Genomic DNA, 185,135 nt, shown 5'->3' with positions numbered 1-185,135 from the left:
AAGGCGGTGGGTCAAGCAACAGCGATGTTGACTGTGCCGGCGCTTTCGCGAGCAAGCCCGCTACCACAGTGGTTTCGGGTGTTCATAAATACGATGCACACCGCAACTCCCACAGAAAATTTCATCGTTTGTGGTCATCACTACAACTCCGCAAGCCGCCCCTCGATAAACCGCCTCTCCGGCAATTGCTGCGTCAATTCAAGCGCGCGTCGATACGCCGCCCTCGCCTCCTCCACGCGTCCCAACTGCCGGCAGAGTTCTGCCCGCGCCGAGTGGGCCAGGTGATAATCGAGCAACTCGCCCCGGTCCAGAATCGCGTCGATCCGCTGCAAGCCCACTTGCGGTCCATCACGCTTGGCCAGGGCCGCGGCGCGGTTGAGTTCGATCACCGGCGAAGGCACTGCACGCAACAGCACATCATAGAGGCCGACGATCTGCGGCCAGTCGGTCTCCTGCGCCGTGGGGGCTTCGGCATGCACTGCCGCAATCGCGGCTTGCAGGCAATAAGGCCCGAATCGTCGGGTATTGAGCGCGGCTTCCACCAAGGCGCAGCCTTCGGCGATCATGTCGACGTCCCACAAAGAGCGGTCCTGCTCATCCAGCAGGATCAGTTCACCGCTGGGAGAGGTTCGTGCTCGCCGCCGCGACTCGTGCAGCAGCATCAACGCCAACAGCCCCATGACTTCGGCTTCAGGCAACAGCTCCATCAACAGGCGGGCCAGGCGGATGGCTTCGCGGGTCAAATCTTCACGCGTGACCTCGGCCCCCATCGAGGCCGAATAGCCTTCGTTGAATACCAGATAGATCACTCGCAACACGCTGTCCAGCCGCTCGGGCAGTTCCGAGCGGGACGGCACCTGATAGGGGATCTTCGCATCGCGAATTTTTGCCTTGGCCCGCACGATGCGCTGGGCGATAGCCGCCGGGGCGGCGAGAAAAGCCCGGGCAATCTCTTCGGTGGTCAGGTCGCACACTTCCCGCAACGTCAGTGGCACCTGGGCATCAGCCGCCAGGGCCGGGTGGCAACAGGTGAAGATCAGCCGCAGGCGATCGTCTTCCACGTCCTCATCACTCCAGTCGCTCTGCTCCAGTTCTTCGAGCTGGGCAATCAGCATCGGCCGGGACGCCGCGAAGCGAGCGCGCCTGCGCAAACTGTCGATGGCCTTGAAGCGCCCGGCCGACACCAGCCAGGCCCGAGGGTTATCCGGCACACCGTCACGCTGCCAGCGCTCGACCGCGATGAAGAAGGCCTCGTGCAAGGCCTCTTCAGCAAGGTCGAAATCCCCCAGTAGGCGAATCAGCGTCGCCAGGATGCGCCGCGAGTCTTGCCGATAAACCTGCTCGACCCGTGCGCTGACTTCTTCGGCCGACATCAGTCGGGCATGCCCTGGGTCACCAGCGCCTCGAGCCGGTCAAGGCTCTGGCCCCAGCCGTCATGAAAGCCCATGGCTTCGTGGGCCTGGCGGTCTTCTTCGTTCCAGTGCAGGGCGCGGGCGGTGTAACGGGTTTTATCGCCCACCTCCTCAAGCAACACTTCGCCGGTCATGAAGGCTTTGCCGGAGGGGATCCAGCCGGGCACAAACGCATCGGTGAACACCAACCGCTGCGGGGCGATGATCTCCAGAAACACGCCCATGGTCGGATACTCACTGCCGTCCGGGGCACGCATCAGGGTGCGAAACTGACCACCGACCCACAGGTCCATTTCGCACTCCGGCGTCGTCATGCCGTGGGGCCCCCACCATTGGACAAGCAGGGCCGGCTCGGTCCAGGCGCGGAAGATCTTCCGGCGCGGGGCGTCGATCACCCGGCTGATGGACAACTCGAACGAGGCAGGTTTGAGGTTCATGAATGAAATCCTGTTTGTGATTGTTGTTCAGGGATTCAGTTGACGTACCGGTCGGACCTCGACGCAGCCGACCCGGGCCGCCGGAATGTTGCCGGCGACCTGGAGGGCTTCGTTCAGGTCTTTGGCGTCGATCAGGTAGAAGCCCGCCAGTTGCTCCTTGGTTTCGGCAAACGGACCGTCCGTAATCGACAACTTGCCGCCGCGCATGCGCACCGTGGTAGCGGTTTGCACCGACTCCAGGGCCTCGGCGGCAATCATCCGACCGCTGCCCTGGATCGACTCGGCATAGGCCATGCATTCAGCGTCCTGCGGGCTGTCGGGTGAGTTGTGCAGCGCATGCTCGTTGCTATAGACCAGGCATAAATACTTCATGGAAAGCTCCGTGATCGAACTGATCAACTATGGACCGCTGAAAGACACTCGGCGAAAAACCCGACGATCAGGGCTGCAGGTCGAACAGGGCTGTGCCGGCCATCGGATCAAACGGCGCGGACCAATGCTCATGGACGATCTTCCATTGCCCCGCCACACGCTGATAGCAAGCCGTGGTGCGCATCCAGCACGCCTGCTCTTCACCTTTGTCGTTGGTACCGCCGCAATAGGCCAGCCAGTGAGCGAAGGCGATAGCGTCGGCCGAGGTAATCTCGACTTGATGGAAGTCGAACTTGTGCGGTCCGGGGCACATCTCCATGCACGCCTGCCAATGGGCCCGGTAAGCGACTTTGCCCTTGAATTGCAGGGCCTGGATGGCATCGAACGAAACGATGTTGTCGTCATAGAGCGCCATGACTTTTTCAACATTCTTTTCCATGACGGCCTGGCGATAAGTCTCGATCAGGGCCTTGATTTCGGTTTCGGTGGTTTGGCTATTCATGGTAATTCTCCGCAGGTTTTTTGTTGAAGACACCCTTTGTCGTTTAGAGAAACTGCGAATCGACAACCCAAACAAAAATAATTCAAAGAAGAAAATTCGCTAGAATCCCAGGCCCATTCTGTCGGCAAACAACGGATGCTTCTGTGACCGCTCAGCTCGTCCCCTACGAAGACCTCACCGAGCTGCAGCGCACGCAGATCGAAGCCATCGAAATCCACCCCGAACAGATCAAGTTCGCCGGCGATATCCACGGCGCACTGCACACGCTGTTGTCCAGGCCCGGCCCCGGCGTCAAAGGGTTTGCGTTGCTGGCAGGCGAGGTGCCAGTAGCGTTCCTGTTACTCAAGCGCCCGCCAGTGCTGCCAGCCTGGGCCAACGAACACAGCGCCACCCTGCACGCCCTGCAAGTCGATTATCGGGCCCAGGGCAAAGGTTACGGTAAGGCCTGCCTGCAAGCGCTTCCTGCCGTGGCTCGGGCGGCATGGCCGCAAATCAGAGGGCTGGAGCTCTCGGTCGACGCCGATAATGTCTTGGCCATCGGCCTGTACACGCGGTTGGGCTGGGTCGACAGTGGCGAGGCGTACAAGGGCCGCATCGGTTACGAGCGGCGGATGGGGCTGGTGTTTTGACCCAACTGTGCGAACTTGCTCGCGATAGACCCTCACATCAGCATCGTCGCTGACGGTTTTACCGCTATCGCGAGCAGGCTCGCTCCCACAGGTTTCGCATTGCCCAGAGGATGGCAATCAGCTCGGTTTGAGAGGAATCCAGATCTCTAGAGTGCCCTCACCGGTCCTGGGATTGAAGTCTTCGCTGTAGCGTTCGAACTCCGGTGCGTCGGCAGCAGTGTGGCCGGATCGCGGCAGCCACTCTTTCCAGATGTAGTGGAACGTCTGCGGCAGGTCTTTCAACGGTCCTTTGTGTTCGAATACGGCGTAGTGCCCAGGCTGAATTTCGATCCAGCGCAACTGTTCGGGCAGGTCATCGAGCCGGCTGACTTCCACTCCGGCAATGTATTCAAACCCTCCCTCCCCGTCCGGGTTGCAACACACGCCATAGGTGACCTCATCTTTCTGCCCTGGCACTTTACCGAGCCAGGGCAAAAACTTTTCCCAGAGCAGCGGGATATCCTGGGCGGAGTCCTGAGTAAAACGGCCACCAAAACCGGCGATGAGCTGAAAGCGTCCGTGTTCGAAGCGTGGTTCGGCGATGTTATCGGATTCGTGCTTTTCCATGCATCAACACTCCAGAAACGTGAGGTCGGGTTTTGCAGTATAGAAGCCAAATGGAGATTGCCAGGTCCGTTTCGCTTGTCAGAGTCCAGGCACAACGGCCGGCGCGAGCTTGCCGATAAACTCGTTGTAGCCAGAAACAATCACGTACACCGCGAAATAGCAGAAGATGGCTGCCGATGCCCAATAGCAATAGCGCAACAGTTTATCGCCCAACAGCTTGCCACCCTGGGTTGCCGCCAGGCACAGGCCGGCACACCAGAGCAGTCCGGCACAGAGAAACCCACTCAGGAACAGCGCCGAACTGAGGATCGTTCCGCCGCCCGAACGAGCAATCAATGTGCCGCCCACCGCCGCGAACCAGAGAATGGCACTGGGCGAGGACATCGCCAGGAAAATCCCGCGAAAAAACTCCTGCCCGGAAGAATTACCCCGCACCTCACCAGCCTCGGCCAACACCGCAGCGTGATAGATCGCCGAATGAATCATCTTCGCGGCGAAATACAGCAACACCACCGAGCCGCCGATCCACAGCACCCAGCGCACCGTTTCGTATTGCAGCAGCACCGTCATGCCGGCCAAGGCCAGGACCGCGTAGACCAAGTCCCCCACACATGTGCCCAAGCCCAGGGCAAAACCCTGGAAATAGCCACGCTGCATGGCCAAGGTAATCATGGCGATATTGGCCACGCCAATGTCCAGGCACAAAGAAAGGCTCAGCAGGAAACCGCTGGAAAATTCCATCATTCAGTCCATTCGTTTTTTTGAAGAAGGCGAGTCGTGCAGCCTGCAGGCGTGACTCAAAGCTCCACGACCGGATCGACAGTGTCGTCGAAAATAGTTGCGCGCCGCTACTGGACAATTGGCCATCTGCCCCTTTATCTTGCGCCGCAGGCCACCGCAGTGGCCAACGTCGCTCGGACGGTTCCGGGCGCTCACGTATCTCGAGGCAACAATGGCCAACCCAGGTTCGCCGCGCCGCTTTGCGCGCATCGATCGACTCCCCCCGTATGTATTCAATATCACTGCCGAGCTGAAGATGGCTGCGCGTCGGCGCGGCGAAGACATCATTGACTTGAGCATGGGTAACCCCGACGGCGCCACACCTGCACACATCGTGGAAAAGCTGGTCACCGTCGCTCAGCGTGAAGACACCCACGGTTATTCCACCTCCAAAGGCATACCGCGCCTGCGCCGCGCCATTTCGCGCTGGTACAAGGACCGCTACGAGGTGGACATCGACCCGGAAACCGAAGCCATCGTCACCATCGGTTCCAAGGAAGGCCTGGCGCATCTGATGCTGGCGACCCTGGACCAGGGCGACACCGTGCTGGTGCCCAATCCCAGTTATCCGATCCACATCTACGGCGCGGTGATCGCCGGCGCCCAGGTGCGTTCGGTGCCCCTGGTGCCGGGCGTGGATTTTTTCGATGAGCTGGAGCGCGCCATTCGCGGCTCGATTCCCAAGCCGAAAATGATGATCCTGGGCTTTCCGTCCAACCCGACCGCGCAATGCGTGGAGCTGGACTTCTTCGAGCGGGTCATCGCCCTGGCCAAACAGTACGACGTGCTGGTGATCCACGACCTGGCCTACGCCGACATCGTCTACGACGGCTGGAAAGCCCCGTCGATCATGCAGGTGCCCGGTGCGAAAGACATTGCCGTGGAATTCTTCACCCTGTCCAAGAGCTACAACATGGCTGGCTGGCGTATCGGCTTCATGGTGGGCAATGCGGAGCTGGTCAACGCCCTGGCGCGGATCAAGAGCTATCACGACTACGGCACCTTCACACCGCTGCAGGTGGCGGCCATCGCCGCGCTTGAAGGCGATCAGCAGTGCGTGCGTGATATCGCCGAACAGTACCGCCAGCGCCGCAATGTGCTGGTCAAGGGCCTGCATGAACTGGGCTGGATGGTGGAGAACCCCAAGGCGTCGATGTACGTCTGGGCCAAGATCCCCGAGGCTTATGCTCACCTGGGTTCGCTGGAGTTTGCCAAGAAACTGTTGGCCGAAGCCAAGGTCTGCGTCTCGCCGGGGGTGGGGTTCGGGGAATATGGCGATGATCACGTGCGCTTTGCACTGATCGAAAACCAGGACCGGATTCGCCAGGCCGTGCGCGGCATTCGCGGGATGTTCCGGGCGGATGGGTTGGTAAGCAAACCTAACGCCTGACACAAAACCCAGTGTGGGAGCGGGCTTGCTCGCGCTCGACTCTGTAGGAGCTGGCGAAGCCTGCGATCTTTTGATCTTTCGCTTGGGATTCAAGCGTCTAGGGAAAGATCGCAGCCTCGTTGCACTCGACAGCTCCTACAAGGCCCAGCGGGAGCAAGCTCCCTCGCCACAGACAGTCCAGGTGTTCTTAGATCACCAGCGACAGCAACAAGATGAAGATCAGCGCTACCACGGACAGGATGGTTTCCATCGCCGTCCAGGTCTTGAAGGTTTCGGCCACGGTCATGTTGAAGTACTGCTTGACCAGCCAGAAACCGGCATCGTTAACGTGAGACAGGATCAGCGAACCGGCACCGGTCGCCAGGACCAGCAGCTCACGGTTCACACCCGGAATCATCCCGACCACTGGTACCACGATCCCGGCACCCGTGATGGTTGCCACGGTCGCCGAGCCTGTGGCGATGCGAATCACCGCCGCCACCAGCCAGGCCAACAGGATCGGTGAAATCTGCGCACTCACCGCCATGTGACCGATCACATCACCCACACCGCTGGTGACCAGCATCTGCTTGAAGCCGCCGCCTGCACCGATGATCAGAATGATCGCCGCAGTCGGTGCCAGACTCGCGTCCAGCCACTTGAGTATCTGGCTGGAACCGATGCCCTGCTTGTAGCCGAAGGTGTACAGCGATAGCAGCAACGCCAACAGCAGTGCAGAAATCGGATGCCCGATCAGGTCCATGAACGTGCGGAAGAAATTGCCTTCAGGCAGCACCACATCGGCAAAAGTCTTGAGCAGCATCAGGAACACCGGCGACAGCACGGTGATCAGCGTGATGTTGAAGCTCGGCAGATCGGCAGAATCGGTCTCACGGGCCAGTTGATCCACCAGCTCCTGATTCGGATGGCCGGGGATGTGCTTGGCAATGAATGTACCGAAAATCGGCCCGGCAATAATGGCCGTTGGCAACGCCACGATCAGGCCATAGAGAATGGTTTTACCGATGTCGGCACCAAATACGCCAATCGCCAGCAGCGGGCCCGGGTGCGGTGGCACCAGGCCGTGGACCGCGGAAAGACCGGCCAGCAGCGGGATACCAATCTTGATGATCGAGACACCGGTGCGACGCGCCACGATGAACACCAGCGGGATCAGCAGCACGAAACCGATTTCGAAGAACAGCGGAATGCCCACCAGGAAGGCGGCGAACATCATGGCCCACTGAACTTTATCCTTACCGAAGGCACGGATCAGGGTTTGGGCGATCTGATCGGCCCCGCCCGATTCGGCCATCATTTTGCCGAGCATTGTGCCCAACGCCAGAATGATGCCGACAAAGCCCAGCACGCCACCGAAGCCGTCCTGGAACGCCTTGATGATGGTGCCGATCGGCATGCCCGAGGTCAGGCCCAGAAAAGCGGCCGCGATGGTCAGTGCAATAAACGGGTGGAGTTTGAACTTGGTGATGAGGACGATAAGTCCGATCACCGTAACCACTGCATCAAGCAGCAGAAACGTCTCGTGGGACATGCCGAACATGGGAGGTGTCTCCTGATTTGTTGTTGTTATTGAAGCGGTTATTTATAAGCCGTCGGGACAGCGCTATCTTTCTGGCGCAAAATTTTTGCAACTCAACTGGCCAGCTTTAAACCGTGATCCACCCACCAGACGTAAGCCTGATGAGCCAGTTCATCGACGCTGTGGCTGGACGCGTCCAGAGCCAGGGTCAGGGGCTCGCCAACAGGGGATTGAAGGGTGGCAAACTGGCTGTCGATCAGAGTCGACGGCATGAAGTGCCCCGGACGATGGGACACGCGGTCGGCGGCCACTTCAGGGGTCAACTCAAGAAACACGAAGCCCAGGCCCGGCAAGGCGCTGCGCAGACGTTCGCGATAACTGTGCTTGAGGGCCGAACAGGTCAGCACCGGACGCTCGCCCATCGCATCGACACGGCGCAACTCGTCGCACAGGCTATCAAGCCAGCCGGCACGGTCGTCGTCGTTCAAGGGGATACCGGCGCTCATCTTCTGGATGTTGGCCGCAGGGTGGAAAGTGTCGCCTTCAATGGCGGTGGCGCCGCTCAACTGGCACAGGGCCTGGCTGACGCAAGTCTTGCCGCAACCGGCAACGCCCATGATGACCAGGGCGGTGATGGGATTATTCATGTAACACCTCAGCGCGCAGACAGCGCTACCTTTGCAAGTTGTGACACCAGAGCAAAAGCAGAAGTTGCCGACGCCTTCTTGTCATTTTTGTGGTTGCAGCATGTTCGTTCACAACGCTAACGGTCAGGGCTCAGGCAAACCCCGCTCACGCATTTGCAGCCGCGTCGAGACAGCGCTACCTTAGTGCCTTGATTTTTGTTTGGCAAGCCGCCCTGATGACCGTCACTAAAAACGATAAGAATACCCGCACCACCGGCCGCCCCACGCTCAACGAAGTCGCACGCCTGGCCGGTGTCAGTCCTATCACCGCTTCCCGTGCCCTGCGCGGCGTCAGCACCGTTGCCGAAAGCCTGGTGGAAAAAGTCCGCCAGGCGGCCCGCGACCTGAACTACGTGGTCAACCCCGCCGCCCGCGCCCTGGCTTCGGCCCAGAGCCATTCGGTGGTGGTGCTGGTGCCGTCGTTGTCCAACCTGTTGTTCATCGACACCCTGGAAGCCATTCATCGTGTGCTCAGGCCCAAAGGCTTCGAAGTGGTGATCGGCAACTATCACTATTCCCGCGACGAAGAAGAAGACCTGCTGCGCAACTACATGGCCTACCAGCCACGCGGTCTGTTGCTGACCGGATTCGACCGTACCGAAAGCGCCCGGCGCATGATCGAGGCCAGCAACATTCCCTGCGTGTACATGATGGAGCTGGACCCCGGTGCGGGCCTTAACTGCGTCGGCTTTTCTCAGCTCAAGGCCGGTGAGACGGCAGCCGAACACCTGATCGCCCGGGGGCGCAAGCGTCTGGCCTATGTCGGCGCGCAACTGGACCAGCGCACGTTGCTGCGCGGCGAAGGTTTTCGCCGTGCTCTACAGAAAGCCGGCCTGTACGACCCGGATCTGGAACTGCTGACGCCACGGCCATCCTCGGTCGGACTGGGTGGCGAGTTGTTTTTGCAGCTGCTTGCCAGCCATCCGGACGTCGATGCAATCTTCTTCGGCAACGACGACCTGGCCCACGGCGCGCTGTTGGAAGCCCTGCGCTGTGGCATCAAGATCCCCGAACAGGTTGCGGTCCTGGGCTTCAATGACCTGCCCGCCTCGGCCTACATGGTGCCGCGCCTGAGCAGCATCAGTACGCCACGGGAAGCCATCGGCCGTCGCGCCGCCGAACAGATGCTCACGTTGATGGCCGGCAACCGCATCGCCCAACCGGTGGTGGACATGGGGTTTGAGCTCAAGGTTCGCGAAAGCACCTGAGCCTGTTCCACGACGGTGATGCAGTGGGCGGTAAAAAGCCGGGTTAAAGACCCGGCTTTTTACGCGATGTGTGCCGATTCAATGACCGAACAGATTCACCTTCTTGGTCTTTTTGTCAGCGCGTTTTTCATCGGCGGTTTTCGCCGGTTTTTTCTTTGCCGCTTTTTTTGAATCCATGCCTTTGGCCATGATACCTACTCCACTCATACGGGATGTGAAGTCAGGTATACACCTATCGCCGCAGACATGTTCTTTTATAATCACCCTCCCCTTCACCGCCCCTGACGTTGCCATGTCCCAGATCCACTACACGCTGCTCGATGAACCCTTGTGGCCGCTGATGAACAAGTTCTATCGCGCCCACCAATCCTCAATGAAAGCCGTGCGTGAAGCGCAGTTGTGGGTGGCGCGGCGGGATGAAATCATCGCGGCCCTGTGTTTGCGACCGGTGTCGGGGGGACATTGGCTGACGGGGTTGTTTGTCGAGCCGGCGTATCGCATGCAGGGGATCGCGGCGCGCTTGATCGACAAAGCGGTGAAAGGCGTGGAAGGACCGGTCTGGTTGTTCTGTCACCCGGATTTGCGCGGTTTCTATGAGCAGCAGGGGTTCAGCTTCGACCCCGTGCTGCCTTATGCGATGGCCGAGCGCCTGAGTCGCTATGCGCGCAGCAAGCCGATGATTGCGATGGGGATGGAGCCTAAAACACTCTCCTGAAGCGCATCACAATCCAATGTGGGAGCGAGCCTGCTCGCGATAGCGCCGTGTCAGTCAACAGCTTCATAGCTGACTCACCGCTATCGCGAGCAGGCTCGCTCCCACAGAGGGTTTGCGTAGGCTAGTCGTCCGCCGCAGGGTCCAGGTCCGGAAACATGACCTCGGTAAAGCCGAACTTACTGAAATCGGTGATGCGCGAGGGGTACAGCCGCCCGATCAGGTGGTCGCACTCATGCTGGACCACCCGCGCATGAAAGCCCGAGGCCACCCGCACAATCGGCTCACCTTTGGGATCAAAGCCTTCGTAACGAATGTGCTGATAGCGATCAACCGCGCCGCGCAGGCCCGGCACCGACAAGCAGCCCTCGAACCCCTCTTCCATCAGTGGGCCCAATGGCGTAATCAGCGGGTTGATCAGGATCGTCTGGGGCACCGCCTCGGCATCCGGGTAACGCTCGCTGTGCTCGAAGCCAAAGATCACCAGTTGCAGGTCGATACCGATCTGCGGCGCCGCCAGGCCGACGCCACCCACGCTTTCCATGGTCTGGAACATGTCGTCGATCAACTGCCACAACGCGGGGCTGTCGAACATTTCCGGCGGCACCGGCGGGGCAATACGCAGCAGGCGTTCATCGCCCATTTTCAGGATTTCACGAATCATGGTCAGGTTTCGTCAGTGTGGGGGTGAGGAATGGAATGGTCACGGCCCAGGCCCGACACATGCTGCTTTTCGTGTTCGCCCGGGCTCTTTTCGCCACGGTCCTTGCCCTCGGCAGACATGTGCTCGATCACCGCGTTCATCTCAGCACCGAGCAACAGCACCGCCGAAGAAATATAGAAGTACAGCAATAGCACAATGATCGCGCCGATACTGCCGTACATGGCGTTGTAGTTGGCAAAGGTCTTGACGTAAAACGCAAAACCCAGGGACGCGATGATCCACACCACCACCGCCAGCACCGACCCTGGCGTGATAAAGCGAAACTCCTGTTTGACGTCGGGCATCACGTAATAGATCAACGCCACGGCCACCATCAGCAAAAACACGATCACCGGCCAGCGTACGACGGTCCAGAGCGTAACGATGAAATCCTCCAGCCCGACCTGGGCCGCGATCCAGCCCATCACCTGCGGCCCGAGCACCATCAGCGCCGCAGCAGCCAGCAGCATGCCGGCGATGCCAATGGTGTAGAAAATCGACAGCGGAAAGCGCTTCCAGACTGGACGACCCTCCACCACATCATAGGCGGCGTTCATCGCGCTCATCATCAACCGGACACCGGCGGAGGCCGTCCACAACGCAATGACGATACCCACCGACAACAAGCCGCCCTTGGATTGCTGAAGCTGGTCGATCACCGGGTTGACCTGCTCCAGGGCCTGGGGTGGCAACACCAGTTCCGATTGCAGGCGCAGCCAGGAGAAGAAGTCCGGCAAGTGCAGGAAACCGATCAGGGCGATCAGGAACAGAATGAAGGGGAACAGCGAAAACAGCATCTGGTAAGCCAACGCCGAGGCGTAGGTCGACATCTCGTCGTCGACGAACTCGGTCACGGTGCGCATCATCACACGATGCAAGGGCAAGCCTTTCAAGGCCGGGAACATCATGTGCGTCTCCTTTCGCCGCATAAAGGTAGGTCGCTTGGCGACTCATGGGATTGTTATCCAAGACAAAAGTAACCTGTTTGGCGACTTTTGGAACGATTTCCACGCTGCAAGTTCGAGCCGACATGAAAACGGCCATCCGCAGATGGCCGTTCCAAGCGCTTTTCAACAGGCCGGTTATGCCTCGTCGACGCCTTTCTTGACGGCGTCCTTGGCCTTGCCCACAGATTGCTGGGCCTCGCCTTTTTTCTCCTGGACCACGCCCTCGGCGCGCATGCGGTCATTGTCGGTGGCCTTGCCGACGCCCTGCTTGATGTTACCGACCGCTTCGTTGGCAACGCCCTTCACTTTATCGCTCGTGCTACCCATGATGTCTCTCCTGTGAACAGCTGTGGGAAAAGTCATTACATAGGGGTTGACCGAGGCCATTTGCGGGGAGTTTCATTTTTTCAACGGCACATTTCATCGTCGAATGCAGGTTGCGCTTTATGTTTGCCGATCCACCCCCGAGAATGCCCCACGTATTCAGGCTGCGGCCTGAGGCTCCAATCCCGTAGGAACGTTATGAAACTTGATAAAAAGCAGGCCATTGCCCGCAGGAACCAGGAACTGGGCGGCGCCGTACTGGGCGTCAATAACTGCCATTTCAGCGAATTGAACCGTAACCGCAACATTTTCTGGTTCGATATCCCGGTGGCACGCTTGGCCATCGGTCAGTACGAATGGATTCACCTGCTACTGCACACACCGGCCACCGATGAATTGCTGCACCTGAAAGTGCCGACGGTGTTCCTGCGCGAGAAACTCGAAGGCCTGGAAGTGCGCAACCAGGGCAAGCGCAAGGCGGCCCTGAGCCTGGAGCTGAGTGCCGACAAGGATTCGTACCTGCAAGACATGCGGCCGGGTGGCACCAACCTGGATTTTGCGCAGTTTCGGTTGTAACCAATCCGTATAGCTGCCGGGCTTCCTGTGGCGAGGGGATTTATCCCCGCTGGGCTGTGAAGCAGCCCCACGCTTTCATGAGCCACACCAATCTGTCATACAAGACGCAGGGGGTTGCTGCGCAACCCAGCGGGGATAAATCCCCTCGCCACAGGTTTTTGGTGCCTGCCGGGACAATCCCAAACAAAAAGCCCCGCAATCGCGGGGCTTTTTGTTTATAGCGGCCTTACTTCTTCAGACCCAGCCTCTTCAGCTCTTCATCGCGCAACTCGCGCCGCAGGATCTTGCCCACGTTGGTGGTCGGCAACGCATCGCGGAACTCCACCGCCTTGGGCACTTTGTAGCCCGTGACGTTGGCGCGCATGTGTTCCATCACCTGCTCCTTGGTCAGCGTGACACCTGGGCGGGGCACAATGAAAATCTTGATCGCCTCACCGGATTTTTCGTCCGGTACGCCGATAGCTGCGCACTGCAGGACGCCCGGCAGGGTCGCCAGCACGTCCTCCAGCTCGTTGGGGTACACGTTGAAACCGGAGATCAGGATCATGTCTTTCTTGCGATCGACGATGCGCATGTACCCGTCCGGCTGGATCAGCGCGATATCGCCGGTCTTGAGCCAGCCTTCGCTGTCGAGGATCTCATCGGTGGCGTCCTGGCGCTGCCAGTAGCCCTTCATGACCTGTGGACCTTTCACGCACAATTCGCCGATTTCGCCCAATGGCAGTTCGTCACCCGCGTCATTGATAATCTTGCACAGCGTCGACGGAACAGGAATGCCGATGGTGCCCACGTGGATTTTCTGAATCGGGTTGACGGTGGCGACCGGGCTGGTTTCGGTCATGCCATAACCTTCGCAGATAGGGCAGCCGGTAACCGCTTTCCAACGTTCGGCCGCGGCCAGTTGCAGGGCCATGCCACCGGACAAGGTCACCTTCAATGCTGAGAAATCCAGGTTGCGGAAGGCTTCGTTGTTGCACAGGGCCACGAACAACGTATTGAGGCCGACAAAACCGCTGAACTTCCACTTCGACAGTTCCTTGACCATCGCCGGGAGGTCACGTGGGTTGCTGATCAGGATGTTGTGGTTGCCGATCAGCATCATCGCCATGCAATGGAAGGTGAACGCGTAGATGTGGTACAGCGGCAGCGGCGTGATCAGGACTTCGCAACCTTCATTGAGGTTGGACCCCATCAGCGCCTTGCACTGCAACATGTTCGCCACCAGGTTGCGGTGGGTGAGCATCGCCCCCTTGGCCACGCCAGTGGTGCCGCCGGTGTATTGCAACACGGCCACCTCGTCGCTGGTCGGGTTGGCTTCGGTCACTGGCTGGCCGTGGCCCTTGCTCAGCACCTCGTTGAACTTGATGGCCTTGGGCAAGTGATAAGCGGGGACCATCTTCTTGACGTACTTGATCACGCTGTTGATCAGCAAACGCTTGAGGGGCGGCAGCAGATCGGCGACTTCGGTGACGATCACGTGCTTGACGCCCGTCTTGGGCACCACAGCCTCGGCCAGGTGCGCCATGTTCGCCAGGCACACCAGCGCCTTGGCACCGGAGTCATTGAACTGATGTTCCATTTCCCGCGCGGTGTACAGCGGGTTGGTGTTGACCACGATCAGACCGGCGCGAATCGCACCGAACACGGCAACCGGGTACTGGAGAACGTTGGGCAGTTGCACGGCGATTCGATCGCCTGGCTGCAAATCGGTATGCTGTTGCAGATACGCAGCAAAGGCACCGGACAATTCATACAGTTCACCGTAGGAAATTGTCTTGCCCAGGTTGCTGAATGCCGGCTTGTCGGCGAAGCGTTGGCAGGACTGCTTCAACACCGCCTGAATATTCGGATACTCGTCTGGATTGATGTCGGCAGCAATCCCAGCTGGGTACTTATCCTTCCAAAAGTCTTCGATCATGGAAGCCCACTCCTCAGCAACGCGAATTCTCACCGCATTTGATGCGATTATTATTGGTGTGTGTTTATTGGTGAATCTGGCCTAGTTCAACGCCGAGAAGTCACAAAAGCGCGCCGAGAGTAGCAGCTTTGCCAAAGGTCGCCTAGAGCCAAAAGTGGCCCCTACAGTCATAAATCTGACTCAAGAATATGCAGTGGTCATTTTTAGAGTAAAAATTCTACCCCCTTGGATTAATGGGTCTTATCTGTAAAAGATCACAGCCTTCGGCAGCTCCTACAGGAAATCCGATTCCCTGTAGGGGCTGCCGAAGGCTGCGATCTTTTCTTTGATGCTGCCGGAATAATCAGGCGATATCGCGCAATTCCCGCCGCAAGATCTTGCCCACTGGCGTCATCGGCAACGATTCTCGCAGCACGATGTGCTTGGGAATCTTGTAACCGGTGAAGTTCTCCTTGCAGTAAGCCTTGAGCTCTTCAAGGCTGACGCCCGTCTCGCGCGGCACCACGAACAGTTTCACCGCCTCCCCCGAGCGCTCGTCCGGCACGCCGATCACCGCGCAGTTGGCAACTTTCGGATGGGCCATCACCACGTCTTCGATTTCGTTGGGGTACACGTTGAAACCCGAGACGATGATCATGTCTTTCTTGCGATCGACGATGCGCACGAAACCGTCCGGGTCGATCACCGCGATGTCACCGGATTTGAACCAGCCCTCGCCATCCAGCACCTCGGCGGTGGCTTCGGGCTTGTTCCAGTAACCTTTCATGATTTGCGGGCCCTTGATGCACAGTTCGCCGCGCTCGCCCAATGGCTGTTCGGCGCCGTCGTCGCTGACCACTTTCATGAGCGTGCCCGGCACTGGCAGCCCCACCGTGCCCAGCCGGGACTTCGTGCCATAAGGGTTGGTACAGGCCACCGGCGAGGTTTCGGTCAGGCCATAGCCTTCAGTGATACGGCAGCCGGTGAGCTGTTCCCAACGCTCGGCGGTGGCCTTGACCAGCGCAGTGCCACCGGAGTTGGTGAGCTTGAGGCTGGAGAAATCCAGGGTCTTGAAATCCGGATGGTCCATCAACGCCACGAACAGCGTGTTGAGCCCCAGCAACGCCGAAAAACGCCAGTTCTTAAGCTCCTTGATAAAGCCACCGATGTCCCGCGGGTTGGTGATCAGCACGTTGTGGTTGCCGGTGACCATCATGCACATGCAATTCGCCGTGAAGGCATAGATGTGGTACAGCGGCAGCGGCGCAATCATCACCTCCTGGCCTTCGCGCAGCAGCGGTTGGCCGTCATCGCCGAACTGGCCCAGGCAGGCCCGGGCCTGTTGCATGTTCGCTACCAGGTTGCCATGGGTCAGCATCGCCCCCTTGGCAAGGCCGGTGGTGCCGCCGGTGTATTGCAGCACCGCGATGTCCTCAAGGCTGACTTGCAGCGGTTTGATGTCATGGCCCCGCCCCAGGCGCAGCGTGCTCTTGAAGGAAACAGCCTGGGGCAGCGAATAGTCAGGAACCATCTTCTTGACCTTGCTCACCAGCGTATTGACCAGCCAACCTTTGGCGGCTGGCATCAGGTCGCCCATCTTCGCCTCGATGAGGTACTGCAGATCGGTGTCAGGCAGCACCTCCTGGACTTTCTGCCCGAACAGGTTCATGTACACCAGCGCCCGGGCGCCGGAGTCCTTGAATTGGTGACGCATTTCCCGCGGGGTATACAACGGGTTGGTGTTGACCACAATCAACCCGGCGCGCAAGGCACCGAACACGGCAATGGGGTATTGCAGGACATTGGGCATCTGCACCGCGATACGATCGCCAGGCGCCAGGTCGGTATGGGCTTGCAGGTAACCGGCGAAGGCAGCGCTGTAGCGCTCGAGTTCGGCATAGGTCAGGGTCACCCCCATGTTGCTGAACGCCGGACGGTCGGCGAATTTCTTGCAGGAACGCTCGAACACCTCGATCACCGATTTGTAGGCCCCCAAGTCAATGTCCAGGGGCACGCCGGCCGGGCGTTTGTCATTCCAGAAATCAGGCTGCATTGTTTTTATCCTCTTTACCTGAACGTGTCCGGGCCGCTTCTGTGGCTCTTGCACAGGCGGTGCTCTTGGGACACTAGCAGCTATGGCCAATCAGGCAAATATGGCAACCTGCTTCATAGATAGTGTGAATCTACCTGCCACGACGTAACGTAACGTGACCTGATCAGGCGAGACGCAACGGATGCGCTATACAATGCAGCGACGCTGTGTTTGCCCTTGTGTATGCCCGTGAGTAAAGGAATGCCCATGATCCACCAAACGTTCATGCTCACCGCCACCGACCACACCCGCCTGTTCGTCAATCAGTGGCTGCCTGAAACCGCCCCTGAAGCGGTGATCATGCTGGCTCACGGCATGGCCGAACACAGCGGCCGCTACGCGCGTCTGGCCCAGGCGCTGTGCGATGCAGGCTATGGCGTCTATGCGCCGGACCTGCGCGGTCATGGCAAGACCGGCGAAGCGGCGACGCTCGGCCATTTTGCAGACGAGGATGGCTGGGCCAAGGTAGTCGGCGACCTGGCCAGCCTCAATCAACACATTGGCCAGCAACACCCCGAGGTTCCCATTGTGCTGCTGGGTCACAGCATGGGCAGCTACATCGCCCAGGCTTACCTGTTGCATCACAGCGCCAGTCTGCACGGGGCGATTCTCAGCGGCTCGAATTTCCAGCCCGTGGCGCTCTATCGTGCCGCGCGCCTGATCGCCTGTTTCGAGCGCAAGCGCCAGGGTCCCAAGGGCCGCAGCGCCTTGATCGAGTGGCTGTCCTTCGGCAGTTTCAATAAGAAATTCAAACCCACGCGTACCCCCTTCGACTGGCTCAGTCGCGACCCGGCCGAGGTCGACAAGTACCTCCACGACCCGCTGTGCGGCTTTCGTTGCACCAATCAGTTGTGGGTCGACCTGCTCGGCGGGTTGCAGCAGATCAGTAAAGCGTCCAATCTCGCCCAGATCGATCCGGGCCTGCCCCTGCTGGTGATCGGCGGCGAATGTGATCCGGTGAGTGAAGGCAAGCGTCTCAAGGATCTGGCCGACGCCCTGCGCGGCACCGGTAGCCAGCACTTGCAATTGACGATCTACCCGCAAGCCCGGCACGAACTGTTCAATGAAACCAACCGCGATGAAGTGACGGCCGACGTGCTGGCCTGGATTGCTCAGGCCCTGAGTCACAAGCGACCGCCACGCAGCGAATAGGTTTGCAGCGTTTTCCTTTACTCGTCACAGGATTTGATAGATGACCCAGGTTACCAACATCCCCTACGAAGCCCTCGAAGTCGGCCAGACCGCCAGCTACAGCAAGACCGTCGAAGAGCGCGACATCCAGCTGTTCGCCGCCATGTCGGGCGATCACAACCCGGTGCACCTGGATGCCGAATTCGCCGCGGCGAGTATGTTCAAGGAGCGCATCGCCCATGGCATGTTCAGCGGTGCGCTGATCAGTGCGGCGGTGGCCTGCGAGCTGCCTGGGCCGGGCACCATTTATATCGGCCAGCAGATGAGCTTCCAGAAGCCGGTGAAAATCGGCGACACCCTGACCGTGCGCCTGGAAATTCTTGAAAAACTGCCGAAATTCCGCGTACGCATCGCCACTCGCGTGTTCAATCAGCGCGATGAACTGGTGGTGGACGGCGAAGCTGAAATCCTCGCGCCGCGCAAGCAACAGACCGTGACCTTGCCGACGCTGCCGGCGATTACGGTCGGTTGATCCACCCGCATTTACGGTGGATGACTTGTGGCGAGGGGATTTATCCCCGTTGGGCTGCGAGGCAGCCCCCCTGCGCTCGGCGCTGACACCGCAGTGATATAAAGGTGTTGGGGCCGCTTCGCGCCCCAGCGGGGATAAATCCCCTCGCCACAAAGTTATTGCGGGTCTTCACGCACCTGCACGCTCGCCGTCATCCCCGCGCTCAGGTTCACCCCTTCGGGCACCTTGTCCAGCTTGATCCGCACCGGAATCCGCTGGGCCAGGCGTACCCAGTTGAACGTCGGTTCGACCTCGGCCAGCAGTTGCGCATCGGGATTGGTATTACGGTCGGTAATACCGCGGCTGATGCTTTCGACGTGACCTTGCAGGACATGGTCGGCGCTCATTAGCCAGACCTTGACCGGATCACCCACGTGGATCCTGGGCAGTTTGGTTTCTTCGAAATAGGCCTGCACGTAAAACGTTGAATCGTCGATCAGCGCCATGACCGGTTGCCCGGCATTCACGTAGTTGCCCTCGGCCAGACGCAGGTTGGTGATATGGCCGCCCCGTGGGGCCAGCACCTGGCTGCGGGCCAGATTGAGCTCGGCGACCTTGGCCTCGGCCTGGGCCTCGCGCAGTTCGCCCCGGGCGATGCCGGCGTTGATCTGGGCGTTCTCGCGCAACTCGGCGCTGATAGCCTGAGGCCCCAGGGCGGCGCGTCGACTGGCTTCGTGTTCACGCAAACTCAGTTGCTGCTGGCGGGTCTGAACCACCGCCCGGGCTTTCTCCAGCGCGGCCTCAAAACGTTCGCGGTCGATGCTCAGCAACAAATCGCCTGCCTTGACCTGCTGGTTATCCACCGCCTTGAGTTCGCGCACCCAACCCGACACGTCGGGGGCGATCACTACCACGTCGGCGCGAATCCGCGCATCCCGGGTCCAGGGCGTGAGCATGTAGTACTGCCACAGATGAAACCCGGCGAAGATCGCCACGGCCACCACGCTCAGCGTGACGGCAACACGTACGGAGGTACGCATGTTCAACTCCTTATAGCGGTCCGAGGACCACGGTAATAACAGTCAGGACACAGACATACAGGGCGCAGTCGAACAAGGCTTCATGCCAGATCCAGCGCCCGACCGGCACGAGGCTGAGCAACAGGCGTAGCCCACCGGTCACCAGCAAGGCCAGCACCACATAAATCAAAAACGGGCTGAGCAATACCCCGCCTATCGACCACTCACGCAAGCCCATGGCTGTGCTCCCGTTGTTCAGGTTCATGCTGACGGCACCAGGCGCGCCAGCTGTTCTGCAATTGCACCACCGCGCCCTGGGCCAGTTTCAGCGCATCGCCGGGCGGTTGCGTCGACAACACGTTCAGGAACTCGTCGCTCGCCGGGCCCAGTGCTTCGGCCTGATCAACTGCCGGACCGCGCTCAAGCACCTGCTCCAGCGCTTCGAAGTAACGGCGCTGGGCACGGTTGTCGGGCATTTGGGCGACGGCCAGACTCAAGCGCAGATGCAGCAACTCGTCCCCCATGTCCAGGCCCAGCAATCCGTCATCCCAACGGCTACGCGCCGGCACCGGCAGTTCGGGATAATGCCGCGCCAGTTGCAGCAGCCGATCAGCCATGCGCCCGCCGAACCAGCTCTCGGCGCCCCGCAGGTTACGACGCGTCAGGCGCACCAGATCATCAAGCGTGGCAGCCAGCAGACGACGGCTATGCCAGGCTGGATCGCGCAGAATCAGCAGGTTGAATGCCAACACCGCCGCGCCCACACCGATCATCATCGCTTGCGCATTGTTGAAGAACGCCGCCACGTCATATTTCATGGCGTTGAGCGGCGATATCAGCACCACGAAATGCAGACAGAACGAGGTGGCCGTGGCGAAAATCTGCGGCTTGGCCATGCCCAGCGCCCCCAGGAACAGCGGCACGCCCATGGCCATGCACAACATCGCAAAACTGCTCCATTGCGGCAGCAAAATCTCGCCGATCACAAACGCCGTCGGCACCGCCAACAGAATCCCCCGAAGAAAACTCATACCGATCTGCGCGCCGTTTTCACGACTGGCGAACAGACTGCACACCACACAGGTGAGCACCAGCGCGCCTGAGGCGGCGGGCCAGGCAGTGGCCAGCCAAAAACAGGCGACCGCCAGAAACGCCAGGGCGCTGCGCGCACCGAATACCATGGCCAGGGGCAGGTCACGATGGGGCGCCAGGGTACGCGGCGGATCCACCGCCTCCCTGCCCTCTTGCACCGCCCTCAAGGCTGCGCAGGCGGCCAGGGCGGTATCGAGCAACAAGGCGAAGCGGGCCAGGCAATAACTTTGCGCCGAGCTGATCAGTGGATCGTGAGATGCATCCAACACCCGTGGTCGCAGGGCTTGCAGGGTCGCGCTGTCGGCGTCGAGGGCTTGTTGCACCTCGCTCATCCAAGGCTTGAGAGCCTCGGCTTCCTCAGGGTCGAGTTGTTTCCATTGCCGCCGTACCGAGCGGGAGATGCGCAGCAGCATCAACAGTTTCTGGCTCAGAGCGCTGATGGCTCGGGCCCGCTGCCGCCCCAGGCTGCCTTCGAACCAGGCGTGCTCGCGCTGGGCGTCCACGGCGACGATCTTGCCGAGAATTTCCAGCAGCCCCTTCCGGGCCTGGGCATCCCCCGTCAGTGTCGCCCGTGCCGCGTGCATGCCGCTCTGCCAGGCGGCACGGGCCTGATCGGCCAATTGCCGCTCGACCCGCAACGGCCAGAGCAACGCGCTGGCCGCCGTGGCGCAGACAATGCCCAGGCTGATCTCCGTGCAGCGCGCCACCGCCTGATCGAACACCCCCAGCGGATGGGAAATCGCCGGCAAGGCAATGATTGCCACCGTGTACCCGGCCAGCACAAACGAATAGGACCAGGCGCTGCGCAACAGTGTGGAACAGGCCGTGCACACGCCCAACCACAGGGCCAGCGCCAGCAGGAACAACCACGGTGCCTGGCCAAACAGCCCCATGAACACCACGGACATGACGGTGCCCACCAACGTTCCGAGCAGCCGCGCCAAGCCTTTTTGCACCACCATCCCGGACAGCGGTTGCGCCACGATGATCGCGGTCATCAACGCCCATGAAGGCTGCTCCAGCCCCCAGCGCAAGGCCAGCCAAAGCGCCAGTCCGCCACCAAGAACAGTCTTGATGGCGAATTGCACAGCGAGGCGGTCGGGAGCGAACAAGGCCTGGAAAGTAATGGGCACGCGAAAAACTCTTCTGGGAACGCAGTAACGATAGATGCAATAAAAGGGTGATGGAGGGTGCAATTATTAGCTAGCTATCTATTGGAGTCCAGCGCCACAGTTACATGATCGACATAAAAAAACGCCAGACAGGCTGGCGTTTTTTTAGCTCAGGGCGCGTTTAGTTTAAGAATGGGCACGCGCTTCGTTACGCAGGGCTTTTACCTGATCATGGTTACGCTGCACGCCATGGTACTGACGCTCAACCAGGTCGCGAATGCCTACCAGGTTGTGCTTGCTGATTTTCTCCATGGCTTCCTTGTAAGCCTTCAGAGCATGGTCTTCGCCGCGCTCGGCTTCGTTGAGCACCGCTTCTTCATCCTTGCCAGTGAACACAGCTTTCACGTCGACCCAACGGCGGTGCAGGTCACCGGCCACGCTGGTCGAGGTTTCCGGGTCGCCGCCGAGCGCACGTACGGCAGCTTGCAGCTCAGCCGCCGCAGTGGCGCAGTCTGCGGCGCGCTGGACGAACAAGGCCTTGAGTTGTGGATGCTTGATGTCTTCAGCGCAAGTCTTGAAACCTTCCTGACCGTCTTTGCTGGTTTCGATCAGGTCGTTCAGGACGGAGATGGATTCTTTGTTGATGTCGGTCATTTTTCAATTCCTTTGCTTGGTGAATAAAAACCTACAAGGAATATTGCATCGGCCGTGCCAGCCCAAGACCACCAACAAAACACTTAACAATCAATAAGTTAGTTAAAAACGGAAAAACTGTATCCGCGTTATTTGCATGATCTGTCATTTGGCCTGCATGCAGAATGCCTGTATTTTCCAGGTTGACTGAATCAAGACCCAGACCATGAATCCGCAAAAGCTCGAACTGCTGGTCACGCGCCAGATGCCTTTCGGCAAATACAAAGGCCGAATCCTGGCCGACCTTCCCGGGCAATACCTGAACTGGTTCGCTCGCGAGGGTTTTCCTCACGGGGAACTGGGCGCTTTGCTAGCGCTGATGCAGGAGATCGACCACAACGGTCTGTCGGATCTGCTTAACCCACTGCGCGCCAAACATGGCAAACCCAAGCCCCAACATTGATTGAGCCCCGCCATGCCCGAGAACACCCTGCGCGCCCACGATGAAAGCTTCTGGGAGACTTTCGTGGGCCGCTACGATGTCGACCCTCATGCACCGCTCAATCTGGAAAACGGCTACTTCGGCCGCATGTCCCGGACCGTGGTCGAGGAGTACCAACGCAACATCGAGTTCGTCAACCGCGGTAACTCGGTGTACGTGCGCCAGCATTTCGACCGGGACCATGGCGAAGCGATTCGCCAGCAAGTGGCACAGCTGATCCACGCATCCCCCGCTAGCGTAGCGCTGGCCAACAGCGCTGTAGACGCTCTGCAAACGCTGATTCGAAACTACAACGGCCTCAAGCCTGGCGATCAGGTATTGATCTGTGATCTGGAATACGCGTCGGTCAAAAGCGCGATGCGCTGGCTGGCCCGGCAGCGGGGCGTGCAGGTCATTGAACTCGTCCACCCCTACCCCGCCAGTTTCGAAAGCCTGGTGGGCACTTATCGCCAAGCGTTCATTCGCTATCCGCGCCTCAAGCTTATGGCGCTGACTTACGTCAACCACCTCACCGGGCTGGTGATGCCGGTCCAGGCCATTGCCGAGACCGCTCGTGAGTTTGGCGTCGATATCATTCTCGACGGTGCCCACGCCTTGGGCCAGATCGATTTCGACCTGAAAAAGCTCGGTATCGAATTCGCCGGGTTCAACCTGCAGAAGTGGATCGGCGGGCCACTGGCCCTGGGCTTTTTATACATCGCACCGCAACGGCTGGCCGACATCGACCCGGACATGGACGAAGATCATTGTCCTGCCACTGATGTGCGCTCGCGAACGCCCCACAGCACGCCCAATATCCCGGCCTTGCTCACGCTGCCTCTGGTACTAGAGGAGCACCGTGCATTGGGGGGCGCATCGGCCAAGGGCGCGCGGCTCAGTTATCTGCGCGACCTCTGGGTGAACGCCGTGCGTGATGTGCCGGGGATCGAAATCATGACGCCGGACGATCCGCGCCTGTACTGCGGCATCACGTCGATGCGCTTCACCGCGCACCCCGATCAACAGGCGATGGCTGATCGACTGCTCAATGACTATGGGATCTTCACGGTGGTGCGTAACACCAGTGTCGGGCCGTGTATCCGCATTACGCCTGGGTTGATTACGTTGGCGAGTGACATTGAGCGGTTGACTGCGGCGCTGATTAACCTGAGCCGAATGTAGTTGTGGCGAGGGGATTTATCCCCGCAGGGCTGCGCAGCAGCCCAGCAAGGTGGGACTTAACCTATCTGACGCACCGAGATGTCAGGTTTCGGGGCCGCTGCGCGCCCCAACGGGGATAAATCCCCTCGCCACAAATCCAGCGTTCATCCAGCGCGGTACGATAAAAACCAGGCAAAAAAAAACGGCGCGCCGACCAAGCGCACCGTAAAACCGTAGAACACCCAACGAAGGTTCGGTAAGACAATCAGTCCAGCAGCGCCAGCGCCTCAGCGGTGCATTCCTGAATACGGGCCCAGTCGCCGTTCTTGATCCACTCAGGATCAAGCATCCAGCTACCGCCCACGCACATCACGTTTTTCAACGCCATGTAGCTCTTGATATTGGCCGGGCTTACGCCGCCGGTCGGGCAGAATTTCACTTCACCGAACGGGCCGCCCAGGGCCTTGATGGCCGCGACACCGCCGCTGACTTCTGCCGGGAACAGTTTGAAGCGGCGATAACCCAGGCCATAGCCTTCCATGATGCCGGAGGCGTTGCTGATGCCCGGCAGCAACGGGATCGGGCTGTCAACGCTGGCCTCCAGCAAATCACGGGTGATGCCTGGGGTAACGATGAACTGAGAACCGGCGGCCTCGGCGGCGGCCAGCATGTGGCGATCGAGCACCGTGCCGGCGCCCGTCACCAGTTCCGGACGTTGCTCGCGCAGCACCTGGATAGCCTTGAGGCCGTACTGGGAACGCAAGGTCACTTCCAGCGCCGTCAGGCCGCCAGCAGCCAGGGCATCGGCCAGCGGCAGAATGTCCTGCTCACGGGCGATGGTGATCACCGGCAGGATCCGCGCCTTGGCGCAAAGGCTGTCGATCAGGGTAACTTTGTCCGCCATGGAAACGGTCGGGGATGGGTTTTTCATAGCGGCTGATCCTTGGTTCATGGGCACCAGTAAATCTCTAACGTAGGTTGCAAAAACGCGCGAACCGGCATTTCGGCAACATTGTCACCGGCCACCGCAGCGTTCAGGGTGGTCAATTTCGACTGACCGGAAATCGACAGCACTTTGTGCTTGGCCGAGGCCAGCAGGGCGCGGCTCATGGTCAGGCGTTGGTGTGGCACGGTGGGCGCCAGCATCGGCCAGCAGCGGCGAACGCCATTGGCATCCAAGGCTTGAGCCAGGTTCGGGCTGGCGGGAAACAACGAGGCGGTGTGCCCGTCATCGCCCATGCCCAACACCAGTACATCGATGGGCGGCAGCTCGGCCAGCAAACGATCGGCCTGCTCGGCTGCGGCTTCCAGGTCGGCGCTGGCGCTGTAGAGGCTCAGGAACTGGGCCTTGGCCGCCGCACCTTGGAGCAGGTAACGCTTGAGCAGACCGGCGTTGCTGTCAGCGTGCTCAACCGGCACCCAGCGCTCGTCGGCCAGACTCACCACCACGTTCGACCAGTCCAGCGGCTGTTTGGCCAGGCTCTGGAAAAACGCCACGGGGCTACGACCGCCGGAGACCACCAGGGTCGCCGTGCCGCGCGCCTCGATGGCCGTGCGTAATTGCTCAGCCACCTTCAACGCCAAGCCCTCGGCCAACAGCATCGGGCTTTTGAATTCGTGGGCGCTGACGCCCTGCGGCAGTTTCACTTCAGATATCGCCATACCATGACCTCCCATCCCGCGTGATCAGTGCAATGGAGCTCATCGGCCCCCAGGACCCGGCCGCATACGGCTTGGGCGCATCGCCGGATTTCTTCCATCCGGCAATCAACTGGTCACACCACGTCCACGCGGCTTCAATTTCATCTTTACGGACAAACAGGTTCTGATTGCCGTTCATGACTTCCAGCAACAACCGCTCGTAGGCATCGGGAATCCGCGCGCTGCGATAGGTGTCGGAAAAGTTGAGTTGCAACGGACCGCTGCGCAATTGCATGCCCTTGTCCAGGCCTTGCTCCTTGGTCATCACCCGCAAGGAAATCCCTTCGTCCGGTTGCAGGCGGATGATCAGTTTGTTGCTGATCTGCAAGCGCTGCTCGGGGGCGAAGATGTAGTGGGACGGTTCCTTGAAGTGAATGACGATCTGCGACAGCTTCTGCGGCATGCGCTTGCCGGTGCGCAGATAAAACGGAACCCCGGCCCAGCGCCAGTTGCGAATGTCGGCGCGCAGGGCCACGAAGGTTTCGGTATCGCTCTGGGTGTTGGAGTTGGGCTCTTCCAGGTAACCTGGCACCGACTTGCCCTCGCTGTGGCCGGCGATGTACTGGCCGCGCACCACTTGAGTGGTCAGGCCTTCCGGGCTGATGGGCGCCAGGGCCTTGAGCACTTTGACCTTTTCGTCACGGATGCTGTCGGCGGACAGGTCGGCCGGCGGGTCCATGGCAATCAGGCAGAGCAACTGCAACAGGTGATTCTGGATCATGTCGCGCAGTTGGCCGGCCTTGTCAAAATAGCCCCAGCGGCCTTCGATGCCGACCTTCTCGGCGACAGTGATTTCCACATGGGAAATGTAATTCTGGTTCCACTGGGTTTCGAACAGGCTGTTGGCGAACCGCAGCGCGATCAGGTTCTGTACCGTCTCTTTACCCAGGTAGTGGTCGATGCGATAGGTGCGGTTTTCCGGGAAGAACTGCGCCACGGCGTCGTTGACCTTGCGCGACGATTCCAGGTCCGAGCCGATGGGTTTCTCCAGCACGACACGGGTGTTTTCGCACAAACCGACCTTCGCCAGGTTCTCGCAGATCGCTCCATACACCGCCGCTGGGGTGGCAAAATAGGCAATGACTTGCTGGGCTGAACCGGCCTGCTCGGCCAGGGCGACATAGTCGTCGGCCTTGAGGAAATCCACGTGCAGATAAGTCAGTCGCCCCAGGAAGCGTTCAACCACGGTCTCGTTCAGATCCTTGTCGCCCACGTAGCGGCGCAACTCAGCGGCGATGAACGCCAGGTGTTGCTGCTCGCTGCCCGGCTCCCGGGCCAGGGCAATGATCCGCGTGTCCTCATGCAGCAGGTCGGCGCCATCGAGCTGATAAAGGGCAGGAAACAGCTTGCGCAAGGCCAGGTCGCCCAACGCGCCGAACAAGGCGAAGGTGCACGGTTCAACCGTAATCGAATGCATGATGTTTGTTCTTTTATCAAGTTAAGCTACAAATACCTTTTTTCAAGGCATCACTCAAGGAAAAATGTAGTAATAACCACAACATTTTTCGAAAATACCGATTCCGAGTGGTGGTACACCGGAGCCATCAGTAGGATAGGCCACCGCAAAGGGTCGTATCAAAGACCCGTCTTTCTAGGAATCTTGTATGGACCGCGTGCGAAATTTACTGGAACAGATCCAGAGTCGCCTTGAAGACCTGAACAAGGCAGAACGCAAAGTGGCCGAAGTGATCCTGCTCAACCCACAGCAGGCCACCCGCTTCAGCATCGCCGCCCTCGCCCAGGCCGCTTCGGTCAGCGAACCCACCGTCAACCGTTTCTGCCGTTCATTCGGCGTCAGCGGCTACCCGGAACTCAAGCTGCAACTGGCCCAAAGCCTGGCCAGCGGCGCCGCGTATGTCAGTCGCGCGGTGGAGGCCGATGACAATCCGGAAGCCTACACCCGGAAAATCTTTGGCAGTGCCATTGCCTCATTGGACAGCGCCTGCCAGGCCCTTGATCCCAATTTGATCAGCCGTGCCGTGGACCTGCTGATCCAGGCCAGGCAGATCCACTTCTTCGGCCTCGGCGCTTCGGCACCGGTGGCGCTGGATGCCCAGCACAAGTTCTTCCGCTTCAACCTGGCGGTGACCGCCCACGCCGATGTGCTGATGCAGCGGATGATCGCGTCAGTGGCGCACACGGGCGAGCTGTTCGTGATCATTTCCTACACCGGTCGTACCCGCGAGCTGGTGGAAGTCGCGCGCATCGCCCGGGAGAACGGCGCGTCGGTACTGGGGCTGACCGCCGAAGGCTCGCCCCTGGCCAAGGCCAGCACCCTGAGTCTGAACATCCCACTGCCCGAGGACACCGACATCTATATGCCGATGACCTCACGGATCATCCAGCTCACTGTGCTGGACGTGCTCGCCACCGGCATGACCTTGCGCCGTGGTGTGGACTTCCAGCCGCATCTGCGCAAGATCAAGGAAAGCCTCAATGCCAGCCGGTATCCGGTGGGGGATGAGTTCAACTGATGTGGCTTGCCTGACAGGCCGTCATCGCGAGCAGGCTCGCTCCCACAGGGTCTTGTGAACGCCGAAGATCACTGTGGGAGCGAGCCTGCTCGCGATGGGGCCAGCAGCAAACACCACAAACTTGAACTAAGCCCCCACCCACGCCTGCAAACTCAAATGCGCCCGCTCCCCCGGCGCCAGGCACAGGCTATCGGTGCCGCCGCTGGCCGCCTCGACACACACGAATTCGCTGATTTCATCCCAGCTCACCCCCAGCAAAGGCCGGGCACCGGGATGCCACACCACGGTATCGGCGCTGGCGCCGGTGTCGATGCACAGCTCACGCTGCCAGGCGTGGTCCTTAAGCTGCAGTTCACCCTCATGCTGGAACACCCGCTGACAACCGCCCTCGACGCGCAAATCGCCTTCCTGCTGACAGGCTGCGCGATTCAACTGGTCGTAGCCCTGCGCGCCTTCGAGCCCGGACAGCGCTATCTCACCGACGTCACCAATACGCCAGTAGGCGTGCAGAGCCTGGCTCAATTGGCACGGCAGGCTGTCTTGATGCTCGGTGCTCAAGCGTAATTCCATGCGCTCGCCCAAGTCGGCGTGCAGGTCCACCTGCCAGTCGCACAGCTGGAGCTGCCAGTGCAGGTGCACGCCTGTTTCATCGCTGCGGCTGTCGAGCAGTTTCCAGTCGATCAACCGTGCCCAGCCATGGGACGGCCAGGCGTTTTCGCTGGGGTGACGGCCATACCACGGCCAACACACCGGCACCCCACCGCGTATTGCGCCGACTTGTGGCCACTTGGCCGCGCACCACAGCCAGGGTTTCTGACCCCGCGGCTGAAAGTGCAATAGCTGCGCGCCCTGACGACTGAACACCGCCTGGCACAGCGGATGATCGATCACCAGCACATCGCGTTGCCGATAGCGCTCCCACGCAAACACCGGGCGCTCGCGCAAAGATCTGAAAAAGCGTTGTAGCGGATGCTCATGCATGAGCTGCGGTCCTGGAAATCATTGAGTTGCTCATTTGTTTGCAACGCGCTCTTTTTGTGGCGAGGGAGCTTGCTTGCGCTGGGTTCTGTAGGAGCTGGCGAAGCCTGCGATCTTTTGATTTTGATCTTTCGCTCTCGATTCAATTGGCTGTGGAAAGATCGCAGCCTCGCTTCGCTCGACAGCTCCTACAAAACCCAGCGCAAGCAAGCGCCCTCGCCACAGGTCCTGTGTTAGCGAACACACACCCCAAAAAAAAGCGGACAGCCTTGGCCATCCGCAAATATGCGCACATAGAGAGGAGCTTATCGCAACAGCGTTAGAACACCGACTGAATTTTCAGACCGGCGACCAGCGCGTCGTCGACTTCATTCACACCACCTGGATGCGTGATGTATTGCAGGTTAGGGCGTACGGTCAGCCAGTTGGTCACGTGGAAACCATAGTTGATTTCGTAGTTGTATTCGGTGCCACGCAACGGCGAGAACAACGGATCGTCGTAGTCGCTGACACCATTGGCCGCGTTGACCAGCTCGGCGTTTTTCTTCACATCATCGTTGACATGGATGCGGGAAAAACCGATCCCGACGTCATCTTTAGGACGCGCATTGAACGGCCCTTTGTACACGAACATCAGCGACTGGTAGTTGTCGACGACGTTGGTTTCCTTGTCATGGAAGGTGGCATTGGCGGCAATGTTCAGACCGCGCGAGGCGTCGCCATTGTGGCTGGTGAGCTGTTGCTGCACCACGAACCAGTAGCCATCCTTGCTGCTGTGGCTGCGGTAGGCGTTACCGGTTGTCGCGGCATCCTGGCCATTGTCATCTTCGCGGACGTCATCAGCCTTGGCCGTACTTTTGTAGTAACCGATACGGTATTCGCCTGGCAGGCTATTGAGCTTGGGCGACCAGACCAACTCGACCGGAATCAGCGTGCCCTGGGTGCCACTGCCGCTGAGCTTGTAGCGGTTGCCGTTTTCCAGCTGCGAAGGGTTCTGGTTGTAAGCACCGATCTGCGCATAGAGTTCCGGCGTGAGGTTGTACTTGACGCGAATCGCCGCCTGCATGATCGGCCAGTTGTACCAGATGCCGGTTGCCCAGTTACCGGCTTGCGAACCGCAGAACGCCAGGTTCTGGAACTCGCACGGGAAACTGTTGAAATCTTCACCGACCCCGTAATAACCGGCTTTGACATCCAGCTTACTGTCGAAATACTGCTGCTTGATCCACAACTGGGTCAGACGGGTGGTTTGCCCACGGCCCCAGACTTCCTGGGAAGAGCTGAGGGTGCCGGCACGTGGATCACCGATACGGTCGTTGGAGATGTTGCGACCGTCCCGGCGAGTGAATTGAATCTTGGCCGTGGTATCACCCCAACCCGCCAGTTTCTCCAGGTCCAGCGCTACGCCCAAGCCAAACTGCTGGGACCAACGCGCAGTCTTGTCATCGTTGTAACCGCCGTCGAGGTTGGCCCCCATCTCACCGACGAAATCAGCCTTGATATCGATACCTTGCTCGATCAGTCTGGTCCGCTCGCCACCCCAGTCGCCGGTCATCCATTGCGACTCCGGGCTGAACGCTTCGGCAGCGTGGGCGCCCCCGGCCAGGGTCATCGCCGCAGCAAGTGCAGACAACTGGCAGATCCGCCGGGCGTTGGTGTTCTTATTTTTCATCCCTACATTCCTCGTCTTTATTGTTATTAACTGTTTTTATCTAACGCGGTTTACAACGATTGCGGTGAGTGGTCCCCCACTCACCGCATACCCCTTGTGGGAGCGGGCTTGTGTGGGAGCTGAGCTTGCTCGCGATGAAAGCACCTCGGTCTTTCAAATGACCGCGTTATCGTTCATCGCGAGCAAGCTCAGCTCCCACAAGCCCGTTCCCACATTTGTTCTTCATCGTCCTTTGAATTGCGCGACGTTGGCGGCTCGGGTATCGGCCGGTGCCTGGCCGGCCACGCCCAGGCGTTCGCCGGACTTGGCATCGAACAGCAGCACTTTCGAGGGATCGAATTGCAGCGTCAGGGTCTCCCCCACCTGCGGCGCCACGTCCGGCGCCAGGCGGCAGCAAACCTTGGTGTCGTTCAGGTTGACGAACACCAGGGTGTCAGGCCCGGTGGGTTCGGTGACCTGGACTTCGGCGCGAATGGTGGGCAAACCATTGGGCTCATTGCCCGCCAGCATGATCTGTTCCGGGCGCAGGCCGAGGATCACTTCACGGTCTTCCAAGCCGGCGTCCTGCATGCCCATCGGCAGCTCGCAACGGGCCTGGCCACTGTCGAGCAATGCCAACAAGCGGCCGTCCTTGCGTTGCAGGCGCAGGGGGATGAAGTTCATCGGTGGCGAACCGATGAAGCTCGCCACGAACAGGTTGGCCGGGTTGGTGTAGATGTCTTTCGGCGTGCCGAACTGCTGGATGATGCCGTCCTTCATCACCGCCACTTTGTCGCCCAGGGTCATGGCTTCGATCTGGTCGTGAGTCACGTAGACCGTGGTGGTCTTCAGGCGCTGGTGCATCAGTTTCATTTCGGTGCGCATCTCGACCCGCAGCTTGGCGTCGAGGTTGGACAGCGGTTCGTCGAACAGGTAGATCTTCGGCCGCCGCGCCAGCGCCCGGCCCATGGCCACGCGCTGTTGCTGTCCACCGGAAAGCTGGCCGGGCTTGCGGTTGAGCAGGTGCTCGATCTGGAGCAGCTTGGCCACGCGAGTGACTTCCTCATCGATGGCCGACTGATTCATCTTGCGAATCTTCAGACCGAACTCGATGTTCTCACGCACGCTCATGGTCGGGTACAGCGCGTAGGACTGGAACACCATGGCGATGTCGCGATCCTTGGGGCTCATGCCGCTGACGTCCTGGTCACCGATCATGATCGCGCCGCCGGTAATGGTTTCAAGGCCGGCGATGCAGTTCATCAGCGTCGACTTGCCGCAGCCCGAAGGGCCGACGAGGATCAGGAACTCACCGTCCTTGATCGACAACTCGATGTTCTTCAGGGTGTCCGGCAGACCGGCACCATAGGTCTTGTTTACATTGCGAAGTTCGAGCGTTGCCATGATTACCCCTTGACTGCGCCGGCCGTCAGACCGCGCACGAAATACTTGCCTGCGACCACATAGACCAGCAGGGTCGGCAGCCCGGCGATCATCGCCGCCGCCATATCAACGTTGTATTCCTTGGCCCCGGTACTGGTGTTGACCAAGTTGTTCAGCGCCACCGTGATGGGCTGCGAATCGCCGCTGGAGAACACCACGCCAAACAGGAAGTCGTTCCAGATCTGAGTGAACTGCCAGATCAGGCAGACCATGATGATCGGGGTGGACATCGGCAGGATGATCCGCCGGAAGATGGTGAAGAAACCCGCACCATCCAGTCGCGCCGCTTTCACCAGCGCATCGGGAATGCTCACGTAGTAGTTACGGAAGAACAGCGTGGTGAACGCCAGGCCGTAGACCACATGGATGAACACCAGGCCCGTGGTGGTACTGGCCAGGCCCATCTTGCCGAGCGTGAAGGAAGCCGGCAGCAGGACGGTCTGGAATGGCAGGAAGCATCCGAACAACAACAGGCCGAAGAACAACTGCGAACCGCGAAAGCGCCACATCGACAACACGTAGCCGTTCAATGCACCGATCGCGGTGGAGATCAGCACCGCGGGGACGGTGATCTTGATCGAGTTCCAGAAGTACCCGTCAACCGTGGCCCAGGCCTTGACCCAACCGATGCCGGTGACCACGGTCGGCCAGCTCAGCAGGTTGCCGGTGCTGATGTCTTCCGGTGTCTTGAAGCTGGTCAACAGCATGACCACCAACGGCACCAGGTAAAGCAATACGGCAAGGATCAGTACCGCGTAGATCGCGATGCGGCTCAGGCTGATGGCAGGTTTGGCAGCGAGACTAGTCATGGCGCTTGGTCCTCAGCTCGGAGTACAGGTAAGGCACGATGATTGCGAGAATCGCACCGAGCATCAGAATCGCACTGGCCGAGCCCATGCCCATCTGGCCGCGACTGAACGTGAAGGAGTACATGAACATGGCGGGCAGGTCAGAGGAATAACCCGGGCCGCCGGCCGTCATTGCCGCCACCAGGTCAAAGCTCTTGATCGCGATGTGCGCCAGGATCATTACGGCGCTGAAGAACACCGGACGCAGGCTCGGCAGCACCACTTTCCAGTAGATGCGCGGCATGCTCGCGCCATCGATCTGCGCGGCGCGGATGATCGATTGATCAACACCGCGCAGGCCGGCCAGGAACATCGCCATGATGAAGCCCGAGGCCTGCCATACCGCAGCGATCACCAGGCAATACACCACACGGTCCGGGTCGATCAGCCAGTCCAGGCGAAAGCCTTCCCAGCCCCAGTCACGCAACAATTTGTCCAGGCCCATGCCCGGGTTGAGCAACCACTTCCAGGCCGTACCGGTGACGATCATCGAGAGCGCCATCGGGTACAGGTAAATGGTGCGGATGAAACCCTCGCGACGAATGCGCTGGTCAAGAAACACCGCCAGCAGTACACCGATCACCAGGGTGATGCCGATGAACATGCCACCGAAGACTGCCAGGTTCTTGCTCGCCACCCACCAGCGGTCGTTGTCCCACAGCCGTGCGTACTGCGCCAGGCCGGCCCACTTGTAATTGGGCAGAAAGGTCGAGGTGGTGAACGACAGAACAAACGTCCACAAGATGTAACCGTAGAAGCCCACCAGCACGATGAACATGCTCGGCGCCAGCACCAGTTTTGGTAGCCAGCGCTGCAATGCATCGAACGGCGAGGCCTTGCTGAACACAGCAACAGAACTCATGGGAAGATCCAGTACAAAGGGTAATGATTACAAGGGCATCCCTTGTGGGAGCGGGCTTGTGTGGGAGCTGAGCTTGCTCGCGATGAAGGCGTCTCGGTCTTTCGAATGACCGCGTTATCGTTCATCGCGAGCAAGCTTTGCTCCCACAGGCTCGCCCCCACAGGGGCCTGCGGTGCTAACGGTTACTTGGCCGACTGCACTGCTGCGCCAAGTTTCATGGCAGCATCGGCAGGATCGGCTTTCGGGTCGTTGATGTAGTTGGTCACCACGTCAAAGAACGCGCCCTGTACCGCCAGCGTCGTCGCCATGTTGTGCGCCATGCTTGGCAGCAGGCCGCCGGACTGGGCGTCCGCCAGGAAGTCCTTGGCAGCGGTCTGGGCGCAGGAATCGAAACCGTATTTGCCCATGTCGGCCAGCATGTCGTTGCGCACCGGAATCGAACCCTTGTTGATGCTGAAGACTTTCTGGAAGTTCTCACCCAGCACGACCTTGGCGATATCCTGCTGGCCGGCCGCGGTGCCTTCGTCTTTCTGCTTGAACACCGCCAGGGAGTCGATGTTGTAGGTGAAGGCCTTGTCGGTGCCCGGGAACGCTACGCACTCGTAGTCCTTGCCGGCGACTTTCTTGGCGGCGGTCCACTCGCTCTTGGCCCAGTCACCCATGATCTGCATGCCGGCCTTGCCGTTGATGACCTTGGCCGCTTCCAGGTTCCAGTCCTGCCCCTTGCCGTCGACGTCCATGTAGGTCGCGACTCTCTTCAACTCGGTCAGTGCCTTGACCATATCCTTGCCGGTAAGCGCGCCAGGTTTCAGATCGACCAGGGCATCCTTGTAGCCTTTGGCCCCCATGACTGAGAGCACCACGGCTTCGAACACGGTGCTGTCCTGCCAAGGCTGGCCGCCGTGGGCCAGCGCAATGAAGCCTGCTGCCTTGAGCTTGTCGCCGGCGGCGTAGAATTCTTCGAGGGTGGTCGGGTTCTTGGTGATGCCGGCTTTCTTGAAGACTTCGGGGTTGATCCACAGCCAGTTGACGCGGTGGATGTTCACCGGCACGGCGACGTAATCACCTTCGTACTTCACGGTATCGGAGACTTTCTTGTCGAGCAGGCTGTCCCACTTCTCTGCTTTGGCCACGTCTTTCAGGACGTCGGTGTCGAGCAACCCGGTGGACGCCCACTCCTGGATGTCCGGGCCTTTGATCTGGGCCACACCCGGTGGGTTACCGGCCACGGCGCGGCTCTTGAGCACGGTCATGGCCGTGGAACCGCCACCCCCGGCAACAGCGCCATCCTTCCAGGTAAAACCGTCTTTCTCGACCTGGGCCTTGAGCACATCGACTGCGGCTTTTTCGCCACCGGACGTCCACCAGTGAACGACTTCGACGCTGCCTTTGGATTCGGCGGCAAGGGCGCTGACAGGGAATGCTGCGACGGGAAGCAGGGAAGCAAGAGAAATGACAGTAGCGAGGCGAGAAATCGCATTCATCTAGGAAGTACCTTTCTTGTTGTTATGCATGCAAGTCTGATGCTTGCGCTGCATGGATTCTAAACAGGGGAAATCCCTTGGCAGGTAACGAAGGGACGCGTAAATGTCACGACATGGTTACACAGGCGCGGGGCTGGAGAGTTTCGCCAACGCCGTCGCCATGCTGGGGGCGAGGGGCAAACGCGGGATCAGCACCGCCTGCCAGGCGTGATACAAGTCCGGCTTGCCCGGCCAGATGTCGGCGCTGGGGCGGTTCTGCGGATCGAGTTCGTGGTGCCAACTACCGTTGCAACGGTCGATGAAATGTTTGTCACAGAACTCCCAGAACCGCCGGTACCAGACTTCGTATTGCGCCTCGTCGGTGCGTTTGAGCAAGGCGCTGGCGGCGGCCGCTGCTTCGGCATGCACCCAATGCAGGCGATGGCGAACCACCGCGCGATTGTCCCAGTCCAGGGTGTAGACAATGCCTGGCGCGCCATCGACCTCCCAACCGTGACGGCAGTTCTGGTCAAAGAGTTTTTGCGCGTCCTGGGCCAGCCAGCCGGGCGTCAACATACCAATCTGCACCCGCGCGGCTTCTAGGTGCAACAGCAGCCGCGCCCATTCGAAACCGTGGCCGGGCGTGGTGCCGTAAGGGCGAAAACCGTCGGCTGGGTTGTCGTGGTTGTACTCGCGAAGCGGCTGCCAGTGGCGATCGAAATGTTCCACCACCAGGTAGTCATTGGCGGCGGCGTGGCCGTGGATGACCCGCTCAACGATACGCAGCGCGCGGACCAGCCAGCGGGGCTCGTCCGTGGCATCGGCCAGCGCCAGGAAGGCTTCGGTGGCGTGCATGTTGCTGTTGGCGCCGCGATAGGCTTCCTCATCGCTCCAGTCGCGGTTGAAGGACTCGCGCAGGGCGCCCTCCTCTTCGCTCCAGAAGTGCGCATCGATCACCCGCACGGCTTCATCCAGCAGCGCCTGGGCGCCAGGACGTTGGGCCACCACCGCGGAACTGGCCGCCAAGGCGACAAATGCGTGCAGGTAGGCGGCCTTGCCGGTGTCGTTCTCGTGGGGTTGCGCCGTGGCGAACCAGCCGCCGTGCTCGGCGTCCCGCAGAGGGCCGCTGAGGGCCTGGACACCGTGGTCCACCAGTTCGGCGAAACCCGGCAGCCCCTGGATATGAGCCATGGCAAAGCTATGGGTCATGCGCGCGGTGTTCATGGTTTCAGCCCGGGCATCGTCCGGCAGGCGGCCCTGGTCGTCCAGATTGCCGAAGCCGTCCGGCAGCTTCGCGGCTTTGGCGAACGCCAGCAGACGCAAGCCTTCGGCGGCAAGCCATTGCTGGTGGGCAGGTGCGTTCAGCCAACTGCTGAAGGCCGGTTGGAAGGTGTCCATGGGAGTACCTTTTTTTGTTGTTTTGACGCAGGGAGTCTAAACAAGGGATGGCGGGCGGCAGGTAACGAAAGGGGCGAGTTATGTCACCGACTTGTGACATTCACTTGAGAGATGTGCTGAACCAGACGGCGTCATCGCGAGCAGGCTCGCTCCCATATTGGCGCCAGGGAATAAACAATTTTTGTGGTTACCACCGAACCCTGTGGGAGCGAGCCTGCTCGCGAAGAACGATAACGCGGTCTGACTAATCGACACTGCGAGGCAACTGCAACGTCACCCGCAACCCCCCTTCACGCAGGTTTTGCAGGCTCACTTCGCCACCATGGCTATGGGCGATGTTGCGGGCGATACCCAGGCCCAGGCCGTATCCTTGCTGCTGCCCGGCCAGGCGAAAGTGCGGTTCGAAGACTTGCTCCAGGCGTTGCTCCGGCACACCCGGTCCCTCGTCGTCGACGTGCAGGATGAACGCCGTGTCATCGTCATCGATGTGCAGGTGGGCGTTCTGCCCGTACTTCAGCGCGTTGTCGATCAGGTTGCCGATGCAGCGTTTGAGGGCCAGCGGCTTGCCGGGATACGGCGCCAACGCGCGACCATCCTGGGTCACCCGACCGTTGCCGTTGGGCGCCAGATACGGTTCGACCAGGCAGTCGAGTACATGGTTGAGGTCCACCGGCTCGATGTTTTCGTGAATATCGGTGTCCTTGACGCATTGCAACGCGCCTTTGACCAACAACTCCAGTTCGTCCAGATCGCGGCCGAACTTGGCTTGCAGGTTTTCGTCTTCCAGCAGTTCGACCCGCAGCCGCAGGCGGGTGATAGGCGTGCGCAGGTCATGGGAAATCGCGCTGAACAATTGGCTGCGTTCGGTCAGGTAACGGCTGATGCGCTCACGCATGGCGTTGAATGCCCTGCCCACTTCCACCACTTCGCTGCCACCGCCTTCGGCCACCGGTTCCACTTCGGCGCCCAGGGACATGTCGCGTGCCGCCCGGGCCAGGCGTTTGAGGGGCCGGCTCTGCCAATGCACCAGCAAACCGATGAAGAGCAACAACAGGCTGCTGGTCAGCACGATAAAGCCAACCTGCTGCGCCGGCAGGTCCTGTTCTTCAAGGCTGGTGTAGGGTTCGGGCAGCAGCGAAGCGATGTACAGCCATTCGCCCGGCGCCATCTGGATTTGCGTGACCAGCACCGGCGGGTTCACCGGTTCCAGGGTCAAGGCGTAATGGGCCCAAGAGCGCGGCAATTCATCAAGCTTCAGGCCGCCGTTGAAAATCCGCAGGTCTTCGGGGCTGACAAACTTCACCGAGATGTCGGCATCCTTGCCCAGGGATTTGCGCAGTACGTCGTCCACCGCCTTGAGCACCGCCAGCTTGCGCGGCGTAACCGGCAGCACGTCCATGCCCAGGGGTTTGTCATTGAGCGTGACGACAAACCGCGTGCCGCCCATGCTGCGCAATTGATCCAGTACCAATGGCCGGTAAGCCACCGGCAACGAGCGCAGATAGCTGACACTGGCGGTCATCGAGTGGGCCAGGCTACGGGCGCTGGTGACCAGCCCTTCGAGCTGGGTGGCGCGCAGTTGCGAGACCCAGATCAGGCTGGACAGGGTCTGGGCGAACAGCACCACCAGCAGGGTCAGCAGCAGCATTCTTCCAAGCAACGAACGCGGCACCGGCACCCGTCGGGCTATTTTCTTGATCCAATCAATGACCATTGCTGGCAACCACACTGGCCGCCAGTTGATAACCACTGCCGCGCACCGTGCGGATCAACCGTGGTGGCTTGTCGGTGTCACGCAGACGCTGGCGCAAGCGACTGACGGCCATGTCGACGATGCGGTCCAAGGGCATCAACTCGCGACCGCGAGTGGCGTTGCCAATGGTGTCGCGGTCGAGGATTTCCTGGGGATGGTCAAGAAACAGCTTGAGCAAGGCGAAATCGGCGCCGGAAAGAATCACTTCTTCGCCGTCGGCGTGGAACAGCCGATGACTGACCATGTCCAGCCGCCACTCGTCGAAGGCCAGCACTTCGCCGCCGGCGCGTTCCTGGCCGAACTGCGCCCGACGCAACAGCGCCTTGATGCGCGCCTGGAGTTCACGCGGACTGAAAGGTTTGCCCAGATAATCGTCGGCCCCCAGCTCCAGGCCGATGACCCGGTCGGCCTCGTCGGAACTGGCCGTGAGCATGATGATCGGCACGTGGGCCTGGCGCGGGTGCTGGCGAACCCAGCGGCAAAGGCTGAAGCCGTCCTCGTCGGGCAGCATCACGTCGAGGATCACCAGATCGCTGGGGGCTTCGTTCAGTGCCTGGCGAAACCCGGCGCCATCAGGGGTAGTACGCACCTGAAAACCCGCACGGCTGAGGTAAGTGTCCAGCAGTTCGCGAATCTCCTGGTCGTCGTCGACCAACAAAATCGATTTGTTCACTGAACTCACGGGGCCTCGTCCTTGTTGTTTGGGTTGGGGCGGATTATGCCTGAAGGACGGAATCTACAAACACTGCAAACCCTGTGGGAGCGAGCCTGCTCGCGATAGCAGTGTCTCAGTCGCCACGAATGTTGGCTGATACACCGCTATCGCGAGCAGGCTCGCTCCCACAGGGGGCACATTTCAACTCTAAACCGGGTTCGACTGTTCCAACGCCACACCCGCGCCCATCAGCCCGGAATAAGGCGCCGTCACCAGCCAGACCGGGATGCCCTTGAAGTAATCGCTCATGCAGCCCTTGTCGGCGAAGCAGCGGGCGAAACCGCTTTCAAGGAAAAAATCGGCGAAGCGTGGGACCACCCCGCCGACGATGTAGACACCGCCACGCCCACCCACCGTCAGCACGTTGTTACCGGCCACACGCCCCAGCCAGCGGCAGAATTGCTCGAGCACTTCCAGGGCAATGGGGTCTCCGGCCAGGCCGGCGGCGGTGATGGATTCGGGCGTATCGAGCACCGGCGTATGGCCATCCACCGCGCAGATGGCGCGGTACACCCGAGGTAACCCGCTGCCGCTCAGGGCCGTTTCGGCGCTGACATGACCGATCTCATTGTAGATGTGTTGCCACAGCTGGGTTTCCCGCGGGCTGCTCATGGGCAGGTCGACATGGCCACCCTCCCCCGGCAATGCCGCGAAACGACCGCCACCCAAATCCAGCAATGTGCCCACACCCAGCCCGGTGCCAGGACCGATCACCACCGCCGGACGCAACGGCTCCGGCGTACCCTCGCAAACCACCCGGTATTCACCGGGACGCAAGCACGTCATGCCCAGGGCCATGGCCGAAAAGTCATTGACCAGCAGCAGCTTCTCGACCTCAAGGGTCTTGCAAAAGGCCAGATTGCTCAGGCGCCAGTGATTGTTGGTGAAGCGAAACTCATCGCCGCTGACCGGCCCCGCCACGGACAGGCACACCGAGCCGATCGAGCCCGGTTTCAAGCCCACGCCGCTCAGGTAAACCTTGATGGCATCTTCGGGGCAGGCGTAATCCGCGGTCGCCAGCACCTGGATATTTTCCAGGTTGTGGTTCTTCCACAAGGCGAACCGTGCGTTGGTCCCACCGATGTCACCGACCAAAGCCAGTTTCAATTAAGCGTCTCCAGGGCAGAAGTGAAGGCGCTGGCGCCCTGCTCTGCCGAGCTGAAGGCCATGCGCATGAAACCAAACAGCTCGCGACCGGTGCCAATGTTGTTGCTCAACAAGCCCTTGGCCGGTGTGCGTGCGGCGAATTCCTCGGCGTCCACCTTCAACTCCAAAGTGCCTTTGACGCCATCGACGCGGATGATATCGCCCTCCTGCACGCGGGCCAATGCGCCGCCGACGTAGGCTTCGGGGCTGACGTGGATAGCCGCCGGAATTTTCCCCGACGCACCAGACATGCGCCCATCGGTCACCAAGGCCACTTTGAAACCGCGATCCTGCAATACGCCGAGGAACGGCGTCATCTTGTGCAGCTCCGGCATGCCATTGGAGCGCGGGCCCTGGAAGCGCATCACCGCGACAAAATCTTTTTCCAGCAGGCCGGCCTTGAACGCATCGGCCAGGTCCTGTTGATCCTGGAAGACCATGGCCGGGGCTTCGACGACCTGGTTTTCCAGGGCCACTGCCGAGACTTTCATCACGCCGCGCCCCAGGTTGCCTTCCATCACCCGCAAGCCGCCCTCGGCGGAGAATGCCCGGGCCACCGGACGCAGGATGTTTTCATCGAGGCTTTCGATCGGGCCTTCGCGCCATACCAGTTCGCCGTCTTCGAGAAACGGTTCCTGGGTGTAGCGGCTCAGGCCGTGGCCCAGCACGGTGTTAACGTTTTCGTGGAGCAAGCCGGCTTCCAGCAACTCGCGGATCAGGAACGACATGCCGCCCGCCGCCTGGAAATGGTTGATGTCGGCCTTGCCGTTCGGATAGACGTGACTCAGGGTCGGCACCACCTCGGAGAGGTCGGCCATGTCCTGCCAGGTCAGTTGGATACCGGCGGCCATGGCGATGGCCGGCATGTGCAAGGTGTGATTGGTGGAACCGCCGGTGGCGTGCAGCGCGACAACGGAATTGACCAGCGAGCGCTCGTCGACGATTTCGCCGATGGGCATGAAGTTGCCGCTCTGCTTGGTCAGGCGCGTGACCTGGAACGCCGCTTCGCGGGTCAGGGCATCACGCAACGGCGTGTTCGGGTTGACGAACGAGGCCCCCGGCAAGTGCAGGCCCATGACTTCCATCAACAACTGATTGGTGTTGGCGGTGCCGTAGAACGTGCAGGTGCCGGGGCTGTGGTAGGACTTCATCTCCGACTCCAGCAGCTCTTCGCGGGTGGCCTTGCCCTCGGCATAGCGCTGACGCACATCGGCTTTCTGCTTGTTGGAAATGCCCGAAACCATGGGCCCGCCGGGCACGAAAATCGTCGGCAAATGACCGAAACGCAGCGCGCCCATCATCAGGCCTGGCACGATCTTGTCGCAGATGCCGAGCATCAGTGCGCCGTCAAACATGTTGTGGGACAACGCCACCGCCGTCGACAGCGCGATCACTTCACGGCTCGGCAGGCTCAATTCCATCCCCGCCTCGCCTTGGGTCACGCCATCGCACATGGCCGGCGTGCCACCGGCGAACTGGCCAACCGAGCCGATCTCGCGCAAGGCTTTCTTGATCTGTTCCGGGAAGGTTTCGTAGGGCTGATGGGCCGAGAGCATGTCGTTGTAGGAAGACACGATGGCGATGTTGGCGGCGTTCATCATCCGCAGGTGATGCTTGTCTTCGGTGCCGCAACCGGCCACGCCGTGGGCGAAATTGGCGCATTGCAACTTACCGCGCATCGGACCGTCGCTGGCCGCACCGCGGATCAATGCAAGGTAAGCCTGACGCGTGGCGCGGCTGCGGGCGATAAGCCGTTCGGTGACCTCAAGAACGCGGGGATGCATGTGTAGAACTCCAGGCTAACGGGTGTGGCGACCTGATTGTCTATGCTGGTCAAAACCCCGCCACGCATTGGGCGACAGCGGATTTCTTGACCATTCGGACCAGTTGATTCAGGTCACTCGTTGTAGATAAAACAAAATATTGCCACTAAAAAGGCTTGTTTTCTATTTTTATGCGAATAATCTTGTAATTCCAACAACAAATCGACGGCGGCGCAGTTAATGACTCTTCGAATCGCAATCAATGGTTTTGGCCGCATCGGCCGCAACGTCCTCCGTGCACTGTATACCCAAGGTTATCGTCGCGACTTGCAGATCGTCGCCATCAACGATCTGGGCGACAGTGCAATCAATGCTCATCTGCTCAAGTTCGACACGGTTCACGGCACCTTCGATGCCGACGTGCAGCACGATCACGAAAGCCTGACGGTCAATGGCGACCGTATCTCGGTCAGCGCTATCCGCAACCCGGCCGAACTGCCTTGGGCCGCCGAAAAAATCGACGTCGTGTTCGAATGCACCGGTTTGTTCACCGACCGCGCCAAGGCCGCGGCCCACCTCAGCGCCGGCGCCCGCAAGGTGATCATTTCAGCCCCGGCCAAGGGTGCCGACGCCACCGTGGTGTATGGCGTGAACCACGACATCCTGCGCCAGTCCCACCAGATCATCTCCAACGCTTCGTGCACCACCAACTGCCTGGCCCCGGTGGCTCAGGTGCTGCACCGCGAACTGGGCATCGAAAGCGGCCTGATGACCACGATCCATGCCTACACCAATGACCAGAACCTGACCGACGTCTATCACAGCGACCCATACCGCGCCCGTTCGGCCACCCAGAACATGATCCCGAGCAAGACCGGTGCCGCCGAGGCGGTGGGCCTGGTGTTGCCGGAACTGGCGGGCAAGCTGACCGGCATGGCCGTGCGCGTACCGGTGATCAACGTATCGCTGGTGGATTTGACCGTGCAGCTCAAGCGTGAAGCGTCGGCCGAAGAAGTCAACGAACTGCTGCGCCAGGCCAGCCAGCATTCGAAGATCCTCGGTTACAACACCCTGCCGCTGGTCTCCAGCGATTTCAACCACAACCCGCTGTCGTCGATTTTCGACGCCAACCACACCAAGGCCAGCGGCAAGCTGCTCAAGGTACTGGCCTGGTATGACAACGAATGGGGCTTCTCCAACCGCATGCTGGATAACTGCCTGGCGTTGTGTAACGCCGAATAATGTTCGGCACCGTAGGAGCTGCCGCGGGCTGCGATCTTTTGACCTTGATGTTTCGCTTGCGACTCAATTGAGCCGGAAAAGATCGCAGCCTGCGGCAGCTCCTACATGAAATCAGGCCTTGACCCTCGCGACAGATGATAAGCATTATCATCTAGTCAAACCGAATCGGGCCCTACCGTGAGTCAATCGCGCTTCCATCACGTCTTCCTTGCCCAGCGTACGCCACTGCTGCGCACCCTCCAGCGCATGGTCAACAACCCCAGCACCGCCGAAGACCTGCTTCAGGAAACCTACCTGCGCGTCACCCGCGCACTGGCTGAACGCACGGTCGAGCATCTTGAGCCGTTTGTCTTCCAGACCGCCCGCAACCTGGCGCTGGACCACTTGCGTGCGCGGCGTATCCAGTCCCGGACCCTGCTGGACGACGTGCCGCAAGAAGTTATCCACAACGTGGTCGCCCCCCAAAGCAGCGCCGAAGACGCCGCCCATGCCGAGCAAATGCTCGAACGCCTCAATGTCAGGCTGCAAGCCCTTAGCCCGCGACAGCAACAGATTTTTATCCTCAGCCGACTGCATGGTCACAGCTATCAGGACATCGCCAAGCGGCTGAACGTGTCGCTGAGCACCGTGCAGAAGGAACTGAAGCTGATCATGGCAATCTGTGTGGGCGTGGCCGAACGCCTTGGTTGCGACTAAGCCTGTAAGGATTTTCTCTAAGAGGCCGTCGCCGATTGCGCTGGCCTGCGGCCCTGCTAGGCTTGGTCGCTGACGCTAAATAGCCGTGCAAAAGACACTGCGAGGAACCACCGTGACAGACAAACACCGTGCCCCTGAGCACGCTGCGGCGCAGGACACCGCCCATGCCATGGAACAGGCACTGGACTGGCTCATTCTGCTGGACAACCCCAGCGAGGAGCAGACCCGGCAGTTCCAGGCCTGGCTGGCGGCCGATCCGCGCCATGGTCAGGCATTCAAGCGGGCCCAGGCGATCTGGAACGGCCCGCAAGTGATGCAAAGCGCCCGGCAACTCAAAAGCCGCCCTCAAGCCAGCGCAGTATCACGCTTGCGCGCCCATTGGAAACCCTTGGCCACCGCTGCCGTGCTGTTTCTGGGCCTGTTCAACTTCAGCGACCTGCCCCTGCGCCTGCAGGCCGATCACCTGACCGTGGTCGGGGAACGCCAGCGCCTGCAACTGGAGGATGGCTCCCAGGTCCTGCTCAACACCGATTCGGCCTTTTCCAGCACATTCAATGAACAGCGGCACATGGCCCGGTTGTACAAAGGCGAAGCGTTTTTCGAAGTCCCGGACACTCGCCACCTGCCCCTGCAAATCGACGCCGGTCCGGTTATCGCCAGCGTCAGCGACACCTCCTTCGCGGTGCGCTACCTCGATGGCGTGACGCAAGTGCAGGTGCAGCGCGGTGATGTGGATTTGCGGGCCACGCGTTATGACGCCCATATCAGGTTGTCGGCCGGGGAAAGCATCCGCATCGGTCCCAACGGCTTCGACCGCCCTGTACAGATGGATGCCGGCACCGATCTGGCGTGGGTGCAGGGGCGACTGGTGTTCGAGAACCGACCGTTGAGCCAGGTGCTGGCCGAGCTGCGACGCTACTACCCCGGCTGGATCATCAACAACAACGAACAGTTGGCCCAGGTCGCCGTGACCGGCAATTACCGCCTCGACCAGCCGCTGGACGTGGTGCGCTCTTTGGCCCATATCACCTCTGCCCGTCTCCAGGAATTCCCGGCGCTGGTGATCTTGAACTAAATGAGAATTATTTTTACTCGATAGGCTCCGCTGGTTCGTCTCGTTATAGCCAATGCAATTGATTCGCATCTAGCGACATCATCTGCACCTATAACAGATGCGACACGGAGCGCTATCGATGTCCTCTCGTCTTACCCGCCGGTCCCTTGCCCCTGCCTGCACGCTGTCGTTGCTGACCGCCGCCGTCCTGATGGCGGGCACCGCGCCAGCCGCACTGGCCGCCGCCACCGAGCAGCCACCTGCGCGCAACGTCGGTGATTACACCTTTGCCATTGCCCAGCAACCGTTGGTTTCAGCGTTGAATGCGTTCACCGCCGTCACGGGCTGGCAGGTCGGTTTGCCGGCAGAACTGGCCGAAGGCGTTGCCTCGCCCGGCGTCAACGGCTCGCTGCCGGCGGAAAAAGCCCTGGAGCGCCTGTTGGTGGGGACCAACCTGAGCTACCGCAAACTGGGCAACAACAGCATCGTCCTGGAAAAGCGCAGCGCCGGCAGCGTGGTGAACCTGCAACAGGTGACCATCAGCGCCACCCGCCAGGAACAGGACATCGCCAGCGTGCCCAGCACGGTTTCCGTCCACGACCGGCAGGAACTGGACCGCAACAACGTCAACACCCTCAAGGATCTGGTGCGCTATGAACCCGGCGTTTCAGTCGGTGGGGCAGGCCAGCGCGGCGGCATCAGCGGCTACAACATTCGCGGAATCGACGGCAACCGGGTCCTGACGCAGGTCGACGGCGTGGAAATTCCCGACAGTTTCTTCAACGGCCCGTACGCCAAGACCCAGCGCAATTACGTGGACCCGGAAATCGTCAAGCGCGTGGAGATCCTCCGCGGCCCGGCCTCGGTGCTGTACGGCAGCAATGCCATCGGCGGTGCCGTCAGCTATTTCACCCTTGATCCGGACGACATCATCAAACCGGGTAAAGACGTCGGCGCCCGCCTGAAGACCGGCTACAGTTCCGCCGACGAGAGCTGGCTCAAGTCCGCCACCGTCGCCGGGCGCAGCGGGCAGTTCGACGGCCTGTTGCATTACAGCCAGCGCGACGGTCATGAAACTCAATCCTACGGCAATCACAATGGCACCGGCCTGGACCGCACCGCAGCCAACCCGGAAGACGTGCGCACCCACAATGTGCTGGCCAAGCTCGGCTGGAACTACAACGACGACTCACGCCTGGGCCTGGTCTACGAGAAGTACAAGGATGACCGGGACACCGATCTGAAAAGTGCCTATGGCGGCCCCTACTCCGACGGCCAGCCGGCAATTCCTGATTTTGTGCTGCCCGGCGGCATGTATCAGTGGCGCACCGGTAACGACACCATCAGCCGCGAGCGCTTCGGCCTGGAGCACAGCTTCGTCCTCGACAGCCTGCTGGCCGACCACGTGAAGTGGAGCCTGAACCACCAGATTGCCAAGACCGACCAGAGCACCGCCGAGTTCTACTTTCCCATCACCCGCCAGGTGCTCCGCACACGAGAGACCCTCTACGAAGAAAAACAGTGGGTTTTCGACGCCCAACTGGACAAGGCCTTCAGCCTCGCCGACACCGATCACGCGCTGACCTACGGCACTACGATCAAGCAACAGAAAGTCACCGGCTCGCGCAGCGGCAATGGCGTCTGCCTGGCCGTCGGCGTGGGTTGCTCCGCCGTCGGAGCCATCAGCACCCGGGACGTACTGGAAAAGGCCAGTGATTTCCCGGACCCGACCATCAACACTTACAGCCTGTTCGCCCAGGATCAGATCAGTTGGAATCGGTGGACTTTCACGCCGGCCCTGCGTTACGACTACACGCGGCTCAAGCCGCACCTGACCGAGGCATTCCTCAACACCGCGGACCCCACCGGCGGCGGTGAGGTCAGCGACAAGAACAAGACCTGGCATCGCGTCTCGCCCAAATTCGGCCTGACCTACGCCCTGACCGACCAGTACACCTGGTACGGCCAGTACGCCGAAGGCTTCCGCACGCCAACCGCCAAGGCGCTGTATGGTCGCTTCGACAATCCCGACGCCGGCTACAGCGTGGCACCCAACCCCGATCTGGAACCGGAAAAAAGCAAAAGCTATGAGACTGGCCTGCGGGGCCGTTTCGAAGCCGGTTCGTTCGATGTGGCGGTGTTCTACAACAAGTATCGCGACTTCATCAATGAAGATGCGATCACGCCCGGAGCCGACGAGCTGACCTTCCAGAGCAACAACATCAAGCACGCCACCATCAAGGGCGCCGAGGTCAAGGGACGCCTGAACCTGGATCTGTTCGGCGCGCCGCAAGGCCTGTACACCCAAGCCTCGGTGGCCTATGCCTACGGTCGCAACAACGACACCGGCGAGCCGATCAACAGCGTCAACCCGCTGACCGGCGTGTTCGGCCTGGGTTACGAGCAGGACCGGTTCGGCACTTTGCTCAGTTGGACCTTGGTCAAGAAAAAAGACCGCGTCGACGACAGCAACTTCAACTCGCCCGATGGCGTCAGCGGCCAGTTCAAGACCCCGGGCTTCGGCATCCTCGACCTGACCGGGTTCTACAAGGTGACCGACGACGTCACCGTCAGCGGCGGTCTCTACAACCTCACCGACAAGAAGTACTGGCTGTGGGATGACGTGCGTGGCTACGACAGTGTGGGAGAAGCCGCGGTGCTGAGCCCGGCCAACCTCGATCGCCTGACTCAGCCGGGGCGCAACTTCGCAGTCAACCTGATCTGGGATATCTGACCAGGTTGCCAGGCAAAACAAATACCTGTGGCGAGGAGCGTCATGTGGGAGCAAGGCTTGCCCGCGATGAAGGTGATGCGATCTTTCAGAAATGGAGGCGCCCGTTCGCGAGCAAGCTTTGCTCCCACAGCCCCTCGCCACCATGTGCTCATTCGAAGGAATTTTTCATGACTACACAACATCCCGTTTTACGTTCCCAACGCCTGAACCAGATCACCCACGAGCCCCATAGCAAGCTCGACGCCCTGGTCAAAGCCCACGCCCCGTTCAAAACCCCGGCCAGCTTCGCCCGGTTCGTCGTCGCCCAATACCTGTTCCAGTCCGAGCTGGTGACGCTGTACAACGACGCGCAACTGACCGCCCTGATTCCCGATCTGCCGCAGCGCTGCCGCGCGGAAGCGGCCAGAGCGGACCTGGCGGACCTGAACACCGACGTGCCCGCACCCGTGGCCGGCGCGGTCAACAATCCGACCCTGGCCGAGGCCTTGGGCTGGCTGTTTGTCTCTGAAGGCTCCAAGCTCGGCGCGGCGTTTTTGATCAAGCGCGCCGTCGGCCTGGGCCTGAGCGAAACCTTCGGCGCCCGTCACTTGGCAGAGCCTGCGGGCGGGCGCGCCGAAGGCTGGAAAACCTTCATCCGCAGCCTCGACAACCTGGCCTTCACTGAACAGCAGGAAGCCGAAGCGGACAAAGGCGCACTGGATGCCTTCAATCGGTTTACGGTGTTGTTGGAACAGGCTTATGCGGCCGAGTTGGCCTGAAGTGTCCGAACTTTCCATTGTGGGAGCGAGCCTGCTCGCGAAGACGCAAGTTCATTCGCTACAGATGTCGTCTGACACACCGCCATCGCGAGCAGGCTCGCTCCCACAGAGGTTGTGCATGACTGAAAAACGCTGATGAGCCGCCCCACGAAACTCGCCCAACTGCTCTTCGGCCTGCTCGCCTACATAAGCCTGGCGATCGGCCTGGTCGCCATAGTCGTGCCCGGCCTGCCAACGACCGAGTTCATTCTGTTGGCCGCCTGGGCCGCGACCCGCAGTTCGCCGCGCCTGAGCGCCTGGCTGGAAAACCACCGGCTGTTCGGGCCGATGCTGCGCAACTGGCGCAACGGCAAAGTCGTCCCTCGCCGGGCCAAGGTTGCGGCCAGCGTCAGCATGCTGCTTTGCGCCGGGCTGATGCTGGTGATGCTCGACCATGGCTGGCCGGTGTATCTGGCCCTGGCCGGCATGGGCCTGGGCAACCTGTGGATCTGGTCGCGCCCAGAGCATATCCATAGCCATTCCCGTGGCGAGGGAGCGTGCTCCCGCTGGGCCGCGAAGCGGCCCCCTACGGATTTTTGATCTATGCTCGCTCTCTGATTTGGAGGGCCTTCGATGACAGATCTGCTCACGTCCATGCAAGCCGCACTCGGCTTACCCACGACACCAATCCCCTTCACCGCCGAGGGCGCTCTGCCCTCGACGTTCGCCGTCACGGAGCTGGCCTGCGCCAGCATCGCCACGGCCGGTCAGGCGACCGCCGAACTCATCCATCAGCAAACCGGCCGCCGGCCGACCCTGGAGGTCGATCGACGGCTGGCCTCGTTCTGGTTCTCCACCTCCCTGCGCCCCATCGGCTGGAGCGTACCGCCGATGTGGGATCCGGTGGCCGGCGACTACCCCACCGCCGACGGTTGGATTCGTCTGCACACCAATGCGCCTCACCATCGCCTCGCCGCCGAAAAGGTCTTGGGCGCGTGCATCGACCGCGCCGACATGGCGACCAAGGTGGCGCGCTGGAACAAAGCCGAACTGGAACACGCGGTGGTCCAGGCCGGTGGTTGTGCCGCCGAAATGCGCGCGTGGCAGGCGTGGCAGATTCATCCCCAGGGCATGGCGGTGAATGCCGAGCCGCTGGTTCATCTGGACGCCACCGCCGCTCAACAACCCAAGCCCTGGCTCGGTAGCGTGGCTCAGCCATTGGCGGGCCTCAAGGTGCTTGACCTGACCCGCGTGCTGGCAGGCCCCATCGCCAGCCGTTTCCTCGCAGGCCTGGGAGCCGAGGTCCTGCGCATCGACCCACCGAGCTGGAACGAGCCCGGCGTGGTGCCGGAGGTCACCCTCGGCAAACGCTGCGCCCGCCTCGACTTGCATCAGCCCGACGACCGCGCTGCGTTTGAGGCGCTGCTCAAAGACACCGATATCCTGCTCCATGGCTACCGCGCCGACGCCCTGGAACGTTTGGGCTACGGAGCCGAACAACGCCAGCGAATAGCGCCTGGCCTGATCGACGTCAGCCTCAACGCCTACGGCTGGAGCGGCCCCTGGCAGAACCGCCGCGGCTTCGACAGCCTGGTGCAGATGAGCAGCGGCATTGCCGAAGCCGGCATGGGCTGGAAACAGACCGACAAACCGACACCGCTGCCGGTGCAGGCGCTGGACCATGGCACCGGATACCTGATGGCCGCCAGCACGATTGTGTTGCTGTCCCGACGGTTGGCAAGCGGCCAGGGCGGCTCGGCACGTTTGTCACTGGCGCGCACGGCGAAGCTGTTGATCGAACGTGGCGCGGGCGCCGGGATTGCGTTGCGAGCCGAGGACGAGAACGATCAGGGACTGCTCGTCGAACAGACACCCTGGGGCCCGGCCCATCGACTGCAGGTGCCCTTGAAAATCACCGGGACGCCGCTGCAATGGACCTCGCCAGCGGCGGAATTGGGCGCGCATCGGGCCCGGTGGTGACGAGCGTCCGTTGTGGCGAGGGGATTTATGTGGGAGCAAGGCTTGCTCCCACAGCCCCCTCAACGCCTTCAAAAAGATGACCTTCGCCTCAAAGCGCCAAAAACCCGCTGTACAACCCATATGCCGCCACGCCCGCCCCTGACATCACACACGCAAAGACGCCCTTTTCCATCGGCGTAAACAACCGCAACCCCTGCTCACGCTTGGCCTGGGCAAACAAAATCACCCCCGGCGCATACAACAGCGCCGACAACAGCAGGTATTTCACCCCACCGGCATACAGCAGCCACACCGCGTAACACAGGGCGACGCCACCAATACACAGGTCTTTCATGCGCCGTGCCGAGGCCTGGCCGTAGGTTTCTCCCCGTGCGCACAGCAGCACCGCATAGGCCGCCGACCACAGATACGGCACCAGAATCATCGACGAGGCAAGATAGATCAGGCTGGTATAGGTGCCTGCGGAAAACAGGGTGATCAACAAAAACAGCTGGATCATGCCATTGGTCAGCCACAGCGCGTTGACCGGCGCATGGTTGGCGTTTTCCTTGGTCAGAAACGCCGGCATGGTCTTGTCCCGGGCGGTGGCATAGAGGATTTCTGCGCACAGCAGCGCCCAGGACAGCAGCGCACCGAGCAATGACACCACCAGGCCCAGACTGATCAGCACGGCGCCCCAGGGCCCGACAATGTGTTCCAGTACACCGGCCAGGGACGGGTTCTGCAGCTTGGCCAGTTCCGGTTGGGCCATGATCCCCAGAGACAGCACGTTGACCAGCACCAGCAGTGCCAGAACCCCGAGGAACCCGATCACCGTCGCCCGCCCCACGTCCGCGCGCTTTTGCGCCCGCGCCGAGTACACGCTGGCGCCTTCGATGCCGATAAACACGAACACGGTGACCAGCATCATGTGCCGTACCTGGTCCATCACGCTGCCCAGATCCGGATTCATGACGCCCCAGATATCGCGGGTGAAAATCTCGGCCTCGAACGCCACGCCAGCGATGACGACGAACATCAACAGCGGCACGACCTTGGCCACGGTGGTCACCAGGTTGATGAACGCCGCCTCCTTGATCCCCCGCAGCACCAGGAAATGCACCGCCCACAGCAGCAACGAGGCACACGCGATAGCCACCGGGGTATTGCCCTGGCCGAACACCGGAAAAAAATACCCCAAGGTGCTGAACAGCAACACGAAGTAACCCACATTGCCCAGCCAGGCGCTGATCCAGTAGCCCCAGGCCGACGAAAACCCCATGTAGTCACCAAACCCCGCCTTGGCGTAGGCGTAAACGCCCGAGTCCAGCTCCGGTTTTCGATTGGCCAGGGTCTGGAACACGAAGGCCAGGGTCAACATGCCAACAGCGGTGATGCCCCAACCGATCAGCACCGCCCCCACATCGGCGCGGGCGGCCATGTTTTGTGGCAGGGAAAAAATCCCGCCGCCGATCATCGACCCCACCACCAGCGCGATGAGCGCGCCAAGTCGCAGTTTTTCAACCGGTTGCGGCATTTTCTGGCTCACCTTTGAATTAAGTAACTAAAGCGACATAACGTTTTTAAATAACGTCATCTGTTTAAAGTCCATGGGCTTATTACGCGACCCTGGCCCAAGACACAAATAAAAAAGACAGGGCAGCCGATTATTTTTGTCATGAAAGCCGCCTACAAAATAGTTGCGCCGACGCAGAATTCAACTAGCGTGAAGTGTCCTACGGGGCATGAATCCTGCCTATTTCCCCACCTCAGAGGCTTGAAACGAGCCTTTCATAGAACTTCGCAACGACAACGGACGCTATCAACTCCTTTATTAACAATGGAATGTCGTCATGCACTGATCCAGATCAGCTCGAGAAACTTTAAAGCGACTTAGGCTTTGCTAACTCTCTTCTCCTGCATTGGAGTCATACAATGTCTGATACCCCCGCAAAACTTCGATTGGGTGCGCTTGTCGCGCTGGTGGTCGGCTCGATGATTGGCGGGGGAATCTTTTCCTTGCCACAAAACATGGCCGCCAGTGCCGATGTCGGTGCCGTGCTGATCGGTTGGGCGATAACCGCCGTCGGCATGCTGACCCTGGCTTTCGTATTCCAGACCCTGGCCAACCGCAAACCTGATCTGGACGGCGGTGTGTATGCCTACGCCAAGGCCGGGTTCGGCGACTACATGGGCTTCTCGTCGGCCTGGGGCTACTGGATCAGCGCCTGGCTGGGCAACGTCGGTTACTTCGTCCTGTTGTTCAGCACCTTGGGGTATTTCTTCCCGATCTTCGGCGAAGGCAATACCGTCGCGGCGGTGATCGGTGCATCAGTGCTGCTGTGGGCCGTGCATTTCCTGGTCCTGCGGGGCATCAGGGAAGCGGCGTTCATCAACCTGGTGACCACCATCGCCAAGGTGGTGCCGCTGCTGCTGTTCGTGCTGATCGCGGTGTTCGCCTTCAGGCTCGATATCTTCACCGCCGACATCTGGGGCCTGAAGAACCCGGACCTGGGCAGCGTGATGGATCAAGTGCGCAACATGATGCTGGTCACCGTATGGGTGTTCATTGGCATTGAAGGGGCAAGCATCTTTTCCGCCCGTGCCGAGAAACGCACGGATGTCGGCAAGGCCACGGTGATCGGTTTCATCACCGTGCTGCTGTTTCTGGTGCTGGTGAACGTGCTGTCCCTGGGCATCATGACCCAACCGGAACTGGCCAAGTTGCAGAATCCGTCCATGGCTGCGGTGCTCGAGCATGTGGTGGGTCACTGGGGCGCGGTGCTGATCAGCGTCGGTCTGATCATCTCGCTGCTCGGTGCCCTGCTGTCCTGGGTACTGCTGTGCGCCGAGATCATGTTTGCCGCTGCCAAAGACCACACCATGCCGGAGTTCTTGCGCCGCGAAAACGTGAATCACGTACCCGCCAACGCCCTGTGGCTGACCAACGCGATGGTCCAGCTGTTCCTGGTCATCACCCTGTTCTCGGCCAGCACTTACCTGTCACTGATATACCTCGCCACCTCGATGATCCTGGTGCCGTACCTGTGGTCGGCGGCTTATGCGGTGCTGCTGGCGGTGCGCGGCGAGACCTACGAAGGCTTCGCGGCCGAGCGGCGCAAGGACCTGATCATCGGCGCCATCGCCCTGATCTATGCAGTGTGGCTGCTGTATGCCGGCGGGATCAAATACCTGCTGCTGTCCGCCCTGCTCTATGCCCCCGGCGCGATCCTGTTCGCCAAGGCCAAGCGCGAGTTGGGCAAACCGGTTTTCACCTCCGTCGAGAAGCTGATTTTCGCCGCAGTGATCGCAGGCGCCCTGGTGGCCGCCTACGGGCTCTACGACGGCTTCCTGACCTTGTAACTGACTGATTGTTTTATCTGGAGGATCTTTGTAATGACCACGGAAAAAGTGAAGTACGGCGTTCATTCCGAAGCCGGTAAGCTGCGCAAAGTCATGGTGTGTTCCCCTGGCCTGGCCCATCAGCGGCTGACCCCGAACAACTGCGACGAACTGCTGTTCGACGATGTCCTGTGGGTCAACCAGGCCAAGCGCGACCATTTCGATTTCGTCACCAAAATGCGCGAGCGCGGCGTCGATGTGCTGGAAATGCACAACCTGTTGACCGATATCGTTGCCATTCCCGAAGCCCTGGACTGGATCCTGCAACGCAAGATCACCCCCAACTCGGTCGGCATTGGCCTGGTGCATGAAGTCGATTCCTGGCTGCGCAGCCTGGAGCCGCGCAAGATCGCCGAATTCCTGATCGGTGGCGTCTCGGCCGATGATCTGCCGGACAGTTTCGGTGGCAAGACCATCCAGATGTTCCGCGACTTCCTCGGTCACTCCAGCTTCATCCTGCCGCCATTGCCCAACACTCAATTCACCCGCGACACCACCTGCTGGATCTACGGTGGCGTCACTTTGAACCCGATGTATTGGCCGGCGCGACGCCAGGAAACCCTGCTGGCCAGCGCCATTTATAAGTTCCACCCTGAATTCACCCAGGCCGACTTCCAGGTCTGGTACGGCGACCCCGACCAGGATCACGGCAACGCTACGCTGGAAGGCGGCGACGTGATGCCGATTGGCAACGGCGTGGTACTGATCGGCATGGGCGAGCGTTCGTCGCGCCAGGCCATCGGCCAACTGGCGCTGAATCTGTTCAAGCACAAGGCCGTGGAACGCGTGATCGTCGCCGGCTTGCCCAAGTCCCGCGCCGCCATGCACCTGGACACCGTGTTCAGTTTCTGCGACCGCGACCTGGTGACGATCTTCCCGGAAGTGGTGAGCCAGATCGTCGCCTTCTCCCTGCGCCCTGACGAGAGCAAACCCGGCGGCATCGACATTCGTCGCGAAGAAACCAACTTCCTCGACACCGTGGCCAAGGCCCTGAACCTCAAAGCGCTGCGCGTGGTGGAAACCGGCGGCAACAGCTTCGCCGCCGAACGCGAGCAATGGGATGACGGCAACAACGTCGTGGCCCTGGAACCGGGCGTGGTGATCGGTTACGACCGCAATACCTATACCAACACCCTGCTGCGCAAGGCCGGCGTGGAAGTCATCACCATCAGCGCCAGCGAGCTGGGCCGAGGCCGTGGCGGCGGCCATTGCATGACCTGCCCGATCATTCGCGACCCGATCGACTACTGACCTTTGAGCCTGGGTTGGTGTTTATCCAACGCCGCCCAGGGGATAACCCCCACCTGAGGAGATCCATCATGGCTTTCAACATGCACAACCGCAGCCTGCTGAGTTTGATGCACCACACCAACCGCGAGCTGCATTATCTGCTGGACCTGTCACGGGACCTCAAGCGTGCCAAATACACCGGCACCGAGCGGCCACACCTCAAGGGCAAGAACATCGCGCTGATCTTCGAGAAAACCTCGACCCGCACCCGCTGTGCCTTCGAAGTCGCGGCCCATGACCAGGGCGCCCACGTTACCTACATCGATCCCGTCTCTTCGCAGATCGGCCACAAAGAGAGCATGAAAGACACCGCCCGGGTACTGGGACGGATGTTCGACGCCATCGAATATCGCGGCTTCGAACAGGAGATCGTCGAGGAACTGGCCAAGTTCGCCGGCGTGCCGGTGTTCAACGGCCTGACCGCTGAATTCCACCCCACCCAAATGATCGCCGACACCCTGACCATGCGCGAACACAGCGATAAGCCGCTGCATGACATCAGCTACGCCTACCTGGGCGACGCCCGCTACAACATGGGCAACTCGCTGCTGATGATCGGCGCCAAACTGGGCATGGACGTGCGCATCGGCGCTCCCAAAGCCCTCTGGCCGCAACAGGACTTCATCGACCAGTGCCAGGCCTTCGCCGCTGAAAGCGGCGCACGCATCACCATCACCGAAGACCCCAAGGAAGCCGTCAAGGGCGTGGACTTCATCCACACCGACATCTGGGTGTCCATGGGCGAGCCGGTCGAGGCATGGGACGAGCGCATCGAACAACTGCTGCCCTATCAGGTCAACGCGCAAATGATGAAAGCCTCGGGCAACCCCCGGGTGAAATTCATGCATTGTCTTCCCGCTTTCCATAACAGCGAAACCAAGGTCGGCAAAGACATCGCCGCGCGCTATCCGAACCTGGCCAACGGTGTGGAAGTGACCGAAGAAGTGTTCGAATCCCCGGCCAACATCGCCTTCGAGCAAGCGGAAAACCGCATGCACACCATCAAGGCGATCCTGGTGTCGGCGCTGGCGGATATCTGACACCGGCCGCCCCCAGCTGAAGTGTTTTTCACTGTGGGAGCGAGCCTGCTCGCGATAGCGGAGTATCAGCTTGCATTGATGTTGGATGTGCTGCCGTCATCGCGAGCAGGCTCGCTCCCACAAGGGGACCGAGTCGTCCATTATTTCTCTGTCAGAGGACAGCACCATGCGCATCGTCGTAGCCCTTGGCGGGAACGCCCTCCTGCGTCGGGGTGAACCCATGACCGCCGACAACCAACGCAGCAACATCCGCACCGCGACCGAACAGATCGCCAAGATCCACCCTGGCAACGAGCTGGTCATCGCCCACGGCAATGGCCCCCAGGTCGGCCTGCTGTCGCTGCAGGCCGCGGCCTACACCTCGGTCACGCCGTATCCGCTGGATGTGCTCGGCGCCGAGACCGAGGGCATGATCGGCTACATCATCGAACAGGAGCTGGGCAACCTGCTGGACTTCGAAGTGCCGTTCGCAACGCTGTTGACCCAGGTCGAAGTGGACGCCAACGACCCGGGGTTCCAGAACCCCACCAAACCCATTGGCCCGGTCTACACAAAGGCTGAGGCAGAAAAACTCGCGGCCGAAAAAGGTTGGGCGATCGCCCCGGACGGGGACAAGTTCCGCCGCGTGGTCGCCAGCCCGCGGCCCAAGCGCATCTTCGAAATCCGCCCGATCAAGTGGCTGCTGGAAAAGGGCAGCATCGTGATCTGCGCCGGCGGTGGCGGCATCCCGACGATGTACGACGCCGACGGTAAGCTCCAGGGCGTGGAAGCGGTGATCGACAAAGACTTGTGCTCGGCGCTGCTGGCCGAACAGCTGGAAAGCGATCTGCTGGTGATCGCCACGGACGTCAACGCCGCGTTCGTCGACTTCGGCAAGCCGACCCAGAAAGCCATTGCCCAGGCTCACCCCGATGAAATGGACAGGCTGGGCTTTGCCGCCGGCTCGATGGGGCCGAAAGTCCAGGCCGCCTGCGAATTTGCCCGCAACACTGGCAAGGTCGCGGTGATTGGATCACTCTCAGACATTGAGGCCATCGTCCAGGGCACCGCCGGTACGCGCATCAGCACGGCAACACCCGGCATCGCCTATCGATAACAGGAAACTTGCGGGGCGGATCCAGGGTCTGCCCTACACCCACGCCTTCGAAGGAGAGTCGCTTATGGCCATGTTCGAACCCGGTCACCTGCATATGGAGCGCCACGCGCTGAACAAGGATGATTTCAGCTACAACCTGTGTATCGACTATGAGCTGGCGCAGGACCCCAAGGAGGGCCAGGGCATGTCGTTCCGGTTGCACGGCACGGTCGAGGATAAATCCGTGGACGAAACTTTTTTCCTGGCCAAGGACCAGGCCTTCGACTTCGCCCGCCATGCCACGCGCATCGCTCAGACACACGGCATGCCCAAGAGCGCCAGCATTGGCTCGATGCACGAGTACTACGACAAAATGTTCGAAGACGTGCGCAAGCAACTGGACGTTAAGCCAGGCGACCCGATGAAGCCTGAGCATCTGGAATAACCCGCCCTGACGGTTACCCCATCCTCTTGTGGGAGCGGGCTTGCTCGCGAAGGTGGTCTGTCAGTCAACATCAATGTCGCCTGTGATCCCGCCTTCGCGAGCAAGCCCGCTCCCACAGGGTTATCAGTGTTCTGAATATCGGGTTAAACACGCTCACTGCCTGGCTGGCAACCCGCCATGGCTGACCTATGCTGAAAGTAGTACCCAAGGGTATTCGTTCAGAGGTCACCGCCATGAACATCAAAACAAGAAGACGCCTCGCCATTTTTGTCACCTGCACCGTCACGCTGGCGCTCTATGGCACGGCGGCCTATCGGGTCGAACAGGCCAGACAACTGCCCCGTGAACACGCCAGTTGCAACCTGGAGCGCTGCATTCCCCATAGCGCGACCCTGAACGCTTTGCGCTGAGGCGTGTTCAGTCGTCCTGCTGATCGGTCTTGAGCCGGTCACGGAATGCCTTGGGAGAGATGCCAACCCGTCGGCGAAACAACCGGGTGAAATTGGTCGGGTCAGAAAAACCGAGCATTTCGGAAATCTCGTAGATCGTCATGCCGGTGTAGGTCAGCAGCCGCTTGGCTTCCAGTAGCTGGCGCTCATGCATGATCTGCAGAGCCGGCTGCCCCGCCAATTCCCGACAGGTGCCGTTGAGGTGCGACACGGAGATGCCCAGACGATGGGCCAGGTCTTCGACCTTGACATGCTGGCGATAGGTTTCTTCCACCAACTGAATGAACCCGTTGAGGTACTCCCGCGCGCGTTGTGGGCGCTGGGCCTGCGTGCGCCGCTGCATCACCTGACGACTGACCCAGACCATGATCACGCTAACCAAGGCATGCATCAGCATTTCCCGGGCCGGCTGATGCCCACCGTATTCAGCCTGCAGGGCGCTGAACAGGCTATTGAGGTATTCGGCATCTTCCAGGGCCGGGTAGCTTTCAGCCTGGGCCAGCACGTTGACCGAATGACCCAGCTGCGATTGCAGATGCGTGACCAGCGGTGCCGCCAGAGTCACCACGTAACCGTCCACATCCTCGGAAAAACGAAAGCCATGCACCGACAATGGCGGCAGGATCTGCACCGCCGGCTCGTCGAGCCGTGTGCGCTGGCCTTCGATTTCCAACTCCGCCTGGCCCTTGAAGACAAACAACAACTGACAGAGATCGGCATGCCGATGGGGTTTGATTTCCCATTGGTGCTCTCGGCTGCGCTTGGAGATGGTTTCACAGTGCAGCAGGTCCGGAGTCGGCCAATCCTGGCTTTCGCCGTAGAGCTTGAATACCGGGATTGAAGGCAGGTCTGTTTTTTTCATCACGAGGATCGGCCTGGGTTGCGGGCGATAATCGCACCGATTGGTAGAAAGTACAGGTATCGGCTCAGTTTTCCCCTTCAATTGACAGGTCCGCAAGCGAAAAATGCAAGCACCCCAATCAACACCGACCCTGGTCGTGTGCTTCGTGCGAGCCATAACAACAATGAAAACCCTCAAGACCCAAGTTGCCATTATCGGTGCCGGCCCCTCTGGGCTGCTGCTCGGCCAATTGCTGCACAACGCTGGAATTGACACGGTGATCCTCGAACGCCAGACCCCAGACTATGTGCTGAGCCGCATCCGCGCCGGTGTGCTGGAGCAAGGCATGGCCCAATTGCTGCGCCAGGCCGGCGTCGGCCAGCGCATGGACGCCGAGGGGCTGCCCCATGACGGCTTTGAGCTGGCGCTCAACGGTCGGCGGGTGCACATCGATCTAAAGGGCCTGACTGGCGGTAAAAACGTCATGATCTATGGCCAGACCGAAGTCACCCGCGACCTGATGGCCGCCCGGGAGGCCGCCGGCGCCCGCACGCTTTATCAAGTCGGCAATGCCCAGCCCCACGACATGCAGACCGACAGCCCCTTCGTAACCTTCGAGCACCAAGGGCAAACCTGGCGCCTGGACTGCGATTACATTGCCGGTTGCGACGGTTTCCATGGTGCGGCGCGCCAGTCAATCCCGGCGGAAAAACTCAAGGTCTTCGAGCGGGTCTACCCGTTTGGCTGGCTCGGCATCCTGGCCGACACCCCACCGGTTCACGAGGAGTTGGTCTACGCCCGCCACGAACGTGGTTTTGCCCTGTGCAGCATGCGCTCCAAGACTCGCACCCGTTATTACCTGCAAGTGCCTGCCGAGGAGCAAGTGGCCGATTGGCCGGACGAGCGCTTCTGGTCTGAACTGAAAAACCGCCTGCCAGCCGACCTGGCCCAGGCACTGGTGACAGGTCCCTCCATCGAGAAAAGCATCGCGCCGCTGCGCAGCTTCGTGGTCGAGCCGATGCAGTATGGACGGATGTTCCTGGTCGGTGACGCGGCCCACATCGTTCCGCCCACCGGCGCCAAGGGGCTGAACCTGGCCGCCAGCGACGTCAGCACGCTGTTCAACATTCTGCTCAAGGTCTATCGCGACGGCCGTACCGACTTGCTGGAAAAGTATTCGGCCATTTGCCTGCGACGGGTGTGGAAAGCCGAGCGCTTCTCCTGGTGGATGACCTCCATGCTGCACCGCTTCGACGACGACGCCTTCAACCAGCGCATCAGCGAAGCGGAGCTGGAATATTTCGTCGACTCCGAGGCGGGTCGAAAAACCATCGCGGAAAACTACGTCGGACTTCCTTATGAGGCTATCGAATAGCCGGCTATCGACTTAAACTGCGGGCTCAGTCCTCTTCGCCAACCAGGCGTGATGCCCGCAGGTTCTGCCTTGACTCAAGCCCATACCTCCCAAGCCCCACAGCCTGCCATTCGTAGTGTGCTGGTGGCCCTGATGCTGGCGATTTTTCTCGGCGCACTGGACCAGACCATCGTCGCCGTCTCGATGCCGGCCATTTCCGCCCAGTTGGGTGATGTCGGGCTGCTGGCCTGGGTGATTTCCGGCTACATGGTCGCCATGACCGTGGCGGTGCCGATCTACGGCAAGCTCGGTGACCTCTACGGTCGGCGGCCGTTGATGCTGTTCGGCATGGGGCTGTTCACCCTGGCCTCACTGTTCTGTGGGCTGGCGCAAAACATGGAGCAACTGGTGCTGGCGCGCATATTCCAGGGCATCGGCGCCGGCGGGATGATTTCCGTGAGCCAGGCGATCATCGGCGACATCATCCCGCCACGCGAGCGGGGTCGCTACCAAGGGTACTTCAGCAGCATGTACGCGGTGGCCAGCGTGGCCGGGCCGGTGCTCGGTGGCTACATGACCGAATACTTGTCGTGGCGCTGGGTGTTCTGGATCAACCTGCCGCTGGGCCTCACGGCCTGGTGGGTGGCCCGCCGCACCCTGGTGGGGCTACCAGTGCCGCAACGCACGCCGATCATCGATTACCTGGGCACCGTGTTGTTGATCATTGGCCTGACTGCGTTGCTGCTGGGGATCACCGAGGTCGGCCAGGGCCATGCCTGGCACAGCCGTGAAGTGCTGGGATTACTGGGTTGCGCAGGGATAGCCCTGGGGGTGTTCGTCTGGTACGAGCGTCGGGCGCGGGAACCGTTGCTGCCGATGCACCTGTTCGCCAACCGCAGCGCGGTGCTGTGCTGGTGCACGGTGTTTTTCACCAGCTTCCAGGCGATTTCCCTGACGGTCCTGGTGCCGTTGCGCTTCCAGAGCGTGACCGGCGCCGGTGCCGACAGCGCGGCGTTGCACCTGTTGCCGTTGGCGATGGGGCTGCCCATGGGTGCGTATTTTGCCGGACGCCGTACCTCGATCACCGGCCATTACCAACCGATGATCCTCTGCGGCGCCCTGCTCTTCCCGTTCGCCATCCTCGGCATGGCCTTCACCCCGCCCGACGCGTTCTGGCTCAGTAGCCTGTTCATGCTGCTCAGCGGCATCGCTTCCGGCATGCAGTTCCCGACTTCGCTGGTGGGGTCGCAAAATTCGGTGCAACAGCAGGACATCGGGGTCGCCACCAGCACCACCAACCTGTTCCGCTCCCTCGGCGGCGCCGTGGGCGTGGCGCTGATGTCGGCGTTGCTGCTGGCCTTGCTGCAGGATTCAAGCTTTGCGCAGCTTGCCGGATCGTCGCTGCTCGGCGAGGGGCATAGCGGCAATGTCTTGCTGGACGGTCTGAACGCCGCCCCGGGCGAGGCGCAGGAGGTCTTGCGCCAGGCATTGCAGGCAACATTCCGGCATTTGCTGTTGATCAGCGCGGCGGTGTCGTTGCTGGGGCTGGCGGCCGCGGTGGCGATGCCCAATCGCTTGCTGCGTGGGCGGGATGAGAAGGTTCGCTAGGCACAATTTCGCTGCCATGCACAAACCTGTGGCGAGGGGATTTATCCCCGTTGGGCTGTGGAACAGCCCCAAGGCAGTCGACTCAGTCTTTATGAGAATCAGAGGCGTCAGTTTTGGGGGCGCTTCGCGCCCCAACGGGGATAAATCCCCTCGCCACAAAAGCAGGCTCATCACCAGAGCTGAGTCTGGTGCTATCAAGCCGTCGCCGCGACACCCTCCGGCACCACCTGCGCACTCATCCCATCCTTCATCCGCTTGGCATCGCGTACAAAACAGCGCGACGCCAGGAACAGGAACACCATGGTCAGGAACAGCGCCACCGGGATCAGGAACATCGCGTCATGCAAACCAATGGCCTTGAACGCCTCGGTCATTTGCGCGGCGCCGGCCGCGGCCATGGCCGCATGGGCAAAGTAGTCAGACAAACCACCCACCACCACCGGCCCCATGCCTCCACCCAACAGATACAACCCGGCAAAGAACAACGCCATCGCCGTGGCCCGCAGACGCGGTTCGACGACATCCTGGATTGCCGTGTACACGCACGTATAAAAGGTATAGGCAAACAGCCAGCCGACACTGAACACCGCGACGAACACACCAATTTCAATCCGCCCGGCATACAACGCCCACGCGGTGGTGGCCGTGGAGATCACCAGGCTGAACGCGGCGAACAGCAGGCGTCCGTTGGGCACCCGTTGGTGAATCTTGTCGGCAATCCAGCCGCCCAGGGTCAACCCGAACAGCCCGGTCACGCCCACCATGATCCCGGTGGCAACCGCCGCGTCGTGCAGCGGCATCAGGAAGTAGCGCTGCAACATCGGCACCAGGAACGAGTTGCAGGCATAGGTGGCGAAGTTGAAACACAGCCCCGCCAACACCAGCCACAGAAAAGTAGGAATCGCCAGCACCCGACGGATCGGCCTGTCGATTTTTTCCTGGGAGATCTGCACCGTTTCCGCCGCGCCGCGCTTGGGTTCCTTGATGAAAAACATGAACACCGCCAGCACCAGCCCCGGCACCGCCGCGATAAAGAACGGCGCGCGCCAGCTGTCGAAGGCTTTGACCATCGCCCCGATGGTGAAGAACGCCAGGAGCAGACCGATCGGCAGGCCCAGCATGAAAATGCCCATGGCCCGCGCCCGACGGTGGGCCGGAAACAGGTCGCCGATCAGCGAGTTGGCCGCTGGCGCGTAACTGGCTTCACCGATCCCCACGCCCATGCGCACCACCAGAAACGCCCAGAAACTGCCCACCAAGCCATTGACCGCCGTCAGCCCGCTCCAGGTCGCCAGCCCCCAACCCATCAACTTGCTGCGCGAACCGGTATCGGCCAGGCGCCCCAGTGGCAGCCCGGCGATGGCATAGACGATGGTAAAGGCGGTGCCGATGATGCCGATCTGGAAGTCGCTGAGGCTCCACTCCATACGGATCGGTTCGATGATGATCGCCGGAATGGTGCGATCAAAGAAGTTGAACAGGTTGGCCAGGAACAGCAGGAACAGAATGCGCCAGGCATTCGCCGCTTGGGTCGAGTTCTGCATGGGTCCGTCTCTTTATTGTTATGGGGCACGGCGAGGCATCCGAACCCGGAGTCTGCAATCTAGACAGCGGCGCCCAGGCTGTCTCCAATCATTCGCATGGCTGATATACGACCATGGCAAGCGTCGTGTTTCGTGACTACGGTCAATTTCCCGGAAACATTGCCATCATTTTGCCTTTTCTCGATTAAAGATCATCCCGCGATGGCCGATTCAACCTATCAGGAAAAGATTTTCCCGAGCGCTGCTCAGGCTGCCCCCCTGAACGCTTGGGCCGACCTTCGCGTCGTCAAGGACGCGAGCTCCCATCCGCGACGGTCCGATGACAGTGGTCATCGAACCGACCAGTTCAGGCATATGGCGCACAATGACCTCTAAAAAAACAGCCACTGCAGTATCCGATCTTACGCTGAGCCCGGCCGCAAACGGCCCTGAAACCTCGAAACCATCGAGCAGCTCGCGTCCCCTGGCGACTCAGCAGTATCTGTATTTCACCGAAACCAATACCGACCGCATCCTCGACAACCTCGACGGCCTGCGTGACAGCGTGTTCCCGCGCCCGCCGCACCTGGTGGACGACGAAAGCGAACGCGATCAGCAGGAGTTCCCGTCCGTATGCCTGATCGGCCTGGGTCGCTGTGGCTCCAACATCGCCCTGGACGTAGCCGAGCTGGTGTACAACGCCCGCAAGTTCTACCTCAACGAGTTCAACACAGAGGACAAAGGCTATAACGACAAGGGCTACAGCCCGGCGCAGTGGATCCGTAACAATTTGCGCCTGGGCACCAGCAAAGCCAGCAAGCCGGTGTTTCTAGTCGAACCCCTGGTGATGCTCGGCGACCTGGACAAGGACATCGCCGGACGCATCCGTTTTTCGCGCAAAGGCGAAAAAAGCGGCTTTTTGCGTGACTACAGCAAAATGAAAATCATGGACCTGTCAGAAGTCCATGCCGGGGGCGCCGGTAACGCACCGATCCTGGGGCAGTACCTGGCCAAGATCATCCTGAACAAGGATACCCAGCGGTTCTCCAGCCCCGACTGGAAAATGATCCACTCGTACCTGATCGACAGCTGCGGCATCAAGGCCAACCAGTCGCGCCTGTACTTTTCGATCTTCAGTGCCGGCGGCGGGACCGGCTCGGGCATGGCCTCGGAGTTCGGCCTGGCCCAGCAGTACTCGTACATGAACAAGACGTTCGACACCAAGCCAATGGACGAACACGACAGCAAGAGCGGCCATTCCTTCGTCTTCGAGCCGATCTTCACCAGCGGCATTTGCGTACTGCCGAACATTTCCGATCACCGCAGCGAAATGTCCGAGGCGCTGCACATCAACGCCGGACGCCTGCTGTGCAAGTACCTGTCGGAAGAGTGGGATTTCTCGTACAACTTCGCCAACGAAGACAGCAGCGAAGCCAGCGTGATGGGCCGCATCCGCCCCTGGAACGCGATGATGCTGATCTCCAACGACATCATGCGCTACGCCGAAGAGAGCGATGACGGCAACATCCAGAACATCGATGTCAATGCCATGGAGAAGCACGCCAACCAGTACATCTCCCAGCAGATCTTCAACATCCTGACCGCCCAGGCGGTGACCACCGACTACGACCAGAACTACTTCCGTCGCGCCGGCATCGACATTGGCGAAACCATTCGCCTGGACGCCAACGACCTGTTCATGAGCCTGGCCGGCCCGGTGGCGATCGCCTACGCCGAGTCCGTGGTCCCGGAAACCCCAGCGCCCAGCGGCGACAAGTTCAAGGTGTTCGAGAAGGAGCCGCCGCGCCTGAACATCGACGACCTGTTCTTCCGCTCCATCGACCTGCCGCACTTCAACAAAGTCACCCAGGCCATCGAAGGCATCAGCCTGTTGCCGATCGAATCCAAACGCTACCGCGCCTCGCTGGAGCAGTACAAGAACTCCGGCTACGACGCCGCCGCCCTGCATGACCTGCACTTTTTCAAGAACTGCTCGTCGGTGGTGTCGATCGTCTCGCTGCCCAAGGACTACAAGCTGTCCTACATGGACCTGAACCGGCTCAAGACCCACCTCAACAGCCTGTTCCCCAACACCACCCTCAAGCGTTACGCGCTGGTGATCGGTGCCTCGGCCAACCTGTCGCTGACCACCCTGATCGCCAAGAGTCCTTGCCTGTCGGATGACTTCCTGACCCTGATCGTGGCGTTTATCAAACGCTGCTTTGCCCGCACCCCGTACCGCTTCGACGACACCCTGGACAACTCGATCCTGGACTTCATCATCAATGAAGACTTCGACGAAGAGCGCATCGACGATCTGCTCAACGAGTTCGAAAACCCGGCGAAGATCCTCGACACCAACTGGTACGCGATCAAGCCGATGTACGAGAAGAAATACCGCGAGCTGATCAGCGACAAAGACAAGTTTGTCTCGATCAACGACATCCGCCTGTCCCGCGACTGCGTGAAGAAGTCGATCAAGTATTTGCGTGAGATCTACCGTCACCGCATTGGCAAGACCAAGGTTATTTCTTTGAATAACCATACGGGCAAGAGTTATTGAGGCAGGCGCAGGACCGCGTCGCGCCAATCGCGAGCAGGCTCGCTCCCACATTAATCGCATTCTTTCTGAAGAAACGCGGTTCACTGTGGGAGCGAGCCTGCTCGCGATTGGCGGCCTTGACCAAAACACAAAATCAACATTCAGAAACAATTAAGCAGCCCAAAGGCCGCCCAATAAACTGTTCCCGTTACGTATACGTCACCCTCCGCTGTGGCGTTTCACCACGGCAGGATGCCATCACGCTACTCACCTACACACTTTTACCCGGAGAAAATACGAACCAACTTGGTGCGATCATTAAATCGACGCCCTTTCCTGGATCATAATCCACGGTGAAACCACCACCGCCCATAGCTGCGGATCGCGTTCGAAAAAGTCCAGAGCCCGCGTTTCAGACAGCTTGGCCAGTTGGTCGGCAGCCAGCCAGGCGGCGACTTTGGTACCTTCGTCCTGGGCAACGGCCTCGGCCGCGGCGATCAGATCCAGGGCCGGGTCGACCCACAATAGGGCACCCTTGGCGAAGAACGGCTCCAGCTCTTTCCAGGTAATAGGTGCGGTTTCACCAAGCAGTTTGGCATAGAGGGTGCTAGGTTCTTGATTCATGGGACCTGTCCGGAAAAGAAATCGGCGCGAATGATAACGTCGGTGGTCTGGCAGAAAAACCCGGTAGCAATTTGCAGCACCGATTGAAAAGCGCAGGAAAGCCAAGGATTGCCGATTTCACCGGACAAACCCCGCCGCCATTCTGTCTTTTTCTTTCAATTAAGCGACACCCTCAGGTTTTGCCCCCAAGCGCCAGCTTCCCTTGCCAACAATCGGCGCTCTACACTGTACCGGTACAGTTGCCGGGGGCATTTTCCGCGAGGATATCCAAGATATCTGACCCGGTTCTGCTGCTACGGCGCCAGGACTATAAAAATTACAACAGCATGAGTGGAGCACTATGACTAAGGCTACTAAGCAGATTTCCAAACTGTTTGCCGCTATGGTTCTGGCCGGGGTTGCCAGCCATTCGTTCGCCGCCGACACCATCAAGATCGGTATCGCCGGCCCAAAAACCGGCCCCGTAGCCCAATACGGCGACATGCAATTCAGTGGCTCCAAAATGGCCATCGAGCAGATCAACGCCAAGGGCGGCGTCAATGGCAAGCAACTGGTCGCCGTTGAATACGATGACGCCTGTGATCCAAAACAAGCGGTCGCTGTGGCGAACAAAGTCGTCAACGACGGCGTCAAGTTCGTGGTCGGCCACCTGTGCTCCAGCTCCACCCAACCGGCTTCGGACATCTACGAAGACGAAGGCGTGATCATGATCACGCCGGCCGCTACCAGCCCGGACATCACCGCTCGCGGCTACAAGATGATCTTCCGCACCATCGGCCTGGACAGCGCCCAGGGCCCTGCCGCCGGCAACTACATTGCCGACCACGTCAAGCCGAAAGTCGTTGCGGTCCTGCACGACAAGCAGCAATACGGCGAAGGTATCGCCAGTGCCGTGAAAACGACCCTCGAGAAGAAAGGCGTGAAAGTCGCCGTGTTCGAAGGCGTGAACGCCGGCGACAAAGACTTCTCCTCGATGATCGCCAAGCTCAAGCAAGCCAACGTCGACTTCGTCTACTACGGCGGCTACCACCCGGAGCTGGGTCTGATCCTGCGTCAATCGCAGGAAAAAGGCCTGAACGCCAAGTTCATGGGCCCGGAAGGCGTGGGTAACGACTCGATCTCGCAGATCGCCAAGGAAGCTTCCGAAGGCCTGCTGGTGACCCTGCCGAAATCCTTCGACCAGGATCCGGCCAACATCGCCCTGGCTGACGCGTTCAAAGCCAAGAAGGAAGACCCGAGCGGTCCGTTCGTGTTCCCGTCCTACTCGGCCGTTCAAGTGATTGCCCAGGCCATCACCGAAGCCAAGAGCGAAGACCCGGAAAAAGTGGCTGAAGCCATCCACGCCGGTACTTTCAAGACCCCGACCGGTGACCTGAGCTTTGACGACAAGGGCGACCTGAAGGACTTCAAGTTTGTGGTTTACCAGTGGCATTTCGGCAAACCTAAAACCGAAGCTTCGCCTCAGTAAGGCCTGGCCTGACTGACTGCCAATAAAGCCCACGGCGTGCCGTGGGCTTTGTTTTAAATGTATTGGGCCGCGCTGGCGTGATCCGCCAGTCTCCCCACCTGAAAATCTCAAAACCGTCATCAGCGGTTCGCTGGCAAACCTCGTGCTCGAAGTGGATGCAGATCCACGGGGCCCGGGCGGGAAAATGACTCCACCAGTGAAATGCGTATCAGGTTTTTAGGAGCGCTGTAATGCCTGACATCTATCACTTCTTCCAGCAGCTGGTTAACGGTCTGACCGTTGGCAGCACGTATGCCCTGATCGCCATCGGCTATACGATGGTTTACGGCATCATTGGAATGATCAACTTCGCCCACGGCGAGGTGTACATGATCGGCTCCTACGTGGCGTTCATCGCCATCGCCGGGCTGGCCATGATGGGACTCGACAGTGTCCCGCTGTTGATGACCGCAGCTTTCATCGCGAGCATCGTGGTGACCAGTTCCTATGGTTACAGCATCGAACGGATCGCCTATCGCCCCTTGCGCGGCAGCAACCGTCTGATCCCGCTGATTTCGGCCATCGGCATGTCGATCTTCCTGCAGAACACCGTTCTGCTTTCGCAAGACTCCAAGGACAAATCCATTCCCAACCTGATTCCGGGTAACTTTACCTTCGGGCCAGGGGGGGCACAGGAAGTGCTGATTTCCTACATGCAAATCGTGGTGTTCGTGGTGACCCTGGTCGCCATGCTCGGCCTGACGCTGTTCATCTCCCGTTCCCGTCTGGGCCGCGCCTGCCGCGCCTGTGCCGAGGACATCAAGATGGCCAACCTGCTGGGCATCAACACCAACAACATCATTGCCCTGACCTTCGTCATCGGCGCGGCCCTGGCGGCCATCGCCGCCGTGCTGTTGAGCATGCAATACGGTGTGATCAACCCCAACGCCGGTTTCCTCGTGGGCCTGAAGGCCTTCACCGCCGCGGTACTGGGCGGCATCGGCAGCATCCCCGGAGCCATGCTCGGCGGGCTGGTGCTGGGCGTGGCGGAAGCCTTTGGCGCCGACATCTTCGGCGATCAATACAAGGACGTCGTGGCGTTCGGCTTGTTGGTTCTGGTGCTGTTGTTCCGGCCGACCGGCATCCTGGGCCGTCCGGAGGTTGAGAAGGTATGACTAAACATCTTAAATCGGCGCTCTTCAGCGCACTGTTGGTCTGGGCGGTCGCGTACCCGGTACTCGGCCTGAAACTGACCATCGTCGGCATCGACCTTGAAGTGCACGGCACCAGCCCGGCCATCCTGGCGACCATCGCCGTGTGTTCGGTGCTGATGTTCCTGCGGGTGCTGTTCAGCACGCAGATCAGCGCCGCCTGGAAGGCATCGCCCGGCCTGCCGATAGTCCCGGCCAAGGCCAGTAACTTCCTGACCCTGCCGACGACCCAGCGCTGGATCATCCTGGCCCTGATCGTCGTAGCACTGGTCTGGCCGTTTTTCGGCTCTCGCGGTGCGGTGGACATCGCCACCCTGATCCTGATCTACGTGATGCTGGGCCTGGGCCTGAACATCGTGGTAGGGCTGGCTGGGTTGCTGGACCTGGGTTACGTCGGCTTCTATGCCGTCGGCGCCTACAGCTACGCGCTGCTGTCCCACTACTTCGGCTTGAGCTTCTGGATCTGCCTGCCCATCGCCGGGATGATGGCCGCCACCTTCGGTTTCCTGCTGGGTTTCCCGGTGCTGCGCTTGCGCGGTGACTACCTGGCAATCGTGACCCTGGGTTTCGGCGAGATCATCCGTCTGTTCCTGCGCAACCTGACCGACATCACCGGCGGTCCGAACGGCATCAGCAACATCGAGAAGCCGACGTTCTTCGGCCTGACCTTCGAACGCAAAGCCGCTGAAGGCCTGCAGACCTTCCACGAGTACTTCGGACTGCCCTACAACTCGATCAACAAGGTGATTTTCCTCTACCTGGTGGCGCTGTTGCTGGCCCTGGCTGCGCTGTTCGTCATCAACCGCCTGCTGCGCATGCCTATCGGGCGCGCGTGGGAAGCGCTGCGTGAAGACGAAATCGCCTGCCGTGCCCTGGGTCTGAACCCGACCGTGATCAAGCTTTCGGCCTTCACCCTCGGTGCCGCCTTCGCCGGTTTTGCCGGTAGCTTCTTTGCTGCCCGTCAGGGTCTGGTGACGCCGGAATCCTTCACCTTCATCGAGTCGGCGATCATCCTCGCCATCGTGGTGCTGGGGGGGATGGGCTCGCAGCTGGGTGTGATCCTGGCGGCGATCGTGATGATCCTGTTGCCTGAAATGATGCGTGAATTCAGCGAATACCGCATGTTGATGTTCGGCGCCTTGATGGTGCTGATGATGATCTGGCGTCCTCAAGGTCTGCTGCCTATGCAACGCCCACACATGGAGCTGCGCAAATGAGCCGCGAGATCCTCAAGGTTGAAAATCTGAGCATGCGCTTCGGCGGCTTGCTGGCGGTCAACGGCGTGGCCCTGACCGTGAAAGAGAAACAGGTCGTTGCACTGATCGGGCCGAACGGCGCGGGCAAGACCACCGTGTTCAACTGCCTGACCGGCTTCTATCAGCCTACCGGCGGCACCATCCTGCTGGACGGCGAGCCGATCCAGGGCCTGCCTGGTCACCACATCGCCCGCAAGGGTGTGGTGCGCACCTTCCAGAACGTGCGGCTGTTCAAGGACATGACGGCGGTCGAGAACCTCTTGATCGCCCAGCACCGTCACCTGAACACCAACTTCTTTGCCGGCCTGTTCAAGACCCCGGCGTTCCGCAAGAGCGAACGCGAGGCCATGGAGTTCGCCGAGTATTGGCTGGAGAAGGTCAACCTCAAGGAGTTCGCCAACCGTACCGCCGGAACCCTGGCCTATGGTCAGCAACGGCGCCTGGAAATCGTCCGCTGCATGATGACCCGTCCGCGGATCCTCATGCTCGACGAACCGGCCGCCGGCCTGAACCCGAAGGAAACCGAAGACCTCAAAGCGCTGATCGGCGTGCTGCGCGAGGAGCACGATGTCACCGTGTTGCTGATCGAGCACGACATGAAGCTGGTCATGAGCATTTCCGACCATATCGTCGTGATCAATCAGGGCACACCGCTGGCCGACGGTTCGCCGGAACAGATCCGCGACAATCCTGAAGTGATCAAAGCCTACCTGGGGGAAGCGTAAATGCTGCAGTTCGAAAACGTTTCCACCTTCTACGGCAAGATCCAGGCCCTGCACAGCGTCAACGTTGAAGTCCGCCAGGGCGAAATCGTGACGCTGATCGGTGCCAACGGTGCCGGCAAATCCACCCTGCTGATGACGCTCTGCGGTTCGCCCCAGGCCCACAGCGGCAGCATCCGCTACATGGGTGAGGAACTGGTGGGCCAGGACTCTTCGCAGATCATGCGCAAGAGCATCGCCGTGGTGCCGGAGGGCCGTCGGGTATTTGCCCGGCTGACCGTGGAAGAAAACCTCGCCATGGGCGGTTTTTTCACCGACAAGGGCGACTTTCAGGAGCAAATGGACAAGGTGCTGCACCTTTTCCCACGCCTCAAAGAACGCTTTAGTCAGCGTGGCGGCACCATGTCCGGTGGCGAACAGCAAATGCTCGCCATCGGTCGTGCGCTGATGAGCAAGCCCAAGCTGCTGCTGCTCGACGAACCTTCCCTGGGCCTGGCGCCGATCATCATCCAGCAGATCTTCGACATCATCGAACAACTGCGCAAGGATGGTGTGACGGTATTCCTGGTGGAGCAGAACGCCAACCAGGCGCTGAAAATCGCTGACCGGGCGTACGTGCTGGAGAACGGCCGGGTGGTGATGCAAGGCACTGGCGAAGCGCTGCTGACCGACCCGAAAGTACGCGAGGCGTACCTGGGCGGTTGAGCCTGTCGCAATGAAAAAACGGCCTTCGGGCCGTTTTTTTTTGTAGGAGCTGTCGAGTGAAACGAGGCTGCTATCTTTCCCAGAACTTTTGAGTCCCAAGCGAAAGATCAAAAGATCGCAGGCTTCGCCAGCTCCTACAGATCTCAGCGGGAGCAAGCTCCCTCGCCACAGGTTTGGGGATAACCAAAAAAAATCTACAGCCGCTGTAACACTTTCCCACCTACCCTCTCTAGTTCAGCAGACCGGCGCTAACGCCGGTTCATTTCCTGAAACTGGAGAATCATCATGACTGCTTCGACCCGCACCCTGTCCGCCGCCGCCCTGGCCCTGGCCCTTGGCTCCGCCTTGAGCATGACAGGCGTCTCGACTGTCCATGCCGCTGACGACACCATGGAAAAATGCTTCGGTGTCGCCCTCAAAGGCCAGAACGACTGCGCCGCCGGCGCTGGCACCACCTGTGCCGGCACCGCGAAAATGGACTATCAGGCCAACGCCTGGAAATCGGTCCCTAAAGGCACCTGCACCACCATGGAAAGCAAAACCTCCCCGACTGGTTTCGGCCAGCTCGAAGCGTTCAAAGCCAAGTCTTGATCGCATCTGCCTGAGGCCAATCTCCATGTCGAAAGCCCCCTCCCTCGCCACCGATACCCGGCTACCGCCAAGGGCAGGGTTGGGGCTCAAGACCGAGCATTTTCGTGAAGTGCTCCAGACCCGACCGGATCTGGGTTTCTTCGAAGTGCACGCGGAAAACTACATGGTGGCCGGCGGGCCGTTTCATCACTTCCTGGGGCGGATACGCGAACAGTATCCGTTGTCACTGCACGGTGTCGGTCTGTCGATCGGTGGCGAGGGTCCGTTGGACAATGCGCATCTGCAACGTCTGGCAGCACTGATCGAACGCTATCAGCCCCAGTCTTTTTCCGAACACCTGGCCTGGTCCAGCCATGGCCCGATGTTCCTCAATGACCTGTTGCCCCTGGCCTGCGATGAAACGACGCTCAAGCGCGTCTGCGAACACATCGATCAGGTCCAGTCCAGCCTCAAATGCACGCTGCTACTGGAAAACCCGGCCACTTATCTGGCGTTCGAGGATTCAACCCTCGACGAGCCCGACTTCATCAGTGAAGTCATCCGTCGCACCGGCTGTGGACTGTTGCTGGATGTGAACAACGTCTACGTTTCGTGCATCAATCATTGCCGTGATCCCTTGGCCTACCTCGACGCATTGCCTCTGCTCGCCACCGGGGAAATTCATCTGGCCGGGTTTGCCGAAGACGCCGACAGCCTGGGTGAGCGTTTGCTGATCGATGACCACGGTGCGCCCATCGATAACGAGGTCTGGCGCTTGTATCGCACGGTACTGGCGCGGACCGGGCCAGTCGCCACGCTGATCGAATGGGACAACCGCATCCCTGCATTGGGAGTGCTGCTGGCCGAAGCCGCTCAAGCCGATCAACTGTTAAACACCGCAGGGGGCCGGCCATGAGCCGCTACAGCGAATTCGCCGCTGCCCTGCTCGACCCGCGCAAAGCTTGCCCGCAGGGTTTGACCTGCGCCACGGGCGCCGATCCAGCGAGCCGGTTCGCCGTGTACCGCAACAACGTGCTCAGCTCGTTGATCAACGCCCTGGCCGACAACTACCCGGTGGTGGCGCAACTGGTGGGTGAAGATTTTTTCCGCGCCATGGCCGGGACCTACGTCCAGTCCGCCGCGCCGCGAAGCCCGATGATGAGCGACTACGGTGCCGACTTTGCCGGGTTCATCGAACATTTCGAACCCGCCGCCAGCGTGCCGTACCTGGCGGATGTCGCCCGACTGGAGCGCTTGCAGGTGCAAGCCTGGCACGCCGCCGACGCCCGGCCCATGGACGCACACCAGGTCATGCAAGTGCTGTCATCCCCCGCATCCCATGATCATCTGAGGGTTGGTCTTCACCCGTCACTGCACCTGTTGCAATCACCCTTCGCCGTGGTGGCGATCTGGGCGGCCCATCAACAAGCGCCCGTCGTGCCGTTCGACCCCTTCTCACCGCAATGCGCCCTGGTACTGCGCAACGACCTGGAGATGGAAGTGTTTGCGATCAGCCCCGGTACCCACGATTTCATCCAGGACCTGCTGCAAGGTGTGTCCCTGTCCGCGGCCATTGATGCCTCAACCGGGCGCGACAGCGATCTGGAACTGGAGCACACCCTGGCGCAGCTCATCAGCCACCGAGCCATCATCCATTTGTTACCTGAGCAGGTATTGCCATGAACGCCCTGATCACTCGCGCCATCCAATGGCTGGATAAAATCCCTCACAGCCTGATCGCCTTCGTCGCACGATTCTCCATAGCCGCGGTGTTCTGGAAATCCGGCCAGACCAAAATCGAAGGCCTGGCCATCGACCTGATCGACGGCACCTTCCAGCTCGGCGTGCCGCGACTGGCCGATTCGACCATTCCCCTGTTCAAAAGCGAATACGCCTTGCCGCTGCTGTCGCCAGAACTGGCGGCGCATCTGGCGGCAGTGGCCGAGCATGTGTTCCCGACCCTGATTCTGTTTGGCCTGGCGACACGCTTCTCGGCCCTGGCCCTGCTGGGCATGACCTTGACCATTCAACTGTTCGTCTACCCCGACGCCTATCCGACCCATGGCACCTGGGCGGCGGTACTGCTTTATCTGATGGCCCGCGGGCCGGGCAAACTGTCCATCGACCACCTGATCGCCAGGCACTACGCTCGCTGATCAAGGTCGGGACTCCTGTGGGAGCGAGCCTGCTCGCGATAGCAATATCAGCGTCAACGCAGTGGTTGACTGATCCACCGCTATCGCGAGCAGGCTCGCTCCCACAAGGGCTCGTGTGATGCCTTGCTATCGCTGAAGCCGATCCAGCGCCTCGCCACTGCGCTTGAACCAGTCGATCAGATAATCGGCCAGCACCTGGGTGCGCTTGGGCAAACCGCCCTGGTACGGATGCACGAGGTACATCGGCATGCGACGGGTCTGAAAGTCCCTGAGCAACCAGCGCAAACGCCCGTCAGCCAATTCCTCATGCAACAGATAGGACGGCAACCGGGCGATCCCGGCGCTGGCCAGGGCGGCTTTTTTCAGCAGGCTGTAGTGATTGCTGGCGAACGGCCCCGATACCCGCACCCGCAACAATTCGTGTTGCTGGTGATAGAGCCATTCCTCCCGACCGCTGTAATGACTGTTGAGCAGGCAGCGGTGTGCCGTAAGGCCCTGGGGTGTCAGGGGTTCGCCGTAGTGTTCGAGGTAGGCCGGGCTGGCGCAGGTCAGCTCATGCCAGGCCAGCAACGGACGCGCTACCAGGCGCTCATCAAGGGCCGCGTCGGAGCGGATCGCCAGGTCGAAGCCATCACGGGACAGATCCCGGTAGCCGTTGTTGAGCTCCAGTTCGATCTGCACGTCGGGGTAGCGCTGGGCGAACTCCGTCAGCAAACCTTCAAAGAAGGTTTCGCCCAACGACACCGGAACCGTCATACGCACCGGCCCGGAAATTTCGTCCTTCAGGCGAGCCAGAGCCTGACGCGCCCTTTGCACCTGCACCAACAACGCCTGGGCCTGGGGCAATAATGCAGCCCCCGCTGCCGTGAGACTCAAGCGCCGCGTGGTGCGCTGTAGCAACACCACCGAGAACCGACTCTCCAGCAGGCTGATGCGCTTGGATAACTGGCCCTTGCTGCAGCCCAATTGCTGGGCCGCCAGGGTGAAACTACCCGCCTCGATCAACACGGCGAACGCCGCCAGGTCGTCCATTTCGCTCATCAGATTGTTTCCAATTGAAAACCAAAGGTTGCCTATTAGCACGATTATCAAGAGAAAGAACCTCTCTAGACTGATGTCTCATCCAGCCCATTGAGGAACAGCTAATGAAAATCCTGTTGATCGGCGCCAGCGGCACCATTGGTTCGGCCATTGATAACGAACTGTCGCCGCGTCACGACATTGTGCGTATCGGCCGTCACAGCGGCGACCTGCACGTGGATATCAGTGACAGCAGCTCGATCCGCGCCCTGTTCGAGAAGACCGGCCACTTCGATGCGCTGGTCTGCGCAGCGGGCAACGTCACCTTTGCCCCCTTGGACGAGATGACGCAGGACAGCTTCGCCTTGGGCTTGAAAGACAAACTGATGGGCCAGGTCAACCTGCTGCTGATCGGCCGCGAATTCGCCAACGACGGGGCGTCCTTCACCTTCACCACTGGCGTGCTCAGCCACGATCCGATCAGAAGCGGTGCATCGGCGGCCCTGGTCAACGGTGCCCTGGACAGTTTCGTGCGGGCCGCGGCCATCGAATTGCCCCGGGGCTTGCGGGTCAACTCAGTGAGTCCGAACGTGCTGCTCGAAGCCATGGACAACTATGCCCCGTACTTCCGTGGCTATAAGCCGGTGCCAGCCGCCGATGTCGCATTGGCCTACGCCAAGAGTGTCGAAGGCCTGCAGACCGGGCAGACCTTTCACGTTGGTTGACCCCTTGTGATGCAGGATCAGTCTGCGTAACGTGGCGGCACTTGTCTGGAGACTCAATGATGCGTGCCGCTCGTTCCCTGCTGTTTGTCGCCCTCCTGCCGCTTTTCGCCGGCTGCCAGTTGCTCGACGCTCCACCTCAGAGCGTTTCCCATGCCGGCCAGATGCGCATGCAGGGCGAACTGACTGCAGCCGATGGCAAGTTGGTATTTCAGCCGTGCCAGGAACAGCGTCGTTACATCGTCAACGACAGCGGCGGCACCAGCGTGCTGCAAGAGGCCGCCAACCTGGCCGATGACCAGGGCAAACTGTTTGCCGATGTGCGAGGCCATATCGTCACCAGCGCAGCGGCCGGTACCGACAGCCAATTGAACCTGGAACAACTGTATCGTCTGGAACGTTCAGGCAACGCTTGCGACGACGCTGACTTCAAGCGGCTGCTCCTGCGCGCCGCGGGCCATGGCCCCGAGTGGACTCTGGACGCCCGCGGCAATGGCCTGGTGCTCGAACGTGAGGGCCAGCCACCTCTGGCAGTGCCTTTCGTTGAAGAACAACTGGGCGATGGCCGCTTCAATCTCGGCACCGAAGCCAACGGCCAGAAGGTCGAGCTTTGGGTCACTCCCCAGCGCTGCGTCGACAGCGCGACCGGCAGCGTGCAGCACATGAGCGCCGAGCTGCGGGTCAACGGTCAGGTACAGCGCGGCTGCGCTTACTTCGGCGGTGCGCGTAACGACTGATTCGAAGGTTTTTGGCTTATAATCGCCGCCTCACGCCCTGGCGCAGTTGTGCGTCCCGCGAACCGGATCCTGTCATGTTACGAATCACCGAACTCAAGCTGCCGATCGACCATCCCGAAGAAGACCTGCGCCCAGCCATCGTGCAGCGTCTGGGCATCGCCAGCGATGACCTGCTCGACTTCACCCTGTTCAAACGCAGCTACGATGCGCGTAAGAAGTCCTCCGAACTGTGCTTCATCTACACCATCGACCTGACGGTGCGCGATGAAGCCGGCTTGCTGCGCAAGTTCGCCGATGACCGTAACGTCAACCCGGCGCCGGATGTCAGCTATAAAGTGGTAGGCCAGGCGCCCGCCGACCTGAGCGAGCGGCCGATCGTGGTCGGCTTCGGCCCGTGCGGGATCTTCGCCGCCATGTTGCTGGCACAGATGGGCTTCAAGCCGATCATCCTCGAGCGCGGCCCCGAAGTGCGCCAACGCACCAAGGACACTTGGGGCCTGTGGCGCAAAAGTGTGCTCAACCCCGAATCCAACGTGCAGTTCGGCGAAGGCGGTGCGGGGACGTTCTCCGATGGCAAGCTCTACAGCCAGATCAAGGACCCCAAGTTCCTGGGTCGCAAAGTGCTGCACGAATTCGTCAAGGCCGGCGCGCCGGAAGAAATCCTCTACGTCAGCAAGCCGCACATCGGTACGTTCCGCCTGACAGGCGTCGTGGAAAACATGCGTGAGCAGATTCGCGCCCTCGGCGGTGAAGTACGCTTCCAGCAGCGGGTCACGGATGTGTTGATCGAGGACGGCCAGTTGGTCGGTGTTGAACTGGCCAGTGGCGAACGTATTCATTCCAGACATGTGATTCTGGCCCTGGGCCACAGCGCCCGGGACACGTTCCGCATGCTCCACGGCCGCGGCGTGTACATGGAAGCCAAGCCGTTCTCGGTGGGGTTCCGTATCGAACACCCGCAATCGCTGATCGACAGCGCGCGCCTGGGCAAATATGCCGGCCACCCGAAGCTTGGCGCCGCCGATTACAAACTGGTGCACCACGCCAAGAACGGTCGCTCGGTGTACAGCTTCTGCATGTGTCCGGGCGGCACCGTGGTGGCGGCCACCTCCGAGCCGAACCGCGTCGTGACCAACGGCATGAGCCAGTATTCACGCAACGAACGCAACGCCAACTCCGGCATCGTGGTGGGCATTACCCCGGAAGTGGATTACCCGGGCGGCCCCTTGGCAGGCATCGAACTGCAGGAGCGTCTGGAATCCCACGCTTTCGTGCTCGGTGGCAGCAACTACGAAGCCCCGGCACAACTGGTGGGCGACTTCATTGCCGGCAAACCGTCTACGGCGCTGGGCAGCGTCGAGCCGTCCTACAAACCGGGGGTGTCTTTGGGCGACCTGGCCCTGGCCCTGCCCGACTTCGCCATCGAAGCCATCCGTGAAGCCCTGCCAGCTTTCGAAAAGCAGATTCGCGGCTACTCGCTGCACGACGCCGTGCTGACCGGCATTGAAACCCGCACCTCGTCGCCGCTGCGCATCACCCGCGATGAAACGTTGCAAAGCCTGAACGTCAAGGGCTTGTTCCCGGCTGGCGAAGGCGCTGGCTACGCGGGCGGGATTCTGTCGGCGGGCGTGGACGGGATCCGGATTGCCGAGGCGGTGGCACGGGATATCCTGGGCCTGGAAGCCTGACAGCGTTCCTTCCAATGTGGGAGCGAGCCTGCTCGCGATTGCGGTTCAACGCTCGAAATAGATGTTGAATGACCCACCGCTATCGCGAGCAGGCTCGCTCCCACAAGGAAATTCAGTGTTTTCCAGTGTTCAGATATTGGCTCGAAGCACGCTTTCCGGCAGCGCCTCACCCCGCTCCACACTCGCCGCCACGGCATCCATCAGCCCGCTTAACTCGTAGCCCTGGGCCTTGAGCCACGCCGGATCGTAGTAGGTCGTGGCATAGCGCTCTCCCCCATCACACAAGATTGCCACGATCGAGCCCGTCTCCCCGGCTTCCACCATCTGCCTGGCGGCGATCAGCGCACCGATCAGGTTAGTGCCGCTGGATCCGCCGACCCGTCGGCCCAATCGCTGGGCCAGATAGTGCATGGCCGCCAGCGACAAGGCATCCGGCACTTTGACCATCGCATCGATCACCTTGGGCAAAAACGACGCCTCGACCCGTGGCCGGCCAATGCCCTCGATTCGCGAACCGCAATCCAGGCGCAGACTCGCATCGCCGCTGCGGTAGTAGTCGAAGAACACCGAACGCTCGGCGTCGGCACACAGCACACGGGTACAGTGCTGGCGGTAGCGTACGTAACGGCCCAGGGTCGCGGTGGTGCCGCCGGTGCCGGGGCTGGAAATCAGCCAGCTCGGCTCCGGATGCCGCTCGAAACGCATCTGCTGGAAGATCGATTCGGCAATGTTGTTGTTGGCACGCCAGTCCGTGGCGCGCTCGGCGTAGGTGAACTGGTCGATGAAGTGGCCGTCATGCTCACGGGCCAAACGCTCGGACTCGGCGTAGATCTGCGTAGGATCGTCCACCAGATGACTCTGGCCACCATAGAAGGCGATCTGTGCGATTTTTTCCCTGGACGTGGTCGCCGGCATCACCGCAATAAAGGGCAAGCCCAAAAGCCTCGCGAAGTAAGCCTCGGAAATGGCCGTCGATCCACTTGAAGCCTCGATCACCGGCGCTCCAGGCTTGAGCCAGCCGTTACACAACGCGTAGAGAAACAGCGAGCGGGCGAGTCGATGCTTGAGGCTGCCGGTGGGGTGGCTGGATTCATCCTTGAAGTACAACTCGATACCCGGCAGCCCTGGCAGCGCCAGTGGAATCAAATGGGTGTCGGCGCTGCGCTGGAAGTCAGCTTCGATAATACGGATCGCTTCACGCGCCCACTGGCGGTGGTCATTCATGGTGTCTTCTCACTGGATCGATGCGACGCGGGGTAACCTGACGTTCAGGCAGGCACGATTTGTCTCGGAAAAACCAGGCGCAAGCTTAGGAAAAAACCGACATCGCGCACAGGTACAGCTAAGGTCCAATATGGCCTGTCACTGCCCACCGAGTGCAGCCCATGTGCTGTAACGACATATAACAAAAAAGAATATAACTTTTGTTTTAACTACTAACAGTACGGGTTAGGGTGGGCCATCTTTTTGATTTGATAGGGAGAGCTACCTTGGCTATCCGTAGCACTTTGGCACGTTTTCTTCAGTTGGAAGCCGCTGGCGGCCTGCTTTTGATTGCCGCCGCCGTCCTGGCACTGATACTCAATAACTCACCGCTGTCCTGGCTCTATACGGACTTTCTGGACGCCCCCGTGGTGGCCCAGATCGGAGCGCTGAAAATCGCCAAGCCGGCGCTGCTGTGGATCAATGACGGCCTGATGGCCCTGTTCTTCCTGCTGATTGGCCTGGAAGTCAAACGCGAGATACTCGACGGACAGCTGTCGAATCCCTCGCAAATCGTCTTGCCGGGTGCCGCGGCGATTGGCGGTATGGTGGTGCCGGCGCTGATCTACTGGTTCCTCAATCGTGACAACCCGGGCGCCCTCGCAGGCTGGGCGATCCCTACAGCCACGGACATTGCTTTCGCCCTCGGCGTGCTGGCCTTGCTGGGCAAGCGAGTGCCTGTGTCGCTCAAATTGTTCCTGATGACCCTGGCGATCATCGACGACCTGGGTGCCATTGTCATCATTGCCGTTTTCTACTCCGGCACATTGTCCACCTTGTCACTGGCGCTTGCAGCCGCCTGTATCGCTGCGCTGGTGGCGATGAACCGGATGGGCGCGGTCAAGCTCGGCCCTTACATGATCGTCGGCCTGATTCTCTGGGTCTGCGTGCTCAAGAGCGGCGTCCATGCCACCCTCGCCGGGGTGACCCTGGCGTTCTGCATTCCGCTGCGCACAAAAAACGCCGAGACCTCACCACTGCTGACCCTGGAACACGCCCTGCACCCCTGGGTGGCCTACGGCATCCTGCCTCTGTTCGCCTTCGCCAACGCCGGCCTGTCACTGAGTGGCGTCACCCTCGAGAGCTTCACCCATCATGTGCCAATGGGCATCGCCGTCGGCCTGTTGCTGGGCAAGACCGTGGGTGTCTTCGGCCTGACCTGGCTGGCGGTCAAGATCGGCATCGCCAGCCTCCCTGCCAATGCCAATTGGGGCCAGATACTGGGTGTGGCCATCCTGTGCGGTATCGGTTTCACCATGAGCCTGTTTGTCGGGTCCCTGGCCTTCGTGCCCGGCGCCAGCGAGTATGCCGGTATGGACCGAATGGGGATTCTCACCGGCTCGCTGCTGGCGGCGTTGCTGGGTTACGCGGTGACAGCGGCGGCTAGTCGTAAGCAGACTGCATTTAAAGCCAACTAAAATCACCTGATCGTGGTGATGTTTGTTGTGTGTTTATTGGTGTGTATATCCGTTTCTTCGGTGACGGCCACTGGCGGTTCCGCTCTTACAGCGGCTCACTTTTGAAGAGCGCAAAAGTAAGCAAAACGCTTTGCCCCACCACTCGGCACCTCGCCTAGGCTCGGTGTGCCCTCACTCCGGCATTGCTCCGTGGGCCCGCCGCGAAGGGCCATCCATGGCCCAGCGCGGCTATCCCGGCATCCATGCCGGGATGCCCACTGCGCAATGCCTGCGTTCAGCCAGCGTGGTTAACGGGGCGTCCGAGATCAACGTCCACCGCGAGGCGGCCTTATAGCCGACCTGTTTTTTTTGATGATCGCGTTTTTCCTGTGGGAGCGAGCCTGCTCGCGAAAAGGTCGACACATGCAACATCTTCGTCAACTGTGTAGCCGCCTTTTCAGCCTTGCGATAGTTCAGTTACATAGCGATTGAATGGACTGCCGTCATCGCGAGCAGGCTCGCTCCCACATTCGACCTTTCAGCGAGCACAAATTTATATCCAACACAGAACCACTGAGGGAGCGGGCTTGTTCGCGAAAGGCCAACACACCCAACATCTTCATCGACTGTGATACCGCTTTCGTGAGCAAGCCAGCTTCCACAGGGGAAACGCGATCAATCAATAAACAGGTCGGCTATAAGGCCGCCTCGCGGTGGACGTTGATCTCGGACGCCCCGTTAACCACGCAGGCTGAACGCAGGCATTGTGGAGTGGGCATCCCGGCATGGATGCCGGGATAGCCGCGCTGGGCCATGGATGGCCCTTCGCGGCGGCCCACGGAGCAATGCCTTCGTTCAGGCATGCCGAGCCTAGGCGAGGCACCGAGTGGTGGGGCAGAAGCGTTTTGCTTACTTTTCGCCGGGCCGCGTAGGCTCTTCAAAAGTGAGCCGCTGTAAGAGCGGAACCATAAGCGGCCGTTACCGAAGAAACGGATATACACGCCGCGCCCCCCACCCGAAACGAAGCCATAAAAAAACCGCGCCTCCCCGTTCAGGAAAAAGCGCGGTTTTCTCTTAGCGATTCCAGCTTAGTGCGATACGCGACTCGTACCATCCACAGTGGAAATACGAACCCGCTCGCCCACACGGAACACTTCGTTTTCCTGAACCTGTTGCACATAGGCGCGCACGCTACCGTCGTCTTCGCGAACGGTGATTTCCACACCCTGGGTACGGGTCAGGCCTTCTTCGGTCGCGGAGCCGATCAGGCCGCCGGCCACGGCGCCGATCACGGCAGCAACGATGCTGCCACGGCCGCCACCGATGGCGCTGCCACCCACACCACCTACCACCGCACCCGCCGCGCCGCCGATCGGGGTCTTGGTGCCCTCGATCTTGACCGGACGCAAGGCTTCAATGGTCCCCATGCGAATCGTCTGCACGCGACGCGCTTCGTCACGGGAATAGGAGTCACCGGTCAGGCTCGACTGACAGCCAGTGAGCAACATCGCCATCGTGGAAAAGGAAGCAACCAGCAAAACAGACTTACGCATAGCATCAAACTCCAAAAGACAGGTATTCATTAAACTCCGCAGCTTGACGCCTGTCACGGCTTCGCCGGGATAAAATTGTTTTCATTCAGGTGGGATACAGACTCGCCCGAAAAATTCACCCAAACAGTAGCGCCAATTTCCGCTATCCGCGTCACTGACCTGAGGGGTTTCTCATGGATTACTTCATCATAGCCGCTACCACCGTAGCCGGTTTGTACTTTCATTGGTGGCTGTACGTGCGGATCAAGCGCTGGATGGACCGCGATCTGGCTCTGTCATTGGCGGGGCAGGATGAGCTGAAAAAAGCTTACATGCTGCAACAATTGGCCGACGCCCAACAGCAAGGGATCAAGCGGCGCGACCTGCCGCAATGGCTTCAGGCCGCCGCCGCGGGCTATCCCCAGGTTAAGGCGCCAGACGCTCGCGGACCCAGTTCGACTCTTGCAGGCGATAGTTGAGGCGATCATGCAGACGGCTCGCCCGCCCTTGCCAGAACTCGATACGCTCGGGCAGCAGACGATAGCCGCCCCAATGCTCCGGGCAGTGAGGCTGGCTGTCACTGAAGCGTTGTTCGGTGGCCTTGAGCAAGTCTTCCAGCTCACCTCGACCGGCAATCACCCGGCTTTGAGGTGAAGCCCAAGCCCCGAGGCGACTGCCCAATGGCCGCACCTGGTAATAGGCGTCCGACTCTTGCGCCGTGACCTTCAGCACCTTGCCTTCGATACGCACCTGACGCTCCAGCGTCGGCCAGAAAAAAGTCATGGCCGCGAACGGGTTCGTGGCCAGTTGCTGACCCTTCGCGCTGTCGTAGTTGGTGAAGAATGTGAAGCCTTGGGCATCGAGCCCCTTGAGCAGCAGGATCCGGCAATGCGGGCGCCCATCGGCATCCACGGTCGCCAAAGTCATGGCGTTGGCCTCCACCGGCGCCTGTTCGGTTTTCACCGCGTCGGCGAACCATTGGTGGAACAGCGCGAACGGCTCGGCCGGGGCCTGCGCCTCGGTCAGGCCATCGCGGGTGTAGTCGCGGCGCATATCAGCCAGCGTCTGGGTCATGGCGCGCTCCTTGTAATTAGCCCATCACTGCTTGGATGCATCGGCGGCCGCGACTTTCTTGGCATCGGTAGCGGCTTTGGTCGGTTGCGGCTTCTTCGCCACCGTCGCTTTCTTGGCCGGGGCTTTTTTGGCAGGAGCCTTGGCGGCGGCCTTTTTGACCGGGGCTTTTTTGGTAGCAACAGCCTTGGATTTGTTAGCCGCGGGCGCGGGCGCTGGCGCCAAAGCCGCAGGTTTCACGTCCTGGACCGCCACCAACCTTACTGGCGCCGGCGCCGGCATGTTGTACTTGCTCAGCAGCGCAACCATGGTGTTTTGCGGCGTGACCAGCAGCTCGACACGACGATTCAAAGCGCGACCTTCAACGCTGTCATTGGCGGCACGGGGCGCAACCGAACCCATGCCACGCAGCATCAGGCGATCACGCTGCAAGCCGCTGAGACGGAAAATCGCCGCCACGGATTGGGCGCGTTCCTGGCTGAGCTTCAGGTTGACCGGCGCAGCGCCCGACGTGTCGGCGTGGCCGAGGATCAGCACGGCAGTTTTCGGATCAGCTTCCAGAATTTTCGCCACGCGGGTGAACGGGCCGAGGCTCACCGGCAGCAGCATGGCCGGACGGTCCGGGTTGAAAGAGCCGTCCACCGGCGCGGTGACCACCAGCACGTCGTCGCGGCGCTCAAGTTCGAGCTTGCTGTCCTTGATGGCCGTGCGCAATTTCGGCTCGTAGTCGTCGAGCCAGGCCTGGGTGACTTTCGGATCCGGCATCGGTACCGCCTTGGCGGTTTCCTGATCGTTGCCGCCGAATGGCCACCACCACTTGCCGTTGCTTTCAGCTTCGGCCTTGGCGACGGTAACCGGCGCCTTGACTTCAGGTTTGGCGTCGACTTTTTTGGCGACGCCGTCGGTGGCGTCATCGGAAGAGAACGGCCACCACCAGTGAGGGGCACCCTCGGCCTTGGCTTGTGGCGCGACAGCAGCCGGTTTCAGCGGCGCCGTTGACGTCGGTTCTTTGGCCGCGACCTTGTCGGAGGCGCCGAACGGCCACCAGCCACTGCCGCCCTCGGCATCATTTTGTGGGTTTTGTGCGCAACCGGTGATAGCGAAGCACAGCGCCAGAGCGAGGGTTTTATTCGATGACATTGGATATCCACAAAATGATGTAAATGAAAAAACAAAAGGCCATGTTCGGGCCGCATAAACAGACGGTTGGAAACTGAAAGGAACACGAGGTTCCTGTGCCCGCCGCCTTCGCTAAGGTTTTATAGACAAGTGGCAAGTACCCGCGCAAGGTTCTGCGCCCGAGGATCCATCAAAACGTATGGCCCGAGGGTGTTTGTCACAAAGCCAAAAGCCACATCGTGCTCCGGGTCGGCAAAACCGATGGAGCCCCCTGCCCCAGGATGACCGAATGCCCGAGGGCCGAGGCCATAGGTCGCGTTCGGCACATCCGGCTGATCGAGCATGCAACCCAGGCCGAAACGGGTCTGGGTCAACAAGGTCTTGTCCTCGCCGAAGCTGTGCTGGCGAGTCAGTTCGTCGAGCATTTCGCCCTCCAGCAGGCTGCCGTCCAGTAGACCGGCATAGAACCCGGCCAGGCTGCGGGCGTTACCATGGCCGTTGGCCGCCGGTTGCTCCATGCGCCGCCACTCCGGCTTATTGGTGCTGGTCATGATCGAGGGCGGGTTAGTGAAGGCCCGGGTCGTCATGGCCGTGGGTTCGCGCATCGTCACTTGTAAAAGGCGCTGGGCCGCCGCATCGCCCACATTGCCTTTGCCGCGAGCGATGTGGGCTACGCGATGAAACTCTGCATCAGCCAGGCCGACGTGGAAATCCAGGCCCAACGGCTTGGCAATCCGGGCCACGATGGATGCCCCCGGCCCACGACCGTCAGCCCTGCGCAGCAGTTCGCCGACCAGCCAGCCGTAAGTGATCGCCGCGTAGCCGTGACCCTCTCCCGGCGTCCACCAGGGCGTTTCAGCGGCCAATGCATCGACCATGGTCTGCCAGCTATAAAGTGCTTCGGGCGCCAGCAGTTCACGTAACGCCGGCAACCCGGCCTGGTGGCAAAGCAACTGACGGAGCGTGACGGCTTGCTTGCCGGCTGCCGCGAACTCGGGCCAATAACGGGCGACAGGGGCGTCCAACTGCAGCTTGCCTTCGGCCACCAGTTGCAGGGCGGTAACGGCGGTGAACGTTTTGGTGCAGGAAAACAGGTTGGCGATGGTGTCGCTGTGCCAGGCTTCACTGCCATCCTTGTCCGCCGTGCCGGCCCACAGATCGATGACCGTGCGGCCGCCGACCTGAATGCACAACGCCGCGCCGCGCGCCTGAGGATCGTCGAACAGCGCCGCGAAGGCTTCACGCACCGCCTCGAATTGAAGCTCATAATGGCCTTGAATCTGCACCCGCAACTCCCTTGAAACAAACACTTTTTTGAAGTGGCCTGTATTGTTTCAGCCATTGAGGTTTTTGGGAACTGCTGGGAGACGGCTGACCGGACTGGCACTGGCCTTTGTGGCGAGGGAGCTTGCTCCCGCTCGGCTGCACCTGTAGGAGCTGTCGAGTGCAACGAGGCTGCGATCTTGTCCCAGACAGTTGAGTCGCAAGCGAAAGATCAAGATCAAAAGATCGCAGGCTTCGCCAGCTCCTACAGGCCCAGCGGTCCCTCGCCACAGCAAGTCATTGCACGTATCAGGAAATCTCCCGGCGGAACGGCGGCAGGGCGTTGAGGATCGCCTTGCCGTAGCGCTGGGTCACCAGTCGGCGGTCGAGCAAGGTGATGGTGCCGCGGTCTTCTTCGGTGCGCAGCAATCGACCACAGGCCTGGACTAGTTTCAGCGAGGCGTCCGGCACGGAAATTTCCATGAACGGGTTACCGCCGCGGGCTTCGATCCATTCGGCCAACGCGGCTTCCACCGGGTCGTCCGGAACCGAAAACGGGATCTTGGCGATCACCACGTGCTCACAGTAGGCACCGGGCAAATCCACGCCTTCGGCAAAACTCGCCAGGCCGAACAGCACGCTGGAATCTCCGCCGTCGACCCGCGCCTTGTGCTTGTTCAGGGTTTCCTGCTTGGACAGGTTGCCTTGGATAAACACTTGCTTGCGCCAATCGCGGTCGAGGCCGTCGAATACATCCTGCATCTGCTTGCGCGAGGAAAACAGCACCAGGGTCCCCCGCGAGCCTTCCACCAGTTCCGGCAGGTCGCGAATGATCGCCGCCGTGTGGGCGGCGGCATCCCGCGGATCAGCCTTGAGGTCCGGGACCCGCAGCACGCCGGCGTCGGCATGATGGAAGGGGCTCGGAACCACGGCGGTCACGGCTTTTTTCGGCAGGCCGGCGCGCATGCGGAAACGGTCGAACGTGCCCAGGGCAGTCAGCGTGGCAGAAGTCACCAGCGCGCCGTAGGCCACATTCCACAGGTTGCGACGCAGCATTTCCGCCGCCAAGATCGGGCTGGCATTGACCTCGATGTCGAACAGCGAGCCGCTTTCGGCCAGGGTCAACCAGCGCGCCATCGGCGGGTTGTCTTCCGGATCTTCAGTGGTGAACGCGGTCCACAACTCCCAGTTGCCCTGGGAGCGGGACAGCAGACTGCCGAACAGCGGGTACCACTCCTCGGCCTGGTTGCTGGCGATACCGATATTGACCTCACCGTCCATGCCTTCCTTGAGCAGGTCGGTCAGACGGGTGAACAGGTCGGTCAGGCGGGCGAAGCCTTTCTTGAGCTCGACGCCCATCTCGCGCATGTGCTCGGGAATGACGCCGCCGACAAAGCGATGGCGAGGTCGATCACGACCCTCGACGTCTTCGCCGGGCTTGAAATCCGCCACTTGCTCGCAGGCACTGAACATGAACTGCTGGTTCGTCTTGATCTCACGGGCCAGCTCGGGCACCTGTTCGATGAACTTGCCCAGGTCACCCGGCAGCGGGTGTTGAGCCAACAGCTTGGTGAGGTTCTTGGCGGTGGTTTCCAGCCAGTCAGCGGTGGAGCGCAGCCGGGTGTAATGGGCGAAATGGCCGATGGCCTTATCCGGCAGATGGTGACCTTCGTCGAACACATAGATCGTGTCACGCGGATCCGGCAGCACCGCGCCACCGCCCAGGGCCAGGTCGGCCAGGACCATGTCGTGGTTGGTGACAATGACGTCGACCTTGCCCATGCCTTCGCGGGCCTTGTAGAAGGCGCACTGGCCAAAGTTCGGGCAATGACGGTTGGTGCACTGGCTATGATCGGTCGTCAGGCGTGACCAGTCGGCGTCTTCCAGGGCGGTGGACCAGCTGTCGCGGTCGCCGTCCCATTTATTGCCGGCCAGTTTTTCGATCATGCTGGTAAACAGCTTCTGACTGGCCTCATCGACTTCGATCTTGAAGCCTTCTTCTTCGAACAACTGGGCCGTGGCGGTCTGCGCCTGGCCTTCCTGGAGCAACATGTCGAGCTTGGACAGGCACATGTAGCGCCCACGGCCCTTGGCCAGGGCGAAGCTGAAATTCAGCCCGCTGTTGCGCATAAGGTCAGGCAGGTCCTTGAAAACGATCTGCTCCTGCAAGGCAATCGTGGCCGTGGCGATCACCAGGCGTTTGCCGGCGGCCTTGGCGGTGGGGATTGCCGCTAGGCTGTAGGCCACGGTCTTGCCGGTGCCAGTGCCGGCCTCCACCGCCACGACGGCAGGCTCGCCACTGCGCCGGCCTTCGTCGTCGGTGTCGATGTCACCCAGGACTTTTGCCACTTCGGCAATCATCAGGCGCTGGCCATATCGCGGTTTGAGGCTCTTGGCTTCGAGAAAACGCGAATAGGCGCCCTGGATCGTGGTTTTGAGTTCGGTGCTGATCATGAATGGTCGGGCGCTAAAAACGCTGGATAAATTTTCAGTGGTTCGGATCGGCGGCTATCATACCCCGCTAATGAATCCTGCGCAGAACGGAGTAACTCAATGACACCCTTTGCCCTCGTCTACACCCTGCATTTACTGGCGGCCCTGATCTGGGTCGGCGGCATGTTCTTCGCTTGGATGATCCTGCGCCCCGCCGCAATTGCGGCCCTTGAGGGCCCGGCCCGACTCAAGTTATGGGTAGAAGTGTTTCAGCGTTTTTTCGTTTGGGTCTGGGTGGCGGTGGTGCTTTTGCCGATCAGCGGTGTGGGCCTGATCCACATGCGCTTCGCCGGCTTTGAAACCGCGCCACGTTATGTGCAGATCATGATGGGCTTGTATGTGGTGATGACGGCGTTGTTTATTCGCATCCAGGGGTTGCAGTTACCAGCACTGCGCAACGCCGTAGCAGCTCAGGACTGGCCGACTGGCGCGGCGGTGCTGGGGAAAATCCGGCAACTGGTGGGGATCAATCTGTTGATCGGGTTGCTGGTGGTGGCGATTGGCGCGGCGCGGCCGATGTTCTGACGCGCCCTGTAGGAGCTGTCGAGTGCAACGAGGCTGCGATCTTTCCCCAGACAATTGAATCGTGAACAAACGCCTCACAGATCAAGATCAAAAGATCGTCCGAACGCGGCCCGAGCCTTCGGCAGCTCCTACAGGGTATTCGCAGATCGATGCTTCAGAACCGCTGCACCGTCACCGCCCCCGCTGCTCCGGCTGGTCCTGGCTGGCCATCGGCACCCGGGCGACCGCTTTTGCCACCGTCGGCGGTATAGACGAAACACCCCTTGGCCTTGCCGCCAGCGCCGGGTTTACCTCCGGGGCCGGCGGCGCCGCCCGCGCCCCCCTCCACCGTTACCTTGATCTGCTCGGCTGGATAGTCACGGGGCAGTTCGAGACGCACCTGCGCACCCGCCGCACCCGACTGGCCATCGCTGCCATTGCTGCCGTCGGCACCGCGACCGGCTGCTCCCCACGTACAACCCGGCGCCTGGCCGTTGGCGCCGTCGAGGCCCACGTAACCTGGCGCACCGGTTCCACCGCGGGCATCCACCGACAACAACGGCGCATTCAAGGCATTGAAGCGCAGATTGAGATCACGCCCCGGTCGTGCCGCTTTGGTATAGGTTCCGGGCGCGCCCCGAGCCGTGATCTGACTGCCGTCGGCCAGTTCCCCCTCGGCAACTTTTATCTGCAGTGCCTGTTGCGCGGGCACGATGGCGATCCGCGCTTCGCGCCCCAGGTGCAACTGGCCAATGGACAACTCAGTGACGTTGGCAGGCACCAGCAACGTGCCGTAATCGGCCACCTCCAGCCGCTCCAGTGTCAGGGCGCTGGTGGTATTGGGCAGGCGCATCAAGGAATGGCTTTCAACCTGGATCACTTGGGCACTGGCCCAGGGACACACGAGTGCGACAAGCAGACACAATTTACGCATGGGAAGCCTCGGCGGCGATCGGGAGGGTTTGCAGGTGGAAGATGCCGAACAGCAGCACTCGCAGGCGATCACGGCCTGAAGCGGGCCGACCGCGCAGGCTGGCTCGAAACAACACCAGTTCCAGCAAATGGATCGCCAGCAACATCGCTGCGCCGAAATTGACCAGCAGATGCAGCGGATGAACGAACGGCATGACCAGGTTGACCAGCACCACCAGCCAGAACAGCAGGGTCAACAAGCGCCCCAGCGCCCACAACAGCTTCATACATCCCCCCGGTAGGTATTATTCTTTGCACGCACAGTAACGGCTTGCGCGCAGAATAAGCCAGAGGCCAGGGCAAATTTAATCTGACACAAACCTCGACTCGCCGGGTCGCCCCTGTGGCGACCCAACGGCTCTGGCACGCGGCTCAGCGCTGGATATGCAGCTCGACCCGACGGTTCTGCGCTCGCCCCTCATCGGTCTCGTTGTCGGCCACCGGCTCGCTTTCACCCTTGCCCTCGCTGGTGAGTTTGTCCGGTGAAAGCCCCTGGGTGAGCAGATATTCCGCCACGCTGCTTGCTCGGCGCTCGGACAGCCCCTGGTTGTAGACATCAGTGCCTACGCTGTCGGTGTGCCCCACCACGCGGATACTGGCGACATTGGCATGACTCAATTTGCTCATCAGCCCATCGAGTTGGCTTCGCGCGTCTTGAGTGAGATCGGATTTGTCGAAGTCAAACAGCACCTTGCCGGCATCGTTGAGGGTGATCACTTCAGTGGCCGGTGCCTGAGGTTCAACCGGCGGTGCGCTGGCCGGGTATTGCGGCAACGGGCAGCCGTGATGTTCAACCGGGGTATTGGCCGGCGTGTCGGGACAACGGTCACGGCGGTCGAACACGCCGTCATCGTCCTCGTCGCCATCCTGGGCGTAGCAGATCAGGCCACCGGTCAGCAGCCCCAGCGCAGCGCCGCCCGCCGCCCAGCCGCTGCTTTCGAGGGCCCCCAGGCCGCCGCCAACCAGACCGCCGATCAAGCTACAGACTGGCCAGGTGCGTTGATTGAGCGGTGCGTCGCCATCGCTGTGAGTGGCACAACCTGACAATAGACTGCCTGCCAGCATTACCGGTAAGGCGGCCCTGAGTAGCACGTTCATGGTGAATGCTCCTGTGTTACCGGCCCATACCGGTCACACAGGAGTAAAGACCCGCATCCGCGACTGTACAAGCCGCGGCTGACGGGGGCTTCAGCGATTTATCTTGATCTCCGTGCGGCGGTTCATGGCCCGACCATCGGCGGTGCTGTTATCCGCCACCGGCTGGCTCTCACCGGCACCCTCCACCGAAACGAAGCTGGCACGGGGCACGCCGCTCTCGACCAGGTATTGCACCACCGAGTTGGCCCGTTTATCAGACAGGCGCTGGTTATAGGCATCGCTGCCGACGCTGTCGGTGTGGCCGGTGACGCGCAGTTGCGCGGTGGACGTTTCCTGTTTCAGTCGGGTTGCAATCGTGCTCAGGACCTCCTTGTCTGCCGCGGTCAGCGTGGCCTTGTCGAATTCGAAATGCACGTCACGGATCACAATGGTTTCTTCCTCGACCACCACGGCTTCTTCAACCATCGGCGCCGGTGCCGGTGGCGGGCAGCCGTCGGCATCGACTTGCACGCCCTTAGGCGTGCCCGGGCATTTGTCGCGGCTGTCCGGCACGCCATCGCCATCCTCATCGCCGTCGCCATGCACCCAGCAGTAAGCCGCTGCCATGGTGCCGACAAACAATGCACCGCCGCCGGCCCAGGAGGTGCTTTCGATGGCGCCCAATCCAGCGCCCGTCACGCCGCCGACCGCCGCGCAGGTCGGCCAGTCGGTCTTCTGCAAACCTGCGCAACCAGTCAACACACCGGTCAGCAGAACCAAGGGTAACGCTGTGCGAACTATGCTCATTGGGTTTTCTCCTTGAGGGATCGGCTTTGCGCCGATTCAGGGGAGTAAAGACCCGACTCCGCATCCGCGCCAGCATCACGCTATCGAGGTTTTTGCCCCCTATTTGCCGTAGATCGATACGTTTAAGCACAAACCGCTCTAGGCCATGGGGTCCGCGCAGGCTATCGTGGCGGCTCTGACTGAGGAACTTCGATGACCGTTGCCATTTCTTCCCGTACGCCCCAGCAAGCCCTGGCTGCCGTGCTGGACCGTTATGCCCCGCAAAAACTGCTGTTGATCGGTGCCAGCAGCTTCCCTGCCCTTGAAGCGTTCCAACAGGCGCATCCAGATACTGAAGTGGTCCACGCCGCCCCTGGCACCCTTCCGGCGGACGTGGCGGCGCGGCGTTTTGACCTGGCCCTGGCCCTTGATTGTCTGGAGCATTTACCCAAACGCGACGGTCTGAACCTGTTGGGTGGCATCCGCAATCTCAACGCCAGCCGTATCGCTGTGCTGGCGGACCTCAATGCCTGCGGCTGGCAAGAAACAGATTTCTTTTCCCTGGCCCTGCAGGCCAGCGAGCGATTCCAGCGCGAGGAGCAGGTGCTGACCCTGTTTACCTACGATCTGCTTGAATACAAACAAGTCCCTGACTGGCTCAACTCACGCTTTTGGGCCAACCCGGAAAACTTTGGAAAATACTGGTGGTAGCCGTGAACACAAGCATGCACACAACCATTTGCCCCTGCGGCAGTGGCAACCCACTGGACGCCTGCTGCGGCCATTACCACGATGGTCACCCGGCGCCCTGCGCCGAGGCCTTGATGCGCTCGCGTTACAGCGCCTACGTGCTGGGACTGGTGGACTATCTGGTGGCCACGACCTTGCCTGCTCAGCAGGACGGCCTGGATCGCCAATCCATCAGCGAGTGGAGCGCCAAAAGCACCTGGCTGGGACTTGAGGTGGAAAGCAGCGAAGTCTTCGGTGGTCAACCCGAACACGCCTTTGTCACCTTCACCGCACGCTGGCACGACGGCCAGGGGGAACACAGCCACCGCGAACAGTCATCCTTCGTACAGAACGGCGCACGCTGGTACTTCATCGACCCGACGGTGCCAGTCAAGACCGGACGCAACGACAACTGCCCGTGCGGCAGTGGACACAAATTCAAGAAGTGCTGCGCAGGCTACTTTAATCGCTGATATCGCGATCGTCCGACGCTGCTGCGCACGCCAGCAGGCTAGACTGGGATAAACCAGAGGCACGGACATGACCCTTTCATCACATCTGCTGCGCATCACTTGCCTGCTGCTGTTCGTCGGGCTCGGCAGTTGTGCGTCCTGGCGAGGTGATGAGGCCCCTGAACCGCAGGTGCATCTGACCAAGGTCGAGGTGGTGCGGGCCCGGCTGGTGGAGCAGAAGTTCATGCTGCACTTTCGTGTGGACAACCCCGACGACAGCGATTTGACCGTGCGCGGCATAACCTACCGCATTCATCTGGGCGACCTGTTGCTGACCGAAGGCGAGCATGAGCACTGGTTCACGGTGCGTCCCGGGCATAGCCGCTACTTCAGGGTTCCGATCCGCACCAATCTGTGGCCGCAAGTGCGCAAGCTGGTGAAAATGCTCGAAAAACCTCGCCAGCAGATCCCCTACCGCCTGGAAGGTGAGCTGGAAACCGGTTTATTCATCGCTCACTACGTGCACCTGAGGCGCAATGGCGTGATAATCGCCGCCGATTTTATTGCGGAGTAACCCCGATGACCCAGCAACCCCACGTTCATGGCCCTGATTGCAACCACGATCATGACCATCACCACGATCATGATCACGGGCATGTCCATGGCCCGAACTGTGGCCACGCCCACCAGGAACCGGTGCGCAACACCCTCAAGGATGTCGGCCGCAACGACCCTTGCCCATGCGGCAATGGCAAGAAATTCAAGAAGTGCCACGGGGCTTGATGGCCAGGACGAAGATTATCTTCGCCTGTTGAATCGTCCTCGCGAGCAAGCTCGCTCCCACAGGGATTTGGGGTGCAGGGAAACCGGAACCACCACAAGACCGCTGTGGGAGCAAAGCTTGCTCGCGATGACCGAGGCACATTCAAAATTGATGCAAGCTGACCCACCGCTATCGCGAGCAAGCTTTGCTCCCACAGAAGAAGTTTGGGTGGCCGGGAAATCGAAGGCTAAATAAACCCTCCAAGACAGTTGCTCCCACGGTTAATCAATCGGCCTCGAGGATGTGCTTCACGCTGACCACCGTCGCATACTCGCCATGCAAGTTGCCCAGCGACATGGCATGCACCTCGCCAGCCGAATGGGCATTACCAAAATAATCAGCCTTGTCGAAGGTAAAACACGCGTCTTCGGCCACCCAGGTGTCGAATCCCAGATTGCCGGCCGTACGCGCCGTGGACTCCACCGAGTTGTTCGTCGCCACGCCCACGATCACCAATTGTCCAATCCCTGCTTCATGCAGGTCCGCCTCCAGGCATGTGCCGCAGAACGCATCTGGCACCTGCTTTTGAACCAGCCTTTCCCCGGCCAATGGCTCGAACCGTTCCTGAACCTCCACTCCCGATTGCCCGGGCCAGAACACTGAGTCCGGCGAGCGGGACAGGTGGTGGACATGAATCACCGGCCGTGCCGATTGTCGCCAGAAATCGAGCAACTCGAGCATGCGCAGCTCCGCATTGGGGTTGTTGCGAGGGCCTAGTCTGGGGTGAAGGATGCCTTTTTGTTGATCGATAAGAATCAACGCTGCGTTTTTCTGTAACTCCATGCCGGTTTTCTCGTGCTCGATCATTGAATTTTCCACACTTGAGCATCACCTCTTCCTACAGGCAAGCCTTTCGGCAATCAGGACGACCTCCCGCCGTCATTTGTTGTCCATCCATCACGCTGTCTTATCTGGAGCCCTCCATGATCGACCTGTATTACTGGACCACGCCCAACGGCCACAAAATCTCGTTGTTCCTCGAAGAAGCCGGCATGCCCTACAAGGTGCACCCGATCAACATCGGCCAGGCCGAGCAGTTCAAGCCCGACTTCCTGAAGATCGCCCCCAACAACCGCATTCCGGCCATCGTCGACCATGAACCTGCCGACGGCGGCGAGCCGATTTCGCTGTTCGAGTCGGGCGCGATCCTTCTGTACCTGGCGGAAAAAACCGGCCAGTTCATTCCAGAGAATTTGCGCGGACGGCAAGAAGTGTTGCAGTGGCTGTTCTGGCAGATGGGCGGCCTGGGGCCGATGGCCGGGCAGAATCATCACTTCAGCCGGTTCGCCCCGGAAAAAATTCCCTACGCGATCAAGCGCTATGTCGACGAAACCGCTCGTCTGTATGGTGTGCTGGATCGCCGCTTGGCGGACCGTGAATTCGTGGCGGGCAACGCGTACAGCATCGCCGACATGGCGATTTATCCGTGGACCGTTTCACACCAATGGCAAAGCCAGCGGCTGGAAAACTTCCCGAACGTGCAGCGCTGGTTCAATCGCATCCAGGAGCGCCCAGCCACTGCCAAGGCCTATGCCCTGGTGGACAAGGTCAACCCGCCTAAAGCCTGATCGCTCCTGACACCCGCAAAACCCTGTGGTGAGGGGATTTATCCCCGCTGGGGCGCGAAGCGGCCCCGTATCCCTGCACCGCGCAATGTCCGACGGGACGCAGGGGGCTGCTCCGCAGCCCAGCGGGGATAAATCCCCTCGCCACAAAAGCGTGAACATCATTGAATGCAGGCTTTCATCGCCCAACCAACAAATAACTCCCGCCCCCGCTTGCGCGCCCTCCTCCTGCTCACTAACGTAGCGCCTTTATCGGTGTCCCCCCTCCCGCAGGAGCTTTGCCATGGCCTCGCCAGCCTCTATTTTTTCCTTCCCCCGGCTCGGCGTTGCCGCCGCAGTGGCCAGTGTGCTCGGTCTGAGCGGTTGCCAGACCTGGAACGCCCAGGACACTGTTCCTCCGACGTCCGGCGTACAACCGCTCAAGGGGCTGGCGCAGAACGTTTCGGTTCGACGCAATGCCATGGGTATGCCGCTGATCGAGAGCAACAATTTCCATGACGCCCTGTTCAGCCTCGGCTACGTCCATGCCAGCGACCGCATCAGCCAGATGGTGACCATGCGCCTGCTGGCTCAGGGTCGTCTGGCAGAAATGTCCGGCGCCGAACGACTGGACGTCGATCGCTACATGCGTGCGGTCAACCTGAAGAAAAGCGCCGACGAGTTGTACAAAGCCTCCTCGCCGCGGCTCAAACGCTTCTTCGAAGTCTATGCCCGCGGCGTCAACGCGTACCTGTTCCGCTATCGCGACAAGTTGCCGCCGGACCTGGCCGCCAACGGCTACAAACCCGAATACTGGAAACCACAAGATTCGGCGCTGCTGTTTTGCCTGCTCAATTTCAGCCAATCGGCCAACCTGCCGGAAGAAATCGCCGCCTTGGTGCTGGCCCAGACGGTCACCCAGGACAAACTGGCCTGGCTGAGCCCCTCGTACCCGGATGAACAACTGCCGATGGCCGAGGCCGATAAGCTCCAGGGCCTGCGGCTCAACGGCCAGGTCCCGGGCCTCAACGAAGTCAGCAAGGCCAGCGCTCAGTTGTCCGATCTGAACTTGCTGAATATTGCGTCCTCCAGCAACTGGGCCATCGCCCCCCATCGCAGCCGCAACGGCAAGAGTCTGCTGGCCAGCGACAGCCATGGCCCATTGAGCGTGCCGTCACTGTGGGTTCCCGTACAGATTCGTGCGCCCAAGTATCAGGCAGCCGGGGTTTCCGTGGCGGGCATCCCGATGATTCTGGCGGGGTTCAACGGCAAAGTGGCCTGGAGCATGAGCAGCGTGTTGGGCGACAACCAGGACCTGTTCCTGGAAAAAATCCGACGCCAGGGCAATGGTCTGTCCTACGAGGTCAACGGCAAATGGCAACCGGTGATGGTCCGCAACGAGACCTACTTCATCAAAGGCCAGCGGCCGATTCGCGAAGCCGTGTATGAGACCCGCCACGGCCCGCTGCTCAACAGCGTCCAGGGCTCGGCCATGGCCAACGGTCTTGGCCTGGCCTTGCAGACGCCGAGCTTTAGCGACGACAAAACCCTGGACGCGTTCTTCGACTTGTCCCGAGCGCAGAATGTCGAGAAAGCCTCCGATGCCAGCCGTGAAATCCGCGCCATTGCGGTGAACATGATCTTTGCCGACGCCAGCCACATTGGCTGGCAAGTTACCGGGCGCTATCCGAACCGCCGCGAAGGCGAAGGCCTGTTGCCATCGCCCGGTTGGGAAGGTCGCTACGATTGGGATGGCTACGCCGACCCGATGCTGCACCCCTACGATCAGGATCCGACCCAGGGCTGGCTCGGCGCCGCCAACCAACGGGTCATTCCCGACGGCTACGGCATGCAGTTGTCCAATTCCTGGGGCGCACCGGAGCGCGGCGAGCGCATGGCCGAGCTGGCCGGGGCCGGCAAGCACGACAGCCGCAGCCTGACGGCCATCCAATATGACCAGACCACGACCTTTGCCGCCAAGCTCAAGAAAGTTTTCGAAGCCCCGGGCATGGCCCAACCGCTCAAGCAGGCGATCGACGCGCTGCCAGTGGCGGACCGGGCCAAGGCTCGCGAGGCCTATACCCGACTGATGGCTTTCGATGGCCGGCTCAGCCCAAACTCCGCCGATGCGGCGATTTATGAACTGTTTCTGCAGGAAAGCATGCAGCAGATCTTCCTCGACGAACTTGGCCCGGACAGCAGCCCGGCGTGGAAAGCGCTGCTCGCCAACGGCCAATTGTCCTACTCGGCCCAGGCCGATCACTTGCTCGGTCGCGAAGACAGCCCGTTCTGGGACGACGTGCGCACACCGCAAAAGGAAGACAAATCGGTGATCCTGGCCCGCAGCCTGGCAGCAGCCATCACGGCTGGCGACAGCCTGTTGGGCGGTGACCACAAGGCCTGGCAGTGGGGCAAGCTGCATCGCTACGAATGGAAGAACAGCAGCGGCCAAATCGTGCGCGGCCCACTGCCTGCCGGCGGCGATGCCTCCACGCTCAACAGCTCGGCATTCGCCTGGGGCAAGGATTTCAACACCACCCTGGCGCCGGCCATGCGGTTCATCGTCGACTTCGGCCAGCCCGAGCCGTTGATGATTCAGGGCGGCACCGGCCAGTCCGGCAACCCCGCCAGCCCGAACTACGTCAACGGCATTGATCCATGGATCAAGGGGCACTATCAGAACCTGCCATTGCAGCCGCAGAACTTTGAGCGGGCGTACGGCAAGGCGCGCTTGACCCTGGTGCCTGGCAAATAACCGCAGGGTTTACGATGGCAAGGGCACTAGCACCCCCTGTAGGAGCTGTCGAGTGTAACGAGGCTGCGATCTTTACCCGCTCCAATTGAGTCCTGAGCGAAAAGTCAAAAGATCGCAGCCTCGTTGCACTCGACAGCTCCTACAGGGGCGCTGCCCAGTCAGAGCGTGCAGTCCAAGATTCTCGGTGCTGGCGCGCAACAAAACCCAATAGAACTTCTCCTCCCGCCCCCGCCTCTACCAGACAAGCCCATCTTCCCGGTGAATGCATGGATCTTGTCATTGCCCGCCCCGAAGGCCTGTACTGCCCGCCTGGAGATTTCTACATTGACCCCTGGCGTCCGGTGGAACGTTCGGTCATCACCCACGCCCACGGCGATCACGCCCGTGGTGGCCACCAACACTACCTGGCAGCGGCCCCCGGCGAAGGCATTTTGCGGTCGCGGCTGGGCCAGGACATCAACCTGCAAACCCTGGCCTACGGCGAGCGCTTGCTGCACCACGGGGTGACCTTGAGTTTTCACCCTGCCGGCCACGTACTGGGTTCGGCCCAGGTACGACTGGAATACGAAGGCGAGGTCTGGGTGGCATCCGGGGACTACAAGGTCGAACCCGATGGCACCTGCGCGCCGTTCGAGCCGGTGAGGTGTCATACGTTCATCACCGAATCCACCTTTGGGCTGCCGATCTATCGCTGGCAGCCACAAGCGCAGGTCTTCGACGAAATCAATCAGTGGTGGCGCGGCAACATTGCCGTCGGCCGGGCCAGCGTGCTGTTCTGCTATTCCTTTGGCAAGGCCCAGCGGATTCTCCACGGAATCGACGAGAGCCTGGGGCCGATCCTGGCCCACGGCGCGGTAGAACCCCTCAACCGGGTCTACCGCGAAGCCGGGATCCGTTTGCCAGCGACGATCTATGCCGGCGATATCAAAAAGAACGACCCGATCATGAACCAGGCGCTGATCATCGCCCCACCTTCAGCCGGTGGCAGTACCTGGATGCGCCGTTTCGGTGACTACAGCGACGCCTTCGCCAGCGGCTGGATGCGCCTTCGGGGCACCCGTCGGCGGCGCGGCGTGGATCGGGGTTTTGTGCTGTCCGACCACGCCGACTGGCCCGGCCTGCTCTGGGCCATCGAACAGACCGGCGCCGAGCGAGTGATGGTCACCCACGGCTCAGTGGGCGTACTGGTGCGCCATTTGTGCGAGCAAGGCCTGGATGCCCAAGGCTTCAGCACCGAATACGGTGACGATGAAGAAGACTTGGGCAGCGCCACCGGCGAGGACGCATTATGAAAGCCTTCGCCCAGTTGTATGCCGAACTGGACGCCACCACTTCCAGCAATGCCAAGCTCGCTGCCATGCAGGATTACTTCACCAAGGCCCCGCCCCAGGATGCCGCGTGGGCCGTGTATTTCCTGTCTGGAGGGCGTCCGCGACAACTGGTGCCGGTCAAGACCTTGAGGGAATTGGCGGTGCAGATATCCGGCTTGTCGCTGTGGCTGTTCGAAGAATGCTATCAGGCCGTGGGCGATCTGGCTGAAACCATCTCGCTGGTGCTGCCGGAGTCACCTCACCGCTCCGATGAAGGCCTGGCGCTGTGGATCGAAGAGAAACTCCTGCCGCTGCGCGGTGAATCGCCCGAGGTGCTGGCGCTGCGGCTGCCGGCGTTGTGGGCGCAACTCGACCGAGCCAGCCTGATGCTGTGCATCAAGCTCATCACCGGCAGCTTCCGGGTGGGTGTGTCGAAGTTGCTGGTCACCCGCGCGCTGGCCGCCATGGCCGGGCTGGACAGCAAACGGGTCGCCCAGCGGCTGGTGGGGTATACCGACCTGTCCCATCGTCCGACCGCTGCTGGCTACCTCAAGCTCATCGCTGCCGAATCCGAGGATGAGCACGCCCAGCGCGGCGGCCAGCCTTATCCGTTCTTCCTGGCTCACGCGTTATCGCAAGCGGTGGAGCAATTCGACACGACGCTGGGGCCGGCCAGCGACTGGCAGGTGGAATGGAAGTGGGACGGAATCCGTTCCCAGGTGGTCAAGCGCGATGGCCATTTGTGGGTCTGGTCCCGGGGCGAAGAGCTGGTCACCGAGCGTTTCCCCGAATTGCACAGCCTGGCGCAGGCGTTGCCCGACGGCACGGTGATCGACGGCGAAATCGTGGTCTGGAAAGCCGCGCCGCCAACCACCGCGGATGCCTTCGATCCGGATGCGCCGCTGGAACCGAGGGTGCAGCCCTTTGCCCTGCTGCAACAACGCATCGGCCGCAAAACCCTGGGCAAGAAAGTCCTCGAAGACGCCCCCGTGGTGGTGATGGCCTACGACCTGCTGGAATGGCAAGGCGCGGACTGGCGCAGTCGTCCCCAGACCGAGCGCCGCGAGCAGCTGGAGGCGCTGATTGCCGATTGTCGCAGCGCGGTGCTGCTGCCGTCGCCGATCGTCACTGGCGATGACTGGTTCGACCTCGCCCGGCAGCGTGAAGCATCCCGCAGCCTCGGCGTCGAAGGCATGATGCTCAAGGCCCGCGACGCACTGTACGGCGTTGGTCGGACCAAGGACATGGGGGTGTGGTGGAAGTGGAAAATCGACCCGTTCAGTGTCGACGCGGTCCTGATCTATGCGCAACGCGGGCATGGCCGCCGCGCCAGCTTGTACAGCGACTACACCTTTGCTGTCTGGGACAACCCGCCGGGCAGCCGCGAACGCACACTGGTGCCGTTCGCCAAGGCGTATTCGGGGCTGACCGATGAACAAATGCGTCAGGTCGACAGCATCGTGCGCAAGACCACCGTGGAGAAATTCGGCCCGGTGAGCAGCGTCACGCCGACCCTGGTTTTTGAGCTGGGCTTCGAGGGCATTGCATTATCCAAGCGCCACAAGAGCGGGATCGCTGTGCGCTTCCCGCGGATGCTGCGCTGGCGCCAGGACAAGAGCGTCGAGGAGGCGGATACGCTGGCGGCGCTTCAGGATCTGTTGAAAGCGTGACCGCTCTGCTCCGAACAGGGCCAGCGTCGGCCTGGGTCATGACGCCCTCCACGTCAAGGCGAAAATACTTTCACCCGGCACTTCAAAACGGATGCGTCCATCCCGGCACTGGACAGGGGCATCGCGCTGACGGCTATCAGGACCGAAAAGGACGAGGGATGGGCAGGCAGTGCCCGCGCCCTGTAGGCTGATCCGTTGCAGACGGTCGCCCTTGTTTACGCCCAGCACGCTGCGTTCGTTGCCGCGGGCCATCGCCAGGGCATCGACCTCGAACGCGCTGTTGTCCATACGCACAACCTGATCGAGCCAGTGCGACTGGATGAATTGCTGCGCCAAGCCTACCGGTTTGAGCTCGAAGCGATCAGGCCCTGTCAGGCGGATCATGCCTTTGAGGTGATGCGGATCGTCAGCGGCCGGAAACCAATTGAGCACGTCGAGCAAACCATCCTGGGCTGAGTTGATCGCAACCGAGGCCCACCAGAGCGATGCGAAGCGCGTCTCCTGTTCGTAGGGGCTCACGCTTGAGCCACTGGAGATATTGGTCTGGTCCAGCAACAACGCCTTGCGTGGCCGGCCATCGGCTTGCAGGCCGACGACTTCGGCGGCCCGGCGCACGGAGTCGCGATAGACCCGCGTAGCCAGCAGGTCGCGAATCATCCACTCGTGCCAGGCCAAGGCATCGATTTTCGGTGCCGATTCTTCGAGCATGCGCCGAGCCCAGTCGATGCCACGGTGCTGGGCACCTCGTCGCATAAACGGTCCGTTGACGAAGCGCGAGCTGGCGGGCATGGCGATACGCACGCCGGCCTCCCGCGCCCCTGGGTAGTTGAGCACCTGACGATACATGACGTCGAAGAAGCGCTTGTACGTCGCATAATCCGGATAGTTGTAGTTGGGTTCGTCGGCAAACGAGAGGTAGTGCCTGCCGCTACCCAGGGCCACGGTGGCCGCCAGCCAGGCGTTCAGGCCGGCAAAGGTCTGGCTGTCGGCCTCCAGGTCGGCCTTACGCCCGGAGCCTGCGAGCAAGGTGACGTTGGTATCGATACCACCGCGTTCCAGATAAAAACGCCTGAAAGCATCTTCGTAATGGGGCTCAGCGGCCATGACGTCGATAATGCTGTAAAAGCTACCCGCGCGGGGCTTGAGCGCCTCGAGAGCGTCATAGCTTGCCGGCGGCGCAAGCAGGTAGGGCAAGGCTAAGCCCAGGCGCGGCGTGGGCCCCAGCATTTCGGGGTGCAGGGCGAGTTCGGTACGGCCGCTGTCCTGTCGCAGCGGCTGCAAGTGCTGAGGACGCTGGGCGAACAGGTTGGCGGTACCGTCCAGCCAGAAAGCCGCTTTGCCTTTGCCTTGCAGGCGCAGGCGCCAATCTTGATCCTTATCGCTGACGGGTAAGGCTATCTGGTCGAACTTCGGATACTCCTGGTAGGGCTTGAGCCTCAGTTCGACTTTTTTGCCATCGCCCAGGCGCTCGGCATTCAGAGCCCTGACGCCGCCGAAATACTTGCCTGCCAAGATCGCCTGCTCGCCGCCGCGGACCTTGAAATACAACTCGACGTTGGCGGGAGTCTCAACGCTGAAGTGCACCTTCGTCGGCGCGAACAGGGCGACAGTCTTGTCGTCGTGCTCGAAGCGATAGCGCCTGAAGCTATAGCCCGGGACTTCGACGCGGTAGCTGGCGGCGCTGGCGGGCAATGCCCAGTCTTGTTTGCCGCTACCTTCGCTGGCGGAAATAAAACGCTCGTCGCGCAACTGCCCCTGCCCGTCCAGCAGGTAAATACGTTCTTCATTAGCATCGTCTTGCCAGGCCGGTACCCAACTGACGTGCAACGTGTCGTCGCGCCCCGCCTGCAAATAGAGACTGCCGTCCCGAACATCGCCCCAGCGCATGGGTGCGGCCAGAGCCAGACTGCTGAACGCTAGCGTGACTATCACAGCAATGCATTTCATCGTGTGCTTTCCACAGTCTTCAACTTAGGCGCTTGGCGCACTGCCATCATCGACCTATACAGTAGCCGCTATGAAACAGGCGTGAGGAAAATAGTGTGAATCTCCCCCAGCGCCTATCGCGTCCGCGTCATTCTGGTGCGCCTTTTGAGGTCTGTTCATCCCCGCGCACCATCACGTCCCATCGGCTGCCGCCAAAGTTTTTAAAACGCTTGTTCGGCACTCTGGTTCGGAAATTGCTACCTTTATGCCGTCATACCGTTCTCGCCTTCACCGGTAACAATACTTACGCGCCACAAGCGCTCATATTGGTTTTAGGGATTGAATAATGAAAAAAGCACTGCTGACCCTTTCTGCACTGGCGTTGTGCATGGCCGCCGGCGTCGCCACGGCCAAGGAATACAAGGAACTGCGTTTTGGTGTCGACCCGTCCTATGCCCCGTTTGAATCCAAGGCCGCCGACGGTAGCCTGGTAGGTTTCGATATCGACCTGGGCAATGCAATCTGCGACGAATTGAAGGTCAAGTGCCGCTGGGTCGAAAGCGATTTCGACGGCATGATCCCGGGCCTGAAGGCCAACAAGTTCGACGGCGTGATCTCGTCCATGACCGTGACCCCGGCGCGAGAAAAAGTCATCGACTTCTCCAACGAGCTGTTCTCCGGCCCGACCTCGTATGTGTTCAAGAAGGGTTCCGGCCTGAGTGAAGATGTCGCGTCTCTCAAAGGCAAAACCGTCGGTTACGAGCAAGGCACCATCCAGGAAACCTATGCCAAAACCGTACTGGACAAGGCTGGGGTCAAGACCCAGGCCTACCAGAACCAGGACCAGGTTTATGCCGACCTGACCTCCGGCCGCCTCGATGCGTCGATCCAGGACATGCTGCAGGCCGAACTGGGCTTCTTGAAATCGCCAAAAGGGGGTGACTATGAAGTCAGCAAACCCGTGGACAGCGAACTGCTGCCTTCCAAGACCGCCATCGGCATCATGAAAGGTAACAAAGAGCTGAAGGCACTTTTGGATAAAGGTATCAAAGCGTTACACGACGATGGCACGTACGCCAAGATCCAGAAGAAACACTTTGGCGATCTGAATCTGTACAGCGGCAAATAATGCGCAGCGCCCATCCGGCCTCGGATGGGCGCTTTTTTTCTGCCAAAGGCCTCTTTCATGTTCGAACAACTCCTACAAAATCTGGGGCTCAGCGCCTTCAGCCTGCAGGGCTTCGGCCCGCTGCTGATGCAGGGCACCTGGATGACCATCAAGCTGGCGGTCCTGTCTTTGTTACTGAGCGTTTTGCTCGGCCTGCTGGGGGCTAGCGCCAAGCTGTCCAGCGTCAAACTGCTGCGTATCCCGGCCCAGCTCTACACCACGCTGATTCGTGGCGTGCCGGACTTGGTGCTGATGCTGCTGATCTTCTACAGCCTGCAAACCTGGCTGACCTCTTTTACCGACTTCATGGAATGGGAATACATCGAGATCAACCCATTCGGCGCCGGGGTCATCACCCTGGGCTTCATTTATGGCGCGTACTTCACCGAAACCTTTCGCGGCGCGATTCTCGCGGTGCCCCGGGGCCAGGTTGAAGCCGCCACGGCGTATGGCCTCAAGCGTGGCCAGCGGTTCCGTTTCGTAGTGTTTCCGCAAATGATGCGCTTTGCCCTGCCGGGCATTGGCAATAACTGGATGGTGATGCTCAAGGCCACCGCACTGGTGTCGATCATCGGCCTGGCCGATTTGGTCAAGGCCGCCCAGGATGCCGGCAAAAGCACTTACCAACTGTTTTACTTCCTCGTGCTCGCGGCGCTGATCTACCTGCTGATCACCAGCGTGTCCAATGTCGTCCTGCGCTGGCTTGAACGCCGTTACGCTGCCGGCGCACGGGAGGCGGTGCGATGATCGAACTTCTTCAGGAATACTGGCGGCCGTTCCTCTACAGCGACGGCAATCACATCACTGGCCTGGCCATGACAATGTGGCTGCTCAGCGCCTCGCTGCTGATCGGCTTCGTGGTCTCGATCCCGCTGTCCATCGCCCGGGTTTCACCCAAGGTCTATGTACGCTGGCCCGTGCAGTTCTATACGTACCTGTTCCGCGGCACGCCGCTCTACATACAGCTATTGATCTGCTATACCGGCATCTACAGCCTCGAAGCGGTGCGCGCCCAGCCCCTGCTCGACAGCTTCTTTCGCGATGCCATGAACTGCACGATCCTGGCCTTCGCCCTGAACACCTGCGCCTACACCACGGAAATTTTCGCCGGGGCGATTCGCAACATGAACCATGGCGAAGTCGAAGCAGCCAAGGCTTATGGCTTGACGGGCTGGAAGCTGTACGCCTACGTGATCATGCCTTCGGCGTTGCGGCGTTCGCTGCCGTACTACAGCAACGAAGTCATCCTGATGTTGCACTCGACGACCGTGGCGTTCACCGCTACCGTTCCAGACGTGCTCAAAGTCGCCCGGGACGCCAACTCGGCCACCTTCCTGACCTTCCAGTCGTTCGGTATCGCCGCGTTGATCTACCTGACCGTGACCTTTGCACTGGTGGGCCTTTTCCGCCTCGCCGAACGCCGCTGGCTGGCCTTTCTCGGGCCGACTCACTAGGGCTTCTGTTTCAGGACATACACGCACATGCGCCACCAGATTCATGACCTGCTGGCCCCACTGCCGGGGACCGCACGCAAGATCCACAGCTTTCACTTCGGCCCGGAAAAAGCCGTCGGCAAAATCTACATCCAGTCGTCCCTGCACGCCGACGAGTTGCCCGGCATGCTGGTGGCCTGGCACCTCAAGCAGCGTCTGGCCGAACTGGAAGCTTCGGGCCACCTGCGGCACGAAATCGTGCTGGTGCCCGTGGCCAACCCCATCGGCCTGGAACAAGTGCTGATGGACGTGCCGCTGGGCCGCTACGAAATGGAGAGCGGGCAGAATTTCAATCGCCGCTTCGTCGACCTGAGCGAAGAGATCGGCAACCAGATCGAAGGCCAGCTCACTGACGATCCACAGCACAACCTGATGCTGATCCGCAAACACCTGCGCGACGCCCTCGCCCGCCAGACCGCCAGCACGCAATTGCAATCACAGCGCCTGGTCCTGCAACGACTGGCCTGCGACGCCGACATGGTGCTGGACCTGCATTGTGATTTCGAAGCGGTCGCCCACCTCTACACCACTCCCGAGGCCTGGCCCCAGGTCGAGCCGCTGGCCCGCTACATCGGCGCCGAGGCGAGCCTGCTGGCCACGGATTCGGGCGGTCAGTCGTTCGATGAATGTTTCACCCTGCTCTGGTGGCAACTCAAGGAGCGCTTCGGCGAACAGTTCGAAATTCCGCTGGGCAGTTTTTCGGTCACCGTCGAACTGCGCGGCCAGGGCGACGTCACCCACGACCTGGCGAGCCTCGACTGCCAGGCCCTGATCGAATACCTGATCCGTTTCGGCGCCATTGACGGCGAACCGATGCCCTTGCCCGACCTGCCCTACCCGGCTACGCCGCTGGCCGGCGTGGAGCCGGTGGCGACGCCGGTCGGCGGCCTGCTGGTCTACAGCGCCGTGCCCGGCGAATACCTGGAGGCGGGGCAACAGGTGGCGCAAATCATCGACCCCATCAACGACACCGTCACCCCCGTTCATTGCTGCAATGCCGGGCTGCTGTACGCCCGCTCGCTGCGTCGCATGGCCACTGCCGGCATGGTGATCGCCCATGTCGCCGGCGCCGAAGCCTACCGCAGCGGCTACCTACTTTCGCCTTGAGGATGCATGCCCCATGTACAAACTGACCATCGAAGGCCTGCATAAGAGCTATGGCGAACATCAGGTGCTCAAAGGCGTTTCGCTCAAGGCCAGGACCGGCGACGTCATCAGTCTGATCGGCGCCAGCGGCTCGGGCAAAAGTACCTTTTTGCGCTGCATCAACTTTCTGGAACAACCCAACGACGGCGCAATGACCCTGGACGGCCAGGCGATCCGCATGATCAACGACCGCCACGGCATGCGCGTGGCCGACGAGAATGAGCTGCAGCGCATCCGCACCCGCCTGGCCATGGTTTTCCAGCACTTCAACCTGTGGAGCCACATGACCGTCCTGGAAAACATCACCATGGCGCCGCGCCGGGTGTTGGGCGTCAGTCAGCAGGAGGCCGAGGACCGTGCCCGTCGTTATCTCGACAAGGTCGGCCTGCCGGCGCGAGTGGCCGAGCAATACCCGGCGTTCCTTTCCGGTGGCCAGCAACAGCGCGTGGCCATCGCCCGCGCACTGGCGATGGAGCCGGAGGTGATGCTGTTCGACGAACCCACCTCAGCCCTTGACCCGGAGTTGGTGGGAGAAGTCTTGAAAGTGATCCAGGGCCTGGCCGAAGAAGGCCGGACCATGATCATGGTGACCCACGAAATGAGCTTCGCCCGCCAAGTGTCGGATCAGGTGCTGTTTCTGCACCAGGGCCTGGTGGAAGAAGAAGGCGCGCCGCAAGACGTGCTGGGCAATCCCAAGAGCGAGCGGCTCCAGCAATTTCTCAGTGGCAACCTGAAATAAACCTCGATGCAACCCGTAGGAGCTGGCGAAGCCTGCGATCTTTTGATCTTGATGCCTCGCTCGGGACTCAATTGCAGTGGAGAGGATCGCAGCCTCGTTTCACTCGGCAGCTCCTACAGGGCAGCTCGTACATGATGCGTTAAAACCTTTCACATCCCGCCGCGGTCACTGAAAGAAGACTTCCAGGGCGCACGCGGCGGGTATGGCGACATCCAACAATTTCGCAAACCAATGGTTCAGCGCCCGCGGCTGGAAGCCGTTCGCCTTTCAAAAACAAGTGTGGGCTGCGGCCAAACGTGGCGAATCCGGGCTGTTGCACGCCAACACCGGGGCCGGCAAGACCTACGCTGTGTGGTTCGCGGCGCTCAACCGGTTCGCCCGCCCGGCGCCACCGCCGGATAAACCCCGTAAACGCAAACCCGTGGCCGAACCGCTGACGGTCTTGTGGATCACGCCGATGCGCGCGCTGGCCGCCGATACAGGCAAAGCCCTCGAAGCCCCCCTGGCAGAGCTGCAGATTCCCTGGAGCGTCGGCCTTCGCACCGGCGATACCAGCGCCAACGAACGCGCCCGCCAGGGCCGACGCCTGCCCACTGCGCTGATCACCACACCCGAAAGCCTGACCCTGATGCTCGCCCGTGCCGATGCGCAAGCGGCCATCTCGACGCTGCGCATGGTCGTGGTGGATGAATGGCACGAGTTGCTCGGCAACAAACGGGGGGTGCAGTTGCAATTGGCTTTGGCGCGCTTGCGGCGCTGGCATCCCCAGCTCATCGTCTGGGGCGTCTCCGCCACCTTGGGTAACCAGTCCCACGCCGCGCAGGTACTCATCCCACAAGGCAACGGCATTAGCGTGCAAGGGGCCAACGGCAAGGCGCTACGGGTCGATACGCTGCTCCCTCCGACTATCGAACGTTTCCCGTGGGCCGGCCACATCGGTCTGAAGATGCTGCCCCAGGTCATTGCTGAAATAGACGCGAGCAACAGTTGTCTGGTTTTCACCAATACCCGGGCGCAATCGGAAATCTGGTATCAGGCCATTCTCCAAGCCAGGCCGGACTGGGCCGGGCTGATCGCGCTGCATCACAGTTCATTGTCCCGGGAAACTCGCGACTGGGTAGAGCAGGCCCTCAAGGAAGGGCAGCTCAAGGCGGTGGTCTGCACCTCCAGCCTGGATCTGGGGGTGGACTTCTTGCCAGTCGAACGAGTCCTGCAAATTGGTTCGGCCAAAGGCGTGGCGCGGCTGATGCAGCGCGCCGGGCGTTCCGGTCATGCGCCGGGGCGGACCTCGCGGGTCACGCTGGTGCCGACCCACAGCCTGGAGCTGATCGAAGCCGCCGCCGCGCAAGACGCCGTGACTCAACGGCGCATCGAACCCCGGGAATCGCCCCACAAGCCGCTGGATGTGTTGGTCCAGCATCTGGTCAGCATGGCCCTGGGCGGCGGCTTCCTGCCTGACGAACTGTTCGAGGAAGTGCGCGGTGCCTGGGCCTACCGGGACCTCAACGAAGCCGAATGGGCCTGGGCCCTGGCCTTCGTGCGCCATGGCGGGCTGTCATTGACCGCCTATCCCGACTACCGGCGGGTCGAGCCGGACGAACACGGCGTGTGGCGAGTCCCCGATGCGCGACTGGCCCGACGACATCGCATGAGCATCGGCACCATCGTCAGCGACGCCAGCCTGCAATTGAAGTTCTGGAGCAAAGGCGGTGGCGGCAAGACTTTGGGCAGCGTGGAGGAAGGCTTCATCGCTCGCCTGCGGCCCGGAGACGGCTTTCTGTTTGCCGGACGCTTGCTGGAGTTGGTGCGGGTTGAAGACATGACCGCCTACGTGCGACGCAGCCAGGCAAAAAAAGCCGCCGTGCCGCGCTGGAACGGCGGGCGGATGCCGCTTTCCAGCGAGCTGGCGGCCGCCGTCGTGGCCCGTCTGAGCGAGGCCGCCGCAGGCCGCTTCGATGGCCCGGAGATGAACGCCGTGCAGCCCTTGTTATCAACTCAACAACGCTGGTCCGGTTTGCCCACGCAAGAAACACTGTTGGCCGAGAGCCTTAAATCCCGCGAGGGCTGGCACTTGTTTCTGTATCCCTTTGCCGGGCGTCAGGTTCATCTGGGGTTGGCGAGCCTGCTGGCCTGGCGGGTCAGCCGGCAACAGCCAGTGACGTTTTCCATCGCGGTGAACGATTACGGCCTGGAACTGCTCAGCGCCACGGCACTGGACTGGACGCAACACCTGGGGCCGGAACTCCTGATCGTCGACCACCTGCTAGCCGATGTGCTGGCGAGCCTGAACGCCGGAGAGCTGGCGCTTCGACGCTTTCGCGAAATCGCCCGGATCGCCGGACTGGTATTTGCCGGCTATCCCGGCGCGCCCAAAAGTACCCGCCAAGTCCAGGCGTCCAGCGGGTTGTTCTTTAAGGTGTTCAAGCAATATGACGCCGACAACCTCCTGCTGGCCCAGGCCGGGGAAGAAGTCCTGCGTGAAGAACTGGATATACGTCGACTGGAGCAGACCTTGGAACGCCTCAAGACCTTGAAGCTCGACCTGCATACCATCAAACGCCCCACCCCACTGGGTTTCCCGTTGCTGGTGGAGCGATTCAGGGAAAGCATGAGTTCGGAGAAGCTCGCCGATCGCATCCGGCGAATGGTCAGCGAACTGGAAAAGACCGCCGACCGTGGTGACGCCTGATGCCGGCGCCCTATCCCGTCAGCCTGGCCGGTGAAGAGCTCTGGCTATTGCCGGAAAAAGCCCTGTATTGGCCCGCCCAGCAAACCCTGATGGTCGCCGATGTGCATTTCGGCAAGGCCGCTGCTTATCGCAGCCTTGGCCAACCGGTGCCCCATGGCACAACGGCCAGCAACATCGCCGTGCTCGACGGGCTACTGGCGAGCCTGCCGTGTCGCCAACTGATCTTCCTGGGCGACTTTCTCCACGGTCCAGGTTCCCATGCCCCAGGCACGTTGAAGGCCCTTTTTAGCTGGCGTGAACGCCATCAGCACCTGGCCATGACGCTGATTCGCGGCAATCACGACAAACGCGCCGGCGGTCCGCCGCCAGCGCTGAACATCCGGGTCGTGCCGGAGCCTTTGTTGCTCGGGCCTTTCGCCGTACAACATGAGCCCGATCCGCATCCCAGCCGCCACGTCCTGGCCGGCCATGTGCATCCCGTCTACCACCTGAGCGGCAAAGGTCGGCAACGGCTGCGCCTGGCGTGCTTCCGGTTGGGCACGCAAATCAGCCTGCTGCCGGCGTTCGGCGCATTCACGGGGGGCTATCGGGTCAAGCAGGACAACGACTGCAGCATTTTCGTCATCGGCGATGACGAAATATGGCCGGTCAGCTAACAGGCCACCCATCCATCAGGTAACAACTGGAGGGGGCTCGTCCGGCCGCGTAGGCTCGCCGGGATCAGGCTCAGCGGGTGGTTCATTAGGGGTATCGGGATCAGGCTGACCTGGAATACCGCCCGCCGCTTCGGCAGGGTGGGCCAATAGTGACCACGCCATGACACCGATCTGATTGGGCTCAAGCTTTGCCAGTTCGGCACTGATTCGCGGATCGATCTTCATAGAGCAACTCCTGGGCGAAGGCCCGCTGCGCTGAGGCAAAAAAACGGGCAGTACACCCCATAGAGTGCCTGCCCGCCCAGGAATTCAAACTGTTCGTCAGAATCAGGTACGCGGCAGCGTTACGCCGCGCTGGCCCTGGTATTTACCACCACGGTCCTTGTAGGACACTTCACATTCTTCATCGGACTCAAGGAACAGCATCTGCGCCACACCCTCGTTGGCATAGATTTTTGCCGGCAAGGTCGTGGTGTTGGAGAACTCCAGGGTCACATGGCCTTCCCACTCAGGCTCCAGCGGCGTGACGTTGACGATGATGCCGCAGCGCGCGTACGTGCTTTTACCCAGGCAGATGGTCAGTACGTTACGCGGGATACGGAAATACTCGACGGTGCGCGCCAGGGCAAATGAGTTCGGTGGAATGATGCAGACGTCGCTCTTGACGTCGACGAAGCTCTTCTCGTCGAAGTTCTTCGGGTCCACGGTGGCCGAGTTGATGTTGGTGAACACCTTGAATTCATCGGCGCAGCGCACATCGTAGCCGTAGCTGGAGACGCCGAAGGAAATCAGCCGATCGGCGCCTTCGCCACGCATCTGGCGCTCGACGAAGGGTTCGATCATGCCGTGCTCTTGCGCCATGCGGCGAATCCACTTGTCCGATTTGATGCTCATGGCGGTTTCCTGAAATAGCGAGGTGGAAAAAATACGTCCGGCATCTTACCGGGGCACGAGGCCGGGTTCAAAGTGCGGGACGTAAATCTCGCCGATCCACCTTGATTTCCTGGTCCTGACGGCAATACCGCTCGCCGTCAGTCACCAAAACCGAGAAACCTTCGCAAAGACCATTGGCACGTACCGGAAAAAGGGTTAAGGTGGCGCCACTGTGCTGCTTGTGTCACTGAGAATCTCTACACGATATGTTGAATTTCGATCCAACCATCTACAAGAATTTTTCCTGCTCTTTGCACTCAGTCTCGGCCAGGGTTCTTCCTGAGTCGCAGTTATCTTTGTTCAAGGAGTTACACCATGTCTAATCGCCAAACTGGTACCGTTAAGTGGTTCAACGATGAAAAAGGCTTCGGCTTCATCACTCCACAATCCGGTGACGACCTGTTTGTTCACTTCAAAGCAATCCAATCCGACGGCTTCAAAAGCCTGAAAGAAGGCCAACAGGTTTCTTTCATCGCTACCCGCGGTCAGAAAGGCATGCAAGCTGAAGAAGTTCAAGTTATCTAACTTGTCCTTGCTTTAGTAAAAAGCCTCGCCCTCAAAAGCGGGGCTTTTTTGTGCCTGTGTGTTTTTGCCCACGCACAAAAAATGTGGGAGCGGGCTTGCTCGCGAAAGCGGTGGATCAGCAACATTAACGTTAACTGACACACCGCTTTCGCGAGCAAGCCCGCTCCCACACTGGTTTGTTGGTTAGCCCGGGATTACCAGGTCACGCCAAACCCGGCGGTGTAGCGCGTCTTGCTCAAGTCGCTGTCTTCGGTGCCCTCAATGACATCTTTCTCGGCCTTGAGGTTGAGCGAAGCCCAGTCGGTAACTTTGTAGCGCAGCCCCACCTCGGCGTCGTAGGCGTATTCGGCAACACTGGACAGCGGCTTGCCGACTTCGCCATTGGTGAAGAACTCAACGCGCTTGCCGATCAGGTAACGGTTGTAGTCCCACTTCATGGCGATGGAATAGAAGTTGTCGGTCCCACCGTCGCGGTATTCGTAATCGGTGCGGTTGAACAGCGAGCCCAACGAGAAAGCCCCCAGTTCGTCATCCCAGAACTGGTAGCCCGGACCGGTACCCACCACGCGTTGGCGGGCCAGATCCTCGACTTTGTCGCGCTTGTAGTTCAGGCGCCCTTGCCAGAACCATTTATCCGTCAGGAATCGGTCGAGGGAATACTCCAGCCTCCAGTTGTCGGTGGAAACCACGTCATCCTGGAATTCACGGTTGTATTCGCCCTCAGCCGTATGCCGCCATCTGCCGTGGCGCGCCGAGGTCTTGAAATCAATGTCGTAGTCATCGGTATCGTTTTCCGCGCGCTGATAATCCAGGGCAGCGTCGATATTACCCTTCCACACCAGATCCTCGACCACCGGTTTGGGTTTGAGGATTTGCTGGATACTCGCCAACTCGACGGTTTTGGGTCCATCGCCGTTGGCCAGGGTCACCTTGCCGTCCTCGGCAGCCTGCAGCGCCTTGGCTTTTTCACCAGTGTAGGCATCCTGCTTGACCAGCAACTGCTGGTCGCTCTCAAGGGTCTTGACCTGTTTCCAGTCGATGGGAATCGCGCCAGCGTAATCGGTCTGGATCAGCAACTTGCCGCCATCGAAAACGGTGATCTTGCCGCTGAGCTTGTCACCGTTTTTCAACCAGACGGTATCGGCAAGCAATGGCATGGAGGCGCTGGTGACAGCTAGGCATAGCAGGGTTCTAGACAACATAAGCGTATAAAGAGCTCAAGTTTGCGGTAAAAAGGCGGCATTATCCCCCGGGACGACACCTTAGCAAGGACTGACCGAAGTATTTGTAATGAGTTCATTTCTCAACCAACCTTGCGGCATTTAATCTACAAACGGCAATACGCCCTTGCCCAGGACACCTGAACGTGACTGATGCTCCCGCGGCCCCAGAGAACGCCGCCCAGATCCGCCGCACCACCCTTTACCTGACCCTGGCACAAGTGCCGGCCGGCAAGGTCGTGACCTATGGCCAGCTCGCCGAGATGGCCGGTCTGGGCCGAGCGGCGCGCTGGGTAGGGCGTACCCTCAGTCAGCTGCCGAACGACACAAAGCTGCCATGGCATCGAGTGTTGGGCGCCGGTGGTCGGATAAGCCTGCCGGTCGGCAGCGCTTCAGGGGATGAACAACGCGCGCGCCTGCGCATGGAAGGAGTCAGTGTCCTGAATAATCGTGTTGATATTCAGCGCCATGGCTGGCGCCCGGTAGAGCACAGCGGTTAGAGTGCGCGCTTTGTTTTCGCAATTTTTGAGGCAGACTCCAGCCCATGCCCCGTAAAACCTGGCGCGCCGCCCTCGCCGCCTATGCCAGTCCCTCGACGCTCGTGCTGTTGCTGCTTGGCTTCGCCGCCGGCTTGCCCTACATGCTGGTGTTTTCCACGCTTTCGGTCTGGTTGCGCGAAGCCGGCGTGGCCCGCGAGACCATTGGTTACGCGAGCCTCATCGGCCTGGCCTATGCCTTTAAATGGGTCTGGTCCCCCTTGCTCGACCAATGGCGCCTGCCGCTGCTGGGCAAACTCGGACGTCGGCGTTCATGGCTGGTGCTCTCCCAGGCCCTGGTGATCCTCGGCCTGATCGGCATGGGCTTCTGCGATCCGCAAAAACACCTGTCATGGTTGATCGCCATCGCCGTGATCGTGGCGTTCGCTTCGGCCACCCAGGACATCGCCGTCGATGCCTATCGCCTGGAGATCGCCGACGACACCCGCCAGGCGGCCCTCGCCGCCAGCTACATGTCCGGGTACCGAATCGCGGCATTGCTGGCCACCGCCGGCGCACTGTTTTTCGCCGAAGGCTTCGGCTCCACCGGTTTCAGCTATAAACACTCGGCCTGGGCAGGCACCTATCTATTGTTCGGCGTGCTGATGGTCCCTGCCCTGCTCACCTCGCTGTTCATGCGCGAACCGCCGGTGCCGCTGCGCACCCAGTTGCAGGCCGGTCGCTATAGCTTCGTCCACCAGTTGGCCTCGGTGTTCGTCCTCATCGTGCTGCTGGTGTCGGTGCCGGCGATGTTCACCCAGCTCTATAACACCGACTTTGCCAGCGTCCTGTTCGAAGGCGTCAGCCTGCTGGACCTGCTGCTCGAAGACCGCGCCTTCCTGCGGGCCATCCTCTATATCACCCTGACTGCCCTGTGCCTCTCGGCCATGGGGCGCCGCGGGCTCGCGCCGGTGCTGACACCGGTCAACGATTTCATCCTGCGTTACCGCTGGCAGGCCCTGTTGCTGCTTGGGCTGATTGCCACCTATCGGATGTCCGACACGGTCATGGGCGTCATGGCCAACGTGTTCTACATCGACCAAGGCTTCACCAAGGACCAGATCGCCAGCGTCAGCAAGATTTTCGGGCTGATCATGACGCTCGTCGGCGCCGGCATGGGCGGCTTGTTGATCGTGCGTTTCGGCATTCTGCCGATCCTGTTTATCGGCGGCGTGGCCTCCGCCGGCACCAATATCCTGTTTCTGATGCTCGCCGACATGGGCGCCAATCTGCAGATGCTGGTTGTCACCATCTCCCTGGACAACTTCAGCTCAGGCCTGGCCACTTCGGCGTTCGTTGCCTACTTGTCGAGCCTGACCAACCTGAAGTTCTCGGCCACCCAATACGCCCTGCTCAGCTCGATCATGCTGTTGCTGCCGCGCTTGATCGGCGGTTACTCAGGGGTGATGGTGGAGAAATTCGGCTATCACGACTTCTTCCTGATCACCGCCTTGTTGGGGGTTCCGACCCTGTTGCTGATCGCCTTGCACTGGTATCAGGAAAACCGCCGCCAGGGTTCAGGCTCGGCTTCGGACCCGGAACCGACACCCACGCGACCTGCGCAAGAATCGTAGGAAACTTCAGCAAGCGCCGGCGAAACCGGCGCTCGTGCCTGGCGACCAGCCACGCGCCTGTACGCCAGGGCATCTCGCCCGTACAATGCTCCGTCACTTCTCGTCATCAGCAACCGACAACGGCCAACCATGCGCACCAGTCAATTTTTGCTCGCCACACAGAAAGAAACGCCTTCCGACGCCGTCGTGATCAGCCACCAGCTGATGCTGCGTGCCGGCATGATCCGCAAACTTGCCTCGGGCCTGTACACCTGGCTGCCGATGGGTCTGCGTGTGATGCGCAAGGTAGAAGCCATCGTTCGCGAAGAAATGAACGCCGCCGGCTCTCTGGAAGTGTTGATGCCGGGCACCCAACCGGCCGAGCTGTGGCAGGAATCGGGGCGCTGGGAAGAGTACGGCCCGGAGTTGCTGCGCATCAAAGACCGTCACGGTCGTGACTTCTGCGCCGGCCCGACTCACGAAGAAGTGATCACCGATCTGATGCGCAACGAGTTGAGCAGCTACAAGCAGCTGCCTATCAACCTGTACCAGATCCAGACCAAATTCCGTGATGAAATCCGTCCACGCTTCGGCCTGATGCGCGGCCGCGAATTCATCATGAAGGATTCGTACTCCTTCCACGCCGACCTGGCCTCGCTGCAAGTCACCTACGACCGCATGCACCAGGCGTACTGCAACATTTTCACCCGTTTGGGCCTGAAATTCCGCCCGGTTGAGGCCGACAACGGTTCCATCGGTGGCGCCGGCTCCCACGAATTCCACGTACTGGCCGAGTCCGGCGAAGACGACATCGTCTTCAGCAACGGCTCCGACTACGCCGCCAACATCGAGAAAGCCGAGGCCGTGCCACGGGAAACCTCCCGTCCTGCACCGGCCGAAGAACTGCGCCTGGTGGACACGCCAAACGCCAAGACCATCGCCCAACTGGTGGAAGGCTACAACCTGCCGATCGAACGCACCATCAAGACCCTGATCGTTCGCGCCGAAGAAGAAGGCAAGCTGATCGCCCTGATCATCCGTGGCGATCACGAGCTGAACGAAATTAAGGCCGGCAACCAGCCTGGCGTTGCCAGCCCCCTGGTCATGGCCACCGACGCCGAACTGCGCGACGCCATCGGCGCCGGCGCCGGCTCCCTCGGCCCGCTGAACCTGCCGCTGCCGATCATCATCGACCGCTCGGTGGAGCTGATGAGCGATTTCGCCATCGGCGCCAACATCGATGACAAGCACTACTTCGGCGTGAACTGGGAGCGCGACCTGCCGGTTCCGACCGTGGCCGACCTGCGCAACGTCGTGGCCGGCGATCCGAGCCCGGACGGCAAAGGTGTCCTGGAAATCAAGCGCGGCATTGAAGTCGGGCACATCTTCCAGCTGGGCAACAAATACAGCAAGGCGATGAAGTGCGAAGTGCTGGGCGAGAATGGCAAGCCGGTGACCCTGGAAATGGGCTGCTACGGCATCGGCGTATCCCGCGTGGTCGCCGCGGCCATCGAGCAGAACAACGACGAGAAAGGGATCATCTGGAGCGACGCCCTGGCGCCATTCCAGATTGCCCTGGTGCCGCTGCGCTACGAGACCGAACTGGTTCGCGAAGCCACCGACAAGCTCTACGCCGAACTGACGGCCGCCGGCTTCGAAGTGCTGCTGGACGACCGCGACAAAAAAACCAGCCCCGGCATCAAGTTCGCAGACATGGAACTGATCGGCATCCCGCATCGGATCGTCGTCAGTGACCGCAGCCTGGCCGAAGGCAACCTGGAATACAAAAGTCGCACCGAGGCCGAGCCGCAAGCGCTGCCGGTCGCTGACGTGCTGTCGTTCCTCCAGGCCCGTATCCGCCGCTGACACCAGATAGAGACGTCATGTTCAAGCGAAACACCTTAGGCCTCGGGGGCGCCGCGCTATGCGGCGCCCTGCTGGTCAGCGGCTGTGCCAACCAAATGTCGCAACGCAGCGAGCACGAAGAGCGGGTCGAGCGCAAACTGCTCGACCATAGCCTGCATATCGAAGTGGGCGAGCCCAAAGTGCTCGAACTGCCGCAACGTCGGGTGCGGATCAATGAGCAGAAGACCTTCGAAGTCACCGAATTCGAAGTCACCCGCCATTATGATCGCTATACGCCATATCAGCCCTGGCGCGAAGTTTACGAAATTCCGCTGGGCGCGGTGGCAGTGGTGGCGGGTGTCGGCGCCAATGTGGTCAATGTGTTCGCCCTTGGCAACCTCCCGGAGAGCGCGACCCGAGACTGGATCAGCTACGGTTTCGCCGGGCTCAATCCATTCATGAACGTGCCATCCCATGGCCGCGCCCAGCAGAACCTGGCCGGAATCGACGAAGTGCAACACGACAAACGCGTCGAACACACAAGCCTGCCCTGGAGCGAACGCCCGGTACAGGTCAAGGCTGCCCGGCAGACCTTCGAACTGAGTACCGACCGCAATGGCGTGTTGCGTTTGAATCTGCTGGAAAGTCCGTTCGCCGAGCATGATCTGAGCCACTTCGGCAAGTTGCAGATCAGCGTGACGGACGCCCTGGACGAGGTACATACCGACTCATCCCTGAGCCTCAGCAGCACGTTGCGCAACAAGCTGGTGGAAGCCCACGCGCTGATCTACGACGATCTGGAAGATGACGAAGTGGACCAATGGGTTCATCGGGTCAAGCGACTGTCGGAGCTGGGCCTTGAAGAAGAGGCCAGCGAGCTGGAACAGAGCCTGATCGAACTGACCCGCAATGATCCGGAGTTACAGACCGAGTTTCTGAAAGCGCTTACCAAGGATGGCGGGCGCTTGGTGGCGGATCCAGGGGCGCACTGAAATCCCCTTTGCTCCCACTGGACCTGTAGGAGCTGTCGAGCGAAGCGAGGCTGCGATCTCTCCCCAGACACTTGAGTCTCAAGCGAAAGATCAATAGATCGCAGCCTTCGGCAGCTCCTACAGCCCCAGCGGGAGCAAGCTCCCTCGCCACAAGAGCAGGACAAGGCATTCAGCCAAGCAGCCTCACCGCTCAAACAATTCCAACTGCTCAAACCCGCCTCGCAGATCCTCCAGCCGTACCCCTATCCCTAACAAACGCACCGGCTTGCCCCCGCGGTTGAATGCCTGGGTCAATAGCAACTGGTAACTGCCCAGATCGCGCCCTGCCCCGGCCTGCTCCAGGGTGGTCTGAGTGAAGTCGTGGAATTTCACTTTGACGAACGGCTTGCCCGGTCGATAACTACTGTCGATCCGTGCGATGCGCCCACTCAGGGACTGCATCAGCTCCGGCAACTTATCGAGGCAGCTTGTCAGATCAGGCAGATCGACGTCGTAGGTGTTTTCCACACTGATGGACTGTCTTCGGCTGTCATTGTGCACCAGACGTTCATCAATCCCACGAGCCAGGCTCCAGAGTCGCTCACCGAAACTGCCGAATTCGCGCACCAGCGCCAGCTTGTCCCATTGACGCAACTGCAGGCAGTCGACAATGCCGAGCCGATTCAGTTTGTCGGCGGTCACTTTGCCCACCCCATGCAGCTTGCTCACCGGCAGGGCCGAGACGAAGTCTTCGACCTGATCCGGGGTGATGACGAACAAGCCGTTGGGCTTTTTCCAATCGCTGGCGATCTTGGCCAGAAACTTGTTGGGGGCGACGCCAGCGGACACCGTGATGTGCAGTTGATTGGAAACCCGTCGCCGAATGTCCTGGGCGATGCGGGTGGCACTCCCACCGAAATGGGCACTGGCGGAGACATCCAGATAGGCCTCATCCAGGGAAAGCGGCTCGATCAAGTCAGTGTAATCGCTGAAGATCGTATGAATTTCCTTCGACGCCTCCCGGTAGGCGTCCATCCGCGGCTTGACGATGGTCAAGTCGGGGCAGAGCTTCAAGGCGTGTCCGGATGACATGGCCGAGCGCACGCCGTAGGCCCGGGCCTCGTAGTTACAGGTCGCAATGACCCCGCGCCGGTCCGCCGAACCACCCACCGCCAAGGGTTTGCCGGCCAGCCGCGGGTCATCGCGCATCTCGATAGCGGCGTAGAAGCAGTCACAGTCGACGTGGATGATTTTGCGTTGCGTCATAAGAGAAGCGGATGTGCGACGAGTCGGGACGCCAGTATCGCACCGACAACTGTATATAGCACCAGTAGTTGAAAAATCCTTCACTGCGACTGGAAAAAACCCACCTGAATTTATTTCTTCAATCGCAGCGAAGCGTCCAATAGAGCGCCAGCCCTTGCCAGGCTTGCGTCACAGCGCTGTCACAATGCCAATGACTTAGGCTAAGCAATTGAAGCTGAACAGATTTTCCTCGCGCCAGGGTTGACAGCCAGCCGATCCTCTGTAGAATGCCGCCACACAGACGCGGGATGGAGCAGTCTGGTAGCTCGTCGGGCTCATAACCCGAAGGTCGTCGGTTCAAATCCGGCTCCCGCAACCAAACATCAAGAAAGGCCACTCGAAAGAGTGGCCTTTTTTGTGTGCTTTTGTTTTTGCGCAAGGCGCCGTGAAGAGAAGACGTGCGAACCTCGCCCAGCCCCACGGCAACGCAATGCAGGCTGCCTGCTTGTAGGACAATTTCCTTTTGATTTCTTGTGTTTAGCTCGGTCGGCGACGAATTGGCCGTTTATTTGACCTCACCACCTTTTAACGGTTGACACTCAGGCGTTCGCCTGTAGAATGCCGCCACACAGACGCGGGATGGAGCAGTCTGGTAGCTCGTCGGGCTCATAACCCGAAGGTCGTCGGTTCAAATCCGGCTCCCGCAACCAAACATCAAAAAAGGCTACTCGAAAGAGTGGCCTTTTTTGTGCCTGTCGAAAAAAGCTTTCATAACAAATATTTTGTAATTATTTTTTTCAGCAGGGATTGGTAACTGAGCGGGTTGCCCCCATCCTGTCGCGCATAGTTCAAGAGGTGATTGATGCGCGCTCACTCGTCTGCCCCACAAGACACTGTTACTGCGGTACAACCGATCAAGGCCGGGCGCTTGCGCTGGCTGGAGCGTATCAGCCAGTACCGTCAGCCTATCGGCCTCACCGTCACGCTGTTGCTGTTCGCCCTTGCATTGATTGCCTGTCGCCACCTGCTGAGCGAGCTCGATCTGTACGCGCTGCACGACTCGATCATGCAGGTGCCGCGCTCAGCCCTGCTCGGCGCCGTCGCCGCGACTGTCGTCGGATTCGTCATCTTGCTGGGCTATGAATGGTCCGCCAGCCGTTATGCCGGTGTGAAATTGCCCGCGAAAACGCTGATCCTGGGCGGATTCAGCGCTTTTGCGATCGGCAACGCCATCGGGCTCTCGTTATTGTCGGGGGGCTCGGTTCGCTACCGGCTGTATGCCCGCCAGGGCCTGGGCGCGACGGATGTCGCCCACATGACACTGTTCGCCAGCCTGTCCTTGGGCTGTGCACTGCCGCCGCTGGCGGCCCTGGCAACCCTCAGTGATCTGCCCGCCGCTTCCGCCGCCCTGCACTTGCCGGCCACCTGGCTGGGAGCGATCTGCGTGGCGGTGCTCCTGCTCACCTGTGCGCTGGCTATCGGCATCTACCGTCGGCGCCTGCCAGAACAGCCCTATCGGGACAGCCTGCTGGTCAAGGCCGGGCGCCGCACCCTGCGCCTGCCGAGTCGGCGCTTGACGCTCCTGCAACTGATCATCACCACGCTGGATGTCGCGGCGGCCGCCACGGTGCTGTACTTGCTGTTGCCCGAAACACCACCGTTCGGCGCATTCCTGCTGGTGTACCTGTTGGCGCTGGCAGCCGGCGTGCTCAGTCATGTACCCGGCGGGGTCGGGGTGTTCGAGGCGATCCTGCTGGCGGCCTTTGCCGACAAACTGGGGGCCGCGCCATTGGCCGCCGCGCTGCTTCTGTATCGCTTGATCTACGTGCTGTTGCCGATGCTGGTGGCCTGTGTGCTGCTATTGATCAATGAAGCGCAACGGCTGTTCCAGACCCGTCAGTCCCTGCGGGTTGCCTCGGGCCTGGCCGCGCCGATCCTGGCAGTGCTGGTATTCCTCTCGGGCGTGGTGCTGCTGTTTTCCGGTGTGACCCCGGAGATTGATACGCGCCTGGAGCACATTGGTTTCCTGATCCCTCATCGGCTGGTGGACGCCTCGCACTTGGGCGCCAGCCTTGTAGGCGTGTTGTGCCTGTTGCTCGCCCAGGGCCTGCGCCGTCGCTTGTCCGCCGCCTGGATGCTGACCACCGTTTTACTGTTGGTGGGCGCCCTGCTCTCACTGCTCAAGGGCTTCGATTGGGAAGAGGCCACGCTGTTGACGCTGACGGCCAGCTTGCTGGCGGTGTTCCGACGTTCGTTTTATCGTCCGAGTCGCCTGACCGAGCTGCCATTTTCGCCGCTGTTTCTGATTGCCAGCCTGTGTGTGCTCGGTGCGTCGATATGGCTGCTGCTGTTTGCTTACCAGGACGTGCCCTACAGCCATGAACTGTGGTGGCAATTCACCCTCGATGCCGATGCCCCTCGTGGTCTGCGCTCACTGCTGGGCGCGGCGGTGCTGCTGGTGGCGGTGTCCCTGACCTGGCTGCTGCGTACCGCCCGACCGGTGATCCAGCTGCCGGCGGCAGAAGAACTGGAGCGAGCCAAAAAGATTCTCATGGCCTCTTCGCAGCCCGACGGTGGCCTGGCCCTGACCGGTGACAAGGCACTGCTGTTTCACCCCAACGACGAAGCGTTTCTGATGTATGCCCGCCGTGGCCGCAGTCTGGTGGCGTTGTACGACCCGATCGGCCCCACCCAGCAACGCGCTGAAATGATCTGGCAGTTCCGCGACCTGTGCGATACCCATCATGCGCGTCCGGTGTTCTACCAAGTGCGCGCCGAAAACCTGCCGTACTACATGGATATCGGCCTGACGGCGATCAAGCTGGGTGAAGAAGCACGGGTCGACCTCAAACATTTCGATCTCGAAGCCAAGGGCAAAGAGATGAAGGACTTGCGCTACACCTGGAACCGCGGCACCCGGGACGGCCTGTCGCTGGAGATCCACGAACCAGGCCAGGCGCCAATGGATGAGCTGAAGGTCATTTCCGACGCCTGGCTGACCGGCAAGAACGTGCGGGAAAAGGGCTTTTCACTGGGCCGCTTCAGCGATGACTACCTCAAGCATTTTCGCATCGCAGTGATTCGTTTCGAAGGCCGCCCGGTGGCGTTCGCCAACCTGCTGGAGACGCACAGCCATGAATTGGCCAGCCTGGACTTGATGCGCGCCCATCCCGACGCCCCGAAACTGACCATGGAATTCATGATGGTCGGACTGATTCAGCATTACAAAGCCCACGACTATGCCCGCTTCAGCCTCGGAATGGTCCCTCTGTCGGGCCTGCAACCGCGACGCGGTGCACCGTTGACCCAGCGCTTGGGTTCGATGGTGTTCCGCCGCGGCGAACAGCTCTACAACTTCCAGGGCCTGCGCCGTTTCAAAGATAAATTCCAGCCTGACTGGGAACCTCGTTACATGGCCGTGCCCGCCGGACTTGATCCGCTGGTAGCCCTGGCCGATACCGCCGCCCTGATTGCAGGCGGCCTGACTGGATTGGTGAAACGCTGATGATGCAACGCTCCTGGCGATACGTAGTGGCAACCCTGTTGGTGTTGGCGGTGATTCTCGGTGGCGGTTACTGGTACTGGAACCGCCCGGCCCCGCAACCAACCCTTGAACAGCTGTCGCCGGTCGACGGTGCCCCCATGACCCGGATCATTCCCGGCACCCCGCCCCGCGCCCAGGTGCTGGTGGCGGTCAACGAAGACCAGAAACTCAGCGACACGCAATTGCTGACCCTCAGCCGCAGCGGCTCGGCGCAGATCGTCCAAGTGATCCTGCCCAAGGACTGCATGCTGCAAGGCCGTGCCCTGCAGGCCGGCCTGAAGCAGCTCCAGGGGCCGGCGACGCTGGTCAGCGGTATTGGCCCCGGAGCCGTGCTGGCCTGGCGCTGGCTGGCCGAACAGAAGAACGACAAGGCCCAGGCCGTGTCGGTGGACCTGGCCCTGGAGAAACCCGGCTGCACCCACCTGCTGCCGAAAAGCGCGGCCCACGGCCACTGGCTGGTGGCCTGGAATGACAACCCCGACGACACCAGCGCCGGTTTCGTACGGGATCAACCGAACGCTGAAACCAGCATCAGCAACTACGACATCAACCTGCCACAGGTGCTGAACAACGAACTGCACAAGATCCTGGTAGGCACCGACCAGGGCGGCCTGAGCATTCCCGTGGTGGAAGTGCCCGCCAGCCAGGCCCGGGACACCGTGACGCTGTTTCTCTCCGGAGACGGCGGCTGGCGGGACCTGGACCGGGACGTGGCCGAAGAAATGGCCAAGATCGGTTACCCAGTCGTCGGCATCGACACCCTGCGCTACTACTGGCAGCACAAGAGCCCGGAACAAAGCGCCCAGGACCTCACCGAACTGATGCAGCACTACCGTCAGGTCTGGGGCACCAAGCGCTTCATCCTGACCGGTTATTCCTTTGGCGCCGACGTGCTGCCCGCCATCTACAATCGCCTTCCGGCCAGCGAGCAGCAAGGGGTCGACGCAATCATCCTGCTGGCCTTCGCGCGCACCGGCAGCTTCGAGATCGAAGTCGAAGGCTGGCTCGGCAATGCCGGCACCGAAGCCGCCACAGGCCCGGAAATGGCCAAGCTGCCCGCCGACAAAGTGGTGTGCATCTACGGCGTAGAAGAAGCGGCTGAAAGTGGCTGTACCGACAAGACCGCGGTGGGCGAAGCCATCCAGCTACCGGGTGGCCATCATTTCGACGAGAACTACCCAGCACTGGCCAAGCGTCTGGTGGACGAAATCAATAAGCGGCAGAACAAGGCGACCCAATCGTGAGCAAATGGGCTTGTTTGATCCTCCCATGTGAGAGCGAGCCTGCTCGCGATAACGGCAGCACAGTCAACATCACCATCAACTGATCCACCGCGATCGCGAGCAGGCTCGCTCCCACAGGGTTCGCTTGGGCATCAGGATTGTGTGATCCACCCAAAAGCCCCCGCTACCACCAGGCAACGGGGGCTTTTTGTATGGGCTACATTTCCACCTGGGTCCCCAGCTCTATCACCCGGTTCAGCGGCAAATTGAAAAAGCGCAAGTTGCCGTTGGCGTTTTTCAGCATGAAGGCGAACAACACTTCGCGCCAACGGGCCATGCTTTCAAGCTTGGACGCGATGACCGTTTCGCGGCTGAGGAAGTAGGTGGTGCGCATCGGGCTGAAGTCCAGCTCATCCAGATGACACAGCCTGAGCGCCTCGGGCACGTCCGGCTCGTCGATGAAACCGAAGTGCAGGATCACCCGGAAGAAACCTTCGCCGTAGGCATCCACCTCGAAGCGCCGTTGTGGCGGCACCCGGGGGATGTCTTCGTACACCACCGTCAGCAGCACCACTTGCGCGTGCAGCACCTGGTTGTGCAACAGGTTATGGAGCAGCGCGTGAGGCACGGCATCCGGGCGGGCGGTGAGAAAAACCGCCGTGCCCTTGACCCGATGGGGAGGTTCGACACGGATGCTGCTGATAAATACCGGCAACGGCAGAGCACCTTCATCCAGCCGATCCACCAGCAGCTCCTTGCCGCGCTTCCACGTGGTCATCAGAATGAACAACACGATCCCCGCCAAGACTGGAAATGCGCCGCCCTGCAGGATTTTCGGGACATTGGCGGCAAAGAACAGGCCGTCCACCAATAGAAAACCGAGCAGCAACGGCACCGTCAGCAGAGGGGGCCATTTCCACAGCAACAATGCCACCACCGACACCAGGATGCTGGTGATCAGCATGGTGCCGGTCACCGCCACACCATAGGCAGAGGCCAACGCGCCGGACGACTCAAAGCCAAGCACCAGCAGGATCACACCCACCATCAACGCCCAGTTCACCGCGCCGATGTAGATCTGCCCTTGCTCGGCGCTGGAGGTGTGCTGGATGTACATGCGCGGGATATAACCGAGCTGGATGGCTTGGCGGGTAAGGGAAAACGCGCCGGAAATCACCGCTTGGGAAGCGATCACGGTGGCAAGGGTCGAGAGCACCACCAGCGGCACCAGCGCCCAGCCTGGGGCCAGCAGATAAAACGGGTTGCGAGCGGCCTCCGGGTTCTCCAACAGCAAGGCGCCCTGACCGAAATAGTTAAGCACCAGGCCTGGCAATACCAGGGCGAACCAGGCCCGGGCAATCGGTTTGCGTCCAAAATGGCCCATATCCGCATACAAGGCTTCGGCGCCGGTCAAGGCCAGTACCACGGCCCCCAGGATCGCAACGCCAACCCCCGGATGCACCATGAAAAAGCGTACGCCCCAGGCCGGGTTCAACGCCTCGAGCACCTGCGGATGCTGGACGACGCCATGAATGCCCAGGCCGCCAAGGACCACGAACCACAGCACCATGACCGGCCCGAACAATTTACCGATCCGATCGGTACCGTGTTTCTGAATCAGGAAAAGCGCCACCAGAATCACCAGCGCCATCGGCACAACCCAGTGATCCAGACCATCAAAGGCCACCTCCAGGCCTTCCACGGCCGACAATACGGAAATGGCCGGGGTGATCATGCTGTCACCGTAAAACAACGAGGCGCCGATCAGCCCGAGAATCACCAGCACCGAACGCAACCGGGGATAAGGGGCGGACGCCCGCCGGGCCAGCGCGGTCAACGACATGATGCCGCCTTCGCCCTGGTTATCGGCGCGCAGGATAAACAGCACGTATTTGATCGAGACCACCCAGATCAACGACCAGAAGATCAGCGCCAGAATCCCGAACACACCGTCATGGTTGACCTGCACACCATATTGACCGGAAAACACTTCCTTGATGGTGTACAACGGACTGGTGCCGATGTCGCCATAGACCACTCCCGCGGCGGCCACCAACATTCCGACTGGCTTGGCCGCTGCATGCCCTGCCCCCGACACCTGACTCTCTGCCTGCCCCATCCAACACTCCCACTACCTGATCCACGCTGCTGGAAAGAAGCACTCTGATTGACCTTGGGTCGACGCCACCTTACTTCTTGTTACAGACTAATGGTTGACTGTACCGATTCAGTTGCGCTTGACGGCGCGAAGCATAGCGCAGCACTCGTCGTTTTTCCCCGTATAAAGCTGGTCAAGCGCTTCCAGCACCGCTAGAATTGCGCACTTTTTGATCAGAGGCGCGTCAAGCGTCCTGTCTCCACAAGAGACGATCTCCCCTACACCGAGGTTAGACATGTCCACCACTACCGCGCCGGCCAACCCCAAGGTTGGCTTCGTATCCCTGGGTTGCCCGAAGGCTCTGGTCGACTCCGAGCGCATCCTGACCCAACTGCGCATGGAAGGTTATGACGTCGTATCCACGTACCAGGACGCCGACGTGGTAGTGGTCAACACCTGCGGCTTCATCGATTCGGCCAAGGCCGAGTCCCTGGAAGTGATCGGCGAAGCCATCAAGGAAAACGGCAAGGTCATCGTTACCGGCTGCATGGGTGTGGAAGAGGGCAATATCCGCGACGTGCACCCCAGCGTGCTGGCCGTGACCGGTCCGCAGCAGTACGAGCAGGTCGTCAATGCCGTGCACGACGTGGTGCCGCCGCGCCAGGATCACAATCCGCTGATCGACCTGGTGCCGCCACAAGGCATCAAGCTGACCCCGCGCCACTACGCTTACTTGAAGATTTCCGAAGGCTGCAACCACAGTTGCAGCTTCTGCATCATCCCCTCGATGCGCGGCAAACTGGTGAGCCGTCCGGTGGGTGATGTGCTCGACGAGGCCCAGCGCCTGGTCAAAGCTGGCGTCAAGGAGTTGCTGGTCATCTCCCAGGACACCAGCGCCTATGGCGTCGACGTGAAATACCGCACTGGTTTCTGGAACGGCGCGCCGGTGAAAACCCGCATGACCGAACTGTGCGAAGCCCTCAGCACCCTCGGCGTGTGGGTCCGCCTGCATTACGTTTACCCGTATCCGCATGTCGACGAACTGATCCCGCTGATGGCCGCCGGCAAGATCCTGCCGTATCTGGACATCCCGTTCCAGCACGCCAGCCCGAAAGTCCTCAAGGCCATGAAGCGCCCGGCTTTCGAAGACAAGACCCTGGCCCGTATCAAGAACTGGCGCCAGATCTGCCCGGACCTGATCATCCGCTCGACCTTCATCGTCGGCTTCCCCGGCGAAACCGAGGAAGATTTCCAGTACCTGCTCGATTGGCTGACCGAAGCCCAACTCGACCGCGTCGGTTGCTTCCAGTATTCACCCGTCGAAGGCGCACCAGCCAACGACCTGGACCTGGAAGTGGTGCCCGACGAAGTTAAACAGGACCGTTGGGAGCGTTTCATGGCGCACCAGCAGTCCATCAGCTCGGCACGCCTGCAAATGCGCATCGGCCGTGAAATCGAAGTGCTGGTGGATGAAGTTGACGAGCAAGGCGCCGTCGGCCGCTGCTTCTTCGACGCCCCGGAAATCGATGGCAACGTCTTCATCGACAACGGCAGCAACCTCAAGCCGGGCGACAAGGTCTGGTGCAAGGTGACCGACGCCGATGAATACGACCTGTGGGCTGAACAGATCGGCTGATCTGCCGCACTTTTAAGGGCACAGCAGTACCTGTGGGAGCCGAGCTTGCTCGCGATGACGGTAGAGCAGTCAGCATGAATGTCGGCTGACACGACGCCATCGCGAGCAAGCTCGGCTCCCACATGTTCTAGCGCTCCGAAAAATAAACAAACCCTGCTCTTGCACCAAGATGCGGGGCTTTTTTACGGCTATCGTATGGAGAAACCCAGGGCATCAGCACAAGGAGCAGGCGGGCATGCGTCAGCATTCGGTCATCCATACACCGAAACCCAGCGATTATCAGGAACTGACCCGGGTCTGGGAGGCCTCGGTGCGGGCCACCCATGATTTCCTGCCAGACAGCTACATCGAACTGTTGAAAAACCTGGTGCTCACCCGGTATCTGGACGCAGTCATGCTCATCTGCACCCGGGATGCTCGCCAGCGCATTACCGGTTTCGCTGGTGTCGCAGCCGGCAAGATCGAGATGCTTTTCATCGACCCGCAACACCGTGGCCAGGGCCTGGGCAAGCAGCTGTTGCGCTATGCCATGGAGCACATGAACGCCGATCAACTGGATGTCAACGAACAGAACCCGCAAGCCCTGGGTTTTTACCTCAAGCAAGGCTTCGAAGTGGTAGGCCGTTCGGCAAAGGACGGCATGAACCAGCCGTACCCGCTGCTGCACATGCGCTACAAACAGCCCGACCTGAAGGTCCAACGCGGCTAAAAGGCAAATGGACCCGCGATTAACCGGCGCCAGGCAGGTACAATGCCCACCCTCTTTTTGTTACGGCCCTGTCATGACTGACCCGATTCGTCTCTCCAAACGCCTCATCGAACTCGTCGGCTGTTCCCGTCGGGAGGCTGAGCTGTTCATCGAGGGCGGCTGGGTCACCGTGGACGGCGAAGTGATCGACGAGCCGCAGTTCAAGGTCACCACCCAGAAAGTCGAACTCGACCCCGAGGCCAAGGCCACCGCGCCAGAGCCGGTGACCCTGCTGTTGAACGCCCCTGCGGGCATGGATGCAGACACGGCGATGGCGTCCCTTGGGCCACAGACCCTGAGCGAAGAACACCGCTTCGGCAAGCGCCCCCTCAAGGGGCACTTTCTGCGCCTGACCGCCAGCGCCGACCTGCAGGCCAACGCCAGTGGGTTGCTGGTGTTCACCCAGGACTGGAAGATTCTGCGCAAGCTCACCGCCGACGCCGCCAAGATCGAGCAGGAATACGTGGTGGAAGTCGAAGGCGAAATGGTCGCCCATGGCCTCAATCGCCTGAACCATGGCCTGACTTACAAAGGCAAGGAGTTGCCGGCGGTCAAGGCCAGTTGGCAGAACGAGAACCGCTTGCGCTTTGCCATGAAAAACCCGCAACCGGGGGTGATCGCACTGTTTTGCCAGGCGGTCGGCCTCAAGGTGGTGGCCATTCGGCGCATCCGCATTGGCGGCGTGTCCATCGGCAAGGTGCCCCTGGGCCAGTGGCGCTACCTGTCCACCAAAGAGAAGTTCTAGTTTCTTTTTCCGGCGCCGCACCGAGCTGCGGCGCCCACTGCCGATTGATCAGGATTGCACACATGGTTCACAACGACGTACTTCGCAGCGTGCGCTACATGCTCGACATCAGCGACAAAAAAGTCATCGAGATCATCAAGCTGGGCGGCCTGGAAGTGCCCATGGCGGATCTGGTGGGTTACCTCAAGAAAGACGAGGAAGAAGGCTTCGTGTTCTGCCCTGACGAAGTCATGGCGCATTTTCTCGACGGCCTGGTGATCTTCAAGCGCGGCAAGGACGAAAGCCGTCCGCCGCAGCCAATCGAAGTGCCGGTCACCAACAACATCATCCTCAAGAAGCTGCGGGTGGCCTTCGAACTGAAGGAAGACGACATGCACGCCATCCTCAAGGCCGCGGAGTTCCCGGTGTCCAAGCCGGAACTGAGCGCATTGTTCCGCAAGTTTGGCCACACCAACTATCGCCCGTGCGGTGACCAGTTGCTGCGCAACTTCCTTAAGGGCCTGACGCTGCGCGTCAGAGCGTAAACAGCAGCCATAAGCTTCAAGCGACAAGTTCAAAGCTTGCAGCTTGTAGCTTGCAACTTGAAGCGTTTCAAATGCCCTACAACGTCTCCCCCATCGGCTACGTCCGCTCCTGCTTCAAGGAGAAGTTCGCCATTCCCCGTCAACCGCAACTGGCCCCGGCCGCGCGCGGGGTATTGGAACTGGTGGCGCCATTCGATCAGGGCGATGCGGTGCAGGGCCTGGAGCAGGTCAGCCATGTCTGGCTGCTGTTCCTGTTCCACCAGGCCCTGGAAGAAAAGCCACGGCTGAAAGTGCGCCCGCCGCGTCTGGGCGGCAATAAGTCCATGGGGGTGTTCGCCACTCGCGCCACCCATCGCCCCAACGGCATAGGCCAGTCGGTGGTGAAACTGGAGCGGGTCGAAGCCGGGCGCCTGTGGATCTCGGGCATCGACTTGCTGGACGGCACCCCGGTGCTGGATATCAAACCCTACGTGCCCTACGCAGACATCATCGGCTCGGCGCACAACAACATCGCCAGCGCAGCGCCTGAGCTGATCCCCGTGCAATGGGTGGACACAGCCCTGCTACAAGCCCAGGATCACGCCAGGCGCCTGGCAGAGCCCTTGGTGGAGCTGATCGAACAGTGCCTGGCCCAAGACCCACGTCCGGCGTACCAGATTCCTACACCCGAACGGGAATATGGTGCGCAGTTCTGGGATCTGGACGTGCGTTGGCATTATCCGCAGTCGGGGGTGATCAAGGTGCTGGAAGTGATTTCGGCGAAATCGTAACCGCCAGAAACGAAAAAGCCCGCGCTACCTTCTTCATGTAGCGCGGGCTTTTTCATGGTAACTGCAGACCGAGTTTCTGCTATCGCGAGCAGGCTCGCTCCCACATTTGAACAGCAGTGGCCACAAGATTTGCGTTCACACATATTCCATTGTGGGAGCGAGCCTGCTCGCGATAGCGACCGATCAACCACCGCGTAAGCCGAGGCTTACTTCTCTACAAACGCCCGCTCGATCAGGTAATCACCCGGCTCACGCATGCGCGGCGAAACAGTCAGGCCGAAGCTGTTGAGCACTTCGCTGGTCTCGTCGAGCATGCTCGGGCTGCCGCACAGCATGGCGCGGTCGTCCTGTGGGTTGATCGGCGGCAGGCCGATGTCGCGGAACAGTTTGCCGCTGCGCATCAGGTCGGTCAGGCGGCCTTCGTTCTCGAACGGCTCGCGAGTCACGGTCGGGTAGTAGATCAGCTTGTCACGCAACGCTTCGCCGAAAAACTCGTTCTGCGGCAGGTGCTCAGTGATGAACTCGCGGTAGGCAACTTCATTGACGTAACGTACGCCGTGGCACAGGATCACTTTTTCAAAACGCTCGTAGGTTTCCGGATCCTGGATCACGCTCATGAACGGCGCCAGGCCGGTGCCGGTACTGAGCAGGTACAAATGCTTGCCAGGCTTGAGATCGTCCAGCACCAGGGTGCCGGTGGGCTTCTTGCTGATGATGATCTCGTCGCCTTCCTTCAGATGCTGCAACTGGGAAGTCAGCGGACCATCAGGCACCTTGATGCTGAAAAATTCGAGATGCTCTTCCCAGTTCGGACTGGCGATCGAGTAAGCGCGCATAAGCGGGCGGCCGTTGGGCTGCTGCAGGCCGATCATCACGAACTGACCGTTCTCGAAGCGCAGGCCCGGATCACGGGTGCACTTGAAGCTGAACAGAGTGTCGTTCCAGTGATGAACACTGAGGACACGCTCGTGGTTCATGTTGCTCATGTACGGGGACTCCTGGGAATGATGCCTGCGTCGTTAATATGCGCAATTGCATCGCATTCTAATGGCGGCGACAATATCTGTTAAATGAATTATCAAGATAAGGGTTATCGGTTATATAGATATGCGATTTACTCTCCGTCAACTTCAGGTTTTTGTCGCCGTCGCCCAGCAAGAAAGCGTGTCCCGTGCTGCGGGCCTGCTCAATCTTTCGCAGTCGGCGGCCAGCACCTCCATCACCGAACTGGAGCGCCAGTCCAGCTGCCAATTGTTCGACCGCGCCGGCAAACGCCTGAGTCTCAATGCCTTGGGCAAACAACTGCTGCCCCAGGCGGTGGCGTTGCTGGACCAATCCAAGGAGATCGAAGACCTGCTCAATGGCAAGTCCGGTTTCGGCTCACTGGCGGTCGGCGCGACCCTGACCATCGGCAATTACCTGGCGACCTTGCTGATCGGCAGTTTCATGCAGCGTCATCCGGAAAGCCAGGTGAAGCTGCACGTGCAAAACACTGCCAATATCGTGCACCAGGTTGCCCACTATGAAATTGATCTGGGTCTAATCGAAGGCGACTGCAGCCATCCGGACATCGAGGTCCAGAGCTGGGTCGAGGATGAGCTGGTGGTGTTTTGCGCCCCTCAACATCCGCTGGCCAAACGTGGCCAGGCGACCATGGAGGAACTGACCCATGAAGCGTGGATTCTGCGGGAACAGGGCTCCGGCACCCGCCTGACCTTCGACCAGGCCATGCGTCACCATCGCAGTGCGCTGAACGTGCGTCTGGAACTGGAACACACCGAAGCCATCAAGCGGGCTGTGGAATCGGGCCTGGGGATTGGCTGCATTTCACGCCTGGCCCTGCGCGACGCCTTCCGGCGCGGCAGCCTCGTCGCCGTGGAAACCCCGGACATGGACCTGGCCCGGCAGTTTTATTTCATCTGGCACAAACAAAAATACCAGACGTCGGCCATGCGCGAATTCCTCGAGCTGTGCCGGGCATTCACCGCTGGCGTGCAGCGCAGCGACGAAATCGTCCTGCCCCCCATTGCCTGAGCGCCGGGGCGCTAGAGCAAAATCAGGCCCCACACCAAGGCAATCATGGTCAAAGCGACGAACTGAGCGGCACTGCCCATGTCCTTGGCATTTTTCGACAACGGGTGCAGCTCCAGGGAAATGCGGTCGATGGCCGCCTCCACCGCCGAATTGAGCAACTCCACGATCAGCGCCAGCAGGCAGACCGCAATCAGCAGCGCCTGCTCGACACGGCTGACATTCAGGAAAAACGACAACGGAATCAGGATGACGTCGAGCAAGACCAACTGACGAAACGCGGCTTCACCAACGAAGGCCGCGCGTAGGCCGTCCAGAGAATAGCCGGAGGCGTTGAGGATGCGTTTCAGGCCGGTTTGGCCTTTAAAAGGCGACATAAGTGGGTAACTGATCAAAAAGGGGTGGAGAAGCTAATTCAAACCCGGTCAAAAAAGCGTGAACAAGACGCTACGATTGCGGTGAAATGGACTCAAGTTGCTGCAGCAGCAAGGCCGCCTGGGTCCGGGTGCGCACATTCAGTTTACGAAAGATTGCAGTGACATGGGCCTTGATGGTGGCTTCGGACACGTTCAACTCATAGGCAATCTGCTTGTTCAGCAGACCTTCACACACCATGGTCAACACGCGGAACTGCTGCGGAGTGAGGCTGGCCAGCCCCTCGCTGGCGGCCTTGGCTTCGTCGGACACGCTCACTGCTTCGAATGCCTGGGGAGGCCAGGACACATCGCCATCCAGGACCGCCTTGACGGCGACCTGAATCATCTCAAGGGAGCTGGATTTAGGAATGAAACCACTGGCGCCGAACTCTCGGGCCTTGACCATCACCGAAGCTTCTTCCTGGGCCGAAACCATCACCACGGGAATTTGCGGGTATTGGCCGCGCAGCAAGACCAGCCCGGAAAAGCCATACGCGCCGGGCATATTCAGATCCAGTAGCACCAGATCCCAATCGGCCTTTTCAGTCAGCCGGGCCTCCAGTTCCGCAATACTGGCCACCTCCGTGAGTCGGACATCGGGACCGAGCCCCATGGTCACTGCCTGATGTAACGCGCTGCGAAAGAGCGGATGGTCATCGGCTATCAGGATTTCGTATGTGGCCATTTTTCAAATGATCCTGTTTTTAATGGCAGGCCCGATGCACTCACGCCTCGCCCAAGCAACTCAAGATACCGACATGCAGCGGCATCAAAGGGGTACGTTCAACGCCAACACGTAAAACACGGCGTTTCAAACCTTGGCCGTACCCTAATCGGCGCCAAGCATGCCCAGCGAAACCGGGGTGGTCAAGCAGCACGGCCGCTGCCGTGTTGAGTATGCGCCACTATTAGGCCAACACCGGCTTCAATGCAGGAATAAAGGGCTGCAACTCGGCGTGGGCTGGGGTAGACACATCCACTTCCTGCTGCCGTTTGGCCCCCAGATAATGCTGGCTGAACACATCGAAATAGGCATCCAGGGCCGACGCAGCGCCACTGTCCCCAGCCAGCTCCAGACACAATGCCGCCACTTCGGCGGTGCACAGATGCTCGCTGCGAGTCGAGCGGCGCAAGCGGTAGCGCGACAGCCTGTCGGGCAGCAGGCTCAGAATCGGTAAACGGTCGAAATACGGGCTTTTGCGGAAAATCTTCCGCGCCTCGGTCCAGGTCGCATCCAGCAGAATGAACAACGGACGCTTGCCCTGATCGAGGTTGACGGTATGTGTGACCCGCGCTGGCTCGACGTACTCACCGGGAAACACCAGATATGGCTGCCATTGCGGGTCGTTGAGCAGCGCCAGCAGTTGTTCGTCGACGTCAGTGCGTGACCAGATAAACGCGTGATTGTCCCGCACTACGTCGGCAATCAGCCAACCCGTGTTACTCGGCTTGAACACTTCCTTGTTAGTCATGATCAGGCAGACACCCGAGCGAGTCTCGACGCTCGGACGCCAGGCGCACAGGCAATGACTCTCTATCACCCGGCAGGCACTGCAACGGGGGGCGCGCCAGCCACGGGCCTGAATCGGCTTGATACCTTCATCGATGCGCTGGTCGCGCAGACGGGCTACAGCGTTGGGGGCATGGTTCATCACAGGGGACGCCGACAGACAGGAAAACTCGACACGAACAAGACTCGGCAAGATAAAGGCCGGCAGTCTACCAGAGCGCGCAAACCTGTACCCTCCACCCGGCCTCCCCTATAATTTGCCGCCACTGAACGCACAGTCATGTGATCGGTCGAACCACCAGTCACTGAACCAGGAGAGTTTCATGCTGCGCCTTATCGTCCCCACCGTTGCCGTGCTACTGGCGACGTCCGTCACCGCACAGGCCGCTTCGCTGAAAGAACTCGAACTGAACAAGATGCTGCGCAATGTCGCCGCGCAAAGCAGCGCCGGCACGCCCCGGGCAATCAACGAGGACATTCTCGACCAGGGCTACACCGTAGAAGGCAATGAGCTGATCAATCATCTGAGCGTGCAAAGCAGCCACGCCCAAAAAATGCGGGCCGATCCCAAGGCCGTGTATTTCCAGCTGGGCGCCACGGTGTGTACCAACCCTGGCTTGCGCAAGCTGATGGCCCAAGGCGCGACCATGCGCTACGAGTTCACCGAAGTTAAGACCAATCGCCCCATCGCGACTGAGCGCTTCCAGGAATCCGACTGCCCGAAACCGGCCAAGACCAAAAAATAATCAACCCGAACTGGCGCGCCGCTGCTCATCGTCGGCGCGCAGTTCCGCCACCAGCGCCTGCAGGTAGCGCGAGCGCCATGCTCGGCCTTCCAACCGGCGACAGCATTCCTCTTCGAGGCTTACTCGATTAGCCTGAGCCGCTTCCAACAGCGTCAGGTACAACTGCCTGTCGAGCTCCAAAGTTACTCTGGTCATCAGTCCCGCCTCCATGCCCGATCCACTTCAATCCATCGCGCAGCGTCCAGTCCCGGACGCGCCATAGCATTGAATGCTTGCTAATCAGTTAATCAGAGCGGCACGCACCTAGTTGGCAATCTGACGAGCGGCATGACATTTGAGCGGTTGCCAACGATGTTTTTTGAGCGCCATGATCAAGGCAGCGAAGATCCGCGTGAGGGACTAGATTCAAAAGTATCTCTTTGCTTCGGGCAGAACGAGGCTGCCCCACCGACACCTTTGCGCGTGACAGTTCTTTCATACAAGGGAAACGCAGAACCCGCAGGATGGCTTGGTCGCCTGTCGCACCCGCGTCGAACCAGGTCGAACGTCCAGGCACGGTCCTGGGCTGACAACGACACACGGAGTGTCGTGGCCCTGACGAATCTCTCGTTCGGGCTGGGGTTTTGCCAAGAAGGAGAAGCTGAATGCCTTACAAACCGAATGACTCGCTGAGTCGTCATTTTGAGAACCATGGACACGACCTCACCCGCAAGGTCGAAGAGCAACTCAACCTGGTCTCCCCCAACAGCCCGAACCTCCCCATCTACCGCGACATGATCCTGACCGTCCTGCGCATGGCCCAGGAAGATCACAACCGCTGGAATGCCAAGATCACGCTGCAGGCCTTGCGAGAACTGGAGCACGCTTTTCGCACGCTCGAACAATTCAAGGGTCGACGCAAGGTCACGGTCTTCGGCTCGGCCCGAACGCCCATCGAACATCCGCTGTACGGCTTGGCCCGGGAACTGGGGGCGGAGTTGGCACGCTCGGACATGATGGTCATCACTGGCGCCGGCGGTGGCATCATGGCCGCGGCCCATGAAGGCGCTGGCCGGGACCATAGCCTGGGTTTCAACATCACCTTGCCTTTCGAACAGCATGCGAATCCGACCGTTGAAGGCACGCAGAATCTGCTGCCGTTCCACTTCTTCTTCACCCGTAAGCTGTTTTTCGTCAAAGAGGCCGACGCACTGGTGCTCTGCCCAGGCGGTTTCGGCACCCTCGATGAAGCGTTGGAAGTCCTGACGTTGGTGCAAACCGGTAAAAGCCCGCTGGTGCCGGTGGTATTGCTGGATGTACCAGGGGGCAAATTCTGGCAAGGCGCCCTGCACTTCATCCGTGAGCAACTGGAGGAAAACCGCTACATCCTGCCAACCGATATGAAGTTGATGCGCCTGGTGTACAGCGCTCAAGAGGCCGTAGAGGAGATCAATCAGTTCTACAGCAACTTCCATTCCAGCCGCTGGCTCAAACATCAATTCGTGATCCGTATGAATCACAAACTGAACGACCAGGCCCTTGGGCATTTGCAGGCGGAGTTTGCCGATCTGTGCCTAAACGATTGTTTTCATCAACACGCCTACGCCGGCGAGGAACACGACGAGGCCCGTTTCAGCCATCTGACCCGACTGGCCTTTACCTTCAATGCCCGCGATCACGGTCGTTTGAGGGAACTGGTGGATTACATCAACCTGTCGGAAAACTGGGCCCAGCCCGCCACCAAGGTCCAACCCCTCACCTGGGAGCCGATCAAGGTGACCTGAGCCCATAAAAAAACGGCCCGCTATCGAAATAACGGGCCGTTGTTGTTTAGTCGTCCATGCCGCGACCGCTGAATAAACGGTTGATCATTTCCATGGAATATCCTCGATATGCCAGGAAACGTCCTTGCTTGGCTCGCTCCCTAGCATCGATGGGCAAATGCCCTGAGAACTTGCGGCGCCAGGTGTCCGTCAGTTGCGCCTGCCAATCGATACCGCTTTCGCGCAGGGCAAGTTCGATGTCCGGGCGTTGCAAACCACGCTGACCGAGCTCCTCACGAATTCGCAAGGGACCATACCCAGAACGAGCTCGATAAGAGACAAAGCTCTCAAGGTAGCGGGACTCCGACAACAAGCCCTCTTCCGTCAAACGGTCGAGGGCCGTGTCGATCAACTCATCTGGAGCGCCGCGCTGACGCAGTTTACGCGTCAGCTCGACTCGACCGTGCTCGCGCCTGGCGAGCAGGTCCATCGCGGTTCGCCGCACCGCGACGAGGGTATCGAGTACGACGGTCATCGAATCGATCAGATGTCAGCGTCAGCCAGGTCGTCTGCAGTCTCGCGGTTAGCCACCGACTTGACGTCTGCAACTGGGCTCAGAAGCTTGTCACGCAGTTGCTTCTCGAGGGTTGCGGCAATTTCCGGGTTGTCCGCCAGGAACTTGGCCGAGTTGGCCTTGCCCTGACCGATCTTGGTGCCGTTGTAGGCATACCAGGCGCCGGATTTTTCGACAAAACCGTGCAACACACCCAGGTCGATCATCTCGCCATTGAGGTAGATACCCTTGCCGTAAAGAATCTGGAACTCCGCCTGACGGAACGGCGAAGCGACCTTGTTCTTCACAACCTTGACGCGGGTTTCGCTGCCGACAACCTCATCGCCTTCTTTCACTGCGCCGGTGCGGCGGATGTCCAGACGAACCGAAGCGTAGAACTTCAGCGCGTTACCACCGGTAGTGGTTTCCGGGCTGCCGAACATCACGCCGATCTTCATACGGATCTGGTTGATGAAGATCACCAGGCAGTTGGCGTTCTTGATGTTACCGGTGATCTTGCGCAGGGCCTGGGACATCAGACGAGCCTGGAGGCCCACGTGCATGTCGCCCATTTCACCTTCGATTTCCGCTTTGGGTACCAGTGCAGCCACGGAGTCGACGATGATCACGTCAACGGCGTTGGAACGCACCAGCATGTCGGTGATTTCCAGGGCCTGTTCACCGGTGTCCGGCTGAGAAACCAGCAGGTCATCGACGTTAACGCCCAGCTTGCCGGCATATTCCGGGTCCAGGGCGTGTTCGGCATCGACGAAAGCGCAGGTCGCACCGGCTTTTTGAGCCTGGGCGATCACGGACAGGGTCAGCGTGGTTTTACCGGAAGACTCAGGACCGTAGATTTCAACGATACGGCCTTTTGGCAGACCGCCAATGCCAAGCGCAATGTCCAGGCCCAGGGAGCCGGTGGAGATGGAAGGAATAGCCTGACGGTCCTGATCGCCCATACGCATTACGGCACCCTTGCCGAATTGACGTTCGATCTGACCCAAGGCCGCAGCCAAGGCTTTCTTCTTGTTGTCGTCCATTAAAGTCCTCACGTAATCAATAAGGCCTGACGGCCAACACCTGTATAAGTAGCCAGTATTATTCCACAGCGATTGAGGATCGCCTACCCCTGATTTGAGATTTCTGCGGCGGCATGTTGCAACAGCCCCTCTAGCGCGGCCTTCACCGTTTGTCGGCGGACTTCGTCGCGGTTGCCGGCAAAGAATCGCTGCTCGCTGACAACCGTGTCACCAACGCCCCAGGCCAGCCACACCGTACCCACCGGTTTGTTCGGCGAGCCACCATCGGGGCCGGCCACGCCGCTGACCGCTACAGCAAATCGCGCCAGGCTTTTTTGCTGCGCCCCCCGCACCATGGCCTCCACCACCTCGCGACTGACCGCCCCCACCGTTGCAAACAGCTCGGCCGGCACATCCAGTTGCTGAGTCTTCTGGCGGTTGGAATAGGTGACATAACCCGCCTCGAACCACGCCGAACTCCCGGGAATACGAGTGATCGCCTCGGCAATCCCGCCTCCGGTGCAGGACTCGGCCGTGGTCACATGGGCATTGACCCGCTGCAGGCGCCGGCCCAGTTCAGCGGCCAGCTCGGTGATGTCATCCATGATGCTCTCCTGATTCGATGCAATGGGCCCTACCGTACACGAGCATGCCAGGCTTGCAAGGCTCGCCGGATCACCGCCCCAATGCCCTGACGTAGGCCTGACAGGCCTGCAGAGCGATCAATCCGCGATCCCCTTCGTCGGTGATGGCGACAATTCGTTGAGCATGCGCCGGGTCAAGTCGGGCGCGTAGGGGGCCATGATCCACGCCGCCGGCGCCGGCGGTGGCAGGCACTGCACAACCGGCGGCAACATCGTCGGCGTCGAGGAGGACTGACAGCCGGACATCGGCAGTAGCAAGACGATCGCGCAAGCGATCCTGATCACGTTGGGCATCGCTCAAGGCTCGGTAATGGGATTGTTCGCTGGCGGAAAGTTGCTGTTCCAGGGCCAGACGCTTGTCTTGCTCGGCCTTTTGTTGAATAGCCGCCGCCTGGGTTATTTGATTCAACATCTGCGCCTGGATCTGGGCCGTTTGCGCCAGTTGCCGCTCATAACGCCACGTCTGGACTTGCCACGCCAACATCGCCGGGCCGCCGGCCACCAACGCCAGCAACACAGCGACGCCAAGGGTGCGAGAAGAAACAGGCATCAAACCAAAGGCTGACATATCACCGCCCTCGCCCGCGCCCAGAGTTGCAGGCGATCCTGCAAGCCATTCAAACCACCGTTGATGCGCCGGGTGATGCTGTTGAACTGGTCACGATCAGCCAGTTCGTTCAAACCGTTCTGATTCCAGAACCAGGCGGCAGACTCAGCCGCCCATTGCGGTTTCTCCAGCAGTTGCGGCAATGCCAGCAATCGCTCATCGCCAAACAAACCCAGACTGCAACGCCGATAATTGTCGCGCCCGGTAATCTGAATCAGCCCGCGCCCCCGATATTGCTGACCGTCGCCGTCGGCCTGGGGTGTATTGCCCAAGCGAACGGCCAACGGCCCCGTGTCGTACTTACTGAGATATTGATCACCGCCGAGTTCGCGTACATGGCGCAGTTGCCCCGATTCATGGCCAACCTGGGCCAGAAACGCGGCAATGCGTTTGGGCGTGTCGATACGATGGCTGGACATGGCGCTATTAAGAGCCGAAACGAAAACGCCCGCTTGAGAGCGGGCGTTGGGCATGATGGTGAGGAGTTGTTGTTGGGTGACTTCCATAGGTCAGTTCATCGAAGGCGTTATTGAAGTTGCTCGGTCAGCCAGGGTGGCGCGACCGGACGATATTCAGCAGCAGGAAAAAGCTCATCCTGTGGCCAGTCCCTGAGGGCGCGACGGTAGGCCTGCAGTTGTGTGTATTGCGTCTGGTCCAGTGTGGTGCCGCTACCGTCGTCCATTTCATCGCGATCCCGCGCGACGAGACGGTCCGTCGCCGAGAGCTGGGCATTGCGCCACGCATACTCGTTCTCAGCAGCTTGGCCTGACGTCAGAGGAGGTGGATCTACAAGGATGGGATAGCCATTGTCGGGGTTGGCTGAAACGCGCTTGGGCGACATAGCAAGTTGCTGAAGTAGCGATAGCCAGTAAGCCCTAGGGATTTCAATCACATCGTTCGGAATATCGGAAACATTGATACCGGGAACATATGCTCCGCAGGTGCTTGGACTGAACAATAACGTGAGGTCATTCATTTAATAACCCTTCGCAAAATATGTAATGTGCCATCCAGCATTCATGTGCCCTGAATAGTCTCTAACCTTCAAACGCACCCCCTGCCGTGAGCCGGTCCCAGCCACCATAATCACCATGGCTACATCACCACCCACATGGTTCGCTACGACTGACACAAAAGCATTGGGGAATGAGATCGGAAACGTAACGAACACTTCTCCGTTGGCGTCGGTTGTACCGTAACCCCACTGATCGATATTTCCGCTCGCGTACTTTTGATAACCCGGATTACCCTGCTGACCTGAAAACAACGACGTATACTTCAGAAGAACAGTGCCACCGATCAACCGCCATTGATTGTCCAGCTTGACGAATTCCGCTGTTTCACCACGGCTCAGATCGATAGGGCCAAGAGCTGAGGATGACGGCCCTAGTGTATCGGCAGCCGAGGCCGTCGATAGGGTGACCACGCCGACACCAACGTTAATAAGTGTCAGCGTCGCCCCATGCATGATTCCGGTAGTGCCAGGCAGCGTGACGCTGATCGGCGTAGCACTGGCAAAACTGACGGCTCCACCGATGTGCGCCAGTGTCAACGCGGTATTGGTTGCGTACGCAGCAAAGCCGGAATACTGCAGCCCGCTACGTCTCACGAACTCCGTGGTGGCTACGGACCCGTCACTGTCAAACTGCGCGGCGGTGGTAAATAACCCGTTGCCACGCAATGCCGTCAACAGTTGATTGCTCAGTTGTTCCGAGGGCGTCAGTCCGGCGGCTTGAATGACATTGAGCAACTCCTGCGTGACACCATTGCCCCAACTGGCGGGGATCAAAGATCCCGGCGTCCCGGTCAAGGGATCCTCATCCACAAACCTGCCATTCACCAAACCCGCACTGGGCACACTTCTTGGATAGTCCACGTTGTCCTCCCTTGATATTCAAACGGCCAAAAAACAGGCAATAGAAAACTGCGCCTGTTGATTCGCCCAACAGAGCCCGGAAAAAATTGAGAAGGTTTAAGCGGTTCGGTCCGTGGCGCTTTAAGCCGCAGACTCAGGCACGACCGGCCAGTTGATGTCGGTTGGAAAACCGGTTTGGTGCTGGATACGGTTTAACTCGACGCAGTAGAGCTTCCACTCCATCAGGGCCAGTTGTTCCTGGTCGCTGGCGTCGCCGATGTCTTCGGCATATTGGAAAGGAGCGACTTTCTGAACGGCTTCGCGCAGCAATTTATCGCGCTTCGACAGGGCTTCGCGCTTGAGGTCGGCCAGCTGCAGCATCTCGTCAAATACCCAGGTGGTATCGCGCCATACATAGTAATTGCCCGGCCATGGTTCGGCTGTGTACATGTCCGGCAATTGGCCGAACTCGGTCCACTCCAGATGAGCGCCGTTGTCCTTGCGATAAACCGAACCGCGCCAGTCCACTATTTCTCGTGGAACGCCGTTCACCATGACCCACGAATGATGCTCTTGAGCGGTTGGAAGCTCGAAGGATAGTTGAATACCGTTACCGGGGATTTGAATGCCCATACCGGGCGTTACGAAAAGCTCTACCGGGCCAGATAGAACACCGGAATCATCGAACATATAAATAAACATAATTACCTCAGATTAGCTTGATTCGGGCGGGATAGGCGATGTTTCTGGGGCGAGTTTCGGTACCGAAACTCCCGATATTCCCCACCGAGGTGCCACTGGAATAGGCCGGGTTGGGAAATGTCGTACCGAGGCTGCCTGACACAGGGGCAGCATTAACGTCATGCGCCAAGTCCCAGACGCTGTCAGGAATACTGGGAGCTGGACGCACAGCACTGCCTGAGCTGGTTGGCAAGAAATGGTTATGACTTTCCAAGGCATCCGCCTGCCAACTACCTGCCAGGCGGTTGACATCCACCCCGCGAGCCTCATCCAGCACGCGCAAGAATTCACCACGAATATCCGGAAGCCGAAAAGTCGTCGCCCCGTCACCGCTGGTCCACGCGCCCTCGTTCCCTCCTCTGGAGCCCTCCGTCACTAACGCACCGGACGATTGCGCGTAATCCCACAACCACGGCCAATCGCTGCGCACCAGCAAATTTCCATTAAGCACCGCATACCCACCGGGAATGACCTGACGCGTGCTCTCAAAGGAAATACGCCCCAGCGCCGTCGCATCGAACCGTCCCACCGGCCACCAAACCCCAGTTTCATCACTGCGCAGATGCCACCAGTCACCGCTGCCCATCAGCACCAGAAACGGATAACCACTGGCCGCCAAATGAGTATGAAAGCGAATTCTGTCGCTACCGGAGGCCCGTACCGTCAGACGGTTACCACTGTTATCCACACGCCGCACAATCACATCGCGAACACCGAGCGCCGCATTGGCCGCCGGAAGCGTCACTGTGTTCGCGCCAGCACTGGCATCAATCAGCACCAGACCTAGTTCCTCGGCCGTCAGCACTTTTGAAGCTGTTAAGCGCGTAACAACCGAACGCATCGGGCTGCTACGCCCGAGAATAGCCTGCAACGCCTTGATCAACTGCCCGGTGTCCGCTTCAGACGGTGTAATGCCTGCGGCGGAGATCACGCCGAGGATTTCCTGGGTAACGCTATTGCCCCAGACCGCCGGAATCAGCGATCCAGGAGTGCCCGCCAACGGATTTTCATCTACAAACCGGCCGTTCACCAGCCCGACGCTGGGAACGCTTTTTGGATAGTCCATCTCTCTATTCCTTAGTCATAATTGATATGCACCCGCGTATGCGCCGGTGCACTACGATGAATCAGACACTCAAGCGCCGAGCCCGGATTGACGCCAAAACGCTCCCCCCAATAGCTGGCGCCAAAACGTCGGCCGAGCAGCAGGCGACCGCCGGTGTTGAGGGTCCACATGAATTGCGCCTGCCAGGTGCCGAAGTGCGCTTCGCCGAAGCGGGCGCGGCCCATGCGGGGGGCCTTGAGTTCGGTGATGGTGGCGTTGGGATAGCCCTGGCTCTTGGCGATTTCCACGTAATAAGCGATGGCCTGGCTGCCCACCGCCAACAGCCGCCGACGCACCGCCAAACGGCGGTCGTCATACAGCGGTGTAGCGCCCAGGCACGGGTCAGGCAGGTTCATCACCCGCTCCCAATCCGGCACCAGTTCACTCACACCCGCGGGGTCCATTTCGTGGAGCAGGTCGACGGCGCGGGCGTCGAGACGCGCCAATTCCTGGACGATGCCTTGCAGCACCTCTTCCAGTTCCGGCACCCGCTCCGGGTCCCATGCCGGACCGCTGGGCAGCAGGCTGCGCAGTTGGGCCTGGTACTGCTCGGCGGTTCTCAGGCTTGCCATACGCAGCCTCCGAAGGTCAGCAACTGATTGCTGGCGGCCACCACGTCGGCGATGGGTGCAGTCAGTGCGTGGTCGGTTTCCCCGGTGGCACTGCTGATGGCTTCGGCGATGTGGGTCAGCAGGAGGGTTTCGCCAAGGCCAGCTTCGCGGTTATGCAGGTCTCGCAGTTGCGCTTCGATGGCGGCGCGCACGGCGCTGGTGTCCGGGGTAATGCGCAGCCGGTAGGTCACCGGCACCTGGGCTGGCGCCAGCACATGCACTTCGGCGGTGACCGGGCGCAGTGGCTCGATATAGGCCCGGACTTCTTCCAGTTGCTCGGTGTTGGGAATCGGCTGTGGGTCGTCGTCACGCATGACGAACACGCCAACGGTGCCCGGCCCCAGGTAGCTGCCGCGACACCAGGCGCGGGTGATGCCAGGGCATTCCAGGGCCCAGGTTTCATAGTCCTGCGCGGAACCGCCGTGGGGAATGATGCGGTAGGAGCGGATCACCCTGGCCCGCAGGGATTCGAGGCTTTCCCGGGCGAGGCCGCCGGTCAACCCGGGCGCCAGCACGGTGAAGCTGTTGCCGATCCCAAGGATCGGCTGCACCGACGTCAACACCAGCCCGGCATCGGCATTACCCAGGCTGCCGGCGTCCAACGCGGCGACAGTGGTGCTATTGAGGCCATTGCTGGTGGTGCGGGCGCTGGTCACTTTGTAGGTGCGCCCATCGCTGGACTGCAGCAGCGTGTCGACATCCAGCACAGCGCCCGCGGTGGCGGTGAAGCTGACGCTGCCGCTGGCCACCTGGGCCGCTTTGCGCGCCTGGTTCAGGCGCAGCGCGGCGATGCGCTCCAGGGTGGATTCGTCGGCCTTGTCCGGCAGGATCTGCTCAGCGATCCAATCCAGATAGCCATACAGGCCATAGGCGGCGCCACCCAGGGTGCGAGCCAGCACTTGAGCATCGGACTGGCGCAGCGAATCGCTGGCCAGGTCGCTTTGGGCGCGCTTGATCAGCACCGGCAGCGAAGGGGTTTCAAACGGCATAGGTCACCTGCCAACTGTTATCGGGGTTGATGTCCAGGCGCTCGCCGTCGGCCAGGGTCAAAACCGTGCGCAGATTCAGGCGCTGGGCGTCGAGGCGTTCGCTGATGATGTCGATGGCGCTGCAATGGCCATCGTCGATCAGCCATTGCAAGGCTTCGCGGGCATAGAATTCGGCGTCGAGCTGGGTCTGCCGGGTCAGCTTGACCCGGCGCAATAGCCACAGCCGCGAACCAATACGGTCGTCGGCGACGGTGGGAAAAGTGTCGCCCCACCAGCCGAAACGTTGCTCGTCATCCACGGCATCGTCGTCAGCGGCGCGGCGCCAGGTGAACAGGCTGATCAGCACCGAGCGGGTCAGCGCGGCGTGAAGGTTCTGGCTGATGAACATCACTGGCCTCCCGCCGGCATGCCGGTCTGGCCGTTACCGGCCTGCACGCCGACGTGCACATGCTTGATCTGGCTGATGCCGCCGGCGATCTGGTCGCCCTGGGAAACGAGCTTGCCGGTGTGGTTGATCACCGGGCTGTCGATGTTCACCGCGCTGCTGGCGCGGATGTTCAGGGTCGCAGTCTGGATGTCGATGACCCGGCCGCGCTTGAAGTGGATCTTGTCGCCCTCGTCGGTGTAGATCGCCACTTCACCAGGGGCCAGGGCCTTGAGGCGGAAACGACGGTCAGCCACCACCAGCACCACGGCATGGGAACGGTCACCGCCCAGGAACGTGGCGATCCCCTCGGCCCCGGCCAGCGGATTGCTGGTGAAACCGTAGGGTTCGAAGTGCTCCATATCGTCATTCACTTCGCCGGCGGTGAGGCGCATTTGCAGCGATTGCAACTTGGTAGCCGAATTGGCGAGCACGACAGTGCCGCGCGCCAGGAGGCGGGTCAGTAGGCTCATTGAGGTTTCCTTGGAATCGGAAGTTTGAAAGCAATGTGTATTGATCAAGATCCCTTGGGCTGTGCTGGCGCCATCGCGAGCAGGCTCGCTCCCACAGGGGATCTGTGCCGAACACAAAACTTGTCTCCACTGGAGATCCCGTGTGGGAGCGGGCTTGCTCGCGAAGGCGTCGGGACAGTCAATATCGATGCAAGCTGACCCACCGCTTTCGCGAGCAAGCCCGCTCCCACCAGGAGTTTTGCGTTGGGCTCAGGATTTGGGTGGCGTCGGGTTCGCGTCGAACGTATGGGGCGGGGCGACTTGCAGGGTGGTGACGGAGCCTTGGGCAGACAGTGAATACGTCACTTTGGAGATCAGCATGTCGCCGTCAAACCCCAGCACCGGGTCGATCACCCGCACCAGGGTGTTATGCCGCCACAAATCGCCATTGGCCTGACGCCAGCCCTGCACGCGGTAGGTCGTGGTCAGGGCCTTGCCAGTGCGGATGGCGCTTTCCCAGTCGGCTCGCTGCTGGGCCAGTTCGAAGGTCAATTGCGCGCTTTCGCTGATCACCGTGACCCGCTTGCGCTTGAAGCCCAGGTCCGTAGCGGTGCCGGAAACTTCGCTCACCGCCGCCCCGCTCTGCTGATCATTGCCCTTGTGCTGGCCGATGACCCGGTATTCGGAGAACACCTGGCTGTAGTCCATCGGTGCGTTGCCCGAGAGAATGTTTTTACCCAGTTCCAGCACATCATTGGCTCGCCCGCCACTACCGGGTTTAGCCAGCAACACGCGGCCTTCGGCGTCGTCAGTGGAAAACACCCGAAACAACGTCAGCAGACGGTCGATGGATTGAAAGACCGTTTCCCCCGGCACGATGCTGTGCTCGCTCAACCGAGCGGTTTCAGGGATCTCACTGATCACTCCCACGCCATATTGCGAGGCCAGGGCCTGGACAATGCTCAGCACCGTTTGCCCGCGCCATTGGCTCGGGCGATTGATCGCCGCGCAGTCCACCAAGTCCTGGGTTCTGGAGCCACCCTCGATGCTCAGGCTGATCTGGCGCCCGTCATAACTGACCGGGGCTTTGAACACGTAGCCGCTGAGCACCAGGTCGGCACCGATGCGCACCTGACATTCATCCCCCGGACGAATTGGCACAGACTGGGTCTGCCCCGGCCATTGCCAGGTGATGTCAAGCTTGAAGGTGCGGAACTGCCGCTCCAGGTCCGCACTGATTTCCACGCTTTTCCAGCCGCCGTAATCCAGCCCGCCGACGGTGAGCGAGACAGCGTTGTCGAGCTCGTTCATGGCTTATTCCCTCGAGACTTTCAGGTCGTTGGGTGGCAGGAAACCAGGGTGAGCCACGCCATTGCGCTGAGTCACTTCGGTGACCCGGGTGGCATCGGCAAATTGCTGATACGCCACTACCAGCGCCGGCAGGCTTTGCTTGAACGACAGGCTGATCAGTCTGACACCGGAAGACGCCACCGCCGTCAGGTGCGCGGCCATTTGCTGACGCAGGTTGTTCAGCGCCTGGTAGTGATCCGGATCGGCCTTGAGCGAGGCTTGCCAGATGGCCTCGTTGAGGGCATCGCGCAGGGCCAGGACATCATCGGCCACCGGCACGTCTCGGCGCTGGACCGGCTGTACCGCCTGTTGCGCCACCGATGGGGTGGCGCCCAACTTGACCGCCGGTGCCGCCACCGGCATCGTCGCAATCCATTGCGCGGCCTGCACCAGCAGCGTGTCCTGCACCAGATCGGCCACGGCCTGGGCCGCCGCCGTGGTGTCTTTGCCGGTGGTGAGTTTGGGAGCGTCCGCCTTGCGAATGGCTTCCACCTGCTGCGACACGCTGGCAATCACGCCGCGATAGCCGTCACGGGCAAAGTCCTTCAATTCCCGGATGTCCCCCAGCAACCCTTTAAACTCGGCGGCCACTTCGCTGGGCAGCTCCTTCACCGCCTTGACCAGATCGCTGAGTTGCCGATAAGTCTCGATCAACGGCTTGAGTTCCTGCTCGATGACGCCGTAGACCTCCTTAAGGCTGTTGCGCAGGTCAGCAATGCCGATCCGCGCAGCCTTGATCAACGTCATGGCCTCTTCGAAGCGCCGCACCGCCGAACCCAGAAAGCTGTCAGCCGACACCAGTAACAGTTTCTGGCTGTTGATCGCGGCCGACGGGAATTGCAGCGGCTGGTCGGGGTAGAACTTCAGAGCGAACGTCACCAGGCCGCCATCCTGACGGGTCTGGGTCATGTCGCACTCGCCCACCTTGACCTGCAGGCGCCCCAGCCACGGATGCACCAGTTCTCCGCTGCCCTGCTCCAGGGCCCTAAGCAACTTGTCACGCTGCTCCAGGCAATCGGGTCCGACGATGAACGCGGTCAGCTCATGAATCTTCGCTTGTTGACCGAGGCCTTCGAAGAATGGCTGGTCACGCTGGGGATATTCATGCAACTGGCCCTTATGGCCGACCGGGGTCTTCGCCTGATCGACCCAGAACCCGACGCCACGAAACGACGCCGGCAACAAACGATCACGCCAGCTCATTGGAACCTCCTGTGGAAAGTGAGCGATAGCCGATGCGCGAACTCACCGCCAGGGCCGGTTGATTGGTCTGTGGCGGATCTGCGCGCAACCCGGCCGGAGCGTTTTCGAAGCGCACGGTCAGGCCACCTTCGAGCTGCGTGCGGTTGTTGGCGGCGCTTTGTTGCACCAGGGCACTGGAGGTTTGCGGCAGTGCGCCTGCCGCCAATGAGGTTTTCATCGGCAGGTTGCCGGACGCCGGCGCAAGGCTGGAAGACAAGCCCGCAGGCTGTTCACTGGCCCCGCCAAAAAATGCTGGCGCCAGTTCACCCTTGCCTTCGGCATTGGTCTGCCGTTGCGCCTCGGTCAATCCTTCGACCTTGCCGGTAAACGAGGTGATGATTTCGCCGAAGCCGCCGTTGAAGAACGCCTTGATCGGCGCAATCACACCCTGCAGTTCATCCCACCATTGGCTGAACCACTCCCCCACAGGTCCCCACTGTTTGGTCAGGCCCTCAATGGGCGACCAGTCGAACAAACCGCTGAACACCGCCAGCATGATCGACACCTGATTGCGAATGCCTTCCCAGATGCCGGCGAACACTTCACCAATCGTGCCCCAGTTGGCCATGATCAACCCCAGCGGCGTCCAGTCGAACAGGCCTTTCAAGGCGCCCATCACCGGCACCGTCAGTGCCCTGAGCAGATCCCAGATCGCTGAGAACAACCCGGTCAAGGGCGCCCAATTGCTGATGATCAAACCCAAGGGTGACCAGGCAAACAACGTCTGCATGAAACCGATAATCGGCGTCGCCGCCGCCACGATCACATTCCAGAGCATGCCGAAAAAACTGCTGATCGGTCCCCAATGGCTGATCACCTGCCCCATCGGGGTGAAGGCGAACACCGTCTTGAAGAACTCGACCATCGGCATGACGATCGGCGACAGCTTTTGCCAAAGCCCGGCGAAGAACGCCGAGATCGGTGTCCAGTTAGCGATGATCATCCCGGCCGCCAAGGCGATGCCCATGGCAATCAAGCCGATGGGGTTCATCTTCAAGGCTAGGTTGACCACTTCCAGCGCCTGGCTCGCACCGCTGACCGCCGTTTGAATCGCGTTGAACGCCACGACACCTGTCGCCAGGCCCTGCACCAATTGCGGGTTGTCCTGCAGCACCTGGGCCACACCCGTGACCATCGGCTGCAAGCTGGCTGCCGCCGCGTTGACCGCCGGCCCCAGGGCCGAACCGAACTGCACCGACACATTGCTGATGGAAGTCTTCAATCCATCCAGGCTCTGTGCCGCTACACGCGGCGCTTCAGGGGCCTTCGAGCTGCTGGCCGCCGCGTTGGCCGCGCCGACTTCACCTTTGAAAGCGTCTGCTGACTTGAGCCCCTCCATGAACGGTTTGGCCAGGCCGCCCTCGGGGAGTAGAGCGGAAATATCCAGGCTGCCAAGGCCCGTGGCATCGAGGTTCTGTTTGAAGCTGGCGACCTTCGCCCGAAGGCTGGCAAGCTTGGGCGACAGCTCATCGATGCCGGTCAGCAGCACTGCTTTTTTCTCTAGCTTCTGTGTCTCTGCCATCACTGCACCTGCTGCATCGCATTGATCCGTTGCGCGTGCTCCAGGGACTCGCGGAGCACATCCAGTGGCCTGGCCATCATCTGTTCGGGGTCAACCTTCCAGAACCAGGCCAGGTCATAGGCGGCTGCGATCAGGTCGCCGATGGCTGCGACGCCGCACTCATGAAAAAACTCGCGACGGCCCAGCTCAATGCGTTGAGGTCTGCCAGGTCCAACTGGTTGACCGACGACGGCGGGATGCCGGCGCAGACCGCGATGTACTTGGCCGCGACATCCATGTCCAGGCTCACCTCCTCGCTCTTGTCGATCTTGTACGGCAGCGCCTTGATCGCCCGGACTTCTTGCACCGTCGGACGGCGCAGGGTCAGTTCGCTCAGCGGCTCGCCGTGGGCCTCGATGGCCACGCGCAGCGTCACGACATCGCTCATTGCCAGGTCCCCTTGATGCCTTCGAATTTCAGTTCGATGGTGGCGTCGTCGCCCTTGGACACCGGCTCTTCCACCAGGTAAGCGCCGGCCAGCACGTAGACCTTGCCGTTGTTGAATTCACAGGTGACGGTCATGTCGGTGCCAGCGACCAGTTGCTTGAGCGGGAAATCCGCGGTGTGCAGGGCCGTCACCTTGAAGGACGGTGCAATGTCGGTTTCCTTGTAGAAACCCGGTACGACGGTTTCGCGTTTGGTAAACATCAGCGGTGCTTCGCAGCCGCCATTGATGGTCAGTTGAGCGCCGTCCACTTTGACGTAGCAGGTGCCCGCAATCAGTTGACCCATGGTGTTTCTCCCTTCGAATAAAAGCTGTTCACTTAGGATTTGTGTAGATCATCGTGGCGAGGGAGCTTGCTCTCGCTTGACCGGGCTGGCGCTGCATTACGTAGCGCCAGCTCTGTGTTGGGGTTGCTGCGCAACCCAGCGGGAGCAAGCTCCCTCGCCACAGTCAGGCAGCGTCGTCGTATTGCAGACGGAACTGGTTGAGCAGCGCGAACACCCGCAGGCCATTGATGTAATCCGGCGGGAACAGCACATTGACCCGGCTCGGGTCCTGGCTGTCACGCTCGACCACCAGGTGCTCGGCGAACAGCTCGGCGTTTTCCACGTGACCTTCCAACTCCAGCTTGGCGTACTGGGCAATCAACTCGCCGCGAATGGTGCTCGGCGTCACGATCGGTTGGCCGGCGCCGAAACGGGTGCCGTCGGCAGCCAGTTTGTGCCGCCCGTATTTACTGGTGATCACGCTTTGCAGGCGACGCACGATGAACGCCGACTGGTGCATGGTTTCGCTGTCCAGATAGGAATTGTCAGCCTGGCCGAAGGCATTTTTTTGATACGTGGTGATCGAGCGCTGAATGCGCACGTAGCCACCTTCGTAATACGCCGTGGCAATGCCGTAGTTGAGCAACGACTGACGCTCGGTCAGGGTGAAACGCTCGCTGGCCGGTGCCGGATCCAGGCCTGGCAAACTGCCGCTCTGGGTCGGACGGCTGGCGTCAGCGGAGATGAACACCGCAGTACGGGCGGCCAACGCAGCGGCCTGGACCCAGAACGGTTGCGGTACGCCCAGCTCCAGGGCCTGGAGGGTCATGTGCTGGTCGTTACGCGCCTGACCGGCCGCCACCAGAGTACCGATGGTGCCGCGCTTGGCGCTGTAGACATGGCCGAACAACTGCTTGGCCCAGGACCAGCGACCCGTGCTGTCGTCCATGACCGCTTGCCAGGTGTTGAGGCTCGCCACATCGGACCACGGCATGGCGATGAACTCGAATGGCTCGTCACCCAGGGCCGCGACGGCGGCAGTCTGGTCCGGCACACCAGCGCCACCGGTCATTGCCGTGATGGCGGTGGTCAGGCCGGCAGGGGTGTCTTCGCCATTGCTCTTGCCCAGACGATTGAATTGCAGGCTGATGTCGTTGCCGCTGTCGCCGGTCCATTTGGCGCTCAGCGTCACGACACCCTCGGCGGCCGCAGCGATCACCGGCAGGTCGGCGCTCGCGTTGATTTTCAGCGCCAGCGCAGTGGCGGCTTGAGCTGCAGTCGCACCATTGACGATGGCGGCTTGAACACGCACACCACCCACATAAAGATTAAGCAGGCCGCTTTGAGTGGCGACGCCGGTCAGGGTCAGCATGCCTTGGGCGATGGAACCTTCGACGTTGTGCAGCGGCAAGCACCAGATCTCACCCAACGGGTCGGTCTTGCGCCAGGTTTCGTACATCGAGGCAAGCATCGAACCTTGACCGCCGATGTTTTTGGCCAGCGCGACGCTGGACACCAGCACCAGTTTGCCGACCTCGGTCGGCGCCACGTTGTCGTTGACCTGAGCCACGATCAACCGGCGCATGGCCGATGACGCGCTATTGGCCGCCGAGTTGTCCATTTCGGCGTAGAACAGCGGAACACGAATGTCCGCGGGAATGTTGCTGAATCCGATCGCCATTATTTGGCTCCCTGTGGTTTTGCCGCTTTCACGGTTTTGGTAGTGATATCGCCATCGGCCAGACGTCGACGCCACCAGGCGCTGTCCGGTACTTCACGGCCCTCGAGGGGCAACAGATCGCCCGCTTCCGGGTCCGGTACGGCACGGCCCGGGGCCGGCAGCACGATGATGCGTTTGCTCATGGGGTTACGTCTCCAGAGAAAGTCAGTTCCACGCGCCCATCGGGCCCGGGACGCTTCAGGTTGGGGTCCGCCGGGTCGATGGCATCGACCCGCACGGTGGCCCCGCTAAAGGACGACAAGCCGTCCAGTTCACGCTCGTGCCAGCTTTCGGCAGGCTGGCTCGCCAGATTGCGGCCCAGCTGGAACTCGGCGAAAAAGTGCAACCGGTACGACACGCGGCTGCTATTGATGGAAACCAGTTCACTGCCGTCGTACTCGATGCCGGTGTAGTCACCACCGGGCTTGAAACCCACCAGTGCCCGCCACAGTTCGGCGCGCAGGTCGTGCAACAGATCCAGCGCTTTTGTCGCGTCGGTGGCGTCGAGCACCAATACGGTGTCGAAACGGTCACGCACCGTTTGCAGCGTGGCGTTCTGGGCGGCGTTCTTGCTGGCAATGTCGGCGCTTGGCAGGACATAGGCGCAAGGGGTTTGCAGTGGCGTGTCGGCTTGCAACGTGGCGAGGTCAAAACCTGCCGCCACGCGATTGGCGAGCGTCGGACATTGCTCACGCAGTTGCGTGAGGATCGGGGTGATCTTCATGGAGGTGCTCCAGTTGTATGGAATCGCAGTCAGAAACTGTGGGAGCGAGCCTGCTCGCGATAGCGGTGTGTCACGCACCATCAATGCTGGCTATGACGGCCTCATCGCGAGCAGGCTCGCTCCCACAGGGTCAGCGGTGTTTTGGAAGGGAGCACGTCAGGCCCTGGCATCCAGACAAGTCGCATCAATCTTGCAGCGATAGCTTTTTTCCCGGTCGCCGCTGGCGGTGACTTTGTCGATCGACCAGCGACCGCGCATGAAGTCCGGCCAGGAGGCGTCCAACAGCACGATGCCTTCGGCGCACAAGCCTGGATTGCCGGGGCATTCGATCGCCACCTTGAGTGCTTCGCGCATCATCCGGCGTACCTCGCCTTCTCCGGCCGCGCGGGCATCGTTGGCGCTTTGAAAGCGCTGGCGAAGGGTCTTGAACGGCGCGATGCCGCTCTCCTCGACCCGCATTTTCCCCGCCTTCGCATCCCACCAACTGGCCTTGCAGCCCTGGTATTTCGCCCGGGCGGTGTCATCCAGGACGGCGGAGATAAAAGCGTTATCGCCCGGGCGGTTATTCGTGGTCACCGACAGCTTTGTCTCTGGCAGGACTTTGCCCGACAAAGACTTCGCCTGCCCCCGGCGCGCCAGCACATACAACTCGTTGACCGGCTTGGCGACGGCGTCATAACGATGAGCCAGTCGCGTCAGAAAACCCATGTCGGTTTCGTTGGACTGATCGATGTGCTCGATTTTTATCAGCGCCAGGTCCGGCGCCACACGCGGCGAAAACCCGTGTCTGGAAGTCAACTGACGAAACAGCGCGCCCAAGGTCGTCGGGCCATGACTGACGGATCGGCGTTGCTTGAAACCGGTCTGATCGGCCGCGCTGAACGGCGCAGCCGTCGCGACAAGCGTCAGGCGCAGAGGAAACAGCGTTGGCGTGCGCCGGGTCACGACGAACTCGCCTTTATCCACCAGACCCGACTCCCGATAACCAACCCGCAGGCCGATTTTCCCGCCCAGGCTGGGCAATCCTTCAAGCCCTTCCAGGCTGATGGTGAGCGTCAGTTGATCGGACTCGATCCCCGCCGCGTCGATGTGCGTCCAACTGAGCAAGCGTTCGTTGAGCAGCGCCGCGTTCGCACCGTAGATTTCCACCGCTGGCGTGAAACCCAGTGACATGTTGCCTCCTTAATCCCAGGCCGAAACCGGTGTGGGTGCGACGGGTTGCAGATCCACTTCCGGCAGGACAATCCATACACCGGCCGGCAATACCGGCCCCCACTCGGCCAGCTTCGGATTGAGTCGCCAGAGCGCCTCTTCGGCGGCATCGTCACAACGCTCAAGCTCGCGGTACAGCAACAGATTCACCGAATCACCGGCAATACTTCGAACCCTACGCATTGGCGAACTCCGTCAATTCAATCACCCAGCCGACCACCATCGCGGTGCCGTCATCAATGACCTCGGTCTGGGTTTCTGACACCTTGTTGATCTGCCACAGCCCCCAGTTGCGGCCGATGCCGTCAACCAACGGCACAGGAATGCGCTGCGCCTGCAATGCACGCAGCTCATCGAGCCGATCCATGGCGGTCGCGTACATCGATTTGCCGGTGATGGTCAGCCCTTGCAGCCCTTGACCGACCTGACTGGATTTGGGTTTGCTGGTGAGGATGTCGATGCTTTTCCAACCACCGTCCGACGTGCGGACCAGGGAGTGGTAAGCGAAGTTTCTGGACAGACCGAAAATGAAACTGCCCAGTGCCATTTGCTGACGCATCACGTACCTCCGTCGGTCAGGGCCGCATCACTGCGCATGGCGAGTGAGTTGGGCATGGTCGTCAGTGCGAATTGAGCCGAGAGCTGCTGTGCCACCAGGTTGGCCAACTGACTGGCACTTGCCTGGTCCTGGCCGTTGATATAGATGTTTGCGGTCATGGTGTTTTGTTGTGTGGCTGTCTGGGTGCTGGTCAGGTCTTTGCTAACCTGGTCTGGAGCGGCGAGTCTGTCGGTGGGGGCGACGAGCTTTTCCCCCAGAGACGCCCCGGCATCGCTTCCCAACCAACTGCCCAGCAGTCCGCCAACCAAGCCACCAATGGCAGTGCCGATCACCGGAACGACACTGCCCAAAGCGGCACCGCCCGCAGCCCCGGCAGCAGCGCCGGCCCAGCCGCCACCGGCGGCTCCCAGGCCTGCGCCCATCATCCGTTTGTCGCCGGTAAGCACGCCCTCGGCCACATCAGCGACGGCGCCGACTACTTTTAATGGACCGGGCGCCTTGCGAGTCATCGAGCGTAATGAGGCCGTTGGTCCGAGTGAATAACGCCCTGCGGTCCCCCGCGAGCCTCGTGCACTTACGCGTATTTTCGGCCTTCTCGTGGATTCGGGACGCTGGTTGGCATTGCTTGTATCCAGCTTGTTCGCACGAGGATTTCTGAAATCTTCGGAGATCACCTCACCCAATCGGCCGGGAAGGTGTGGGGCAGCCCGACCTAACACCCGCTTGGCCACCTGACTGGACATCTCATCCATGACGGCTTTAAACAGCCCGCCCACCAGAGGTTTGAGCGCCACGGCGGCCACTACGATTGCCGCGGTGGTTTTAGGAAAGGTTTCAGCCAGTTCACTCAGGCCATCCACCAGGGAACTTGAGGAAGCCAGCATGCTGTCCGTCAGAGGGGCCAGCGCATTGTCGGTGGCCATGGACAGACGGTCGGTGCGCGCATTCACGATATTGCGCTGGCCCTGCCGGGTATTCGACTGCGCCAATGCGTCCTGCTTCACCGAGCCCTTGTCGCCCAACTCCGAGGTGGCGTACTGGCGTTTATCGAGTACCTGCCAGAAGGCTTGGCTGACCTCAGCAAGATTGCTCGACATGCCTAACGCCGCCTTGTCACCGCTGGCAAACAACATGGTGGCCAGCGCCGAGCGCGTCTCGGCAGGTTGCGCGTTCAAAGCCGCAAGCACTGACATGATCGCGCCTGGCGCCTTGTCTTCCTGACGTAAAAGACCCGCCACCTCTACGGGGTCGAGCTTCAACTGCTTCCAGGCCGCGCGCTCGGTTGCAGAGGCTTGATCGCCCTTGCCCATCGCGGTGGTGATGGTATTGAGTGCCGTGCCGCCGTCGGACGCTTGTGTACCAGTCTTCAACAAAGCCGCCGTCAACGCCGCGGCATGGGTGGGTGTCAGGCCCACCGCCGTGGCGGCCCCGCCATCACCCTGCAAGACCGCACCGATGTCAGGCGCTTTTGCACCACCAGGCATTTTGCTCAGATGGTTTATCGCATCAGCCAGGTCAAAGGCCTGGGCGCCGTTGAGCTTCATGGAGGTGCGCCAGCCGACCATCATCTCGGCGACATCCATGGCCGGTATTTTGAACGCCGATGCAGCGACGCCAGCATCACTGGCGAACCGCAGCAGCTCGAACTGTCGGTCCGAGGCGTTGGGCAGGTCACTCACGATCCCAGCCTTGGCTGCCAGATCCTGAATCCTCACCAGATCAACCGCTTTGGTCCCGCCGGCAGCCACCAGCGGGGCAGTGGCTATCTGCTGGGTGGGCTGGACCATGTCCTCGCGCTGGCGCGGGGTGAATTGAGCCGAGCGCGCCAAATCGGCCATCGCCGAGTCCATCTCTATCGATGGTTTCAGCAGGTCCGGCGGTTCAATGCGGCTACCCGGCTTGCCCGCAACCTTTTGCCCGCTGGCCGGTTCACGCGGGTCACCGACGCCCAGCGCTTGGGACAACAATCGCTGCGACGACAGTTTCAAAGTCAACGCCTCTATGGCCGTCGTCAGCAGATCAATCCTGAGCCCAACCTTATCCAGCGCCAGGCCAAGTCCAGACGCCTGATCCCTGGCCACAGGCGTCATGCTCATCGCCGCAGCTGCGCCGAGGCTGATATCACCGAACGCCAGCCAGCCGTCATTGATGGCTGTGTTTTTGAGCGAATATTTATCGTCCGCCATCCCGCCCTACTCCTTTTTCACGCCAAGGCGAGTGATCGCGATGTCGTAACGACGCAATGCCTTGCCGACGTCCCACTCCAGAATCTCTGCCTCACTTACTGCGTAAATGAGCGGCACCACATCGAAGATCACTTCGATGTCGCGCTCCGAAAGAAGTCCGCCGGTTTGTTTAAAAAATCGTCGATGCGTACCTGAAGCTGTGTCCAGTCGGGCACGGTCAGCAGATCCAGATCGGGAAGCATCAGGCCGGTGCAATGGGCGGTGATGAACTCGGCGCGTTCCTTGGCCGTCTTGAGTTTTTTCATCGCCTTGGTCGCTCGCAGCACGGGCATTTCCAGGGTCAGCGAGGTCAGGCTGCGGCCAGCGACGTTGAGCGGTTGCAGCAGTTGTATCTGGTCGGGGTCCGCTGCTGCGCCATCCGTTGATTCCAGGAAGTGGGACGTCGGGCGAGTGGACATTTCGTGCACGTACTGCGCAATGCTCACGTAGTCCGGGCGCTTGAGCTGATCCAGCTCTTTGATCGACAGGCCGGTGGCGAGTTTGGCCAATTCGAAAAACTGATCGTCCTCGTCATCGCCGGCACGGGCCAGGGCCTCTTTCTGCGCCGCATAGAGCAAGGGTTTGAGTTGGAGCTGCTCGATTTGCGACTCGTCGTCAGCGGTGATCGGCGACAGCAAGACGTGAACAGGAGGTGTCCAGGACATGAAATGAATTCCTCGGTGGATCATGGAGGGCGAACCCCTGTGGGAGCGGGCTTGCTCGCGAAAGCGGTGGATCAGGCAACATTGAGGTTGAAGCTGATGGCCTCTTCGCGAGCAAGCCCGCTCCCACAGGAGGTCTGTGTTCAACTGCCAGGCATTTGCTTAGGGCAGCAGCACCGCACGGCGGGCATCGCCGAGGATGTCGACGCCGTTGAGCACGAACTTCTGAGTGCGCACGTCGATGTCGATCACCGGGACGCCATTTTCCAGACGGTTGTAGGTGCGGCAGGCCAGCTCAAGTGTCGTGGTGGGTTTGTCGCCCATCTTCAGCTTGGCCTCTTCCAGGGATTTGAGCTTGCCGCCGACGGTGTGGTAGGTGAACCAGGTGTTGCCATCCTGATCCTGGCCGGCTTCACGCACGTTCAGCAGAATGTCATCGCCCAATTGCACGCCCAAGGCGAGCATGATCTCCGGCCCGGCCCCTTGCAGCACGAGGGTAGCGTTCAGCACCTTGCCGCTCTTGGCCATTTCTTCGGCGATGAAGCGCCCGCCGGTCATCGCTTCCATGTCGAATTCGATCTTCGGCGGGGAGAACTCTTCCACGGTCGCCGACAACGGCAGGCCTTGCAGGGTGGCCGCGATGGCCTGTCTTACGCGGTTGGTAAACATTAGAGAACATCCTCCAGGAACTGCTCGATGATTTCATCGCGGGCGTTGAGTTGATAAATCATGTGTTCGTTCGGCGCGTAGCGACCGTAGTCGATGACCACGTACCAAGTGCCGTTCTTGTACTTCTCGACACTGTTCAGTTCCGGATGCAGGTACACGCTGCCGCCGGGGATGGTTTCGTCGGCGACGAGAGTTTGCAGCCAGTCGTTGATGCGCTTGACCTCCTGGTCCATGAAGGATTTGGTCAGGTTCTTGGCCATGGCCTTCTGGCCGGCTTTGACCAGCTTGCGGCTGATGGCATCTTCTAGGCCGACGTAGCTGATGAACTTGCCGGTGACGGAACGGTTACCCAGCAGCGAGAAGCCGCCGAGAATGGTCCGGGCGTAATAGCAAACGCCGTAGCGGTTGAGCAGATCGCCCTCGGTGGAGGTGTCGAGGATGTTGTATTCCACGGTGCGCGAGACGTCTTCAGCGTAGGTGACCTGGTTGCCCGGGCTCTCCCATTGCTTGACCTTGGCGAGCGCGGCGATGGCCAGACTCGACGGGGCCAGGAAGACGTTTTTCTTCGCCGCCTTGGAGTACACCGCCGGCATGTTGTGCACCACCAGGCAACGGTCGAAACCCAGGTCCGCGCCGCCCAGTTCCTGGCTGTAGGTCACTTGATCGGCAACCGCGGCGTCCTTGCCATCGAGCACCACACGCGCTTTGATGCGCTTGCCAAACGAGGCGAACTCGCTCGCTACCGCCTTGGTGCCGGTGAAGCCTGGCGCGCCAATGATGGTCAGGTCTTCAGCGACCCCGCTCAACGCCGCCAGACCGAGCTTGCGACCGGTCTCGGCTTCGATGCCGCCGATGACATTGTTCAACGTGTCCGCCGGTGTGGCGCCCTCTTCGACGATGACTACATAGACCGGCACCTTGACCACTTTGAGGATCTGGTAAACCGCCTGAAACAGCGTGCCCGCCTCGGCGCCGGTCGGGTCCAGTTGGGACTGGGTGGTGAAGCTGTTGATGCGGAACGGGGTGTTTTTCGGAATCAGCGAATTGGCATTCGGCGCGGTGCCGACCAGACCGATGACGTTATCACCCAGGCCACCCATGGCCTCGGGAGATTCAGTGGCATTGACGGTGATGCCGTTGTGCTCGAAGTTCAAAACCTCAGCCATGGTTATTCAGCCTTTTTGGTGGTGGCCTTCTTGGCCGGGGTGGATGCAGAGACCGGTTCGCCCGTCTCGGTTTTTTTTAGTTCCAAGCGACCGGCGCTGCGCAAGGCGTTGGCCTCGACGTCGAGCAGGTCGAGTTCCTGCCCAACGCTCGACCAATGGCCGCCGCCGGTAGGGAATGGGAGGAGCACGGTGTAGGTTTGGCGTAGTGCCATTTGGGTTCTCCAGATACGAAAAAGCCCCGTGGGTGCGGGGCTGTTGTCAGGTTTTTTTGATGTGTTGCGGATAAGAAAACGCCCCGTTGGTGCGGGGCGTTCAGTTCACTTAAGGTTTGTCGAATCATTGTGGCGAGGGAGCTTGCTCCCGCTGGGCTGCGCAGCGGCCCCTTTTATGAGCGCTTCGCACTCAAGCGGGAGCAAGCTCCCTCGCCACGGCGTTTATTGGGATTGCTCTGCGATCCACGGTGGTGCAATCGGTCGCGACTCAGTGCTTGGAAAAGTAACTGTTTGCGGCCAATCCCGAAGTGCCTGCCGGTAGCCAAGCAATTCAGAATATTGAACGGTCGTAAGCGTGGTCTCGTGTCCAATGTCCTGTTCATCGCGGTGTCGTGTTGCAAGCCATTCAGTGCTTTGCAACTCATAGTTACGCCATACCCGCTCAATATCGGCCTGCTCGGAAGTGGAAACTGCCGGTGGAAGAGAAAACTCGCCGTCCGTTAACGTCCAATTCGGCCGAACATCCTCGGGACAAGCCCGCCACAACAGATCCGGATGGAAACGTTCTGTTGGATCAACGTCGGTAGTTTCGACTACCGTCCCGTTTTCGATTCTTGCCCACATGCTGATCACCACTGAATTATTACGTTGCCGGCGGCACCTGGGCCGCCGTTATAGCCGAAGTAAGCACCCGACCCTCCGCCGCCAGGCCCCATACCGCCGTTACCTGGATACGGCCCTTGTGTGCATCGACCGCCGGGGCCACCACCTGAACCACCCACAGTTCCATAGCTGACGTGCCCAACCCCAAGAGACGTATTAAAATCCCCACCAGAACCGACACCGCCATTCCCAGGCCCATTCGCCAAACCAGCCGCCGCGTTGCCGATGCCGCCAATCCCACCGGTTGCGGATAGATAGGTTCCAAAAGACGAAGTTGCGCCGGTATTACCGATGCCCCCCTCCACCGTAGCGCCAGCACCACCAGCGCCTACAGTCACGGTAACGCTGCTTACGCTTGATAGATCAACAAGCTTTTGCGCCCAACCACCGCCACCACCGCCACCCGATCCTGCCCCGGAGGCGCCTGCACGACCGCCGCCGCCTCCTCCCCCGATAACCGTAACCCAAGCCTTTTTCACGCCGACAGGCACCGTCCAGGTGAATACACCTGCGGTTCTAAATACTTGGGTGCCGCGAAAAGGAGCTTGCTCACTGGTGATGCCAAACTGCCAAGGCGTCCACTCGCCTTCGCTTTGCATGGTGCGCGAGGCAAAAACCGGCGTCCGCCCGCTCGCTAAGCCACCGGTGATTCGCTGCACCAGATAGTTGGTGCTCATGTAGCCTTCAACTACAAGGCTGTAACGGGCAGCCGGAGGCCAGTCGGGCGGGAGGTTTAGCAAACCGACAGCAGGCGTCAGATAGTTACCGGGGATCCGATAATTGTTCATGTCCACTTCGGTGCTCAAGATGGCTCGACCGGCCCCGAAAGCGCCTACCGCTAACATGGCCCCCGCAGTCAGATCCAGCGGGCTTGCCTGTTTTGGCGTGTTGCCGCTACTCCATACCTGCACCCAAGGAGTCCAGACACCGTTAGCAGTACGCGTGCGCATGCAGGTGATCGGCAGAATGGAGTTCACCAATGAATCCCAAAATTGCGTAGCCATGTTGCTACTGCCGCGCTCCATGTGAAACACAGTACCGTTCGGAATTGCCCCCGTGCCTTGCGGCTCTGGATAAACTGGCTTGGTACCGGTAGTACTGGTGGTAACCATGTACACGCCAGTCAGCGAGAGAGTGTCGAGGTTCCCGGCATAGTTGAATGCGGTAGCACCTAAACCAAACTGAGCCATGATGGCCCGAACCGCCGCTGACGTAGCAATCTGGGAGCTGTTGTCGGTTCCCGCTACTGTCGGGGCCGTTGGTGTGCCCGACAAGACAGGAGAATTAAGCGGTGCAAACCCCTGCGTCACATTCTGAAAACTCAACACCGTAGTGCCCAGAACAATCGCCCCATCCGTAACCAACTGCCAGATCGTATTGGCAAGCGTCGCGCCCTCCTCCACCGAGACAATCAATCCCGAAGTAACCTCGGCATTCGCATCAGCATCCTTTGCCCGACCCCAAGCGCCGTTCGCGGCAACGTAGATACCATTGTCTTTCGCCAAGGTCTGGGATTTAACAAGCACCCGATTCCCGGCAACCACGGCAACACCATCAATCGCCTGCGCACCACTCAAAACAATGTTGGCCGTCGTCGCTACCCGCACAGACTGTTTTCTGTCGAGCTTGGCGAGTTCGTCAGCGACATAGCTGGCAACCCAAGCCCGCGTCGCCTTGACGACCGTATCGTCAATCAACAACGTCACCAACTCAGCATTACTGGTCTCAAAAATCGACCGAATGTAAAACTCTTTCCCTGACCCCGAAGTCGCCAACACCGGTTTGAACGACTCCGGATATTTGACGATGGCATACAGAATCCCGGTATCAGTCCAGATCCCCGCCTCACGCACATACCAGCCACCCACGTCAGGTGGGATGGTGACTTCAGCCAGCAACCAGCTCGGGTTTTGCTCATCCTGGAACAGCGCATTGAGCGGCCCGCGCCACACTTCGCGTTTAAGCGCCGTGGCGGTGGCGGCCGGGTTGTAAACTTCGCCGCCACCGTCACCGACGGAAATCTGCGACAGCTTGATCGGTATGCCCGCCGCCTTGCAGGCGGTTTCGTAGGCGATCCCCGCATCGGTGAGCAGGGTGTAATAGTCGGCCATTTAGGACCCCTGTGGATAAATAGTGGAGGTTTCGACGGTGTAGAGCGCGGCGGCCATGAAGGCCTGGCCCGAGGCTTCAAGCCCTTCGATGACAACCGGATAAACCGTGGTGAGTTCGCCGCACAGCGTGGCGGCGCCAATGACGTGTTTGCCGAATGCCCTCAAACCAACAGAGACCGTCAAGGTGTCGCGCTCGCTTTTGGCATCGGCCAGACGGCGATCGAGGCGAGCATCGATGACTTCGCTGTAGGGCTGTTCGGTAAACGCTCTGACGGAAAAGCTGTAGGGTGGGCCAGGCGGCGTTCGCTCATGCCACGCGCGCACCTCCGGCATCAGTTGCAAGCCCTTGGCGGCGTTTTCCAGCGCCTTTCGCGTTCCGGCTTGCCGTGCGGTGGGCCAGGCGAGTTCAACTGTCAGGCGCTTTTCGGCCTCGGGTGCCGCGGAACTCCACTCACTGACCCCGCGATCCGCCGCCAGATACGGCAGAAACGTCAAGGGCGTTGCGAGCGGGTTCATCAGTTCGGGAAACGGCGGATCGATGCGCTCCAGCAACCGGGCGAAACCCAGATCGAGCGCTCTTTCCAGCGGCGAACTGTTGACCGGCAGCAGGCTCGGGCGAGGTGTGTCGTCACTCATAACGTATCCACCTCGACCTCGACGCCCGTGCAGTACGGGGCTTGAAAAGCCGTCGTCACAATCGGCTCGAGCGGTTCGAGAATCTGCAGCTGAACCGCACCGGCGCTGTGCAGCGTGTAGTCGATCCAGCTCGGGTCCACTCGGCCCTCCAAGTGATGACAAGCCTCGGCGTACGCCTGCAACTGCTGCTCGGCAGCAATCTTGGTCAACCCCGAATCCGGGCCGGCGTGGATCTTCGCTAGAACGCGGATTTTGTAGGGTTTGATTTGCGCGGGCTGGACGATGACCAGATCCGTCTCCGGTCGCACATCAGGCCGGGCGAAGTGCTGGCGAACACCGTCGAGCAGCGTCTGCGACGGCGTGCCATCGCCCTCGCGGGACAGTATCGTGACCGTGACTTCACCTGGCGCGGTGCGGCGTCCGTTACCGTCCTTGACCTGCGCCGCATAGCCATCCGGGTTGAAGGTGTAAGTCACCGTCACAACACCGGACGCGCTGCTGTCCACCTTCACCAGCGGCCGCTCACCCAAGGTGAAAATCTCCCGCCGATACTGCATGCGCGAGCCCGCCGCCGGGGCATGGGGCGCCAGGTAGTAGCGCAAACGGGCGTCATCATCGCTCTCGTAGACCGGGGCGATGGGCGGAAACGCCGCCGGATCGCCCGGATCAAGCAACTGACGCTCAAGACCCATGTCCGCGAGGCGGGCATCCAGATTGGTCCCTGTGGCCCACCACGCCAGCATCTGCTTGATACGGGCGTTGTATTTGCGTTCGTGGGTTTGCAGCCGGACGCAGAAGGCCTCCAGGGCCAGGGTCAGCAATTCGCTTTCGTTTTCCAGGCTGTCCACAAGCTTGGCCGCGCTCTCGGGAGAGCGAGCGCCGACGTACTCGACCACGAAGGTTTTGAATTCGGCGAGCAGGTCCTCGAACGCTTCGACGGTGACGATTGCCGGCTCGGTCAATTGGTTCTGGCCGGGTATCAACATGCTCATGTCACTACCTCGAAAGTCTGTTTGCGGTTTTTCCAGGTGCCGGCGAAGCGCAACAACAAGCCGGCGCCCTGTCGGCTGGCGACAATGACCTGCGGCTCGAAGTCGCCGATGCCGTTGTCCGGGTTGTAGAACGCTTGGGCTGCGTGGCTCTGGGCAAGAATCAGCACGTCATCGCCGAGGTTCTGCCCGAGCAATTGCGTGAGGGCGCAGCCATACAAAGGGCGCTTTTGCCGAGTGCCCAACGGCGTGGTCAGCGCCCGGGTGGCGCGTTGCACGAACTGCGGCCAGTCGTCGACCGTGGCGCCGGTGTTTCTATCGATTCCGATCATGGGAAGGCCTTTATGCGGTACTGATGACGCGCCCCTGGTGATCCACCACCGGGCCGCTCAGGTGCACACCGGACGCGTCGAGCCGCAGGCCGACGGCGCCCAGTTGCAATTCGATGGCCTGCGGCGTCATTACCAGCCTCGCCGGGCCAATGCTTAAGTCGAGGGACTCACGGGAACCGGCGAACGCCGCCGGGCCATTTTTCCAATGCAGGACATGACTGGCGTGGTCGTAGCCGTTTTCCGAACCGTCCTGATAGAGACGACGCGTCAGCGAAGCCTGTGTCGAGACGGGTGGAAACTGACCGCCGTTGAGGCCGAACAAGGCCACCGACTGCCCACCACTCTCACCGCCGCCATGGTTGAGCAGCAAACACTGCTCGCCCACCGAGGGGATGCGCGACTCGCTCTGTTCGCCAGCACTGGGATTGAAAAAACGGATCGCCGGGGTCAACAACTCGCCATGGCTGACCTTGCAGGTGTTGCTGGCCGCGTCGACCTCCTGACAAACACCGATGCGACAGAAACTGTCGGCGCGTCGGTGCAGGTCCTCCAGCTCGGTTTCCATCTCGGCCAGACGCTCGATGAGCGGCCCCAGATGCATCCGTAACAGCGCATCAAACATGGATCAGTCCTCGAGTGCGGTGTATTGAGCCGGGTCGTCGATGTCCGACACTTCCCAGGTCCGGGCGAATTTCGGGATGCCTAACGGGTCCTCCAGCAGCGTCGGGCCGAGGTAGAGGGTTTGGGTAAAGGAAAGGGTCCAGGCGTTGTACGCCCGAGCTTCGTGGGTGAACGTGGATGCGATGCCTTCGATGTTCATGGGCAGGTCGCATTGATCGCCCGGCAGATTCCAGCGGTTATTGACGACCAGGTGTTTCAACTCACTGGCCAGATCGCAGGCCGCCAACGCTGTACCGGGCAACACGACCTGCATGGAAACCGTCAGGTCATGGGCGATACGTCCATCGTTGGCCCGGTTGCCCGGCGCATCCCGCTCAAAAGCGATCAACACCCAGGGTTGATCGCCAACACCGTCGAAATCCTGGAGCGTGCCGGCCCGCAAACCGGGAACAGTGGTACGCAGGGTTTCGGCGATGGCGGTAAACAGCTGCGAAGGTTTTTCGATGATGGGCATTGATGGCCTCCTGTTTTTATGGCGACGCGAGGATCAGCCGCCGCTCACTGTTGGTCGTGGCGAGAATCACGCGGCGGCACTTCGCAAACGCCAATGCGCTTGGCAACCCATCGCTCATAAAGACCGATGGCCACATCGGCACCGGCCATGGCGGTCAAACAGCCCAGCGCGCCGGCGCTCCAGATCGACAGGCCAAGGGCATACAGCAGCATGATTGCCGAGACGCCGCAGACCATGCAGGCGCCGGAGCGCAAGGCCAGGCGGCGCAACAGCGACCAGCCGCGGGCGCCTTCTTTGTCGGCACGCCACATCTCGCCGGACACCCCGCCCACCAGGGCGAGCACGATGACCAGCCAGATCGGCATGTCCAGCAACGCTTGTTGCTCGTTTGTCATGTCACGCCTCCTGGGGGTGATAGATGAAAGGTGTGTATTGGGTTCAAACGATGTCTCTTGAGGTAGGCATTCCAAAAAGCCCGGGGTGAACCGGGCTTTTCAGTAATGCGGTCCTTCGCCTTCCCTGGCCGGTGGCCTGTAGGAAGTTGATCTTTCGGCGCGACTGGCGCGGTACGGATCCATTCAAATTGTTTTTCCGACCGCGGTCCCTGCCCGCCGGATAACTGCTTCTGGTGCTTTACGCTGCACACCCGGGTCAGTTGCCAACCCTCTGAACCGTTAAGGCCGGTTCATCGCTGCCTGTTGGTGGAACTAAAGAGCTTTGTTGCCAGCCGCTTTGTCGAGCGGCTTGGACACAGAATATGCATGTATGCATATACAGTCAATGCGTAAATGCATTTATTTATGCACAGTTCATGCATCAACGCATCGCCGTTCAATGGATACGGGGGTTGGGCGATTTTCAGAGGCGAAAAAAAACCCGCACGGTGGCGGGTTTTATCTGACAGCGAGAGGGTTAACGGGCGTACATGCCCCACCAGAAGACGTGGCCTAGGATGACGATTTGCTCATCCTGCATTTCCTGGAAGGTGTAGTCCTCATCCGGGTGCTCGTCGCGGTTGAAGCTGCGCAGGCGGATGCCGGTGGGCAGACGATAAAGCTGCTTCACCCGCAGTTGGCCGTTGTGATTGATGGCGTAGAGGTCGCCGTCGACGATGTCGCCAATCCCGCATTTACCTGCGTTCACCCCGACCGTGGCGCCGTCGCGCAGCACCGGCAACATGCTGTTGCCGCGAACGGTCACGCATTTGGCCTGGTCGAACTGCACGCCGTTATGCCGCAGGCTGCGCTTGCCGAAGCGCAGGCTTGAGCGCTCGCTTTCCTCAATGACGAATCTTCCTGATCCAGCAGCCAATTCAACCTCACGCAGAAAAGGGACCGACACCTCGTCGTCCTCGACGGGTGTTTCGTCGTCCCAAAGGCTTATGTCCTTGAGTTCGGAATGCGGCTCGTCGCGACGGCTATTGCCCGCGGGCGAAAGGTCCGCGCGCCCGCGCAACTGGTCGGTGCTCACGGCGAAGTATTCGGCGATCTTCGAGATGTGTTTATCCGAAGGATCGACGATCTTGCCGCTGAGAATCCGCGAGAGAGTGGACTGAGGCACGCCGGTACGCCGGTGAAGCTCCGTGGGGGAGATCCCGTGCTGATCGAGCAATGCTCTTAATACGGTAGAAACGTTGCGTTTTTGCATAACGCGCATAGTGCTTGTTCTTTTCGTAGAAGACAAATGCTGTTTTGCATAAATATGGGATACCGCTCACTTGAAGCATATTCAGTCCATTGTGGCGAGGGGATTTATCCCCGCTGGGGCGCGAAGCGGCCCCAAAATGCCGCAGCCGGTGTGTCAGGCAGATTGAATGACTCTAGGGGCTGCTGCGCAGCCAACGGGGATAAATCCCCTCGCCACAAGAGCTTGCTGGTCACGGGGGAATTCCCCCTACAACCTCTTGGGAAATCCCTCGATCCGCGTCCTTCAAATGTGCGACGCCAAGCTACATCGCCTTGCGCCTCTGCCTACTACTGCGCCAGAATTCGCCGGCTTGTTCACCTTGGATCCCATCGGTACTTTGGTTCTCGTCACTGCCCATCAGTGATCGGGTTTAGTAGCTCGGTATCCAAGATGTTCATTGCTCCATTCAGTCAGGTATTCCTGCACTCAATGGTGGCTGTGCGCAGGGCGCCTTCGGGTGCGCCGGTTTCTTGGATCCCCGGTCTACTAACCTGCGTACAGCTGCCACTCTCTTCGTTTAGTAGCGAATCGGTGGCGGCTCCAACTTAAGGATCTAAGAACCATGTTCAAGAACACTCCGAATCCCCCTAATCCCGACGATCACGTCTCCCACAGCCAGTCTGCCAACGCCAAGAAACTCGACGAAGCCGCCACCCGAGCCTTGGACTATTACCTCAAGCCGAAAGCCGACAAAGAAACATCCGACTCACTCGACACCCTTTTCATCATCGCCCCTAACATCGACGCCGAATGCCTGCTCGCCAACCTCAGCGAAACCCTGGCCTCGGCCAATGCCATGGTCAGTGACCTGGCGTTCGACCTGCAGGGCTCGCGACGGCATATCGCGTTGGGGGTCCAGCAGATGATTGAGCTGGGGCAGTTGTTGGCGAATCGGGCGTTGGATGTGGTTGAGCCGAGGTAGGCGTTTTTGATCGTTCCCACGCTTTGCGTGGGAACGATCGATCAAGTGTCGTAATACCGACCAATATTTTCATCGACAGTGATGCCGCCTTCGCGAGCAAGCCCGCTCCCACAGGGGAAACGCGTTCCCCAGAACCAGGCCGGCTGTCAGGCCGCCTCGCGGTGGACGTTGATCTCGGCGCCCCATTAACCACGCTGGCTGAACGAAGGTATTGCGCAGTGGGCAACCCGGCATGGATGCCGGGTTAGCCGCGCTGGGCCATGGATGGCCCTTCGCGGCGGCCCACGGAGCAAGGCCTTCGTTCAGGCACACCGAGCCTAGGCGAGGTGCCGAGTGGTGGGGCAGAAGCGCTTTGGTTACTTTCGCCTGGGCCGGCTTCCGGCTTTTCGAAAGTGACCCGCCGTCAGGGCGGAACCGTCAGCAGCCGCTACCGCAGCAACGGATATGCACACAATCCCAAACGCTGGGTCGCACCAGACCGCCCATGTTAACCTTGCGCCCATCGCGGAAAAGCCGGGCCAATGCCCCTCCTTTTGCCCCACACCTTTCAACGAGCCTCCCTGACACCCATGAATACAGCCGTGAACGACCTGTCCTCCCACACGCCCATGATGCAGCAATACTGGCGATTGAAGAATCAGCACCCCGATCAGTTGATGTTCTACCGCATGGGCGACTTCTACGAGATCTTCTATGAGGATGCGAAGAAGGCCGCCAAGTTGTTGGACATCACCCTGACGGCGCGTGGGCAATCGGCGGGCATGGCGATTCCGATGTGTGGGATTCCTTACCACGCGGCGGAAGGTTACCTGGCGAAGCTGGTCAAGCTCGGCGAGTCGGTGGTGATCTGCGAGCAGGTCGGCGACCCGGCCACCAGCAAAGGGCCGGTGGAACGCCAAGTCGTGCGTATCATCACGCCGGGTACGGTCAGTGATGAAGCCTTGCTGGATGAACGCCGGGACAACTTGATCGCCGCCGTGCTGGGCGATGAACGCCTGTTCGGCCTCGCCGTGCTGGACATCACCAGCGGCAATTTCTCGGTGCTGGAAATCAAGGGCTGGGAAAACCTGTTGGCGGAGCTGGAGCGGGTCAATCCGGTTGAATTGCTGATCCCGGACGACTGGCCCAAAGACCTGCCGGCGGAAAAACGCCGTGGCGTGCGTCGTCGGGCGCCGTGGGATTTTGAGCGTGACTCGGCGCTGAAAAGTCTCTGCCAGCAGTTCTCCACCCAGGACCTTAAAGGCTTCGGCTGCGAAAACCTGACCCTGGCTATTGGCGCTGCCGGATGCCTGCTGGCCTACGCCAAGGAAACCCAGCGCACCGCCCTGCCCCACTTGCGCAGCCTGCGTCATGAGCGCCTGGATGACACCGTGGTGCTGGACGGCGCGAGTCGACGCAACCTGGAACTGGACACCAACCTGGCCGGCGGGCGCGACAACACCCTGCAATCGGTGGTCGATCGCTGCCAGACCGCGATGGGTAGCCGTCTGCTGACCCGTTGGCTGAACCGTCCGCTGCGGGACCTGACGGTGCTGCTGGCGCGCCAGAGCTCCATTACCTGCCTGCTGGATCGTTATCGCTTCGAACAGTTGCAACCGCAGCTCAAGGAAATCGGTGACATCGAGCGGATCCTGGCGCGGATCGGCCTGCGCAACGCCCGCCCCCGTGACTTGGCGCGCCTGCGCGATGCCCTCGGCGCCCTGCCCGAGCTTCAGGTGGCGATGACCGACCTGGAAGCGCCGCACCTGCAACAACTGGCGCGCACCACCCGCACTTACCCGGAGCTGGCTGCGCTGCTGGAAAAAGCCATTATCGACAACCCGCCGGCGGTGATCCGTGACGGCGGTGTGCTGAAAACCGGCTACGACGCCGAACTCGACGAATTGCAATCGCTGAGCGAGAACGCCGGGCAGTTCCTGATCGACCTCGAAGCCCGGGAAAAAGCCCGTACGGGCCTGGCCAATCTCAAGGTCGGCTACAACCGCATCCACGGTTACTTCATCGAATTGCCGAGCAAACAGGCTGAACAGGCGCCGGCTGACTACATTCGCCGCCAAACCCTCAAGGGTGCCGAGCGCTTCATTACCCCGGAACTCAAGGCCTTCGAAGACAAGGCGCTGTCGGCCAAGAGCCGCGCCCTGGCCCGGGAAAAGATGCTCTATGAGGCGCTGCTCGAAGACTTGATCAGCCAACTGCCGCCGCTGCAGGACACCGCCGGCGCCCTGGCGGAGCTGGACGTGCTGAGCAACCTGGCCGAACGCGCCTTGAACCTGGACCTCAACTGCCCGCGGTTTGTCAGCGAGCCGTGCATGCGCATCAGCCAGGGTCGTCATCCGGTGGTCGAACAGGTATTGACCACGCCGTTCGTGGCCAACGACCTGAGCCTGGATGACAACACCCGCATGTTGGTGATCACCGGTCCGAACATGGGCGGTAAATCTACCTACATGCGCCAGACCGCGTTGATCGTGCTGCTGGCCCACATCGGCAGTTTCGTGCCGGCAGCCAGCTGCGAATTGTCCCTGGTGGACCGGATCTTTACCCGTATCGGCTCCAGCGATGACCTGGCCGGCGGGCGTTCGACGTTCATGGTGGAAATGAGCGAAACCGCGAACATTCTGCACAACGCCACCGAACGCAGCCTGGTGCTGATGGACGAGGTCGGACGCGGCACCAGCACCTTCGACGGCCTGTCCCTGGCCTGGGCGGCGGCCGAACGCCTGGCGCACCTGCGTGCTTACACACTGTTCGCCACCCACTATTTCGAACTGACGGTGCTGCCAGAAAGCCAGCCACTGGTGGCTAACGTGCATCTCAATGCCACCGAGCACAACGAGCGCATCGTGTTCCTGCACCACGTGCTGCCCGGCCCGGCGAGCCAGAGTTACGGCCTGGCAGTCGCGCAACTGGCCGGCGTACCGAGCGAAGTCATCAGCCGTGCCCGCGAGCATTTGAGCCGGCTGGAAACCACCAGCTTGCCCCACGAAACACCGCGCCCGAGCAAAGGTAAACCGGCTGCTCCGCAGCAGAGCGACCTGTTCGCCAGCCTGCCGCATCCGGTGCTCGATGAACTGGCCAAAGTGGATCTGGACGACCTGACGCCACGTCGGGCACTTGAATTGCTCTATACATTGAAGACACGGATCTAACGCACGGGCTTGCAAGCTGTTAGAATCTCGCGCGGTTTGGGATGCTGCGGACTTTTAGCCTGGTCCGCAGACTATCGCTCCCGAACCTACGCCCCCACGTGAAGGGGCGCAGCACGCCGCGCCTGAGGAGAGAATTAGAATGACCTTCGTCGTCACCGACAACTGCATCAAGTGCAAGTACACCGACTGCGTAGAAGTCTGTCCGGTGGACTGCTTTTACGAAGGGCCGAACTTTCTGGTCATTCACCCGGACGAGTGCATCGATTGCGCCCTGTGTGAACCGGAATGCCCGGCGAACGCCATTTTCTCGGAAGACGAAGTGCCGGCCGGCATGGAAAACTTCATCGAGCTGAACGCCGAACTGGCGGAGATCTGGCCGAACATCACCGAAAAGAAAGACGAGCTGCCAGAAGCCAAAGAGTGGGATGGCAAGCCAGACAAGCTCAAAGACCTCGAACGCTGATATCACCCTGCGTTCGTCGAAAAAGGCCCCTTGCGGGCCTTTTTGTTTTCTCGGATTCACTAAATCGCAGGCAAAAAAAAGGGGCGGTTTGACCCGCCCACATTTTTTCCCTAATCCCTTTGATCCTTTTCATCGTCCTGATGAATCGCGTCCTGCGATGTCCTTCCTTCCCCATCGTCCGTGACAGGTGTGTCTGTCCGTCGACACAGGACTGATATTAGTATTTTCCTCGGCGAGTGCAATTGGCCTCACACCGTCGCCCGGCTCTGTCACAGCACTGAAACACAGAAAAATACCTATATATATCAATAATATATGAAAAATACGACGACCTTTATAGTCGTCTATCCCTCCGCCGGCAAACCAAACGCTTACGCAACACTAGGCAAAAGCTTACACACCAAGACGACAAACAACGTGAGCACTGAAACAGCCGGCACAGAAACGAAAAAACCCCGAACCAGTCAGGGCTTTTCCTATTACATGCGCGTTCCTGTTTATTGGAACAACGACTCGCTCGACAGGCCGTTCTTCTCCAGGATCTCCCGAAGACGCTTGAGGCCTTCGACCTGAATCTGCCTGACCCGCTCACGGGTCAGCCCGATTTCCAGGCCCACATCTTCAAGGGTGCTGCTTTCATGACCGCGCAAGCCGAAGCGGCGAATCACCACTTCCCGTTGCTTGTCCGTGAGCTCCGAGAGCCACTGGTCGATGCTCTGGGACAAGTCATCATCCTGGAGCAGCTCGCAAGGGTCGGTAGGTCGGTCATCGGTGAGTGTGTCCAACAGGGTTTTATCCGAGTCCGGACCCAGTGAGACGTCAACCGAAGAAACCCGCTCGTTGAGCCCAAGCATGCGCTTGACCTCGCCCACCGGTTTTTCCAGCAGGTTGGCGATCTCTTCGGGCGAGGGTTCGTGGTCGAGCTTTTGGGTGAGTTCACGGGCAGCCCGCAGGTAGACGTTCAGCTCCTTGACCACATGGATCGGCAACCGGATGGTCCGGGTCTGATTCATGATCGCCCGCTCGATGGTCTGACGAATCCACCAGGTCGCATAGGTCGAGAAACGGAAGCCTCGCTCGGGGTCGAATTTCTCGACAGCGCGAATCAGCCCCAGGTTACCCTCTTCGATCAGGTCCAGCAGCGACAGTCCACGATTGACGTAGCGTCGGGCGATTTTCACCACCAGGCGCAAGTTGCTTTCAATCATGCGTTTTCGCCCGGCCGGATCGCCACTTTGCGACAGACGCGCAAAATGAACTTCTTCCTCGGGGGAGAGCAGCGGCGAGAAGCCGATTTCGTTGAGGTACAGCTGAGTGGCGTCCAGCGCCCGTGTGTAGTCGATGTACTTATGTTGTTTAAGCGAAGCGGAGTGTCTGGATTTGGCACGAACGGAAGGTGGAGTCGCCCCTTCATCATTCGACATCGAATCCATAGCGATGCCGGTCTCCATAAGGAGAACCTCATCGTCGATGTCAAACTCCGGCACTTCTTTACTGAGAGCCATTGTTATAGTCCTTTGGTGAGTTCGACCTCAAGCTCAAGCGACGCCTTTATCCTTGGCAACGCTGGAGCCTGTTCCCTCTACGTGACGGAACAGGCTGACAATCAAATCAACGACGTGGCAGGAATTGCAGCGGATCGACTGGCTTACCTTGTCGGCGAATCTCAAAATGCAGTTTCACCCGGTCCGTTCCCGTTGATCCCATTTCGGCAATTTTTTGCCCGACCTTGACCTGCTGCCCCTCCCGAACCAACAGCCTGCGGTTGTGACCGTAGGCACTGACGTAGGTATCGCTGTGTTTGATGATCACGAGTTCGCCGTAGCCCCTTAAACCACTCCCGGCGTACACAACCGTGCCATCAGACGCGGCTAAAACAGGCTGTCCCAAATCCCCGGCGATATCAATTCCTTTATTCAAACTACCGTTTGAAGAGAATTTTCCAATCAGAACGCCATTAGAAGGCCATCCCCAGCCGCTCGGGCTGGGGCCTGCCGCAGGGGTAGGAGCAGGTGCCGGTTTGCTCGCGACGGACGGTACTGTTGCCGTTGCAGCACCGACCGGACGGCGAATCACCGTGGTTTTACTCGACGACGAAGTCGTCGAACCGGACTGAGTGACCACCGCGGTAGGCGTTGAACCACTGCGCCCATCAAAGCGAATTCTCTGACCCGGATGAATCGTATAAGGCGCAGGAATGTTGTTTCGCGCAGCGAGGGCTTTGTAGTCCCAGCCATAGCGAAAAGCGATGGAAAACAGCGTATCACCGCGACGGACTACATACTGACCGGTCGTTACTGTAGGACGTTGAGGCGTTGCATTGGTGCGATCGACAACCCGGACGTTACCCGACGGGGTACTGGAGCAACCGACCAGCAAGGTACTCAAGACAAGGCCAGTCACCAGGCGCTGAAAGCTCGTGATACCCATACGCTGCGCAATGACTGTGAGACTCACCCGCCGCTCCCTTTGTGGTGGTTGAAAAATTGGAAACTGCCCATGCAGGCAACGGTATTACAAATATAGCTGGCCGCAACCCCACCTCTATTAAAGAAGCGCGAGGCGCTGGCGCACACGTTTGCTCGACGCCGTTGGAATCCGTTTAACCAAACAACGGTGACAAGATCAGTGCCGATGTAAGACACAACCCACGCCACGGAATTCAGCGTCTGTTTATAAATGCTCAGGCCAATGGCCCGTTAAGCAACGGAACGAAGCGAACCGCCCCCAGTACGTGGCGAGAAAACCCATGTTCTTCGCGCACGATCAGCATCAATTGCTGGACTTCACCAGCCCCCACCGGAATGACCAGCCGGCCGCCGGGCGCGAGTTGATCCAGCAAGGCCTGGGGCACATCAGTGGCAACGGCGGTCACGATGATGCCGTTATAAGGTGCCAAGGCCGGCCAGCCTTCCCAGCCATCGCCCCAGCGAAACACCACATTGCGCAGGTTCAGTTCTACCAGGCGTTCCTTGGCGCGATCCTGCAGCACCTTGATCCGCTCCACGGAAAATACCCGCTCCACCAGCTGCGACAACACCGCCGTCTGGTAACCCGAACCGGTGCCGATCTCCAGCACCTTGTCCAGCGGCCCCGCCTCCAGCAGCAACTCGCTCATGCGGGCCACCATATAAGGCTGGGAAATGGTCTGGTTGTGGCCGATCGGCAATGCGGTGTCTTCGTAGGCGCGATGGGCCAAGGCTTCATCGACGAACAAATGCCGTGGGGTGCGGCGAATCACTTCCAGCACTTGGGCGTTGGAAAGGCCTTCTTCATAGAGCCGTTGAATCAGCCGCTCCCGGGTACGTTGGGAGGTCATGCCGATTCCGCGGCGCAGTATGTCGTCTTGCTCGCGAGCCATCAGCGCAGCCCCTCCAGCCAGCCATCGAGCGTTCGAAAAGCATCGTTGAAGGTGCGATCCAGCTGCAACGGCGTGATCGAGACATAGCCTTGCATCACTGCATGAAAATCGGTGCCCGGCCCGCCATCCTCGGCATCACCAGCCGCGGCGATCCAGTAACCGGCCTTGCCCCGGGGATCGACCACCTGCATGGGCTTGGCCGCTCGGGCACGATGCCCCAGGCGAGTGAGCTGGATGCCTCGGATGTGATCCAGTGGCAAGTTCGGAATGTTCACGTTCAGCACCGTGCGCGGTGGCAGGTCCAATTCGCCATGGGCCTCGACCAACTTGCGGGCGAAGTACGCGGCAGTAGGCAAATTATCGACTTGCCGCGAAACAAACGAAAAGGCAAACGACGGATGCCCGAGGAAACGTCCCTCAAGGGCGGCGGCCACGGTGCCGGAATAAAGCACGTCATCGCCCAGGTTAGCACCCAGGTTGATGCCCGAAACCACCATGTCCGGCTCACGCTCCAGCAAGCCGTTGAGGCCCAGGTGCACGCAGTCGGTCGGGGTGCCGTTGAGGCTGATGAAACCATTATCCAGATAACACGGGTGTAATGGTCGGTCGAGCGTCAGCGAACTGCTGGCGCCGCTTTTATCCTGGTCCGGGGCAATGACCACGCATTCGGCAAAATCCGCCAGCGCAGCATAAAGCGCGGCAAGGCCGGGTGCTGTCACCCCGTCGTCGTTAGAAATCAGAATACGCATGGGCTGTCCGTCTGCCCCACCGGCACCAGATCGACGAGTTCGCGCACCAAGACAGTGGCGAAACATCCGGCCGGCAGGACGAATTCCAGTTGCAGAATGTCAGGCTGGGGATAATGCCACGACAGGCCGCCAATGGGCAGTCGCAGGATGCGACGTTCGTGACTCATTCCCGCGTTTATCAACCAGTCGCGCAGGTCGGCTTCGCTCTCGGCGATGGCCTGTTCCAACTCAAAGGTCGCGCCGGCGGCAGGCGAAGGTCCCTCGCCCCACTGCGGCCCGGTCGGGTGCAGATCGAGGATCGCCAGGCGTGGATCGCTGCATTCAGCTTCACCCGCCGGGAAAAAGCTGCGGCTGTCGGTGAAGGCCAGCAAGTCGCCGACCTGCGCCTGCTGCCAGGTGCCGTCGGCAACCCGCGCCGCCAACACCCGGTTGAACAGAAAACTGCGGGCGGTGGACAACAGCCGTGAACGCACATTGCGCTGTTCCGGCAAAGCCTTGCGCGCCGCCCAGGCGCGGGCATCGACGAGGTTACCGCCGTCATGCCCGAACCGTTGGGCGCCGAAATAATTGGGGATGCCCTGGCGCGTAATCTGTTGCAGCCGCGCCTCGATGGCGGCCACGTCCCCCTTGAACTGGGTCAGACGCAAAGTAAAGCCATTGGCCGAGTGCGCGCCGCGTTGCAGCTTGCGTTTATGGCGACCGGTCTTGAGGATCTTCAGCGTTTCGTTTTCTGCCGCCGACAGGTCCGGGTCGGCCTTGCCCGGCAACTGGACGCTGAACCACTGGCGGGTCAGCGCCTGGCGGTCCTTGAGACCGGCATAACTGACGGTGCGCAACGATACGCCGGCGGCCTTGGCAATTCGTCGGGCCGCCTCTTCAGTGTTCAAACCGCGTTTTTCAACCCAGATCCATAAGTGCTCGCCTTCGCCCGTCAGCGGGATGTCGAGCACTTCGTCGACCTGGAAGTCTTCAGCAGTGGCCTTGAGTACGGCGCTGCCCAGCGACTCGCCGTAGGCACGGGGGCCCAATAGTTCAAGTTCGGTCATGGGCGCAGCAACAAGGCAACGCTATGAACGGCAATGCCTTCTTCGCGACCGACGAAACCCAGTTTCTCGGTGGTGGTGGCTTTCACGTTGACCTGGTCCAGCTCGACTTGCAGATCCTCGGCAATCAACCGACGCATCGCTTCGATGTGCGGCGCCATTTTCGGTGCCTGGGCGACGATGGTGTTATCGACATTGCCGACTGTCCAGCCCTTGGCGTGGATCAGCGAAACGACATGGCGCAGCAGCACCCGGCTGTCGGCGCCCTTGAATTGCGGGTCGGTGTCGGGGAAATGTTTGCCGATATCACCCAGCGCGGCCGCGCCCAGCAAGGCGTCGCTCAAGGCGTGCAGCAGGACGTCACCGTCAGAATGCGCGAGCAGCCCGAAGCTGTGTGCAATACGCACGCCGCCCAGAGTAATGAAGTCGCCTTCAGCGAAACGGTGAACATCGTAGCCGTGGCCAATACGCATATAAAAAACGCCCCGATTTTTGTCAGGGCGTGATTCTACCTGCATTCAGCGTAGGGAGCGCCCTCAATTAGCTCCCCCGCCAAGGGGAAACCGACTAAGAGCCCCCTAAAGCGTGGGCATGATGTTGCAAGTGATCCTCAATGAAGCTGGCGATGAAGAAGTAGCTGTGGTCGTAGCCCGGCTGCAAGCGCAGTTCCAACGGATGACCCGCGGCCCTGGCCGCTTGCTGTAGGGCTTCGGGCTTGAGCTGGTTGGCCAGGAAATCATCGCGGTCGCCCTGATCCACCAGCAACGGCAGCTTCTCGTCGGCTTCGGCGATCAATGCACAAGCATCCCACTCACGCCACTTCGAGCGGTCGTCCCCCAGATAACGAGAAAACGCCTTCTGACCCCACGGGCAATCCATCGGATTGTTGATCGGCGAAAAGGCCGACACCGAGTGGTAACGCCCTGGGTTACGCAAGGCGCAGACCAACGCGCCGTGGCCACCCATGGAGTGACCACTGATGCCGCGCTTATCCGAGGCTGGGAAATGCGCTTCGACCAAGGCGGGCAATTCCTGCACCACGTAGTCATGCATCCGATAGTGCCGCGCCCACGGTTCCTGCGTGGCATTCAGATAAAACCCCGCCCCCAGGCCGAAATCCCAGGCACCGTCCGGATCGCCCGGCACGTCGGCGCCGCGCGGGCTGGTGTCCGGCGCAACAATAATCAGGCCCAGTTCGGCGGCCATGCGCTGGGCGCCGGCCTTTTGCATGAAGTTCTCGTCGGTGCAGGTCAATCCGGACAACCAATACACCACGGGCAACTTGCCGCCCTGCTCGGCCTGGGGCGGCAGGTACACAGCAAACACCATGTCACAACCAAGCACTTCGGAACGATGCCGGTAACGCTTGTGCCAGCCGCCGAAGCTTTTCTGGCAGGAGATATTTTCAAGGCTCATGACCGACCTCAGAAATGAATAACGGTACGGATGCTCTTGCCTTCATGCATCAGGTCGAACGCCTTGTTGATATCTTCCAGGCCCATGGTGTGGGTGATGAAGGTATCCAGCGGAATCTCGCCCTTCTCGGCCATTTCTACGTAGCTTGGCAATTCGCTGCGCCCGCGCACGCCGCCAAACGCCGAACCGCGCCAGACGCGACCGGTCACCAACTGGAACGGACGGGTGGCGATTTCCTGGCCGGCCCCGGCCACACCGATGATCACCGACTCGCCCCAGCCCTTGTGGCAGCATTCCAGCGCGGCGCGCATCAGTTGGACATTGCCGATGCACTCGAAGGAGAAGTCCACACCGCCGTCAGTCATGTCGACGATGACCTCCTGGATCGGACGGTCGAAATCTTTCGGGTTGACGCAATCGGTGGCACCCAGTTGCTTGGCGATTTCGAACTTGGCCGGGTTGATGTCGATGGCAATGATGCGCGATGCCTTGGCTTTCACCGCACCAATCACTGCCGACAGGCCAATGCCGCCCAGGCCGAAGATCGCCACGGTGTCACCTGGCTTGACCTTGGCGGTGTTGAGGACCGCACCAATACCGGTGGTGACGCCGCAACCCAGCAGGCAGACTTTTTCCAGCGGCGCTTCTTTGGGGATTTTCGCCACGGAAATTTCTGGCAATACGGTGTATTCGGAGAACGTCGAGGTCCCCATGTAGTGGAAAATCGTCTCACCCTTGTAGGAAAAGCGCGAGGTGCCATCCGGCATCAGGCCTTTGCCTTGGGTGGCGCGAATCGCCTGACACAAGTTGGTCTTGCCCGACTTACAGAACTTGCACTGCCCGCATTCCGGCGTGTACAGCGGAATCACATGATCGCCCACCGCAACCGACGTCACGCCTTCGCCGATGGCTTCGACAATTGCGCCGCCTTCATGGCCGAGAATCGAGGGAAAGATCCCTTCCGGGTCAGCGCCCGACAAGGTGTAGGCATCGGTGTGGCAGACACCCGAGGCCACCACGCGCAGCAACACTTCGCCCGCCTTGGGCATGGCGACGTCGACTTCAACGATTTCCAGGGGTTTCTTGGCCTCGAAGGCAACGGCCGCGCGTGATTTGATCATGGGGAGTCTCCAGCAAATAAAAACAAGACAGGGAGTGTAATCCCTCACCGGACGATGAATAATCCAACCAAAAGCAAAACATTATTGCTGTACAGGGATAATCATTCATGTCCGAGAACCGCTGGGAGGGGATTGACGAGTTCGTCGCCGTGGCCGAATGCAGCCAATTCACCGCTGCCGCAGAACGCCTGGGCGTTTCGTCTTCCCACATCAGTCGACAAATCGTACGGCTCGAAGAGCGTCTGCAGACACGACTGCTGTATCGCAGTACCCGCCGGGTCACCCTGACCGAGGCCGGCCAGACGTTCTTGCAGCATTGCCAGCGTTTGCAGGATGGACGCGAAGAAGCACTGCGAGCGGTGGGCGACCTCACCAGCGAACCCAAGGGCATGTTGCGCATGACCTGTGCCGTGGCCTACGGCGAGCGGTTCATCGTGCCGCTGGTGACGCGGTTCATGACGCTTTATCCGCAATTGCGGGTGGACATCGAGTTGAGCAACCGCCCCCTCGACCTGGTTCACGAAGGCCTGGACCTGGCGATTCGCCTGGGCCGTTTGCAGGACTCACGCCTGGTTGCCACGCGCCTGGCGCCACGGCGCATGTACCTGTGCGCATCGGCGTCCTACCTGGAGCGCTACGGTCGCCCCCATAGCTTGTCGGAATTGAGCCGCCACAACTGCCTGATCGGCAGCTCCGATCTCTGGCAACTGGAGCAAAACGGGCGGGAATTTTCCCAACGAGTGCAGGGAAACTGGCGTTGTAACAGCGGGCAGGCGGTGCTGGATGCAGCTTTGCAAGGGGTGGGGTTGTGTCAGTTGCCGGATTATTACGTGCTGGAGCATTTGCACAGCGGGGCGTTGATATCGCTGTTAGAGGCTCACCAGCCGCCGAATACAGCGGTGTGGGCGTTGTATCCGCAGCAACGGCATTTGTCGCCGAAGGTGCGCAAGTTGGTGGATTACTTGAAGGAGGGGTTGGCCCAGCGGCCGGAGTATCGGGGGTAACACTGGTTTTTATGTTATCTGAGCGATTGCTATCGCGAGCAGGCTCGCTCCCACACTGGATTTTCAGCGGCTACAAATTTTGTGTACAGCCAAAGTCCCTTGTGGGAGCGAGCCTGCTCGCGATGGCGATTTCACTTAATGGCGATTCGCCCAACGCTGGCGCAACCACTCCAGATCTTCAGGGCGTGTGACCTTGAGGTTATCGGCCCGCCCTTCGACCAGCCGTGGCGCTTGCCCCGCCCATTCCATGGCGGACGCTTCATCGGTAATCAGCGCATCGGCCACCAGGCTGTCAGCCAGGGCCCGGTGCAAGGCACCGAGACGAAACATTTGCGGTGTGTAGGCTTGCCAGATAACGCTGCGGTCAACGGTTTCCACTACACGGCCGTGTTTGTCGACTCGCTTGAGGGTGTCACGCGCCGGCACAGCCAAGAGACCGCCGACCGGATCATTCGCCAGTTCCCTGAGCAATGTGTCCAGATCGTCCCGGGCCAGGTTGGGCCGGGCGGCGTCGTGCACCAATACCCAGTCGTGATCATCGGCACCCTGCCCGTGAAGATGCAGCAAGGCATTGAGCACCGAATCCGAACGCTGTTCGCCGCCGTCCACACGCTGGATGCGCGTATCGCTGGCACAGACCAGGGTCGGCCAATAAGGGTCGTCGTGTGCAACACTGACCACCACGCCTTTTACGGTCGGATGATCGAGGAAACAGCCAAGGCTGTGTTCAAGAATTGTGCGCCCGCCCAGTTGCAGGTATTGCTTGGGACGGTCCGCGGCCATACGAGCTCCAACGCCCGCGGCAGGAATCACGGCCCAGAAGGCCGGCAAACGGATACTCATTGGGCCAACTGGTAGAGGGTTTCGCCCTCTTTAACCATGCCCAGTTCATGGCGAGCCCGCTCTTCAACGGTCTCCATGCCTTTTTTCAGCTCACTGACTTCGGCGTCCATCACCCGGTTACGCTCCAGCAACGCCTCGTTTTCGGCATGCTGTTCGGCAATCTGCTGAGTCAGGTCCGCCACTTGCGCCAAACTGCCATTACCCACCCATAGGCGGTACTGCAGGCCAGCCAGCAACAGGAGCAAGACAAGAAACAACCAATTGGGACTGCGCATCGAATCTCAGGTATCCAGTGAAAAAGACAGCCATGCCACACTTTGAAGCGTCTGATAGCACGAAGCCTGGAAAAACCAGGCTTGTGCTTGATAAGGCATCAGATTAGAGGCAAAACCGCCGCCAGGGCGACCTTTTCGACACAATCCGCTGTCTTTTTACCATTTACTGCTTAGCCGCGAAACTCGGCACGACCGTTGTACTTGGCCTTGCCGTTCAACTGCTCTTCAATACGCAGCAGTTGATTGTACTTGGAGACGCGATCGGAACGGCACAGCGAACCGGTCTTGATCTGGCCTGCCGCAGTGCCCACGGCCAGGTCGGCAATGGTGGAATCTTCGGTTTCGCCGGAGCGATGGGAGATCACAGCCGTGTAGCCAGCAGCCTTGGCCATCTGGATGGCTTCCAGGGTTTCGGTCAGGGTGCCGATCTGGTTGAACTTGATCAGGATCGAGTTGGCGATCTTCTTGTCGATGCCTTCTTTCAGGATCTTGGTGTTGGTCACGAACAGGTCGTCGCCCACCAGCTGGGTTTTTTCGCCGATCTTGTCGGTGAGGATTTTCCAGCCAGCCCAGTCGGACTCGTCCAGGCCATCTTCGATGGAGATGATCGGGTAGCGTTCGGTCAGGCCCTTGAGGTAATCGGCGAAACCTTCGGCGGTGAAGATCTGGCCTTCGCCGGACAGGTTGTACTTGCCGTCTTCGTAGAACTCACTGGCGGCGCAGTCCAAGGCCAGGGTCACGTCGGTGCCCAGTGTGTAACCGGCGTTGGCCACGGCTTCGGAGATCACTTTCAGCGCGTCTTCGTTGGACGCCAGGTTCGGTGCGAAACCGCCTTCGTCGCCAACGGCAGTGCTCAGGCCACGGGCCTTCAGCACAGCCTTGAGGTGATGGAAAATCTCGGTGCCCATGCGCAGGCCTTCGGAGAAGGACTTGGCGCCCACCGGCTGGACCATGAATTCCTGGATGTCGACGTTGTTATCGGCATGCTCGCCACCGTTGATGATGTTCATCATCGGCACCGGCATCGAGTAGACACCCGGGGTACCGTTGAGGTTGGCGATGTGTGCGTACAGCGGCAGGTCCTGGTCCTGGGCGGCAGCCTTGGCAGCGGCCAAGGACACGGCGAGGATCGCGTTGGCGCCCAGCGTGGCTTTGTTTTCGGTACCGTCGAGCTTGATCATCGCGTGATCGAGGGCTTTCTGGTCGGCAGGATCCTTGCCCAGCAACAGGTCGCGGATCGGACCGTTGATGTTGGCGACGGCTTTGAGCACGCCCTTGCCCAGGTAACGGCTCTTGTCGCCATCACGCAGCTCCAGCGCTTCGCGCGAGCCAGTGGAAGCACCGGACGGCGCGCAGGCGCTGCCGATGATACCGTTGTCGAGAAGCACGTCCGCTTCAACAGTGGGGTTGCCACGGGAGTCGAGAACTTCACGACCTTTGATGTCGACGATTTTTGCCATTGTTGTAAACACTCCAAAGTTGACTAGAACGTTGCAGAAAACTTGCTCACGCTCAGCTGCGATGCAGCCAAGCGCCTGATAGGGAGCAAGCTCCCTCGCCACTAGGAGCAAGGCGTGCCGACGATGGCCCTTGAAGGACGTCATCGCAAGCCATGCTCCCACAAAAGCAGTGCGGCCAGCGGGCCAGAGCGATAATCGAGCGGTACTTTACCGGAGAAAACCGCGTTACGCGGTTTCTATCGTCGGAAAACTCTTGACCAGTTCGTCCAACGCCTTGAGCTGAGACAGGAACGGTTCCAGCTTGTTCAAGCGCAAGGCACAAGGGCCGTCACACTTGGCATTGTCCGGGTCCGGATGGGCCTCAAGAAACAGACCTGCCAGGGACTGGCTCATGCCGGCCTTGGCCAGGTCGGTGACCTGGGCGCGACGCCCCCCAGCGGAATCGGAACGACCACCGGGCATTTGCAGCGCGTGGGTCACGTCGAAGAACACCGGGTATTCGAACTGCTTCATGATGCCGAAGCCGAGCATGTCCACCACCAGGTTGTTGTAGCCGAAGCTCGAACCACGCTCGCAGAGGATCAACTGGTCATTGCCGGCCTCTTCGCACTTGCTCAGGATGTGCTTCATTTCCTGGGGCGCGAGGA

Annotated in this window: 183 protein-coding genes and 2 tRNA genes (1 of these 185 cut by a window edge); 77 read left to right on the top strand and 108 right to left on the bottom strand. The window is 60.5% G+C overall.

Annotated elements, in window-relative coordinates; translation table 11 throughout:
- Positions 1–140: 140 nt before the first annotated feature.
- From BM132_RS07715 to BM132_RS07700, 4 genes are all read right to left on the bottom strand, one after another.
- Complete coding sequence (locus BM132_RS07715) at positions 141–1,373, bottom strand: RNA polymerase sigma factor (protein WP_092454367.1); 1,233 nt, start codon at positions 1,371–1,373, stop codon at positions 141–143.
- The gene (locus BM132_RS07710; RefSeq protein WP_092397120.1) at positions 1,373–1,849 is read right to left on the bottom strand and encodes an SRPBCC family protein; all 477 of its coding nucleotides are present in this window, start codon (positions 1,847–1,849) and stop codon (positions 1,373–1,375) included. The genes BM132_RS07715 and BM132_RS07710 overlap by 1 nt, the downstream gene beginning before the upstream one ends.
- 27 nt (positions 1,850–1,876) lie before the next feature.
- Positions 1,877–2,221: a YciI family protein gene (locus BM132_RS07705; protein WP_092397118.1), complete on the bottom strand. Its 345-nt coding sequence runs from the start codon at positions 2,219–2,221 to the stop codon at positions 1,877–1,879.
- A 67-nt stretch (positions 2,222–2,288) separates the two neighbouring features.
- Positions 2,289–2,723, bottom strand: a complete 435-nt coding sequence (locus BM132_RS07700; RefSeq protein WP_092397116.1) for a YybH family protein — start codon at positions 2,721–2,723, stop codon at positions 2,289–2,291.
- Between the two features lie 143 nt (positions 2,724–2,866).
- On the opposite strand from BM132_RS07700, the gene BM132_RS07695 reads away from it, so the two are divergent.
- Positions 2,867–3,352, top strand: coding sequence for a GNAT family N-acetyltransferase (locus BM132_RS07695; protein WP_092454365.1), 486 nt, complete (start codon positions 2,867–2,869; stop codon positions 3,350–3,352).
- Positions 3,353–3,469: 117 nt separating this feature from the next.
- Here BM132_RS07695 and BM132_RS07690 read toward each other — a convergent pair whose 3' ends face one another.
- Entirely contained in the window at positions 3,470–3,958 is a 489-nt protein-coding gene (locus tag BM132_RS07690) for a GyrI-like domain-containing protein (protein ID WP_092454363.1), read from the bottom strand.
- A gap of 78 nt (positions 3,959–4,036) precedes the next feature.
- Complete coding sequence (locus tag BM132_RS07685; RefSeq protein WP_092454361.1) at positions 4,037–4,699, bottom strand: LysE family translocator; 663 nt, start codon at positions 4,697–4,699, stop codon at positions 4,037–4,039.
- Between the two features lie 211 nt (positions 4,700–4,910).
- On the opposite strand from BM132_RS07685, the gene alaC reads away from it, so the two are divergent.
- Positions 4,911–6,128 (top strand): alanine transaminase, encoded by a 1,218-nt coding sequence (alaC, locus tag BM132_RS07680; RefSeq protein WP_092397108.1) that lies wholly within the window; start codon positions 4,911–4,913, stop codon positions 6,126–6,128.
- Between the two features lie 187 nt (positions 6,129–6,315).
- Here alaC and BM132_RS07675 read toward each other — a convergent pair whose 3' ends face one another.
- Entirely contained in the window at positions 6,316–7,668 is a 1,353-nt protein-coding gene (locus tag BM132_RS07675) for a GntP family permease (RefSeq protein ID WP_047228337.1), read from the bottom strand.
- 92 nt (positions 7,669–7,760) lie between these two features.
- Positions 7,761–8,294: a gluconokinase gene (locus tag BM132_RS07670; protein ID WP_076386036.1), complete on the bottom strand. Its 534-nt coding sequence runs from the start codon at positions 8,292–8,294 to the stop codon at positions 7,761–7,763.
- Positions 8,295–8,509: 215 nt separating this feature from the next.
- Here BM132_RS07670 and BM132_RS07665 point away from each other — a divergent pair, with 215 nt between their 5' ends.
- Both BM132_RS07665 and BM132_RS07660 read left to right on the top strand, forming a co-directional pair.
- Complete coding sequence (locus tag BM132_RS07665) at positions 8,510–9,541, top strand: HTH-type transcriptional regulator GntR (protein WP_092454359.1); 1,032 nt, start codon at positions 8,510–8,512, stop codon at positions 9,539–9,541.
- A gap of 292 nt (positions 9,542–9,833) precedes the next feature.
- Positions 9,834–10,256 carry a GNAT family N-acetyltransferase gene (locus tag BM132_RS07660; RefSeq protein WP_092454357.1) on the top strand — a complete coding sequence of 141 codons (423 nt, stop codon included), beginning with the start codon at positions 9,834–9,836 and terminating at the stop codon, positions 10,254–10,256.
- A 121-nt stretch (positions 10,257–10,377) separates the two neighbouring features.
- Here the strand turns inward: BM132_RS07660 and def are convergent, their stop codons facing one another.
- The 3 genes from def to BM132_RS07645 form a co-directional block, all read right to left on the bottom strand.
- Positions 10,378–10,917: a peptide deformylase gene (gene def, locus BM132_RS07655; RefSeq protein WP_092397101.1), complete on the bottom strand. Its 540-nt coding sequence runs from the start codon at positions 10,915–10,917 to the stop codon at positions 10,378–10,380.
- Between the two features lie 2 nt (positions 10,918–10,919).
- Positions 10,920–11,864, bottom strand: coding sequence for a YihY/virulence factor BrkB family protein (locus BM132_RS07650; protein ID WP_092397099.1), 945 nt, complete (start codon positions 11,862–11,864; stop codon positions 10,920–10,922).
- A 174-nt stretch (positions 11,865–12,038) separates the two neighbouring features.
- Positions 12,039–12,230: a CsbD family protein gene (locus BM132_RS07645; protein WP_092397097.1), complete on the bottom strand. Its 192-nt coding sequence runs from the start codon at positions 12,228–12,230 to the stop codon at positions 12,039–12,041.
- A 195-nt stretch (positions 12,231–12,425) separates the two neighbouring features.
- Here BM132_RS07645 and BM132_RS07640 point away from each other — a divergent pair, with 195 nt between their 5' ends.
- Positions 12,426–12,803 (top strand): hypothetical protein, encoded by a 378-nt coding sequence (locus tag BM132_RS07640; RefSeq protein ID WP_025212261.1) that lies wholly within the window; start codon positions 12,426–12,428, stop codon positions 12,801–12,803.
- 226 nt (positions 12,804–13,029) lie between these two features.
- Here the strand turns inward: BM132_RS07640 and fadD1 are convergent, their stop codons facing one another.
- Together fadD1 and fadD2 are read right to left on the bottom strand one after the other, a co-directional pair.
- Positions 13,030–14,721 (bottom strand): long-chain-fatty-acid--CoA ligase FadD1, encoded by a 1,692-nt coding sequence (gene fadD1, locus BM132_RS07635; RefSeq protein WP_092454355.1) that lies wholly within the window; start codon positions 14,719–14,721, stop codon positions 13,030–13,032.
- Between the two features lie 343 nt (positions 14,722–15,064).
- Entirely contained in the window at positions 15,065–16,753 is a 1,689-nt protein-coding gene (gene fadD2 / locus BM132_RS07630; RefSeq protein WP_092454353.1) for a long-chain-fatty-acid--CoA ligase FadD2, read from the bottom strand.
- A 246-nt stretch (positions 16,754–16,999) separates the two neighbouring features.
- On the opposite strand from fadD2, the gene BM132_RS07625 reads away from it, so the two are divergent.
- Both BM132_RS07625 and BM132_RS07620 read left to right on the top strand, forming a co-directional pair.
- The gene (locus tag BM132_RS07625) at positions 17,000–17,944 is read left to right on the top strand and encodes an alpha/beta hydrolase (RefSeq protein ID WP_092454351.1); all 945 of its coding nucleotides are present in this window, start codon (positions 17,000–17,002) and stop codon (positions 17,942–17,944) included.
- 40 nt (positions 17,945–17,984) lie between these two features.
- The gene (locus tag BM132_RS07620; protein WP_003184579.1) at positions 17,985–18,455 is read left to right on the top strand and encodes a MaoC family dehydratase; all 471 of its coding nucleotides are present in this window, start codon (positions 17,985–17,987) and stop codon (positions 18,453–18,455) included.
- Between the two features lie 155 nt (positions 18,456–18,610).
- Here the strand turns inward: BM132_RS07620 and BM132_RS07615 are convergent, their stop codons facing one another.
- From BM132_RS07615 to BM132_RS07600, 4 genes are all read right to left on the bottom strand, one after another.
- Entirely contained in the window at positions 18,611–19,474 is an 864-nt protein-coding gene (locus BM132_RS07615) for an efflux RND transporter periplasmic adaptor subunit (RefSeq protein ID WP_092454349.1), read from the bottom strand.
- Between the two features lie 10 nt (positions 19,475–19,484).
- A complete protein-coding gene (locus BM132_RS07610; RefSeq protein ID WP_092454347.1) occupies positions 19,485–19,691 on the bottom strand; it encodes a DUF1656 domain-containing protein in 207 nt (68 codons plus the stop codon).
- Positions 19,678–21,678 (bottom strand): FUSC family protein, encoded by a 2,001-nt coding sequence (locus tag BM132_RS07605; RefSeq protein ID WP_092454345.1) that lies wholly within the window; start codon positions 21,676–21,678, stop codon positions 19,678–19,680. Before BM132_RS07605 ends, BM132_RS07610 begins: the two co-directional genes overlap by 14 nt.
- 165 nt (positions 21,679–21,843) lie before the next feature.
- A complete protein-coding gene (locus tag BM132_RS07600) occupies positions 21,844–22,311 on the bottom strand; it encodes a ferritin-like domain-containing protein (protein WP_092454343.1) in 468 nt (155 codons plus the stop codon).
- Positions 22,312–22,516: 205 nt separating this feature from the next.
- Here BM132_RS07600 and BM132_RS07595 point away from each other — a divergent pair, with 205 nt between their 5' ends.
- Both BM132_RS07595 and BM132_RS07590 read left to right on the top strand, forming a co-directional pair.
- Positions 22,517–22,753 (top strand): DUF3820 family protein, encoded by a 237-nt coding sequence (locus BM132_RS07595; protein ID WP_092454341.1) that lies wholly within the window; start codon positions 22,517–22,519, stop codon positions 22,751–22,753.
- 12 nt (positions 22,754–22,765) lie between these two features.
- On the top strand, positions 22,766–23,953 hold the full coding sequence (locus tag BM132_RS07590; RefSeq protein WP_092454339.1) for an aminotransferase class V-fold PLP-dependent enzyme: 1,188 nt from the start codon (positions 22,766–22,768) through the stop codon (positions 23,951–23,953).
- A 244-nt stretch (positions 23,954–24,197) separates the two neighbouring features.
- Here the strand turns inward: BM132_RS07590 and BM132_RS07585 are convergent, their stop codons facing one another.
- From BM132_RS07585 to zwf, 3 genes are read right to left on the bottom strand one after another with little or no spacing between them, the layout of a single operon-like run.
- Entirely contained in the window at positions 24,198–24,863 is a 666-nt protein-coding gene (locus BM132_RS07585; RefSeq protein WP_092397077.1) for a bifunctional 4-hydroxy-2-oxoglutarate aldolase/2-dehydro-3-deoxy-phosphogluconate aldolase, read from the bottom strand.
- A 17-nt stretch (positions 24,864–24,880) separates the two neighbouring features.
- Positions 24,881–25,594: a 6-phosphogluconolactonase gene (pgl, locus tag BM132_RS07580; RefSeq protein WP_092454337.1), complete on the bottom strand. Its 714-nt coding sequence runs from the start codon at positions 25,592–25,594 to the stop codon at positions 24,881–24,883.
- Positions 25,581–27,050 (bottom strand): glucose-6-phosphate dehydrogenase, encoded by a 1,470-nt coding sequence (zwf, locus tag BM132_RS07575; protein ID WP_092397073.1) that lies wholly within the window; start codon positions 27,048–27,050, stop codon positions 25,581–25,583. Before zwf ends, pgl begins: the two co-directional genes overlap by 14 nt.
- Before the next feature lie 196 nt (positions 27,051–27,246).
- Here zwf and BM132_RS07570 point away from each other — a divergent pair, with 196 nt between their 5' ends.
- Positions 27,247–28,107: a MurR/RpiR family transcriptional regulator gene (locus BM132_RS07570; protein ID WP_171061416.1), complete on the top strand. Its 861-nt coding sequence runs from the start codon at positions 27,247–27,249 to the stop codon at positions 28,105–28,107.
- 126 nt (positions 28,108–28,233) lie between these two features.
- Here the strand turns inward: BM132_RS07570 and BM132_RS07565 are convergent, their stop codons facing one another.
- From BM132_RS07565 to edd, 11 genes are all read right to left on the bottom strand, one after another.
- Positions 28,234–29,088: a D-hexose-6-phosphate mutarotase gene (locus BM132_RS07565; protein WP_092454335.1), complete on the bottom strand. Its 855-nt coding sequence runs from the start codon at positions 29,086–29,088 to the stop codon at positions 28,234–28,236.
- Between the two features lie 316 nt (positions 29,089–29,404).
- Entirely contained in the window at positions 29,405–30,757 is a 1,353-nt protein-coding gene (locus BM132_RS07560; RefSeq protein ID WP_092454333.1) for a carbohydrate porin, read from the bottom strand.
- A 222-nt stretch (positions 30,758–30,979) separates the two neighbouring features.
- Positions 30,980–32,140, bottom strand: a complete 1,161-nt coding sequence (locus BM132_RS07555) for an ABC transporter ATP-binding protein (protein ID WP_092397067.1) — start codon at positions 32,138–32,140, stop codon at positions 30,980–30,982.
- A 2-nt stretch (positions 32,141–32,142) separates the two neighbouring features.
- Positions 32,143–32,988 carry a carbohydrate ABC transporter permease gene (locus tag BM132_RS07550; protein ID WP_092397065.1) on the bottom strand — a complete coding sequence of 282 codons (846 nt, stop codon included), beginning with the start codon at positions 32,986–32,988 and terminating at the stop codon, positions 32,143–32,145.
- Positions 32,981–33,889, bottom strand: a complete 909-nt coding sequence (locus BM132_RS07545; RefSeq protein WP_092397063.1) for a carbohydrate ABC transporter permease — start codon at positions 33,887–33,889, stop codon at positions 32,981–32,983. Before BM132_RS07545 ends, BM132_RS07550 begins: the two co-directional genes overlap by 8 nt.
- Positions 33,890–34,071: 182 nt before the next feature.
- On the bottom strand, positions 34,072–35,373 hold the full coding sequence (locus BM132_RS07540) for an ABC transporter substrate-binding protein (RefSeq protein WP_092454331.1): 1,302 nt from the start codon (positions 35,371–35,373) through the stop codon (positions 34,072–34,074).
- 117 nt (positions 35,374–35,490) lie between these two features.
- The gene (locus BM132_RS07535; protein WP_092454329.1) at positions 35,491–36,750 is read right to left on the bottom strand and encodes a D-mannose isomerase; all 1,260 of its coding nucleotides are present in this window, start codon (positions 36,748–36,750) and stop codon (positions 35,491–35,493) included.
- Between the two features lie 244 nt (positions 36,751–36,994).
- Positions 36,995–38,422, bottom strand: a complete 1,428-nt coding sequence (locus BM132_RS07530; RefSeq protein WP_371264111.1) for an ATP-binding protein — start codon at positions 38,420–38,422, stop codon at positions 36,995–36,997.
- A 31-nt stretch (positions 38,423–38,453) separates the two neighbouring features.
- Positions 38,454–39,185 carry a response regulator gene (locus BM132_RS07525; protein ID WP_092397055.1) on the bottom strand — a complete coding sequence of 244 codons (732 nt, stop codon included), beginning with the start codon at positions 39,183–39,185 and terminating at the stop codon, positions 38,454–38,456.
- 180 nt (positions 39,186–39,365) lie between these two features.
- Positions 39,366–40,325: a glucokinase gene (locus BM132_RS07520; RefSeq protein WP_092454328.1), complete on the bottom strand. Its 960-nt coding sequence runs from the start codon at positions 40,323–40,325 to the stop codon at positions 39,366–39,368.
- The gene (edd, locus tag BM132_RS07515; protein ID WP_092454326.1) at positions 40,322–42,148 is read right to left on the bottom strand and encodes a phosphogluconate dehydratase; all 1,827 of its coding nucleotides are present in this window, start codon (positions 42,146–42,148) and stop codon (positions 40,322–40,324) included. Before edd ends, BM132_RS07520 begins: the two co-directional genes overlap by 4 nt.
- A gap of 219 nt (positions 42,149–42,367) precedes the next feature.
- Here edd and gap point away from each other — a divergent pair, with 219 nt between their 5' ends.
- The 7 genes from gap to BM132_RS07480 all read left to right on the top strand — a co-directional run bounded on the left by gap (position 42,368) and on the right by BM132_RS07480 (position 50,570).
- On the top strand, positions 42,368–43,369 hold the full coding sequence (gene gap, locus BM132_RS07510) for a type I glyceraldehyde-3-phosphate dehydrogenase (RefSeq protein ID WP_092397053.1): 1,002 nt from the start codon (positions 42,368–42,370) through the stop codon (positions 43,367–43,369).
- A 177-nt stretch (positions 43,370–43,546) separates the two neighbouring features.
- Positions 43,547–44,065: an RNA polymerase sigma factor gene (locus BM132_RS07505; protein WP_092454325.1), complete on the top strand. Its 519-nt coding sequence runs from the start codon at positions 43,547–43,549 to the stop codon at positions 44,063–44,065.
- A gap of 112 nt (positions 44,066–44,177) precedes the next feature.
- On the top strand, positions 44,178–45,140 hold the full coding sequence (locus BM132_RS07500; RefSeq protein WP_092454323.1) for a FecR family protein: 963 nt from the start codon (positions 44,178–44,180) through the stop codon (positions 45,138–45,140).
- A gap of 118 nt (positions 45,141–45,258) precedes the next feature.
- Positions 45,259–47,853, top strand: coding sequence for a TonB-dependent receptor (locus BM132_RS07495; protein ID WP_092454321.1), 2,595 nt, complete (start codon positions 45,259–45,261; stop codon positions 47,851–47,853).
- Between the two features lie 167 nt (positions 47,854–48,020).
- Positions 48,021–48,611, top strand: coding sequence for a biliverdin-producing heme oxygenase (locus BM132_RS07490; protein WP_092454319.1), 591 nt, complete (start codon positions 48,021–48,023; stop codon positions 48,609–48,611).
- Between the two features lie 135 nt (positions 48,612–48,746).
- Entirely contained in the window at positions 48,747–49,190 is a 444-nt protein-coding gene (locus BM132_RS07485; protein WP_092454317.1) for a YbaN family protein, read from the top strand.
- A 33-nt stretch (positions 49,191–49,223) separates the two neighbouring features.
- Positions 49,224–50,570, top strand: a complete 1,347-nt coding sequence (locus tag BM132_RS07480; RefSeq protein ID WP_092454315.1) for a CoA transferase — start codon at positions 49,224–49,226, stop codon at positions 50,568–50,570.
- Between the two features lie 88 nt (positions 50,571–50,658).
- Here the strand turns inward: BM132_RS07480 and arcD (BM132_RS07475) are convergent, their stop codons facing one another.
- Complete coding sequence (gene arcD / locus BM132_RS07475) at positions 50,659–52,086, bottom strand: arginine-ornithine antiporter (protein WP_092454313.1); 1,428 nt, start codon at positions 52,084–52,086, stop codon at positions 50,659–50,661.
- A 398-nt stretch (positions 52,087–52,484) separates the two neighbouring features.
- Here arcD (BM132_RS07475) and arcD (BM132_RS07470) point away from each other — a divergent pair, with 398 nt between their 5' ends.
- From arcD (BM132_RS07470) to BM132_RS28435, 6 genes are all read left to right on the top strand, one after another.
- On the top strand, positions 52,485–53,912 hold the full coding sequence (gene arcD, locus BM132_RS07470; RefSeq protein ID WP_092397037.1) for an arginine-ornithine antiporter: 1,428 nt from the start codon (positions 52,485–52,487) through the stop codon (positions 53,910–53,912).
- Between the two features lie 33 nt (positions 53,913–53,945).
- Positions 53,946–55,202: an arginine deiminase gene (gene arcA, locus BM132_RS07465; RefSeq protein WP_092454310.1), complete on the top strand. Its 1,257-nt coding sequence runs from the start codon at positions 53,946–53,948 to the stop codon at positions 55,200–55,202.
- 68 nt (positions 55,203–55,270) lie between these two features.
- Positions 55,271–56,281, top strand: a complete 1,011-nt coding sequence (locus tag BM132_RS07460; protein ID WP_092397033.1) for an ornithine carbamoyltransferase — start codon at positions 55,271–55,273, stop codon at positions 56,279–56,281.
- Between the two features lie 166 nt (positions 56,282–56,447).
- Complete coding sequence (gene arcC, locus BM132_RS07455) at positions 56,448–57,377, top strand: carbamate kinase (protein ID WP_092454308.1); 930 nt, start codon at positions 56,448–56,450, stop codon at positions 57,375–57,377.
- A gap of 64 nt (positions 57,378–57,441) precedes the next feature.
- Positions 57,442–57,801: a DUF5064 family protein gene (locus tag BM132_RS07450; protein ID WP_092454306.1), complete on the top strand. Its 360-nt coding sequence runs from the start codon at positions 57,442–57,444 to the stop codon at positions 57,799–57,801.
- A gap of 233 nt (positions 57,802–58,034) precedes the next feature.
- Positions 58,035–58,211, top strand: coding sequence for a hypothetical protein (locus tag BM132_RS28435; protein ID WP_177193333.1), 177 nt, complete (start codon positions 58,035–58,037; stop codon positions 58,209–58,211).
- Between the two features lie 7 nt (positions 58,212–58,218).
- Here the strand turns inward: BM132_RS28435 and BM132_RS07440 are convergent, their stop codons facing one another.
- Complete coding sequence (locus tag BM132_RS07440) at positions 58,219–59,112, bottom strand: helix-turn-helix domain-containing protein (protein ID WP_092454304.1); 894 nt, start codon at positions 59,110–59,112, stop codon at positions 58,219–58,221.
- Positions 59,113–59,275: 163 nt separating this feature from the next.
- On the opposite strand from BM132_RS07440, the gene pobA reads away from it, so the two are divergent.
- A complete protein-coding gene (gene pobA, locus BM132_RS07435; RefSeq protein WP_092454302.1) occupies positions 59,276–60,466 on the top strand; it encodes a 4-hydroxybenzoate 3-monooxygenase in 1,191 nt (396 codons plus the stop codon).
- A gap of 51 nt (positions 60,467–60,517) precedes the next feature.
- Positions 60,518–62,053: an MDR family MFS transporter gene (locus BM132_RS07430; protein ID WP_092454300.1), complete on the top strand. Its 1,536-nt coding sequence runs from the start codon at positions 60,518–60,520 to the stop codon at positions 62,051–62,053.
- A gap of 194 nt (positions 62,054–62,247) precedes the next feature.
- On the opposite strand, the gene BM132_RS07425 is transcribed toward BM132_RS07430, so the two are convergent.
- Positions 62,248–63,597, bottom strand: a complete 1,350-nt coding sequence (locus BM132_RS07425) for a spinster family MFS transporter (protein ID WP_092454298.1) — start codon at positions 63,595–63,597, stop codon at positions 62,248–62,250.
- 364 nt (positions 63,598–63,961) lie between these two features.
- On the opposite strand from BM132_RS07425, the gene BM132_RS07420 reads away from it, so the two are divergent.
- The gene (locus tag BM132_RS07420; RefSeq protein WP_092454296.1) at positions 63,962–66,139 is read left to right on the top strand and encodes a hypothetical protein; all 2,178 of its coding nucleotides are present in this window, start codon (positions 63,962–63,964) and stop codon (positions 66,137–66,139) included.
- 297 nt (positions 66,140–66,436) lie between these two features.
- Here the strand turns inward: BM132_RS07420 and BM132_RS07415 are convergent, their stop codons facing one another.
- Entirely contained in the window at positions 66,437–66,742 is a 306-nt protein-coding gene (locus BM132_RS07415) for a DUF2288 domain-containing protein (RefSeq protein ID WP_092397016.1), read from the bottom strand.
- Between the two features lie 340 nt (positions 66,743–67,082).
- On the opposite strand from BM132_RS07415, the gene BM132_RS07410 reads away from it, so the two are divergent.
- The 9 genes from BM132_RS07410 to BM132_RS07370 all read left to right on the top strand — a co-directional run bounded on the left by BM132_RS07410 (position 67,083) and on the right by BM132_RS07370 (position 74,809).
- The gene (locus BM132_RS07410; RefSeq protein ID WP_092397014.1) at positions 67,083–68,210 is read left to right on the top strand and encodes a branched-chain amino acid ABC transporter substrate-binding protein; all 1,128 of its coding nucleotides are present in this window, start codon (positions 67,083–67,085) and stop codon (positions 68,208–68,210) included.
- A 230-nt stretch (positions 68,211–68,440) separates the two neighbouring features.
- Complete coding sequence (gene livH / locus BM132_RS07405; RefSeq protein WP_047228386.1) at positions 68,441–69,364, top strand: high-affinity branched-chain amino acid ABC transporter permease LivH; 924 nt, start codon at positions 68,441–68,443, stop codon at positions 69,362–69,364.
- Positions 69,361–70,617 (top strand): high-affinity branched-chain amino acid ABC transporter permease LivM, encoded by a 1,257-nt coding sequence (locus BM132_RS07400; protein WP_092397012.1) that lies wholly within the window; start codon positions 69,361–69,363, stop codon positions 70,615–70,617. Before livH ends, BM132_RS07400 begins: the two co-directional genes overlap by 4 nt.
- The gene (gene livG / locus BM132_RS07395; protein ID WP_092454294.1) at positions 70,614–71,381 is read left to right on the top strand and encodes a high-affinity branched-chain amino acid ABC transporter ATP-binding protein LivG; all 768 of its coding nucleotides are present in this window, start codon (positions 70,614–70,616) and stop codon (positions 71,379–71,381) included. Before BM132_RS07400 ends, livG begins: the two co-directional genes overlap by 4 nt.
- A complete protein-coding gene (locus tag BM132_RS07390) occupies positions 71,382–72,083 on the top strand; it encodes an ABC transporter ATP-binding protein (protein ID WP_092397010.1) in 702 nt (233 codons plus the stop codon). It abuts the gene before it with no gap.
- Between the two features lie 285 nt (positions 72,084–72,368).
- Positions 72,369–72,674: a BufA1 family periplasmic bufferin-type metallophore gene (locus tag BM132_RS07385; protein ID WP_092397008.1), complete on the top strand. Its 306-nt coding sequence runs from the start codon at positions 72,369–72,371 to the stop codon at positions 72,672–72,674.
- Positions 72,675–72,699: 25 nt separating this feature from the next.
- Positions 72,700–73,569, top strand: a complete 870-nt coding sequence (locus BM132_RS07380) for an MNIO family bufferin maturase (RefSeq protein WP_092454292.1) — start codon at positions 72,700–72,702, stop codon at positions 73,567–73,569.
- On the top strand, positions 73,566–74,336 hold the full coding sequence (locus BM132_RS07375) for an HvfC/BufC N-terminal domain-containing protein (protein ID WP_092397004.1): 771 nt from the start codon (positions 73,566–73,568) through the stop codon (positions 74,334–74,336). Before BM132_RS07380 ends, BM132_RS07375 begins: the two co-directional genes overlap by 4 nt.
- Positions 74,333–74,809: a DoxX family protein gene (locus tag BM132_RS07370; RefSeq protein ID WP_092397002.1), complete on the top strand. Its 477-nt coding sequence runs from the start codon at positions 74,333–74,335 to the stop codon at positions 74,807–74,809. The genes BM132_RS07375 and BM132_RS07370 overlap by 4 nt, the downstream gene beginning before the upstream one ends.
- A 126-nt stretch (positions 74,810–74,935) precedes the next feature.
- Here BM132_RS07370 and BM132_RS07365 read toward each other — a convergent pair whose 3' ends face one another.
- Complete coding sequence (locus tag BM132_RS07365) at positions 74,936–75,850, bottom strand: LysR family transcriptional regulator (protein ID WP_092454290.1); 915 nt, start codon at positions 75,848–75,850, stop codon at positions 74,936–74,938.
- Positions 75,851–75,954: 104 nt separating this feature from the next.
- Here BM132_RS07365 and BM132_RS07360 point away from each other — a divergent pair, with 104 nt between their 5' ends.
- The 3 genes from BM132_RS07360 to BM132_RS07350 all read left to right on the top strand — a co-directional run bounded on the left by BM132_RS07360 (position 75,955) and on the right by BM132_RS07350 (position 78,976).
- A complete protein-coding gene (locus BM132_RS07360) occupies positions 75,955–76,554 on the top strand; it encodes a short chain dehydrogenase (RefSeq protein WP_092454288.1) in 600 nt (199 codons plus the stop codon).
- Positions 76,555–76,613: 59 nt separating this feature from the next.
- Positions 76,614–77,288: a COG3650 family protein gene (locus BM132_RS07355; RefSeq protein WP_092454473.1), complete on the top strand. Its 675-nt coding sequence runs from the start codon at positions 76,614–76,616 to the stop codon at positions 77,286–77,288.
- A 74-nt stretch (positions 77,289–77,362) separates the two neighbouring features.
- A complete protein-coding gene (locus tag BM132_RS07350; RefSeq protein ID WP_092454286.1) occupies positions 77,363–78,976 on the top strand; it encodes an NAD(P)/FAD-dependent oxidoreductase in 1,614 nt (537 codons plus the stop codon).
- 129 nt (positions 78,977–79,105) lie between these two features.
- Here BM132_RS07350 and BM132_RS07345 read toward each other — a convergent pair whose 3' ends face one another.
- A complete protein-coding gene (locus BM132_RS07345) occupies positions 79,106–80,200 on the bottom strand; it encodes a PLP-dependent cysteine synthase family protein (protein WP_092454284.1) in 1,095 nt (364 codons plus the stop codon).
- A 266-nt stretch (positions 80,201–80,466) separates the two neighbouring features.
- On the opposite strand from BM132_RS07345, the gene nhaA reads away from it, so the two are divergent.
- A complete protein-coding gene (nhaA, locus tag BM132_RS07340; protein WP_092396992.1) occupies positions 80,467–81,657 on the top strand; it encodes a Na+/H+ antiporter NhaA in 1,191 nt (396 codons plus the stop codon).
- 1,067 nt (positions 81,658–82,724) lie between these two features.
- Here nhaA and BM132_RS07335 read toward each other — a convergent pair.
- Complete coding sequence (locus tag BM132_RS07335) at positions 82,725–83,189, bottom strand: outer membrane lipoprotein (protein ID WP_092454282.1); 465 nt, start codon at positions 83,187–83,189, stop codon at positions 82,725–82,727.
- Between the two features lie 173 nt (positions 83,190–83,362).
- Between BM132_RS07335 and BM132_RS07330 the strand changes: the two genes are divergently transcribed.
- Positions 83,363–83,647, top strand: a complete 285-nt coding sequence (locus tag BM132_RS07330) for a hypothetical protein (protein ID WP_092454279.1) — start codon at positions 83,363–83,365, stop codon at positions 83,645–83,647.
- On the opposite strand, the gene pdxH is transcribed toward BM132_RS07330, so the two are convergent.
- The 4 genes from pdxH to dinG all read right to left on the bottom strand — a co-directional run bounded on the left by pdxH (position 83,595) and on the right by dinG (position 89,075).
- Positions 83,595–84,242, bottom strand: coding sequence for a pyridoxamine 5'-phosphate oxidase (gene pdxH, locus BM132_RS07325; protein ID WP_092454277.1), 648 nt, complete (start codon positions 84,240–84,242; stop codon positions 83,595–83,597). The genes BM132_RS07330 and pdxH overlap by 53 nt on opposite strands.
- A 24-nt stretch (positions 84,243–84,266) precedes the next feature.
- A complete protein-coding gene (locus BM132_RS07320; protein WP_092454275.1) occupies positions 84,267–85,379 on the bottom strand; it encodes an OmpA family protein in 1,113 nt (370 codons plus the stop codon).
- Positions 85,380–85,498: 119 nt separating this feature from the next.
- Entirely contained in the window at positions 85,499–86,644 is a 1,146-nt protein-coding gene (locus BM132_RS07315) for a serine hydrolase domain-containing protein (RefSeq protein ID WP_092454272.1), read from the bottom strand.
- A 286-nt stretch (positions 86,645–86,930) separates the two neighbouring features.
- Positions 86,931–89,075, bottom strand: coding sequence for an ATP-dependent DNA helicase DinG (gene dinG, locus BM132_RS07310; protein ID WP_092454270.1), 2,145 nt, complete (start codon positions 89,073–89,075; stop codon positions 86,931–86,933).
- A 99-nt stretch (positions 89,076–89,174) separates the two neighbouring features.
- Between dinG and BM132_RS07305 the strand changes: the two genes are divergently transcribed.
- Entirely contained in the window at positions 89,175–89,639 is a 465-nt protein-coding gene (locus BM132_RS07305) for a CopD family protein (RefSeq protein ID WP_092396982.1), read from the top strand.
- A 154-nt stretch (positions 89,640–89,793) separates the two neighbouring features.
- Here the strand turns inward: BM132_RS07305 and BM132_RS07300 are convergent, their stop codons facing one another.
- The 4 genes from BM132_RS07300 to BM132_RS07285 all read right to left on the bottom strand — a co-directional run bounded on the left by BM132_RS07300 (position 89,794) and on the right by BM132_RS07285 (position 92,474).
- Entirely contained in the window at positions 89,794–90,552 is a 759-nt protein-coding gene (locus BM132_RS07300) for a hypothetical protein (RefSeq protein WP_092454269.1), read from the bottom strand.
- On the bottom strand, positions 90,545–90,817 hold the full coding sequence (locus tag BM132_RS07295) for a DUF1145 domain-containing protein (protein WP_047228407.1): 273 nt from the start codon (positions 90,815–90,817) through the stop codon (positions 90,545–90,547). Before BM132_RS07295 ends, BM132_RS07300 begins: the two co-directional genes overlap by 8 nt.
- A gap of 145 nt (positions 90,818–90,962) precedes the next feature.
- A complete protein-coding gene (locus tag BM132_RS07290; protein WP_092454267.1) occupies positions 90,963–91,688 on the bottom strand; it encodes a PA1041 family peptidoglycan-binding anchor lipoprotein in 726 nt (241 codons plus the stop codon).
- 90 nt (positions 91,689–91,778) lie between these two features.
- Positions 91,779–92,474, bottom strand: a complete 696-nt coding sequence (locus BM132_RS07285; protein ID WP_092454265.1) for a PA1041 family peptidoglycan-binding anchor lipoprotein — start codon at positions 92,472–92,474, stop codon at positions 91,779–91,781.
- A gap of 192 nt (positions 92,475–92,666) precedes the next feature.
- Here BM132_RS07285 and BM132_RS07280 point away from each other — a divergent pair, with 192 nt between their 5' ends.
- The 4 genes from BM132_RS07280 to BM132_RS07265 all read left to right on the top strand — a co-directional run bounded on the left by BM132_RS07280 (position 92,667) and on the right by BM132_RS07265 (position 94,417).
- Positions 92,667–93,164 carry a DUF6231 family protein gene (locus tag BM132_RS07280; RefSeq protein ID WP_092454263.1) on the top strand — a complete coding sequence of 166 codons (498 nt, stop codon included), beginning with the start codon at positions 92,667–92,669 and terminating at the stop codon, positions 93,162–93,164.
- A gap of 14 nt (positions 93,165–93,178) precedes the next feature.
- Complete coding sequence (locus BM132_RS07275) at positions 93,179–93,655, top strand: YchJ family protein (protein ID WP_092396972.1); 477 nt, start codon at positions 93,179–93,181, stop codon at positions 93,653–93,655.
- A gap of 67 nt (positions 93,656–93,722) precedes the next feature.
- The gene (locus BM132_RS07270; protein WP_092396970.1) at positions 93,723–94,208 is read left to right on the top strand and encodes an LEA/WHy family protein; all 486 of its coding nucleotides are present in this window, start codon (positions 93,723–93,725) and stop codon (positions 94,206–94,208) included.
- A gap of 5 nt (positions 94,209–94,213) precedes the next feature.
- Complete coding sequence (locus BM132_RS07265) at positions 94,214–94,417, top strand: SEC-C metal-binding domain-containing protein (protein ID WP_047228413.1); 204 nt, start codon at positions 94,214–94,216, stop codon at positions 94,415–94,417.
- 265 nt (positions 94,418–94,682) lie between these two features.
- Here the strand turns inward: BM132_RS07265 and BM132_RS07260 are convergent, their stop codons facing one another.
- Positions 94,683–95,240, bottom strand: a complete 558-nt coding sequence (locus tag BM132_RS07260) for a cysteine hydrolase family protein (RefSeq protein WP_092397739.1) — start codon at positions 95,238–95,240, stop codon at positions 94,683–94,685.
- A 140-nt stretch (positions 95,241–95,380) separates the two neighbouring features.
- On the opposite strand from BM132_RS07260, the gene BM132_RS07255 reads away from it, so the two are divergent.
- The 4 genes from BM132_RS07255 to BM132_RS07240 all read left to right on the top strand — a co-directional run bounded on the left by BM132_RS07255 (position 95,381) and on the right by BM132_RS07240 (position 101,736).
- Entirely contained in the window at positions 95,381–96,025 is a 645-nt protein-coding gene (locus BM132_RS07255; RefSeq protein ID WP_092454261.1) for a glutathione binding-like protein, read from the top strand.
- A gap of 280 nt (positions 96,026–96,305) precedes the next feature.
- A complete protein-coding gene (locus BM132_RS07250; RefSeq protein ID WP_092454259.1) occupies positions 96,306–98,756 on the top strand; it encodes a penicillin acylase family protein in 2,451 nt (816 codons plus the stop codon).
- 266 nt (positions 98,757–99,022) lie between these two features.
- Complete coding sequence (locus tag BM132_RS07245) at positions 99,023–100,048, top strand: ligase-associated DNA damage response exonuclease (protein WP_092454257.1); 1,026 nt, start codon at positions 99,023–99,025, stop codon at positions 100,046–100,048.
- The gene (locus BM132_RS07240) at positions 100,045–101,736 is read left to right on the top strand and encodes an ATP-dependent DNA ligase (RefSeq protein WP_092454255.1); all 1,692 of its coding nucleotides are present in this window, start codon (positions 100,045–100,047) and stop codon (positions 101,734–101,736) included. The genes BM132_RS07245 and BM132_RS07240 overlap by 4 nt, the downstream gene beginning before the upstream one ends.
- Positions 101,737–101,772: 36 nt before the next feature.
- Here BM132_RS07240 and BM132_RS07235 read toward each other — a convergent pair whose 3' ends face one another.
- Positions 101,773–103,683: a hypothetical protein gene (locus BM132_RS07235; RefSeq protein ID WP_092454253.1), complete on the bottom strand. Its 1,911-nt coding sequence runs from the start codon at positions 103,681–103,683 to the stop codon at positions 101,773–101,775.
- 325 nt (positions 103,684–104,008) lie between these two features.
- Here BM132_RS07235 and BM132_RS07230 point away from each other — a divergent pair, with 325 nt between their 5' ends.
- The 7 genes from BM132_RS07230 to pdeM all read left to right on the top strand — a co-directional run bounded on the left by BM132_RS07230 (position 104,009) and on the right by pdeM (position 111,553).
- Entirely contained in the window at positions 104,009–104,791 is a 783-nt protein-coding gene (locus BM132_RS07230) for a transporter substrate-binding domain-containing protein (protein ID WP_092396958.1), read from the top strand.
- A gap of 57 nt (positions 104,792–104,848) precedes the next feature.
- Complete coding sequence (locus BM132_RS07225; protein WP_092397737.1) at positions 104,849–105,577, top strand: ABC transporter permease; 729 nt, start codon at positions 104,849–104,851, stop codon at positions 105,575–105,577.
- A complete protein-coding gene (locus BM132_RS07220; protein ID WP_092454251.1) occupies positions 105,574–106,284 on the top strand; it encodes an ABC transporter permease in 711 nt (236 codons plus the stop codon). The genes BM132_RS07225 and BM132_RS07220 overlap by 4 nt, the downstream gene beginning before the upstream one ends.
- A gap of 27 nt (positions 106,285–106,311) precedes the next feature.
- Entirely contained in the window at positions 106,312–107,430 is a 1,119-nt protein-coding gene (locus tag BM132_RS07215; RefSeq protein WP_092454249.1) for a succinylglutamate desuccinylase/aspartoacylase family protein, read from the top strand.
- Positions 107,431–107,443: 13 nt separating this feature from the next.
- Complete coding sequence (locus BM132_RS07210; protein WP_092396952.1) at positions 107,444–108,208, top strand: ABC transporter ATP-binding protein; 765 nt, start codon at positions 107,444–107,446, stop codon at positions 108,206–108,208.
- Between the two features lie 202 nt (positions 108,209–108,410).
- The gene (locus tag BM132_RS07205; RefSeq protein WP_092454247.1) at positions 108,411–110,897 is read left to right on the top strand and encodes a ligase-associated DNA damage response DEXH box helicase; all 2,487 of its coding nucleotides are present in this window, start codon (positions 108,411–108,413) and stop codon (positions 110,895–110,897) included.
- Positions 110,897–111,553: a ligase-associated DNA damage response endonuclease PdeM gene (pdeM, locus tag BM132_RS07200; RefSeq protein ID WP_092454245.1), complete on the top strand. Its 657-nt coding sequence runs from the start codon at positions 110,897–110,899 to the stop codon at positions 111,551–111,553. Before BM132_RS07205 ends, pdeM begins: the two co-directional genes overlap by 1 nt.
- A gap of 15 nt (positions 111,554–111,568) precedes the next feature.
- Here pdeM and BM132_RS07195 read toward each other — a convergent pair whose 3' ends face one another.
- The gene (locus BM132_RS07195) at positions 111,569–111,778 is read right to left on the bottom strand and encodes a hypothetical protein (protein ID WP_092396945.1); all 210 of its coding nucleotides are present in this window, start codon (positions 111,776–111,778) and stop codon (positions 111,569–111,571) included.
- A 102-nt stretch (positions 111,779–111,880) separates the two neighbouring features.
- Positions 111,881–112,447, bottom strand: coding sequence for a dCTP deaminase (gene dcd, locus BM132_RS07190; RefSeq protein ID WP_003184751.1), 567 nt, complete (start codon positions 112,445–112,447; stop codon positions 111,881–111,883).
- Positions 112,448–112,801: 354 nt separating this feature from the next.
- On the opposite strand from dcd, the gene BM132_RS07185 reads away from it, so the two are divergent.
- The gene (locus tag BM132_RS07185; protein ID WP_002554837.1) at positions 112,802–113,011 is read left to right on the top strand and encodes a cold-shock protein; all 210 of its coding nucleotides are present in this window, start codon (positions 112,802–112,804) and stop codon (positions 113,009–113,011) included.
- A 194-nt stretch (positions 113,012–113,205) separates the two neighbouring features.
- Here BM132_RS07185 and BM132_RS07180 read toward each other — a convergent pair whose 3' ends face one another.
- On the bottom strand, positions 113,206–114,213 hold the full coding sequence (locus BM132_RS07180) for a DUF481 domain-containing protein (protein WP_092396943.1): 1,008 nt from the start codon (positions 114,211–114,213) through the stop codon (positions 113,206–113,208).
- 137 nt (positions 114,214–114,350) lie between these two features.
- On the opposite strand from BM132_RS07180, the gene BM132_RS07175 reads away from it, so the two are divergent.
- From BM132_RS07175 to BM132_RS07160, 4 genes are all read left to right on the top strand, one after another.
- Positions 114,351–114,731, top strand: a complete 381-nt coding sequence (locus BM132_RS07175) for an MGMT family protein (RefSeq protein WP_256244214.1) — start codon at positions 114,351–114,353, stop codon at positions 114,729–114,731.
- Positions 114,732–114,775: 44 nt separating this feature from the next.
- The gene (locus BM132_RS07170; protein WP_092396939.1) at positions 114,776–116,341 is read left to right on the top strand and encodes an AmpG family muropeptide MFS transporter; all 1,566 of its coding nucleotides are present in this window, start codon (positions 114,776–114,778) and stop codon (positions 116,339–116,341) included.
- A 129-nt stretch (positions 116,342–116,470) separates the two neighbouring features.
- Positions 116,471–118,186: a proline--tRNA ligase gene (locus BM132_RS07165; RefSeq protein WP_092454243.1), complete on the top strand. Its 1,716-nt coding sequence runs from the start codon at positions 116,471–116,473 to the stop codon at positions 118,184–118,186.
- A gap of 17 nt (positions 118,187–118,203) precedes the next feature.
- On the top strand, positions 118,204–119,157 hold the full coding sequence (locus BM132_RS07160) for a hypothetical protein (protein WP_092454240.1): 954 nt from the start codon (positions 118,204–118,206) through the stop codon (positions 119,155–119,157).
- Between the two features lie 183 nt (positions 119,158–119,340).
- On the opposite strand, the gene dinB is transcribed toward BM132_RS07160, so the two are convergent.
- Positions 119,341–120,402 carry a DNA polymerase IV gene (gene dinB / locus BM132_RS07155; protein WP_076386106.1) on the bottom strand — a complete coding sequence of 354 codons (1,062 nt, stop codon included), beginning with the start codon at positions 120,400–120,402 and terminating at the stop codon, positions 119,341–119,343.
- A 281-nt stretch (positions 120,403–120,683) separates the two neighbouring features.
- On the opposite strand from dinB, the gene BM132_RS07150 reads away from it, so the two are divergent.
- The 4 genes from BM132_RS07150 to BM132_RS07135 all read left to right on the top strand — a co-directional run bounded on the left by BM132_RS07150 (position 120,684) and on the right by BM132_RS07135 (position 125,169).
- Positions 120,684–120,760: transfer RNA gene (locus BM132_RS07150), tRNA-Met, on the top strand.
- Positions 120,761–121,014: 254 nt separating this feature from the next.
- Positions 121,015–121,091, top strand: a tRNA-Met gene (locus BM132_RS07145).
- A 152-nt stretch (positions 121,092–121,243) separates the two neighbouring features.
- Positions 121,244–123,886 (top strand): bifunctional lysylphosphatidylglycerol flippase/synthetase MprF, encoded by a 2,643-nt coding sequence (mprF, locus tag BM132_RS07140; RefSeq protein WP_092454238.1) that lies wholly within the window; start codon positions 121,244–121,246, stop codon positions 123,884–123,886.
- Positions 123,886–125,169, top strand: coding sequence for a virulence factor family protein (locus BM132_RS07135; RefSeq protein ID WP_092454236.1), 1,284 nt, complete (start codon positions 123,886–123,888; stop codon positions 125,167–125,169). Before mprF ends, BM132_RS07135 begins: the two co-directional genes overlap by 1 nt.
- A 196-nt stretch (positions 125,170–125,365) precedes the next feature.
- Here BM132_RS07135 and BM132_RS07130 read toward each other — a convergent pair whose 3' ends face one another.
- Positions 125,366–127,207 (bottom strand): potassium transporter Kup, encoded by a 1,842-nt coding sequence (locus BM132_RS07130; protein WP_371264110.1) that lies wholly within the window; start codon positions 127,205–127,207, stop codon positions 125,366–125,368.
- Positions 127,208–127,541: 334 nt separating this feature from the next.
- Here BM132_RS07130 and rimO point away from each other — a divergent pair, with 334 nt between their 5' ends.
- From rimO to tsaA, 5 genes are all read left to right on the top strand, one after another.
- Positions 127,542–128,882, top strand: a complete 1,341-nt coding sequence (gene rimO / locus BM132_RS07125; RefSeq protein ID WP_092454232.1) for a 30S ribosomal protein S12 methylthiotransferase RimO — start codon at positions 127,542–127,544, stop codon at positions 128,880–128,882.
- A 235-nt stretch (positions 128,883–129,117) separates the two neighbouring features.
- Positions 129,118–129,591 carry a GNAT family N-acetyltransferase gene (locus tag BM132_RS07120; RefSeq protein ID WP_092401026.1) on the top strand — a complete coding sequence of 158 codons (474 nt, stop codon included), beginning with the start codon at positions 129,118–129,120 and terminating at the stop codon, positions 129,589–129,591.
- Between the two features lie 73 nt (positions 129,592–129,664).
- A complete protein-coding gene (locus tag BM132_RS07115) occupies positions 129,665–130,375 on the top strand; it encodes an rRNA pseudouridine synthase (RefSeq protein WP_047230034.1) in 711 nt (236 codons plus the stop codon).
- A gap of 62 nt (positions 130,376–130,437) precedes the next feature.
- Complete coding sequence (locus BM132_RS07110; RefSeq protein ID WP_092401030.1) at positions 130,438–130,899, top strand: YehS family protein; 462 nt, start codon at positions 130,438–130,440, stop codon at positions 130,897–130,899.
- A gap of 71 nt (positions 130,900–130,970) precedes the next feature.
- Positions 130,971–131,669 (top strand): tRNA (N6-threonylcarbamoyladenosine(37)-N6)-methyltransferase TrmO, encoded by a 699-nt coding sequence (gene tsaA / locus BM132_RS07105; protein WP_092454230.1) that lies wholly within the window; start codon positions 130,971–130,973, stop codon positions 131,667–131,669.
- 206 nt (positions 131,670–131,875) lie between these two features.
- Here tsaA and fpr read toward each other — a convergent pair whose 3' ends face one another.
- Positions 131,876–132,655, bottom strand: coding sequence for a ferredoxin-NADP reductase (fpr, locus tag BM132_RS07100; RefSeq protein WP_003184787.1), 780 nt, complete (start codon positions 132,653–132,655; stop codon positions 131,876–131,878).
- Between the two features lie 121 nt (positions 132,656–132,776).
- On the opposite strand from fpr, the gene BM132_RS07095 reads away from it, so the two are divergent.
- Entirely contained in the window at positions 132,777–133,703 is a 927-nt protein-coding gene (locus BM132_RS07095; protein WP_047230031.1) for a LysR family transcriptional regulator, read from the top strand.
- A gap of 11 nt (positions 133,704–133,714) precedes the next feature.
- On the opposite strand, the gene BM132_RS07090 is transcribed toward BM132_RS07095, so the two are convergent.
- From BM132_RS07090 to BM132_RS07080, 3 genes are all read right to left on the bottom strand, one after another.
- Complete coding sequence (locus BM132_RS07090) at positions 133,715–134,077, bottom strand: diacylglycerol kinase (RefSeq protein WP_092401036.1); 363 nt, start codon at positions 134,075–134,077, stop codon at positions 133,715–133,717.
- A 70-nt stretch (positions 134,078–134,147) separates the two neighbouring features.
- A complete protein-coding gene (erdR, locus tag BM132_RS07085) occupies positions 134,148–134,801 on the bottom strand; it encodes a response regulator transcription factor ErdR (protein ID WP_047230029.1) in 654 nt (217 codons plus the stop codon).
- Between the two features lie 223 nt (positions 134,802–135,024).
- On the bottom strand, positions 135,025–135,768 hold the full coding sequence (locus BM132_RS07080; RefSeq protein ID WP_092401039.1) for a tRNA-uridine aminocarboxypropyltransferase: 744 nt from the start codon (positions 135,766–135,768) through the stop codon (positions 135,025–135,027).
- 181 nt (positions 135,769–135,949) lie between these two features.
- Between BM132_RS07080 and BM132_RS07075 the strand changes: the two genes are divergently transcribed.
- The gene (locus BM132_RS07075) at positions 135,950–136,372 is read left to right on the top strand and encodes a PA3611 family quorum-sensing-regulated virulence factor (RefSeq protein WP_092401042.1); all 423 of its coding nucleotides are present in this window, start codon (positions 135,950–135,952) and stop codon (positions 136,370–136,372) included.
- Here the strand turns inward: BM132_RS07075 and BM132_RS07070 are convergent, their stop codons facing one another.
- Positions 136,373–136,567 (bottom strand): hypothetical protein, encoded by a 195-nt coding sequence (locus BM132_RS07070; protein ID WP_092401045.1) that lies wholly within the window; start codon positions 136,565–136,567, stop codon positions 136,373–136,375.
- 449 nt (positions 136,568–137,016) lie between these two features.
- Between BM132_RS07070 and BM132_RS07065 the strand changes: the two genes are divergently transcribed.
- Positions 137,017–138,135, top strand: coding sequence for an LOG family protein (locus tag BM132_RS07065; RefSeq protein ID WP_092454228.1), 1,119 nt, complete (start codon positions 137,017–137,019; stop codon positions 138,133–138,135).
- A gap of 46 nt (positions 138,136–138,181) precedes the next feature.
- Here BM132_RS07065 and recX read toward each other — a convergent pair whose 3' ends face one another.
- From recX to BM132_RS06865, 38 genes are all read right to left on the bottom strand, one after another.
- Complete coding sequence (gene recX / locus BM132_RS07060) at positions 138,182–138,649, bottom strand: recombination regulator RecX (protein WP_092454226.1); 468 nt, start codon at positions 138,647–138,649, stop codon at positions 138,182–138,184.
- An 8-nt stretch (positions 138,650–138,657) separates the two neighbouring features.
- Positions 138,658–139,710 (bottom strand): recombinase RecA, encoded by a 1,053-nt coding sequence (recA, locus tag BM132_RS07055; protein ID WP_047230023.1) that lies wholly within the window; start codon positions 139,708–139,710, stop codon positions 138,658–138,660.
- Positions 139,711–139,793: 83 nt separating this feature from the next.
- A complete protein-coding gene (locus BM132_RS07050; protein WP_092401054.1) occupies positions 139,794–140,294 on the bottom strand; it encodes a CinA family protein in 501 nt (166 codons plus the stop codon).
- 70 nt (positions 140,295–140,364) lie between these two features.
- On the bottom strand, positions 140,365–140,901 hold the full coding sequence (locus tag BM132_RS07045; RefSeq protein ID WP_092454224.1) for a lysis system i-spanin subunit Rz: 537 nt from the start codon (positions 140,899–140,901) through the stop codon (positions 140,365–140,367).
- The gene (locus BM132_RS07040) at positions 140,883–141,446 is read right to left on the bottom strand and encodes a glycoside hydrolase family 19 protein (protein WP_092454222.1); all 564 of its coding nucleotides are present in this window, start codon (positions 141,444–141,446) and stop codon (positions 140,883–140,885) included. Before BM132_RS07040 ends, BM132_RS07045 begins: the two co-directional genes overlap by 19 nt.
- A gap of 20 nt (positions 141,447–141,466) precedes the next feature.
- On the bottom strand, positions 141,467–141,916 hold the full coding sequence (locus BM132_RS07035) for a phage tail assembly chaperone (RefSeq protein WP_092454220.1): 450 nt from the start codon (positions 141,914–141,916) through the stop codon (positions 141,467–141,469).
- Complete coding sequence (locus BM132_RS07030) at positions 141,917–142,816, bottom strand: gp53-like domain-containing protein (protein ID WP_092454218.1); 900 nt, start codon at positions 142,814–142,816, stop codon at positions 141,917–141,919.
- A gap of 120 nt (positions 142,817–142,936) precedes the next feature.
- Complete coding sequence (locus tag BM132_RS07025; RefSeq protein WP_092454216.1) at positions 142,937–143,497, bottom strand: tail fiber assembly protein; 561 nt, start codon at positions 143,495–143,497, stop codon at positions 142,937–142,939.
- 7 nt (positions 143,498–143,504) lie between these two features.
- The gene (locus tag BM132_RS07020; protein ID WP_092454214.1) at positions 143,505–144,602 is read right to left on the bottom strand and encodes a phage tail protein; all 1,098 of its coding nucleotides are present in this window, start codon (positions 144,600–144,602) and stop codon (positions 143,505–143,507) included.
- 11 nt (positions 144,603–144,613) lie between these two features.
- The gene (locus BM132_RS07015) at positions 144,614–145,213 is read right to left on the bottom strand and encodes a YmfQ family protein (protein WP_092454212.1); all 600 of its coding nucleotides are present in this window, start codon (positions 145,211–145,213) and stop codon (positions 144,614–144,616) included.
- Positions 145,201–146,241, bottom strand: a complete 1,041-nt coding sequence (locus BM132_RS07010; RefSeq protein ID WP_092454209.1) for a baseplate J/gp47 family protein — start codon at positions 146,239–146,241, stop codon at positions 145,201–145,203. The genes BM132_RS07015 and BM132_RS07010 overlap by 13 nt, the downstream gene beginning before the upstream one ends.
- A complete protein-coding gene (locus BM132_RS07005; RefSeq protein ID WP_047230011.1) occupies positions 146,231–146,629 on the bottom strand; it encodes a phage GP46 family protein in 399 nt (132 codons plus the stop codon). Before BM132_RS07005 ends, BM132_RS07010 begins: the two co-directional genes overlap by 11 nt.
- Positions 146,629–147,138, bottom strand: a complete 510-nt coding sequence (locus BM132_RS07000; protein ID WP_092401081.1) for a phage baseplate assembly protein V — start codon at positions 147,136–147,138, stop codon at positions 146,629–146,631. The genes BM132_RS07005 and BM132_RS07000 overlap by 1 nt, the downstream gene beginning before the upstream one ends.
- A 249-nt stretch (positions 147,139–147,387) precedes the next feature.
- Complete coding sequence (locus BM132_RS06990) at positions 147,388–148,428, bottom strand: phage baseplate assembly protein (protein ID WP_092401084.1); 1,041 nt, start codon at positions 148,426–148,428, stop codon at positions 147,388–147,390.
- Positions 148,429–148,431: 3 nt separating this feature from the next.
- Positions 148,432–149,670 (bottom strand): DNA circularization protein, encoded by a 1,239-nt coding sequence (locus BM132_RS06985; RefSeq protein WP_092454205.1) that lies wholly within the window; start codon positions 149,668–149,670, stop codon positions 148,432–148,434.
- On the bottom strand, positions 149,657–151,231 hold the full coding sequence (locus tag BM132_RS06980; protein WP_092454203.1) for a phage tail tape measure protein: 1,575 nt from the start codon (positions 151,229–151,231) through the stop codon (positions 149,657–149,659). The genes BM132_RS06985 and BM132_RS06980 overlap by 14 nt, the downstream gene beginning before the upstream one ends.
- 130 nt (positions 151,232–151,361) lie before the next feature.
- The gene (locus tag BM132_RS06975; protein ID WP_047230006.1) at positions 151,362–151,658 is read right to left on the bottom strand and encodes a phage tail assembly protein; all 297 of its coding nucleotides are present in this window, start codon (positions 151,656–151,658) and stop codon (positions 151,362–151,364) included.
- The gene (locus tag BM132_RS06970; RefSeq protein ID WP_003198314.1) at positions 151,655–152,002 is read right to left on the bottom strand and encodes a phage tail tube protein; all 348 of its coding nucleotides are present in this window, start codon (positions 152,000–152,002) and stop codon (positions 151,655–151,657) included. The genes BM132_RS06975 and BM132_RS06970 overlap by 4 nt, the downstream gene beginning before the upstream one ends.
- Before the next feature lie 163 nt (positions 152,003–152,165).
- On the bottom strand, positions 152,166–153,662 hold the full coding sequence (locus BM132_RS06965) for a phage tail sheath subtilisin-like domain-containing protein (protein WP_092454201.1): 1,497 nt from the start codon (positions 153,660–153,662) through the stop codon (positions 152,166–152,168).
- A complete protein-coding gene (locus BM132_RS06960; protein ID WP_092454199.1) occupies positions 153,662–153,844 on the bottom strand; it encodes a DUF2635 domain-containing protein in 183 nt (60 codons plus the stop codon). The genes BM132_RS06965 and BM132_RS06960 overlap by 1 nt, the downstream gene beginning before the upstream one ends.
- The gene (locus BM132_RS06955) at positions 153,841–154,425 is read right to left on the bottom strand and encodes a phage tail terminator protein (RefSeq protein WP_092454197.1); all 585 of its coding nucleotides are present in this window, start codon (positions 154,423–154,425) and stop codon (positions 153,841–153,843) included. Before BM132_RS06955 ends, BM132_RS06960 begins: the two co-directional genes overlap by 4 nt.
- A gap of 156 nt (positions 154,426–154,581) precedes the next feature.
- Complete coding sequence (locus tag BM132_RS06950; protein ID WP_092454195.1) at positions 154,582–155,598, bottom strand: contractile injection system protein, VgrG/Pvc8 family; 1,017 nt, start codon at positions 155,596–155,598, stop codon at positions 154,582–154,584.
- Positions 155,599–155,607: 9 nt separating this feature from the next.
- Positions 155,608–155,820, bottom strand: a complete 213-nt coding sequence (locus BM132_RS06945; RefSeq protein WP_047230001.1) for a tail protein X — start codon at positions 155,818–155,820, stop codon at positions 155,608–155,610.
- Positions 155,813–156,196, bottom strand: a complete 384-nt coding sequence (locus tag BM132_RS06940; protein WP_092401104.1) for a phage tail protein — start codon at positions 156,194–156,196, stop codon at positions 155,813–155,815. The genes BM132_RS06945 and BM132_RS06940 overlap by 8 nt, the downstream gene beginning before the upstream one ends.
- Complete coding sequence (locus BM132_RS06935) at positions 156,196–158,382, bottom strand: phage tail tape measure protein (protein ID WP_092454193.1); 2,187 nt, start codon at positions 158,380–158,382, stop codon at positions 156,196–156,198. The genes BM132_RS06940 and BM132_RS06935 overlap by 1 nt, the downstream gene beginning before the upstream one ends.
- 128 nt (positions 158,383–158,510) lie before the next feature.
- Positions 158,511–159,086 carry a phage tail assembly protein gene (locus tag BM132_RS06930; RefSeq protein ID WP_092454471.1) on the bottom strand — a complete coding sequence of 192 codons (576 nt, stop codon included), beginning with the start codon at positions 159,084–159,086 and terminating at the stop codon, positions 158,511–158,513.
- A gap of 159 nt (positions 159,087–159,245) precedes the next feature.
- Positions 159,246–159,752: a phage major tail tube protein gene (locus BM132_RS06925; protein ID WP_092454191.1), complete on the bottom strand. Its 507-nt coding sequence runs from the start codon at positions 159,750–159,752 to the stop codon at positions 159,246–159,248.
- Positions 159,752–160,918 carry a phage tail sheath protein gene (locus tag BM132_RS06920; protein ID WP_092454189.1) on the bottom strand — a complete coding sequence of 389 codons (1,167 nt, stop codon included), beginning with the start codon at positions 160,916–160,918 and terminating at the stop codon, positions 159,752–159,754. Before BM132_RS06920 ends, BM132_RS06925 begins: the two co-directional genes overlap by 1 nt.
- Before the next feature lie 2 nt (positions 160,919–160,920).
- Positions 160,921–161,130 (bottom strand): hypothetical protein, encoded by a 210-nt coding sequence (locus BM132_RS06915; RefSeq protein WP_092454187.1) that lies wholly within the window; start codon positions 161,128–161,130, stop codon positions 160,921–160,923.
- Between the two features lie 222 nt (positions 161,131–161,352).
- A complete protein-coding gene (locus BM132_RS06905; protein WP_092454183.1) occupies positions 161,353–161,754 on the bottom strand; it encodes a phage tail assembly chaperone in 402 nt (133 codons plus the stop codon).
- Between the two features lie 5 nt (positions 161,755–161,759).
- Positions 161,760–163,904: a phage tail-collar fiber domain-containing protein gene (locus BM132_RS28660; protein WP_256244180.1), complete on the bottom strand. Its 2,145-nt coding sequence runs from the start codon at positions 163,902–163,904 to the stop codon at positions 161,760–161,762.
- On the bottom strand, positions 163,905–164,540 hold the full coding sequence (locus BM132_RS06895; protein WP_092454181.1) for a phage tail protein I: 636 nt from the start codon (positions 164,538–164,540) through the stop codon (positions 163,905–163,907).
- The gene (locus tag BM132_RS06890) at positions 164,537–165,532 is read right to left on the bottom strand and encodes a baseplate J/gp47 family protein (RefSeq protein ID WP_092454179.1); all 996 of its coding nucleotides are present in this window, start codon (positions 165,530–165,532) and stop codon (positions 164,537–164,539) included. Before BM132_RS06890 ends, BM132_RS06895 begins: the two co-directional genes overlap by 4 nt.
- Positions 165,529–165,861: a phage baseplate protein gene (locus BM132_RS06885; protein WP_092454177.1), complete on the bottom strand. Its 333-nt coding sequence runs from the start codon at positions 165,859–165,861 to the stop codon at positions 165,529–165,531. The genes BM132_RS06890 and BM132_RS06885 overlap by 4 nt, the downstream gene beginning before the upstream one ends.
- Before the next feature lie 10 nt (positions 165,862–165,871).
- Positions 165,872–166,483 (bottom strand): phage baseplate assembly protein V, encoded by a 612-nt coding sequence (locus BM132_RS06880; protein WP_092401137.1) that lies wholly within the window; start codon positions 166,481–166,483, stop codon positions 165,872–165,874.
- 3 nt (positions 166,484–166,486) lie between these two features.
- Positions 166,487–166,996 (bottom strand): hypothetical protein, encoded by a 510-nt coding sequence (locus tag BM132_RS06875; RefSeq protein ID WP_092454175.1) that lies wholly within the window; start codon positions 166,994–166,996, stop codon positions 166,487–166,489.
- Between the two features lie 44 nt (positions 166,997–167,040).
- The gene (locus tag BM132_RS06870; RefSeq protein ID WP_092401143.1) at positions 167,041–167,391 is read right to left on the bottom strand and encodes a phage holin family protein; all 351 of its coding nucleotides are present in this window, start codon (positions 167,389–167,391) and stop codon (positions 167,041–167,043) included.
- A 517-nt stretch (positions 167,392–167,908) separates the two neighbouring features.
- Positions 167,909–168,643, bottom strand: a complete 735-nt coding sequence (locus BM132_RS06865; protein ID WP_092401339.1) for a LexA family transcriptional regulator — start codon at positions 168,641–168,643, stop codon at positions 167,909–167,911.
- A 601-nt stretch (positions 168,644–169,244) separates the two neighbouring features.
- On the opposite strand from BM132_RS06865, the gene BM132_RS06860 reads away from it, so the two are divergent.
- The 3 genes from BM132_RS06860 to fdxA all read left to right on the top strand — a co-directional run bounded on the left by BM132_RS06860 (position 169,245) and on the right by fdxA (position 173,216).
- Positions 169,245–169,604 carry a DUF6124 family protein gene (locus tag BM132_RS06860; RefSeq protein ID WP_092454173.1) on the top strand — a complete coding sequence of 120 codons (360 nt, stop codon included), beginning with the start codon at positions 169,245–169,247 and terminating at the stop codon, positions 169,602–169,604.
- Positions 169,605–170,185: 581 nt separating this feature from the next.
- Positions 170,186–172,753, top strand: a complete 2,568-nt coding sequence (gene mutS / locus BM132_RS06855) for a DNA mismatch repair protein MutS (protein WP_177218144.1) — start codon at positions 170,186–170,188, stop codon at positions 172,751–172,753.
- 139 nt (positions 172,754–172,892) lie between these two features.
- A complete protein-coding gene (fdxA, locus tag BM132_RS06850) occupies positions 172,893–173,216 on the top strand; it encodes a ferredoxin FdxA (protein ID WP_092401151.1) in 324 nt (107 codons plus the stop codon).
- Positions 173,217–173,713: 497 nt separating this feature from the next.
- On the opposite strand, the gene rpoS is transcribed toward fdxA, so the two are convergent.
- From rpoS to BM132_RS06810, 8 genes are all read right to left on the bottom strand, one after another.
- Positions 173,714–174,721 carry an RNA polymerase sigma factor RpoS gene (gene rpoS / locus BM132_RS06845; RefSeq protein ID WP_047227588.1) on the bottom strand — a complete coding sequence of 336 codons (1,008 nt, stop codon included), beginning with the start codon at positions 174,719–174,721 and terminating at the stop codon, positions 173,714–173,716.
- A 106-nt stretch (positions 174,722–174,827) separates the two neighbouring features.
- Positions 174,828–175,673, bottom strand: coding sequence for a peptidoglycan DD-metalloendopeptidase family protein (locus BM132_RS06840; protein ID WP_092401154.1), 846 nt, complete (start codon positions 175,671–175,673; stop codon positions 174,828–174,830).
- Between the two features lie 226 nt (positions 175,674–175,899).
- Positions 175,900–176,535 carry a protein-L-isoaspartate(D-aspartate) O-methyltransferase gene (locus BM132_RS06835; RefSeq protein WP_161796107.1) on the bottom strand — a complete coding sequence of 212 codons (636 nt, stop codon included), beginning with the start codon at positions 176,533–176,535 and terminating at the stop codon, positions 175,900–175,902.
- Between the two features lie 41 nt (positions 176,536–176,576).
- The gene (gene surE, locus BM132_RS06830) at positions 176,577–177,326 is read right to left on the bottom strand and encodes a 5'/3'-nucleotidase SurE (protein WP_047227585.1); all 750 of its coding nucleotides are present in this window, start codon (positions 177,324–177,326) and stop codon (positions 176,577–176,579) included.
- Positions 177,314–178,372 (bottom strand): tRNA pseudouridine(13) synthase TruD, encoded by a 1,059-nt coding sequence (truD, locus tag BM132_RS06825; RefSeq protein ID WP_092454168.1) that lies wholly within the window; start codon positions 178,370–178,372, stop codon positions 177,314–177,316. Before truD ends, surE begins: the two co-directional genes overlap by 13 nt.
- Complete coding sequence (gene ispF / locus BM132_RS06820; RefSeq protein ID WP_092401342.1) at positions 178,369–178,842, bottom strand: 2-C-methyl-D-erythritol 2,4-cyclodiphosphate synthase; 474 nt, start codon at positions 178,840–178,842, stop codon at positions 178,369–178,371. Before ispF ends, truD begins: the two co-directional genes overlap by 4 nt.
- Positions 178,843–178,936: 94 nt before the next feature.
- Positions 178,937–179,785 carry an S-formylglutathione hydrolase gene (gene fghA, locus BM132_RS06815; protein WP_092454166.1) on the bottom strand — a complete coding sequence of 283 codons (849 nt, stop codon included), beginning with the start codon at positions 179,783–179,785 and terminating at the stop codon, positions 178,937–178,939.
- A gap of 8 nt (positions 179,786–179,793) precedes the next feature.
- Positions 179,794–180,906: an S-(hydroxymethyl)glutathione dehydrogenase/class III alcohol dehydrogenase gene (locus BM132_RS06810; RefSeq protein ID WP_025212132.1), complete on the bottom strand. Its 1,113-nt coding sequence runs from the start codon at positions 180,904–180,906 to the stop codon at positions 179,794–179,796.
- 107 nt (positions 180,907–181,013) lie between these two features.
- Here BM132_RS06810 and BM132_RS06805 point away from each other — a divergent pair, with 107 nt between their 5' ends.
- Positions 181,014–181,910, top strand: coding sequence for a LysR substrate-binding domain-containing protein (locus BM132_RS06805; protein WP_092401166.1), 897 nt, complete (start codon positions 181,014–181,016; stop codon positions 181,908–181,910).
- A gap of 135 nt (positions 181,911–182,045) precedes the next feature.
- Here the strand turns inward: BM132_RS06805 and ispD are convergent, their stop codons facing one another.
- From ispD to kdsA, 4 genes are all read right to left on the bottom strand, one after another.
- Positions 182,046–182,753, bottom strand: coding sequence for a 2-C-methyl-D-erythritol 4-phosphate cytidylyltransferase (gene ispD / locus BM132_RS06800; protein WP_092454164.1), 708 nt, complete (start codon positions 182,751–182,753; stop codon positions 182,046–182,048).
- Positions 182,750–183,028 carry a cell division protein FtsB gene (gene ftsB / locus BM132_RS06795; protein ID WP_047227579.1) on the bottom strand — a complete coding sequence of 93 codons (279 nt, stop codon included), beginning with the start codon at positions 183,026–183,028 and terminating at the stop codon, positions 182,750–182,752. The genes ispD and ftsB overlap by 4 nt, the downstream gene beginning before the upstream one ends.
- A gap of 170 nt (positions 183,029–183,198) precedes the next feature.
- The gene (eno, locus tag BM132_RS06790; protein ID WP_092401173.1) at positions 183,199–184,488 is read right to left on the bottom strand and encodes a phosphopyruvate hydratase; all 1,290 of its coding nucleotides are present in this window, start codon (positions 184,486–184,488) and stop codon (positions 183,199–183,201) included.
- A 225-nt stretch (positions 184,489–184,713) separates the two neighbouring features.
- On the bottom strand, positions 184,714–185,135 hold the end of the coding sequence (kdsA, locus tag BM132_RS06785; RefSeq protein WP_047227577.1) for a 3-deoxy-8-phosphooctulonate synthase. 424 nt of this gene lie beyond the right edge of the window; only the last 422 of its 846 coding nucleotides appear in the window; the start codon falls outside the window, past its right edge — the gene reads right to left on this strand; the stop codon is at positions 184,714–184,716.

Origin of the sequence: Pseudomonas sp. NFACC45, assembly GCF_900113505.1 — a bacterium.
In the GTDB taxonomy this organism is placed as follows: Bacteria; Pseudomonadota; Gammaproteobacteria; order Pseudomonadales; family Pseudomonadaceae; genus Aquipseudomonas; species Aquipseudomonas tehranensis.
The sequence above is the reverse complement of the archived record's forward strand: the minus strand, read 5'-3'. Positions and strand labels throughout refer to the sequence as shown.

Excerpts from the sequence above, each read along its gene's own strand:
- BM132_RS07715 (WP_092454367.1), bottom strand. The coding sequence starts at position 1,373 with ATGTCGGCCGAAGAAGTCAGCGCACGGGTCGAGCAGGTTTATCGGCAA.
- BM132_RS07710 (WP_092397120.1), bottom strand. The coding sequence starts at position 1,849 with ATGAACCTCAAACCTGCCTCGTTCGAGTTGTCCATCAGCCGGGTGATC.
- BM132_RS07705 (WP_092397118.1), bottom strand. The coding sequence starts at position 2,221 with ATGAAGTATTTATGCCTGGTCTATAGCAACGAGCATGCGCTGCACAAC.
- BM132_RS07700 (WP_092397116.1), bottom strand. The coding sequence starts at position 2,723 with ATGAATAGCCAAACCACCGAAACCGAAATCAAGGCCCTGATCGAGACT.
- BM132_RS07690 (WP_092454363.1), bottom strand. The coding sequence starts at position 3,958 with ATGGAAAAGCACGAATCCGATAACATCGCCGAACCACGCTTCGAACAC.
- BM132_RS07685 (WP_092454361.1), bottom strand. The coding sequence starts at position 4,699 with ATGGAATTTTCCAGCGGTTTCCTGCTGAGCCTTTCTTTGTGCCTGGAC.
- alaC (WP_092397108.1), top strand. The coding sequence starts at position 4,911 with ATGGCCAACCCAGGTTCGCCGCGCCGCTTTGCGCGCATCGATCGACTC.
- BM132_RS07675 (WP_047228337.1), bottom strand. The coding sequence starts at position 7,668 with ATGTTCGGCATGTCCCACGAGACGTTTCTGCTGCTTGATGCAGTGGTT.
- BM132_RS07670 (WP_076386036.1), bottom strand. The coding sequence starts at position 8,294 with ATGAATAATCCCATCACCGCCCTGGTCATCATGGGCGTTGCCGGTTGC.
- BM132_RS07665 (WP_092454359.1), top strand. The coding sequence starts at position 8,510 with ATGACCGTCACTAAAAACGATAAGAATACCCGCACCACCGGCCGCCCC.
- BM132_RS07660 (WP_092454357.1), top strand. The coding sequence starts at position 9,834 with ATGTCCCAGATCCACTACACGCTGCTCGATGAACCCTTGTGGCCGCTG.
- def (WP_092397101.1), bottom strand. The coding sequence starts at position 10,917 with ATGATTCGTGAAATCCTGAAAATGGGCGATGAACGCCTGCTGCGTATT.
- BM132_RS07650 (WP_092397099.1), bottom strand. The coding sequence starts at position 11,864 with ATGATGTTCCCGGCCTTGAAAGGCTTGCCCTTGCATCGTGTGATGATG.
- BM132_RS07645 (WP_092397097.1), bottom strand. The coding sequence starts at position 12,230 with ATGGGTAGCACGAGCGATAAAGTGAAGGGCGTTGCCAACGAAGCGGTC.
- BM132_RS07640 (WP_025212261.1), top strand. The coding sequence starts at position 12,426 with ATGAAACTTGATAAAAAGCAGGCCATTGCCCGCAGGAACCAGGAACTG.
- fadD1 (WP_092454355.1), bottom strand. The coding sequence starts at position 14,721 with ATGATCGAAGACTTTTGGAAGGATAAGTACCCAGCTGGGATTGCTGCC.
- fadD2 (WP_092454353.1), bottom strand. The coding sequence starts at position 16,753 with ATGCAGCCTGATTTCTGGAATGACAAACGCCCGGCCGGCGTGCCCCTG.
- BM132_RS07625 (WP_092454351.1), top strand. The coding sequence starts at position 17,000 with ATGATCCACCAAACGTTCATGCTCACCGCCACCGACCACACCCGCCTG.
- BM132_RS07620 (WP_003184579.1), top strand. The coding sequence starts at position 17,985 with ATGACCCAGGTTACCAACATCCCCTACGAAGCCCTCGAAGTCGGCCAG.
- BM132_RS07615 (WP_092454349.1), bottom strand. The coding sequence starts at position 19,474 with ATGCGTACCTCCGTACGTGTTGCCGTCACGCTGAGCGTGGTGGCCGTG.
- BM132_RS07610 (WP_092454347.1), bottom strand. The coding sequence starts at position 19,691 with ATGGGCTTGCGTGAGTGGTCGATAGGCGGGGTATTGCTCAGCCCGTTT.
- BM132_RS07600 (WP_092454343.1), bottom strand. The coding sequence starts at position 22,311 with ATGACCGACATCAACAAAGAATCCATCTCCGTCCTGAACGACCTGATC.
- BM132_RS07595 (WP_092454341.1), top strand. The coding sequence starts at position 22,517 with ATGAATCCGCAAAAGCTCGAACTGCTGGTCACGCGCCAGATGCCTTTC.
- BM132_RS07590 (WP_092454339.1), top strand. The coding sequence starts at position 22,766 with ATGCCCGAGAACACCCTGCGCGCCCACGATGAAAGCTTCTGGGAGACT.
- BM132_RS07585 (WP_092397077.1), bottom strand. The coding sequence starts at position 24,863 with ATGAAAAACCCATCCCCGACCGTTTCCATGGCGGACAAAGTTACCCTG.
- pgl (WP_092454337.1), bottom strand. The coding sequence starts at position 25,594 with ATGGCGATATCTGAAGTGAAACTGCCGCAGGGCGTCAGCGCCCACGAA.
- zwf (WP_092397073.1), bottom strand. The coding sequence starts at position 27,050 with ATGCATTCGATTACGGTTGAACCGTGCACCTTCGCCTTGTTCGGCGCG.
- BM132_RS07565 (WP_092454335.1), bottom strand. The coding sequence starts at position 29,088 with ATGCATGAGCATCCGCTACAACGCTTTTTCAGATCTTTGCGCGAGCGC.
- BM132_RS07560 (WP_092454333.1), bottom strand. The coding sequence starts at position 30,757 with ATGAAAAATAAGAACACCAACGCCCGGCGGATCTGCCAGTTGTCTGCA.
- BM132_RS07555 (WP_092397067.1), bottom strand. The coding sequence starts at position 32,140 with ATGGCAACGCTCGAACTTCGCAATGTAAACAAGACCTATGGTGCCGGT.
- BM132_RS07550 (WP_092397065.1), bottom strand. The coding sequence starts at position 32,988 with ATGACTAGTCTCGCTGCCAAACCTGCCATCAGCCTGAGCCGCATCGCG.
- BM132_RS07545 (WP_092397063.1), bottom strand. The coding sequence starts at position 33,889 with ATGAGTTCTGTTGCTGTGTTCAGCAAGGCCTCGCCGTTCGATGCATTG.
- BM132_RS07540 (WP_092454331.1), bottom strand. The coding sequence starts at position 35,373 with ATGAATGCGATTTCTCGCCTCGCTACTGTCATTTCTCTTGCTTCCCTG.
- BM132_RS07535 (WP_092454329.1), bottom strand. The coding sequence starts at position 36,750 with ATGGACACCTTCCAACCGGCCTTCAGCAGTTGGCTGAACGCACCTGCC.
- edd (WP_092454326.1), bottom strand. The coding sequence starts at position 42,148 with ATGCATCCCCGCGTTCTTGAGGTCACCGAACGGCTTATCGCCCGCAGC.
- gap (WP_092397053.1), top strand. The coding sequence starts at position 42,368 with ATGACTCTTCGAATCGCAATCAATGGTTTTGGCCGCATCGGCCGCAAC.
- BM132_RS07495 (WP_092454321.1), top strand. The coding sequence starts at position 45,259 with ATGTCCTCTCGTCTTACCCGCCGGTCCCTTGCCCCTGCCTGCACGCTG.
- BM132_RS07490 (WP_092454319.1), top strand. The coding sequence starts at position 48,021 with ATGACTACACAACATCCCGTTTTACGTTCCCAACGCCTGAACCAGATC.
- BM132_RS07485 (WP_092454317.1), top strand. The coding sequence starts at position 48,747 with ATGAGCCGCCCCACGAAACTCGCCCAACTGCTCTTCGGCCTGCTCGCC.
- BM132_RS07480 (WP_092454315.1), top strand. The coding sequence starts at position 49,224 with ATGACAGATCTGCTCACGTCCATGCAAGCCGCACTCGGCTTACCCACG.
- arcD (WP_092454313.1), bottom strand. The coding sequence starts at position 52,086 with ATGCCGCAACCGGTTGAAAAACTGCGACTTGGCGCGCTCATCGCGCTG.
- arcD (WP_092397037.1), top strand. The coding sequence starts at position 52,485 with ATGTCTGATACCCCCGCAAAACTTCGATTGGGTGCGCTTGTCGCGCTG.
- arcA (WP_092454310.1), top strand. The coding sequence starts at position 53,946 with ATGACCACGGAAAAAGTGAAGTACGGCGTTCATTCCGAAGCCGGTAAG.
- BM132_RS07460 (WP_092397033.1), top strand. The coding sequence starts at position 55,271 with ATGGCTTTCAACATGCACAACCGCAGCCTGCTGAGTTTGATGCACCAC.
- arcC (WP_092454308.1), top strand. The coding sequence starts at position 56,448 with ATGCGCATCGTCGTAGCCCTTGGCGGGAACGCCCTCCTGCGTCGGGGT.
- BM132_RS07450 (WP_092454306.1), top strand. The coding sequence starts at position 57,442 with ATGGCCATGTTCGAACCCGGTCACCTGCATATGGAGCGCCACGCGCTG.
- BM132_RS28435 (WP_177193333.1), top strand. The coding sequence starts at position 58,035 with ATGAACATCAAAACAAGAAGACGCCTCGCCATTTTTGTCACCTGCACC.
- BM132_RS07440 (WP_092454304.1), bottom strand. The coding sequence starts at position 59,112 with ATGAAAAAAACAGACCTGCCTTCAATCCCGGTATTCAAGCTCTACGGC.
- pobA (WP_092454302.1), top strand. The coding sequence starts at position 59,276 with ATGAAAACCCTCAAGACCCAAGTTGCCATTATCGGTGCCGGCCCCTCT.
- BM132_RS07430 (WP_092454300.1), top strand. The coding sequence starts at position 60,518 with ATGCCCGCAGGTTCTGCCTTGACTCAAGCCCATACCTCCCAAGCCCCA.
- BM132_RS07425 (WP_092454298.1), bottom strand. The coding sequence starts at position 63,597 with ATGCAGAACTCGACCCAAGCGGCGAATGCCTGGCGCATTCTGTTCCTG.
- BM132_RS07420 (WP_092454296.1), top strand. The coding sequence starts at position 63,962 with ATGACCTCTAAAAAAACAGCCACTGCAGTATCCGATCTTACGCTGAGC.
- BM132_RS07415 (WP_092397016.1), bottom strand. The coding sequence starts at position 66,742 with ATGAATCAAGAACCTAGCACCCTCTATGCCAAACTGCTTGGTGAAACC.
- BM132_RS07410 (WP_092397014.1), top strand. The coding sequence starts at position 67,083 with ATGACTAAGGCTACTAAGCAGATTTCCAAACTGTTTGCCGCTATGGTT.
- livH (WP_047228386.1), top strand. The coding sequence starts at position 68,441 with ATGCCTGACATCTATCACTTCTTCCAGCAGCTGGTTAACGGTCTGACC.
- BM132_RS07400 (WP_092397012.1), top strand. The coding sequence starts at position 69,361 with ATGACTAAACATCTTAAATCGGCGCTCTTCAGCGCACTGTTGGTCTGG.
- livG (WP_092454294.1), top strand. The coding sequence starts at position 70,614 with ATGAGCCGCGAGATCCTCAAGGTTGAAAATCTGAGCATGCGCTTCGGC.
- BM132_RS07390 (WP_092397010.1), top strand. The coding sequence starts at position 71,382 with ATGCTGCAGTTCGAAAACGTTTCCACCTTCTACGGCAAGATCCAGGCC.
- BM132_RS07385 (WP_092397008.1), top strand. The coding sequence starts at position 72,369 with ATGACTGCTTCGACCCGCACCCTGTCCGCCGCCGCCCTGGCCCTGGCC.
- BM132_RS07380 (WP_092454292.1), top strand. The coding sequence starts at position 72,700 with ATGTCGAAAGCCCCCTCCCTCGCCACCGATACCCGGCTACCGCCAAGG.
- BM132_RS07375 (WP_092397004.1), top strand. The coding sequence starts at position 73,566 with ATGAGCCGCTACAGCGAATTCGCCGCTGCCCTGCTCGACCCGCGCAAA.
- BM132_RS07370 (WP_092397002.1), top strand. The coding sequence starts at position 74,333 with ATGAACGCCCTGATCACTCGCGCCATCCAATGGCTGGATAAAATCCCT.
- BM132_RS07365 (WP_092454290.1), bottom strand. The coding sequence starts at position 75,850 with ATGAGCGAAATGGACGACCTGGCGGCGTTCGCCGTGTTGATCGAGGCG.
- BM132_RS07360 (WP_092454288.1), top strand. The coding sequence starts at position 75,955 with ATGAAAATCCTGTTGATCGGCGCCAGCGGCACCATTGGTTCGGCCATT.
- BM132_RS07355 (WP_092454473.1), top strand. The coding sequence starts at position 76,614 with ATGCGTGCCGCTCGTTCCCTGCTGTTTGTCGCCCTCCTGCCGCTTTTC.
- BM132_RS07350 (WP_092454286.1), top strand. The coding sequence starts at position 77,363 with ATGTTACGAATCACCGAACTCAAGCTGCCGATCGACCATCCCGAAGAA.
- BM132_RS07345 (WP_092454284.1), bottom strand. The coding sequence starts at position 80,200 with ATGAATGACCACCGCCAGTGGGCGCGTGAAGCGATCCGTATTATCGAA.
- BM132_RS07335 (WP_092454282.1), bottom strand. The coding sequence starts at position 83,189 with ATGCGTAAGTCTGTTTTGCTGGTTGCTTCCTTTTCCACGATGGCGATG.
- BM132_RS07330 (WP_092454279.1), top strand. The coding sequence starts at position 83,363 with ATGGATTACTTCATCATAGCCGCTACCACCGTAGCCGGTTTGTACTTT.
- pdxH (WP_092454277.1), bottom strand. The coding sequence starts at position 84,242 with ATGACCCAGACGCTGGCTGATATGCGCCGCGACTACACCCGCGATGGC.
- BM132_RS07320 (WP_092454275.1), bottom strand. The coding sequence starts at position 85,379 with ATGTCATCGAATAAAACCCTCGCTCTGGCGCTGTGCTTCGCTATCACC.
- dinG (WP_092454270.1), bottom strand. The coding sequence starts at position 89,075 with ATGATCAGCACCGAACTCAAAACCACGATCCAGGGCGCCTATTCGCGT.
- BM132_RS07305 (WP_092396982.1), top strand. The coding sequence starts at position 89,175 with ATGACACCCTTTGCCCTCGTCTACACCCTGCATTTACTGGCGGCCCTG.
- BM132_RS07300 (WP_092454269.1), bottom strand. The coding sequence starts at position 90,552 with ATGCGTAAATTGTGTCTGCTTGTCGCACTCGTGTGTCCCTGGGCCAGT.
- BM132_RS07295 (WP_047228407.1), bottom strand. The coding sequence starts at position 90,817 with ATGAAGCTGTTGTGGGCGCTGGGGCGCTTGTTGACCCTGCTGTTCTGG.
- BM132_RS07290 (WP_092454267.1), bottom strand. The coding sequence starts at position 91,688 with ATGAACGTGCTACTCAGGGCCGCCTTACCGGTAATGCTGGCAGGCAGT.
- BM132_RS07285 (WP_092454265.1), bottom strand. The coding sequence starts at position 92,474 with ATGAGCATAGTTCGCACAGCGTTACCCTTGGTTCTGCTGACCGGTGTG.
- BM132_RS07280 (WP_092454263.1), top strand. The coding sequence starts at position 92,667 with ATGACCGTTGCCATTTCTTCCCGTACGCCCCAGCAAGCCCTGGCTGCC.
- BM132_RS07275 (WP_092396972.1), top strand. The coding sequence starts at position 93,179 with ATGCACACAACCATTTGCCCCTGCGGCAGTGGCAACCCACTGGACGCC.
- BM132_RS07270 (WP_092396970.1), top strand. The coding sequence starts at position 93,723 with ATGACCCTTTCATCACATCTGCTGCGCATCACTTGCCTGCTGCTGTTC.
- BM132_RS07265 (WP_047228413.1), top strand. The coding sequence starts at position 94,214 with ATGACCCAGCAACCCCACGTTCATGGCCCTGATTGCAACCACGATCAT.
- BM132_RS07260 (WP_092397739.1), bottom strand. The coding sequence starts at position 95,240 with ATGGAGTTACAGAAAAACGCAGCGTTGATTCTTATCGATCAACAAAAA.
- BM132_RS07255 (WP_092454261.1), top strand. The coding sequence starts at position 95,381 with ATGATCGACCTGTATTACTGGACCACGCCCAACGGCCACAAAATCTCG.
- BM132_RS07250 (WP_092454259.1), top strand. The coding sequence starts at position 96,306 with ATGGCCTCGCCAGCCTCTATTTTTTCCTTCCCCCGGCTCGGCGTTGCC.
- BM132_RS07245 (WP_092454257.1), top strand. The coding sequence starts at position 99,023 with ATGGATCTTGTCATTGCCCGCCCCGAAGGCCTGTACTGCCCGCCTGGA.
- BM132_RS07240 (WP_092454255.1), top strand. The coding sequence starts at position 100,045 with ATGAAAGCCTTCGCCCAGTTGTATGCCGAACTGGACGCCACCACTTCC.
- BM132_RS07235 (WP_092454253.1), bottom strand. The coding sequence starts at position 103,683 with ATGAAATGCATTGCTGTGATAGTCACGCTAGCGTTCAGCAGTCTGGCT.
- BM132_RS07230 (WP_092396958.1), top strand. The coding sequence starts at position 104,009 with ATGAAAAAAGCACTGCTGACCCTTTCTGCACTGGCGTTGTGCATGGCC.
- BM132_RS07225 (WP_092397737.1), top strand. The coding sequence starts at position 104,849 with ATGTTCGAACAACTCCTACAAAATCTGGGGCTCAGCGCCTTCAGCCTG.
- BM132_RS07220 (WP_092454251.1), top strand. The coding sequence starts at position 105,574 with ATGATCGAACTTCTTCAGGAATACTGGCGGCCGTTCCTCTACAGCGAC.
- BM132_RS07215 (WP_092454249.1), top strand. The coding sequence starts at position 106,312 with ATGCGCCACCAGATTCATGACCTGCTGGCCCCACTGCCGGGGACCGCA.
- BM132_RS07210 (WP_092396952.1), top strand. The coding sequence starts at position 107,444 with ATGTACAAACTGACCATCGAAGGCCTGCATAAGAGCTATGGCGAACAT.
- BM132_RS07205 (WP_092454247.1), top strand. The coding sequence starts at position 108,411 with ATGGCGACATCCAACAATTTCGCAAACCAATGGTTCAGCGCCCGCGGC.
- pdeM (WP_092454245.1), top strand. The coding sequence starts at position 110,897 with ATGCCGGCGCCCTATCCCGTCAGCCTGGCCGGTGAAGAGCTCTGGCTA.
- BM132_RS07195 (WP_092396945.1), bottom strand. The coding sequence starts at position 111,778 with ATGAAGATCGATCCGCGAATCAGTGCCGAACTGGCAAAGCTTGAGCCC.
- dcd (WP_003184751.1), bottom strand. The coding sequence starts at position 112,447 with ATGAGCATCAAATCGGACAAGTGGATTCGCCGCATGGCGCAAGAGCAC.
- BM132_RS07185 (WP_002554837.1), top strand. The coding sequence starts at position 112,802 with ATGTCTAATCGCCAAACTGGTACCGTTAAGTGGTTCAACGATGAAAAA.
- BM132_RS07180 (WP_092396943.1), bottom strand. The coding sequence starts at position 114,213 with ATGTTGTCTAGAACCCTGCTATGCCTAGCTGTCACCAGCGCCTCCATG.
- BM132_RS07170 (WP_092396939.1), top strand. The coding sequence starts at position 114,776 with ATGCCCCGTAAAACCTGGCGCGCCGCCCTCGCCGCCTATGCCAGTCCC.
- BM132_RS07165 (WP_092454243.1), top strand. The coding sequence starts at position 116,471 with ATGCGCACCAGTCAATTTTTGCTCGCCACACAGAAAGAAACGCCTTCC.
- BM132_RS07160 (WP_092454240.1), top strand. The coding sequence starts at position 118,204 with ATGTTCAAGCGAAACACCTTAGGCCTCGGGGGCGCCGCGCTATGCGGC.
- dinB (WP_076386106.1), bottom strand. The coding sequence starts at position 120,402 with ATGACGCAACGCAAAATCATCCACGTCGACTGTGACTGCTTCTACGCC.
- mprF (WP_092454238.1), top strand. The coding sequence starts at position 121,244 with ATGCGCGCTCACTCGTCTGCCCCACAAGACACTGTTACTGCGGTACAA.
- BM132_RS07135 (WP_092454236.1), top strand. The coding sequence starts at position 123,886 with ATGATGCAACGCTCCTGGCGATACGTAGTGGCAACCCTGTTGGTGTTG.
- BM132_RS07130 (WP_371264110.1), bottom strand. The coding sequence starts at position 127,207 with ATGTTGGTGGCCGCCGCGGGAGTGGTCTATGGCGACATCGGCACCAGT.
- rimO (WP_092454232.1), top strand. The coding sequence starts at position 127,542 with ATGTCCACCACTACCGCGCCGGCCAACCCCAAGGTTGGCTTCGTATCC.
- BM132_RS07120 (WP_092401026.1), top strand. The coding sequence starts at position 129,118 with ATGCGTCAGCATTCGGTCATCCATACACCGAAACCCAGCGATTATCAG.
- BM132_RS07115 (WP_047230034.1), top strand. The coding sequence starts at position 129,665 with ATGACTGACCCGATTCGTCTCTCCAAACGCCTCATCGAACTCGTCGGC.
- BM132_RS07110 (WP_092401030.1), top strand. The coding sequence starts at position 130,438 with ATGGTTCACAACGACGTACTTCGCAGCGTGCGCTACATGCTCGACATC.
- tsaA (WP_092454230.1), top strand. The coding sequence starts at position 130,971 with ATGCCCTACAACGTCTCCCCCATCGGCTACGTCCGCTCCTGCTTCAAG.
- fpr (WP_003184787.1), bottom strand. The coding sequence starts at position 132,655 with ATGAGCAACATGAACCACGAGCGTGTCCTCAGTGTTCATCACTGGAAC.
- BM132_RS07095 (WP_047230031.1), top strand. The coding sequence starts at position 132,777 with ATGCGATTTACTCTCCGTCAACTTCAGGTTTTTGTCGCCGTCGCCCAG.
- BM132_RS07090 (WP_092401036.1), bottom strand. The coding sequence starts at position 134,077 with ATGTCGCCTTTTAAAGGCCAAACCGGCCTGAAACGCATCCTCAACGCC.
- erdR (WP_047230029.1), bottom strand. The coding sequence starts at position 134,801 with ATGGCCACATACGAAATCCTGATAGCCGATGACCATCCGCTCTTTCGC.
- BM132_RS07080 (WP_092401039.1), bottom strand. The coding sequence starts at position 135,768 with ATGAACCATGCCCCCAACGCTGTAGCCCGTCTGCGCGACCAGCGCATC.
- BM132_RS07075 (WP_092401042.1), top strand. The coding sequence starts at position 135,950 with ATGCTGCGCCTTATCGTCCCCACCGTTGCCGTGCTACTGGCGACGTCC.
- BM132_RS07070 (WP_092401045.1), bottom strand. The coding sequence starts at position 136,567 with ATGACCAGAGTAACTTTGGAGCTCGACAGGCAGTTGTACCTGACGCTG.
- BM132_RS07065 (WP_092454228.1), top strand. The coding sequence starts at position 137,017 with ATGCCTTACAAACCGAATGACTCGCTGAGTCGTCATTTTGAGAACCAT.
- recX (WP_092454226.1), bottom strand. The coding sequence starts at position 138,649 with ATGACCGTCGTACTCGATACCCTCGTCGCGGTGCGGCGAACCGCGATG.
- recA (WP_047230023.1), bottom strand. The coding sequence starts at position 139,710 with ATGGACGACAACAAGAAGAAAGCCTTGGCTGCGGCCTTGGGTCAGATC.
- BM132_RS07050 (WP_092401054.1), bottom strand. The coding sequence starts at position 140,294 with ATGGATGACATCACCGAGCTGGCCGCTGAACTGGGCCGGCGCCTGCAG.
- BM132_RS07045 (WP_092454224.1), bottom strand. The coding sequence starts at position 140,901 with ATGTCAGCCTTTGGTTTGATGCCTGTTTCTTCTCGCACCCTTGGCGTC.
- BM132_RS07040 (WP_092454222.1), bottom strand. The coding sequence starts at position 141,446 with ATGGAAGTCACCCAACAACAACTCCTCACCATCATGCCCAACGCCCGC.
- BM132_RS07035 (WP_092454220.1), bottom strand. The coding sequence starts at position 141,916 with ATGAATGACCTCACGTTATTGTTCAGTCCAAGCACCTGCGGAGCATAT.
- BM132_RS07025 (WP_092454216.1), bottom strand. The coding sequence starts at position 143,497 with ATGTTTATTTATATGTTCGATGATTCCGGTGTTCTATCTGGCCCGGTA.
- BM132_RS07020 (WP_092454214.1), bottom strand. The coding sequence starts at position 144,602 with ATGGACTATCCAAAAAGCGTTCCCAGCGTCGGGCTGGTGAACGGCCGG.
- BM132_RS07015 (WP_092454212.1), bottom strand. The coding sequence starts at position 145,213 with ATGGCAAGCCTGAGAACCGCCGAGCAGTACCAGGCCCAACTGCGCAGC.
- BM132_RS07010 (WP_092454209.1), bottom strand. The coding sequence starts at position 146,241 with ATGCCGTTTGAAACCCCTTCGCTGCCGGTGCTGATCAAGCGCGCCCAA.
- BM132_RS07005 (WP_047230011.1), bottom strand. The coding sequence starts at position 146,629 with ATGTTCATCAGCCAGAACCTTCACGCCGCGCTGACCCGCTCGGTGCTG.
- BM132_RS07000 (WP_092401081.1), bottom strand. The coding sequence starts at position 147,138 with ATGAGCCTACTGACCCGCCTCCTGGCGCGCGGCACTGTCGTGCTCGCC.
- BM132_RS06990 (WP_092401084.1), bottom strand. The coding sequence starts at position 148,428 with ATGAACGAGCTCGACAACGCTGTCTCGCTCACCGTCGGCGGGCTGGAT.
- BM132_RS06985 (WP_092454205.1), bottom strand. The coding sequence starts at position 149,670 with ATGAGCTGGCGTGATCGTTTGTTGCCGGCGTCGTTTCGTGGCGTCGGG.
- BM132_RS06980 (WP_092454203.1), bottom strand. The coding sequence starts at position 151,231 with ATGGCAGAGACACAGAAGCTAGAGAAAAAAGCAGTGCTGCTGACCGGC.
- BM132_RS06975 (WP_047230006.1), bottom strand. The coding sequence starts at position 151,658 with ATGAGCGATGTCGTGACGCTGCGCGTGGCCATCGAGGCCCACGGCGAG.
- BM132_RS06970 (WP_003198314.1), bottom strand. The coding sequence starts at position 152,002 with ATGGGTCAACTGATTGCGGGCACCTGCTACGTCAAAGTGGACGGCGCT.
- BM132_RS06965 (WP_092454201.1), bottom strand. The coding sequence starts at position 153,662 with ATGGCGATCGGATTCAGCAACATTCCCGCGGACATTCGTGTTCCGCTG.
- BM132_RS06960 (WP_092454199.1), bottom strand. The coding sequence starts at position 153,844 with ATGAGCAAACGCATCATCGTGCTGCCGGCCCCGGGCCGTGCCGTACCG.
- BM132_RS06955 (WP_092454197.1), bottom strand. The coding sequence starts at position 154,425 with ATGAAGATCACCCCGATCCTCACGCAACTGCGTGAGCAATGTCCGACG.
- BM132_RS06950 (WP_092454195.1), bottom strand. The coding sequence starts at position 155,598 with ATGTCACTGGGTTTCACGCCAGCGGTGGAAATCTACGGTGCGAACGCG.
- BM132_RS06945 (WP_047230001.1), bottom strand. The coding sequence starts at position 155,820 with ATGCGTAGGGTTCGAAGTATTGCCGGTGATTCGGTGAATCTGTTGCTG.
- BM132_RS06940 (WP_092401104.1), bottom strand. The coding sequence starts at position 156,196 with ATGCGTCAGCAAATGGCACTGGGCAGTTTCATTTTCGGTCTGTCCAGA.
- BM132_RS06935 (WP_092454193.1), bottom strand. The coding sequence starts at position 158,382 with ATGGCGGACGATAAATATTCGCTCAAAAACACAGCCATCAATGACGGC.
- BM132_RS06930 (WP_092454471.1), bottom strand. The coding sequence starts at position 159,086 with ATGTCCTGGACACCTCCTGTTCACGTCTTGCTGTCGCCGATCACCGCT.
- BM132_RS06925 (WP_092454191.1), bottom strand. The coding sequence starts at position 159,752 with ATGTTTACCAACCGCGTAAGACAGGCCATCGCGGCCACCCTGCAAGGC.
- BM132_RS06920 (WP_092454189.1), bottom strand. The coding sequence starts at position 160,918 with ATGGCTGAGGTTTTGAACTTCGAGCACAACGGCATCACCGTCAATGCC.
- BM132_RS06915 (WP_092454187.1), bottom strand. The coding sequence starts at position 161,130 with ATGGCACTACGCCAAACCTACACCGTGCTCCTCCCATTCCCTACCGGC.
- BM132_RS06905 (WP_092454183.1), bottom strand. The coding sequence starts at position 161,754 with ATGTGGGCAAGAATCGAAAACGGGACGGTAGTCGAAACTACCGACGTT.
- BM132_RS28660 (WP_256244180.1), bottom strand. The coding sequence starts at position 163,904 with ATGGCCGACTATTACACCCTGCTCACCGATGCGGGGATCGCCTACGAA.
- BM132_RS06895 (WP_092454181.1), bottom strand. The coding sequence starts at position 164,540 with ATGAGTGACGACACACCTCGCCCGAGCCTGCTGCCGGTCAACAGTTCG.
- BM132_RS06890 (WP_092454179.1), bottom strand. The coding sequence starts at position 165,532 with ATGAGCATGTTGATACCCGGCCAGAACCAATTGACCGAGCCGGCAATC.
- BM132_RS06885 (WP_092454177.1), bottom strand. The coding sequence starts at position 165,861 with ATGATCGGAATCGATAGAAACACCGGCGCCACGGTCGACGACTGGCCG.
- BM132_RS06880 (WP_092401137.1), bottom strand. The coding sequence starts at position 166,483 with ATGTTTGATGCGCTGTTACGGATGCATCTGGGGCCGCTCATCGAGCGT.
- BM132_RS06875 (WP_092454175.1), bottom strand. The coding sequence starts at position 166,996 with ATGCCCATCATCGAAAAACCTTCGCAGCTGTTTACCGCCATCGCCGAA.
- BM132_RS06870 (WP_092401143.1), bottom strand. The coding sequence starts at position 167,391 with ATGACAAACGAGCAACAAGCGTTGCTGGACATGCCGATCTGGCTGGTC.
- BM132_RS06865 (WP_092401339.1), bottom strand. The coding sequence starts at position 168,643 with ATGCAAAAACGCAACGTTTCTACCGTATTAAGAGCATTGCTCGATCAG.
- BM132_RS06860 (WP_092454173.1), top strand. The coding sequence starts at position 169,245 with ATGTTCAAGAACACTCCGAATCCCCCTAATCCCGACGATCACGTCTCC.
- fdxA (WP_092401151.1), top strand. The coding sequence starts at position 172,893 with ATGACCTTCGTCGTCACCGACAACTGCATCAAGTGCAAGTACACCGAC.
- rpoS (WP_047227588.1), bottom strand. The coding sequence starts at position 174,721 with ATGGCTCTCAGTAAAGAAGTGCCGGAGTTTGACATCGACGATGAGGTT.
- BM132_RS06835 (WP_161796107.1), bottom strand. The coding sequence starts at position 176,535 with ATGACCTCCCAACGTACCCGGGAGCGGCTGATTCAACGGCTCTATGAA.
- surE (WP_047227585.1), bottom strand. The coding sequence starts at position 177,326 with ATGCGTATTCTGATTTCTAACGACGACGGGGTGACAGCACCCGGCCTT.
- truD (WP_092454168.1), bottom strand. The coding sequence starts at position 178,372 with ATGACCGAACTTGAACTATTGGGCCCCCGTGCCTACGGCGAGTCGCTG.
- ispF (WP_092401342.1), bottom strand. The coding sequence starts at position 178,842 with ATGCGTATTGGCCACGGCTACGATGTTCACCGTTTCGCTGAAGGCGAC.
- fghA (WP_092454166.1), bottom strand. The coding sequence starts at position 179,785 with ATGAGCCTTGAAAATATCTCCTGCCAGAAAAGCTTCGGCGGCTGGCAC.
- BM132_RS06810 (WP_025212132.1), bottom strand. The coding sequence starts at position 180,906 with ATGATCAAATCACGCGCGGCCGTTGCCTTCGAGGCCAAGAAACCCCTG.
- BM132_RS06805 (WP_092401166.1), top strand. The coding sequence starts at position 181,014 with ATGTCCGAGAACCGCTGGGAGGGGATTGACGAGTTCGTCGCCGTGGCC.
- ispD (WP_092454164.1), bottom strand. The coding sequence starts at position 182,753 with ATGAGTATCCGTTTGCCGGCCTTCTGGGCCGTGATTCCTGCCGCGGGC.
- ftsB (WP_047227579.1), bottom strand. The coding sequence starts at position 183,028 with ATGCGCAGTCCCAATTGGTTGTTTCTTGTCTTGCTCCTGTTGCTGGCT.
- eno (WP_092401173.1), bottom strand. The coding sequence starts at position 184,488 with ATGGCAAAAATCGTCGACATCAAAGGTCGTGAAGTTCTCGACTCCCGT.